Annotated in this window: 217 protein-coding genes and 5 tRNA genes (2 of these 222 cut by a window edge); 153 read left to right on the top strand and 69 right to left on the bottom strand. The window is 69.3% G+C overall.

What is annotated here, in order from left to right:
• Both ACW14X_RS12640 and ACW14X_RS12635 read left to right on the top strand, forming a co-directional pair.
• Positions 1–506, top strand: partial view of an NUDIX hydrolase gene (locus ACW14X_RS12640; protein WP_350844680.1) — the 3' portion only. Its footprint begins 190 nt before the window's first position; the window shows 506 of its 696 coding nt (coding positions 191–696); its start codon lies beyond the left edge, outside the window; its stop codon occupies positions 504–506.
• A complete protein-coding gene (locus ACW14X_RS12635) occupies positions 503–1,681 on the top strand; it encodes a MarP family serine protease (RefSeq protein ID WP_457165810.1) in 1,179 nt (392 codons plus the stop codon). Before ACW14X_RS12640 ends, ACW14X_RS12635 begins: the two co-directional genes overlap by 4 nt.
• 153 nt (positions 1,682–1,834) lie before the next feature.
• Here the strand turns inward: ACW14X_RS12635 and ACW14X_RS12630 are convergent, their stop codons facing one another.
• The 3 genes from ACW14X_RS12630 to nhaA form a co-directional block, all read right to left on the bottom strand.
• A complete protein-coding gene (locus tag ACW14X_RS12630; protein WP_160025765.1) occupies positions 1,835–2,767 on the bottom strand; it encodes a DUF559 domain-containing protein in 933 nt (310 codons plus the stop codon).
• 158 nt (positions 2,768–2,925) lie between these two features.
• Positions 2,926–3,333 carry a phage holin family protein gene (locus tag ACW14X_RS12625; RefSeq protein ID WP_160025764.1) on the bottom strand — a complete coding sequence of 136 codons (408 nt, stop codon included), beginning with the start codon at positions 3,331–3,333 and terminating at the stop codon, positions 2,926–2,928.
• A 42-nt stretch (positions 3,334–3,375) separates the two neighbouring features.
• Complete coding sequence (nhaA, locus tag ACW14X_RS12620) at positions 3,376–4,674, bottom strand: Na+/H+ antiporter NhaA (protein WP_457165809.1); 1,299 nt, start codon at positions 4,672–4,674, stop codon at positions 3,376–3,378.
• A gap of 515 nt (positions 4,675–5,189) precedes the next feature.
• Here nhaA and ACW14X_RS12615 point away from each other — a divergent pair.
• Positions 5,190–5,711, top strand: coding sequence for a C40 family peptidase (locus tag ACW14X_RS12615; protein WP_457165808.1), 522 nt, complete (start codon positions 5,190–5,192; stop codon positions 5,709–5,711).
• A gap of 73 nt (positions 5,712–5,784) precedes the next feature.
• Here ACW14X_RS12615 and acs read toward each other — a convergent pair whose 3' ends face one another.
• The 8 genes from acs to ACW14X_RS12575 all read right to left on the bottom strand — a co-directional run bounded on the left by acs (position 5,785) and on the right by ACW14X_RS12575 (position 15,596).
• Positions 5,785–7,755 (bottom strand): acetate--CoA ligase, encoded by a 1,971-nt coding sequence (acs, locus tag ACW14X_RS12610; RefSeq protein WP_457165807.1) that lies wholly within the window; start codon positions 7,753–7,755, stop codon positions 5,785–5,787.
• A gap of 111 nt (positions 7,756–7,866) precedes the next feature.
• Positions 7,867–9,498 (bottom strand): solute symporter family protein, encoded by a 1,632-nt coding sequence (locus ACW14X_RS12605; RefSeq protein ID WP_160025760.1) that lies wholly within the window; start codon positions 9,496–9,498, stop codon positions 7,867–7,869.
• Positions 9,498–9,848, bottom strand: coding sequence for a DUF485 domain-containing protein (locus ACW14X_RS12600; protein ID WP_160025759.1), 351 nt, complete (start codon positions 9,846–9,848; stop codon positions 9,498–9,500). The genes ACW14X_RS12605 and ACW14X_RS12600 overlap by 1 nt, the downstream gene beginning before the upstream one ends.
• A gap of 174 nt (positions 9,849–10,022) precedes the next feature.
• Complete coding sequence (locus ACW14X_RS12595) at positions 10,023–11,792, bottom strand: hypothetical protein (RefSeq protein WP_457165806.1); 1,770 nt, start codon at positions 11,790–11,792, stop codon at positions 10,023–10,025.
• Between the two features lie 19 nt (positions 11,793–11,811).
• The gene (locus tag ACW14X_RS12590; protein WP_160025757.1) at positions 11,812–13,338 is read right to left on the bottom strand and encodes a sodium/solute symporter; all 1,527 of its coding nucleotides are present in this window, start codon (positions 13,336–13,338) and stop codon (positions 11,812–11,814) included.
• Positions 13,335–13,703: a hypothetical protein gene (locus tag ACW14X_RS12585; RefSeq protein WP_160025756.1), complete on the bottom strand. Its 369-nt coding sequence runs from the start codon at positions 13,701–13,703 to the stop codon at positions 13,335–13,337. Before ACW14X_RS12585 ends, ACW14X_RS12590 begins: the two co-directional genes overlap by 4 nt.
• 10 nt (positions 13,704–13,713) lie before the next feature.
• Complete coding sequence (locus ACW14X_RS12580) at positions 13,714–14,484, bottom strand: LytR/AlgR family response regulator transcription factor (protein WP_350836882.1); 771 nt, start codon at positions 14,482–14,484, stop codon at positions 13,714–13,716.
• Positions 14,481–15,596, bottom strand: coding sequence for a sensor histidine kinase (locus tag ACW14X_RS12575; RefSeq protein WP_201451158.1), 1,116 nt, complete (start codon positions 15,594–15,596; stop codon positions 14,481–14,483). Before ACW14X_RS12575 ends, ACW14X_RS12580 begins: the two co-directional genes overlap by 4 nt.
• Positions 15,597–15,688: 92 nt before the next feature.
• Here ACW14X_RS12575 and ACW14X_RS12570 point away from each other — a divergent pair, with 92 nt between their 5' ends.
• Complete coding sequence (locus ACW14X_RS12570) at positions 15,689–16,162, top strand: hypothetical protein (protein WP_457165805.1); 474 nt, start codon at positions 15,689–15,691, stop codon at positions 16,160–16,162.
• A gap of 8 nt (positions 16,163–16,170) precedes the next feature.
• On the opposite strand, the gene ACW14X_RS12565 is transcribed toward ACW14X_RS12570, so the two are convergent.
• Together ACW14X_RS12565 and ACW14X_RS12560 are read right to left on the bottom strand one after the other, a co-directional pair.
• Positions 16,171–16,243, bottom strand: a tRNA-Pro gene (locus ACW14X_RS12565).
• A 190-nt stretch (positions 16,244–16,433) separates the two neighbouring features.
• On the bottom strand, positions 16,434–16,889 hold the full coding sequence (locus ACW14X_RS12560; RefSeq protein WP_160025753.1) for a low affinity iron permease family protein: 456 nt from the start codon (positions 16,887–16,889) through the stop codon (positions 16,434–16,436).
• An 80-nt stretch (positions 16,890–16,969) separates the two neighbouring features.
• Here ACW14X_RS12560 and ACW14X_RS12555 point away from each other — a divergent pair, with 80 nt between their 5' ends.
• The 3 genes from ACW14X_RS12555 to ACW14X_RS12545 all read left to right on the top strand — a co-directional run bounded on the left by ACW14X_RS12555 (position 16,970) and on the right by ACW14X_RS12545 (position 21,460).
• Positions 16,970–17,920: a 5'-nucleotidase gene (locus tag ACW14X_RS12555; RefSeq protein WP_457165804.1), complete on the top strand. Its 951-nt coding sequence runs from the start codon at positions 16,970–16,972 to the stop codon at positions 17,918–17,920.
• A gap of 427 nt (positions 17,921–18,347) precedes the next feature.
• The gene (locus tag ACW14X_RS12550) at positions 18,348–19,805 is read left to right on the top strand and encodes an alkaline phosphatase PhoX (RefSeq protein WP_457165803.1); all 1,458 of its coding nucleotides are present in this window, start codon (positions 18,348–18,350) and stop codon (positions 19,803–19,805) included.
• Between the two features lie 203 nt (positions 19,806–20,008).
• Positions 20,009–21,460 (top strand): MFS transporter, encoded by a 1,452-nt coding sequence (locus tag ACW14X_RS12545; protein ID WP_160025750.1) that lies wholly within the window; start codon positions 20,009–20,011, stop codon positions 21,458–21,460.
• 47 nt (positions 21,461–21,507) lie between these two features.
• On the opposite strand, the gene trpS is transcribed toward ACW14X_RS12545, so the two are convergent.
• Positions 21,508–22,461, bottom strand: coding sequence for a tryptophan--tRNA ligase (trpS, locus tag ACW14X_RS12540; protein ID WP_457165802.1), 954 nt, complete (start codon positions 22,459–22,461; stop codon positions 21,508–21,510).
• Positions 22,462–22,645: 184 nt separating this feature from the next.
• On the opposite strand from trpS, the gene ACW14X_RS12535 reads away from it, so the two are divergent.
• The 5 genes from ACW14X_RS12535 (at position 22,646) to ACW14X_RS12515 (ending at position 26,533) form a co-directional block, all read left to right on the top strand.
• Positions 22,646–23,851 (top strand): acetoin utilization protein AcuC, encoded by a 1,206-nt coding sequence (locus tag ACW14X_RS12535; RefSeq protein ID WP_160025748.1) that lies wholly within the window; start codon positions 22,646–22,648, stop codon positions 23,849–23,851.
• Between the two features lie 208 nt (positions 23,852–24,059).
• On the top strand, positions 24,060–24,263 hold the full coding sequence (locus ACW14X_RS12530) for a helix-turn-helix domain-containing protein (protein WP_008356311.1): 204 nt from the start codon (positions 24,060–24,062) through the stop codon (positions 24,261–24,263).
• Between the two features lie 185 nt (positions 24,264–24,448).
• Positions 24,449–24,550, top strand: coding sequence for a 30S ribosomal protein bS22 (locus ACW14X_RS12525; protein ID WP_008356322.1), 102 nt, complete (start codon positions 24,449–24,451; stop codon positions 24,548–24,550).
• A gap of 14 nt (positions 24,551–24,564) precedes the next feature.
• A complete protein-coding gene (locus tag ACW14X_RS12520) occupies positions 24,565–25,584 on the top strand; it encodes an NAD-dependent epimerase/dehydratase family protein (protein WP_457165801.1) in 1,020 nt (339 codons plus the stop codon).
• Entirely contained in the window at positions 25,577–26,533 is a 957-nt protein-coding gene (locus ACW14X_RS12515; RefSeq protein WP_160025746.1) for a lysophospholipid acyltransferase family protein, read from the top strand. The genes ACW14X_RS12520 and ACW14X_RS12515 overlap by 8 nt, the downstream gene beginning before the upstream one ends.
• A 99-nt stretch (positions 26,534–26,632) precedes the next feature.
• Here the strand turns inward: ACW14X_RS12515 and ACW14X_RS12510 are convergent, their stop codons facing one another.
• The 3 genes from ACW14X_RS12510 to ACW14X_RS12500 all read right to left on the bottom strand — a co-directional run bounded on the left by ACW14X_RS12510 (position 26,633) and on the right by ACW14X_RS12500 (position 29,806).
• Positions 26,633–27,823: a DUF5667 domain-containing protein gene (locus tag ACW14X_RS12510; RefSeq protein WP_457165800.1), complete on the bottom strand. Its 1,191-nt coding sequence runs from the start codon at positions 27,821–27,823 to the stop codon at positions 26,633–26,635.
• Positions 27,824–27,965: 142 nt separating this feature from the next.
• Positions 27,966–28,748 (bottom strand): sigma-70 family RNA polymerase sigma factor, encoded by a 783-nt coding sequence (locus ACW14X_RS12505; RefSeq protein WP_350665890.1) that lies wholly within the window; start codon positions 28,746–28,748, stop codon positions 27,966–27,968.
• A gap of 158 nt (positions 28,749–28,906) precedes the next feature.
• Positions 28,907–29,806, bottom strand: a complete 900-nt coding sequence (locus ACW14X_RS12500; RefSeq protein WP_160025743.1) for an HAD family hydrolase — start codon at positions 29,804–29,806, stop codon at positions 28,907–28,909.
• A gap of 57 nt (positions 29,807–29,863) precedes the next feature.
• Here ACW14X_RS12500 and ACW14X_RS12495 point away from each other — a divergent pair, with 57 nt between their 5' ends.
• The 7 genes from ACW14X_RS12495 (at position 29,864) to ACW14X_RS12465 (ending at position 36,850) form a co-directional block, all read left to right on the top strand.
• Positions 29,864–30,103 (top strand): glutaredoxin family protein, encoded by a 240-nt coding sequence (locus ACW14X_RS12495; protein WP_160025742.1) that lies wholly within the window; start codon positions 29,864–29,866, stop codon positions 30,101–30,103.
• A 178-nt stretch (positions 30,104–30,281) separates the two neighbouring features.
• Positions 30,282–31,007, top strand: coding sequence for a redox-sensing transcriptional repressor Rex (locus ACW14X_RS12490; RefSeq protein ID WP_160025741.1), 726 nt, complete (start codon positions 30,282–30,284; stop codon positions 31,005–31,007).
• A complete protein-coding gene (locus ACW14X_RS12485) occupies positions 31,004–32,299 on the top strand; it encodes a glutamyl-tRNA reductase (protein WP_457165799.1) in 1,296 nt (431 codons plus the stop codon). The genes ACW14X_RS12490 and ACW14X_RS12485 overlap by 4 nt, the downstream gene beginning before the upstream one ends.
• Entirely contained in the window at positions 32,296–33,309 is a 1,014-nt protein-coding gene (hemC, locus tag ACW14X_RS12480; RefSeq protein WP_457165798.1) for a hydroxymethylbilane synthase, read from the top strand. The genes ACW14X_RS12485 and hemC overlap by 4 nt, the downstream gene beginning before the upstream one ends.
• Complete coding sequence (locus ACW14X_RS12475; RefSeq protein WP_350713503.1) at positions 33,306–34,991, top strand: bifunctional uroporphyrinogen-III C-methyltransferase/uroporphyrinogen-III synthase; 1,686 nt, start codon at positions 33,306–33,308, stop codon at positions 34,989–34,991. The genes hemC and ACW14X_RS12475 overlap by 4 nt, the downstream gene beginning before the upstream one ends.
• An 89-nt stretch (positions 34,992–35,080) precedes the next feature.
• On the top strand, positions 35,081–36,064 hold the full coding sequence (gene hemB, locus ACW14X_RS12470) for a porphobilinogen synthase (protein WP_457165797.1): 984 nt from the start codon (positions 35,081–35,083) through the stop codon (positions 36,062–36,064).
• Positions 36,065–36,130: 66 nt separating this feature from the next.
• Positions 36,131–36,850 carry a TetR/AcrR family transcriptional regulator gene (locus ACW14X_RS12465; protein ID WP_400459356.1) on the top strand — a complete coding sequence of 240 codons (720 nt, stop codon included), beginning with the start codon at positions 36,131–36,133 and terminating at the stop codon, positions 36,848–36,850.
• A gap of 57 nt (positions 36,851–36,907) precedes the next feature.
• Here ACW14X_RS12465 and ACW14X_RS12460 read toward each other — a convergent pair whose 3' ends face one another.
• Positions 36,908–38,176 carry a lytic transglycosylase domain-containing protein gene (locus tag ACW14X_RS12460; RefSeq protein ID WP_457165796.1) on the bottom strand — a complete coding sequence of 423 codons (1,269 nt, stop codon included), beginning with the start codon at positions 38,174–38,176 and terminating at the stop codon, positions 36,908–36,910.
• 316 nt (positions 38,177–38,492) lie between these two features.
• On the opposite strand from ACW14X_RS12460, the gene ACW14X_RS12455 reads away from it, so the two are divergent.
• The 7 genes from ACW14X_RS12455 to ACW14X_RS12425 are packed head-to-tail and all read left to right on the top strand — an operon-like array spanning position 38,493 to position 46,036.
• Positions 38,493–40,571: a neutral/alkaline ceramidase gene (locus tag ACW14X_RS12455; RefSeq protein WP_457165795.1), complete on the top strand. Its 2,079-nt coding sequence runs from the start codon at positions 38,493–38,495 to the stop codon at positions 40,569–40,571.
• On the top strand, positions 40,568–41,509 hold the full coding sequence (gene sph / locus ACW14X_RS12450; protein ID WP_457165794.1) for a sphingomyelin phosphodiesterase: 942 nt from the start codon (positions 40,568–40,570) through the stop codon (positions 41,507–41,509). The genes ACW14X_RS12455 and sph overlap by 4 nt, the downstream gene beginning before the upstream one ends.
• Before the next feature lie 9 nt (positions 41,510–41,518).
• The gene (locus ACW14X_RS12445; protein WP_457165793.1) at positions 41,519–42,571 is read left to right on the top strand and encodes an SGNH/GDSL hydrolase family protein; all 1,053 of its coding nucleotides are present in this window, start codon (positions 41,519–41,521) and stop codon (positions 42,569–42,571) included.
• Entirely contained in the window at positions 42,568–43,224 is a 657-nt protein-coding gene (locus tag ACW14X_RS12440) for a class II aldolase/adducin family protein (protein WP_457165792.1), read from the top strand. Before ACW14X_RS12445 ends, ACW14X_RS12440 begins: the two co-directional genes overlap by 4 nt.
• Positions 43,221–44,165 (top strand): carbohydrate kinase family protein, encoded by a 945-nt coding sequence (locus ACW14X_RS12435; protein WP_457165791.1) that lies wholly within the window; start codon positions 43,221–43,223, stop codon positions 44,163–44,165. Before ACW14X_RS12440 ends, ACW14X_RS12435 begins: the two co-directional genes overlap by 4 nt.
• Positions 44,166–44,168: 3 nt before the next feature.
• The gene (locus tag ACW14X_RS12430) at positions 44,169–45,560 is read left to right on the top strand and encodes a flavin monoamine oxidase family protein (protein ID WP_457165790.1); all 1,392 of its coding nucleotides are present in this window, start codon (positions 44,169–44,171) and stop codon (positions 45,558–45,560) included.
• Complete coding sequence (locus ACW14X_RS12425) at positions 45,557–46,036, top strand: SRPBCC family protein (protein WP_160025728.1); 480 nt, start codon at positions 45,557–45,559, stop codon at positions 46,034–46,036. Before ACW14X_RS12430 ends, ACW14X_RS12425 begins: the two co-directional genes overlap by 4 nt.
• A gap of 17 nt (positions 46,037–46,053) precedes the next feature.
• Here ACW14X_RS12425 and ACW14X_RS12420 read toward each other — a convergent pair whose 3' ends face one another.
• Positions 46,054–47,388 (bottom strand): D-arabinono-1,4-lactone oxidase, encoded by a 1,335-nt coding sequence (locus tag ACW14X_RS12420; RefSeq protein WP_457165789.1) that lies wholly within the window; start codon positions 47,386–47,388, stop codon positions 46,054–46,056.
• A 109-nt stretch (positions 47,389–47,497) separates the two neighbouring features.
• Between ACW14X_RS12420 and ACW14X_RS12415 the strand changes: the two genes are divergently transcribed.
• Genes ACW14X_RS12415 through ACW14X_RS12405 form a run of 3 tightly spaced genes read left to right on the top strand, consistent with a single transcriptional unit; the run spans position 47,498 to position 51,394 of the window.
• Positions 47,498–48,706, top strand: coding sequence for an amino acid deaminase/aldolase (locus ACW14X_RS12415; protein ID WP_457165788.1), 1,209 nt, complete (start codon positions 47,498–47,500; stop codon positions 48,704–48,706).
• On the top strand, positions 48,703–49,884 hold the full coding sequence (locus tag ACW14X_RS12410) for an MFS transporter (protein ID WP_457165787.1): 1,182 nt from the start codon (positions 48,703–48,705) through the stop codon (positions 49,882–49,884). The genes ACW14X_RS12415 and ACW14X_RS12410 overlap by 4 nt, the downstream gene beginning before the upstream one ends.
• Positions 49,885–49,894: 10 nt before the next feature.
• Positions 49,895–51,394, top strand: coding sequence for an aldehyde dehydrogenase family protein (locus ACW14X_RS12405; RefSeq protein WP_457165786.1), 1,500 nt, complete (start codon positions 49,895–49,897; stop codon positions 51,392–51,394).
• 19 nt (positions 51,395–51,413) lie between these two features.
• On the opposite strand, the gene ACW14X_RS12400 is transcribed toward ACW14X_RS12405, so the two are convergent.
• A complete protein-coding gene (locus ACW14X_RS12400; RefSeq protein ID WP_457165785.1) occupies positions 51,414–52,037 on the bottom strand; it encodes a TetR/AcrR family transcriptional regulator in 624 nt (207 codons plus the stop codon).
• Positions 52,038–52,106: 69 nt separating this feature from the next.
• Between ACW14X_RS12400 and ACW14X_RS12395 the strand changes: the two genes are divergently transcribed.
• The 3 genes from ACW14X_RS12395 to ACW14X_RS12385 are packed head-to-tail and all read left to right on the top strand — an operon-like array spanning position 52,107 to position 56,125.
• Positions 52,107–53,483, top strand: coding sequence for a GH1 family beta-glucosidase (locus ACW14X_RS12395; protein WP_457165784.1), 1,377 nt, complete (start codon positions 52,107–52,109; stop codon positions 53,481–53,483).
• Entirely contained in the window at positions 53,470–54,717 is a 1,248-nt protein-coding gene (locus ACW14X_RS12390; RefSeq protein ID WP_457165783.1) for an MFS transporter, read from the top strand. Before ACW14X_RS12395 ends, ACW14X_RS12390 begins: the two co-directional genes overlap by 14 nt.
• 10 nt (positions 54,718–54,727) lie before the next feature.
• The gene (locus ACW14X_RS12385) at positions 54,728–56,125 is read left to right on the top strand and encodes a GH1 family beta-glucosidase (RefSeq protein WP_457165782.1); all 1,398 of its coding nucleotides are present in this window, start codon (positions 54,728–54,730) and stop codon (positions 56,123–56,125) included.
• Here ACW14X_RS12385 and ACW14X_RS12380 read toward each other — a convergent pair.
• Positions 56,113–58,149 (bottom strand): galactose-binding domain-containing protein, encoded by a 2,037-nt coding sequence (locus ACW14X_RS12380; protein ID WP_160025721.1) that lies wholly within the window; start codon positions 58,147–58,149, stop codon positions 56,113–56,115. The genes ACW14X_RS12385 and ACW14X_RS12380 overlap by 13 nt on opposite strands.
• 78 nt (positions 58,150–58,227) lie before the next feature.
• Complete coding sequence (locus ACW14X_RS12375) at positions 58,228–58,824, bottom strand: TetR/AcrR family transcriptional regulator (protein ID WP_160025720.1); 597 nt, start codon at positions 58,822–58,824, stop codon at positions 58,228–58,230.
• Positions 58,825–58,991: 167 nt separating this feature from the next.
• On the opposite strand from ACW14X_RS12375, the gene hemL reads away from it, so the two are divergent.
• The 12 genes from hemL to ACW14X_RS12315 all read left to right on the top strand — a co-directional run bounded on the left by hemL (position 58,992) and on the right by ACW14X_RS12315 (position 71,199).
• The gene (gene hemL / locus ACW14X_RS12370) at positions 58,992–60,317 is read left to right on the top strand and encodes a glutamate-1-semialdehyde 2,1-aminomutase (protein WP_457165781.1); all 1,326 of its coding nucleotides are present in this window, start codon (positions 58,992–58,994) and stop codon (positions 60,315–60,317) included.
• Entirely contained in the window at positions 60,314–60,991 is a 678-nt protein-coding gene (locus ACW14X_RS12365; protein ID WP_160025718.1) for a histidine phosphatase family protein, read from the top strand. Before hemL ends, ACW14X_RS12365 begins: the two co-directional genes overlap by 4 nt.
• Positions 60,992–61,025: 34 nt before the next feature.
• A complete protein-coding gene (locus tag ACW14X_RS12360; protein ID WP_457165780.1) occupies positions 61,026–61,589 on the top strand; it encodes a TlpA family protein disulfide reductase in 564 nt (187 codons plus the stop codon).
• Positions 61,586–62,344 carry a cytochrome c biogenesis CcdA family protein gene (locus ACW14X_RS12355; protein ID WP_457165779.1) on the top strand — a complete coding sequence of 253 codons (759 nt, stop codon included), beginning with the start codon at positions 61,586–61,588 and terminating at the stop codon, positions 62,342–62,344. The genes ACW14X_RS12360 and ACW14X_RS12355 overlap by 4 nt, the downstream gene beginning before the upstream one ends.
• On the top strand, positions 62,341–63,945 hold the full coding sequence (gene resB, locus ACW14X_RS12350; RefSeq protein WP_457165778.1) for a cytochrome c biogenesis protein ResB: 1,605 nt from the start codon (positions 62,341–62,343) through the stop codon (positions 63,943–63,945). Before ACW14X_RS12355 ends, resB begins: the two co-directional genes overlap by 4 nt.
• A complete protein-coding gene (ccsB, locus tag ACW14X_RS12345) occupies positions 63,942–64,943 on the top strand; it encodes a c-type cytochrome biogenesis protein CcsB (RefSeq protein WP_457165777.1) in 1,002 nt (333 codons plus the stop codon). Before resB ends, ccsB begins: the two co-directional genes overlap by 4 nt.
• Positions 64,940–65,326 (top strand): DUF4229 domain-containing protein, encoded by a 387-nt coding sequence (locus ACW14X_RS12340; RefSeq protein ID WP_457165776.1) that lies wholly within the window; start codon positions 64,940–64,942, stop codon positions 65,324–65,326. Before ccsB ends, ACW14X_RS12340 begins: the two co-directional genes overlap by 4 nt.
• A 17-nt stretch (positions 65,327–65,343) precedes the next feature.
• A complete protein-coding gene (locus tag ACW14X_RS12335; RefSeq protein ID WP_160025712.1) occupies positions 65,344–65,964 on the top strand; it encodes a maltokinase N-terminal cap-like domain-containing protein in 621 nt (206 codons plus the stop codon).
• A gap of 258 nt (positions 65,965–66,222) precedes the next feature.
• A complete protein-coding gene (chvE, locus tag ACW14X_RS12330; protein WP_457165775.1) occupies positions 66,223–67,290 on the top strand; it encodes a multiple monosaccharide ABC transporter substrate-binding protein in 1,068 nt (355 codons plus the stop codon).
• Between the two features lie 80 nt (positions 67,291–67,370).
• Entirely contained in the window at positions 67,371–68,903 is a 1,533-nt protein-coding gene (mmsA, locus tag ACW14X_RS12325) for a multiple monosaccharide ABC transporter ATP-binding protein (RefSeq protein WP_160025710.1), read from the top strand.
• A gap of 6 nt (positions 68,904–68,909) precedes the next feature.
• The gene (mmsB, locus tag ACW14X_RS12320) at positions 68,910–70,196 is read left to right on the top strand and encodes a multiple monosaccharide ABC transporter permease (protein WP_457165774.1); all 1,287 of its coding nucleotides are present in this window, start codon (positions 68,910–68,912) and stop codon (positions 70,194–70,196) included.
• A 127-nt stretch (positions 70,197–70,323) separates the two neighbouring features.
• The gene (locus ACW14X_RS12315) at positions 70,324–71,199 is read left to right on the top strand and encodes a 1,4-dihydroxy-2-naphthoate polyprenyltransferase (RefSeq protein WP_457165773.1); all 876 of its coding nucleotides are present in this window, start codon (positions 70,324–70,326) and stop codon (positions 71,197–71,199) included.
• Between the two features lie 19 nt (positions 71,200–71,218).
• Here the strand turns inward: ACW14X_RS12315 and ACW14X_RS12310 are convergent, their stop codons facing one another.
• Both ACW14X_RS12310 and ACW14X_RS12305 read right to left on the bottom strand, forming a co-directional pair.
• Positions 71,219–72,484: an MFS transporter gene (locus ACW14X_RS12310; protein WP_457165772.1), complete on the bottom strand. Its 1,266-nt coding sequence runs from the start codon at positions 72,482–72,484 to the stop codon at positions 71,219–71,221.
• A 161-nt stretch (positions 72,485–72,645) separates the two neighbouring features.
• The gene (locus ACW14X_RS12305; protein ID WP_160025706.1) at positions 72,646–72,819 is read right to left on the bottom strand and encodes a hypothetical protein; all 174 of its coding nucleotides are present in this window, start codon (positions 72,817–72,819) and stop codon (positions 72,646–72,648) included.
• A gap of 522 nt (positions 72,820–73,341) precedes the next feature.
• Between ACW14X_RS12305 and ACW14X_RS12300 the strand changes: the two genes are divergently transcribed.
• The 10 genes from ACW14X_RS12300 (at position 73,342) to ACW14X_RS12255 (ending at position 86,335) form a co-directional block, all read left to right on the top strand.
• Positions 73,342–73,548, top strand: coding sequence for a hypothetical protein (locus ACW14X_RS12300; protein ID WP_160025705.1), 207 nt, complete (start codon positions 73,342–73,344; stop codon positions 73,546–73,548).
• A gap of 39 nt (positions 73,549–73,587) precedes the next feature.
• Complete coding sequence (locus tag ACW14X_RS12295) at positions 73,588–74,844, top strand: hypothetical protein (protein WP_457165771.1); 1,257 nt, start codon at positions 73,588–73,590, stop codon at positions 74,842–74,844.
• On the top strand, positions 74,841–77,564 hold the full coding sequence (locus tag ACW14X_RS12290; protein ID WP_160025703.1) for an ATP-binding protein: 2,724 nt from the start codon (positions 74,841–74,843) through the stop codon (positions 77,562–77,564). The genes ACW14X_RS12295 and ACW14X_RS12290 overlap by 4 nt, the downstream gene beginning before the upstream one ends.
• A complete protein-coding gene (locus tag ACW14X_RS12285; RefSeq protein ID WP_457165770.1) occupies positions 77,564–79,696 on the top strand; it encodes a hypothetical protein in 2,133 nt (710 codons plus the stop codon). The genes ACW14X_RS12290 and ACW14X_RS12285 overlap by 1 nt, the downstream gene beginning before the upstream one ends.
• A 62-nt stretch (positions 79,697–79,758) precedes the next feature.
• Positions 79,759–80,226 (top strand): hypothetical protein, encoded by a 468-nt coding sequence (locus tag ACW14X_RS12280; RefSeq protein ID WP_457165769.1) that lies wholly within the window; start codon positions 79,759–79,761, stop codon positions 80,224–80,226.
• A gap of 5 nt (positions 80,227–80,231) precedes the next feature.
• Entirely contained in the window at positions 80,232–82,175 is a 1,944-nt protein-coding gene (locus ACW14X_RS12275; RefSeq protein ID WP_457165768.1) for a peptidoglycan DD-metalloendopeptidase family protein, read from the top strand.
• 68 nt (positions 82,176–82,243) lie between these two features.
• Positions 82,244–83,284, top strand: coding sequence for an AMP-binding protein (locus ACW14X_RS12270; RefSeq protein WP_457165767.1), 1,041 nt, complete (start codon positions 82,244–82,246; stop codon positions 83,282–83,284).
• Positions 83,281–84,249 carry an o-succinylbenzoate synthase gene (locus ACW14X_RS12265; protein WP_457165766.1) on the top strand — a complete coding sequence of 323 codons (969 nt, stop codon included), beginning with the start codon at positions 83,281–83,283 and terminating at the stop codon, positions 84,247–84,249. Before ACW14X_RS12270 ends, ACW14X_RS12265 begins: the two co-directional genes overlap by 4 nt.
• A gap of 99 nt (positions 84,250–84,348) precedes the next feature.
• Complete coding sequence (menD, locus tag ACW14X_RS12260) at positions 84,349–85,953, top strand: 2-succinyl-5-enolpyruvyl-6-hydroxy-3-cyclohexene-1-carboxylic-acid synthase (RefSeq protein ID WP_457165765.1); 1,605 nt, start codon at positions 84,349–84,351, stop codon at positions 85,951–85,953.
• Positions 85,954–85,990: 37 nt separating this feature from the next.
• Complete coding sequence (locus tag ACW14X_RS12255) at positions 85,991–86,335, top strand: hypothetical protein (protein WP_350836808.1); 345 nt, start codon at positions 85,991–85,993, stop codon at positions 86,333–86,335.
• A gap of 2 nt (positions 86,336–86,337) precedes the next feature.
• Here the strand turns inward: ACW14X_RS12255 and ACW14X_RS12250 are convergent, their stop codons facing one another.
• The 5 genes from ACW14X_RS12250 to ACW14X_RS12230 all read right to left on the bottom strand — a co-directional run bounded on the left by ACW14X_RS12250 (position 86,338) and on the right by ACW14X_RS12230 (position 88,705).
• Positions 86,338–86,550: a helix-turn-helix domain-containing protein gene (locus ACW14X_RS12250; protein WP_160025695.1), complete on the bottom strand. Its 213-nt coding sequence runs from the start codon at positions 86,548–86,550 to the stop codon at positions 86,338–86,340.
• Positions 86,547–87,233 carry a DUF2975 domain-containing protein gene (locus ACW14X_RS12245; protein WP_457165764.1) on the bottom strand — a complete coding sequence of 229 codons (687 nt, stop codon included), beginning with the start codon at positions 87,231–87,233 and terminating at the stop codon, positions 86,547–86,549. Before ACW14X_RS12245 ends, ACW14X_RS12250 begins: the two co-directional genes overlap by 4 nt.
• A 61-nt stretch (positions 87,234–87,294) precedes the next feature.
• Positions 87,295–87,864 carry a TIGR03086 family metal-binding protein gene (locus ACW14X_RS12240; protein WP_457165763.1) on the bottom strand — a complete coding sequence of 190 codons (570 nt, stop codon included), beginning with the start codon at positions 87,862–87,864 and terminating at the stop codon, positions 87,295–87,297.
• Positions 87,861–88,349: an SRPBCC family protein gene (locus ACW14X_RS12235; protein ID WP_160025693.1), complete on the bottom strand. Its 489-nt coding sequence runs from the start codon at positions 88,347–88,349 to the stop codon at positions 87,861–87,863. Before ACW14X_RS12235 ends, ACW14X_RS12240 begins: the two co-directional genes overlap by 4 nt.
• A complete protein-coding gene (locus ACW14X_RS12230) occupies positions 88,346–88,705 on the bottom strand; it encodes an ArsR/SmtB family transcription factor (RefSeq protein WP_457165762.1) in 360 nt (119 codons plus the stop codon). The genes ACW14X_RS12235 and ACW14X_RS12230 overlap by 4 nt, the downstream gene beginning before the upstream one ends.
• A gap of 212 nt (positions 88,706–88,917) precedes the next feature.
• On the opposite strand from ACW14X_RS12230, the gene ACW14X_RS12225 reads away from it, so the two are divergent.
• Positions 88,918–89,748: a GH25 family lysozyme gene (locus tag ACW14X_RS12225; protein WP_457165761.1), complete on the top strand. Its 831-nt coding sequence runs from the start codon at positions 88,918–88,920 to the stop codon at positions 89,746–89,748.
• Positions 89,749–89,776: 28 nt separating this feature from the next.
• Here ACW14X_RS12225 and ACW14X_RS12220 read toward each other — a convergent pair whose 3' ends face one another.
• The 4 genes from ACW14X_RS12220 to ACW14X_RS12205 are packed head-to-tail and all read right to left on the bottom strand — an operon-like array spanning position 89,777 to position 92,463.
• Positions 89,777–90,055 (bottom strand): YciI family protein, encoded by a 279-nt coding sequence (locus ACW14X_RS12220; protein ID WP_457165760.1) that lies wholly within the window; start codon positions 90,053–90,055, stop codon positions 89,777–89,779.
• On the bottom strand, positions 90,055–90,687 hold the full coding sequence (locus ACW14X_RS12215) for an MBL fold metallo-hydrolase (RefSeq protein WP_457165759.1): 633 nt from the start codon (positions 90,685–90,687) through the stop codon (positions 90,055–90,057). Before ACW14X_RS12215 ends, ACW14X_RS12220 begins: the two co-directional genes overlap by 1 nt.
• Before the next feature lie 24 nt (positions 90,688–90,711).
• Positions 90,712–91,203, bottom strand: a complete 492-nt coding sequence (locus ACW14X_RS12210; RefSeq protein WP_457165758.1) for a hypothetical protein — start codon at positions 91,201–91,203, stop codon at positions 90,712–90,714.
• 9 nt (positions 91,204–91,212) lie between these two features.
• Positions 91,213–92,463: an isochorismate synthase gene (locus tag ACW14X_RS12205; protein ID WP_160025687.1), complete on the bottom strand. Its 1,251-nt coding sequence runs from the start codon at positions 92,461–92,463 to the stop codon at positions 91,213–91,215.
• Between the two features lie 105 nt (positions 92,464–92,568).
• Between ACW14X_RS12205 and ACW14X_RS12200 the strand changes: the two genes are divergently transcribed.
• The 26 genes from ACW14X_RS12200 to ACW14X_RS12075 all read left to right on the top strand — a co-directional run bounded on the left by ACW14X_RS12200 (position 92,569) and on the right by ACW14X_RS12075 (position 118,613).
• A complete protein-coding gene (locus ACW14X_RS12200) occupies positions 92,569–93,150 on the top strand; it encodes a hypothetical protein (RefSeq protein WP_160025686.1) in 582 nt (193 codons plus the stop codon).
• A gap of 37 nt (positions 93,151–93,187) precedes the next feature.
• A complete protein-coding gene (locus ACW14X_RS12195) occupies positions 93,188–93,877 on the top strand; it encodes a demethylmenaquinone methyltransferase (RefSeq protein ID WP_350836793.1) in 690 nt (229 codons plus the stop codon).
• A gap of 19 nt (positions 93,878–93,896) precedes the next feature.
• On the top strand, positions 93,897–94,577 hold the full coding sequence (locus tag ACW14X_RS12190; protein WP_350836791.1) for an ankyrin repeat domain-containing protein: 681 nt from the start codon (positions 93,897–93,899) through the stop codon (positions 94,575–94,577).
• A gap of 46 nt (positions 94,578–94,623) precedes the next feature.
• The gene (locus ACW14X_RS12185) at positions 94,624–95,538 is read left to right on the top strand and encodes a hypothetical protein (protein WP_457165757.1); all 915 of its coding nucleotides are present in this window, start codon (positions 94,624–94,626) and stop codon (positions 95,536–95,538) included.
• Positions 95,539–95,575: 37 nt separating this feature from the next.
• Positions 95,576–96,226: an HD domain-containing protein gene (locus ACW14X_RS12180; RefSeq protein WP_457165756.1), complete on the top strand. Its 651-nt coding sequence runs from the start codon at positions 95,576–95,578 to the stop codon at positions 96,224–96,226.
• Between the two features lie 239 nt (positions 96,227–96,465).
• Entirely contained in the window at positions 96,466–97,545 is a 1,080-nt protein-coding gene (locus tag ACW14X_RS12175; protein WP_457165755.1) for a hypothetical protein, read from the top strand.
• Positions 97,546–97,752: 207 nt separating this feature from the next.
• Positions 97,753–98,109 carry an NADH-quinone oxidoreductase subunit A gene (locus ACW14X_RS12170; protein ID WP_008356428.1) on the top strand — a complete coding sequence of 119 codons (357 nt, stop codon included), beginning with the start codon at positions 97,753–97,755 and terminating at the stop codon, positions 98,107–98,109.
• 1 nt (position 98,110) lies between these two features.
• Positions 98,111–98,665, top strand: coding sequence for a NuoB/complex I 20 kDa subunit family protein (locus ACW14X_RS12165; protein WP_160025681.1), 555 nt, complete (start codon positions 98,111–98,113; stop codon positions 98,663–98,665).
• Between the two features lie 23 nt (positions 98,666–98,688).
• A complete protein-coding gene (locus tag ACW14X_RS12160; protein WP_457166063.1) occupies positions 98,689–99,294 on the top strand; it encodes an NADH-quinone oxidoreductase subunit C in 606 nt (201 codons plus the stop codon).
• The gene (locus ACW14X_RS12155) at positions 99,291–100,604 is read left to right on the top strand and encodes an NADH-quinone oxidoreductase subunit D (protein ID WP_160025679.1); all 1,314 of its coding nucleotides are present in this window, start codon (positions 99,291–99,293) and stop codon (positions 100,602–100,604) included. Before ACW14X_RS12160 ends, ACW14X_RS12155 begins: the two co-directional genes overlap by 4 nt.
• Positions 100,601–101,347 (top strand): NADH-quinone oxidoreductase subunit NuoE, encoded by a 747-nt coding sequence (gene nuoE / locus ACW14X_RS12150; RefSeq protein ID WP_160025678.1) that lies wholly within the window; start codon positions 100,601–100,603, stop codon positions 101,345–101,347. Before ACW14X_RS12155 ends, nuoE begins: the two co-directional genes overlap by 4 nt.
• The gene (nuoF, locus tag ACW14X_RS12145; RefSeq protein ID WP_350836782.1) at positions 101,340–102,653 is read left to right on the top strand and encodes an NADH-quinone oxidoreductase subunit NuoF; all 1,314 of its coding nucleotides are present in this window, start codon (positions 101,340–101,342) and stop codon (positions 102,651–102,653) included. The genes nuoE and nuoF overlap by 8 nt, the downstream gene beginning before the upstream one ends.
• Entirely contained in the window at positions 102,632–104,863 is a 2,232-nt protein-coding gene (locus ACW14X_RS12140) for an NADH-quinone oxidoreductase subunit G (RefSeq protein ID WP_457165754.1), read from the top strand. The genes nuoF and ACW14X_RS12140 overlap by 22 nt, the downstream gene beginning before the upstream one ends.
• Positions 104,860–106,155: an NADH-quinone oxidoreductase subunit NuoH gene (gene nuoH, locus ACW14X_RS12135; protein WP_160025675.1), complete on the top strand. Its 1,296-nt coding sequence runs from the start codon at positions 104,860–104,862 to the stop codon at positions 106,153–106,155. The genes ACW14X_RS12140 and nuoH overlap by 4 nt, the downstream gene beginning before the upstream one ends.
• Entirely contained in the window at positions 106,152–106,691 is a 540-nt protein-coding gene (nuoI, locus tag ACW14X_RS12130; protein ID WP_160025674.1) for an NADH-quinone oxidoreductase subunit NuoI, read from the top strand. The genes nuoH and nuoI overlap by 4 nt, the downstream gene beginning before the upstream one ends.
• A complete protein-coding gene (locus ACW14X_RS12125; protein WP_160025673.1) occupies positions 106,688–107,392 on the top strand; it encodes an NADH-quinone oxidoreductase subunit J in 705 nt (234 codons plus the stop codon). Before nuoI ends, ACW14X_RS12125 begins: the two co-directional genes overlap by 4 nt.
• Positions 107,389–107,694: an NADH-quinone oxidoreductase subunit NuoK gene (nuoK, locus tag ACW14X_RS12120; protein WP_008356449.1), complete on the top strand. Its 306-nt coding sequence runs from the start codon at positions 107,389–107,391 to the stop codon at positions 107,692–107,694. The genes ACW14X_RS12125 and nuoK overlap by 4 nt, the downstream gene beginning before the upstream one ends.
• Positions 107,688–109,553 (top strand): NADH-quinone oxidoreductase subunit L, encoded by a 1,866-nt coding sequence (gene nuoL / locus ACW14X_RS12115; protein WP_160025672.1) that lies wholly within the window; start codon positions 107,688–107,690, stop codon positions 109,551–109,553. The genes nuoK and nuoL overlap by 7 nt, the downstream gene beginning before the upstream one ends.
• Positions 109,553–110,974: a complex I subunit 4 family protein gene (locus ACW14X_RS12110; RefSeq protein WP_457165753.1), complete on the top strand. Its 1,422-nt coding sequence runs from the start codon at positions 109,553–109,555 to the stop codon at positions 110,972–110,974. Before nuoL ends, ACW14X_RS12110 begins: the two co-directional genes overlap by 1 nt.
• Positions 110,975–110,978: 4 nt before the next feature.
• A complete protein-coding gene (gene nuoN, locus ACW14X_RS12105) occupies positions 110,979–112,523 on the top strand; it encodes an NADH-quinone oxidoreductase subunit NuoN (RefSeq protein WP_457166062.1) in 1,545 nt (514 codons plus the stop codon).
• Positions 112,520–113,533, top strand: coding sequence for a polyprenyl synthetase family protein (locus ACW14X_RS12100; protein ID WP_457165752.1), 1,014 nt, complete (start codon positions 112,520–112,522; stop codon positions 113,531–113,533). The genes nuoN and ACW14X_RS12100 overlap by 4 nt, the downstream gene beginning before the upstream one ends.
• Before the next feature lie 200 nt (positions 113,534–113,733).
• Entirely contained in the window at positions 113,734–114,651 is a 918-nt protein-coding gene (rarD, locus tag ACW14X_RS12095; RefSeq protein ID WP_160025668.1) for an EamA family transporter RarD, read from the top strand.
• Positions 114,652–114,869: 218 nt separating this feature from the next.
• Complete coding sequence (locus ACW14X_RS12090; RefSeq protein ID WP_160025667.1) at positions 114,870–115,946, top strand: sulfate ABC transporter substrate-binding protein; 1,077 nt, start codon at positions 114,870–114,872, stop codon at positions 115,944–115,946.
• Positions 115,947–115,953: 7 nt separating this feature from the next.
• Positions 115,954–116,793: a sulfate ABC transporter permease subunit CysT gene (gene cysT / locus ACW14X_RS12085; protein ID WP_160025666.1), complete on the top strand. Its 840-nt coding sequence runs from the start codon at positions 115,954–115,956 to the stop codon at positions 116,791–116,793.
• The gene (locus ACW14X_RS12080) at positions 116,786–117,628 is read left to right on the top strand and encodes a sulfate ABC transporter permease (RefSeq protein ID WP_457165751.1); all 843 of its coding nucleotides are present in this window, start codon (positions 116,786–116,788) and stop codon (positions 117,626–117,628) included. Before cysT ends, ACW14X_RS12080 begins: the two co-directional genes overlap by 8 nt.
• A gap of 13 nt (positions 117,629–117,641) precedes the next feature.
• Positions 117,642–118,613, top strand: a complete 972-nt coding sequence (locus ACW14X_RS12075) for a sulfate/molybdate ABC transporter ATP-binding protein (protein ID WP_160025664.1) — start codon at positions 117,642–117,644, stop codon at positions 118,611–118,613.
• 94 nt (positions 118,614–118,707) lie between these two features.
• On the opposite strand, the gene ACW14X_RS12070 is transcribed toward ACW14X_RS12075, so the two are convergent.
• A complete protein-coding gene (locus tag ACW14X_RS12070) occupies positions 118,708–119,166 on the bottom strand; it encodes an RrF2 family transcriptional regulator (RefSeq protein WP_160025663.1) in 459 nt (152 codons plus the stop codon).
• A 39-nt stretch (positions 119,167–119,205) separates the two neighbouring features.
• A complete protein-coding gene (locus tag ACW14X_RS12065) occupies positions 119,206–119,700 on the bottom strand; it encodes an SRPBCC domain-containing protein (RefSeq protein WP_457165750.1) in 495 nt (164 codons plus the stop codon).
• Between the two features lie 77 nt (positions 119,701–119,777).
• Between ACW14X_RS12065 and ACW14X_RS12060 the strand changes: the two genes are divergently transcribed.
• From ACW14X_RS12060 to ACW14X_RS12050, 3 genes are read left to right on the top strand one after another with little or no spacing between them, the layout of a single operon-like run.
• Positions 119,778–120,239 carry a 6,7-dimethyl-8-ribityllumazine synthase gene (locus ACW14X_RS12060; RefSeq protein WP_457165749.1) on the top strand — a complete coding sequence of 154 codons (462 nt, stop codon included), beginning with the start codon at positions 119,778–119,780 and terminating at the stop codon, positions 120,237–120,239.
• Positions 120,236–120,685 carry a PaaI family thioesterase gene (locus ACW14X_RS12055; protein WP_457165748.1) on the top strand — a complete coding sequence of 150 codons (450 nt, stop codon included), beginning with the start codon at positions 120,236–120,238 and terminating at the stop codon, positions 120,683–120,685. Before ACW14X_RS12060 ends, ACW14X_RS12055 begins: the two co-directional genes overlap by 4 nt.
• Before the next feature lie 10 nt (positions 120,686–120,695).
• Entirely contained in the window at positions 120,696–121,298 is a 603-nt protein-coding gene (locus tag ACW14X_RS12050; protein ID WP_457165747.1) for a TetR/AcrR family transcriptional regulator, read from the top strand.
• Here the strand turns inward: ACW14X_RS12050 and ACW14X_RS12045 are convergent.
• Positions 121,289–121,780: a YajQ family cyclic di-GMP-binding protein gene (locus ACW14X_RS12045; RefSeq protein ID WP_160025658.1), complete on the bottom strand. Its 492-nt coding sequence runs from the start codon at positions 121,778–121,780 to the stop codon at positions 121,289–121,291. The two genes, ACW14X_RS12050 and ACW14X_RS12045, sit on opposite strands and share 10 nt — an antisense overlap.
• Before the next feature lie 152 nt (positions 121,781–121,932).
• Here ACW14X_RS12045 and ACW14X_RS12040 point away from each other — a divergent pair.
• Both ACW14X_RS12040 and ACW14X_RS12035 read left to right on the top strand, forming a co-directional pair.
• Positions 121,933–122,014 (top strand) — tRNA-Tyr (locus tag ACW14X_RS12040).
• 107 nt (positions 122,015–122,121) lie between these two features.
• Entirely contained in the window at positions 122,122–122,826 is a 705-nt protein-coding gene (locus ACW14X_RS12035; RefSeq protein ID WP_457165746.1) for a PPOX class F420-dependent oxidoreductase, read from the top strand.
• 6 nt (positions 122,827–122,832) lie between these two features.
• On the opposite strand, the gene ACW14X_RS12030 is transcribed toward ACW14X_RS12035, so the two are convergent.
• Entirely contained in the window at positions 122,833–123,711 is an 879-nt protein-coding gene (locus ACW14X_RS12030) for a helix-turn-helix domain-containing protein (protein ID WP_457165745.1), read from the bottom strand.
• A 140-nt stretch (positions 123,712–123,851) separates the two neighbouring features.
• On the opposite strand from ACW14X_RS12030, the gene ACW14X_RS12025 reads away from it, so the two are divergent.
• Positions 123,852–124,778 carry an alpha/beta hydrolase gene (locus ACW14X_RS12025; protein ID WP_457165744.1) on the top strand — a complete coding sequence of 309 codons (927 nt, stop codon included), beginning with the start codon at positions 123,852–123,854 and terminating at the stop codon, positions 124,776–124,778.
• Positions 124,779–124,784: 6 nt separating this feature from the next.
• Here ACW14X_RS12025 and ACW14X_RS12020 read toward each other — a convergent pair whose 3' ends face one another.
• Positions 124,785–125,558 carry a carbonic anhydrase family protein gene (locus ACW14X_RS12020; protein WP_457165743.1) on the bottom strand — a complete coding sequence of 258 codons (774 nt, stop codon included), beginning with the start codon at positions 125,556–125,558 and terminating at the stop codon, positions 124,785–124,787.
• 122 nt (positions 125,559–125,680) lie between these two features.
• On the opposite strand from ACW14X_RS12020, the gene ACW14X_RS12015 reads away from it, so the two are divergent.
• Positions 125,681–126,055, top strand: a complete 375-nt coding sequence (locus tag ACW14X_RS12015; protein WP_350713428.1) for a VOC family protein — start codon at positions 125,681–125,683, stop codon at positions 126,053–126,055.
• Positions 126,056–126,068: 13 nt separating this feature from the next.
• Here the strand turns inward: ACW14X_RS12015 and ACW14X_RS12010 are convergent, their stop codons facing one another.
• Positions 126,069–126,836 (bottom strand): IclR family transcriptional regulator, encoded by a 768-nt coding sequence (locus ACW14X_RS12010; protein WP_160025653.1) that lies wholly within the window; start codon positions 126,834–126,836, stop codon positions 126,069–126,071.
• Positions 126,837–127,000: 164 nt separating this feature from the next.
• Between ACW14X_RS12010 and aceB the strand changes: the two genes are divergently transcribed.
• The 7 genes from aceB (at position 127,001) to ACW14X_RS11975 (ending at position 133,621) form a co-directional block, all read left to right on the top strand.
• Entirely contained in the window at positions 127,001–128,590 is a 1,590-nt protein-coding gene (gene aceB / locus ACW14X_RS12005) for a malate synthase A (RefSeq protein ID WP_457165742.1), read from the top strand.
• The gene (locus ACW14X_RS12000) at positions 128,587–129,843 is read left to right on the top strand and encodes a DUF6986 family protein (protein WP_457165741.1); all 1,257 of its coding nucleotides are present in this window, start codon (positions 128,587–128,589) and stop codon (positions 129,841–129,843) included. Before aceB ends, ACW14X_RS12000 begins: the two co-directional genes overlap by 4 nt.
• Before the next feature lie 41 nt (positions 129,844–129,884).
• The gene (locus ACW14X_RS11995) at positions 129,885–130,352 is read left to right on the top strand and encodes a helix-turn-helix domain-containing protein (RefSeq protein ID WP_160025650.1); all 468 of its coding nucleotides are present in this window, start codon (positions 129,885–129,887) and stop codon (positions 130,350–130,352) included.
• A gap of 98 nt (positions 130,353–130,450) precedes the next feature.
• On the top strand, positions 130,451–130,957 hold the full coding sequence (uraD, locus tag ACW14X_RS11990; protein WP_457165740.1) for a 2-oxo-4-hydroxy-4-carboxy-5-ureidoimidazoline decarboxylase: 507 nt from the start codon (positions 130,451–130,453) through the stop codon (positions 130,955–130,957).
• Entirely contained in the window at positions 130,954–131,292 is a 339-nt protein-coding gene (gene uraH / locus ACW14X_RS11985; RefSeq protein WP_350836729.1) for a hydroxyisourate hydrolase, read from the top strand. The genes uraD (ACW14X_RS11990) and uraH overlap by 4 nt, the downstream gene beginning before the upstream one ends.
• 1 nt (position 131,293) lies before the next feature.
• Entirely contained in the window at positions 131,294–132,199 is a 906-nt protein-coding gene (gene pucL / locus ACW14X_RS11980) for a factor-independent urate hydroxylase (protein ID WP_457165739.1), read from the top strand.
• A gap of 9 nt (positions 132,200–132,208) precedes the next feature.
• Positions 132,209–133,621, top strand: a complete 1,413-nt coding sequence (locus ACW14X_RS11975; protein ID WP_457165738.1) for a nucleobase:cation symporter-2 family protein — start codon at positions 132,209–132,211, stop codon at positions 133,619–133,621.
• Between the two features lie 204 nt (positions 133,622–133,825).
• Here ACW14X_RS11975 and ACW14X_RS11970 read toward each other — a convergent pair whose 3' ends face one another.
• From ACW14X_RS11970 to ACW14X_RS11940, 7 genes are all read right to left on the bottom strand, one after another.
• Complete coding sequence (locus ACW14X_RS11970; protein WP_457165737.1) at positions 133,826–134,323, bottom strand: hypothetical protein; 498 nt, start codon at positions 134,321–134,323, stop codon at positions 133,826–133,828.
• Between the two features lie 174 nt (positions 134,324–134,497).
• Positions 134,498–135,799 (bottom strand): guanine deaminase, encoded by a 1,302-nt coding sequence (locus ACW14X_RS11965; protein WP_457165736.1) that lies wholly within the window; start codon positions 135,797–135,799, stop codon positions 134,498–134,500.
• A gap of 8 nt (positions 135,800–135,807) precedes the next feature.
• Positions 135,808–136,653 carry a xanthine dehydrogenase accessory protein XdhC gene (xdhC, locus tag ACW14X_RS11960; protein WP_457165735.1) on the bottom strand — a complete coding sequence of 282 codons (846 nt, stop codon included), beginning with the start codon at positions 136,651–136,653 and terminating at the stop codon, positions 135,808–135,810.
• Positions 136,654–136,657: 4 nt separating this feature from the next.
• Complete coding sequence (xdhB, locus tag ACW14X_RS11955; RefSeq protein ID WP_457165734.1) at positions 136,658–139,039, bottom strand: xanthine dehydrogenase molybdopterin binding subunit; 2,382 nt, start codon at positions 139,037–139,039, stop codon at positions 136,658–136,660.
• Positions 139,036–140,472 carry a xanthine dehydrogenase small subunit gene (locus ACW14X_RS11950; protein ID WP_457165733.1) on the bottom strand — a complete coding sequence of 479 codons (1,437 nt, stop codon included), beginning with the start codon at positions 140,470–140,472 and terminating at the stop codon, positions 139,036–139,038. The genes xdhB and ACW14X_RS11950 overlap by 4 nt, the downstream gene beginning before the upstream one ends.
• Entirely contained in the window at positions 140,469–142,424 is a 1,956-nt protein-coding gene (uraD, locus tag ACW14X_RS11945) for a 2-oxo-4-hydroxy-4-carboxy-5-ureidoimidazoline decarboxylase (RefSeq protein WP_160025640.1), read from the bottom strand. Before uraD (ACW14X_RS11945) ends, ACW14X_RS11950 begins: the two co-directional genes overlap by 4 nt.
• A gap of 197 nt (positions 142,425–142,621) precedes the next feature.
• A complete protein-coding gene (locus ACW14X_RS11940; RefSeq protein WP_457165732.1) occupies positions 142,622–144,154 on the bottom strand; it encodes a PucR family transcriptional regulator in 1,533 nt (510 codons plus the stop codon).
• A 200-nt stretch (positions 144,155–144,354) separates the two neighbouring features.
• Here ACW14X_RS11940 and ACW14X_RS11935 point away from each other — a divergent pair, with 200 nt between their 5' ends.
• From ACW14X_RS11935 to ACW14X_RS11890, 10 genes are all read left to right on the top strand, one after another.
• Positions 144,355–145,176, top strand: a complete 822-nt coding sequence (locus ACW14X_RS11935) for a hydroxypyruvate isomerase family protein (RefSeq protein ID WP_457165731.1) — start codon at positions 144,355–144,357, stop codon at positions 145,174–145,176.
• A 21-nt stretch (positions 145,177–145,197) separates the two neighbouring features.
• A complete protein-coding gene (locus tag ACW14X_RS11930) occupies positions 145,198–146,091 on the top strand; it encodes a 2-hydroxy-3-oxopropionate reductase (RefSeq protein ID WP_457165730.1) in 894 nt (297 codons plus the stop codon).
• A gap of 1 nt (position 146,092) precedes the next feature.
• On the top strand, positions 146,093–147,868 hold the full coding sequence (gene gcl / locus ACW14X_RS11925) for a glyoxylate carboligase (protein WP_457165729.1): 1,776 nt from the start codon (positions 146,093–146,095) through the stop codon (positions 147,866–147,868).
• A 74-nt stretch (positions 147,869–147,942) separates the two neighbouring features.
• The gene (locus ACW14X_RS11920) at positions 147,943–149,124 is read left to right on the top strand and encodes a glycerate kinase (RefSeq protein WP_457165728.1); all 1,182 of its coding nucleotides are present in this window, start codon (positions 147,943–147,945) and stop codon (positions 149,122–149,124) included.
• A gap of 115 nt (positions 149,125–149,239) precedes the next feature.
• Positions 149,240–150,124, top strand: a complete 885-nt coding sequence (locus tag ACW14X_RS11915; RefSeq protein WP_457165727.1) for a fumarylacetoacetate hydrolase family protein — start codon at positions 149,240–149,242, stop codon at positions 150,122–150,124.
• Positions 150,121–151,479 carry an allantoinase AllB gene (allB, locus tag ACW14X_RS11910; protein WP_457165726.1) on the top strand — a complete coding sequence of 453 codons (1,359 nt, stop codon included), beginning with the start codon at positions 150,121–150,123 and terminating at the stop codon, positions 151,477–151,479. Before ACW14X_RS11915 ends, allB begins: the two co-directional genes overlap by 4 nt.
• Positions 151,476–152,324 (top strand): bifunctional allantoicase/(S)-ureidoglycine aminohydrolase, encoded by an 849-nt coding sequence (locus ACW14X_RS11905; RefSeq protein WP_457165725.1) that lies wholly within the window; start codon positions 151,476–151,478, stop codon positions 152,322–152,324. The genes allB and ACW14X_RS11905 overlap by 4 nt, the downstream gene beginning before the upstream one ends.
• A complete protein-coding gene (locus tag ACW14X_RS11900) occupies positions 152,324–153,058 on the top strand; it encodes an SDR family oxidoreductase (RefSeq protein ID WP_160025631.1) in 735 nt (244 codons plus the stop codon). The genes ACW14X_RS11905 and ACW14X_RS11900 overlap by 1 nt, the downstream gene beginning before the upstream one ends.
• Positions 153,059–153,177: 119 nt before the next feature.
• A complete protein-coding gene (locus ACW14X_RS11895) occupies positions 153,178–155,181 on the top strand; it encodes an FAD-dependent oxidoreductase (protein ID WP_457165724.1) in 2,004 nt (667 codons plus the stop codon).
• A complete protein-coding gene (locus tag ACW14X_RS11890) occupies positions 155,178–156,425 on the top strand; it encodes a class I SAM-dependent methyltransferase (RefSeq protein WP_457165723.1) in 1,248 nt (415 codons plus the stop codon). Before ACW14X_RS11895 ends, ACW14X_RS11890 begins: the two co-directional genes overlap by 4 nt.
• 22 nt (positions 156,426–156,447) lie before the next feature.
• On the opposite strand, the gene ACW14X_RS11885 is transcribed toward ACW14X_RS11890, so the two are convergent.
• Positions 156,448–157,233, bottom strand: coding sequence for an SDR family oxidoreductase (locus ACW14X_RS11885; RefSeq protein ID WP_457165722.1), 786 nt, complete (start codon positions 157,231–157,233; stop codon positions 156,448–156,450).
• Between the two features lie 38 nt (positions 157,234–157,271).
• Positions 157,272–157,634, bottom strand: coding sequence for a nuclear transport factor 2 family protein (locus ACW14X_RS11880; protein ID WP_457165721.1), 363 nt, complete (start codon positions 157,632–157,634; stop codon positions 157,272–157,274).
• A gap of 78 nt (positions 157,635–157,712) precedes the next feature.
• On the opposite strand from ACW14X_RS11880, the gene ACW14X_RS11875 reads away from it, so the two are divergent.
• A complete protein-coding gene (locus ACW14X_RS11875) occupies positions 157,713–158,507 on the top strand; it encodes a MerR family transcriptional regulator (RefSeq protein WP_457165720.1) in 795 nt (264 codons plus the stop codon).
• A gap of 71 nt (positions 158,508–158,578) precedes the next feature.
• Here the strand turns inward: ACW14X_RS11875 and ACW14X_RS11870 are convergent, their stop codons facing one another.
• On the bottom strand, positions 158,579–159,856 hold the full coding sequence (locus ACW14X_RS11870) for an ankyrin repeat domain-containing protein (protein WP_457165719.1): 1,278 nt from the start codon (positions 159,854–159,856) through the stop codon (positions 158,579–158,581).
• On the bottom strand, positions 159,853–160,848 hold the full coding sequence (locus tag ACW14X_RS11865; RefSeq protein ID WP_457165718.1) for an SMP-30/gluconolactonase/LRE family protein: 996 nt from the start codon (positions 160,846–160,848) through the stop codon (positions 159,853–159,855). The genes ACW14X_RS11870 and ACW14X_RS11865 overlap by 4 nt, the downstream gene beginning before the upstream one ends.
• Before the next feature lie 175 nt (positions 160,849–161,023).
• Here ACW14X_RS11865 and ACW14X_RS11860 point away from each other — a divergent pair, with 175 nt between their 5' ends.
• Together ACW14X_RS11860 and ACW14X_RS11855 are read left to right on the top strand one after the other, a co-directional pair.
• Positions 161,024–162,256, top strand: coding sequence for a sensor histidine kinase (locus ACW14X_RS11860; protein WP_457165717.1), 1,233 nt, complete (start codon positions 161,024–161,026; stop codon positions 162,254–162,256).
• Positions 162,249–162,884 carry a response regulator gene (locus tag ACW14X_RS11855; RefSeq protein ID WP_457165716.1) on the top strand — a complete coding sequence of 212 codons (636 nt, stop codon included), beginning with the start codon at positions 162,249–162,251 and terminating at the stop codon, positions 162,882–162,884. Before ACW14X_RS11860 ends, ACW14X_RS11855 begins: the two co-directional genes overlap by 8 nt.
• A gap of 72 nt (positions 162,885–162,956) precedes the next feature.
• Here ACW14X_RS11855 and ACW14X_RS11850 read toward each other — a convergent pair whose 3' ends face one another.
• The 3 genes from ACW14X_RS11850 to ACW14X_RS11840 form a co-directional block, all read right to left on the bottom strand.
• Positions 162,957–164,222, bottom strand: coding sequence for a serine hydrolase domain-containing protein (locus ACW14X_RS11850; RefSeq protein ID WP_457165715.1), 1,266 nt, complete (start codon positions 164,220–164,222; stop codon positions 162,957–162,959).
• A 96-nt stretch (positions 164,223–164,318) separates the two neighbouring features.
• Positions 164,319–165,272, bottom strand: a complete 954-nt coding sequence (locus tag ACW14X_RS11845; RefSeq protein ID WP_160025620.1) for a metallophosphoesterase — start codon at positions 165,270–165,272, stop codon at positions 164,319–164,321.
• A 9-nt stretch (positions 165,273–165,281) separates the two neighbouring features.
• Entirely contained in the window at positions 165,282–168,254 is a 2,973-nt protein-coding gene (locus tag ACW14X_RS11840) for a hypothetical protein (RefSeq protein WP_457165714.1), read from the bottom strand.
• A gap of 110 nt (positions 168,255–168,364) precedes the next feature.
• Between ACW14X_RS11840 and ACW14X_RS11835 the strand changes: the two genes are divergently transcribed.
• Positions 168,365–169,531 carry a Fic family protein gene (locus tag ACW14X_RS11835; protein WP_160025618.1) on the top strand — a complete coding sequence of 389 codons (1,167 nt, stop codon included), beginning with the start codon at positions 168,365–168,367 and terminating at the stop codon, positions 169,529–169,531.
• Between the two features lie 127 nt (positions 169,532–169,658).
• Here ACW14X_RS11835 and ACW14X_RS11830 read toward each other — a convergent pair whose 3' ends face one another.
• Positions 169,659–170,225, bottom strand: coding sequence for a hypothetical protein (locus tag ACW14X_RS11830; RefSeq protein ID WP_040757544.1), 567 nt, complete (start codon positions 170,223–170,225; stop codon positions 169,659–169,661).
• 333 nt (positions 170,226–170,558) lie between these two features.
• Positions 170,559–171,095 (bottom strand): type III effector, encoded by a 537-nt coding sequence (locus tag ACW14X_RS11825; protein WP_350836672.1) that lies wholly within the window; start codon positions 171,093–171,095, stop codon positions 170,559–170,561.
• Between the two features lie 272 nt (positions 171,096–171,367).
• Between ACW14X_RS11825 and ACW14X_RS11820 the strand changes: the two genes are divergently transcribed.
• The gene (locus ACW14X_RS11820; protein ID WP_457165713.1) at positions 171,368–173,179 is read left to right on the top strand and encodes a hypothetical protein; all 1,812 of its coding nucleotides are present in this window, start codon (positions 171,368–171,370) and stop codon (positions 173,177–173,179) included.
• Between the two features lie 80 nt (positions 173,180–173,259).
• Positions 173,260–174,147, top strand: a complete 888-nt coding sequence (locus tag ACW14X_RS11815; RefSeq protein ID WP_457165712.1) for a DMT family transporter — start codon at positions 173,260–173,262, stop codon at positions 174,145–174,147.
• Here the strand turns inward: ACW14X_RS11815 and ACW14X_RS11810 are convergent.
• Together ACW14X_RS11810 and ACW14X_RS11805 are read right to left on the bottom strand one after the other, a co-directional pair.
• Positions 174,144–174,386, bottom strand: a complete 243-nt coding sequence (locus tag ACW14X_RS11810) for a hypothetical protein (RefSeq protein ID WP_160025614.1) — start codon at positions 174,384–174,386, stop codon at positions 174,144–174,146. The two genes, ACW14X_RS11815 and ACW14X_RS11810, sit on opposite strands and share 4 nt — an antisense overlap.
• Before the next feature lie 176 nt (positions 174,387–174,562).
• On the bottom strand, positions 174,563–175,747 hold the full coding sequence (locus ACW14X_RS11805; RefSeq protein WP_457165711.1) for a glycosyltransferase: 1,185 nt from the start codon (positions 175,745–175,747) through the stop codon (positions 174,563–174,565).
• Positions 175,748–175,838: 91 nt separating this feature from the next.
• Here ACW14X_RS11805 and ACW14X_RS11800 point away from each other — a divergent pair, with 91 nt between their 5' ends.
• From ACW14X_RS11800 to ACW14X_RS11750, 11 genes are all read left to right on the top strand, one after another.
• Positions 175,839–176,870, top strand: coding sequence for a pirin family protein (locus ACW14X_RS11800; RefSeq protein ID WP_457165710.1), 1,032 nt, complete (start codon positions 175,839–175,841; stop codon positions 176,868–176,870).
• Between the two features lie 21 nt (positions 176,871–176,891).
• Positions 176,892–177,830 carry an ROK family protein gene (locus ACW14X_RS11795; RefSeq protein ID WP_160025612.1) on the top strand — a complete coding sequence of 313 codons (939 nt, stop codon included), beginning with the start codon at positions 176,892–176,894 and terminating at the stop codon, positions 177,828–177,830.
• Positions 177,827–178,216: a CidA/LrgA family protein gene (locus ACW14X_RS11790; protein ID WP_160025611.1), complete on the top strand. Its 390-nt coding sequence runs from the start codon at positions 177,827–177,829 to the stop codon at positions 178,214–178,216. The genes ACW14X_RS11795 and ACW14X_RS11790 overlap by 4 nt, the downstream gene beginning before the upstream one ends.
• Positions 178,217–178,292: 76 nt before the next feature.
• Positions 178,293–178,970: an LrgB family protein gene (locus ACW14X_RS11785; RefSeq protein ID WP_457165709.1), complete on the top strand. Its 678-nt coding sequence runs from the start codon at positions 178,293–178,295 to the stop codon at positions 178,968–178,970.
• A 27-nt stretch (positions 178,971–178,997) separates the two neighbouring features.
• Positions 178,998–180,428 (top strand): amidase, encoded by a 1,431-nt coding sequence (locus tag ACW14X_RS11780; RefSeq protein ID WP_457165708.1) that lies wholly within the window; start codon positions 178,998–179,000, stop codon positions 180,426–180,428.
• 74 nt (positions 180,429–180,502) lie between these two features.
• A tRNA-Thr gene (locus tag ACW14X_RS11775) sits at positions 180,503–180,575 on the top strand.
• A gap of 67 nt (positions 180,576–180,642) precedes the next feature.
• Positions 180,643–180,716: transfer RNA gene (locus ACW14X_RS11770), tRNA-Met, on the top strand.
• Between the two features lie 47 nt (positions 180,717–180,763).
• Positions 180,764–180,934, top strand: a complete 171-nt coding sequence (rpmG, locus tag ACW14X_RS11765) for a 50S ribosomal protein L33 (RefSeq protein ID WP_091042824.1) — start codon at positions 180,764–180,766, stop codon at positions 180,932–180,934.
• A 198-nt stretch (positions 180,935–181,132) separates the two neighbouring features.
• Entirely contained in the window at positions 181,133–181,540 is a 408-nt protein-coding gene (locus ACW14X_RS11760; RefSeq protein WP_160025608.1) for an FAS1-like dehydratase domain-containing protein, read from the top strand.
• The gene (locus ACW14X_RS11755; protein WP_160025607.1) at positions 181,540–181,938 is read left to right on the top strand and encodes a MaoC/PaaZ C-terminal domain-containing protein; all 399 of its coding nucleotides are present in this window, start codon (positions 181,540–181,542) and stop codon (positions 181,936–181,938) included. The genes ACW14X_RS11760 and ACW14X_RS11755 overlap by 1 nt, the downstream gene beginning before the upstream one ends.
• Positions 181,931–182,947, top strand: coding sequence for a UDP-N-acetylmuramate dehydrogenase (locus ACW14X_RS11750; RefSeq protein ID WP_457165707.1), 1,017 nt, complete (start codon positions 181,931–181,933; stop codon positions 182,945–182,947). The genes ACW14X_RS11755 and ACW14X_RS11750 overlap by 8 nt, the downstream gene beginning before the upstream one ends.
• Here ACW14X_RS11750 and ACW14X_RS11745 read toward each other — a convergent pair.
• Both ACW14X_RS11745 and ACW14X_RS11740 read right to left on the bottom strand, forming a co-directional pair.
• Positions 182,925–183,596, bottom strand: a complete 672-nt coding sequence (locus ACW14X_RS11745; RefSeq protein ID WP_350836660.1) for a response regulator transcription factor — start codon at positions 183,594–183,596, stop codon at positions 182,925–182,927. The two genes, ACW14X_RS11750 and ACW14X_RS11745, sit on opposite strands and share 23 nt — an antisense overlap.
• Positions 183,593–184,702, bottom strand: coding sequence for a sensor histidine kinase (locus ACW14X_RS11740; protein ID WP_457165706.1), 1,110 nt, complete (start codon positions 184,700–184,702; stop codon positions 183,593–183,595). The genes ACW14X_RS11745 and ACW14X_RS11740 overlap by 4 nt, the downstream gene beginning before the upstream one ends.
• A 171-nt stretch (positions 184,703–184,873) precedes the next feature.
• Here ACW14X_RS11740 and ACW14X_RS11735 point away from each other — a divergent pair, with 171 nt between their 5' ends.
• Positions 184,874–185,239: a DUF6223 family protein gene (locus tag ACW14X_RS11735; protein ID WP_350836658.1), complete on the top strand. Its 366-nt coding sequence runs from the start codon at positions 184,874–184,876 to the stop codon at positions 185,237–185,239.
• Positions 185,240–185,285: 46 nt separating this feature from the next.
• Here ACW14X_RS11735 and rlmC read toward each other — a convergent pair whose 3' ends face one another.
• From rlmC to ACW14X_RS11710, 5 genes are all read right to left on the bottom strand, one after another.
• Complete coding sequence (gene rlmC, locus ACW14X_RS11730) at positions 185,286–186,398, bottom strand: 23S rRNA (uracil(747)-C(5))-methyltransferase RlmC (RefSeq protein ID WP_457165705.1); 1,113 nt, start codon at positions 186,396–186,398, stop codon at positions 185,286–185,288.
• 3 nt (positions 186,399–186,401) lie between these two features.
• Complete coding sequence (locus ACW14X_RS11725) at positions 186,402–186,806, bottom strand: DUF4190 domain-containing protein (protein ID WP_355019350.1); 405 nt, start codon at positions 186,804–186,806, stop codon at positions 186,402–186,404.
• 1 nt (position 186,807) lies between these two features.
• Positions 186,808–187,515, bottom strand: a complete 708-nt coding sequence (locus ACW14X_RS11720) for a DUF4190 domain-containing protein (protein ID WP_457165704.1) — start codon at positions 187,513–187,515, stop codon at positions 186,808–186,810.
• Between the two features lie 15 nt (positions 187,516–187,530).
• Positions 187,531–188,592: an adenosine deaminase gene (locus ACW14X_RS11715; RefSeq protein ID WP_457165703.1), complete on the bottom strand. Its 1,062-nt coding sequence runs from the start codon at positions 188,590–188,592 to the stop codon at positions 187,531–187,533.
• Positions 188,593–188,671: 79 nt separating this feature from the next.
• Positions 188,672–189,955, bottom strand: a complete 1,284-nt coding sequence (locus ACW14X_RS11710) for an aminotransferase class I/II-fold pyridoxal phosphate-dependent enzyme (protein ID WP_350836649.1) — start codon at positions 189,953–189,955, stop codon at positions 188,672–188,674.
• A gap of 128 nt (positions 189,956–190,083) precedes the next feature.
• Between ACW14X_RS11710 and ACW14X_RS11705 the strand changes: the two genes are divergently transcribed.
• The 4 genes from ACW14X_RS11705 (at position 190,084) to ACW14X_RS11690 (ending at position 192,019) form a co-directional block, all read left to right on the top strand.
• Positions 190,084–190,156, top strand: a tRNA-Trp gene (locus ACW14X_RS11705).
• 16 nt (positions 190,157–190,172) lie between these two features.
• Complete coding sequence (secE, locus tag ACW14X_RS11700) at positions 190,173–190,448, top strand: preprotein translocase subunit SecE (RefSeq protein ID WP_160025598.1); 276 nt, start codon at positions 190,173–190,175, stop codon at positions 190,446–190,448.
• Positions 190,449–190,510: 62 nt separating this feature from the next.
• A complete protein-coding gene (gene nusG / locus ACW14X_RS11695; RefSeq protein ID WP_350713378.1) occupies positions 190,511–191,317 on the top strand; it encodes a transcription termination/antitermination protein NusG in 807 nt (268 codons plus the stop codon).
• Between the two features lie 237 nt (positions 191,318–191,554).
• Positions 191,555–192,019 carry a hypothetical protein gene (locus ACW14X_RS11690; protein ID WP_350836647.1) on the top strand — a complete coding sequence of 155 codons (465 nt, stop codon included), beginning with the start codon at positions 191,555–191,557 and terminating at the stop codon, positions 192,017–192,019.
• A 143-nt stretch (positions 192,020–192,162) separates the two neighbouring features.
• On the opposite strand, the gene ACW14X_RS11685 is transcribed toward ACW14X_RS11690, so the two are convergent.
• Positions 192,163–193,356: a lytic transglycosylase domain-containing protein gene (locus ACW14X_RS11685; RefSeq protein WP_350836645.1), complete on the bottom strand. Its 1,194-nt coding sequence runs from the start codon at positions 193,354–193,356 to the stop codon at positions 192,163–192,165.
• 212 nt (positions 193,357–193,568) lie between these two features.
• Between ACW14X_RS11685 and rplK the strand changes: the two genes are divergently transcribed.
• The 6 genes from rplK (at position 193,569) to ACW14X_RS11655 (ending at position 198,931) form a co-directional block, all read left to right on the top strand.
• Entirely contained in the window at positions 193,569–193,997 is a 429-nt protein-coding gene (gene rplK / locus ACW14X_RS11680) for a 50S ribosomal protein L11 (RefSeq protein ID WP_160025595.1), read from the top strand.
• 61 nt (positions 193,998–194,058) lie between these two features.
• Positions 194,059–194,775 (top strand): 50S ribosomal protein L1, encoded by a 717-nt coding sequence (gene rplA / locus ACW14X_RS11675; RefSeq protein ID WP_350713375.1) that lies wholly within the window; start codon positions 194,059–194,061, stop codon positions 194,773–194,775.
• Between the two features lie 152 nt (positions 194,776–194,927).
• Positions 194,928–196,484 carry a carboxylesterase/lipase family protein gene (locus ACW14X_RS11670; RefSeq protein WP_350836643.1) on the top strand — a complete coding sequence of 519 codons (1,557 nt, stop codon included), beginning with the start codon at positions 194,928–194,930 and terminating at the stop codon, positions 196,482–196,484.
• 79 nt (positions 196,485–196,563) lie between these two features.
• Complete coding sequence (locus ACW14X_RS11665; RefSeq protein ID WP_350836641.1) at positions 196,564–197,355, top strand: ABC transporter substrate-binding protein; 792 nt, start codon at positions 196,564–196,566, stop codon at positions 197,353–197,355.
• Positions 197,352–198,164 carry an amino acid ABC transporter permease gene (locus tag ACW14X_RS11660; RefSeq protein ID WP_350836640.1) on the top strand — a complete coding sequence of 271 codons (813 nt, stop codon included), beginning with the start codon at positions 197,352–197,354 and terminating at the stop codon, positions 198,162–198,164. The genes ACW14X_RS11665 and ACW14X_RS11660 overlap by 4 nt, the downstream gene beginning before the upstream one ends.
• Positions 198,164–198,931, top strand: a complete 768-nt coding sequence (locus ACW14X_RS11655; RefSeq protein WP_457165702.1) for an amino acid ABC transporter ATP-binding protein — start codon at positions 198,164–198,166, stop codon at positions 198,929–198,931. Before ACW14X_RS11660 ends, ACW14X_RS11655 begins: the two co-directional genes overlap by 1 nt.
• A gap of 64 nt (positions 198,932–198,995) precedes the next feature.
• Here the strand turns inward: ACW14X_RS11655 and ACW14X_RS11650 are convergent, their stop codons facing one another.
• Complete coding sequence (locus tag ACW14X_RS11650; protein ID WP_457165701.1) at positions 198,996–200,114, bottom strand: MFS transporter; 1,119 nt, start codon at positions 200,112–200,114, stop codon at positions 198,996–198,998.
• A gap of 58 nt (positions 200,115–200,172) precedes the next feature.
• Here ACW14X_RS11650 and ACW14X_RS11645 point away from each other — a divergent pair, with 58 nt between their 5' ends.
• Positions 200,173–200,778, top strand: a complete 606-nt coding sequence (locus tag ACW14X_RS11645) for a CGNR zinc finger domain-containing protein (protein ID WP_160025590.1) — start codon at positions 200,173–200,175, stop codon at positions 200,776–200,778.
• Positions 200,779–200,835: 57 nt separating this feature from the next.
• Positions 200,836–201,546, top strand: a complete 711-nt coding sequence (locus tag ACW14X_RS11640) for a maleylpyruvate isomerase family mycothiol-dependent enzyme (protein WP_457165700.1) — start codon at positions 200,836–200,838, stop codon at positions 201,544–201,546.
• Here the strand turns inward: ACW14X_RS11640 and ACW14X_RS11635 are convergent.
• Both ACW14X_RS11635 and ACW14X_RS11630 read right to left on the bottom strand, forming a co-directional pair.
• Positions 201,523–202,752 carry an MFS transporter gene (locus tag ACW14X_RS11635; RefSeq protein ID WP_457165699.1) on the bottom strand — a complete coding sequence of 410 codons (1,230 nt, stop codon included), beginning with the start codon at positions 202,750–202,752 and terminating at the stop codon, positions 201,523–201,525. The two genes, ACW14X_RS11640 and ACW14X_RS11635, sit on opposite strands and share 24 nt — an antisense overlap.
• 148 nt (positions 202,753–202,900) lie before the next feature.
• Positions 202,901–203,890, bottom strand: coding sequence for an aldo/keto reductase (locus ACW14X_RS11630; RefSeq protein WP_457165698.1), 990 nt, complete (start codon positions 203,888–203,890; stop codon positions 202,901–202,903).
• Between the two features lie 245 nt (positions 203,891–204,135).
• Here ACW14X_RS11630 and rplJ point away from each other — a divergent pair, with 245 nt between their 5' ends.
• The 15 genes from rplJ to ACW14X_RS11555 all read left to right on the top strand — a co-directional run bounded on the left by rplJ (position 204,136) and on the right by ACW14X_RS11555 (position 224,923).
• Positions 204,136–204,717: a 50S ribosomal protein L10 gene (gene rplJ, locus ACW14X_RS11625; RefSeq protein WP_141802531.1), complete on the top strand. Its 582-nt coding sequence runs from the start codon at positions 204,136–204,138 to the stop codon at positions 204,715–204,717.
• Between the two features lie 93 nt (positions 204,718–204,810).
• On the top strand, positions 204,811–205,197 hold the full coding sequence (gene rplL / locus ACW14X_RS11620) for a 50S ribosomal protein L7/L12 (RefSeq protein ID WP_141802532.1): 387 nt from the start codon (positions 204,811–204,813) through the stop codon (positions 205,195–205,197).
• Positions 205,198–205,591: 394 nt separating this feature from the next.
• Positions 205,592–206,578 (top strand): ABC transporter ATP-binding protein, encoded by a 987-nt coding sequence (locus ACW14X_RS11615; RefSeq protein ID WP_160025587.1) that lies wholly within the window; start codon positions 205,592–205,594, stop codon positions 206,576–206,578.
• Positions 206,578–207,363, top strand: a complete 786-nt coding sequence (locus tag ACW14X_RS11610; RefSeq protein ID WP_160025586.1) for an MlaE family ABC transporter permease — start codon at positions 206,578–206,580, stop codon at positions 207,361–207,363. Before ACW14X_RS11615 ends, ACW14X_RS11610 begins: the two co-directional genes overlap by 1 nt.
• A 12-nt stretch (positions 207,364–207,375) precedes the next feature.
• Positions 207,376–208,203: an MlaE family ABC transporter permease gene (locus ACW14X_RS11605; protein ID WP_160025585.1), complete on the top strand. Its 828-nt coding sequence runs from the start codon at positions 207,376–207,378 to the stop codon at positions 208,201–208,203.
• Positions 208,200–209,561, top strand: coding sequence for an MCE family protein (locus ACW14X_RS11600; RefSeq protein ID WP_350836627.1), 1,362 nt, complete (start codon positions 208,200–208,202; stop codon positions 209,559–209,561). Before ACW14X_RS11605 ends, ACW14X_RS11600 begins: the two co-directional genes overlap by 4 nt.
• The gene (locus ACW14X_RS11595; protein WP_160025584.1) at positions 209,558–210,610 is read left to right on the top strand and encodes an MCE family protein; all 1,053 of its coding nucleotides are present in this window, start codon (positions 209,558–209,560) and stop codon (positions 210,608–210,610) included. Before ACW14X_RS11600 ends, ACW14X_RS11595 begins: the two co-directional genes overlap by 4 nt.
• The gene (locus tag ACW14X_RS11590) at positions 210,607–211,581 is read left to right on the top strand and encodes an MCE family protein (RefSeq protein ID WP_350713362.1); all 975 of its coding nucleotides are present in this window, start codon (positions 210,607–210,609) and stop codon (positions 211,579–211,581) included. The genes ACW14X_RS11595 and ACW14X_RS11590 overlap by 4 nt, the downstream gene beginning before the upstream one ends.
• Positions 211,578–212,717: an MCE family protein gene (locus ACW14X_RS11585; RefSeq protein WP_457165697.1), complete on the top strand. Its 1,140-nt coding sequence runs from the start codon at positions 211,578–211,580 to the stop codon at positions 212,715–212,717. Before ACW14X_RS11590 ends, ACW14X_RS11585 begins: the two co-directional genes overlap by 4 nt.
• Entirely contained in the window at positions 212,717–214,189 is a 1,473-nt protein-coding gene (locus tag ACW14X_RS11580) for an MCE family protein (protein ID WP_457165696.1), read from the top strand. The genes ACW14X_RS11585 and ACW14X_RS11580 overlap by 1 nt, the downstream gene beginning before the upstream one ends.
• A gap of 26 nt (positions 214,190–214,215) precedes the next feature.
• On the top strand, positions 214,216–215,454 hold the full coding sequence (locus ACW14X_RS11575; protein ID WP_457165695.1) for an MCE family protein: 1,239 nt from the start codon (positions 214,216–214,218) through the stop codon (positions 215,452–215,454).
• A 135-nt stretch (positions 215,455–215,589) separates the two neighbouring features.
• Entirely contained in the window at positions 215,590–216,222 is a 633-nt protein-coding gene (locus ACW14X_RS11570) for a hypothetical protein (protein WP_457165694.1), read from the top strand.
• A gap of 8 nt (positions 216,223–216,230) precedes the next feature.
• The gene (locus ACW14X_RS11565) at positions 216,231–217,139 is read left to right on the top strand and encodes a J domain-containing protein (RefSeq protein ID WP_457165693.1); all 909 of its coding nucleotides are present in this window, start codon (positions 216,231–216,233) and stop codon (positions 217,137–217,139) included.
• 349 nt (positions 217,140–217,488) lie between these two features.
• Complete coding sequence (gene rpoB, locus ACW14X_RS11560) at positions 217,489–220,959, top strand: DNA-directed RNA polymerase subunit beta (protein ID WP_350836617.1); 3,471 nt, start codon at positions 217,489–217,491, stop codon at positions 220,957–220,959.
• Positions 220,960–221,047: 88 nt separating this feature from the next.
• The gene (locus ACW14X_RS11555) at positions 221,048–224,923 is read left to right on the top strand and encodes a DNA-directed RNA polymerase subunit beta' (RefSeq protein ID WP_160025576.1); all 3,876 of its coding nucleotides are present in this window, start codon (positions 221,048–221,050) and stop codon (positions 224,921–224,923) included.
• Between the two features lie 55 nt (positions 224,924–224,978).
• Here ACW14X_RS11555 and ACW14X_RS11550 read toward each other — a convergent pair whose 3' ends face one another.
• Positions 224,979–225,860 carry an alcohol dehydrogenase catalytic domain-containing protein gene (locus ACW14X_RS11550; protein WP_457165692.1) on the bottom strand — a complete coding sequence of 294 codons (882 nt, stop codon included), beginning with the start codon at positions 225,858–225,860 and terminating at the stop codon, positions 224,979–224,981.
• Between the two features lie 109 nt (positions 225,861–225,969).
• Between ACW14X_RS11550 and ACW14X_RS11545 the strand changes: the two genes are divergently transcribed.
• The 3 genes from ACW14X_RS11545 to ACW14X_RS11535 form a co-directional block, all read left to right on the top strand.
• The gene (locus ACW14X_RS11545; protein ID WP_350836613.1) at positions 225,970–226,356 is read left to right on the top strand and encodes a winged helix-turn-helix transcriptional regulator; all 387 of its coding nucleotides are present in this window, start codon (positions 225,970–225,972) and stop codon (positions 226,354–226,356) included.
• A 280-nt stretch (positions 226,357–226,636) separates the two neighbouring features.
• Positions 226,637–227,098, top strand: coding sequence for a DUF4232 domain-containing protein (locus ACW14X_RS11540; RefSeq protein WP_457165691.1), 462 nt, complete (start codon positions 226,637–226,639; stop codon positions 227,096–227,098).
• Between the two features lie 30 nt (positions 227,099–227,128).
• Positions 227,129–227,810: the 5' portion of a glycerophosphodiester phosphodiesterase family protein gene (locus ACW14X_RS11535; RefSeq protein WP_457165690.1), read on the top strand. The gene runs 386 nt beyond the window's last position; only the first 682 of its 1,068 coding nucleotides appear in the window; the start codon lies at positions 227,129–227,131; its stop codon lies beyond the right edge, outside the window.

The following is a 227,810-nucleotide window of genomic DNA, read 5'->3' as shown; positions in this document are numbered from 1 at the left end:
GCTCGCACACGATGCGTTCGCATCCCGGCCAGGTCTCGTTCCCCGGTGGCCGACTCGATCCGGGAGAGACCGCCGAGGAGGCGGCGCTGCGGGAGGCGTGGGAGGAGACCGGGCTCGACCCGACCGGTGTCGACGTGGTCGGCCGCCTCCCGGCGCTGTGGATCCCGTTCTCCAACCACGCCGTGGTGCCGATCATCGCGTGGTGGCGGGAGCCGTCTCCGGTCACCACGCGCTCGGTCGAGGAGGTGCACGCCGTCTACCGGGTGCCGTTGTCGGATCTCATCGACCCGGCCCACCGGATCCAGGTCGGCGCGCCCGGCCGCAGCGAATGGCTGATGCCCGCGTTCTTGATCGGACCGGAGAAGGATGTCATCCTCTGGGGCTTCACAGGTGGAATCATCAGCCGTTTCTTCACCTATCTCGGGTGGATCACGGAGATTCCGGACGCCCCGATCAAGGAGTTGCCCGAATACATGTTCCAGGGACGCGAACGGAACCAGCCGTGAACTTTCTTGACTGGATCCTGATCATCCTCGTCGGGGCCTACGCGCTCTCGGGCTACTGGCAGGGCTTCATCACCGGCGCCTTCGCGACCGGTGGACTGCTGCTCGGTGGCTTCATCGGCATCTGGCTGGCCCCGAAGGTGCTCGGCAGCGCGGCCCCGTCGTTGTGGGTCTCGCTCGGTGCCCTGTTCGTCGTGATCGCGTGTGCGTCCATCGGGCAGGCGGTGCTGCAATACGGCGGCGTACGCGTGCGCGACGAGATCACCTGGCAGCCGGCCCGGATCGTCGATGCCCTCGGCGGATCGCTGCTCAGCGCGGCGGCCGTGCTGGTGGTCGCCTGGGCTCTCGGAGTCGCGGTCTCGGGAGCGCAGATCAATGGGCTCACGCCCGCGGTGCGCGGATCGGCCATCCTGGCCAAGGTCGACTCGATTATGCCGTCGCCTGCGGATCGTGCGCTGAGCGCGTTCAACGACGTCGTCGGCACCTCGTTCTTCCCGCGTTACCTGGAGCCGTTCGCCCGCGAGCGGATCGTCGAGGTCGGACCCGGCCCGCGGCGCATGCTCACCGACCCCGATGTCGTACGTTCCGGCGAGTCGGTCCTCAAGATTCGCGGCGCCAACGAGTGCGGCAAGGGTGTCGAGGGCACCGGATTCGTCATCGGCCGCGGCTACCTGATGACCAACGCCCACGTCGTCGCCGGCGTCGACGACCCCAACGTCATCGTCGGTGATGGCGCCAACGACGCCAAGGTCGTCCACTACGACCCCGAGATCGACATCGCGGTCCTGAAGTTCGAGGGTGGCGGCAACCTCAAGCGCCTCGAGTTCGACCGCACGGCCGGCGCCGAGGACCCGATCGCCGTCCTGGGCTATCCGCAGGACGGCCCCTTCGACGTACAGCCAGGTCGTATCCGTGCCGAGCAGCGCCTCCGCTCGCCCGACATCTACGGCGTCGGCACCGTCATCCGAGACGTCTACTCCGTACGCAGCCTCATCCGCCCCGGCAACTCCGGCGGTCCCATCGTCGACTCCGAGGGTGACGTCGTCGGCGTCGTCTTCGCCGCCTCGGTCACCGACTCCGAGACCGGCTACGCCCTCACCACCGATCAGGTCATCGAGATCGCCCGCGAGGCTCGCTCCCAGACCGCCACCGTCGACACCGGAGCCTGCGCCGGCTGACCCCGCCGAGACGGTAGATATGGCGGCCGAGTCGGTAGTTCCGGACGTCGAATCTGTAGTTGTGGGTGACGAAGCTCGAGTTTCGTCGCCCACAACTACAGATTCGGCGCGCCACAACTGCGGACTCGGCTGGTTGAGGACCGCGCGGTGTGGTCAGAAGCGGCGTGAGGAGTACGTCGGGGTGAGCGCGTCCTTGATCTCCCTGAGCCAGGCGTCGAGGCGATCGCCGGTGAAGTCTCCTCGGCGCACGATGATCACGATCCAGCCATGGTCGACCAGCCAGCCTCGTCGCTCCTCGTCGTAGATCCGCTGCTCAGGGTCGTCATGGTCTTCGCCGTCGTACTCGACGGCGACCTTGGCGAGGCGGTATGCGAAGTCGAGGCGATAGGTCGGGATACCTTCCACATCGACCCAGACCTGTGTCTCGGGGAGAGGTAGTCCGGCGTCGCTGATGGCAAGCAACGTCCAGGACTCTCGCTGGGACTCGACGTGGCGATTGAGAAGCGGAACGAGCTCCCGGAGCTGGACGACCCCGCGGCGGCCTTTGAAGCGGGGAAGCTCTTGGTTGAGGGCAGCTCGGCTGATGCCGTGCTCCTTGGCGAACTCGTTGAGGGCGGCCATCGCCTCGCGGCGCTTCAGGTTGCACCCGAGATCGAGCGCGGTGCGCAAGGGCGTCGTGATCTTGACGCCGTTGAGCGTCATGATGTCCCGGTCGAGGAGGTCACGTGAGCGCCCGTCGACCCCTTCCAGGCGCGTCGGCGCGAAGCCGCGACGTGCGCAGGTTTCGACGGCTGGAATCTGGGTCTGCTCGCTGAGCGAATAGGTGTTGATCCCGTGGATCCAGGCGGCGGTGCGGTCGGACACGACGTGGTGTGGAGATACGACGCGGGAAACCGCTGCGGCTCTTGTCTCCGCGGTGTCCTCCACGTCGGAAGGAATGAAGACACCGCGGAACGGTCTGAGGATCTCGCCGCGCTCGACGGCGACGCGGAGGTCGTACCTCTTGATGGAGAGCTCGCTGAGTTCACTGGCGGTAAACGGGCGCGCTGGCAGAGCCGAGGCAGCGCCGACAACTGACAGGTTCATGCGAGCCACTGTGTGCCCGCGGCGTACGAAAATCACTGCCGTTTCCGTCGGCTGTGGATAACTTCAGCCCAAAGGACGCCTGTGGACAGTAAGTGGCCCGAACTCGTTCGCCAGAACTACCTATTCGGTCGCCACAACGACCGATTCGGCGGGGTGGGTCAGCGCTGGCCCTTGAGAGCCCGGGGGATCTCCTTGCCCTGGGCGATGGCCTTCTCGGGGGCCTTGACCTTCTTCACCTTGAGTACGCCGATGAAGCCGAGCAGGGCGGCGAGGAGGACGTAGAAGCCGAAGACGATGAGGAAGGACCAGTGCAGGCCGAGGCCGGCCCAGTGGATGAAGTAGGCCGCCGAGACGGAGAGCATGATCACGGCGAGGACCAGCAGGAACGCCGCGGCGGCGAAGAGACCGACGCCGACGCCGGCGTTGGTCATCGAGACCTTGAGCTCCTGTTTCGCGAGCGTGATCTCCTTGTTGACGAGCTCGGAGATGTCGCGGGTGGCGTCGACGACGAGCTTGCCGATCGTCGGGTCCTCGCCGCCGGGGGACTTCACGATGTCGACTGCCATGGGAACCCTTCGCTGAACGTGTATTGGGGAGCGCCCACGACCTTACCGGTCGCGACCCTGATCATCCTCGAACACGTCCGGCACGCCGTCCTTGTTGGCGTCGAGAGTCTCGACCTCCTCGATGCGGCGATAGACCCTGTTGCGCGCCCGCAGCACCACCGTCGCCAGGGCAGCGGCCAGGACGGACCCGAACAGAACGCCCACCTTCATGTGGTCGTGAGCGGACGGATCGGACTCGAAGGCGAGCTCGCCGATCAGCAGCGACACCGTGAACCCGATGCCGGCCAGCATCGCCATCCCGATCACGTCGGTCCAGGCGAGGTCGTCGTCCAGCGACGCACGGGTGAACCGGGCCAGCAGCCAGGTCGACCCCGAGATCCCGATGGTCTTGCCGACGACCAGACCGAGGATGATGCCGAGCGTGATCGGGTCGCGCAGCGCGCTGGTCACCCCGTCCCAGCCACCGAGGGACACGCCGGCGGCGAAGAAGGCGAAGATCGGCACCGCAACGCCGGCCGAGATCGGCCGGACCAGATGCTCGAAGTGCTCGGCGAGCCCGCGCTTGGCCTCCGGGTTGCGGGCGATGACCGGCACGGTGAACCCGAGAAGCACCCCGGCGACGGTGGCGTGGACGCCGCTGGAGTGGACGAGGGCCCAGGCGATCAGGGCGAGCGGGAGGAGCAGCCAGGGGCTGCGTACGCGGCGCTGCACGAGCACCGCGAAGAGCCCGATCGGGATGAGCGCGAGCAGCAGGTAGCCGATGTGCAGCTCGGAGGTGAAGAAGACCGCGATGACGATGATGCCGAGCAGGTCGTCGACGACGGCGAGGGTAAGCAGGAACGTACGCAGCCCCACAGGCAGATGCGTCGAGATGACCGCCAGGATGGCGACCGCGAAGGCGATGTCGGTGGCGACCGGTGTCGCCCAGCCGGCCAGCGAGCCGTCGCCGATCAGGTTGACGGCCACGTAGACCAGCGCCGGGACGACCATGCCGCCGACCGCGGCCGCGATCGGCAGCGCGGCTCGCCGGGGGTCGCGGAGGTCGCCGGAGACGAACTCGCGCTTGAGCTCCAGGCCGGCGACGAAGAAGAAGATGGCGAGCAGGCCGTCGGCCGCCCAGGCTCCGATGGTCAGATCGAGATGAAGGGCCTCGGGACCGATCCGGAAGTCGCGGACCGCCTCGTACGCCTCCTGCCAGGGGCTGTTGGCCAGGATGACCGCGATGATCGCGGCGATGATGAGGAGTACGCCGCCGGTCGTCTCGGCTCGCAGGATCTCGGCCGTACGCGAGGTCTCCAGCCAGGAGCCGCGGGTGAAGAGGCGGTTGCGGGTGTCGGACACGGATGGGCCTCCAAGGGCTCAGGGGTCGATGAACTCACGCCGACCAGACTTCCCGGCACACCTGACGACGACCCTAGCAAGCACCGCTGTCACAGGTAGGAAGGTGATCAACTTGGGGCCGCCAGCATCCTCAAAAAGCAGGCAAACGAAGGCAAAAGTACACAAAAGCATCAATTAGAGAGTGAGTTGCTGCACAAATGCCCCGACCGGCACCTGGTTCCGTTGCATAGTGGATGAGCCCTACGGAACGGTGGGGCCGCTCCGGTCGCGCCGAGGCCCGTCACAACCGGAGGAGAGTCGATCCGACCACGGTGGCGGGCACGGGGGAGCCGAGCAGTGCGCCGGGAGCCAGAGACAAGGCAGACCGGCTTGGGGTGAAGGCGTAGGCGGAACATCCAGCGCCCGGGCAACAGCAGCCCGAATCCGACAGGTCAACCTTCGCAGGCGTCGCTGCAACAGGGGAACCTCGAATGACCGGATCGTGTGTCCGTGCGCTTTCGCGCGCCCACAGAACCATGACCGTCGGCCTCGCGACCGCCCTGGTGGTCGGTCTCGCGCTCGTCGCCGCTCCAGCCCAGTCCGCCACGGCAGCCTCCTCGCCGGGCGCACGTGCCCAGACCAGCGCCAGCACCAGCGCTCAGACAGGCACCCACACCACCAAGAAAAAGAAGAAGAAGTCGCGCGGGCTGCGAGCACTGCGCCGCGTCAAGAGCCAGGCCGGCGACCCCTACTCCTACGGGGCCAACGGCCCGCACGCCTACGACTGCTCGGGCCTGACCCAGTGGGTCTACAAGAAGCTCGGCCGCAAGCTGCCGCACAGCTCGTCGGCCCAGGTCAGCCACACCTTCAAGGTCAAGAAGCCACGCAAGGGCGATCTGGTCTTCTTCTACGGCAGCGGCGGGGTCTACCACGTCGGCATCTACGCCGGGAAGCGCGACGGCCGCCGCTGGGTCTGGCACGCGCCCGGGTCGGGTGAGGCTGTCACGAAGGACCCGATCTGGACCGACAGCCACTTCATCCGCCGGGTGAAGTACTAGAAGCACCAGAACGTACGCAGCGGCCCGGCCGCCCCGTATGGGGTGGCCGGGCCGCTGCGATTGCCGAGCGTCATCACTCGTCCGTGGCGGTCGTCTTCCCGGCAGCGATGAGGTCCATGATCGTCTGATCGGCGAGCGTGGTCGTGTCGCCGACGCCGCGACCCTCGGCGAGGTCGCGGAGGAGTCGCCGCATGATCTTCCCCGAGCGCGTCTTGGGCAGCTCAGGCACGATCATGATCTGCCGCGGCTTGGCGATCGGGCCGATCTCCTTGCGGACGTGGTCGGAGAGCTCCTTGTGGCAGTTCTCCGGCGACCCGTCGCGCAGGATGACGTACGCCACGACGGCCTGCCCCGTGTCGGGGTCGGTCGCACCCACGACCGCCGCCTCGGCGACGTAGGGGTGCGAGACCAGTGCCGACTCGATCTCGGTCGTGGAGAGGCGGTGGCCGGACACGTTCATCACGTCGTCGACGCGGCCCAGAACCCAGACGTCGCCGTCCTCGTCCTTCTTCGCGCCGTCACCGGCGAAGTAGAACCCCTGGTCCTTGAAGCGAGACCAGTAGGTGTCGATGTAGCGCTGGTCGTCGCCCCAGATCGTACGCAGCATCGACGGCCACGGCTGGGTCAGCACGAGATAGCCCCCGGCACCGTTCGGGACGGAGACGCCGTTGTCGTCGACCACGTCGGCGCCCACACCCGGCAGGGCCTTCATCGCCGACCCCGGCTTCCCAGCCGTCACTCCGGGGAGCGGCGAGATCATGATCGCGCCGGTCTCGGTCTGCCACCAGGTGTCCACCACGGGAACCTTCGACCCGCCGATGACGTCGCGGTACCAGATGTAGGCCTCGGGGTTGATCGGCTCACCGACGGACCCGAGCAGGCGGACCGAGGAGAGGTCGCGGCCGTCCGGGATGGCGCGCCCCTGCTTCATGAACGTCCGGATCGCGGTCGGCGCGGTGTAGAAGATCGTGACGCCGTACTCCTCGATGATCTGCCACCAGCGACCCTTCTCCGGGAAGTCCGGGGTGCCTTCGTAGAGCACCTGGGTCGCGCCGTTGGCCAGCGGCCCGTAGACGATGTAGGAGTGGCCGGTGATCCAGCCGATGTCGGCGGTGCACCAGTAGACGTCGGTCTCGGGCTTGAGGTCGAAGACCTCCCAGTGCGTGAACGCCGCCTGGGTGAGGTAGCCGCCGGTGGTGTGCAGGATGCCCTTCGGCTTCCCGGTGGTCCCGCTCGTGTACATGACGAAGAGCGGGTGCTCGGCGTCGTGCGCCACCGGGGTGTGCTCGGTCGACGCCGACGACACGACATCCGACCACCACTTGTCGACCGAGTCGTTCCAGTCGACGTCCTGCCCGGTGCGCTTGACCACGACTACGTTCTCGACCAGGCCCGGCTGAGTCGCCTCGACCTTCGTGACCGCCTCGTCCACGGCGGGCTTGAGTGCCGAGGGCGCGCCACGGCGGTAGCCGCCGTCGGAGGTGACGATCAGCTTCGCGCCGCAGTCGACGACGCGGGTCGCGAGAGCGTCGGCGGAGAAGCCACCGAAGATGACGGTGTGGATCGCCCCGATCCGCGCGCAGGCGAGCATCGCGAAGACGGCCTCGGGGATCATCGGCATGTAGATCGCCACCCGGTCGCCCTTGCCGACGCCGAGCGCCTCGAAGGCGTTCGCGGCCCGGGAGACCTCGTCCTTGAGCTCGGCATAGGTGATGGTGCGCTTGTCGTCCGCGGGCTCGCCGACCCAGTGGATCGCGACCCGGTCGCCGAGCCCGGCCTCGACGTGGCGGTCGACGGCGTTGTAGGCGACGTTGATCTCGCCCCCCTCGTACCACTTCGCGAAGGGCGGGTTGTCCCAGTTCAGGACGCGATCGAACGGCTTGGCCCAAGTGAGCCGTTCCGCGGCGGCCGCCCAGAACGCGTCGCAGTCCGCGGCAGCGGCGTCGTACGCATCGGCCTTGACGTTGGCAGCGGCGGCAAGCTCGGCCGGGGGCTCGAACCGGCGCTTCTCGTGCAGCAGGTTGGACAGGGTCTCGTCGCTCACAGTGACTCCTACGTACGAAAAATGTGTGGCTCAAGCCACAGGGTAGTGCGGGGGAAAGAATGATGGCGGGCCGTCGTACAACACCTGTGTACGACGGCCCGCCGTGATGGATCAGTGCGTGATCGCCTTCTCCGAGCCGGCGCCGGTGAGGGCGCGCACCTCGAGCTCGACGTAACGCTCAGCGGTCTCCGGCTCCTTCGACGTCACCGTGCCCAGCCAGCCCAGGAAGAACCCGAGCGGGATGGAGATGATGCCGGGGTTCTCCAGGGGGAACCAGGAGAAGTCCACGCCGAGCGGGAAGAGCGAGGCGGAGATCGTCTCGCCCGTCACCGCGTCCACGGCCGTCTTGCCGGAGACGACCGGCGAGAAGAAGACCAGACCGACACAGGAGATCAGGCCGCCGTAGATCGACCAGGTCGCACCACGGGTGTTGAACCGCGCCCAGAACATGTTGTAGATGATCGCCGGCAGGTTCGCCGAGGCGGCGACCGCGAAGGCCAGTGCCACCAGGAACGCGATGTTCAGCGACTGCGCTGGGATGGCCAGCAGGATCGCGACCAGGCCGATGCCCGCCGCGGCCCAGCGAGAGACCTTCAACTCCTCCTTCTCGGTGGCTTTGCCACGCTTGATCACCGAGTTGTAGATGTCGTGGGCGACGGAGACCGAGGAGGTCAACGTCAGACCCGCGACCACGGCGAGGATCGTGGCGAAGGCGACCGCGGCGATGAGTGCCAGCAGTACGGCGCCGCCGACGGAGCCTTCACCGCCACCGACCTCCTGGGCGAGCAGTGGCGCAGCCAGGTTGCCGGCCTTGTCCAGAGTGGTCGGGTCGACCAGCGCGGCCGCACCGAAGCCCAGGACCAGGGTGAACAGGTAGAAGACACCGATCAGGCCGATCGCCCACAGCACCGACTTGCGAGCATCCGCCGAGGTCGGGACGGTGTAGAAGCGGATCAGGATGTGCGGCAGGCCGGCGGTGCCGAGCACCAGGGCGAGCCCGAGCGAGACGAAGTCCAGCTCGCTGGTGAAGCTCAGGCCGTACTTCAGCCCGGGCTGGAGGAAGGCGTCGCCCTTGCCCGAGGCGTCGGCGGCCGAGCCGAGCAGCTCGGAGAGGTTGAAGCCGAACTGGGCGAGCACCAGGATGACGATCAGCGCCGAGCCGGTCATCAGCAGCACGGCCTTGACGATCTGGACCCAGGTCGTGCCCTTCATGCCGCCGACGGTGACGTAGAAGATCATCAGCGCGCCGACGAACAGGATCACGACGTTCTTGACCGCCTGGTCCTCGACGCCGAGCAGCAGGGCCACCAGGGCACCCGCACCGACCATCTGGGCCAGCAGGTAGAAGATCGAGACGACGACCGTGGAGGTCGCGGCTGCCAGGCGGACCGGGCGCTGCTTCATCCGGTACGCCAGCTGGTCGGCCATCGTGTAGCGACCCGAGTTACGCAGCACCTCTGCGACCAGCAGCAGCGCCACCAGCCAGGCGACGAGGAAGCCGATCGAGTAGAGGAAGCCGTCGTAGCCGGACAGGGCGATGGCGCCGGAGATACCGAGGAACGACGCCGCCGACATGTAGTCGCCGCCGATGGCGAGACCGTTCTGGAAACCGGAGAAGCCGCGGCCACCCGCGTAGTAGTCGGCAGCGGTCTTCGTCTGCCGGCTCGCCCAGAAGGTGATGCCGATCGTGACCGCGACGACCGCGAGGAACAGGACCGTGGTGAGGATCTGGCTACCGTCCATCAGAGCTGCCTCTTCTCGATCTCGTATTCCTCGTCGAGCTTCCGAGCCAGCGGATCGAGGTGCTTGTTGGAGTAGTTGGCGTAGAGGTAGGCGATGCCGAACGTGGTCGCGAACTGGAGGAGCCCGAAGACCAGCGCGACATTGATGTTGCCGACGAGCTTGGTGTTCATGAAGTCCTCTGCCCAGTTGGAGCAGAACACGTAGAGGAGATACCAAGCCAGGAATGCCACCGTGGCCGGGAATACGAACTTCCGGTACGCCGACCGCAGAGCGCGGAACTCTGCCGTGGCGTGCAGTCTGTCGTAGACCGGGTCGTGCCGGTGGGCTTGGTCGTGCGCTTCTTCGCTCACGGTCTAACCCTTTCGTTGACGAGGCCGTCAACCGTGGGGGTGGATGACGGACGACGTGTGATCGCAGTCACATTAGGGGCCTGTTGGACCGCTCGTCGCGGGTGAACGCGCCGTCCCTCGGTGGGCGGCACCGTCAAGCGACAAGCGGTCGAAATCGTGCGCTGAGCGGCTGGTCTAGCCGCGCCGGCCGCCGCCACCGGACGTGCCGTCACCGGTCTGGGTGCCGGCGCCGCCGGGCGGATGCACACACCCCGGGCACGGACCGCTGCCGTCGGTCAGGTGGTGGGTCTGACGAGCGAGGATCACGACCTCGGACAGCTGCCGCGACTCGCCCGGCAACGTGAGACCGAGGCCGTACGTCGCGTTGAACGCCCACACGTCCACACCCGCCCGCACCGCCGCCCTGCGCGCCAGGTCGTAGGCGGCGGCGTAGAGGGCGGGCACGTCGATCGAGACCAGGCGGATCATCGCGGGCCGAACCGACTCGCCGCGCGCCCAGCTGTGGAAGAGGTCGCGCACCCGGCCCTCCTCGACCAGCCCGCCGAGGTAGGCCTTGATGATGTGGACGACCTCGCTGCGTCCGATGTCGGGGACGTCCAGGGTGCTGGCGACCGCAGCCGCTGCGGCGTCCGCGAACCGGCCGGATCGAGTCTCCCGCTGCGATCGGGCCCGTTGTGCCTCGTCGAGCGCCGCGAACGCCTCGCTCACGTCCGGATCACCGGACAGCACCGTGAGCGGCGCCTGGCGCGGGTCCCCGAGGTGGAGGGTCGCCGCCTGGAAACGGCCGAGCTGACGAGCGATGGCGAGGGTGCTGTCCGCGACCGACTGTCCCGGCTCGGTGGGCGCGGCCTCGTGGACCGCCACGACCAGCGGCTTCAGCTGGACGGCGACGCGGCGGTTCGTGGTGACGTACTGGTGGATCTGCTCGTACGCCGCCTCCTCGCCCTCGGCGTGCTGGACATGTCGCGTCTCGAGGGCGTACCGCTCCTCGACCTGTCGCTTCCAGGCTCCTTCGGAGACGGGCACCGCGGTGATGGTGAAGACCAGGGCGACCATCAGCCCGATGTTGACCCCGGCCAGCGTCCGCTTCCCGGTGTTGAGCACGCCGAAGACCGGTAGCCGGACCTCACCGAAGCGCTGCGGCCACCGCAGTACGAGAAAGCTGCTCACGGCGATGGTGGTATAGGCAGTCAGCCAGTACGCCCAGTGCACCGCGGTCAGCGACTGCGCCTGTTCCAGGACGGCGCGGGTCGCCGTGACCTGGGTCGGGGTGAGCGAGAGGACGCCGGCCAGCCACAGCAGCGCCAGCGACAGCAGCAGACCGAGCTGGACCGACCAGACGATGTCGGCCGCAGCCCGCTCCGTGACCCGTCGAGCCGTGCGCATCGCCCGCCATCCGCACCAGGACAGCCACGTCATGAAGAGCAGGAGCACGGGCCCGACGTACGTCGTGGAGAGCAGGTTGCCGAAGACGAGCTGCTCGCCCACGAGGGTGGCGACAGCGACGCCGCCGAGGTGCGGGACGGCCTGCGCGCCGAGGTGCGCCGACTCGCCGAACCAACGACGGGCCAGGAACACCGACCAGCCTCCGAAGCCCGCGATCAGGAAGGCGGGGAGGAAGCGGTCGGGCCACCATCGGAGCAGGACGGTGATGACCAGGGACCAGGCGACGATGACGAGTGCAGCGCGTCCGAACATCCGGCGTCGCCACCACCCGACCGCGGGCGCGACCGCGACCGTGTGGATCACCACGACCGCCACGCCGACGAGCAGACCGAGGAGGAGCCCGGCGAAGGCACCGGCCACCATTGCGAGCACGGTCAGCGCCGCGTCTCCGAAGTCGGCGATCTCACGGCTGCCGGCGGCATGCGCCGCGCCCAGCAGGCCGCCGGCAGCCGTCACGTACAGACCCAGATCGCCGCCGACATCCGCGCTCTCGTTCACCACCGGCTCCCGGATCAGATCAGCGCTGCGCGGCGGAGGTGGTGATGGGCTCGATCGTGGGCTCGGGGGAGTGCAGGCGGACCAGCAGCCGGGTGGTGTGGGCCGGGACGTGGGCGGCGGAGGCGAGGCTGACGAGGATCATGACGGCGAAGGAGAGCGGCACCGCCCACAGCGCGGGCTGGGTGAGCGCGACATCAGCCCAGGTTCCCGTACGCGACCCACTGATCGTGAACACCACGGCCGACCCTGTGGTGACCAGGCCGGTGACCAGCCCGGTGGCGGCGCCGTAGGCGGTCAGCCGTCGCCACCAGATGCCGAGCAGGAGCAGCGGGCAGAAGGTGGCCGCCGCGAGCGCGAAGGCCAGGGCGACCCCGCGGGCGACTCCGACGCTGGGGGTCAGCAGGGCGCCGGCGACCGGGACGATGACGGCGACCAGAGAGGCGATCCGGAAGGCGGCAACGCCGCCGAAGCGGCTGCCCCGGCGGCGTAGCAGCGGCACGACCACGTCCTGGGAGAGCACGCCGGAGACGGCGATCGCCAGGCCCGACGACGTGGAGAGGAAGGCCGCGAACGCGCCCGCGCAGACCAGTCCGGTCAGCGCGTCGCCCGCCCAGCCGGGGACCATCAGCCGGGGCAGCTCGAGCACCAGGGTGTCGGCGGAGGCGGGGGAGGCGGCGTACACGCGTCCGAGGAGGCCGAGGATCGGCGGCAGCAGGTAGAAGACGCCGAGGAGGACGAGCACGACCAGGGTCGTGCGCCGGGCGGCGCGGCCGTCGGGGTTGGTGTAGAAGCGGACGCCGACGTGGGGCAGGCCCATCGTGCCGAGGAAGGTCGCGGCGATCAGCGAGTAGGTGGCGTAGAGGCCGGTGGTGGTGTCGGTGCCGATGGGCAGCGACCAGGCCTGGCTGAGGTCGGCGCGGGGCGCGCCGTCGTTGGCCCAGACCGCGACCAGCACCCCGACGGGTACCAGCAGGGCGGTCAGCTTGAGCCAGTACTGGAAGGCCTGGACGAACGTGATCGAGCGCATCCCGCCCGAGAAGACGCTGACCAGCACGACCGTCCCGACCAGCACCGGACCCACCCAGCGAGGTGCGCCCGCGACCAGCTCCAGGGTCAGCCCGGCGCCCTGCAGCTGGGGCAGCAGGTAGAGCCAGCCGATGCTCACGACCAGCAGCGAGCAGAGCCGCCGCACCCCTGTGGAGGCGAGCCGCTCCTCGGCGAAGTCGGGCAGCGTGTACGCCCCTGACCTGCGCAGAGGCGCCGCGACCAGGGTCAGCAGCACGAGATAGCCGGCGGTCCAGCCGATCGGATACCAGAGCATCTCCGCACCCGAGGTGAACACCAGTCCTGCGACCCCGAGGAAGGAGGCGGCGGAGAGATACTCCCCGCCGATCGCGCTCGCGTTGAGCCCGGGCCGTACCGACCGTGAGGCGACGTAGAAGTCGCTGGTGGTGCGGCTGAACCGCAGTCCCCAGGTGCCGATGGTCAGCGTCGCCAGGGTGACCAGGGTGACCGCGACGATCGCCGGGGCGGAGTCGAGGGTCATGGCGTCTCGTCGTCCGAGCGGAGCAGGTCGGCGTAGCTGGCCTCGTTGCGCTCCGCGCCGCGCAGGTACCAGCGGCCGAGGAAGAACAGGAACGGGTAGACCAGCACCCCGAGCAGCAGCCAGGGGAGCGGTACGCCGAACGGCGCGGTGCGCACCAGACCCGGGGCCAGCCAGAACAGCAGCGGGAGCGAGCCGACGCCGAGGAAGAGCACCGCCAGGGTTCGGAGCGCGATCGAGAGCTGGGCGCGCATCAGCGAGCCGAGGTAGATCTCGCCGAGGCGGGTGTCCTCGTCGACGTCGACCCGGCGGACGGCCGGGCGCCGTCGGGGCGGTCCGGTGACGCGTACGCGTTGAGGTTCTGTCATCGGGATCGGGTCATGAGCGTCGGGCGAGCAGGTCCTTGAGCTGGCGCGTGTGCCGGCGGCTGACCTGCAGCTCGGTCCCGCGGGTGGAGCCGCCGACGACGACCGAGCAGCGTCCGGCCTCCGAGCGCACCTCCGTCACGTGGGCGAGGTTGACGAGGAGAGAGCGGTGGATGCGTACGAACCGGGCCGAGGCCCACTCCTGCTCCAGCTGGGTCAGTGGGACCCGCACCAGGTGGGAGGCGTCGGCGGTGTGCAGCCGGGCGTAGTCACCCTGCGCCTCGACGTGGGTGATCTGGGAGCGCCAGACGAAGCGGGTGATGCCGCCGAGCTCGACCGGGATCTGGATGTCGCCGCTCGGCTCCTCCTCCGGCATGCTGCCCATCAGCCGGGTGACCGTCTCCGCCAGCCGCTCGGCGCGGACCGGCTTGAGCACGTAGTCGACCGCGCGCAGGTCGAAGGCCTCCAGCGCGTGCTCCTCGTGGGCGGTCACGAACACGACCGCCGGGGGCGTCTTGAACCGGGCCAGCAGGCGGGCCAGCTCGAGCCCGTTGAGCCCGGGCATCTGGATGTCGAGGAAAACCGCGTCCACCCCCGACCCCTGCAGCTGCTGCAGCCCGTCGGTCGCGTTCAGGCAGGTGCGCACCTCCGCCACCCGCGCGTCCTGGGTGAGCAGGTAGGAGAGCTCGTCGGCCGCCGGCGGCTCGTCGTCGACGACCAGGATCCTCAGCCGACCACCAGGCGCTCCCTGTCGCGCGGCGACTGCCTGAGTGGTGCGGTTCATGGGTGCACTCCTGGGGCGAACTTCGGGATTCTGAGGATGACCTTCGTGCCGGCGCCGGGGGCGGTCTCGACCACCAGGCCGTAGTCGTCGCCGTAGGCGTTGCGGAGCCGGGCGTCGACGTTGCCGAGCCCGACGGAGTCGTTGCCGCCGGCCAGCGCGTTGCGTACCTTCTCCGGATCCTCGCCGGCGCCGTCGTCCTCGACCTCGATCACGCACTCGGTGCCGCTGTCGGCGGCCCGGATGGAGATGTGGCCGGTCTGCGCGTCGGCCAGACCGTGGCGTACGGCATTCTCGACCAGCGGCTGCAGGCACAGGAACGGCACCGCGATCGGCAGCACCTCGGGCGCCACCGAGAGCCTCACCGAGAGCCGCTCGCCGAAACGAGCCTGCTCCAGCAGCAGGTAGCGCTCCACGGAGCGGAGCTCCTCGGACAGCGTGGTGTATTCGCCGTGGGTCCGGAAGGAGTAGCGGGTGAAGTCCGCGAACTCCAGCAGCAGCTCGCGCGCACGCTCCGGATCGGTGCGTACGAAGCTGGCGATCGCCCCGAGCGAGTTGTAGATGAAGTGCGGGCTGATCTGAGCGCGGAGCGCGCGCACCTCGGCTTCCATCAGCCGCCGCCGCGACGCGTCGAGCTCGGCGAGCTCGAGCTGGCCGGAGACCCAGGTCGCGACCTCGTCGGTGGCGCGGACCATCATCGCGGAGGTGTCCGGGGCGTACGCCTGCAGCGTGCCGACCAGGTGGTCGTCGACGACCAGCGGGCTGACCACGGCGGAGTGCAGCGGGCAGCCGGCCTGGCCGCACTCCAGGTCGACCCGGTCGTAGAACCGGGTCGCGCCGCGCTCCAGCGTCCCCTCGGCCAGCTTGGTCACGTGTTCCTGGTGGTGGGTGCCGATGCCTTCCCAGGCGAGCAGGCCGTCGGTGTCGGTGATCGCGAGCGCGGGGGCCGCCAGGAGCGCCTGCAAATGTGGAGCGGCCCGCTCGGCGCTGTCGACGGTCAGGCCGCCACGCAGCGCCGGGCTCGCCAGCGATGCATTGTGAAGGGTGCGGAAGGTCGCCCGATCGGCTTCTGTGCCCAGGTGGGTGCGCATGGGAGAGCGCAGCCAACGCCGCATCCGCACTCCTCTCGTCCGCTTCTCACAATTGTGACGGCGCCCACGGTATCTGTCACCCGAGCCGCTGTACGGGTGCGAGGTAGGTTTGCCGCATGCGTCTGAGTCGAGTGATCCCGGGTCTGCTGGCTGTCGGTGTAGCGGGCGCGGGCGCCGCCTTCGTGATCGGCATGCGCAACAAGTCGCCGTGGTTGCAGGACCGCATCCGCGCCTTCTCGAAGCGCTTCGCCTCCGAGGCCCTGAAGACCGCCGGGACGGAAGGCGCCAGCAACGGCGTCGTCCTCCATGTCGGCCGCGCGAGCGGACGGGAGTACGCCACCCCGATCACCCCGCTCCCCACCCCTGACGGCTTCGTCGTCTTCCTGCCCTACACCTCGAAGGTCGACTGGGCCCAGAACGTCCTGGCCGCCAAGTCGGCCACGATCGTCCACGACGGCGTCGATCACCGCGTCACCGACCCGCGGATCGTCTCGTACGACGAGGTCGCACCCTTGATCCCGAAGTCCGAACGCGTCGTCCGCGCCGTCTTCGACGTCCAGGAGTTCCTCCGCGTCACCAACGCGGGCTGACATCACCGTCGGGTTGGCGGGACTCGAACCCGCGATCGCCTGGTCCCAAACCAGGAGGGATGGCCGCTTCCCTACAACCCGTCCACATGAGAAAGGCCGCCCACGAGGAGTTTCTCCTCGGAGCGGCCCAGTTGCGCCTGCGTGCAGGCTCAGGTCAGCGGCCGCTCCCCGGACGGGTGGCGGTCGAGCGGAAGCGGTCGCTGCTGCATACCGATCACGCTAGGCGGCCCGACGGCCTGGATGCACGCCATTTTTCTTGCGCTGCTCCCGGTTACTCCGCGCTCTCGCGCTGCTCCAGGCCGACGGCCTTCCGCAGCTCGTCGCGGTCGTCACGGAGCTCGGGGTGATCGCGGGCCAGCCGCTCCATCATCGCGGAGAGCCCTTCGGCGATCGCGTTGAGCTTCTGCTGAACGGCGTCGTCGGATCGTTTCTGGGTGTTCTGCAGGAGGGCCACCAGCAGGAACGTCACGATCGTCGTGGCCGTGTTGATGATCAGCTGCCAGGTGTCCACATCGGGCAGCACGACGATCGACGGCGCCCAGATGACCACCAGCAGCACGCACAGCATGAAGAACCACGCCCGCGACACGAACGCGCTGGCATGGCTGGCGAAGCGGTCGAAGAAGCCCAGCCGTCCCGAGACCTGCGACGGCATCGTCTTCTGGCCGTGCTGATCGCCGCCGGCTCGCTCCTGTTCGAAATGCCGATCCCGCTCGCTCGTCGACATCACAACCTCCTCTGCCGCCTGATCAGGTACCCGATTCGGGTCTCGTCATGCCCCGAACGTGTGCGCGGTAGGTTGCCAACGTGGGATACGAGCTGAGGGACCGGTTGGTGGTCGGGATCGCGTCGAGCGCGCTCTTCGACCTCACCGAGTCGGATGCGTACTTCCGCGAGCACGGGGAGAAGGCGTACCGCCTCTACCAGGACGAGCGCATCGACGAACCGCTCCGGCCGGGGGTCGCGTTCCCGTTCATCAAGCGGCTGCTGAGCCTCAACGACCTGGCGGCCGACGCCGACGACGGGCTCGTCGAGGTGATCGTGGTCTCCCGCAACGACCCCAACACCGGCCTGCGGGTGATGCGCTCGATTGAGGACCACGGCCTGCCGATGACCCGCGCGGTCTTCACCCAGGGCCGCTCGCCCCACCCCTACATCGGTGCGCTCGGGATGTCGCTGTTCCTCAGCGGCAACCGCGAGGACGTCATCGCCGCCAGCCGCGAGGGATTTCCGGCCGGTCACGTGCTGCCGTCGGCGGCAACGTACGACGAATCCGACCGTTCCGTCGTGGTCGCCTTCGACTTCGACGGTGTGCTCGCCGACGACGGCTCCGAGCGGGTCTTCCGCGAGGAGGGCATCGAGAAGTACCGGGCCTACGAGGCCAGCCGGAAGACCGAGCCGCTCGAGCCCGGGCCGCTGCAGCCGCTCCTGCGCGACCTCAACCGGATCCAGCAGATCGAGGAGCAGCGCCGTCTGGAGGACCCGAGCTACGAGCCACGGCTGCGGATCGCGCTCGTCACCGCCCGCGGCGCGCCCGCCCACGAGCGGGCGATCCGGTCGCTGCAGTCCTGGGACGTCTACGTCAACGAGGCCTTCTTCCTCGGTGGCGTGGAGAAGGTGCGGGTGCTCGAGGTGCTCCGCCCGCTGATCTTCTTCGACGACCAGACGACGCACCTGGACGAGGCGGTCGGGTCGATCGCCGGGGTCCACATCCCCTACGGCGTGGCCAACGCCGACGACGTTCCCGCTGGTCAATAGCGCTTTACAGTTCACCCACAGGAAGTTCTCATCTGGTGGATGCACCCTCGTATATGTCACCCTGGGCAGAGTTGTACAGATTCTGTTCACTTGAGAAGTGCGAGGAGTTCACTCGATGACTTCGGCTATGTGTGCCAAGTGCACCGAAGACGAGGAGATCCGGGTTCTCTCGCGTTCGGCGGGGGGCCGCCGGCGGCTGATGTGCTGCAGGTGCGGGTACGCGTGGGAGAGCGGGCGCTCCGGCCCCGCCCGGAGGACCGGCCTGAACGGTCTGTTCGGAGCGGCCTGAGGCGCCGTCGGCGTACGTTTCACGCCGCCGTCGCCTGAGGTTCATCTCGCGCGGGCGCGCAGGTGTTGCGGAGTGGCTTGGGTAGAGGGCTGAGACCTGTCTCGGGATCCCCTACCACGCTCCGAGGAGTACCAACCCATGTCCGCAACTCGACGCTCCCTGCTCACCGGAGGAGCCGCGGCCGGGGTCGGCCTGGCCGTCGCCGGTGCCGTTCCCGCTCTTGCCGAGGCGAAGCCGGCGCGGCCCGGCGCCCCGGGACGCAAGCGCGCCCGCGAGCCGTTCCCGGCGCTCGTGGACGACCCCAAGGGGATCCTCGCGCTGGCCGAGGGGTTCACGTACGCCATCGTCACCTCCGCCGGGGAGACGACCCTGAAGACGGGCGAGAAGACGCCGTCCAACCACGACGGGATGATGGTGCTCGGCGGCAGGCGTGGGCGCTACACGCTGATCCAGAACCACGAGATCGAGCCCGGCGAGGGCATCCCGGTGCCGCTCGTCGAGGGCACCGTCTACGACCCGGGCGCGCCGTCGGGCGGCTGCACCGTGATCACCACCGACGCGGGCGGCGCCAACTTCGGTGAGTTCGTCGCGATCTCCGGCACCTCCACCAACTGCGCCGGCGGCCCGACGCCGTGGGGGACCTGGCTGACCTGCGAGGAGACCGTCAACGACGCCGGCGAGGAGTGGGAGGGCGAGGACGGCACCACGGGCGTCTACGAGAAGGACCACGGCTACGTCTTCGAGGTCTGGGCCGACGGCTCGGCCGACCCCCGCCCGATCAAGGCCTTCGGCCGCTACGACCACGAGGCCCTCGCGATCGACAAGACCCGCACGAAGGTCTACCTCTCAGAGGACGCCGACGAGCCCAACGGGCTCTTCTACCGCTGGACCGCCCCGGCCGGGGTGAGGCTCGGCCCGGGCGTGCTCACCGAGCTGGCCGACGACGCCGGCACGCTCGCCGCGATGCAGATCATCCTTCCCGACGGCTCGGTGCTGCCCGACGTGGCCTACCTGACCTCCGCGCAGATGGGTCAGCCCTTCCCGGTGAAGTGGAAGACCGTGCCCGAGCGTGACGCCCAGGAGACGCCGTGCCGCGAGCAGTTCGCTGACGGTGAGGTCACCCGCGGCCGCAAGTTCGAGGGCGTGTGGGGCACCGACGAGGGCGTCTACGTGGTCAACTCCTACGCGTGGGAGGAGGGCGACATGCCCGCCGACGCGTCGCCGCACGACGGCATGGTCTGGTTCTACGACTACGCGGCCGACACCATCCAGCTGGTGACGTACTTCCCGCACCAGACGCAGTCCGAGGACGATGCCCCGGCGCCGAAGTACGGCGACCTCACCTTCGACGGCCCCGACAACGTCACCGTCACCCCCTGGGGTTCGCTGGTGCTCGCCGAGGACGGCTCCGGCGCCTCGCACGTGCTCGGCGCGTTCCCGGGCGGCCCGGCGTACGCCATCGCCCGCAACGACCTCAACGACTCCGAGTTCTGCGGGCCGTGCTTCTCGCCCGACGGCAAGGTCCTCTTCGTCAACATGCAGGACCCCGGCTACACCCTGGCCATCACCGGCCCGTGGGAGCGCTACCTCGGCTGATTCCCTGGCGGATCGGCGACACGACGTACGTGGCGGGCGGCTCGGGCCGCCCGCCACGTACTTTCTCAGCAGTGAGGTCGTGAGCACTGTGAGGTCGTGAGAGGAAGTTGACGGGCTTGCGCGCGAGGGTTGGCTCCGGTTGAAACGTGGGCTGGCGATGGTGAGTGGCATCTCGCCGACTGCCCGCATCTGAGGAGCCCACCATGAGCCGCCGTTACTGGATCGACGACTGGCGTCCGGAGGACGCCACCTTCTGGGAGGAGACCGGGGCCAAGACCGCCCGCCGCAACCTGATCTGGTCGATCTTCGCCGAGCACCTCGGCTTCTCGGTCTGGCTGATCTGGTCGGTCTCCTCGGCCTTCCTGGTCGCCCAGGGCTTCGAGTTCACCCCGAGCCAGCTGTTCTTCCTGATCGCCATCCCGAACCTGGTCGGCTCGCTGCTGCGGGTGCCCTACACCCTCGCGGTGCCGAAGTTCGGCGGCCGCAACTGGACGATGATGTCGGCCGCGCTGCTGCTCGTGCCGACCCTCGGCTTCGCGTACGCCGTCACCCAGCCGTCCACCCCCTACTGGGTCTTCTGCGTCATCGCCGCCACCGCCGGTCTCGGTGGAGGGAACTTCGCCTCCTCGATGGCGAACATCAACTTCTTCTACCCCTCCGACAAGAAGGGCGCCGCGCTCGGCCTCAACGCCGCCGGCGGCAACCTCGGCGTCGCACTCATCCAGTTCCTGCTGCCGGTCATCGTCGGTGGTGCCGGCATCTTCGGGCTGATCAAGGCCTCCGACGGCGGTATCCACCTCGAGCGGGCCGCGTTCGTCTACGCGGCGCTGGCCGTCATCGCGATCCTCGCCGCCTTCTTCTTCATGGACAACATCAGCTCCGCGAAGTCGTCCGCGCGTGAGCAGCTCTCGGTCGTGAAGTCGAAGCAGACCTGGATCATGTCGTTCCTCTACATCGGCACCTTCGGGTCCTTCATCGGCTACTCCGCCGCTATGCCGCTGCTGATCAAGCTCAACTTCTGGGTCCCCGAGCCTGCCCCGCTCGGCACCGGCATCTACTTCGCCTACTTCGCCTTCCTCGGCGCCCTGATCGGCTCCGCGACCCGCCCGCTGGGCGGCTGGCTGGCCGACCGCTGGGGCGGCGCGAAGGTCACCCTCGGCGCGTTCAGCGGGATGGTCGTCTTCACCCTCGGGGTGCTGTGGACGCTCATGCAGCTCACCCCGAACCCGGACGCGACCCCCGCGATCGCGTTCGACAACCAGTCCTGGTTCCCGGTCTTCCTGGGCTTCTTCATGCTCGTCTTCGCCTCGACCGGCATCGGCAACGGGTCGACGTACAAGATGATCCCGTCGATCTTCCGTCGTGAGGCCGAGCTGGCCACCACGCCGGGCACCGCCGAGCGGGAGGCCGCACTCATCGGCGCGACCAAGAAGTCCTCCGCCGCGGTCGGCATCATCGGCGCCGTCGGTGCGGTCGGCGGCTTCCTCATCCCGATCGCCTTCAACAGCCCGTGGGTCGACAACCCTCTCGACGCCACCAAGTCGGCGTTCATCGCCTTCACGGTCTTCTACGCCATCTGCGCCCTGGTCACCTTCACCGTCTACCTGCGCCCGCAGAGTGCGCGGGTGGGGGAGCTGGCCGACGTACGCATCTGAGCGTCGCGCCCCCTGTAACACAGCGTGTTACAGGGGGTCAGGCGCCTTCAGGCCAGACCGATCGCCGCCTCCGCCGCGGCCAGGACCGGGGCGGTCGCCTCGCGGCAGCGCTCCGCTCCGGCGGCGTACACCTGCGTCACGTACGCCCGGTCGGCGGCGAGCTCGCGGTAGCGCTTCTGGATCGGCTCGAGCTCGGCGACGACCGCGTCGGTGACCGCGGCCTTCAGGCCGCCGTAGCTCGACAACCCCGAGACCGAGCCGCCGCAGGCCTCGAGGATGTCGATCAGGTTGGTGACCCCCGGCCGCTCCTCGTCGCGGGAGACGTCCCCGGCGGAGTCGGTGACCGCACGGGCCACCTTGCGGCGTACGACATCGGCATCGTCCAGCAGGAAGATCGAGCCCGGGTGTGCGTCGCCGGACGACTTCGACATCTTGCGGGTCGGCTCGGCCAGATCCATGATCCGGGCCCCGGCCTCGGGATGCACCGCCTGGGGGACCGAGAAGACCCGGCCGTACGTCGTGTTGAACCGGATCGCGATGTCCCGGGCGAGCTCGACGTGCTGACGCTGGTCGTCTCCGACGGGCACCTCGGTCGCCCCGTAGAGCAGGATGTCTGCCGCCATCAGCACCGGATAGGTGAACAGCGAGGCGCGCACCGATGCCCCGACCCGGCGGGACTTCTCCTTGAACTGGATCATCCGGCCCAGCTCACCGGTGTGCGCCACGCACTCGAGCAGATAGCTGAGCGACCTGTGCGCTGGGACGTGGGACTGGATGAACAACGTGGCCGGTTCGAGCCCGGACGCCATCAGGAGGAGGGCCATCTCCTCCGTCCGCGTACGCAGCACCGACGGTTCGTGCGGCAGCGTCAGTGCGTGCAGGTCGGAGAGCCCGTAGAAGGCGTCCGAGTCGGCCGTGGCGGCCATCGGCCGCAGTGCACCGAGCAGGTTGCCGATGGTGAGTCGGCCGGAGGGTGTGATGAGAGAGAGTCGCCTGGTCATGGTGGACCTTTCGGAGTGGTGAGGCCCACGGGTCGGCGACGATCAACGAGAAAGGCCGCCCGTGGGCGGCCTGATGTGAGTGCTCAACAATCGGGTGGACCGCCTACGAGGCGGACCACCACTGGGTGGAACGAATGCTGAACACCTCACCAGTGTCGCACACGTCACGGATACCGTGTGGCCCATGACGACTCCGCCGACCACGTGGCCGACCTCGTGCCAGGGGCACTCGACGGTCGTCTTCGACGAGAGTCTGGCCGACTACGACTTCGGCCCGACCCACCCGATGGCGCCGATCCGGGTCGACCTGACGATGCGCCTGGCCGACGAGCTCGGCGTACTCGACCATCTGAAGGTCGTCGAGGCGCCGATGGGCACTCCGGAGCAGCTGCTCACCATCCACGACGAGAGCTACATCGAGGCGGTCATCAAGGCCGGCCGGAGCGGCGAGTCGGACCTCGCCCATGGTCTCGGCACCGAGGACGACCCGGTCTTCGCGCACATCCACGACGCCAGCGCCCACATCGTCGGCGCGAGCATCGAGGCCTGCCGCCAGGTCTACTCAGGCGAGAGCCTGCACAGCGCCAACATCATGGGCGGCCTCCACCACGCGATGCGCGGACGGGCCGCCGGGTTCTGCATCTACAACGACGTCGCCGCCGGCATCCAGTGGCTCCTCGACCAGGGCGTGAAGAAGGTCGCCTACGTCGACGTGGACGTGCACCACGGGGACGGCGTCGAGCGGGCCTTCTGGAACGATCCGCGCGTCCTGACGATCTCCCTCCACGAGACCGGCCAGCTGCTCTTCCCCGGCACCGGCTTCGCCGAGGAGGTCGGCGGACCAGAGGCCGAGGGGAGCGCGGTCAACGTCGCACTGCCGCCCGGCACCGCCGACCACGGCTGGCTGCGTGCCTTCCATGCCGTCGTGCCCGAGCTGATCCGGGAGTTCCAGCCGGAGATCCTGGTGACCCAGCAGGGCTGCGACTCGCACACCGACGACCCCCTCGCCGACCTGGCGCTCAGCGTGGACGGCCAGCGGGCGGCGTACGTCGCTCTCCACGAGCTCGCCCACGAGGTGTGCGGGGGCAAGTGGGTGGCGTTCGGTGGCGGCGGTTATGCCGTCGTAGACGTCGTGCCACGCGCATGGACGCACCTTCTTGCGCTAGTCTCGGGGAATCCCTTGGAGCCGACGCTCGACGTGCCAGGTGGCTGGCGTGAGCACGTGCAGACGCGCCTGGGGAGGGTCGCACCGTTGCGCATGACGGACGGGCGTGAACCGGCCTACCGCGACTGGGGGAGCGGATATGACCCCGGCACGTGGCTGGACCGGCAGGTCCACGCGACTCGCACAGCGGTGTTCCCGCTGCACGGGCTCGACCCGATGCCGTAGCCGGTCGGATAGTTTCGGGACGGTCTAGAAACGGCAGTTCGTCGCGCCCAATTGCAACTCGACACGCCGGTGGTATGTGAGATTCTCAGGGGTGTCCCCTTCCCCATCAGTCACATCAGGCCCTATTCTCACTTTGGGATCGCGTTTTGGACCGGCGGTGGGGAAGCCGCCGGCGTCGCGATCACTCGAGAGAGAACGGTGGAAGCAGATGGTTACTCCTTCTGGAGACATCTCTGACAGCAAGTTCCTGACCGTTGCCGAGGTTGCGTCGATGATGCGCGTATCCAAGATGACGGTCTACCGGTTGGTTCATTCGGGCGAGCTGCCTGCGGTGCGTGTCGGTCGTTCCTTCCGGGTTCGGGAGGACGACGCGAACGAATACCTCAAGAGCTCGTTCTACAACGCGGGCTAGTTGTCGGACCCCGCGCCCGGGCACGATGGGCGCGGGGGCAACACCGGTCCCATCGGGTCACCGATTCTCTCTGGGTGCCCTGGCTTCGTTAGTCTTACCCCCTAGGTCTGTTTGCCGCGCGCTGCGGTGAGTGGCCGCGTCGGCACCGGGCCGGCATTCTCTGCAACGATCGTGAAGGGTTCCCCGTGGGTTCTGTCATCAAGAAGCGTCGCAAGCGCATGGCGAAGAAGAAGCACCGCAAGCTGCTCAAGAAGACTCGCGTCCAGCGCCGCAAGCTCGGCAAGTGACGTTCGTGGCGTAGGTGGCGGAACGCACTGGGCCCGGTCGGGTCCTCCTGGTCACCGGGGTCTCGCGTGACCTCGGTCGCCGTTTCGCGCGCGCTGCCGCCCGCCACCCGAACGTCGAGCGGGTGATCGGCGTCGATGTCGCACCGCCTCGCGGTGACATCGGCAAGGTCGGATTCGTCCGAGCCGACATCCGCAACCCGGTGATCGCCAAGGTGATCGCCAAGGAGGAGGTCGACACCGTCGTCCACCTCAGCGTCATCGCGACCCCCGGCACCACCGGGGGTCGTTCGACGATGAAGGAGCTCAACGTCATCGGGACGATGCAGCTCCTCGCGGCCTGTCAGACCGCGCCGTCACTGCGTCAGGTCGTGGTGAAGTCGACGACCCAGGTCTACGGGGCGAGCAGCCGCGACCCGGCGATGTTCACCGAGTCGATGGAGCCGCGGCGCACCCCGTCCTCCGGCTATGCCCGCGACGTGGCCGACATCGAGTCCTACGTACGCGGCTTCGCCCGTCGCCGCCCGGACATCGCGGTCACGGTGCTGCGCTGTGCCAACGTCCTCGGGCCGAGCGTGGTCAGCCCGATCGCGTCCCACTTCCGGCGTGCGGTCGTGCCCAACGTGCTCGGCTTCGACCCGCGCCTTCAGTTCCTCCACGAGCAGGACCTCTACGGCGTCCTCGAGCATGCCGTACGCACCGGGGTCCCCGGGACCTTCAACGTCGCCGGCGACGGCGTGCTGACCCATTCGCAGGTCGCCCGCCGGCTGCAGCGGGTCACGGTGCCGATCCCCGAGCCTCTGTTCGGCCTGGCGAGGTTCGGCGGCGGCGAGTATCCCGCGGAGCTGCGGGCGCTGCTGACCTACGGTCGCGGCGTCGACACCACCCGGATGCGGTCCATGCTCGGCTTCGAACCCCGATACTCCACCGAGGACACGGTCGTAGACTTCGCGGACAGCGTGATGCCGTCCCCGAACCGTGCCGACCGTGCGCTGGCCGCCTTGGAGAGCCGACTGACAGGAGCGCCCGGTGACTGAGTCCCCCGCCCAGGGTTTCACCGGCACCACGGCCCGCGAGCGCCACCCGCTGCGGGCGATCCCGGCGGCCGACTGGGCCGCGGCTCTGGAGAGCGCCGCCAAAGAGGTCTTCGGCACCGAGTGGGAGGAGCAGCTCGCCCGGTTCATCGTGTTCCTGCGCCGCCGGATCTCCGGCGAATACTCCGTCGACGAATACGGCTTCGACCGCGAGCTCACCCAACGCTTCATGCTCGCCGTGCTGCGGCCGATCAAGGAGAAGTGGTTCCGGGTCGAGGTGCGCGGCATCGAGAACATCCCGACGGACGGCGGCGCCCTGATCGTCTCCAACCACTCGGGCACCATCCCGATGGACGGCCTGATGACGATGGTCTCGATCCACGACGCGCTCGGTCGCAACCTGCGCCCGCTCGGAGCCGACCTGGTCTTCCGGATGCCGATCGTCGGCAACATCGCCCGCAAGGCGGGCGCGACGCTGGCGTGCAGCGAGGACGCCGAGCGGATGCTGCGCAACGGCGAGCTGGTCGGCGTATGGCCCGAGGGCTTCAAGGGCATCGGCAAGCCCTACAGCGAGCGCTACAAGCTCCAGCGCTTCGGCCGCGGCGGCTTCGTCTCCTCCGCGCTGCGCACCGGCGTCCCGATCGTTCCGCTCTCCGTCGTCGGCGCCGAGGAGATCTACCCGCTGGTCGGCAACATCCCGGCCCTCGCCAAGGTCATCGGCGTGCCCTACCTGCCGATCACGCCGTTCTTCCCGCTCCTCGGGCCGCTGGGCCTCATCCCGCTCCCGTCGAAGTGGCTGATCGAGTTCGGCGAGCCGATCCGCACCGATGCGTACGACGCCTCGGAGGCCGACGACCCGATGCTGGTCTTCAACGTCACCGACCAGGTGCGGGAGACGATCCAGCAGACCCTCTACCGCCTGCTGGGCGAGCGCGCCTCCGTCTTCGGCTGATTCCGAGAGGTCACCCCCGCCGGTCGAGAAGTCAGCTGCGCCGGCCGAGACGGCACGCCTGTGTCAACTCGACCGGCGCCAGTGACGCCTCGGCGCGGGTTACGGGGTGAGGAGGCCGGTGGCGCCGGCGAGCACGTCGCCGACCAGGCCGGTGACGCCGGTGACCAGACCGGTGACGGGGTCCGTCACGGTGCCGGGGTCGGTGTCGGGCTCCTCGGAGGGATCGCCGTCGGAGGGAGTGGTGGGAGTCGGCAGGATGCTGCCGTCCTCCTCCGGCTCCTCGGAGGGCTTCTCCGGGTCGTCCTTCTCGCCCTTGGGGTCGGTCACCGAGCCGGGACCGATCTTGTCGGGGTCGATGGAGGGCAGGTCGAGAGCGTTGTCGTCCTGGGTGAGCGGCGGCAGCGCCTCGGCCTCGACGACCGTGTCGGCCGGAAGCAGCCCGTCGATGTCGGAGGTGAGGCTGGAGACCAGCGTCGCGGGAAGCTCGGTGATGCCACCCTCGCAGGTGGGGCAGAGCTGGGCGGCGGCCTGGTCGATCAGCACGAGAGTCTGAGCGGCATCGGAGACGGCCGGCTCGGCCCGCTCGGGCACCTTCGGGCTCAGCTCGGCCAGCTCCTCGACACCATCGGCCGCGAACGTACGCAGCTGGGCGAGCGAGTCGTTGTCCTGGGACTTCTCGAAGTCGCTGATCAGCAGGTCGGAGCCGTGGGCAGCCTGACGCGAGAAGGTCTCGAGCGTCGTGGTGACCCGCTCGGAGTCGGTCATCGGCGCGTCGGCGACCAGCGACTTGGCCTCGCGCAGGCGGGTGCCGGCGTCCTCGAGGATCCGGATGCCACGGGCCTGGGTGCTGACGGTGAAGCCGGCGGAGACGTTCTCCACGGCACGCTTGACCGGGTAGAGCGAGTCGCCGGGCAGAGCGGTCTGGGACGCGGCCGCGGCACCTGCGGTGCCGCCGACGATCGCCATCGCGGCGAAGGCGACGGCGAGCTTGCGCTGCCGGCGCGGCCTGCGCACGGGGCCGACGGTGAGCTTGCGCTCGACCGTCTTCTCGGTGCGCGGCGCGGGCACCAGCTCGGTGTCGGCGGCCGCCATGAGGCGCTCGCGCAGGGAGACGGAGAAGTCGCGACTGGGGACGGCGGAGTCGCTGAGAGTGGAGAGCGACGAAGCGAAGACGGCCAGATCACGAAGCTCGTCGGCAGACTGCGAGGCACGCCGATCCGTCGCGGCAGTAGCCGCGACCATTCGGTCGAACTCGTCGGCACGCTTTCGCGCCGGGAATGCCGGGCTCATCGGGGGGTTCCTACTCGGTGTCGGCTGTCAGGGATTCGTCGAAACAGCTGCGCGCAAGGCGCTGCCATGTCGGACAACGAGTCGCCCCGGCCGCGGGTTACGGCAACCGGTCGAGCATTCAAGGTGGTGCGGAACACAGTCATCAGCGGATCCCGTCAGGCATCTGCTTGGCGAGATTGCGGATCCCGCGCAGCTGGAGCTGTTTCACGGCTCCGTCGCTGCGCCCGAGGATAGCCGCTGTCTCGGCGATTGACAGCCCTTGGAGGAAACGCATGATGATGCAGTCGCGCTGTTCGTCGGGCAGCTTGGAGAGAGCCCCGAGCAGCATCTCGTTGGTGATCCCGGCCATCACGATCTTCTCCGGCCCGTCCGAGGACGAGTCGTGCTGACCCATGTCCTCGGTGGTCATCTCCAGGCGCGTACGTCCCGCCTTGAAGTGGTCGGTGGCCAGGTTGCGCGCGATGGTCATCAGCCAGGCGCCGAAGTCCTTGCCCTGCCAGCGGAAGCCGGTCATCGAGCGGAGCGCCCGGAAGAACGTCTCCGAGGTCAGGTCCTCGGCGACCTGCGTGGAGCGGGTCCGGTAGAAGAGGAAGCGGTAGACCGCGCCGTGGTAGTGGTCGTAGAGGAGGCCGAACGCCTCCTTGTCACCCTTGCGGGCGAGCTCGACGAGCGCGATCAGCCGGGTGCGGTCGGCCTCGCTCTCCTCCGAGGAGGTGGCGAGCTCGGCGTCGTCGTCCGGCTCGTTGTCGGAGCGGGGCTTGGACTCGTGGGTGCCGCCCGAGCCGCGACGCTCGGGCTCGGCGAGCGGACCGGACGCACCGGCGACGCCGGCGTAGGCGGGTTCGTAGCCCTCGTTCATCAAGAGCTCGACCGCAGCGCGCAGCGCATCCAAGCGACGATGGACGTCATTGGCGCGGCGCGACATGTGGGTCCCTCCCGAAGACTCCCCCTGAGCGAGCCCAACCTTACGGGTTAGGGCATCCCGATGTCAGGTCCCGAGCCGAAGTTGCCTCGGCGTGTGTTGGCAATTTCCTGACAGAGCGGCGAATACCCGGCACTGCATACAGGTCGCCAACGGCGCGATCAGTCCCGCCGTCCGCGGAGCGCGATCGCCACCGCGATCGCCCCGGTGGCCGCCCCGCCCAACGCCGCGGTCACCACGCCGGCCCGGGCGGCCTTGCGCCCGGTGCGGTAGTCACGGATCGGCCAGCCCTTCACGCGCGCGTGGGCGCGCAGGCGCGCATCCGGATTGATCGCGCACGGATGCCCGACCAGCGAGAGCATCGGCAGGTCGTTGTAGGAGTCCGAGTAGGCGGCACAACGAGAGAGGTCGAGGCCCTCGCGCGCGGCGATCGCCTTGACCGCCTCCGCCTTGGCCGGCCCGTGGAGCATCTCGCCGACCAGTTCACCGGTGTAGACGCCGTCCTCGGTTGCCGCCACCGTCCCGAGCGCACCGGTGAGCCCGAGCCGCCGGGCGATGACCCGCGCGGCCTCGACGGGCGCCGCGGTCACCAGCCACACCCGCTGCCCCTGGTCGATGTGGGTCTGCGCGAGGGCCCTGGTGCCGGGCCAGATCCGGTGGGCCATGCCCTCGTCGAAGATCTCCTCCATCAGGCTCTCGACCTCCTCGGCGCGATGGCCGCGGATGAACGACAGCGCCGACGACCGCGCCGACTCCATGTGGGCCGGGTCCTCGACCCCGGCCACGCGGAAATAGGCCTGCTTGTACGCGGCCGAGGCGATGTCCCGCGTACGGAAGAACTTGCGCCGGTGCAGGCCGCGGGCCAGATGGAAGATCGTCGCGCCCTGCATGATCGTGTTGTCCACGTCGAAGAAGGCTGCCGCCGTCGGGTCTCCGGTCGCCGGATAGAGCCAGGCCTCGATCTCCGCGGCCGCAGCCGATGCCTCGCCGGCGAGAGCCGAGCGGCGTTTGAGGTCTTTTCGCCGCAGCTCGGCACGGCGGCGGTCGCTGGCGCTGCTCATTGCGCCAACAGTAGTGGTCCGGACGCCGTGAGGGGACCCAGGTGTCAAGATGGTCGGATGGAACCGCGTGTGACCTTTTACTCCCGTCAGGGCTGCCATCTGTGCGACGAGGCTCGGCTGGTCCTCGAGAAGGTCGTCGGGGACGACTACACCGAGGTCGACATCGACGCCGACGAGGAACTGCGCGAGCGATTCACGAACGAGGTGCCCGTCACGTACGTCGACGGGAAGCAGCACGACTTCTGGCGTGTCTCCGAGGACCGGCTGAGGGCAGCGCTGGCGCGCTCCCCAGAATAACTGTCGATCGGCCCATTACCGCGAACAACCCCCCTCTGCCAACTCCGCAAACACGTGTGCTAGCCGACGCTCTGCGAGTTTGTTCTCGCGGTCACAAACTCCGTATGGTGGCTGAGCCGCAGGGCGATCCCGGGCTAAAAAGCCCCCGTCTGTGGCGCCGGCATTGAAAGAGCAGAGCGTGACGGCACGGAGTACGAATACGGGCGAGGGCAGCGGTGCCCAGGACCCCCACCGGGAGATCCCCGAGGCGACTGTCGCCCGGCTTCCGGTCTACCTCCGGGCGCTGACCTCGCTCGCCGAGCGCAACATCGCCTCCTGCTCCTCCGAGGAGCTCGCGACGGCCGCCGGGGTGAACTCGGCCAAGCTGCGCAAGGACCTCTCCTACCTGGGCTCCTACGGCACCCGTGGGGTCGGCTACGACGTCGACTACCTGAGCTACCAGATCGCCCGCGAGATCGGCGTCACCCACGACTGGCCGGTCATCATCGTCGGTATCGGAAACCTGGGTCAGGCGCTCGCCAACTTCTCCGGCTTCAGCAGCCGCGGGTTCCGCACCGTCGCGCTCCTGGACGCGGCCGCGCCGATGCAGGGCCGTACGGTCGCCGGACTCGAGGTCCGGCCCTTCTCCGACCTGGCCGAGATCGTCGCGGCCGAGCAGGTCTCGATCGGAGTCATCTCCGTGCCGGCGACCGCTGCCCAGGACGTCGCCGACGCGATGGTCGCGGCCGGCATCAGCAGCATCCTCAACTTCGCGCCCGCCGTCCTGAACGTGCCGCCGGGTGTCGACGTACGCAAGGTCGATCTCTCGATCGAGCTGCAGATCCTCGCGTATCACGAGTCGCGCAAGGCTGCAGAAGCTGACGAGACGGTGGACAATGGTTCCGAGGAAGGGATCACCGCATGAGTGTCCTTGTTGTCGGCATCTCACATAACTCTGCGCCGGTCTCGCTGCTCGAGGCGGCGGCGGTGGACGCGGACGGCCTGCAGAAGCTCCTCACCGACGTGGCCGGTTGTGAACATGTCAGCGAGGCAGCGGTCATCGCGACCTGCAACCGTCTCGAGATCTACACCGAGGTCGAGCGCTTCCACGGGTCCGTCGAGGAGCTCTCCCGCCGCATCATCGAGGGCGCCGGTCAGACGCTCGAGACGATGCTGCCGCACCTGTACGTCCACTACGACGACGGTGCCGTCTCCCACCTGTTCAAGGTGGCTGCCGGTCTCGACTCGATGGCCGTGGGCGAGGGCCAGATCCTCGGCCAGGCCCGCGCGGCCCTGCAGCTCGGCCAGGAGATGGGCACGGTCGGACCGGCGCTCAACAGCCTGTTCCAGCAGGCGCTGCGGGTCGGCAAGCGCTCGCGCGCGGAGACCGACATCGACCAGGCCGCCCCGTCGCTGGTCACCGCGTCGCTGGACCGCGCCGCGCGAGCCGTGGGTGACGTACGCGGCAAGCGGGTCGCCGTCGTCGGCGCCGGGGCGATGGCCGGGCTGGCCACCGCGACCGTCTCCCGGCTGGGGGCCGCGGACGTGGTTGTGGTCAACCGCACCACGGCCAACGCCGAGCGCCTCGCCCGGGAGTACTCTGCGCGTTCCGCCTCGCTCGACACGCTGGCCGACGAGATCGCGGCCGCCGACATCGTGATCACCTGCGCGGGCGCCAGCGGTCTGCTCGTCCCGGCGGACATGGTCGGTGACCGCAGCAGCCGCCCGATCGCGCTGATCGACCTGGCTCTGCCCCACGACATCGACCCCGCTGCGGGGTCGCTCCCGGGCGCCACCCTGATCGACCTGGCCGCCCTCGCCGACGAGCTGCACGCCTCGCCCGCCGGCAAGGAGGTGCTCGCGGTCCGCGACATCGTCACCCAGGAGGTCGCGGCGTTCCTGAGCGCTCGTCGCCAGTCCGCGGTGACCCCGACGGTGGTCGCGCTGCGGAGCATGGCCACCGGTGTCGTCGCCGCCGAGATGGAGCGCCTCGACAACAAGCTGCCGGGCCTCGACGAGGTGACTCGTGCCGAGGTCCTCCGGACCGTACGCCGCGTGGCCGACAAGCTGCTCCACGAACCGACCGTCCGGGTCAAGGAGCTCGCCAACGAGACCGGCGCGGTGTCCTACGCCGCTGCGCTCGCCGAGCTCTTCGCGCTCGACCCCGAGGCCGTCTCCGCGGTGACCCGGGCCGACGTCCCAGGAGACCACTCATGAGAACTCTTCGTCTCGGCACCCGCCGTTCCCAGCTCGCGGTCACCCAGTCGACCCTCGTCGCGGAGATGCTCCGCGCCCAGGGCCACATCGTCGAGCTGGTCGAGATCGTCTCCGACGGCGACCGCACCCAGGCGGCGAACACCCCGCTGACCAGCGCGAACTCGACGGGCGTCTTCGTCAGTGCGCTGCGCGACGCGCTCCACGCCAAGGAGATCGACCTCGCGGTCCACTCCCTCAAGGACCTGCCGACCTACCCCGAGGACGGCATCGAGCTGGTCGCGATCCTGCCGCGCGAGGACCCGCGCGACGTGATCGTCGCCCGTGACGGCCTGACCCTCGGTGAGCTCCCGCCGGGCTCGCGGGTCGGCACCGGCTCGCCGCGACGCGTCGCCCAGATCAAGGCCCTCGGCCTCGGCCTGGAGCTGGCCGGCATCCGCGGCAACGTGGACACCCGCATCGGCAAGGTCCGCTCGGGCGAGTTCGACGCGGTCGTGCTCGCGCGTGCCGGCCTGGCCCGCATCGACCGGCTCGACGAGGTCACCGAGGTCCTCGACCCGATCCAGGTGCTGCCCGCTCCTGGTCAGGGGGCCTTGGCGGTCGAGTGCCGTGCAGGCGACGCCGATGCCGACGTACGCAAGATTCTGGCTTCCCTCGACGACTCGCCCACCCGAGCGGCTGTCGAGGCGGAACGCGCGGTGCTCGCCACCCTCGAAGGTGGCTGTGCCGCGCCCATCGGGACCCTCGCCGACGTGGTTGAGGGTGAGGAAGGACCAGAGCTGTGGGTGCGGGCAGTCGCGCTCTCACTCGATGGCTCGCTCTCGATCCGACTCTCCGCATCCGGGCCGCTCGACGACGCCGCAGGCGTCGGGCGCCGGCTCGCCGAGGAGATGCTCGCCGAGGGTGCAGCAGACCTGACCGACGACCCCACCACTGACCCCGGACAGGCTGTCATGGACACGGGCGGTTCCCCCCAGACCGCTCCCGAGCAGGACAAGGTGCACAACGCATGACCCGAGCAAAGACCACCGAGCAGACGGCCGAGCACAGCTCGGCCACCCCACTGGGCTGGGTGTCCTTCGTCGGCAGCGGTCCTGGTGACCCTGAGCTGCTGACGGTACGGGCGATCGACCTGTTGAAGCAGGCCGATGTTGTCGTGACCGAGGCCCCCGAGCACGCTTCGATGGTGCGCGGCGTTCTCGGCATCCCCGAGCCGGTCGAGCCCGCCGAGGGTGACGAGGCCCCGGAACCGGTCGGACCCGAGTTCATCGACGGCGGCTTCGGCGTCGACGGCCAGCCCCTGGCCAACGCCGCCCGTGCCAAGGCCGTCGTCAAGCAGGCGAAGCTGGGCAAGCGCGTCGTGCGCCTGATGACCGGCGACCCCTTCCTCTACGCCTCCGGCCCCGAGGAGGCGCAGTCCTGCGCCAAGGCGGGCATCGGCTTCGAGATCGTCCCCGGCGTCTCGTCCGTGTCGGCCGTTCCCGCTTACGCCGGCATCCCGCTGACGACCAAGGACCACCAAGAGGTCGCGGTCGTCACCTGCAACGAGAAGATCGACTGGAGCCAGTACGCCGACAACCGCACCCTGGTTCTCCTCTCCGGTGTCGGCATGATCGGCGACATCGCCAAGGAGCTCGTCGCGGCGGGCCGCCCGGCCAAGACTCCGGTCGCGATCACCCGCGTCGGCACCACGACCGAGCAGTCGACGGTAGAGTCGACGCTGGAGAACATCGCTGTCGACGCTCGTGCCGCACGGATGGCGCCGCCGGCGATCGTGGTGATCGGCAAGGTGGTCAACTTGCGTGAGACGCTCTCGTGGTTCGAGACGAAGCCGCTGTTCGGCTGGCGCGTGCTGGTGCCCCGCACCAAGGAGCAGGCGCCTGCGCTGTCGCTGAAGCTGAAGGGCTTCGGAGCCGTGCCCGAGGAGGTGCCGACGATCTCCGTCGAGCCGCCGCGCAACCCGCAGCAGATGGACAAGGCCGTACGCGGTCTGGTCGAGGGCCGTTACAACTGGATCGCCTTCACCTCCATCAACGCGGTGCGCGCCGTACGCGAGAAGTTCGACGAGTACGGCCTGGACTGCCGCGCCTTCTCCGGTCTGAAGATCGCCGCCGTCGGCGAGAAGACCGGGCAGGCGCTCGAGGCCTGGGGTCTGCGCCCCGACCTGGTGCCGAACACCGACAACCAGTCGGCCGCCGGTCTGCTCGAGGTGTGGCCGGAGTACGACGAGGACCTCGACCCGATCAACCGGGTCTTCCTCCCGCGCGCCGACATCGCCACCGAGAACCTCATCGCCGGCCTGGTCGACCTCGGCTGGGAGTGCGACGACGTGACCGCCTACCGCACCGTCCGGGCGGCCCCGCCGCCCGCGCCGACCCGCGACGCGATCAAGACGGGCAAGTTCGACGCGGTGGTCTTCACCTCCTCGTCCACGGTCCGCAACCTGGTCGGCATCGCGGGCAAGCCGCACACGTCCACGGTGATCGCGGCGATCGGTCCGGCCACCGCCAAGACCGCCGAGGAGCACGGCCTGCGGGTCGACGTGATGTCGCCCGAGCCGTCGATCGAGGCGCTCACCGAGGCGCTCGCCGCCTTCGGTGCCGCGCGTCGTGCCTCGCTGGTCGAGCAGGGCCTGCCGGTCACCAAGCCGTCCGACCGACGCCCCGCCTCGCGACGCCGCTCGCGTACGTCCTGATCATTTGAATGCCGAGTCGGCTCATCTTGACCTCCCCCGCTTCGCTCCTCCGGTCAAGATGAGCCGACTCGGCGTAGTCTGGAGATCTGATGAGCATCGAGAAGCCCGTGATCCGTCCCCGCCGGCTGCGCCGCACGCCGATCATGCGCCGGATGGTCGCGGAGACGGCCGTACGTCCCGCCAACCTGGTCCTGCCCGCGTTCGTGCGCGAGGGGATCGATGAGCCCGTCCCGCTCTCGACCATGCCCGGCGTGGTCCAGCACAGCCGGGAGTCGCTGCGGAAGGCCGCGGCCGAGGCCGCGTCCGCCGGCATCGGCGGCATCATGCTCTTCGGTGTCCCGGAGACCAAGGACGCCATGGGCTCGGGCGCGCTGGACCCGGACGGCATCCTCAACGTCGCCATCGCCGACGTCGTCTCCGAGGTCGGCGACGCGCTCACCGTGATGAGCGACCTGTGCCTGGACGAGTTCACCGACCACGGCCACTGCGGTGTGCTCGCCGAGGACGGCTCGGTCGACAACGACGCCACCCTCGAGATCTACGCCCAGATGGCGATCGCCCACGCCGAGGCCGGCGTCCACATGGTCGGCCCGTCCGGGATGATGGACGGCCAGGTCGCGGTGACCCGCGCCGCTCTCGACGGCGCCGGCTACACCGACGTCTCGGTCCTCGCCTACTCCGCGAAGTACGCCTCGGCCTTCTTCGGTCCCTTCCGCGAGGCCGTCGAATCCGCGCTCGAGGGCGACCGGCGCACCTACCAGCAGGATCCCGCGAATGCGCTGGAGGGTGTCCGCGAGGCGCTCCTTGACGTCGCCGAGGGTGCCGATATCGTGATGGTCAAGCCCGGGCTCCCGTATCTCGACGTCCTGCAGCGAGTGCGTGAGTCTGTCGATGTTCCGGTGGCTGCCTACAACATCTCCGGGGAGTACTCGATGTTGGAAGCCGCCGCCGCGAACGGCTGGATCGACCGCGAACCGGCGATCCTGGAGACACTCACCGCCTTCAAGAGGGCGGGCGCGGACGTCATTCTGACCTACTGGGCCACCGAAGCAGCTGGCTGGCTGCGAGGCTGACGTTCTCGCTTGATCAGCCGAGCACCTCTGTGACGTGGAACATATCCTGAGAGTAGACTCGAGCCTGTGACCAATCGAGAGTTGGGCAGCACAAAGCGCACCGGTCGGCCGCGCAACAGTGGACGGAATTCGGCGAACCCGCGGGAAGAGATTCTCAAAGAGGCGTCCCGCCTCTTCACCGCTCAAGGGGTCGCGGCGACGACGATCAGCCAGATCGCCGAGTGCGTCGGACTGCGCCAGTCCTCGATGTACTACTACTACAAATCCAAGGAGGAGATCCTCTCCGCCTTGATGGAGAAGAACCGCGAGTCGCTCACGCTCGCGGAGAAGCTTCTCGAGGAGGACGGCCCGGCCGCTCCGCGGCTGTACGCCTTCCTCTACACCGACGTCCGTCAGCTGTGCACCGCCCCGCTCGACTTCTACGAGCTGGAGGTGGCCGCCCTGGCGCAGCCGCAGGTCTTCGCGGGCTTCGAGGAGGATGGCGACAAGCTGCGTGACGCGGCCGCCCAGCTCCTCGAGCTGGGCGTCGACAGCGGTGAGCTGCGTCAGACCGACCCCGCCGCCACCGCGCTGATGCTGCTCTCGCTCAACGAAGGTGCCCAGCACCGGCTCTGGCACGGCCGGCGTGATGACGAGAAGGCTATGGCGAGCCCCGACGCCTTGGCCGAGTCGGTCGCCGACTACCACCTCAGCTCCTTGCTGGCCGACGCTTCCTCGCTGGATGCCGTCCGCGAGCTCGGGCGCGCCTTCGTCACCGAGTACGAGGACGACGAGCCCGCCGCCTGAGACGCTCCGGACATGAGAAGGGCCCCGCCATCCGGCGGGGCCCTTCGTCGTGTCGGCTCAGTTGCCGGTGAGCGCACCGAACAGGCCGCCGAGGATGCCCTTGAGGATCAGCGTGAGCACGTTGCCGATGGTTGCGTTGACCTGCTCGATCGTCTTGCCTGCCATGGCGTTCACGCACTGGGTCAGCGCCTGGCCGGACTGGCTCGCGCTCAGGAGCGGGTACTTCGCCAGCTCACGCTGGCACGCGGACAGAATCTGAGAGGGCGTGGCGACGATCGTCTCGACAGTCTCCTCGAGCGGCTTGGTCACCGTCTCCGCAGGACCTTCGGTGGCACCGCCGCCACCGCCGCCGGTGCCCCCACCGTTGCTCCCGCCGGGAGTCTCCCCGGAAGGAGCCTCGCTGGAGGGGCTGGAGGGAGACTGCGAGGAGCCGCCGCGCGGGCCGGCCTGCTGGCCGCCTGCTCGGAACTCGCGGTCCTTCTGCTTCGAAGACCTGGGAGCATCCATCCGCGGGATCGCGTAGTCGACCGGGACCGTGCTGTTCGGGATCGAGGTGAAGTCGCCGGAGCGGTAGGCCTCGGCGACACCGAGCACGGTCGTGACGTACGACTGGCTGTGGTTGTAGCGGAAGACCGCTGCCCGCGCGCCCTGGTCGGTGGAGAGGTCGTCGTCGCCGGAGCAGAGGTAGACGGCGGAGGCGAGGGCGGCGTCGTTGATGTCCTGGGGGTTGCGCTTGCCGTCGCCGTCGGCGTCCACGCCGACCATCGCCCAGGTGGAGGGGATGAACTGCATCGGGCCGACCGCGCGGTCGTAGCTGGTGTCGCCGTCGTACTGTCCACCGTCGGTGTCGGTGATCTGGGAGACGTTGCCCTTGCCGTTGAGCGGCACCCCGTAGATGCCGGGCGTGGAGACGCCCTCGGCACTGAGCCGGTTGTCGTTGGCGCGACCGTGGTTGGACTCGACCCGCCCGATTGCGGCGATCAGCGGCCAGTCGATCTTGCAGGCGGGGTCCGCGGCGTTGATGACGGTGGCCGCGCGCTGATAGGCGGCGAGCGCGGCGGACGGGATCCCGGCGGCGCTGGCCGTCCCGGGCAGTGACTTGTCGCCCCCGTTGGTCGAGGCCGACACGCTGGCCGGCGCCTCGATCGCCTCGGCCGGGACCGACGTCCCGTCGGGCAGGCTGAACGCGTCGTCGTATCTCGGCCCTGATGCGGTGGCACTCGACTGCGTCAGACCGGTGACGTTGACCGTCCAGGCCGCGCTCAGCAGCGCGAGCGGAACGAGCGCGGTCGCCTTCTGAAGGCGGCTGTAGCGCGAAGCGGACATCGAATCTCCCCTGGTGATCACCGCACTGAAAACGTGCGGAGGTCGTGCTCCCTCATGCAACGTTCAAACGAACCGTCTCACGTCAAAGTTACGCGCGTCACGTTTTACGTGAACATAGCGTTCCACTAAACGAGACGCCTGTGAGACGGATGAAAGCTCCAGTTCATGACGCCGAACCCGTCTCCGAAATATTTCGGTCCCAATATGTGGGTCAAGTGTCCAGGACGATTGACCGAGCGGATGAAAAGGGTAATCCTCATCACACTGCCCGGGCCACGGGAGGGCCGGGTGGAACTCCTCGAGAGGATCCGATCGAATGCGCCACCAGCGTTCAACCACGATGTGTGTCCGCCTGCTCGTCGCCTCAGTCGTCGCCACCGGACTGCTGTTCGGGCCCTCGCCCGGATCGGCGATGAACAGGGCGAGTGCCGCGCCCGAGTCGGCGTACCTCGTCGGCCGTGGGCTCGCCGACGTCACCGGCGAGCCGGGGGAGAACGGCATGATGGGATACGCCGACCTCGCGCAGAGCACCACCGGCATCCACATGCGTCAGCGCGCCCGCGCGTTCGTGATCGCCGACGCGGCGAGCGGTGAGCGCGTGGTCCACGTCGTGGCCGACGTCGGGATGATCTTCCAGGGCTTGCGCGACGCCGTCCTCACCAAGCTCGAGCAGCGGTACGGCGACCGTTACGGCGAGCGCAACGTCATGCTCACCGCGACCCACACCCACGCCGGTCCGGGCGGGTTCTCGCACCACAATCTCTACAACATCACGACGCTCGGCTACCACGAGAAGACCTTCCGGGCGCTCGTCGACGGCATCGTCGCCGCGATCGCGCGCGCCGACGCCGACCTCGCGCCCGCGGACCTGAGCCTCTCGACCAGCCAGCTCACCAACGCCAACGTCAACCGCTCCAAGCAGGCGTTCGACCGCAACCCGGAGGCCGACAAGGCGTACTTCCCCAACGGCGCCGACACCCGCAGCACCACGCTTCAGGTACGCCGCAAGGCCCCTGACGGGTCAACCAGTCTCGACGGGGTCATCAACTGGTTCCCCGTCCACGCCACGAGCATGTCGACCGACAACACGCTGATCAGCCCCGACAACAAGGGCTACGCCGAGTACGCCTGGGAACGGCAGGTGCGCGGCGTCGACTACATCGACGACACCGACCCCGACTTCGTGGCGTCGTTCGCGCAGTCCAACGCCGGCGACATGTCGCCCAACCTCAACCTGCAGCCGACCGACGGCCCGACCAGGGACGAGTTCGAGAACACCCGCATCATCGGCACCCGGATGCTCGACGCGGCCCGCGAAGGACTCGGGTCCGACAAGCGGTCGCTCGAGGGCGGCATCGACTCGCGCATCGTGTACGTCGACTTCTCCGAGGTCGCCGTACGGCCGGAGTTCACCCCCGACGGCAAGCCGCACACCACCTGCTCGGCCGCGCTCGGCGCCTCCTTCGCGGCCGGCAGCACCGAGGACGGCGGTGGCGGCCTGCCGATCTTCAAGGAGGGCAAGGACGGCGGCAACCCGCTGGTCGGGCTGATCGCCGACGCGCTCTACACCGCGTCGCCAGAGCTGAAGGCCTGCCAGGCGCCCAAGGAGGTGCTGCTCCCCGTCGGCGACCTCGACCTGGTGCAGCAGAAGCTGCCGGTGCAGCTGATGAGGATCGGCGACTTCTACCTGGTCGGGATGCCGGCAGAGGTCACCGTGGTGTCGGGTCTGCGGATCCGGCGGGCCGTCGCCGAGGCCGTCGGCACCGATCTCGAGAACGTCCTGGTCCAGGGCTACGCCAACGCCTACGCGCACTACCTGACGACGCCGGAGGAGTACGACTCCAAGGAGTACGAGGGTGCGAGCACCCTGTTCGGTCGCTATGAGCTGCCGGCGTTCATGCAGGTGGCCTCCGACCTCGGTACGGCGATGCGCGCCGGGGTCGACGTACCGCAGGGGGAGAAGGAGGCCGACCGCAGCGTCTGGCAGATGCCGTCGCCCAGTGGCGCCGTGCTCGTCGATGCGCCGCAGATCGGCCGGAGGTTCGGCGACGTGCTGACTGCTCCTGGCTCGATTTACCGTCCCGGCCAGCAGGTCAGCGTGGTCTTCGCCGGGGCGCACCCCAACAACGACCTCCATCTCGGCGGCAGCTACCTGGCCGTCGAGCGCAAGGTGGGTACGACCTGGCAGCGCGTCGCCGACGACGGCGACTGGTCGACGAAGTTCCGCTGGGCGCGCGACGGCATCGCGGCCTCCAAGGTCACGATCACCTGGGACGTCCCACCCGGCACCGCGTCAGGAAGCTACCGCATCCGCTACTTCGGCGATGCGCGCAACCTGCTCGGGACCGTCTCGCCGTTCACCGGCACCTCGCCCGTCTTCGGGGTCACCTCGTGAGCCGGGTCGCCGGTCGGGTGGTGGGCGTCGCTCTGCTGGCGGCGTCGGGGCTCGCGCTCCCGGGGACCGCCACGGCCGCGCCCGACGCCGCGCCCGCCACGCCGCGCGTGCGAGTGCTCACGCACAACGTGCAGATGTTGCCGCCGATCATCGGTGGCAAGGCCAACGCCACCCGGGCCGAGCTGATCGCGAAGGCCGACTACGTGAAGGGCCATGACGTGGTGGTCTTCGACGAGGCCTTCGACAACGGCCCGTCGGAGACCCTCAAGAGCCGGCTCGCAGCGCAGTATCCCCACCAGACGCCGGTGCTCGGGCGCTCGAGGTCGGGCTGGGACGAGACGCTCGGCGCCTACTCCTGGTTGACCCCCGAGGACGGCGGCGTGACGATCCTGAGCAAGTGGCCGATCACCCACAAGATCCAGTACGTCTTCAGCGGCGGGTGCGGCGCCGACGCGCTCTCCAACAAGGGCTTCGTCTACGTGCGGCTGGATGTCGACGGCACTCCCGTCCACGTCGTCGGCACCCACGTCCAGGCGGAGGACCCGCTCTGCTTCGGTGGCGGGGCCGCCGTCCGCGCCGAGCAGTTCGCGGCGATCGACGACTTCCTGGACGGCCTGGCGATCCCGGCCGACGAACAGGTCATCGTGACCGGCGACCTCAACGTCGACAAGGCCTCGCCCGAGTACGCCGACCTGCTCGCGGCCACCGACACCGTCGCCCCGACGTCGTACGCCGGGCACCCCTTCAGCTGGGACCCGACGACGAACCCGCTCGCCACGGGCGGGCAGGAGCACCTCGACTACGTGCTGCATCGCCGCGGCCACGTACGTCCGCAGACGTGGACGAACACGGTGCTTACGCCCACGTCGCCGCCCTGGGAGTACGCCGGGACGACCTACACCGACTACTCCGACCACTATCCCGTCGCAGGCAGCTGAGGAGCTCCGATGAACGTCACACCCCGACTGCGGAGCGTCATCGCAGCGACTCTGACCGCGGGCGCCGTGCTCGGCGCCACTGCGGCACCCGCCGTCGCCGATCCGGCACGCACCCCGAGCACCGCACCGGCCTACCAGAAGTACGTCGCCCTCGGTGACTCCTACACCGCCGGCCCGCTGATCCCGTGGAACAGCACCTGGTGCTTCCGATCCAACAACAACTACCCGGCGTGGCTGGCCACCGATCTCGGCCTCTACTACGAGCCGGGTGCCTTCCGCGACGTCAGCTGCTCGTCGGCGGACACGAGCAACCTCACCCTGCCGCAGCCGACGCCCACGCCCGAGCTCAACCTGGCGAGCCAGTCGCCCCAGCTCGACGCCATCACCCTCGACACCGACCTGGTCACGCTCGGGATGGGCGGCAACGACTACGGCGTCTTCGGCTCGCTCATCGGCTGCGGCGACTTCCGTGACCAGGACCCCACGGGTACGCCGTGCCGGGACCACTACACGGTCGGCGGGATCGACACGCTCTCCACCGCGCTCGACAACACCGGCCGCAACCTGAAGCGCTCGGTGGCCCTGATCAAGGAGCGCGCTCCCGGCGCGAAGGTCGTCCTCGTCGGCTACCCGAGACTGCTGCCTCCGACCGGCTACTGCCCGGACGTGGTCCCGTTCGCAGATGGCGACTACGCCTGGGCCGACTCCCTCAACCGCAAGCTCAACGCGGTCATGAAGCGCGCCGCGACCGACGAGGGCGCGACGTACGTCGACACCTACGGGCCCGCTCTCGGTCACGACGCCTGTGCCGGTGATGCCGCGTGGGTCCGTGGTGACTCGACCGACCTCTTCGCCGCCGCTGCCTTCCACCCCAACGGCGCCGGGATGCGGGCCATCAGCACGATCGTGCTGGATGCGCTCGGCGAGCAGTCGGTGGCCGGGACGACCGCGCCGAAGACGCGGCCTGACAACGCACGGGGCGACCGCGAGCAGCAGCGCTGGCTTCGCGAGCACCCGGACGCCGTGCTCCCGACCGACGACGCTCCGGCAGGGGCGCGATGACGCCGGAGCGGGAGGCGGTCGCCGATGCCTGCCGGGCGTTGGCGACCGAGGGGCTCGTCATCGGTACGGCGGGCAACGTCAGCGTCCGCGCCGGTGACCTGGTCGCGATCACCGCGACCGGGGCGTCGTTCGCCACGATGACCGCCGACCAGGTGACCGTCCTCGACCTCGACGGGCAGGTCGTCGCGGGTGAGCTCGCGCCGACCTCCGAAGTCGGCCTGCACCTCGGGCTCTACCGACGCCGGGAGACCGGCGCGATCGTCCACACGCACGCTCCGATGGCCACCGCGCTGTCGTGCGTCCTGACCGAGCTGCCGTGCGTTCACTACGGTCTGCTGGCACTTGGCGGCACGGTCCGCGTGGCTCCGTACGCGACCTTCGGCACGCCGGAGCTCGCCGAGCTGGTCATCGAGGCTCTCGAGGGCCGCGGCGGCGCGCTCATGGCCAACCACGGGGCGATCACTCATGCGGCCGACCTGGCCAAGGCGGTCGAGCTGGCCCTGCTCCTGGAGTGGGGCTGCACCGTCTACTGGCGAGCCGCCGCCATCGGCACCCCGCGCGTCCTCGACGAAGACCAGCAGGCCGCGGTGATCCATGCCGCCCTGACCCGCAGCTACGGCACCACCCGCCCCTCATCACAGGAGAACTCGTGACCACTTCCCCCACCGTCGTCACCCTCGGCGCCCACGTGCTCGACACACTGGTACGCCACGTCGAGTCGATCCCCGAAGGACAGGCCGGCCAGCTGGTCGACGAGATCCGGGTCACCGCGGCCGGCCCCGCCGGTGGCACCGCGCTGGTGCTCTCCAAGCTCGGCGCGACCGTTGTCAGCGCGGGCGCCATCGGGACCGACGCGGTCGGTGACCAGCTGCTCTCGCTGCTGCGCCGCGACGGCGTGGACACCGAGCATCTGGTACGCCGAGAGGACCACCAGACCTCCGCGAGCGTGCTCCCGATCCGCCCCGACGGGTCGCGGCCGGCGTTCCACGTGATCGGGGCCAACGGCGCCTACGGTGCCGACGACGCGCCGCTGGACGTGATCGCCGCGGCGGACCACCTGCACCTCGGGGGCCCGGAGTTCATGGGCGGCGACGCGGCCGCGAAGATCCTCGCCCACGCGCGCGACATCGGCGTGACCACGTCGCTCGACTCGCTCGCGCCCGGCGACCCGGGCATGTTCGAGTGGATCGCGGCCGCCTTTCCCTACATCGACCACCTGCTGGTCAACGACGAGCAGGCCCTCGGCTGGACCGGTGCCGCCGACCTGGAGGCGGCCTGCCGCGCGCTGGTCGAGGCCGGTGCCGGCTGCGTGGCCGTGACGGCCGGTGCCCAGGGTGCGGTCGTGGTGACCGCGGACGAGACGGTCCGGGTGCCGGCGTACGACATCGAGGTCGTCGACACCACCGGTTGCGGCGACGCGTTCTCGGCGGGCTACATCCGGGGTCTCGCGCTGGGCCGGACGCCCGCCGAGGCGGCCGCACTCGGCTGCGCGACCGCCGCCCAGGTCGCCGGCGGGCTCGGCTCCGACTTCGGCAGCTTCGACCTCGCCTCGGTCGAGAGATTCGCCGCTGACGCGGCGCTCAAGGAGGTCTGAGCAGTGCCGCGCCCAGCTCGGGTCGACGTGGCGATCGTCGGCGCCGGCCTGGCCGGGCTGACCGCTGCTCGTGCCCTGGTGGCCGCGGGCCGCAGCGTCGTCGTGCTCGAGGCGCGCGACCGGGTGGGCGGTCGCACCCTCAACCACGACCTCGGCGACGGCCAGGTCGTGGAGGCCGGCGGGCAGTTCGTCGGGCCGACCCAGAACCACATCCTCGCGCTGGCCGCCGAGCTCGACGTCAAGACCTTCCCGGCGTACACCGAGGGCGAGGCGGTCTACGTCCGCGGCGGCCGCGCCAAGCGCTACGCAGGCGACGTACCTCCGGACCCTACGGCCCTGGCGGACGTCGCGGTGACGATGGCTCGTATCGACCGGCTCGCCCGGCGGATCCCCTTGGGCGCACCATGGCGGGCACGCAACGCCGCCCGGCTGGACGCGGTCACCTTCGACTCGTGGATCCGCGACACCACGGTCAGCGCCGCCGGCGTCGACCTGGTCAACATCTTCTTCGGCTCGGCATACGGCGGCACCGCGGCGGATGCCTCGGCCCTGTTCAGCCTCCACTACGTCGCCGGCATGGGCGACGAGGACAACCCCGGCTCGATCACCCGGGGGATCGGGGTGGAGGGCGGAGCCCAGCAGGATCGCTTCGTCGGCGGCTCGCAGGCGGTCTCGCTGGCGATGGCCGAGCAGCTCGGGGACCGGGTGGTGCCGAACGCTCCGGTGCGCGCGATCGAGCAGAACGGCCGCACCGTGAAGCTGCGTACCGACGCGGGTGTGTGGCAGGCCGGGCATGCGATCGTGGCCGTCCCGCCCCCGCTCGCCGGCAAGATCTCGTGGTCGCCGTTGCTGCCCGCGCCGCAGGCGGCTCTCTTCGACCGGATGCCGATGGGCAACCTGATGAAGTGCGAGGCGGTGTACGACAAGCCGTTCTGGCGCGCGGACGGGCTCTCCGGCCAGGCCACGTTCCGCTCGCCCGACTCCGCGATCTGCTCGATGTTCGACAACACCCCGCCGAGCGGCGGACCCGGTGTGCTGATGGGGTTCCTCGGTGGCCGTGCCTGGCGGGCGCTGGCGCACCGGCCGCCCCGCGAACGCAGGGCCGCCGTGCTGCGTACCTTCGCTCAGGCCGTCGGGCGGGAGGCGCTGCGCCCGCGCGACTACTTCGAGCAGGACTGGTCGAGCGAGGAGTGGACCCGGGGCGGGCCGACCTCGGTCCTGGCGCCCGGGGTGCTCACCGCGCTCGGCGCCTGGCGGGACCGGCCCTTCGGGCTCGTGCACTGGGCCGGCGCTGAGCACGCCGACTACTGGAACGGCTACATGGACGGCGCCGTCCGCTCCGGCCGCGACGCCGCGGCCGCCGTGATCGACGTACTGGAAGGAACTGAGAGATGAGCATGACCGAGCTGAGCGAGACCGCTGTGCTGGCCGTCCCGGTGGAGCGGGTCTGGCAGGTGGTGTCGGCGACGAACCGGTACGCCGAGTGGGTGGACGGCGTCTTCGAGGTGACCGACCACCACGGCGAGGCCGAGGTCGGCCGCACCTACGCCGAGCGCAACCGCACCATCGGACCGCTGTCCACGCGGTCGACCTGGACGGTCCGGGAGATCGAGCCGCTGACGACCCGCATCGACACCGGTGAGGGCTTCGCGCCGCTGCACGAGATGACCAACGTCTTCCGGTTCCGGCCGGTCGCCGTCGACGGTGTCGACGGTGCTGGCACCGAGATGACGTACGCCGTCCGTTACCGCGTCGGTCTCGGCCCGCTCGGCGCGGTGATCGACAAGGTCACCCAGCCTGGGTTGCGGAAGGCGTTCCAGCAGTCGATGCGCAACCTGGAGGACCTGATCGTCGCCGAGGGTGCGGACTGATCCCGAACGTCAGGGGATCAGTGCCGGATCGGCGAGGCTTGGTGCTTGGTGAGGCCGAGGACCCGGTCGACGTACGGATTGGCGAAGACGCCGGTCGGGTCGAGCTCGTCGCGTAGCGCGGTGAAGTCGCCGAATCGCGGATATCGCTCGGCGAGGTCGGCCGCGGTGAGCCGGTGCATCTTGCCCCAGTGCGGACGCCCGTCGGCGGCGCCGAGGATGTCCTCGCAGACGGAGAACCAGCGCTCGTGGGGCATCCGGTGGTACTGGTGGAAGGCGACGTACGCGACGTCGCGGTCGTACGCCGGCGAGAGCCAGATGTCGTCGCTCCTCACGAAGCGGACCTCGAGCGGGAACGACACCTTCTCGTCATGGGTCTCGACCCACCGCCGGAGCTCGCGGAGCACGTCTGCGACCGCGGCCCGCGGGACGGCGTACTCACCCTCGCGGAAGCGCACGTCGCGGTGGGATGCGAACACGTTCGGGGCCAGGTCGGTGAAGTCCCGGGACGACACCGCGCGGGTCACGAACCGGGTGATCCCGGGGACCAGGCCGGGGAATCGGGTGCCGAGGCGCAGCAGCGCCTCGAAGCCGATGTTGGTGACGATCCTGTCGTCGATCGTCCGGGCGAGCGTGCTCATCGGGTTGAGCTCGACGTCGCCCGGAAGCCGCTCGAAACGGCGTGTCAGCGCGGTGGTGGTGTGCGGGAACCAGAAGAACTCGAAGTGGTCGTTGCCCGCCACCAGCTCGTCGAGCCCGTCGAGGGTCTCGTCCAGCGGCATCGGCGCGTCGACGGCGCGCAGGGCGTAGAGCGGCACGCACTGGAGGGTGACCGTGGTGATGACGCCGAGGGATCCGATCGACACCCGTGCGGCCTCGAAGAGCTCCGGCCGCTCCTCGCGTGAGCACGTCACGACCGAGCCGTCGGCGAGCACCAGCTCGAGCGCGCGGATCTGGTTGGAGATGCTCCGAAATCTCTCGCCGCTGCCGTGGGTGCCGGTCGAGACCGCGCCGGCGACGGTCTGCCGGTCGATGTCGCCGAGGATCTCCATCGCCAGACCGTGCTGGGCGAGGATCGGGTTGAGCCGGTGCAGCGGGAGGCCGGCCCCGACGGTGACCAGGCCCGAGTCCGCGTCGACGGCGAGCACGCCGTCCAGCCGGTCCGGCCGGAGCTGCAGCCCGGGCGCGACGGCCGCGCCGGTGAAGGAGTGCCCGGATCCGATGGCGCGTACGGTCAGGCCGTCGGCGACGGCAGCGTTCACCGCGGCTGCGACCTCATCGGTCGTCGCGGGCGTGGCCACGCGTGCCGGGGTCACCTCTTCGGTACCGGACCAGTTGCGCCATCGAGTGCTCATGGGTGGGTCCCTTCTGTGGGCAGTCGGGCCTCAGGATGACCCAGGTCACAGCAAAGGTCAATAGTCTTGGACACTTGACCTAATTCGGTGGTCGGTCCATGCTCGACGAATGCTGGATCTCACCGTCCCGACGCGCGTACGTGCCTCCTTCGACGACCTCGAAGCCGCCACCGCCGACCTCCCCACGCCGTATGCCGTGGTGGACGTGGACGCGCTGCGCACCAACGCGGCCGACCTGGTTCGCCGTGCCGGCGGCACACCGATCCGCGTCGCGAGCAAGTCCGTGCGCTGCCGTGCCCTGATGCGGAGCACCCTGGCGATGCCGGGCTTCCAGGGCGTGCTCGCCTACACCCTGCCCGAGGCACTCTGGCTGGCCGGTGAGGTCGAGGACGTCGTGGTCGGCTACCCGACCGCGGACACGGCCGCCATCCGGCGGCTCGCCGACGACGACCTGCTGGCCTCTCGGGTGACGCTGATGATCGACAGCGTCGAGCATCTGGAGCTGATCGCCGCCGCGGCCGGCGCCAGCGGTCCGCGGATCCGGATCTGCATCGAGCTCGACGCCTCGCTCCGCCTGGCCTCCGGCCGAGTGCACCTCGGCGCCCGGCGCTCGCCCGTGCACGCGCCCGAGCAGGCGGCCGCGCTCGCCCGGGCCGTCGTGGCGCACCCGCGCTGCGAGCTCGTCGGCGTGATGGCGTACGAAGGCCAGATCGCGGGGATGGGCGACAACCAGCCGGGCCTGTCCAAGCACGTCGTCCGGGCGCTGCAGCGGAGGTCCGTCGACGAGCTGGCCGAACGACGGGCCGCCGCTGTGGCCGCTGTGCGCCGCGTGGCGCCGCTGGAGTTCGTCAACGGCGGCGGCACCGGCAGCATCGAGACGACCGTCGCCGAGGACGCCGTGACCGAGGTGGCCGCCGGGTCGGGACTGCTCGCTCCGCACCAGTTCGACCATTACACCCGCTTCCACCCCCAGCCCGCGGCGTACTTCGTCCTGTCGGTGGTACGCCGACCCTCACCGCGCCACGCGACGGTTCTCGGCGGTGGCTGGATCGCCTCCGGGGCCGCCGGCAAGGACCGGCTCCCGATCCCGGTGTGGCCCCGCGGCCTGCGTCTGGTGCCGTCCGAGGGAGCGGGCGAGGTGCAGACGCCGCTGACCGGTGCTGCGGCCGCCCGGCTCGGGATCGGCGACCGGGTGTGGTTCCGGCACACCAAGGCCGGCGAGCTCTGCGAGCACGTCGACGAGCTGGTGCTCGTCGACGGCGGCAGCGTCGTCGACGCCGTCCCGACCTACCGAGGAGAAGGAAGGACGTTCCTGTGACCACGACCGTGACCCCCGCGCCGCCACGGGCGGCCCGCCGGGCCTGTTTCGCGGCCTTCGGGATCCAGGGATTCACCTTCGCGTCCCTGATCACCCGGCTGCCCACGATCAAGGCCGAGCACGACCTCAGCGACTACCAGGTGCTCCTGCTGCTGGGTGGCGTGGCGATCGCGTCGGCCGTCGGCAGCGTCATCACCGGGTACGCCGCCGCACGCTTCGGCAGCGCCCGGGTCCTCAGGGCCGCGCTGGTCGGCGCATCGGTGGCGACGCTGCTGGTCTCCCTCCCGGACAGCGTTGCGGGCCTGGTCGTCGCGGTGTGTGCGTACGGGCTCTTCGTCGGCCAGATCGACGCCGCCATGAACATGCAGGGCGTCGGCATCGAGGACCTCTACGGCCGCAGCATCATGGTCGGCTTCCACGGTATGTGGAGCCTCGGCGCGGTCATCGGCGGCGGCTACGCGGCGCTGACCCTGGAGCTGGGCTGGTCGCTCCTGCTGTCGTTCGCGATCGTCTGCGCGGTCGGGCTCGCGCTCAACGCCGCGCTGCTGGGCGGCCTGCTGGTGGTCGACCCCATCGACGGCCGTGTCGACGCCGGTGACCACGCGCCGCACGCACCGCACGCACCGCAGGTGCCGTGGCTGCCGGTCCTGCTGCTCGCCGTACCCACCTTCGTGATGTGGTTCCTCGACTCGTCGATCTCGGCCTGGGGTGGCATCTACCTGGTCGACGGGCTGTCGTCGACGCAGAGCGCGGCGGCCCTGGCGTTCACGGCGTACCAGGCCGTGCTGCTGCTCACCCGGCTGGTCGGTGACACGGTCGTACGCCGCATCGGGCCGGTGCGGACCGTGCGCATCAGCGGGCTCATCGCGATCGTCTCGATGGCGCTGGTCGTCGCCGCGCCGTCGGTGTGGGTCGCGATCTTGGGCTTCGGCCTGCTCGGCGCCGGCCTGGCGATGATCCCGCCGCTGTCGTTCGTCGCGGCCGGCCACCTCGACGCCGACGGTGGCGGTCAGGCCGTCGCCCGGGTCAACGTGTCCAACTACGTCGGCTACCTCGTGGCCGCCGTCGCCATCGCCACTGTCGCCGAGCAGGTCAGCCACCGCGCGATGTTCGTGCTTCCGCTGCTGCTGAGCCCGGTCCTGCTGCTGATGGCCTCCCGGTTCGCCCCCCCCAGGTAAGGAGCAAGGCATGAGTGCTGTCATCGAGGTCGAGAACCCGTCGACAGGCAAGACGATCCAGAGCGTTCCCGACCTCGGTCCGGTCGAGGTCGAGGCGCTCGTCGCCACCGCCAGGGCCGCGCAGCCGGCCTGGGCGGGCCTCGGGTACGCCGGCCGCGGCCGCTACCTGCGCCGCATGCAGAAGTGGTTCCTGGACAACGCCGACCGGATCGCCGAGACGATCCACGCCGAGAACGGCAAGTCGCTCGACGAGGCCAACATCGAGGTGATGTACGGCGCCGTCGCGAGCGCGTTCTGGGCCAAGCACGCCTCGGAGTATCTCGCCGACGAGAAGATCACCAGCCGGTCGCCGTTCGTGCTCGGGCGCAAGCTGGTCGTCCGCTACCAGCCAGTGGGCGTCGTCGGCGTGATCGGGCCGTGGAACAACCCGCTCCTCAACAACTTCGGTGACGTGATCCCGGCGCTCGCGGCCGGCAACACCGCCGTGCTCAAACCGTCGGAGATCACTCCGCTCACGTCGGTGCTGATGGCCGAGATGGCCCACGAGATCGGGCTGCCCGACGGCGTCTTCAGCATCGCGACCGGGACCGGGGCGGCGGGTGCGGCGCTCGTGGAGCACGTGGATGCGGTGATGTTCACCGGCTCCACCCGGACCGGGAAGAAGGTCGCCGGGCGCTGCGGCGAGCGGCTGATCCCGTGCAGCCTCGAGCTCGGCGGCAAGGACCCGGTGATCGTGCTGGCCGATGCCGATCTCGAGCGTGCTGCGAACGTGACGCTCTTCAGCGCGATGCACAACTCCGGCCAGACCTGCACCTCCTCGGAGCGCGTGTACGTCGAGGCGCCGGTCTACGACGAGTTCGTCGCCCTGATGACCGAGCGCTTCGAGTCGCTGCGCGTGGGTGAGTCGACCGGCTTCGGCACGTCGGAGTCGGGGTCGCTGACCTTCCCGCCGCAGCTCGACACCGTCACCCGGCATGTCGAGGACGCGGTGGCTGGCGGTGCGAAGGCCCTCACCGGAGGAGGCGTACGCGAGGGCGAGGGGCGGTTCTTCGAGCCGACGCTGCTGGTCGATGTCGACCAGGACATGGCGTGCATGCGCGAGGAGACGTTCGGTCCGACGCTGCCGATCATGAAGGTCGCCGACGCGGCCGACGCCGTGCGGCTGGCCAACGACTCGGCGTACGGCCTGCAGGCAGCGGTCTACACCAAGGACCTCGCCAAGGGGCAGCGCATCGCGCGCGAGCTCCAGGCAGGCACCGTCACCGTCAACGACGCGCTGGCCAACTACTTCGCTCTCGAGCTGCCGATGAGCGGGTGGAAGGACTCCGGTCTCGGCGCCCGGCACGGGCGGGACGGCATCCGGAAGTTCACCAAGCGGCAGTCGATCCTGGTGACCCGCTTCGGCATGAAGAACGAGCTCCACGGCATGCCGTTCAAGGCCACGAACATCCAGACGCTCACCCGGCTCATCAAGACGCTCTACGGCCACCCCCGCAACACGAAGGACTGAGCCCTGCGAGGAACGCCGGTCAGTCCGTCGAACCGGGTAGGGGCGGGGCGAGGAGAGGTAGCGCCTCGAGCAGGATGTCGAAGGCTCCGAGCACGTTCGCGTCCGGGTCGAGCAGGTGCTGCAGCTGCAGGCCGTCCATGGCCGCCATCACCAGGCGCGCGACGCCCTCCAGGTCCGTAGCGGGTGCCGCGGCCGGCTCGGGCTCGGCCGGTGCGGCGTCGGTCAGCGCTGCGGTGAACTCGGCGACGGTACGCCGGTAGCGGGCCACGGTGAAGTCGTGGGCCGGATGGCTCGGGACGATCGACTCGGCGGTGACGGTGGTGAACAGCTGGGTCAGCCCGCGATCGGCGATGGCCCGCTCGAACATGCTCCGCGCCACCTGGGCCTGCTCGTCCCAGGTGGCGCCGGTGTCCGCCTGCTGGCGCGAGGCCTGGTCACGCTCCTCCAGCACGGCCATCAGCAGGCCCGTCTTGGAGCCGAAGTGATGCAGCACTCCAGCCTGGCTCAGGCCGGCCAGGTCGGCGATCTCCCGCAGCGACGCTCCGTGGCTGCCTCGGCGCCCGAACACGTCCTGCGCCACGTCGAGGATCCGGCGCCGCTGCTCGGCGGACTTGGCGTAAGGACCACGGGCTCGGCTGGACATGCTCCGCAGTCTAGGTGGGCCCACGCGAAAACCTAGCGGGTATTCGGTATTGGCGTTATCGTCTGGGCCATGACCCGGCCGCTGCCCCGATTCCCCGCTGGCTTCGAGTGGGGTGTCGGCGCCTCGGCGTACCAGACCGAAGGTGCGCTCGACGCCGACGGGCGGGGACGGTCCACGTGGGACGTGTTCTGCGAGCAGCCCGGGCGGATCGCCGACGGGAAGACGCCGGCGACCAGCGCCGGCTTCTACGACCGCTATCCCGAGGACATCGCGCTGGTACGCGACCTCGGCGCCGACGTCTACCGGTTCTCGATCGCCTGGCCGCGGATCCTGCCGACCGGGTCGGGCGAGGTCAACGTGAAGGGCCTGGACTTCTACGACCGGGTCGTCGACGAGATGCTGGCGGCCGGCCTGAAGCCGGCGCCGACCCTCTACCACTGGGACACCCCGCTGCCGATCGAGGAGGCCGGCGGCTGGATGAACCGAGACACCGCGCTCCGCTTCGGCGAGTACGCCGCGGTCGTCGCCGAGCGGCTGGCCGACCGCGCGGCGTACTGGATCCCGCTCAACGAGCCGGTGGTGCTCTCGTTGCTCGGCTACGCGATCGGCGGCTTCGCCCCCGGGCAGAAGCTGCTCTTCGAGTCGCTGCCGACCGTTCACCACCAGCTGCTCGCCCACGGGCTAGCCGTCCAGGCGATCCGTGCGGCCGGCGGCCGCGGCGTCGGGACCGCCAACCCGCACGCACCGACCTGGCCCGCCTCCGACAGTCCGGAGGACATCGCCGCCGCCGCGTTCAGCGCCGACCTCACCGACTGGATCTGGGGCGACCCGATCCTCCTCGGCCGCTACCCTGAGGGGTATGCCGAGGGGATGCCCGGTCCGGTCGCCGAAGACCTCGAGGTCATCTCGACCCCGCTCGACTTCTACGGCGTCAACTACTACAGCCCGCAGCGAGTCGCCGCCCCGACCGGTGAGCCGTCGTTGATCCAGGAGCACGAGATCCCGGCGGAGATGCCGTTCCGGGCGGTCGAGGTCGACGGGCCCAAGACCGGGCTCGGCGGCGAGATCAGCCCCGACGGCCTGCGCGAGATCCTGCTGACGCTGACCGAGCGGTACGGCGAAAGCCTGCCGCCACTGATCGTCACCGAGAACGGCACCTCCCAGCGGCCCGGCACCGAGGAACCCGGTCCGGACGGCAGGATCCACGACGACGTGCGGATCGACTACCTCGACGCGCACGTGCGCGCCGTGCACCAGGCGATCGAGGAGGGCGCGGACGTCCGTGGCTACTGGGTCTGGTCGCCGACCGACAACTTCGAGTGGACCCAGGGCTTCACCCAGCGCTTCGGCCTCGTGCATGTCGACTACGACACCCTGGTGCGTACGCCGAAGGACTCCTACTCCTGGTTCCAGCAGCTGATCGGGGCCCAACGTGACCAGCTCTGAGCTCACTCTGTCGGCGCTGGACGAGCCGGCCAAGCCGGCCCCCATGTCATGGGTGGCCGCGATCTCCCTGGCCAACGTCGGCCTGTTCACCGCATGGTTCGGCCCGATCCTGACCCTGCTCGGGATGCAGGCGGAGCGGTTCGCCGGTGACGACAAGGAGGCCGCGCTCGCCTGGGTCGTCGGCATCGGCGCGCTCTGCTCGACGGTCGCCAACCCGGTCTTCGGCGCGCTCTCGGACCGGACGACGTCGCGCTTCGGCCGCCGCCTGCCGTGGACGGTCCTCGGCATCTGCGGCGGCGTGGCCAGCCTGGTGCTGCTGGCCTTCGCGCCCAACCTCGTCGTGGTGGCCATCGGATGGTGCCTGGCCCAGATCGCCCTCAACGCGAACTTCGCCGCGATCACCGCCGCCGTACCCGACCATGCGCCGCACCAGCAGCGCGGCACCATCGGCGGCTTCCTCGGCCTCGCCCAGACCGTCGGCGCCGTCGTCGGTGCCGGGCTCGCGGCCGCTGCGGGTGGGATCGTCGGCGGCTACCTCGCGTGCGCGGTCTTCCTGGTGATCGCGAGCGCGCCGTACGTCGCGATGCGCCGCGACCTGGTCCTCGACCCCGCCGACCGGCCATCCTTCTCGTGGGGAACGTTCCTCCGCGGCTTCTGGATCAGCCCTCGCCTGCACCCCGACTTCGCCTGGGCATGGCTCACCCGCTTCCTGATGAACCTCGGGTTCGCGATCGGGCTGGTCTACCTGCTCTTCTACCTCGACGACGCGGTTCACCACGAGAACCCCGAAGCCGGCGTCTTCCTGCTCTCGGCGGTCAACTCCCTCGCCCTGCTGGTCACGGTCGTCGCCGGCGGATGGCTGTCGGACCGGTTCGACCGCCGCCGGATCTTCGTGACCGTCGCCGGCGTCGTGATGGCAGCCGGCACCCTCTCGCTGGCCGGCTTCCACTCCTGGACGGCCGCGATCATCGGCGTGGCCGTCCTCGGTCTCGGCATGGGCGTGTTCACCTCGGTCGACCTCGCGCTGATGATCGACGTACTTCCCGAGGCGATCGACCGCGGCAAGGACCTCGGCGTCGTCAACATCGCCAACTCGCTGCCGCAGGTGCTCGCCCCCGTCGTGGCTGCGCCGATCGTGAGCCTGCTCGGCGGCTACTCCACCCTGTACGCCGTCGCCGCCGGAGTGACGCTGACCGGCGCCGTCCTGGTCTACCGGATCAAGTCCGTTCGATAGGAGACAACTCGTGACCACCCACCCTGATCCGCCCAGCCTGCAGCTCCCCACCGACTTCGTCTACGGCGTCTCCACCGCGTCGTACCAGATCGAAGGTGCCGTCGAGGAGGGCGGCCGCGGGCCGTCGATCTGGGACACGTTCTGCGCAGAGCCGGGCCGGATCAAGAACGGCGACACCGGGGCGGTCGCGTGCGACCACTACCACCGCTACCCCGAGGACATCGCGCTGATGAAGGACCTCGGCGTGGACGCCTACCGGTTCTCGATCGCCTGGCCGCGGATCCAGCCGACCGGCTCCGGGCCGGCCAACGCCGAGGGGCTGGCCTTCTACGACCGGCTCGTCGACGGGCTGCTGGAGGCGGGCATCAAGCCGGCCGCGACGCTCTACCACTGGGACCTGCCGCAGGCTCTGCAGGACGCCGGCGGCTGGCTCAATCGCGACACCTCGCTCCGTCTCGCCGAGTACGCCGCGATCGTCGGCGAGCGTCTCGGTGACCGGGTCTCGATGTGGATGCCGCTGAACGAGCCGGTCGTGGTCACCATGTTCGGGCACGCGCTCGGCACCCACGCCCCCGGCCAGGCGCTCGGCTTCGACGCGCTGCCGGTGGCCCATCACCTGCTGCTCGGCCACGGCCTGTCCGTCTCCGCGCTGCGGGAGGCCGGAGCGAGCAACATCGGCATCGCGTCCAACCACCAGCCCGCCCGGCCGGCCTCGGACTCGGCCGAGGACCGGGAGGCGGCGGAGATGTTCGGCACGCTGACCAACTGGCTGTTCTCCGACCCGATCCTGCGCGGCGAGTACCCCGACGAGCTGATCACCTCGATGATGCCGGGACCTGTGGCGGAGGACCTGAAGGTGATCTCGGCGCCGCTCGACTGGTACGGCATCAACTACTACCAGCCGGTGCTGGTCGGCGCCCCCGGATCCGGTGGCGACCACGGCCCGGCGCTCGAAGGCGCGATCATGCCGGAGGGGCTTCCGTTCGAGCCGCGCCAGCTCGTCGGCGTACCGACCACCGACTTCGGGTGGGCGATCGTCCCCGACGGGCTCACCGAGATCCTGACCCGGTTCCACGAGCGGTACGCCGACGCGCTCCCGCCGGTCTACGTCACCGAGAGCGGATGCTCCTTCCACGACACCGTCGCCGCCGACGGCGGAGTGCACGACCAGCCCCGGATCGACTACCACGACGCGCACCTGTGGGCTGTTGCCGACGCGATCGCCGCGGGTGTGGACGTACGCGGCTACTTCGCCTGGTCGCTGCTCGACAACTTCGAGTGGGCGGAGGGGTACGCCGAGCGCTTCGGGCTCGTGCACGTCGACTACGACACCCTGCGGCGTACTCCCAAGGACTCGTTCCGCTGGTACCAGGAGCTGATCGCCGCCCGGGCGGGTCAGCGGTCGTAGACGCCGACCTCCCACAGGGAGTAGCCGTAGCGGGTGGCGCGGCTGACGCCGTGGATGCGTACGTAGCGAGCGGTGGTCGGCTCGAAGGTCGCCGTCTCGACCCCGCCCTTCCCGGTGTCGGTCGACCACACCGTGCGCCACGTCGTGCCGTCCGAGGAGACCTCGACCTTCCACGCCGCCGCGTGGGCGCTCTCCCAGTCGGCGACCACACGGCCCACGGTCCGTTCGCTGCGCAGGTCGAGGCCGAGCCACTGGTCGTCGCTCCAGTCGCTGGCCCAGCGGGTGCCGGTGTCGCCGTCGATGGCGCGGCCCGGGGCGAAGCTGGTGAAGGCGCTCCACTCCGACGAGCTCGCCGTGGCGCGCGATCCGGCCGCGAGGTTGCCCGGCGGCGTGTAGCCGGATGCGGCAACCCAGGTGTCGAGGTAGGACTGGGCTCCGCCCATCAGGTCCTGGACGGCCTCCGTGCCGCCGAGGCGGCGGATCTGCTCGATCCAGTCCGGGACCAGGCCGACGTGGGCTCCGCCGTCGGTGTTCACGTCCCAGACCCGTTCGCCGGTGACCTGCCGGTCGATCATCGACCCGCCGTCGACACTGCGGAACGGATAGGTCACCGGGCTGGGGCCGTCGGCACCCAGGGGAGCGGGGTGGGAGCCGAGGCCGTTGAAGTCGGTGCCGATGCCGAGGCCCTTGTCGTACTCGGTGCGCAGCGCCTCGGTCCGCCCGGCCGCACCGATGAACTCCTCGGGCCCGAACATGTACTCACCGATGAAGCCGCCGAGCCCGTAGACGCGTTCCGCCCAGCCGAGGTCGGCCCAGCTGTGGCTGGAGATGACGCCGGGGTAGTCGGCCGACTCGAGGATGTCGAGCGCGCGGCCGGTGGCCTTCACGCTCATGTGGTCGAGCTCGACGAGCATGCCGCGCTGCATCATCCCGCGCATCGCGTACTCGCCGAGTCGGGAGAGGCCGCGGGTGTTGCACTGCGCGTCACCGTCGTACGTCGGCACTTCGGTGCCCGCGGGCAGCTTCTCCTCGATCTCGGGGACGGCTGCGTTGCCGATCGGGTTGTCGTGCTGCGGCCCGCGGCACTTCTCGGTCTGCCAGAAGGTGCCCGTCGAGAGGAACTGGCCGACGTTGATGATCGTCCCGGTCGTGCCCGAGTCGAAGCGCACGCCGCAGAGCGCGTTGTCGAACTTGTGGCACAGGAACATGCTGCGTACGCCGAGGGCGTGCAGCTCGTCGAGGCCCTGGTCGATACCCGCCTTGCTGCACTGCGGGACGTCGAGCACCTGCTTGCAGCCGAACGGCTCGGAGGTCTCCACGCCGAGGATCACGGCGAGCTTGCCGTCCTCGATGACCTGCTTGGCCTGGGCGGGATCGGTGACGATCCGGAACCAGCCCTTGCCCTCGCCGCCGTACATCCTGTCGACGAAGTCCTGCAGGTCGTAGGTCTTCTCGGCCTGAAGGCGGATCGACTCCATCTCGTTGCAGCCGCGGTCGCGGTTGGGGTTGATCGAGCAGATCACGCCGTTGCTGGTCAGGTCGGTGACCAGGACCCGCTGCCCGGCTCGCCACGACCGCTCAAGCCAGGCGTAGTAGTTCTGCTGGTGCGACATCGTGCGGTACGAGGGCCAGTCCTTGAAGGTCGGCCAGCCCACCGGGTCGTGCTTGCCGTCCGGCTCCGCGCCGGTCAGGTTCTCCAGCAGCGCGCCGGAGCCGTCGGGGTAGTGCGCCGCGCAGTCCTCGAGGGCGTCGGTGACCCCGGCGTCGGAGAACGGCTTGCCACAGACCAGCTCGCCCCCGAACGCCTCGTTGGTCATCAGGTGGTTGTGGACGTCGGCGAAGCCGCGTACGTCACCCGTGGCGTCGGTGCCGGTGAACGGCTTGCCGGTGACGTTGACCTGGGAGTCGGGCACCGGCCGGTCGGCAGGCTCCCACCACTGGTCCGGCGGCGACGACCAGCCTGGCGGGGCGAACGCCACGAAGCCGACGAGGACGAGACAGAGCAGCGAGCGGACGGCGTTCACAGTGCCTCCAGGGTGCGTGACGTACGCCGCATCCTAGAGTTGGACGCATGACCCGGTCAACGGTCCAGATGCCGGTGGCTACGCCGATCTGGCCATGGAGGCGACGTGCGCCGCGGCGAAGTCGAGCGCGGCCCCGGCGGCCTCGGCGTCACCCTCGTTGAGGAACAGCAGGGTGAGGCCGTCGATGTTGGCGGTGAGGTATCTCGCGAGCATGGGGATCGGCTGGTCCCACGTCACCCCGGTGGACTCGGCGAGGACGGTGAGGACCTGGGTGTTGGCCTCGAGGTAGGTCTCGTACTGACGGCGCGCGACCGTGGCCAGGCCTGGCTGACGAAGGGCGTACTGCGTCAGCTCGTAGGTCACCTGGTGCTCGTCGGGGTTGGCGATGACGTGCTGCCAATACGCCCTGAGCGCCGCCTGGAGCTTCTCCTCGAACGACTCCTCCCCGCGCATCTCCACCAGGGCCAGCTGGAGCGTGTGCCCGGTGATCGCCTCGATGACGTTCTCCAGGAGCTCCTGCTTGGAGCGGAAGCAGTAGTGGAAGGCCCCGAGCGGCATGTCGGCCTCCGCCACGATCGAGCGCGTCGTGGTCTTGGCGACGCCGTCACGGACCATCACCCGGATCGCGGCCTCGACCAGGCGTTCGCGGCGTACGTCGGCTGACACGCGCGCCATCAGAGGTCTCTCGTCAGTAGGAAGCCCATATCGCCAGCGTAGGTGACCAAGACGAATGACCAGGATCCGGGTTGTCGTCGGAGACCGCCGCGCGGATCCGCCGCTGCGCCGTGCCGCGCCGGGGCGGAGAAATGGGGTTTCGACGTGGTCTGGGGAACAATGCTGCGGTGCCTCACGACATCGCACCCCTGTCCGCAGCGGCATCCGAAGCGCTCTTCGCCCGCGCGAAGGCCGTGACGCCGGGCGGCGTGAACTCGCCCGTGCGCGCCTTCAACGCGGTGGGCGGGACGCCGCGCTTCATCCGGGAGGCGAAGGGGGCCTGGCTGACCGACGTCGACGGGAACGAGTACGTCGACCTGATCTGCTCCTGGGGCCCGATGCTCCTGGGCCACGCCCATCCGGAGGTCCAGGCCGCTGTCCTGGAGGCCGTCACCCGGGGCACGTCCTACGGGACCCCGACCACCCCTGAGGTCGAGCTCGCCGAGGCGATCGTCGAGCGGGCACCGGTCGAGAAGGTGCGGTTCGTGAGCAGCGGCACCGAGGCGACGATGTCGGCCATCCGGCTGGCACGAGGGTTCACCGGACGCGACGTGATCCTGAAGTTCGCCGGCAACTACCACGGCCATGTGGACTCGCTGCTCGCCAGCGCCGGCTCCGGGCTGGTCACCCACGCGATCCCCGGCACCCCGGGCGTACCGGAGAGCAGCACCGAGCTCACCGTCGTGCTGCCGTACAACGACCGGGCCGCGGTCACCGCGGCGTTCGAGCAGTACGCCGGCCGGGTGGCCTGCCTGATCACCGAGGCCTCGCCGGGCAACATGGGCATCGTGCCGCCGGAGCCCGGGTTCAACCAGTTCCTGAGCGAGACCTGCACGAGGAACGGCGCCCTGTTCATCTCCGACGAGGTGATGACCGGGTTCCGGGCCAGCAAGCAGGGGCAGTGGGGTCTGGACGGCAAGCCCGAGGGCTGGACGCCCGACCTGGTCACCTTCGGCAAGGTGATGGGTGGCGGCTTCCCGGCGGCTGCCTTCGGCGGCCGCGCCGACGTGATGGGATCGCTCAGCCCCGACGGGCCGGTCTATCAGGCCGGCACGCTCTCCGGGAACCCGGTCGCGACGACCGCCGGCCTGACCACGCTGCGGCTGGCCACCGACGAGGTCTACGACCACATCACCAGGGCCGCCGACGTCGTGAAGGCGGCGATCGAGGAGAGCTTCTCCAAGGTCGGTCTCCCGCACGTGATCCAGTCGACCGGCACGATGTTCTCGGTCTTCTTCACGGACAAGCCGGTGCGCAACTTCGACGAGGCCAAGACCACCGACGAGGCGGCGTACAAGGCCTTCTTCCACGCCATGCTCGACCAGGGCGTCTACCTGCCGCCGAGCGCCTACGAGGCCTGGTTCCTCTCCTCCGCCCACGACGAGCGGGCGATCTCCCAGATCACGGAGGCGATTCCGTACGCCGCCGAGGCTGCTGTAAAGGTGAAGGCATGACGTCCCAGGGAAATGGCATCGAGACGACGGTCCACCTGCTGCGCCACGGTGAGGTGCACAACCCGGACGGGATCCTCTACGGGCGCCGGCCCGGGTTCAACCTCTCCGAGCTCGGCCTGCGGATGGCCGAGCGGGTCGCCGACCGGATCGGCGGGCAGGACATCACCCACGTCATCTCCAGCCCGCTCGAGCGCGCTCAGCAGACCGCCGGGCCGCTGGCGAAGGCGCTCGGCGTCGACATCTCGCTCGACGAGCGGGTGCTCGAGTCGGAGAACCTCTTCGTCGGCAAGAGCTTCAAGGACGGCATGGGGCCGCTGAAGGATCCCAAGGTCTGGCCGAAGCTGCTCAACCCGCTCAAGCCGTCGTGGGGCGAGCCCTACCTGGAGATCGTGGCCAGGATGATGGCCGCGATCCACGACGCCCGGGACCAGGCGAAGGGGCACGAGGCGGTCATCGTCTCCCACCAGCTGCCGATCTGGACCACCCGGCTCCACATCGAGGGCCGCAGCTTCCTGCACGACCCGCGCCGCCGCCAGTGCGCGCTGTGCTCGCTGACCTCGCTGCACTTCGTCGACGACGAGTTCGTCGCGCTCTCCTACGGGGAGCCGGCCGGCGACATGCTGCCCGCGAAGGACAAGTACGCGCCGTTCTCGGCCGGCGACTCGGAAGATTAGAAGTCTCTCAGTTTTGTTAGGCAGGCTCAGGGGCATGCGTTGGCTGCTCGCTCTCCCACTGGTGGTGATGCTCGCTGCCTGCGGGCAGACCGGCACGAACGAGGCCGGCTACATTTCTGGGGACGGCCGCACCCAGGAGATCCCGGTCGCCGATCGCGGGGAGCCGGTCGAGCTCACCGGCGAGACCCTCGAGGGCAAGCCCTTCGACCTGGCCGACACCCGGGGCAAGGTCACGGTGCTCAACGTGTGGTGGACCGGCTGCGCGCCGTGCCGCAAGGAGATGCCGATGCTCCAGGCTGCCTACGAGGAGCTGGGCGACGAGGTCGCCTTCGTGGGGCTCAACACCCGCGACGCCTCGGCCGCGCAGGGGCTGGCCTTCGAGCGGCACTACGGCGTGGAGTACCCGTCGGTCTACTCGCCCGACGGCGCCGCCGTCCTCGCGCTGAAGGGCTCGCTGGCGCCGCGCGCCATCCCGGCCACCGCGATCCTCGACACCGAGGGGCGCGTAGCGGCGCTGATCCGCGGCGAGATCCCCTCGGCACGTACGCTCGACGAGCTGATCTCCACGGCGGCGAAGTCAGAAGAGGGCTCCGCATGACGGACTGGTTCGCGAGCACCGCCGGGAGCGGGTCGCTGATGCTGGCCATCCCGGTCGCGCTGCTGGCCGGGTTCCTCTCGTTCGTCTCGCCGTGCACGCTGCCGATGCTCCCGGGCTACCTCTCCTACGCCACCGGCCTGTCCGGCGCCGACCTCGCCTCCGGAGACGTACGCCGCGGCCGCATGCTCGCAGGCGCTCTGCTCTTCGTCGCCGGGTTCTCGGTGGTCTTCGTCCTGATGGGCATCACCGTGGGCGGGATCGCCTACAAGCTGCTCGAGTTCCAGCAGACCGGCACCAAGGTCCTCGGCGTGCTCTCGATCATCATGGGGGTCGCGTTCATGGGCTTCATCCCGCTGCTGCAGCGCGACCTGAAGTTCCACAAGGTCCCGGCGGTCGGCCTGGCCGCGGCACCGCTGCTCGGCTTCCTCTTCGGGCTGGCCTGGACCCCGTGCACCGGACCGACGCTGGGCGTCATCGCGGGCCTCGCCTGGGACCAGGGCACCGCCGCCCGCGGTGGCCTGCTGCTCGCCGTCTACGCGCTCGGGCTCGGCATCCCGTTCATCCTGGTCGCGGTGATGTGGCGCAAGGCCACCGTCGCGCTCAGCTGGTTCCGCCGGCACACCCGCGCGATCACGATCATCGGCGGCGTACTGATGATCCTGATCGGTGTCGCCATGCTCACCGGTTGGTGGGACAACGGTGTCCAGTGGCTGCAGGTCCAGCTCGTCCAGCGTTGGGAGGGCATCGCACTGTGAGCACCACCTCTGCTCCCGACCAGGAGAAGAACGAAGGCGTACGCCGCCCGGGCGAGCTGAACGCCCGCGAGCTGGCCCGCTGGGGATGGCGTCAGCTGACCTCGATGCGTACCGCACTGATCCTGCTGCTGCTCCTCGCGCTCGCGGCGGTCCCGGGGTCGCTGATCCCGCAGGACGGGGTCGACTCGCTCAAGGCCGACCAGTGGCGCGAGGCGCACACGACGCTGACGCCGATCTACGAGAAGCTCGGGCTCTTCAACGTCTACTCGACGCCGTGGTTCGCGGCGATCTACCTGCTGCTGATGGTCTCGCTGGTCGGCTGCATCATCCCGCGGTGCCTCGTCTACGCGCGGGCCATGCGGGCCGAGCCGCCGGCGACGCCGGCCAAGCTGACCCGGCTGCCCGACTCCACGACGTACGTCACCGACGAGGAGCCCGCCGAGGTGCTCGCCGCGGCGCGGAAGCAGCTGCGCGGCTACCGCATCCGCAAGGAGGTCTCGACAAGCTCGACCACCGGGGAGCAGTCCGTCTCCGCCGAGAAGGGCTATCTGCGCGAGGCCGGCAACCTGATCTTCCACATGTCGCTGATCATCGTGCTGGTCGCGTTCGCGACCGGGAGCCTGTTCGGCTACAAGGGCGGCGTGATCGTGCTGGTGGGGGAGGAGTACGGCTTCGCCAACGAGCTGTCGCAGTACGACGACTTCAAGCCGGGCTCGCTCTTCGCCCCCGAGGACCTCGACGACTTCTCCTTCAAGATCGACGACTTCAAGGCCGAGTGGCTGAGCACCGGCGCGGGCGCCGGGACCGCGCGCGGGTTCAACTCGAAGATCCGCTACACCACGGGGTCGAGCGAGGAGAAGAGCTATGACCTCAGGGTCAACCACCCGCTGACCATCGGCGGCACCGACGTCTTTCTGCTCGCCCACGGCTATGCGCCGGTGATCACCGTGCGCGACGGCAACGGCGACGTGGCGTACTCCGGCCCGACGATCTTCCTCCCGCAGAGCCAGAACCTGCTCTCCTTCGGCGTCGTGAAGGCGCCGTACGCCTCGCCCGAGGAGCTCGGCTTCCAGGGGCTGTTCTACCCGTTCGAGGGCACGGTCGACGGTGAGCCGGTCAACCTGATGGGCGACATCGGGGACGGGTCGCACGCGATGCTCTCGCTGCAGGGCTTCCGGGGCGACCTCAACCTCGACGCCGGGCCCCAGTCGGTCTACGCGCTCGACACCTCCAAGGCCAACATGATGTCGCCCGACGAGACCGGCAAGGCGTTCAACCTGCGCCTCGGGGAGACGGCCGAGCTCCCCGACGGACTGGGGTCGATCTCCTTCGACGACGTCCAGCAGTGGAACCGGGTGCAGATCTCGAAGTCGCCCGGCAAGGAGTGGGCGCTCCTCGGCGTCTCCCTCGCCCTCGTGGGGCTGCTCGGGTCCCTCTTCATCCGCCCGCGACGGGTGTGGGTTCGCGCCCGCCGCGTCGATGGGCGCACACTGGTCGAGATCGCCGCCCTCGACCGCTCCGGCGGTGGAGACACCGCAGCCGTCGTCACCGGCCTTGCGGAGACCTTACGAGGCGCGCGAACACAGGAGGAGAACCGATGACTGACCACACCTGGGGCGTACTCAGCAACCAGGCCATCACGGCCGCCGGCGTCGTCTACTTCCTGGCGCTGCTCTGCGCGCTGGTCGAGTGGTCGGCCTGGCAGTCGCGCGCCCGGGCCGCGGTCGCGGAGAAGGAGCTCGTCGGCGCGGGTGCACCGGCCGACGAGACCGATGTCCCGGAGAACCCCGCCGCCGCCGTACGCGCGCAGCGCGCCGCCCTCTTCGGACGCCTCAGCCTGCTGCTGACCGCGATCGCGGTGGTGTGCCACCTGCTGGCGCTGGTCGGCCGTGGGATGGCCGCCGACCCCAACCGGGTGCCGTGGGGCAACATGTACGAGTTCACGATCTCCGGCTCGTTCGTGGTGGCCGCCGCGTACGTCGTTCTGTATCGGCGGCTCAAGCTGTCCTGGATGGCGCCGTGGGTGCTCGGCTTCACCGTCGTGGTGCTGATGCTGGCCGTGGTCGGGCTCTACGAGCCGGTCGCGCCGCTGACCGAGGCGCTCAACTCCTACTGGCTCGTCATCCACGTCATCGCGGCCATCATCGCCACCGGCGGGTTCACGCTGGGCGGCATCGCCTCGGCGGCGTACCTCCTCAAGGCGCGCTTCCCCGATGCGGCTCTGCTGGCGCGGGTGCCCGTCCTCGACAACCTCGACCGGGTCTCCTACCGGATCCACGCCTTCGCGTTCCCGGTGTGGACCTTCGGCGTGCTGATCTCCGGACCGATCTGGGCACACGAGGCCTGGGGCTCCTACTGGAACTGGGACCCCAAGGAGGTCTGGGCGTTCATCACCTGGGTCGTCTACGCCGGCTACCTGCACGCCCGCGCGACCGCCGGGTGGAAGGGCAAGAAGGCCGCGATCGTCGCGCTGATCGGGCTGGCCACGCTGTGGTTCAACTTCATCGGCATCAACTACTTCTCCTCGACCTCGCAGCATTCGTACGCTGCGCCCGCAGCCCCGGCGGTCGTCGAGCTCACCGAGGGAGCCTCACGATGAAAGAGTTCTGGATCTACACCGGCCTGCGGCTGCTGTCGCTGGTCGCCACCTTCGGGATCGTCGCGGGCATCTGGTCGCTCGTCGCGGGCGAGGTCGACATCTTCTTCTCGGTGATCCTGGCGTTCGTGATCAGCGGCGTGCTCTCCTTCTTCGTGCTCGACCCGCAGCGGCGGGCCTTCGCCGAGAAGGTCGAGGCCCGGGCCGCGAAGGCGGTCGAGGCCGCTCGCGCCAAGGAGGACGCCGAGATCGACTCCGAGACGACCGGAGCGAGGTCAAGCGGCGAGCTTGCTCGTCCGCTTGCGCCGAGCGAGGGAGTAACCGGGCGAAGCCCGGAGACCGACACCACCTCGAACGGCGAAGGCGATAGCCACAAGGTGTCCTGAACTGGTAGATAACGGTCATGTCGATCGTTCACAAGGCCACGCTCACCCCGTCGAAGAAAGAGATCTTCGGCGCCTGGCTCGCCAGCCGGACGTGGTGCGAGGGTGACCTGACCGGCACGATCGGCTCCTACCGGTTCGACGACCCGGCCGGACGGGTCGGGATCGAGTGCGTGCTCCTCGAGGTCGGCGAGTCCGTCGTCCACCTGCCGGTCTCCTACCGCGAGGCGCCCCTCGACGGCGCCGAGGACTTCCTGATGGCGACCACCGAGCACTCGGCGCTCGGCACGCGCTATGTCTACGACGCCACCGCCGACGCGGTGGCGGTCCGGGCCCTGCTGACGGCCGCGCTCACCGGCGCGACCCAGGAGCCAATGGACGTCTACGACCGGGGACGCCTGGTGGATCGTCGCGAGAGCGTCGTCACCGCGACCGGCACCGGCTCGTGGTCGCGCAACGCGGTGCCGCACTTCGACGGCGTCACCATCCGCTCCCACGGTGCCGACACCCGCGTGGACGCGGGCAGCTTCGCGATCGTCGTGAAGCGGGTCGTCGACGGCTCCGACGCCGACGGCGCGGAGTCGATCCAGGTCACCTGGCCGGACGGCGCCGGGGCGCTGGTCGGCGTACGTCACCTGTGACGGGACGGCCTCCGGGCTTGTCTGTGAGTCCGCTGTGTAGCGCAGATGATCAACGGGGCCTCCCGTAAGTCACGAGTCGGAAACATCCTCGTCCTGCACTTGACGCATTCGGACATGAAGAGGCAGCCTGTCCCAATGTGAGCGCTCACATCTGTGATGTGGCTCACCTGGGAGCCGGTCCGTGCGCCGGTTTTCGAGACCCCCCGATAGCGGCGCGTCGGCCTACCGACGTGGCCGTAGATGAAATGGAGCAGGTAAGTGCGCAAGGTACTCACCACGATCACCGCGGCGGCGCTTGCGCTCGGGCTGGCGGCATGCGGCAGCGGCAGCGACGGCGGCGATGGCGACAAGGGCACCGTCGGTGTGGCCATGCCGACCAAGTCCTCGGAGCGCTGGATCGCAGACGGCAACAACATCAAGAAGCAGCTCGAGGCCGAGGGCTACAAGGTCGACCTGCAGTACGCCGAGGACGACATCCCGACCCAGGTCTCCCAGGTCGAGAACATGGTCACCAAGGGCGTCGACGTCCTGGTGGTCGCGGCCATCGACGGCACCGCGCTCGGCGAGGTCCTCGAGACCGCCGAGTCGCAGGACATCCCGGTGATCAGCTACGACCGCCTCATCCGCGACACCGAGGCCGTCGACTACTACTCGACCTTCGACAACTTCCAGGTCGGCGTGCAGCAGGCCACCTCGCTCGTCGAGGGCCTGAAGGCCAAGGGCGAAGGCCCCTACAACGTCGAGCTCTTCGGTGGTTCGCCGGACGACAACAACGCCACCTTCTTCTGGGACGGCGCCATGTCGGTGCTCGAGCCGCTGATCAAGTCCGGCGAGATCGTCATCCCCTCCGGTCAGACGGACTTCAAGCAGGCCGCGATCCTGCGCTGGGACCCCGCCACCGCGCAGAAGCGCATGGAGGACATCCTCACCAAGACGTACGCCTCCAAGAAGGTCCAGGGCGTGCTCTCGCCCTACGACGGCCTCTCGCTCGGCATCATCGCCGCGCTCAAGGGCAACGGCTACACCACCGCCGACCTCCCGGTCGTGACCGGTCAGGACGCCGAGGTGCAGTCGGTGAAGTCGATCAACGCCGGTGAGCAGTACTCCACGATCTTCAAGGACACCCGCGAGCTCGCCAAGGTGACCGTCGACATGATCGTCGCCGTCGGTGCGGGCGAGGAGCCCGAGGTCAACGACACCGAGACCTACGACAACGGCGAGAAGGTTGTTCCGTCCTACCTCCTCGACCCGGTCGTGGTCACCAAGGACGACGTCACCAAGGTGCTCGTCGACTCCGAGTACTACACCGCCGACGAGATCAAGTAGCGCCCACGTACGCGGCGTGGGCCCGGGTCCCTCCGGACCGGGCCCACGCCGTCACCTGGCCAGATAGCAGGAACCACCACATGACCTCACCGATCCTGGAGATGCGCGGCATCACCAAGGAGTTCCCCGGCGTCAAGGCGCTCGCCGACGTCAACCTCGTCGTCAACCGCGGTGAAATCCACGCGATCTGCGGTGAGAACGGCGCCGGCAAGAGCACCCTGATGAAGGTGCTCAGCGGGGTCTACCCCCACGGCACCTACAGCGGCGACATCGTCTTCGAGGGCGAGACCGCGAAGTTCGCCAACATCCGGCAGAGCGAAGCCGCCGGCATCGTGATCATCCACCAGGAGCTCGCTCTCATCCCCGAGCTCTCGATCGCGGAGAACATCTTCCTCGGCAACGAGACCGCCAAGCGCGGCATCATCGACTGGGGCCGCGCCAACCGCGAGGCGATCGACCTGCTCGCGCGGGTCGGCCTGCGGGAGAACCCGCTGACGCCGGTGAAGAACCTCGGCATCGGCAAGCAGCAGCTGGTCGAGATCGCCAAGGCGCTCTCGAAGGAGGTCAAGCTGCTCATCCTCGACGAGCCGACGGCCGCCCTCAACGACGACGACTCCCAGCACCTCCTCGCGCTCCTGGAGGGGCTGAAGGAGAAGGGGATCACCTCGATCATGATCAGCCACAAGCTGAACGAGATCGAGCAGATCGCCGACGAGATCACCATCATCCGTGACGGCCAGAGCATCGAGACCCTGTCCGTCGCCAGCGGTGGCGTCGACGAGGACCGGATCATCCGCGGGATGGTCGGCCGCGACCTCGAGAACCGCTTCCCCGATCACACCCCCTCCATCGGGGACGTCCTCTTCGAGGTGCGCGACTGGACCGTCATGCATCCGCAGGACAGCCACCGTGAGGTCATCCGCCAGGCCAACCTGTCCGTGCGGGCCGGCGAGATCGTCGGTATCGCGGGGATGATGGGCGCGGGACGTACGGAGCTCGCGCGGTCGATCTTCGGACGCTCCTACGGCTCCCGGACCTCCGGCTCGCTGGTGCTGGACGGCGAGGAGCTGCAGCTCAACACGGTCACCCAGGCGATCGATGCCGGCATCGCGTACGTCAGTGAGGACCGCAAGGGCCTGGGGCTCAACCTCATCGACGACATCAAGACCTCGGTCACCGCGGCGGCGCTGAAGAAGCTGCGCTCTGGGCTCGTCGTCGACGAGCACAAGGAGGTCGTGGTCGCCGAGGGCTACCGCAAGAACCTCAACATCAAGGCGCCCTCGATCACCGCCGGGGTCGGCAAGCTCTCCGGCGGCAACCAGCAGAAGGTGGTGCTGTCCAAGTGGATGTACACCGACCCGAAGCTGCTGATCCTCGACGAGCCGACCCGAGGCATCGACGTCGGCGCCAAGTACGAGATCTACGGGATCATCCAGGAGCTCGCCCGCAGCGGTCGCGGCGTACTGGTGATCTCCTCCGAGCTGCCCGAGCTGCTCGGACTGTGTGATCGCATCTACACGCTCGCCGAGGGCGTGATCACCCATGAGTTCGACCGCTCAGAGGCCACCCAGGAGTCCCTGATGCGCTACATGACCGCGGACGCGAGGAAGTAACCCCCGATGAATGCCCTGCTCAACACGCTGCGCGGGAACGTCCGCCAGTACGGGATGATCATCGCTCTGGCGGCGATCGTCATCCTCTTCCAGATCTCGACCGAGGGCGTGCTGCTCAAGCCGCTCAACGTCTCCAACCTGGTGGTCCAGAACGCCCAGATCCTGATCCTCGCCATCGGCATGGTGATCGTGATCGTGGCGCGTCACATCGACCTCTCGGTCGGCTCCGTGGCCGCCTTCGTGGGCGCCGCCGCGGCGATCATGATGACCCAGTACGACTTCCCGTGGTGGGTCGCCGTCTTCCTGGGGCTCTTGATCGGCACCGCCATCGGCGCCTGGCACGGGTTCTGGGTGGCGTACGTCGGGATCCCGGCGTTCATCGTCACGCTGGCCTCGATGCTGCTCTTCCGCGGTCTGACGCTGGTCGTGCTCAAGGGCGCGACCGTCGGCGGTCTGCCCGAGCAGTTCAAGGCCATCGGCAACGGCTTCCTGCCCGAGATCGGGCCGGACACGGGGTTCCACAACCTGACGCTCCTCATCGCGGTGGCCGCCGTCGGTGTGCTGATCTTCCTCGAGGTGCGTCGCCGCAACGCCCAGATGGCGTACAACTTCGACGTCCTGCCCTTCCCGCTCTTCGTGGTGAAGCTGGCGCTGCTGACGATCGTGATCATGTACTTCGCCTACCTGCTCGCCGACGCGCGCGGGCTGCCGATCGTCGGGCTGATCCTGGCCGGGCTGATCGTGGTCTACACGTTCATCATGAACAAGACCGTCTTCGGCCGGCACGTCTACGCGATCGGCGGCAACGTCGACGCGGCCACGATGTCCGGCGTCAACACCAGGCGTGTGGACTTCCTGGTCATGATGAACATGGGGCTGCTGTCGGGTCTCGCGGGCCTGGTCACGACCGCCCGCCTGACCGCGGCCAACCCGAAGGCCGGCGTCAACTTCGAGCTCGACGCGATCGCCGCCGCCTTCATCGGTGGCGCGGCTGTCACCGGTGGTGTCGGCACCGTCGTCGGCGCGATCATCGGTGGTCTCGTGATGGGTGTCCTCAACAACGGCATGTCGCTGCTGGGTGTCTCCATCGACTGGCAGCAGGCCATCAAGGGACTCGTGCTCCTGCTCGCCGTCGCCTTCGACGTGTGGAACAAGCGCCGTACGGCCGGCTCCGGTGGTGCCGGCGCCGAGGCTGCCGAGCCCAGCGCTCCGCCGCCCGACAAGCTGGCCGAGGAGATCGAGGCCATGGAGGCCGAGCTGAGCGTCGACTCCAACGACCCTCCGAAGACCTGATCCATCCCCCACACCCCCACCCCGCGACCCCTGCCTCCCCCCGGGCAGGGGTCGTTGGGTTTTGGGGGTTGACGTGGGGTCACATCCCCGCGACACCTGCAACGAGCCGTCGGTGTTGAATAGCGGGGTGGCAAACACCGCTCAGTGGCTCCAGGGAGCCCGTCCTCGCACCCTCCCCGCGGCGCTCGCGCCGGTCATCGCCGGCACAGGGGTGGCTGCGTACGCCGGTGGGTTGGTCTGGTGGAAGGCGCTGCTCGCCCTCGTGGTGGCGCTGTCGCTGCAGGTCGCGGTCAATTACGCCAACGACTACTCCGACGGGATCCGGGGGACCGACGACGAGCGCGTGGGCCCGCTGCGGTTGACCGGCTCCGGCCTCGCGACGCCCGCCGCGGTCAAGCGCGCCGCGTTCATCGCGTTCGGGATCGCCGCGGTCGCCGGCTTGGTGCTGGCGGTGACGTCGGCATGGTGGCTGGTCGTCGTGGGCCTGGTCTGCATGATCGCCGCCTGGTACTACACCGGCGGCTCCCACCCCTACGGCTACGCCGGCCTCGGCGAGGTCATGGTCTTCGTCTTCTTCGGACTCGTCGCGGTCATCGGCACGACCTTCGTCCAGACGCGGACCTGGGAGTGGGGCGCGTTGTGGGCCGGCGTGGGGATCGGCGCGATCACCTCCGCCCTCCTCGTCGCCAACAACCTCCGCGACATCCCCGGCGACACCGAGTCGGGGAAGATCACCCTCGCCGTACGCCTCGGCGACGCGCGCACCCGCTGGCTCTACGTCGCCCTCGTGGCCGTCGCCGCAGTCTCGGTCGTGCTCGTGGCCCTGACGACGTCCTGGTGGGCGCTGCTCGGTCTCGGGTTCGTCGCCGTCGCCGCCCAGGGCGTACGCACCGTCCTCGACCGCGCCAACCTCGGCCCGCGCCTCATCCCCGTCCTCCAGCAGACCGGGCTGGCCACGCTGGTGTGGGGCCTGCTCGTCGGCGTACCTCTGCTGTTCGTCTGAGCGCCCTCCGGCGAAGGCGCTACGCCGGCGCGGGGACGGGCTGGGTCTGTCGGGCGAGGTAGCGCTCGGCGGCGCGGGCGGAGGGGTGGACGCCGATCGCGGCGATGACGACGATCCCGGCGATGATGGCCCAGCCGAGGTGGCCGAGCTCCATGGCCAGGAAGGTGTACGCCGCGGGGGCCCAGACGGTGCCGAGGGTGTAGCCGACCTGGGCGGCACCCTGGTAGTCGCCACGGTGCTCCGGGTCGGAGAGGTCGGCGATGAGGCCCCACTCGCCGGCGGACTGGAAGAGCTCGGCGCCGGTGACGGTCACGTGGCCGATCCAGACGAGGGCGATCGTGATCAGGCCGACGGTGTCGTGGGTGACCGCGATGATCGCGCACGAGGCCAGGAAGCAGAGTGCGCCGCGGCGCTGGGCCTTGAGGGACGTCGTCACGTCGGTGACGCCACGGGCGGCGATGACCTGCAGCCCGACGGCCATGACGGTGTTGGTGCCGAACAGCCATGCCAGCAGCACCCGTGGGGCGTCGGTCTCCTGGACCAGCCACAGCGGGATGACGACATTGAGCAGGACCTGATGGGTGCCGAGCACGCCGTCGAAGAAGGTCGTCGCGAGGAACGCGCGGTTGCGCAGGGCGCCGAGGCGGTCGCGTACGTCCGGCTTCAGGTCGCCGGGCGAGGCAGCGGCGGCGAGGCGGGGGAGGCGCGAGATCCAGTAGGCGTTGACCAGCAGCACCACGGCGGTCAGCACGGGGATGGCCTTGATCAGGGTGTTCGAGTCGGCGGCCAGGGCGAGACCGCTGGCCAGCGCGCCGAGCGTGTAGCCGACGTTGCGGGCAGCACGCATGTAGGCGAACGAGCGGACCCGGGTCGCTGCGGGGAAGACCGAGATCCGGTAGGCGTCGCGGCCCGACTTCTGCCAGGAGGACGCGAGCGCGAGGAGCACCTCGACGGCGACGTACGCGGCGAAGTTGCCGACCAGCACCCAGGCGCCGAACAGCAGCGCCTGGAGGACGGCACCGGCGATCCAGCTGAACCGGGTGCCGAGACGATCCGCGAGTCGGCCCAGGGGGACGGCGAACAAGAAGGTTGCAGCGCCCGCGATCGTGAGACCGAGGCCGACCTGTGCGGCGGAGAGGCCGACGATCTGGGTGAAGAAGACCGCCGAACCGGTGAGAAAGGTGCCTTCGGCGAAGGCCGAGAGCACCGACTGGTACGACATCGCCCGGATGAGCGGATCGTCTGAGAGGACCTTGTCCCTCAACCGGATGAAGTGAGGGGACAAGACGACTCCAAACTATCTTGACATCGAGACAAGCGCAGTCTTGTGATCGCCTGGTTCGACGTCAAACAGTTTTCTGTGCTGAACGGTCCCCAAACCGGGCAGCGAGGAAAAAGGAGTCCATCGCGCCGACGCCCGTGCGTCGGCGTAGGTTGCGGCCGAGGTCAGCGGGTGGAGCCCTCGATCGTGCCGATCACGCCGCCGAAGACGTCGGTGGTGACGCCCCAGATGCCGCCGGCGATTGCGGAGATCGTGCTGGTCAGCCCTTGCGGATCGGTGAACAGCCAGAACCCGACGAACAGGGCGCCGATGACGATGAAGATCTTCTTCTTGTCCATGTGAGCTCGTCCTCCCGAGAAATCCGATTGAATGTGGAGTGAATTCGCGAATCCGGACGCAAGCGCGCGAAACTCGCGAGGTTGCTCCGGGATATAGATTCCCCGAAGTTAGCCTCCCCTCGCAAGAATACGGCGAAGGAGACCGCTGAGCGGGACAGTGTCGTGCGCAGCGGTCCGGTGGGCGGCATGACGTCCGGGTGACGCGGTCCGCCCAGTGCTGGTACGCGCGCGGTGTGCACGTGTCGTCAGGTGGAACGAGGTGCGCTACGGCGGTCTGGCGACTACGCTCGTCTCACATGGCGGTGGCGTTTGTCCAGAATGCCGATGCCCGGGAGTTTGCGTCAGCCCGCGGGAGGGGCAAGGCGCCCCCACCCACCGGTGCCGCATGGGGCTGCGCCGGCCGGGACAACCGAATACTTCCGGACGGATCCGGCAACCACACCTCACCTCGGGAAAGGGAGCAGAACAATGGCACCGCACCAGTTGATTCAGACACAAGCCGCCGAGTATGGCACCGGCGGCTTGGCAGAGTGGATCACCGACAACATCATCACGCTGGTCGTCCTCATCTTGGGCGTCACGGTCCTGTGGGCTGCCCGCAGCGGCAACATCTCGAAGGCCGTCACGATCGTCGGTGGCCTGATCATCGGTCTCGGAGTCCTCGGCCTGGCCGTGGGCAACAACGCCACGGACCTCGGTCAGTGGATGGCTGGTCTCTTCAAGGGGTGAACCCGGTCCCGTTAGCTAACCCAGGGAGGGATCTCGGGGATGAGGCTGCCTGACGACGACGAGCTGTACGAGGTCGACCAGACCTATCTCGGTCCCCCTCGTCGCTACATCGGGGAGATGCGTTATCGCACCATCTTCCTCTTTCTGGTGATCGCACCATTGACGCTTGTGCTGCTGCGCAAGCTCGGCATGCCGGTGACGCTGCTCAGCATGGGGCTGTGGCTGATCGGCGCCTCCTACCTCTCGATGAAGGCCTCCGACTACATCAGCTCGGAGAGCTCGGCCGGCGCCTGGCTGATGACTTTCTGGCACGAGCTGACCACGCCGCGCGTGGAGACCAGTGCCCAGTACGCAGGCGGCGCGGCGGTCGCCTTCCGGCACGCCACGAGCCCCCGGGGCGGCTGGGCGAAGGCCATGCGACGGCCCGGCCGGCGGTTCGCGCAGCAGCCGGGCGCCACGTCCTCGCCTAGGCTGCTGGAGGCGACGGTCGTCGCCTCGACCCCGAGCGTCCAGACCCGCGTCCAGACCCAGCCGGTGCGCGGCAAGGCCGCGCCCGTGCGACCGGTGATCGAGGCGAAGGTCGTCGAGGAGCCGCTCCCGGCCCATCTCTCGGTCCAGCCCGAGGCTCAGCCTGCGAGGCAGCAGCCCGCCACCGGCGTACGTCCGGCGAAGGGTGGCTGGTCGAGCCGGCCGTCCTCCTCCCCGCGTGAGCCCCGCGACGTTCCGTGGAAGGGCGGTGCGCCATGGCAGGCCCGGCAGGAGCCGGAGCAGCCCGTGTCGCGCCCGCAGCCGTCCCCCGAGCCGACCGAGCCGAAGACTCAGGCCGCGCCGCCCGCGCCGCCCGCGCCGCCCGCGCCCCCGGCTCCGGCTGCCGGGACCTCCGCTGCACCTCCGCCTCCGCCCCCGGCGCAGTCGGCACCGCGCACTGCGCCACCCCCGCCACCTCCTCCGCCACCGCCCGCAACGGCCCCGGCGGCGCAACAGCCCGCTCCGAAGACCGAACCGAAGACCGAACCGAAGCCTGAGCCGGAGCCGGCACCCAAGGCCGCTCGGCTGCCGCTCTCGCACGCGGTCAGGCCAGCAGTGGTGATCGCACCGGAGCCACGGTTCGACGACGTCGACGAGTGGGACGACGCCGACGAATGGGACGACTTCGACGATGCGCCCTCGGGAGGTACCCGTCCCAGGGACAATCAGGACGAGCGGGCGGTGCCTGACGGGCGCCCGCAGAGTGTGGACGACTACCGCAAGCGCCTCGACGGCGACGACGCACCCAACGACGGAGGAACCGCATGAGGCGGCCGCGAACGGAGCGGGCCTACGGGCCTGGCTTCGAGAAGCCCAAGCCGGGACGCAAGAGCGTCTTCGGCCGGGGCGGCGACGACTCGAAGGGCGTCCGTGAGCCCAGAGGCGACAAGTGGGCGCTGGAGGAGGTGCGTGGTCACCTGACCTTCACCAGCGACCGCATCATCGCCTGGTACCTCGCCGAGCCTCAGACCTGGTCGTTCCGCGCCCACTCCGACCTCGAGGCCCTGATCACCGACCAGGCGAGCCAGCTGGCAGACCTGGTCGGCAACACGGTCCACGGCCGGGTCACCACCCGCCCCTATCCCGTACGTCACTGGGCGCACGCCGCGTTCGCCAACGCTCCCGACCCGCAGCCCGGGTTCGAGGAGATGATGGCGCGCAACCAGGCCCACATGGCCGCCCACAGCCAGGCCGACAAGCTCGTCTACTACGGCGTCGACCTCGGCCGCCGCGACGCGACGGTGAGGACGCTGGCGAAGTTCTCCGCCGGCGCCGCCGAGCGCGAGATGGCTGCGATCAGCGAGCGCCTCGACACCGTCAACCGAGTGATGTCGCGCCCGGGCTTCTCTGCGCGGCCGGCGGTCGGTCACGACATGGAGTGGATGATCGCCCGTTCGCTCTCCCTGGGCGCCAAGATCCCGGTGCCCGAGCCGGGCGAGGCCCAGCAGAACTTCCTCGACACCGACGACATGGCCGAGTGGTTCGAGTCGGTCGCCTGGTCGGCAGAGCCGCTGGCACCGACCGTGCAGGTCACCAGCAGCATCGGTGGCCGCCAGGAGACCAGCCACGTGTGCGTGCTGACGGTCTCCCGGATCGGTGACATCGAGGTCCCGGAGACCCACGCGCCGTGGATGGCGAAGACCGACGCCCTCGGCTTCCCGGTGGAGTGGTCGTTCCGGGTCGAGCCCCGCTCGCCGGAGGACGTCTCCCGCGAGATGGCGTCCCTGACCCGCCGCATCGACGGCCAGGTCAGCCACTGGTCCGAGGACCACGGCAAGCGGCCTCCCAAGCAGCTCTCCCGTCAGGCCGGCCGGGCCGCCGACGTCGAGGACGAGATGCGCTCGGAGTTCACGGGCCTGTCCACCCGGACCAGGGGCTGGTACCGGATCGCCGTCACCGGCCGCAGCGAGGCGGAGGCGCTCGACAAGGCGCAGAAGGTGGTCGACCTCTATCGGCCCCAGATCAAGATCACCCGCCAGCTGGGGCAGTATCACCTGGCTCGTGAGTTCGTACCGGGCGAGCCGCTCGCCTCGACCGCGCATGCCCGGAAGTTCCCGGTGCTCAAGGTCGCCGCCGGGCTGCCGGCGGTCACCGCCGAGGTCGGCGACAAGCGCGGGTTCTACCTCGGCGAGACCTCCGCGATGGCGTCCCGGGCCGTGCTGATGGACCCGTGGTACCTCACCGAGGTCATGGAGCAGGCCGGCCTGATCCCGCTCGTCGGCACGCCCGGTTCCGGAAAGTCGACCCTGATGGGCGTCGTCATCTACATGTCGATCCTGTCCGGCATCCACGGCGTCGCCATGGACCCGGCCGGACGACTGCAGCGGCTGATGACGCTGCCCGAGATCGGCGGCGGCATCTTCAACGGCCAGCAGGTGCCGGCACGCGCCCGCAGCGTGGACGTCCTCGGTGGCCGCCCGGGAAGCCTGTCGCCGTACGCCGTCGTCCCCGACCCCAACCCGGAGCTGATCCGGGCCGAGGCGATGTCGGACCACGAGTTCGCCGAGCGGCTCCACCGGGAGCGGTCGGCCGCCGTACAGCAGCGCCGCGACCTGACCGTCTCGGTGCTCCGCTCCTGCCTCCCGGTCGGACTGGCCAACAACGAAGAGGTGCTCAAGCGCATCCGCGCCCGCGTCATGGAGGCGCAGGCCGACCGCGGCGCCGACACCTCGACGATCGTGAAGATGCTCTTCGAGGGCGACGGTGGCGACCACGAGATCGGCCGCGAGCTCGCCGCCGCCCGCGAGCGTGAGCTCGGCCGCCTCTTCTTCGGCAACGACTTCCTCCAGTCCGACGAGGAGCTGAAGGGCACGCCGTTCACCTTCTACAACCTCAAGGGACTCAACACCCCGCCCGAGCACGTCCCGCGCGAGGAGTGGAGCGCCGAGGAGCAGATGGCGCGCCCGATCATGACGCTCGCCGCCTGGTCCGCGCTGCACCTGATCTACCGCAGCGACCCCAACGAGCGGAAGCTGTTCGCGCTCGACGAGGCCCACGAGGTCACCCAGGCCTCCGGCGGCACCGGTCGTGCCCTCGTCCACAAGCTCTCCAGCGACTCCCGCAAGAACAACTGTGCCGCGCTGGTCTCGACCCAGAACGCCTCCGCGATCCTGGGCTCCGACATCAACAACTTCGTCGGGGCGGCCTTCGTGGGACGTACGCAGGACGAGAGCGCCCAGCGCGACGCGCTCAAGCTGCTCGGCAAGCCCGAGGGGCTCGGCTACGAGTCGATCCTGGCGCGGCTCTCACCGCGCACCAGGCGCGGCGACGAGCAGCTCGGCTACCGCGAGTTCATCTACCGCGACGGCCTCGGTGGCGACACCGGTCACGGCGGTATGGAGATCATCAAGGTCACCCTCAACCACCACCCGGGTCTGCAGGAGGCGCTCAACACCACCGCCGACCCCACCCGCCGCGTCAGTCGAGCCATCGGCGGCGAGCCGGTCGATCTCGCCACGTCTGAGATTTCCGGGGATGGGATCGGCTGATGCAGCCGCGCTCCGCTCACCACAGGACACCCCTGCGTTGTAGGGCGGCTGCCCTCGTCGTACTCGTGGTTGCTCTGCTGTCCGTCGCCGGGCCGGCGGCGGCAGCGGGGCCGAAGGGGATCGACATCCCGATCCCGTTCGATCCGACGGGTGGCCTCTCGGGTGTGAGCGATGCGTGCAACAACCTGGACGCGCCGATGCCGGCCTCTCCCTACGGGGATGGCAGCTTCATCGTGCGGATGACGGCGTTGGGGGCGGCGTCGAAGGCGGGTACGCAGCTGAACGATCCGAAGGAGATCAACGACGAGCTGGATCCGTTCCGCAACAAGGACGAGGTCTCGCTGGAGTCGGCCTACGGGACCACGCCGCAGTGGTGGACCTACGACAACGGGTGCACGGGGCAGTTCGTGGCGGGGGCGGGGACCTCGATCGGCAACATCATGTTGGAGATCTCGGGGATCCTGCCGAACTGGTCGCATGCGTTGTTGAACGCGGTGATCGGTGAGAACTCCTTCCTCAAGGCGTTGGACGACCCGATCGTGGCGGCCTCGGAGGCGGTCACCAATGGGGTGTGGGCGCCGTGGGTGAGCGTGGTGTTGTTGCTGGTGGCGGCGACGGTGATGATCCGGGCGCGTGATGGCCGGTTCGCGCGGGCGGTCACGGCGGCGGGTTGGGCGCTGGGCGTGCTGGTGGTGACCTCGTGGCTGATCCAGTATCCGGTGGAGTCGACCAAGCTGGTCGATGACGGGGTCCGGTCGGCGACGGGGATGATCGCGACCGGGTTCAACGACGGTCGTACGGTGCCCGGGGTCAACGACGACAAGTTCGGTGAGACCGATGCGGTCGAGGCCGTGGACGGCCAGATGGACGAGGTGGTGCGCTCGACGCAGTACCGCACCTGGCTGGCCGGTGCCTTCGGTGACCCGGACTCGGCTACCGCGAAGACGTACGGGCCGCGGGTGTTCCGGTCCACGCACTTCTCCTGGCAGGAGTACGACACCTACCGCAAGGACCCCAACGGCGAGGGCAAGAAGGTCCTGGAGGCCAAGCAGGACGCCTTCAAGGAGCACGCCGAGGCGGTCAAGAAGTCCGATCCGGTGGCGTATGAGTACTTCAAGGGTGAGCACTGGTCGCAGCGGGCGACCACGGCGTTGGTGAACCTGGCCGTGGTCGTGGTGGTGTGTGGGTTCCTGCTGGTGGCCGGGCTGGCGATCTTGTTGTCGTTCGCGTTGATCCGGTTGATCGTGCCGTTCGCGCCGGCGGCGGGGGTGTTGTTCATGTTGGACCACACCCGGGACGCGGCAGTGGCGATGCTGAAGCGGGTGGTGGGTCCGTTGGTGATGGGCCCGATCTACTTCCTGGTCGCGCTGTTGCTGCTGCGGCTGGACTCGGCGATCTTGACCTCGACGATGTGGTTCGTGCTGAAGCTGGGGCTGATCGCGGTGCTGACCGTGCTGGCCTGGCGCCTGACCCGACCGGCCGCCTACGGGATCCCACTGCCGGGCATGGGCCGGCTCACCTCGATGCTCTCCTCGTACGTCGGCACCCGGGCGGGCGCCGAGGCCGGGGTCAGCGACGCGAACGCCGACCGGCCGCCCGTCCCGGGCGGTGGCCCGGCAGGCACCGGATCGGTCTCGAGCCCCGGCGGTGTCTACATGCCCGGCCACGAGCTGACCGGCAGGCGACCGACGATGGTCGCCGAGCAGGTCCCCAACCAGGCCCCGGTGTCGGCCGCCGGAGCGCTGGGCGCCGGGGCGAGCGCGAGCGCCACACCGACGTACGCCCTGGGGTCCTCGATGAGCGGCGAGGAAGGCGAGCGGGTGGCCGGCCAGTGGTTCGACTCGCGCTCCGTCGAGCGCGACGAGCCGTCCTTCCGCGACGAGCCCCGCCCCGGGTTCGCCGCCGGGCAGGTCTACAACAACGACCGTCCCGAGGCGCCGAGCCCGGTCGACTACACCGCAGGTGCCTACGCCGACCGCGAGCCGGAGCCACCGCGACAGTCGCCGGTGGCGGAGGCCAACGTGGACTACGACGCCGACGGCAACGCGGTCTTCGTCATCTACTCACCGAACGGGAACCGCTCGGTGCCCGTCGACAACGGTCCGAGCTGGTCTGAAGGAGGAGCCCGGTAGTGCGGTCGACAACGACGCGTGGTGTGCTGTGGGAGGTCATCGCGCCGGTGCTGAGGTGGCCCATGAGGTCGCCGTTCCGGTTCTTCTCGGTGGTTGTCGGCATCGTCTTCGTCATCTGGCTCATCGCCCAGTGGAGCGACGCTCCCGACGCCGAGCCAGCCGCCCAGCCCGAGCGGGGAACCGCGTCGGCGCAGCAGAGCGCCTCCGCGACCGGCTCGCCGGCACCCGTCCCGGACCCGACCCCATTGGCGACCAAGTTCGTCGCCGCCTGGGCCCGTCCCGACCTGACCACCGACGAGTGGTGGGCCGGGATCAACGCCGCCCGTCCCGACGAGTCGCTGGCCCAGGCCCTGGGCACCACCGACCCGGCGACCGTGCCGGCGACCAAGGTGGTCGGCCCCGCGAAGGTGCTCGAGCAGACCGACGGTGAGGCACGTGTCGAGGTCACCACGGATGGCCCCAAGGTCATCGTCTACCTGACGCTGGTCGACAACGTCTGGTACGTCGCGAACATTCTTCCGGGGGGATGAGACCGATGTGGATCTTCAAGGCGCGTCTGATCTGGGGGATCGTGGCCGGGGCGGCCACGCTCGTCTTGGTGGTCACGGGTGCCTTGGTGATCCTCATCGGTGGCCTGGCGAGCACCGAGCAGAGCACCCAGGACCAGGCCGAGTCGGGCTGCATCGGCGGGACCAACGCGATCCAGGCCGGCAACCTCGGGCCGGACGGTGAGATCCCGGAGGGCAGCATCGCCGGGTTCAACACCGAGCAGATCCAGAACGCCCGGACCATCGTGGCGGTCGGCAAGCAGTCCGGTGTGCCCGCCTACGGGTGGGTGATCGCGCTCGCGACCGCGATGCAGGAGAGCACCCTGCGCAACCTCGACTACGGTGACCGCGACTCGGTGGGCCTCTTCCAGCAGCGCCCAGTCTCCGGGTGGGGTTCGGTCGCCGACATCATGAACCCGGTGAAGTCGGCCCAGGCCTTCTACGGCGTGGCCGCCCACACCGGCAACACCGGGCTCCTGGACATCCCGGGCTGGCGCAAGATGCAGGTCACGGCGGCGGCGCAGGCGGTGCAGCGCTCGGCGTTCCCGCTGGCGTACGCCCAGCACGAGGACGAGGCGCGAGCCCTCGTCGCCGCGCTCGCCGACGGGGTCTCGGCTGCCGACCTGACGGCCACCGCGACCGACGTGGCCTGCACGATCGGCATGGCCGGGATCAGCACCAGCGTCGTACGTCCCATCCAGGCCGGCCTCGCGGTCGACAACGACAACTACGGCAACTCCGGCTCCAACTGGGCCAACATGCACACCGGCAACGACTACTCCTCGCCGTGCGGCACGCCCGTGCAGGCGGCCCACGGCGGCACCATCGTGATCGAGTCGGGCGGCAGCTGGGGCTGGTCGGGACGCTGGCTGGTGAAGGTGCAGACGGCGCCCGGCAACCTGACCACGTGGTACGGCCACATGCAGTCGCTCTCGGTGGCCGCGGGGCAGACGGTGAAGGCCGGACAGGTCATCGGGCAGGTCGGCAGCGAGGGCAACTCGACCGGCTGTCACCTCCACTTCGAGGTGCACCCGCACGGCGGCGGCTACCTGCAGGACCAGGTGGACCCGGCGGCCTGGCTGGACAAGAACATCGGCAAGACCCTCGAGACGACCAAGCAGGTCGCCGGGCTGCCCGGTGCGGGGCAGGTCGGCGCCTCCCCGGCCGCCGTCTCCGGCCCGCAGGTGCGCCTGGCGCAGGCCAACATCAAGGTCTCCATGTCCAGCTCGAGATACCGCTCCGACCTGGCCAAGGTCATGAAGCACGGACCCGACTTCGTCTCCCTGAACGAGGCCCAGTCACGGTCGGTCTCCGACCTCTCGGTGCGCGGCTACGGCACCTATCGCGCCTCGGCGGACGAGTACGGCACCCGGAGCCAGGCTCTCAGTCCGGTCGTCATGTGGCGTACCGACCGCTGGGTGGCGGTCGACAAGGGCACCGTCCAGCTCACCAAGCCGGTCACCGGCGTCAAGAACGACAACAGGTACGCCACCTGGGTGGTCCTCGCCAGCAGCGACGGCTCCGGGCGCATCTCGGTGATCTCGACCCACACGATGACCTCGCCGGCCAACAGCCCGCAGGCGCGTAAGAACGAGGCTCAGCGCGGCTTCGCGAAGCTCGCCGGACTGGCCCAGGGGCTGCAGAAGTACGGCCCCGTCCTCGTCGCCGGCGACCTCAACTCGCCCTACCCGCGCAACGGCGGCGACGGGGATCCGTGGGGCCCGAAGCCGTTGATGACCAAGGCCGGGATGACCTCCTCCTTCGAGACCCTGGGCGCGCCTCCGCAGGGTTGGGCCACCCACGACGGCGGCGGCACCATCGACTGGCTCCTCGGCTCGAGCGCCACCGCCACTCCCACCCGCCACGCCACGTTCAAGCTGGAGTCCGACCACCACGGCCTCGTCGGCGACTTCAACATCCGCGGCCAGTAGCGCGCCGACGCGTGTTACAGCCGACGGGCGCCCGCGAACCCCTGCACCGCAGGAGATAGCGTTGGGGTGTGGACGACGCGGTGGTACGGGCTGAGAAGACCGTCGCCGCGATGGCCGAGTGGCTCGCCGGAGGCGGGCCGGAGCACTGGGTCGTGGAGACCTCGGGCTCGACGGGCAAGCCCAAGCGGGTGATGCTCTCCCGAGAGGCCGTGAAGGCGTCCGCAGCGGCGTCGGCGCGGCGCGTCGGGACGAGCGGGCAGTGGCTGCTGACGCTGCCGGAGTCGTACGTCGCCGGGGCCAACGTGATCGCCCGCTCGCTGCTTGCGGGGTTCGAGCCGGTGATCGCCGCCGCCCACGAGTCCTTCGCCGAGGCCGCCGCGGCGATGGCCGACGGGCCTCGGTTCGTGTCGATGGTGCCGACCCAGCTGCACCGGATCATCGAGTCGGGCGGCGACGACCTCGCCGCGCTGGCCGGCTTCCACACGCTGCTGCTCGGCGGCGGCCCGATCGACCCGTCGCTGCGCGCCCGCGCCGAGAACGCCGGCGTCGCCGTCGTCGCCACCTATGGCTCGGCCGAGACCTGTGGCGGGTGTGTCTACGACGCGATGCCGCTGGACGGGGTCGGGATCGCGATCGGCGCCGACGGCCGGGTCCGGATCAGCGGACCGATGCTCTTCGACGGCTATCAGGACGATCCCGAGCAGACCGCGAGCTCCCTGGTGGACGGCTGGTTCCTCACCTCCGACGCCGGCACCCTGGACGAGGACGGCCGGCTCCGGATCCTCGGCCGTCTCGACGACATGGTGATCTCCGGCGGCGTGAAGGTCCCGGCGGCGCTCGTCGCCAGGCGGCTCCGCGAACACCCGGACGTGGAGGCCGCGGAGGCCCTCGGCACCCCCGACGAGGAGTGGGGCCAGCGGCTGGTCGCCTTCGTCGTCGGCGACATCGACGCCGGCACCGTGCGCGAGTGGGTCGCCGCTGAGCATCCGCGCTCCTGGGCGCCGCGACAGGTCGTCGCGCTCGACGCGATCCCGCTCCTCGGCAACGGCAAGCCCGACCGGCAGGCCCTGCTCGCGCTCGCGACGACCGACGACGCGGAGGCACGATGACCGATCAGGGCCACGTCTTCGCCCTGCCGATGACGACTCGCTTCCGGGGGATCACCGAGCGCGAGGGGATCGTCTTCGAGGGCGCCGGCGGGTGGGGCGAGTGGTCGCCGTTCCTCGACTACGACACCCCCGAGATCGAGCCCTGGCTGCGCTGCGCCGAGGAGGCGGCCGCGGGGGACTGGCCGACGCCCGTACGTGAGACCGTGCCCGTCAACGCCACCGTGCCGGCGGTCGGTCCGGAGCGCGCCCACGAGATCGTGACCCGCTCCGGCTGCGCGACCGCCAAGGTCAAGGTCGCCGACCCGGGCCAGAGCCTGGCCGACGACATCGCCCGCGTCGAGGCGGTCCGGGATGCCCTCGGCCCCGCCGGCAAGGTGCGGATCGATGTCAACGGTCTCTGGACGGTCGACGAGGCGCTCGCCGCGATCGGCGTTCTCGACAGGGCCGCGGGCGGGCTCGAGTACGTCGAGCAGCCCTGCGCCACCGTCGAGGAGCTCGCTGACGTACGCCGCAAGGTCGATGTCCCGATCGCCGCGGACGAGTCGATCCGGCGGGCCGCGGACCCCTACCGCGTACGAGACCTCGAGGCCGCCGACGTGGCGGTGTTGAAGGTGCAGCCGCTGGGCGGCGTACGCGCCTGTCTGCGGATCGCCGAGGACATCGGGCTGCCGTGCGTGGTCTCCTCGGCGCTGGAGACCTCGGTCGGGATGGCCGCCGGGATCGCGCTCGCCGCGGCGCTGCCTGAGCTTCCCTACGCCTGTGGGCTCGGCACGGTCTCGATGTTCACCGAGGACATCGCCGCGTCGCCGCTCCTCCCGTCCGGCGGCGTCCTGCCCGTACTGACTGCCTCGCCCACGCCAGAGCGCCTGCTCGCCGATCGGGCGCTGCAGGCGACCCCGGAGCGCGCGGAGTTCTGGCGCAAGCGTCTGGCCGACGTGCGTGCCTACCGGGAAACGCTTCGGTGAGCCGACCACTTTCCCGCCATGGCGGGATTCTGCGCGGTGCCCGTCGCCCTGGTTGCCGCATTTCCCCGCCATGGCGGGAAAATGCCCCGAGGAGGATGAATGCCAACAGCTACTGAGCTCGCCCGGGCGGTCGTCACCGCGCTCCTCGAGGCGCGTGTCACCGACATCGTCATCGCGCCCGGGTCGCGCAACGCACCGCTGTCGTTCGCCGTTCTCGACGCGTCGCGAGCGGGGCTGGTACGTCTGCACACCCGGATCGATGAGCGCTCGGCCGGCTTCTTCGCGCTCGGCCTGACCAAGGTCGGCTCGCGCGCGGCGGTGATGTGCACCTCCGGCACCGCGGTCGCCAACCTGCATCCGTCGGTGCTCGAGGCCGCTCACGCCGGGGTGCCCCTGGCCGTCGTCACGGCCGACCGGCCGGCGCGGCTCCGGGAGACGGGCGCCAACCAGGTCACCGACCAGGTCGGCATCTTCGGCCGGCTGGTGGAGACCCGCGACCTGGTCGACGCACCCGACGCGGACGACGTCGCGGTGCTCGACTCCGCACGCGGCCCCGTCCACTGGAACATCCAGCTCGACGACCCGCTGACCCCGCCCGACCGCTGGCAGCCGGGGACCATCGAGGCCCGACCGGCTCCGCCGCGCCCCGAGCTGATGATCCACGAGTCGATCCCGACCGGCCCCGGGACGCCTCGCACGGTCGTCGTCGCCGGTGACGACGCCGGCCCGCCCTCGCGGATCCTCGCCCAGGACGGCGGCTGGCCGCTGCTCGCCGAGCCCTCCTCGGGTGCGCGCACCGGCGACAACGCGCTGCGCTTCTACCGGCTGCTGCTCGAGTCACCGCTCGCCGAACGGATCGAGCGGGTCGTCGTCTACGGCCACCCGACCCTCTCCCGGCCGGTCACCAACCTGCTCGCCCGCGCCGACATCGAGGTCATCGCGGCCCCCGTCGAGGGGGTCTGGCCCGCGCGCCCGTTCCGCGTCGACCGCACGATCCGCACCCGGCTCCACGTCGAGGGTGAGCCCGACCCGGCGTGGCTGGAGGAGTGGCGCGAGGCCGACCGCGACCTCGGTCGTCAGGTGGACCGGCTGCTCCACGAGCAGCAGCAGATGACGGCGTACGACGTCGCCGGCTGTGTCGCCCGCGCCCTGCCCGACGGTGGGCTGCTGATGCTCGGCCCCTCGAATCCCGTACGCGACCTGGACCTGATGATGCGGCCCTACCGCGTCGGCGGGCGCCGGAAGGTGCTGGCCAACCGTGGCCTGGCAGGCATCGACGGCATCGTCTCCACCGCCATCGGTGCTGCGGTCGGCCGCGAGTCCTCGACGCGCGCGCTCGCACTCATGGGCGACGTCACGTTCCTGCACGACGCCGGCGGTCTCCTGCTCGGTCCCGAGGAGGTCCGTCCGGACCTCACCATCGTCGTCGCCAACGACGACGGCGGCTCGATCTTCGCCTCTCTCGAGCAGGGCGCCGACGAGTACGCCGACAGCTTCGAGCGCCTCTTCGGCACCCCGCACGGGACCTCGCTGGAGGCCCTCTGCGCCGCCCACCGCATCCCGCACCTCGCGGTCACCTCCGTGCCCGAGCTCGAGGCCGCTCTCGCCTCCCCGAACGGCGGCATCGAGGTCGTCGAGGCGGTGGTCTCCCGGGACGGCCGTCGAGAGCTCGACCTGGCGATCCGCGCGCTCGCCCGTTCCTGAGCCGCTGACCCGATCGGCCATGGCACAGTGTGTGCCCGTGACCGAACAGCCACAGTGGCCGGGCGTGGTGCCCTACGTCGAGTACTACACCGGCGCGAAGCGCATCCTGGTGCTCCACCTGACCAGCGGAAACAAGATGCTGGCGAACAACCCGGGCAAGCTGCCACCGATCGCGAGCATCGACGGCCGGCAGTACGTCGTCTACTGGGGCACCGTGTCCTTCGAGATCCCCGCCGAGCGCGCATGCCACGTCAGCGTCCACGTCGAGGGCGACTACATCCAGCAGGCCGCCACGATCCTGCTCTCACCCGGCGCGGAGCCGGTCCAGCTGACGTACGCGACCCACTACACCTCCGGCGTCGGCTCGCTGACGCTGTCCTGAGGTCAGTTCACTCGCAGGATGTCGCCGGGCTGACATTCGAGTACGTCGCATATCGCGGTGAGCGTCGAGAACCGGATCGCCCGCGCCCGGCCGTTCTTGAGGATCGATGCGTTGGCCAGCGTGATCCCGATGCGGTCGGCGAGCTCGGTGAGGGTCATGCCGCGCTCCTCGAGGAGAGAGTCGAGGTGGACGGTGACGCGATGGTCATCGGTCATATGGTCAGTGCCGCCTCGTCCTGCAGCACGACGCCGCGGCGCAGCACGCGACTGAAGGTGAGGGCACAGATGCCCAGGATGAGCGGTGCCCAGTCCGGGCCGCCGATGCTTGCGACTTCCAAGGTCCACGTCAGGTCGAGCCTGGGCGCAGCGGCAGAAGCGATGAAGATCCCGTTGCCGATGTCGGTGCCGATCGGGCCGATGATCGCCATCCCGATCAGAAACCATCCGAGGGCGCGCAGCATCCGGGCCGGTTCTGCTGTGAAGATCCCGTCCCGGCGGGCGATCTGGATGGCCCGGCGAGCGAGCAGGCACCCTCCCCCCAGGAGTATCAGGCCGAGGATCGGCCCGATCGATGCGGCCCATTGCATCGCCCAGCTCGGATGGGTCGTGCAGAACATCGTTCCCGACGACTGAACGCTGGAGCCTGGCTTGGCGAGAGATTCACCGGTTGCATCGCCGTCCGAGCCTGTCATGAACGAGTCGGCCTCGACGCACACATGGTCGGAGAACCGGAGCACCCCCGCGTTCTCGGCCTTCCCGAACAGATGAAGGACGGAGACCACTGCGCAGAAGAAGGCGAACGCGACGATCAGCGCGAAGATGGCGTCGACCAGGACCCCCAGCGGTGCGAGGGCGTCGCGTTCGCGCGTTGGTCTCGAACCATGCGGGGGCTGCGACATCTCTCGTCCTTATCGTTTCTCGATAGTATCGAGAAACGATAAGGCATGGTGCTGCTGAATGTCACGGTTTCCAGTACGGGTCTCGGCCGATGAAGCCGAGGAGCTGCTCCTGCGGAGTCGCGTCAGCCGGGACGTCGACGCGAGGGCCGAACTGACCCGAGGAACGCATGGCGTCCTCCATGGTCGCAGCGGCGGCCAGCATCGCCGCGGCACGCTCGGTACCGAGGTCGAAGTCGCGCCCCAGGGCGCGGGACAGGTCCCAGGAGTGCATCCAGATGTCGGGGGTGTAGATCTCCGAGAGCGCGACGTCGAGCGGCTTGTCGCCCATGTGCGGGTTGGAGACCATCCGGCCGGCGGGGTCGTCGAAGAGCCCTTGGACGTCGGCGGTGTGGGTCTTCCAGGCGGCGACCGGGTCCGCAGCGATGTCGAGCGGCGCAAGATCCACCCCGGCCGACCCGCGGAGGAAGTCGCGTGGCCACTCGACCAGGTGAGTGACGACATCGAGCGCGGTCCACGCCGCCACCGGGCTGGGGCGGGCCCAGTCCTCGGGGGCGGCGGAGCCGACGATCTCGGCGAACCGGGCAGCGTCGTACGCGTGCTGCTCGCGCCTGCTCAGATCGGGGGAGCTCACGAGAGCTCCGCGAGGAGCTCGTCGAGCTGCTCGTAGCCCTGGAGGACGCCCTTCTCCATGCCGCTGGCCATGATCGCGGCCTGCGTCTCGAAGGACTCCACGACGCTGAGGCCGGTCAGTCGGGTGCGGCCGCCGGGGAGCGGCTCGAGGGTGAGGTACTCCAGCGAGGCTCCGTCGGGGGCGCCGCGCCAGGTGAAGGTCTGCACGATGCGCTCGTTCTCACGCACCTCGTGGAAGCTCCCGAAGAACTGGGTGAACTCGTCACCGTCGCGCTCTGCGGAGTAGGCCCAGGAGCCGCCGGTGCGGAAGTCCCAGGTGGTGATGTGCATGCCGACGTCGCGCGGGCCGAGCCACTTGGCGTACAGCTCCTTCTCGGCGTGGGCGCGGAAGACGAGCTCCGGGGGAGCGTCGAACTCGCGGACGATGGTGATCGTCGGGGTCTCCTTGGAGGCCTCGATCGTGGTCTCGTGCTTCGTGGTGGTCATGATGCGTCCTCTGCTCGTGTTGATTCTCGTGATGGCGTGCTTTCCTGCATCTCGGCCAGCAGTGCGTCCAAGCGCTGGTAGCGCTCCTCGGCCTGCTGCTGATATCTCTCGATCCACTTGGTCATGAGGTCGAACACCTCCGCTTCGAGACGTACGGGGGCGCGGCGCGACTCCCGGGTCACCAGGCCGGCGTCCTCGAGCACCTTGAGGTGCTTGGAGACCGCCTGGAGGCTGACGTCATAGGGCGCCGCCAGCTCGCCGACCGTCGCGTCGGCGGACGAGAGCCGGGCGACCAGGTCGCGCCGGGTCGGGTCCGCCAGGGCCGCAAAGACTCGGGAGAGTCTGTCCTCGCTCATCTCGTACTCCTCAACCATTTGGTTGATAACGAGGCTAGACTCCTCGCTCGACGATTGTCAACCGTTTGGTTGAGTAACTTGCTTACCGGAAACCATTCCCCGGGGGACATCGGTTGCGGCACCATGTTTCCCAGTCACGACGCTTCTCAGTGCATGTCTCCTCCTCGGGAAAGGCCCAGCCCATGAGTCCTTCGCGCCGCAGATCCATGAGAATGACCGCGATTGCCGCCGGTCTCCTCCTCGCCCTCTCCCTCTCCCCGACCCAGTCCGCCGGCGCCGCCGAGAAGGACGACCGCCATCTCACCCAGAAGGCGAGGTCGCACGGTGTCACGATGGAGCACGGCGCGTATGTCGGCTGGTCGACGCCCGGCTCGAACGCCACGGGCGGCACCGCCAACGACGCCCCGATCACCGCGCAGGCGACCGTGAGCGGCATCGACGTCTCCGGCCATCAGGGCAACGTCGACTGGGCCTACTGGTGGGGTCAGGGGAAGCGGTTCGCCTACATCAAGGCGACCGAGGGCACCTACTACCGGAACAGCACCTACTTCCCGCAGCAGTACAACGGCTCCTACAACCAGGGCTTCATCCGCGGCGCCTACCACTTCGCCAACCCGGCCGACTCGGGCGGCGCGGCGCAGGCCGACTACTTCGTCAACAACGGCGGCGGCTGGTCGGCCGACGGGAAGACCCTTCCCGGGGTGCTCGACATCGAGTACAACCCCTACAGCGGCGGCACCTGCTACGGCCTCTCCCAGGCGTCGATGCGCTCGTGGATCGCGGCGTTCCTGGACCGCTACCGCGCCCGCACCGGGCGTGACGCGGTCATCTACACGACCACCGACTGGTGGACGACCTGCACCGGCAACACCTCACAGTTCGCCAGCGCCCACCCGCTCTGGATCGCGCGCTACGCCAGTACGCCGGGCACCCTGCCCGCAGGCTGGGGCTACTACACGTTCTGGCAGTACACCTCGTCACCGCTGGACCAGAACACCTTCAACGGCGCGTACGAACGCCTGCAGGCGCTCGCCCTGGGGTGATTCTTCGTCGGGGGCGGACCCCCGGTCCTCACAGGCCCAGCTGGGTCTTCCAGGAACCGAGGACCGGGGTCCACTCGAAGACGCGACGCTCCTTGATCAGCCCGACCGCGAGGAACGGGTCCTCGTCCACGGCCGCCTCGACCGTGGCGGCGTCGCCCTCGAAGACGAGCAGGCCGCCGCCGTCGGAGGTCGGGCCGGAGAGGACCAGGTTGTCCTGGCTCGCCAGGAACCCACGATGTGCGTCGAGATGCTCGGCGCGTACGTCAGGAAGGTCGTTGTAGGCGTAAAGGACTGCGACGAGGGCCATCAGAGGTCGGCCCCGTCCGCGAGCCGTACGTAGCCGCGCTCGGCCGGGATCAGCGCTGCCGCCTGGGTGTCGAAGATGCCTGAGCCGGCCTCGGAGTAGACCCGGTCGTGGATCGCGACGGTCTGGGAGGCACCGACGGAGCGGGCGAAGTCGATCAGCTCGCCCGAGCGCGCCCACGGTGCGGAGACCGGCAGGAAGAGTACGTCCACGGCCTGGCCGGGGCCGTCGAGCGCGTCGCCCGGGTGGAAGATCTTGGTGTCTCCGGCCTGGATCAGGTAGCCCGAGTTGTCGAAGTGGGGCAGGTCGGCGTGGATGACCGCGTGCTTCTCGTTGATCGCGGTGACCGGGAGCCCGGCGTCGAACGACTCGCCCGGCTTCACCACCGTGGTCCGCTCGTGGACCGCGGGGGCGCCCTTCTGGATCTGCGCCGCGACCGCGCCGATCGTGTAGATCGGGGCGTCGCTGCCCTCCAGGAGGGCCGGGTTGTAGTGGTCGGGGTGCTCGTGGGTGATCAGCACCGCCGTCGCGCCATCCAGCGCCTCGGGCTGGGTGAACACACCGGGGTCGACGACGACCACCGCCCCGTCGTGCTCGATCCGGACACAGGCATGGCCGAACTTCGTGATCCTCATGCCGCCGAATCTATCGCGGCCGGGTTAGACGTCGGAGCGGACCATGTTGGCCAGCCACAGGCCGAGAAAGACCGGAAGGAGTACGCCCCAGCCCATCCGCACCGCGGAGCCGTCCGGCAGGGCCACGACGCCGATCATCGCGATGGCGCTCGGTAGCGCCCCCGCCACGATCACGATCCCCGTCTCGATCCCGGGACGGTTGCTCCGGGAGTAGGCGAGGTAGAGGCCCATCGCCGCGGCCGCCACGGCGAAGAGGATCGTCAGCACCGCAGCGACCACCAACAGCTTGTACGCGCCCGGGGCGTCGTCGGGGCGGTCGCCCAACCACGCGATCGCCGACCAGAAGCCGTAGCTGTCGCCTTCCTCGCCGTCGTCGTGGACGATCCGGAAGGCCGGCACCGAGATCATCGCGACGATCAGGAACGGGATCGTGAGCAGCTGCGTACGTGCCAGCCGGTCGGCGGTCTCCTCTCCTTCACGCAGGGCAGTGCGGATGAGGCCGTCCGAGTTCTCCATGAACGGAGGTTAAGACAGCGCGTCCCGAATCGGGACGAACTTGGCCTGGGTCTCGGCCAGCTCGGTCTCCGGGTCGGAGCTCGCCACGATGCCGCAGCCGGCGAAGAGGCGGGCGGTGCGGTCGTCGATCATCTCGGCCGTACGCAGCGCGATGCCCCACTCGCCGTCGCCGGTGGCGTCCATCCAGCCGACCGGACCGGCGTAGCGGGCGCGCTCCATCGACTCGATCTCGGCGATGAGTGCGACGGCGTCCTCGCGGGGCGTGCCGCCGACGGCGGCCGAGGGGTGCAGCGCGGCGGCCAGATCGAGCGAGCTGACCCCGTCGCTGGCCACGCCGGTGATGTCGGTGGCCAGGTGCATCACGTTGGGGAGCTTGAGCACGAAGGGTGCGTCGGGCACGTTCATCGACGAGCAGTGCGGCTCCAGTGCGTCGGCGACCGACCTGGCGGCGTACTCGTGCTCCTCGAGGTTCTTCGAGGACTCGGCGAGCGACGCGGCGAGGGCGTGGTCGAGGTTCTCCTCGCCGGTGGGCCAGATCGTGCCGGCGAGCACGCGGGAGGTGACCAGGCCGCGCTCGCGGCGTACGAGCAGCTCGGGGGTCGCGCCGAAGAGGTCGTCGACGTGGAACGTCCAACAGGTCGGGTACGCAGCGGCCAACCGCCGCAGCACGGCGCGGATGTCGATCGGGGCGCTGGCCGCGGCCAGCAGATCGCGGGCCAGGACGACCTTGTCGAGGTCTCCGTCCTGGAGCCGGGCGACGGCGTCGGCGACGATCCGCATCCAGTGCTCGCCGTCGACGTACGCATCGGCGAAGACGACGTCGCGCGGCGCCTCCGGCTCCGGCATCGGAGTCAGGTCGGGGGGTGGTGTGGCGGCCGGGCCGACGGTGGTCACCCAGGCCGTGTCGCCGCGCTTGCCCACGATGACCGCAGGCACCTTGAGGACGGAGAATCCCGGCAGGTCCGAGAAGGCGAAGGAGCCGAAGCCGACCAGGCCGGTGCCGGGCTCGCGCACGGGATCGGAGACCGTGGAGACCGCCGCCAGCTCCTCGAACCACTTGGTCGCGTGCGCGAACCGCTCCGGTCCGGACGTACGGATCTCGGCGGCGGTGCCCCAGCCGACCAGGCCCTCGCCGTGGCGGACCCAGGACAGAACGCGCCGGCGGGCGGGCAGCAGCGCGAGCAGGTCGTCGAGCGTCTCCGACCCGGCATCGAGTGCCACGGTGGTGGCTACCAGGGACGGCTGCTCAGACTCGTTCACACGCCCAGGGTATCGGCGTGGTGTCGGCGAGGACGAGTCGAAGTGATGTATGGCATCCGCCCCGGGTTGCCATATATGACCATGTGGGTTGTAGCGTGCGCTGGCGTGAGTACCAACAAAGAGCAGTCGTTCATCGCAGAGAACGGCATCACCCTCGGCATCATCGCCTTGGCCCTCTTCGTCGTGCTGGGCGTTGGCCTGCCACGGTGGGTTGGCGACTCCGAATCCCACTCGGGCGTGAAGATCACGCTTCCGGAGACGCTGTCGGGCGGCTACAAGCCGGCGGACCAGAAGTCCTCCTACGACCTCGACGTGATCAAGAAGCAGGGCGCGTCCGAGGAGCAGCTGGACCTGTTCATCAAGCAGAACGCCGCCAGCTCGAAGACGGAGGACCGCAACGTTTCCGACGCCCTCGGGTTCTCGATGGCTTCGCGCACCTACATCACCAAGGACATGAAGAAGTCCGTGATGATCCGCGCCTTCGCCGGTGACGGCAGCGCCTACTACGGCGGTGGCGAGGTCTCCAAGGTGGGCGACAACGTCTGCTACTCCAGCGCCGACCAGCAGACCGGTCAGACCCAGGCGACGTGCTCGCACGCGTCCAACGACCTGACCGTCCAGGCGACCGCTGCCTCGAAGAAGGACGCGGCGAAGTACGCCGACGAGATCTTCGAGAAGCTCGCCTGAGTTCGGTCCCGGACGCAGACCGAGACAGAATCAGCCCGTGACCCGAGCAGATCTGGACAAGCAGCCCGGCGAGGTACGTCGGATGTTCGACGCCGTGGCCAAGCGCTACGACGTGACCAACGACGTGCTCTCCCTCGGCCAGGACCGACGCTGGCGACGCGAGGTCATCAAGGCCGTCGACCCGAAGCCGGGCGAGCTCGTGCTCGACCTCGCCGCCGGCACCGGCACTTCGTCCCAGCCGTTCCTGGACGCGGGTGCCGAGGTGGTCCCGACCGACTTCTCCATCGGGATGCTCCAGGTCGGCAAGAAGGCCAAGCCCCACCTGCCGTTCACGGCCGGCGACGGCACCAAGCTGCCCTACCGCGACTCGACGTTCGACGCGGTGACGATCTCGTTCGGCCTGCGCAACATCGTCGACCCGGCGGCGGGTCTGCGTGAGCTGCGCCGGGTGACCCGCCCCGGCGGTCGGATCGTGGTCTGCGAGTTCTCGCACCCGACCTGGAAGCCCTTCCGGACGGTCTACGTGGAATACCTGATGAAGGCCTTGCCGCCGGTCGCTCGGGCGGTATCGTCCTCCCCGGACGCCTACGTCTACCTCGCCGAGTCCATCCGTGCATGGCCCGACCAGGCAGGCCTCGCCGCCATGCTCTCCGCAGCGGGTTGGCAGGCTCCGACCTGGACGAACCTCTCGGGTGGAATCGTCGCACTTCATCACGCAACCGCTTGATCTCTGCGAAAGTTCAACTATGACCACGACGTTGCCATGGGACGGCATCTTGATGCCTCGCGAGGCCTACGGGCCCGCAGCGGTCAAGGCCAGGGACTCACTCACCGACGCGGCCGCACAGGGTGACTGGCGTCGCGCGCTCTCGCAGGTGCGCAACGACTACACCGTCGGCGTCAACACCTGGAAGATCGGCGGTGAGTCGATGTTCACGCCGCTCCACCACGCCGCCTACCTCGGTGCCCCGCGGGAGACCGTCCAGGAGCTGCTCTCGCTGGGTGGGGTCCGTTCGCTCCCCACTGCCCATGGCGAGACGCCCTACCAGCTCGCCCAGCGACGCGGTCACGACCACCTGCTCGACATGCTCGACCCCTACTTCCGCCCCGGCACCCCGCTCGGCGACAACCTCGAGAACGTCAACCTCCACGTGAACACGACGCTCGCGGAGCTGACCGCCGAGTTCCGCGGCGAGAACCAGCTGCGTACGTTCGACGTACGGCTCATCTCCGAGGAGGGCGGCCCCGACGAGGCCTGGTTCACCGCCCCGGGGATGTACGGCGGCATCCGGATCGGGATGTTCTGGGGTCGCGCCCACTTGGAGTACAACTCCCGGCTGGGCGACTCCTACGTCGTCGTCGGCCCGGAGGGATCGGCCTACGTGAGCCGTTCCAAGCGCGCCGTACCCGCCCTCCCCGTTCGCTGACCCCTCGCCTGTCGACCCGTGCGGCGTTGCGGCATGATGCGCCGTCATGACTGACACGATCGACGTCCCGGATGCCACCTGGACGGTGACCTCCGAGGAGCGGCGCAGGTTCCTCCGCGCGTACTGGTTGTGGTGGTGGCGGCAGCCCTCGATCTTGTTGGTGCTGTGCGGGGCTGTGGGAGTCGTCATCGGTGCGGTGGTGGTTCTTGACGTCTATCCGGCCGTGGTGATCGTCTTCCTGCTCGTGGATCTGGCCGTGTTCGCCGCCTTCTCGGTGTGGCGGGTGCGGAGGATCTATCCCCTTGGAGAGACCTTTCGCTCCTGGGCAGATGTCACCGCGTACCGGCTCGAAGGCCCCGGGGTCGGTATGGAGATCAACTGGAGTCGCATCACCGCTGTGAACGTCGGACCGGTCGCGACGCATCTAAGGACGCGGACGCCGAAGCAGAACCTCTTGGTCGCTGGGCAGGTGCTGGGTGAGCAGGCGAGAGCGCGCCTGGCTCTGGGGGTCGGGGAAGGTGACTCCGAGCCGGTCGTTCGCGAGGACGTGCCCGGTGATCGCTCCGTGGTAGTCGACCGACAGCTGCAGATAGCGCTTGGCTTGGCGGCAGCACGGCAGTTCCGCGTGACGGGCTGGTTCCTGGTCACGGTCATGGTGCTCATGGTCCTTCTCGCGATGGCTGGTTCCGACCCCTGGCCGACCATGTGGATGGTGGGCGTGCTGATGCTTGGCTTGGGTGCTGTCGTTCTCACAGTGGTTGCTCCGACGATCGGCAGCTATCCGGTCGGGTCGACCATCCGTGGTCATATGGGGGAGAGCCTGGTCCTCCACGGTCCCTGGGGCCGTACGTCGATCCACCGGTCCAAGCTCAAGCTGGTCGCCACAACGAAGCACGCGATCGCCTTCAAGTCGGGTCCGACCTGGGTGGTCGTGCCGCGGGCGATTCTCGACGAGAAGTGAGTTTCTCCAGACGTACGCAGCATGCGAAGGTCGACGCATGGATGACTCGACCGACGACCTGATCATCGACCTGAACCCGCTCCCGGACGAGATCGGCGGCCGGCTGCGGGCTCAGCTGGAGTTCATCGCCGAGGCCGACAAGCTGAAGACGATCCTGCGCGCCTCGCCGCTGGCCGCGGCCGACCGGCGTGAGAACGACGCCGAGCACTCCTGGCACCTGGCGCTGATGGTGCTGCTGCTCGCCGAGTACGCCGACGAGCCGATCGACGTCGGGCACGCGATCAAGCTCGTGATCATCCACGACATGGTCGAGATCTACGCCGGGGACAGCCCGGTCTTCGACGCCGCCGCGGTCGTCGACCAGGTCGAGCGCGAGATCGCTGCCGCCGAGCGGCTCTTCACGATGCTGCCGCCGGACCAGGCCAGTGAGATCCGCGCCCTGTGGGACGAGTTCGAGGCAGCTCAGACCCCCGAGGCGCGCTTCTGCAAGGCGATGGACCGCCTCGAGCCGATGCTCCTCAACTGGCTCAACCGCGGCGGCACCTGGAGCATGCCCGGTGCCACCGAGTCCAGGGTCCGGGCCCGTGAGGCCGGCGTCGTCGCGGCGAGCACGACTCTCGGCGAAGCCACCGACGCCATCGTCCGCGCGGGCCTCGCCAAGGGCTGGATCCGCCCCGACCCCGACTGACCCCGATCCCGCCGAGTCGGCGCATCCTGACGCGAAATCAGGCCGAGTCGGCTCGTCATGACGAGCCGACTCGGCGAGATCTTGGGTGAGTACGGGCCGACTTGGCGGATTCCTGCCTGGCTGGATTCGCCTCGGATCCCGACTGACGGGGACCCGTCCCGAGTTTGCCCACATTCCCTCCCCGGTATCCGTTACGCTGCGGCGACTTTGGGCCGCGAGGACGCTGAGGGGAGCCGCTCGTGGACGTGGATGTGGTGCCGGGATCGGTGACGTTCTGGACCGTCACCCTCGATGATCAGCGTCGGCTCAAATGGGCGATGGTGAGATTGCGGCTGCGAAGCTGGTCCTACTGGGTCCTGGGGCTGGTTCTGCCAGCGCTGATGACCGGCTCCGGCTGGTTCGGGTCGCGTGATCTGGGGCTTGATCCGCTCAGCGATGCTGTCGCTCTGGTGATGATCTTGACCTTCGGGATCGCCTGCTCGGCGCTCACGCTGCCGCTGTGGATAGTCCCTCGCCGCGTGAAGCGCGAACTTCCTGTCGGAGCCACTCTCGTCGCATGGACGACGGAGAGCGGATTGGGCGTGCGCACGCCCAGCCGACTCACCTTCTACCCCTGGTCGCGGCTGACGCAGGTCGAGGCGGGGCCGGTGCTTGTGCGGTGTCGGCAGGAGGGCGCTAGGACGTTGGCCGTACCGGCGTATCTACCGGCCGGGCCGGATGAGCTGGCGCGGTCGATCGACTTCCCGGCCCAGCTCATCGGGCCGGACATCAGACACGAGCTGGCACAGAGAGCAGGCCGGGAGTCCGTGGAGGTTCCGCTGGCTGGGGAGCCGACCGTCGTCGACCGTGCCCTGAGGCGGCGGCTCATCCGGGCAAGGCTGTGGACGCGGTTCGGCATCACGGCGCCGTTCGGCATCGTGGCGTGGTTGGTCCCGGTTGCCATCGCCCTCAACATCGCGGTCCATCTTGCCGGTGGCTCCTACAGGATGGCTGCCTTCCTGGTAGTGGTGATCCTGTGCAACCCGCTCATCTGGCTGCTTTCCGGCGAGGGCCGGATGTCGGGAATGTATCCGGTCGGCGCGACCGTCACCGGCTCCGTCGGTGAGTCGCTCGAGATCCAGGGACCGTGGGGGAGCGTCGCCTGGCATCGGGGGTGGCTCAGGCAGCGGCGGATGACCGCGCACACCGTGACGTACGAAGTGATGCAGACGAACGCCGACGGGAGTCCCGCTCAGCTGATCGACGTCGAGAAGCGGATCGTCGTGATCCCCCGGGCCTTCCTCGACACGCCGACGCCGGCCGTCAGCACCGAAGTCTGACCCGCCACAACCCCGCCATGGCGTGGTTCTGCAAGCGTTTGCCGCCGGATGCTGAGGCACTTTCCCGCCATGGCGAGAAAGTGCGCGCGCCATTTCGGCAACCCACTTGCATTCCGTCACAGGAGTGGCAGGATGTGAGTTGGCCCACATTGTGATTCTATTCACAAAGTCTCAAGAAGGGGTGGGCCGCTCAGGGTAGGAGGCGAGATGGAGCTCTACGTGCCGGTGCTCGCGTTGGCGGGACTGGCGACGCTCTTCGCGGTCGGTTCGGTGATCATGAGCTCGGTCGTCGGACCGAGCCGCGCCAACCAAGCCAAGGCGGATCCCTACGAGTGTGGGATCGAGGCCACGCCACAGGCGCTGGGCGGTCGCTTCCCGGTGAAGTACTACATCACCGCGATGCTCTTCATCATCTTCGACATCGAGATCATCTTTCTCTACCCGTGGGCCGTCAGGTTCGACGCGATGGGATGGTTCGGCCTCGCGGAGATGGGCCTGTTCCTGCTGACGGTGTTCGTGGCGTACGCCTATGTGTGGCGCCGCGGCGGATTGGACTGGGACTGACATGGGTCTCGAAGAAAAGCTTCCGAGCGGGGTTCTGCTCACGACCGTCGAGGGCCTGGCGGGCTATTTCCGCAAGGCGAGCCTGTGGCCGGCGACGTTCGGACTGGCCTGCTGCGCCATCGAGATGATGACGTCGGGCGGACCGAAGTACGACCTCGCCCGCTACGGGATGGAGGTCTTCCGCGCGAGTCCACGGCAGGCCGACCTGATGATCGTGGCGGGCCGGGTGAGCCAGAAGATGGCGCCGGTGCTGCGCCAGATCTACGACCAGATGCCCGAGCCGAAGTGGGTGCTCGCGATGGGCGTCTGCGCCAGCAGCGGCGGGATGTTCAACAACTACGCGATCGTTCAGGGCGTCGACCACATCGTGCCCGTCGACATGTATCTCCCCGGCTGTCCGCCACGCCCGGAGATGCTGATCGACGCGATCCTCAAGCTCCACGACAAGATCCAGGGCGGCTCGCTGGGCGTCAACGCCGAGCGCGAGGAGGTCGCCAACGAGACCGCGGCGCTGCGCCAGCTGCCGCTGATCGACCAGACGGGACTCCTGCGGTGAACGATCGTCACGACGCCAGTGGCATGTTCGGGGTGGCGGACACTGGCGACACCAGCGGCTACGGCGGTCTCACCCGCCAGCACGCGATGCCGAGCCGCACCAGCGACGTCGGAGTGCAGCCCTACGGCGGCTGGTTCAAGGAGATCGCCGACGCCCTCGCCTTTGCCGAGGCGGAGGCGGTCATCCACCGCGGTGAGCTGACCTTCCACGTACGCCGCGAGCGGCTGCTCGAGGCCCTGCAGGTGCTCCGCGACGAGCTGCGGTTCGAGCTCTGCTCGGGTGTCTCCGGGGTGAACTACCCCGCTGACCAGGGCAAAGAGCTTCATGCCGTCTACCACCTGCTCTCGATGACGTACAACCGCCGGGTGCGGGTGGAGACCTCCGCTCCCGACGAGGATCCGCACGTGCCGAGCGCGGTGGCCATCTACCCGACGCTCGACTGGCACGAGCGCGAGACCTACGACATGTTCGGGATCGTCTTCGACGGCCACCCCGGACTGACCCGGATCCTGATGCCCGACGACTGGCCGGGCCACCCGCAGCGCAAGGACTACCCGCTGGGTGGGATCCCGGTGGAATACAAGGGCGCGACGATCCCGCCGCCGGACACCCGCAGGAGCTACTCATGACGACCACCGAAGACGAGGGACGTACGTTCACCGTCACCGGCCAGGACTGGGACGAGCTGACCGACGCCCTCAAGGACGTCAAGGACGAGCGGATCGTCGTCAACATGGGCCCGCAGCACCCCTCGACGCACGGGGTGCTCCGGCTGATCCTCGAGCTCGAGGGCGAGACGGTCACCGAGGCGCGGGCCGGGATCGGCTACCTGCACACGGGCATCGAGAAGAACATGGAGTTCCGGTCCTGGACGCAGGGGACCACGTTCGTCACCCGGATGGACTACCTGTCCCCGATCTTCAACGAGACGGCGTACGTCCTCGGGGTGGAGAAGCTGCTCGGCATCGGTGCCGAGGTGCCGGAGAAGGCCGACGTCATCCGGGTCCTGCTGATGGAGCTCAACCGGATCTCCTCCCACCTGGTGGCGATCGCGACTGGCGGCATGGAGCTCGGCGCGCTGACCGTGATGACGATCGGGTTCCGCGAGCGTGAGCTCTGCCTGGACCTGTTCGAGTTCATCACCGGCCTGCGGATGAACCACGCCTACATCCGTCCCGGCGGCGTCGCCCAGGACGTGCCGGACGGCACCGTCGCGCGGGTGAGCGAATTCATCGAGTTGATGAAGAAGCGCCTCACCGAGTACGCGGCGCTGTGCAACGCCAACCCGATCTTCAAGGGCCGCCTGGAGCAGGTCGGCTACCTCGACCTGGAGGGCTGCCTCGCGCTCGGTCTGACCGGCCCGATCCTGCGGAGTACGGGCTATCCGTGGGACCTGCGCAAGACCCAGCCCTACTGCGGCTACCAGGACTACGACTTCGAGGTCATCACCTGGGACACCTGCGACTCCTACGGGCGGTTCCGGATCCGGCTGGCCGAGATGTGGGAGTCGCTGCGGATCATGGAGCAGGCTCTCAAGCGGCTGAAGGATCTCGACGGCGCCCCCGTCATGGTGGCCGACAAGAAGATCGCCTGGCCCTCGCAGCTCTCCGTCGGTCCCGACGGCCAGGGCAACTCCCTCGACCACATCCGCCACATCATGGGCGAGTCGATGGAGGCGCTGATCCACCACTTCAAGCTGGTCACCGAGGGCTTCCGGGTGCCGGCCGGCCAGGCGTACGCCGCGATCGAGTCGCCACGCGGCGAGCTCGGCGCCCACGTGGTCAGCGACGGCGGCACCAAGCCCTATCGGGTCCACTTCCGGGACCCGTCGTTCACGAACCTGCAGGCGACCTCCGTGATGTCCGAGGGCGGCATGGTTGCCGACGTGATCGTGGCGATCGCGTCCATCGACCCGGTGATGGGAGGCGTCGACCGATGACGCTTGCTGCTGAGACCTACGACGAGCTGCGCGAGATCGCGGCTCGCTACCCCCAGGCCCGCTCGGGCCTGCTGCCGATGCTCCACCTGGTGCAATCGGTCGAGGGCCGGGTCACGCCCGAAGGAATCCAGGCCTGCGCCGAGGTCCTGGGCCTCACCCCGGCCGAGGTGAGCGGGGTGGCGACGTTCTACACGATGTACAAGCGTCATCCCGTCGGCACCCACCACGTCGGCGTCTGCACCAACACGCTGTGCGCGGTCATGGGCGGAGACGAGATCTTCGCCTGCCTGCGCGAGAAGCTCGAGGTGGGCAACGACGAGACCACCGCCGACGGTGCGATCACGCTCGAGCACATCGAGTGCAACGCGGCCTGCGACTACGCGCCGGTGGTGATGGTCAACTGGGAGTTCTTCGACAACCAGACGCCGGAGTCGGCCTCGCAGCTGGTCGACGACCTGCGTGCGGGCCGCGAGGTCGTGGCCTCCCGCGGCGCGCGGATCACGAGCTGGCGCGAGGCCGAACGGGTCCTCGCCGGCTTCGAGGACGGGCTCGTCGACGAGGGTCCCGCGGCCGGGCCGGCGTCGCTCGTCGGGCTGGAGATCGCCCGCGAGCGCGGCTGGGCCGCACCTTCCGACACCCACGGCTCCGCCGACGTACCGGAGGAGCTGCCCGAGGCCGTCGAGGTGGCCGACACCCGTCGCGCCGAGTCGGAGACGATCGCCGAGGAGGCGTCCGATGACTGACACCCTGACCCCGGTGCTGACCGCCAACTGGGCCGACGAGCAGGCCTGGACCCTGCCCGCCTACGCCGAGCAGGGCGGCTACGACGCGCTCGACGTCGCGCTCGGGATGGCGCCCGAGGACGTACAGACGATGGTCAAGGACTCCGGGCTCCGCGGTCGCGGTGGTGCTGGGTTCCCGACCGGGGTGAAGTGGGGCTTCCTGCCGGCGCCCGACCCCGAGAACCCCAAGCCTCGCTACCTGGTGGTCAACGCCGACGAGTCCGAGCCGGGCACCTGCAAGGACATCCCGCTCATGATGGCGAGTCCGCACACGCTCGTCGAGGGCGTGATCATCTCCTCCTACGCCATCCGCGCGGAGCGTGCCTTCATCTACGTACGCGGCGAGGTGCTGCACGTGATCCGGCGGCTGCAGGCCGCCGTCCGTGAGGCCTACGCCGCCGGCCACCTCGGCAAGGACATCCATGGCTCCGGCTACGACCTGGAGCTGGTCGTGCATGCGGGTGCCGGGGCCTACATCTGTGGTGAGGAGACCGCGCTGCTCGACTCGCTCGAGGGGCGCCGCGGTCAGCCGCGGCTGCGGCCGCCGTTCCCGGCCGTCGCCGGTCTCTACGCCAGCCCTACGGTGATCAACAACGCCGAGTCGATCGCCTCGGTGCCCGCGATCGTGAAGAACGGCGCCGACTGGTTCGCCGGCATGGGCACGGAGAAGTCGGCCGGCGTCGGCATCTTCTCGCTCTCCGGTCACGTCAAGAAGCCGGGGCAGTACGAGGCACCGCTCGGCATCACGCTGCGCAAGCTGATCGAGCTGGCCGGTGGCGTACGCGAGGGTCACGAGCTGAAGTTCTGGACCCCTGGTGGCTCCTCGACCCCGTTGTTCACCCAGGAGCACCTGGACGTGACGCTGGACTTCGAGGGGGTGGCCGCGGCCGGCTCGATGCTCGGCACCCGCGCCCTGCAGATCTTCGACGACTCCGTCTGTGTGGTGCGCGCTGTGCTGCGGTGGACGGAGTTCTACAAGCACGAGTCCTGTGGCAAGTGCACCCCGTGCCGCGAGGGCACCTGGTGGCTGGTGCAGGTGCTGGAGCGGCTGGAGAAGGGCCAGGGTTCGCCTGAGGATCTCGATCTGCTGCTCGACCAGTGCGACAACATCCTCGGCCGCTCGTTCTGCGCGCTCGGTGATGGCGCGACGAGCCCGATCACGAGCTCGATCAAGTATTTCCGGGACGAATACCTCGCCCATCTGGAGCAGGGTGGCTGTCCCTTCGACGCCAAGAAGTCGACCGCATGGGCGGAGGCAGTTCAGTGACCGATGTGACAGTCAAGATCGACGGACATGACGTGACCGTGCCCGAGGGCACGCTGGTGATCCGGGCGGCCGAGGAGGCCGGGATCGAGATCCCGCGCTTCTGTGACCACCCGCTGCTCGCGCCCGTCGGCGCCTGCCGGCAGTGCCTGGTCGACATCCCCGACGCCGGCAACGGCCGCGGGTTCCCGAAGCCGCAGGCCTCCTGCACGATCCCGGTGGCCGAGGGCATGGTGGTGGAGACGCAGAACTCCACGGCCGTGAAGGCCCAGCACGGGATCATGGAGTTTCTCCTGGTCAACCACCCGTTGGACTGCCCGGTGTGCGACAAGGGCGGCGAGTGCCCGCTGCAGAACCAGGCGATGTCCCACGGCCAGGGTGAGACCCGCTTCGAGGGGACCAAGCGGACCTTCCCGAAGCCGATCAACCTCTCGCCCAACGTGCTGCTCGACCGTGAGCGGTGCATCGTCTGCCAGCGCTGCACCCGCTTCGCCGCCGAGATCCCGGGCGACCCGGGGATCGCGCTGATCCAGCGCGGCGCACAGCAGCAGATCGGCATCGCCGAGGACAAGCCGTTCTCGTCCTACTTCTCCGGCAACGTCATCCAGATCTGCCCGGTGGGCGCGCTGACCTCGGACGACTACCGCTTCCGCGCCCGGCCGTTCGACCTGGTCTCCACCCCGAGCGTCGCCGAGCACGACGCCTGCGGCGCCGCGATCCGGATCGACCACCGCCGCGGCAAGGTCATGCGCCGCCTCGCCGGCAACGACCCGGAGGTCAACGAGGAGTGGATCTCCGACAAGGACCGCTTCGGCTTCCGCTACGCCGTCCGCGACCGGCTCACCTCGCCGATGATCCGTGAGGACGGCGAGCTCCGGCCGGCGTCCTGGCTGGAGGCCGTCGCCGTCGCCGCTGCCGGGCTGGCCGGGGCGGGCTCGGTGGGCGTGCTGCCCGGCGGGCGACTGACGCTGGAGGACGCGAAGGCGTACGCCACCTTCGCCCGTGACACGCTGCGCACTCCCCACATCGACTTCCGCGCGCGCCCGCTCTCGGAGGAGGAGACCGGCTTCCTGCGCTCACGCGTGGCCGGGACGCGCCTCACCTACGCCGACCTCGACGCCGCCGACCACGTCGTGCTGGCCGGCCTCGAGCCCGAGGACGAGGCCGGCACGCTCTTCCTCCGGCTCCGCAAGGCCAACAAGAGCGGTCTGCGGATCACCACCCTGAGTCCGTACGCCTCGGAGGGCTCGCGCAAGCTCGGAGCCGAGGTCGTCCTGACCGCTCCCGGTGCCGAGAAGGAAGCGTTGTCCCAGGTCAGCGGGGTCACCGAGGCTTCGGTGATCCTGGTCGGCGAGCGGCTGGCGACCAGCCCCGGCGCCTACTCCGCCGCTGCTGAGCTCGCCGATCGCACCGGCGCCAGGCTCGCCTGGGTGCCGCGTCGTGCCGGTGACCGGGGTGCGGTCGAGGCAGACCTGCTGCCCGGTACGGGCGGCCTCGACGCCGAGGCCATGGTCCGTGCCGGCCTCGACGCCCTCGTGGTCGCCGGCGTCGACCCCGACGACACCGCCGACCCGGCCGCCTTCCTGGCCGCCCTTGACCGGGCCGGCTTCGTGGTCAGCCTCGAGCAGCGGGTCACCGCCGTGACCGAGCGCGCCGACGTCGTACTCCCTGTCGCCACCGCCTCGGAGAAGGCCGGCACCTTCGTCACCTGGGAGGGTCGCCGCCGTCCGTTCCCGAAGGTCTTCGACAAGCCCGCCGCCTACTCGGACGCCGAGGTCCTCGGCCACATCACCGCCGAGTTCGCACTTGTGGACGCCGAGTCTGCAGAAGTGGCGGACGAGAGTGTCGAATCGTCGCCCACAACTACCGATTCGGCCGCCACAGCTACCGATTCGTCGGGGCTTCGGTTGGCGACCTGGCATCTCATGCTCGACAACGGCACGCTCCAGAGCGGCGACAAGGCACTGGCCGCGACCGCGCGACCGGCGTTCGTACGCATCCCGGCAGCGCTCCACGAAAAGGTCGGCGACGTCGTGACGATCACCGGTGACCGGGGGAGCTGGACGCTCCCGGCGCTCCCGGCGGAGCTGGCCGACAACACCGTGTGGGTCCCGACGAACAGCTTCGGACGAGGCGTCTGGGCGGACCTGGCGTCCCCGGGCTCGACGGTGACCGTGGTCTCGACGAGCTCGACCGCCGAGGGGGAGCAGTGAACGGGCTGGAGCAGTTCGGCCAGGACCCCTGGTGGATCATCGCGATCAAGGTCCTGCTGGTCTTCGTGGTCTGCGTCGTGCTGACGCTGTTCAACATCTGGTGGGAGCGCAAGGTCGTGGCCCGGATGCAGCACCGCATCGGGCCCAACCGGCACGGACCGTTCGGTCTGCTCCAATCCCTGGCCGACGGTGTGAAGCTGGCGCTCAAGGAGGACCTGACGCCGGAGAAGGCCGACAAGATCGTCTTCATCACGGCCCCGATCCTGGCCACGGTGCCGGCGTTCGTGACGTTCTCGGTGATCCCGTTCGGGCCCGAGGTCAACCTCTTCGGCGTGCAGACGCCGCTGCAGCTGACCGACATGCCGGTCGCGGTGCTGTTCGTGATGGCGATCGCCAGCATCGGCATCTACGGGATCGTGCTCGGTGGCTGGGCATCCGGATCCACCTACAGCCTCCTGGGAGGGCTGAGAAGCAGCGCCCAGATGATCTCGTACGAGGTCTCGATGGGTCTGGCGCTCGTCACCGTCTTCCTGATGGCGGGCAGCTTGTCCACGAGCCAGATCGTCGAGGCGCAGACGGACTGGTGGTTCGGCGCCCTGCTGCTGCCGTCCTTCCTGATCTACTGCATCTCGATGGTCGGCGAGACCAACCGCGCGCCGTTCGACCTCCCCGAGGCCGAGGGTGAGCTGGTCGGTGGTTTCCACACCGAATACTCCAGCCTGAAGTTCGCGCTCTTCTTCCTGGCCGAATACATCAACATGGCCACCGTCAGCGCGCTCGCCACGACGCTGTTCCTCGGCGGCTGGCGAGCCCCGCTCGGCCTCGGCACGCTCTGGGCCGGCGCCAACGAGGGCTACTGGCCGGTGCTGTGGTTCTTCCTGAAGATGTTCTTCTTCATCTGGGTCTTCATCTGGCTGCGCGGCACGCTGCCGCGGCTGCGCTACGACCAGTTCATGTCGCTCGGCTGGAAGGTCCTGCTGCCGGCGAGCCTCGCCTGGATCGTCGTCGTCGCGGTGATCAAGATGGCCGCGATCCAGGGCGGCTTCAGCCCCAACTGGGTCCTCTTCGGCTTCGGTCTGGCCGTGACGGTGGTCGTGGTGCTCGGCTTCCTCAACCGGCTTCCGGAGAAGGAGGCCCAGGTCACCACGCCGACCGGCGGCTTCCCCACCCCCGCCCTGCCGCTGGGCGGGGCCGTACGGGGTGCCGCCCAGCCGCTGGTGTTCGGACCGCCGGCTGTGCCGACAGCCACCAACGGCGTACGCATTCTTCCCTCTCCTGAGGAGGCCAAGTGAGCAACGACGACCGCTCGTTCAAGGAGCGTTTCTGGGACCCGGTGAGCGGGTTCGCGGTGACGTTCGGGACGCAGTTCAAGAAGCCGGTCACCGAGCAGTACCCACAGCAGAAGGAGCCGACCGAGGAGCGCTTCCACGGCCGGCACCAGCTCAACCGGCACGCCGACGGCCTGGAGAAGTGCGTCGGGTGCGAGCTGTGCGCGTGGGCGTGCCCCGCCGACGCCATCTACGTCGAGGGTGCGGAGAACACCGAGGAGGAGCGTTACTCGCCCGGTGAGCGCTACGGCCGCGTCTACCAGATCAACTACCTGCGCTGCATCCTGTGCGGGCTGTGCATCGAGGCCTGCCCGACGCGGGCGCTGACGATGACGAACGAGTACGAGCTCGCCGACACCTCGCGCGAGAGCCTGATCTACGAGAAGCAGGACCTGCTCGCGCCGCTCGAGGAGGGGATGGAGGCGCCGCCGCACCCGATGTTCCTCGGCAACGACGACACCTCCTACTACGCGCCGGAGCCCAAGGAGTCGGCCCGATGAGCTTTGTCATCCTCGCCTCGATCATGGTGATCGCGGCGATGGGCCTGCTGTTCGCGCGCAAGCCGGTGCACGCCGCGCTGTCGCTGGCGGTCGTGATGATCGGGCTGGCGATGATGTACGCGACGCTGGAGGCGCCGTTCCTGTTCGCCGTGCAGATCGTGGTCTACACCGGCGCGATCCTGATGCTGTTCCTCTTCGTGATCATGCTGGTCGGTGTCGACACCTCCGACAGGCTCAAGGAGACGATCGCGGGGCAGAAGGTGCTCGCCGTCATCCTCGGGGTCGGGCTGGGCGCGACGCTGATCGCGGGCGTCGGCCAGGCGAGCATCGCCACGATGCGCGGGCTGGCCAGCGCGAACGAGGGCGGCAACGTACAACGCCTCGCCGACCTCCTCTTCTCGCGCTACGTGATCGCCTTCGAGGCGACCAGCGCGCTGCTGATCACCGCCGCGATCGGCGCGATGGTGCTGGCCCACCGTGAGCGGATCGACCCGAAGCAGAGCCAGACCGATCTGGCCCAGAAGCGGGTCGCCGACTACGCGAAGAGCGGCAAGCACCTCGGTCCGCTGCCCCCACCGGGCACCTTCGCGCGACACAACAGCAACGACACCCCGGCCCTGCTGCCGGACGGGTCGCAGAGCACGAAGTCGGTCCCGGCCATCCTCGCCGGCGGTCGCACGGAACAAGGAGAGGACGAATGACAGACAACACCACGGCGTACGTCATCCTGTCCGCCATCCTCTTCACGATCGGCACGATCGGCGTGCTGACCAGGCGAAACGCCATCGTCGTCTTCATGTGCGTCGAGCTGATGCTCAACGCGGCCAACCTGGCCCTGGTGGCGTTCAGCCGGATGCACGGCAACCTCGACGGGCAGGTGACCGCGTTCTTCGTGATGGTCGTCGCGGCCGCTGAGGTGGTCGTCGGGCTGGCGATCATCATGACCATCTTCCGCACCAGAAACACGGCTTCGGTCGACGAGCCAAGGATGCTCAAGTGGTGAATCCTGTCGAGGCCAGCGGCGTCTTCTCGCTGATCTGGCTGGTCATCGCGCTGCCCCTGGCCGGCGCTGCTCTGATCCTGATCGGCCGTCCGTTCGCGCCGGCGCTCTTCGACCGGATCGGGCACTGGCTCGCGGTCGGGCTCGCGGGTGCGTCCTTCGTGCTGTCGCTCGTCCTCTTCATCGCCGCCCTCGGTCGCGACGAGGAGAGCAGGCAGGTCGTCCAGCACCTCTACACCTGGTTCGACACCGGCGACCTGAGCGTCGGCTTCGACCTGCTCTACGACCAGCTCTCCAGCCTGTTCCTGCTGCTCATCACCGGGGTCGGCACGCTGATCCACGTCTACTCGGTCGGCTACATGGCCCACGACGAGCGGCGCACCCGGTTCTTCGGCTACCTCAACCTCTTCCTCGCCGCGATGCTGATGCTGGTGCTGGCGGAGAACTACGTCGGCCTCTTCCTCGGCTGGGAGGGCGTCGGCCTGGCGTCCTACCTGCTGATCGGCTTCTGGCAGTACAAGCCGTCGGCAGCGGCGGCCGCCAAGAAGGCGTTCGTGATGAACCGGGTCGGCGACATGGGTCTCTCGCTGGCGATCGCGCTCAGCTTCGTCACCTTCGGGTCGACGTCGTTCTCGGCGATCGACATCAGCGACACCACCACGACCACCCTCAACTGGCTCGGCATCCTGCTTCTCGTCGGTGCCTGCGGTAAGTCCGCCCAGGTGCCGCTGCAGGGCTGGCTGCTCGATGCCATGGAGGGCCCGACCCCGGTCTCGGCGCTGATCCACGCGGCGACCATGGTGACCGCGGGTGTCTACCTCATCGTCCGCAGCAGCGCGATCTTCGACGCCGCCGAGGCCGCCTCGACCGCCGTCGTGGTCGTCGCCCTGGTGACGATCATCTGGGGTGCCGCGGTGAGCTGCGTGAAGGACGACATCAAGAAGGTCCTGGCCGGTTCGACGATGAGCCAGATCGGCTACATGATGCTGGCGGCCGGGCTCGGCGGGCCGGGATATGCGTTCGCGATCTTCCACCTGCTCACCCACGGCTTCTTCAAGGCCAACATGTTCCTCGGCGCCGGGTCTCTGATGCACGGGATGAACGACGACGTGAACCTCAAGCACTACGGCGCGCTGAGCCGGGCGCTCCCGGTCACGTTCCTGACCTTCTCGATGGGCTACCTGGCCATCATCGGGTTCCCCGGGTTCGCCGGCTTCTGGTCCAAGGACAAGATCCTCGAGGTCGCCTTCGCCGAGAGCTGGCTGGTCGGCATCATCGCCCTCCTAGCGGCCGGTGTGACCGCCTTCTACATGACCCGCCTGATGATGCTCGCCTTCTTCGGCCGCAAGCGCTGGCCCGAGGGCGTACATCCGCACGAGTCGCCGCGGATCATGACCGGTCCGCTCGTCGTCCTCGCCGCGCTGTCGGTCCTCGGTGGCGTCTTCGCGCTCGGTGGCTGGATCGAGCACTGGCTCGAGCCGGTGGTCGCGATCGGCCACGCCGAGCACCACGGTCCGCTCCCGGTCTGGGCGACCTCCGTCCTCGCGGTGCTGGTCGTCGCGATCGGGGTCGCGGCCGCCGGGTTCGTCTTCGGGCGCCGCCCGATCACGACCGAGCCGACGCCCTACCTGCACGTCCCGCACGTCGAGGACGTCGTGGTGCCGCCGGGGATGGCGATCACGCGCGGTGCCCTCGCGACCGACAAGTACGCCGTCGACGGCCTGATGAGCGGTGGCCCGATCGCCCTCGCTGCGATCGCCGGTGAGCTCCGCAAGGCACAGACCGGCTACGTACGTTCCTACGCCCTCTCCGTCCTCGGCGGCACTGTGCTGGTGACCCTCGCGATCCTGGTGGTCAACTGATGCTGACAATCCTCGTCCTCGTCCCGTTCGCGGGTGCGCTGATCACCGCGGTGATGCCGGCGCGGCCCAAGGCGTGGGCCTTCGGCTTCGCGCTCGCCACCCTGATCGCCGGCATCGTCACGATGTTCACGGCCCCCGACACCGATCTCGTCTGGATCGAGCCGCTCGGCGTCCACTGGGCGCTCGAGATGGACGGCTTCGGCAAGCTGATGGTGATGCTGACCGTCGTCCTGGTGCCGCTGGTGATGGTCGCGGCGGTCAAGGACCACGACAAGCGGTGGTACGCCTGGGCGCTGGCCCTGGAGGCCTTCGCGCTGCTCACCTTCACCGCCGGCGATCTCTTCCTCTTCTACATCGCCTTCGAGGCGACGCTGATCCCGGCGTACTTCATGATCGGCCAGCACGGCGGCCCCAACCGGGCCCGAGCCGCGCTCAAGTTCCTGATGTTCCAGCTCGGTGGCGGACTGGTGCTGCTCGGTGCGCTGATCGGCTTCTTCGTGGTCTCCTCGGAGGCCGGGTCGCCGTCGTACCTGATCAGCGACCTCGCCCAGCTCGACATCGGCACCACCGCCGAGCGCTGGATCTTCGTGGCGATGTTCATCGCGTTCGCGGTCAAGGCGCCGCTGTTCCCGGTGCACACCTGGCTGGCCGACACCACCGAGCAGGCCACCACGCCGACCTCGGTGCTTCTGGTGTGCGTCCTCGACAAGATCGGCACCTTCGGCATGATCCGGCTCTGCCTGGGCCTGGTGCCGGAGGCGTCCGCCTGGGCGACGCCCGTCGTCGTGGTGCTGGCGCTGATCTCGATCGTCTACGGCGCCGTGTTGGCGATCGGGCAGGACGACCTGCTCCGCCTGATCGGTCTGACCTCCCTGTCGCACTTCGGGCTGATCACCCTCGGCATCTTCGCGGCCACCCGTGAGGGCCTGGTCGGGGCGATCCTCTACATGGTCAACCACGGTGTCGCCACCGCGGCGATGTTCCTGATCGCCGGGTTCCTGATCGCCCGCAAGGGGACCGCCTCGATCTCGTCGATGCGGGGGATGGAGAAGGCGACGCCGGTGCTCGCCGGCACGTTCCTGATCGCCGGTCTGGCGACCGCCGGTCTGCCGGGTCTGAGCCAGTTCGTCTCCGAGATCCTGGTCCTGATCAGCGCCTTCGACTACCACTGGCTGGTCGGTGTCATCGCGGTCACCGCGATCGTGCTGGCCGCCATCTACGTGCTGTGGGCCTACCAGCGGATCTTCACCGGACCTGCTCAGCTGTCCACACCGGTCCGCGATCTCAATCGGCGAGAGGTCGGGGTACTCGTTCCGCTGCTGGTCGCCCTTCTCTTCTTCGGCTTCGTCCCCGGACCGCTGATCTCGGCGGCGTCGCCGGTCGTGGAGCCTCTCGTCAATGTGATCCAGGCAGGTGAGTGACGCGATGTTCGAGTCCCCCGGAATTTCGTACGCCACCCTCTGGCCCGTCCTGCTGGTGCTGGCCGTGGCGTGCGCCGGTGTCGTGGTGGAGGCCTTCGCGCCGCGTGCCGCGCGGTTCAACACCCAGGTGTCGCTGGCGTTGGCGGGCCTGGTCGCCGCACTCGCCGGGACCGTCGCCGTCGGCGCCGGGTCCAGCCTCGGCGTCTCGACTGGTGAGGGTGCGCTCATCGTCGACGGCCCCGGGGTCTTCTCCCAGGGGCTGGTGCTGCTGGTCTCGCTCGGCGGCGTCGCGCTCTTCGCCGAGCGACGTCTCGACAACGGCGTGAGCGCCTTCGCCGGTCAAGCCGCGGCCCTGCCGGGCACACCTGCCGAGCGCACCGCCTCCCAGCGAGGGCTCGAGCACACCGAGGTCTACCCGCTGATGATGTTCGCGGTCGGCGGGATGATGCTCTTCTGCATCTCCGGTGACCTGCTGATGCTCTTCGTGGCGCTCGAGGTGCTGTCCCTGCCGCTCTACCTGCTGACCGGGCTGGCACGCCGTCGCCGGCTGCTCTCCCAGGAAGCGGCGCTGAAGTACTTCCTGCTCGGCGCGTTCTCCTCCGGCATCTTCCTCTACGGTCTCGCGCTGGTCTACGGCTTCGCCGGATCGATGTCGCTGGCCGAGATCGGTGAGGTGGCGGCCGAGGACGGCTCCAGCCCGCTGCTGCTCCTCGGCATCGGCCTGATGGCTGTCGGCCTGCTCTTCAAGACCGGTGCCGTGCCCTTCCACTCCTGGACCCCCGACGTCTACCAGGGCGCCCCGACGCCGGTCACCGCGTGGATGAGCGCGGCCACCAAGATCGCCGCCTTCGCCGCGATGCTCCGGCTCTTCTACGTCGCCTTCGGTGTCGAGGGCGACATCTGGCGCCCGGCGATCGGCGTGATCGCGGTGCTGACGATGCTGCTGGGCGCCTCCTTCGCGGTGGTCCAGACCGATGTGAAGCGGATGCTCGGCTACTCCGCCGTGGCCCACACCGGCTTCCTGCTGACCGGCCTCCTCGGCGTACAGACCGACGCCTTCGGCTCCACCCAGGCGGTGCTCTTCTACCTGACCGCCTACGGGTTCGCCACGCTCGGCGCCTTCGCGATCGTCTCCCTGGTGCGAGGGCCCAACGGCGAGGTCAACTCGTTGGACCGCTGGGCCGGCCTGGGGCGTTCCAACCCCTGGGTCGCGGCGACCTTCGCCGTCTTCCTGCTCTCGATGGCCGGGCTGCCGCTGACCGCCGGTTTCATCGGCAAGTGGGGCGTCTTCGCAGCCGCGCTGGGCGCCGGTCAGTGGCCCGTCGTCGTGGTCGCGATCTGCTCGAGCATCATCGCGATCTTCTTCTACGTACGCGTGATGATGCTGATGTTCTTCACCGACCCGCGCGAGGACGCAGCCACGGTGATGACCCCGTCGTACGCCACCACCGTCGTGATCGCACTGAGCGCTGTCGCCACCGTCTTGTTGGGTGTAATTCCGGGCCCTGTGCTCAGCCTGTTGGTGGATGCGGGAGGATTCATCGGGTGAGCACCAGCGCACCCACCGACCGAGCCCCTGAACTCGCCCTCCCGATCACCGATCCCGAGCTCGAGCAGCGGCTGCGCGCTCGGCTGGCGATCGTGGAGGAGAAGCTGGCGGGCTACGCCCGCAGCAGCTCCCCGTTCGTCACGGAAGCGGCCTCTCATCTGCTGGAGGCCGGCGGCAAGCGGTTCCGGCCGTTGCTGGTGCTGCTGGCCGCCGAGTACGGCCCGGACAAGCTCGCCGACGAGGTCATCACCGCCGCCTGCGTCGTCGAGCTCACCCACCAGGCCTCGCTCTACCACGACGACGTCATGGACGAGGCGCTCGTGCGCCGCGGTGAGGACACCGCCAACGCCCGCTTCGACAACCACGTCGCCATCCTGACCGGCGACTTCCTCTTCGCCCGCTCCTCGGAGCTGACCGCCCAGCTGGGCCCGGAGGCCGTACGCATCCAGGCGGCCACCTTCGCCAAGCTCGTCGAGGGTCAGATCCTCGAGGGCGTCGCGCCGCCCGAGGGTGTCGACCCGGTCGACCACCACCTCGAGGTGCTGGCCGGGAAGACCGGCGTCCTGATCGCCACCTCGGCTCTCTACGGTGCGCTCTTCGCCGGCGCGGACAAGGAGATCCAGGACGCCCTGCTCGCCTACGGCGACATCGTCGGCGTCGCCTTCCAGCTCTCCGACGACATCCTCGACATCGCCTCCGACGAGTCCGGCAAGACGCCCGGGACCGACCTCCGTGAGGGCGTACCGACGCTCCCGGTGCTGCTGGCCCGCCGCTCCACCGACGCTGCCGACGCGAGGCTCCTGGAGCTGCTCGACAGCGACCTCACCGACGACGCGGCCCTGGCCGAGTGCGTCGGCCTCCTCCGCGCCCACCCGGCGCTGGCGGAGGCCCGCGCCTACGTCCAGTCCCGCGCCGAGGAGGCCAAGGCCGCTCTCGCGCCGCTCCCCGAGGGCCCCGTCCGCACGGCTCTCGAGGCCTTCGCCGACATCGTCGCCGTCCGCTCCGTCTGACGTCTCACGCGCTGGTCGAGCCGCCGGAGCCGCTAGGCGGAGGCGTGTCGAGACCAACACGGTCGCATATGGGCTGTGTTGGTCTCGACACCGCTCGCTGGCGCTCGCGGGCTCGACCAGCGCGGCAGGTCTGGTGGGGTGGGAATCCAGGGCGCGATATTCGGTAAAGGGATTCGGCGGGATGGCAGTACCGTGGCGACGTGAATGAGCAACGGCGTGGAGTGATGTTCGGCGCCGCTGCCTACATCATGTGGGGAGCGTTCCCGCTCTACTTCCCGCTCATGGAGCCCGCCGGGGCCTGGGAGATCCTGGGCCACCGGATCGTGTGGTCGCTGGTCGTGGCCGGAGCGCTGGTGCTGATCGTGGGGCGCCGCCAGCAGGTGGCCGCGATCCTGCGCGACCGGCGCAAGCTCATGCTGCTGACAGCGGCTGCGGCGGTGATCTCGATCAACTGGGTGACGTACATCTGGGGTGTCAACAACGGGCGGATCGTGGAGACGAGCCTGGGCTACTTCACCAACCCGCTGGTCACGATGTTGATGGGCGTGATCATCCTGCGTGAGCGGATGCGGAAGCTGCAGTGGGTCGCGCTCGGGATCGCGTTCGTGGCCACCGTCGTGCTCACCGTCGACTACGGCCGGCTGCCGTGGGTCGCGCTGATCCTGGCCTTCTCGTTCGGCACCTACGGGTTGCTCAAGAAGAGCGCGGGCGTCGGGCCGTTCGAGTCGCTGGCCGTCGAGACCGCCGTGACGGCGCCGTTCGCGCTGGCGCTGATCATCGCTCTCCAGGCGACCGGCAACGGCACGCTCGTCGGCCACGGTGTCCTCCACGTACTCCTCCTGATCAGCCTCGGCATCATCACCGTCGTGCCGCTGGCCTGCTTCGGCGCGGCCGCCATCAGGGTGCCGATGGTCACGATCGGGCTGCTCCAGTACCTCGCCCCGATCCTGCAGTTCGCCGTCGGCGTCTTCATCGCCCACGAGGCGATGCCTCCCGGCCGCTGGGCCGGCTTCGCGATCGTCTGGATCGCCCTGGTCATCTTCAGCGCCGAGGCCGTCCACCATCGCCGCAAGGTCCTGCGCGAGAGCGTCGCGCCGCTGAGCACCACCGGCGCCTAGCCGAGACGTCACCCCCGCCGGCCGAGACGTCACTCAGGTCGGTCGAGATGGCACCCCGGTGCCATCTCGACCGACCTAGGTGACGTCTCGGCGACTGGTGGCCGTCCAAGGAGCGGACCGTTCGGGCGTTTTCACATCCACTCGACTAATTCAAGTATTCTCCTCGACATTCGTAACCCGATCGACCTTGACTCGGCAGGGCAGAAGTGAGGAACCAGATGAAGAAGATCAAGGTTGCAGTGGCCGTGGCCGCTGCGAGCATCCTGACCTTGACCGCGTGCGGTGGCTCCGGCGGCGACAGCGACGCGGAGTCGATCTCCATCGTCGGCTTCGCCGTCCCCGAGACGGCCAACAAGGCGATCGCCAAGGAGTTCAACAAGACTCCTGAGGGCGAAGGCGTCACCTTCCAGACCTCGTACGGCGCCTCGGGTGACCAGAGCCGTGCGGTCGAGTCCGGCTTGAAGGCCGACTACGTCCACCTGTCCGTCGGCACCGACGTACAGCGCCTGGAGAAGGCCGGCCTCGTGGACGCGTCGTGGGACGACGGCGACAACAAGGGCATCGTGTCCAGCTCGGTCGTCGTGCTGGGTGTTCGTGAGGGCAACCCGAAGAACATCCAGGGCTGGGAGGACCTGATCAAGCCCGGTGTCGGCGTGGTCACGGCCAACCCGGCCTCCTCCGGCGCCGCCCGCTGGAACGCGCTGGCCGCCTGGGGCTCCGTGGTGAAGAACGGTGGCACCGAGGAGGAGGGCAAGGCGTACCTCGACAAGCTCTTCAAGAACGTCGTCACCCTGACCAACTCCGGCCGCGACGCCACCACCGCCTTCCTCGGCGGCACCGGTGACGTGCTGCTCGCCTACGAGAACGAGGCGATCCTCGCGGCCCAGCAGGGTGAGGGCTTCGAGTACATCATCCCGGACTCCACCGTGCTGATCGAGAACCCCGGCGCCATCCTCAAGGACTCCTCCAAGCCGTCTCAGGACTGGCTCGACTTCGTCCTCGACCCCAAGGGCGGTCAGAAGCAGTTCGCGCTGACCGGCTTCCGCCCGGTCAACATCGCCGAGCCCGGCGTCGTCGACTGGGACGCGATCGGGCTCAAGCCGGAGGACATCAAGGGCGCCAAGGACCCGGCCGACCCGTTCCCGGCGCCGAAGCAGCTGCTCACCCTGGAGAACGACTTCGGCGGCCGCGACTGGTCGGGCGTCAAGGAGAAGCTCTTCGGCACCGGTGAGGACGGCGAGGCTCTCGGCATCGTGACCGACTCGATCGCCAAGTCCGGCAAGGCCTCGCAGTAGTCCGGTCATGACGACAACCATCCCTACGGCCCGGCCGGCTGCCCGTCGCAGCCGGCCGGGCAACACTCTGACAAGGACCAGCGGCATCGGGCTCGGCATCACGATGCTCTGGTTCAGCCTGCTCGTCCTCATCCCGCTGGTGGCGGTGATCATCACCGCCTCCAGCGGCGGCTGGTCCGCCTTCGCGGACCAGCTCACCAACGAGCAGACCGCGTCGGCGATCCTGCTGACGATCCGTGCGGCCATCGTGGTCACCCTGATCAACGTCGTCATCGGCACCGTGATCGCCTGGGTCCTGGTCCGCGACAAGTTCTGGGGCAAGGGCCTGCTCGAGGTCATCATCGACATCCCGTTCGCACTGCCGACGATCGTCGCGGGCCTCGTGCTGCTCTCCCTCTACGGCGCCGAGTCACCCCTCGGCCTGCACTGGGCGAACACGTCGACGTCGGTCTACCTCGCCCTCGCCTTCGTGACGCTGCCCTTCGTCGTACGCATGGTGCAGCCCGTCCTCGAGGAGCTCGACACCGACGTGGAGGAGGCCGCTGCCTCCCTGGGGGCCTCCCGGTTCACCACGTTCTGGCGGATCATCCTGCCGTCGCTGGCTCCGGCCATCGCGGCGGGCGCGGCGCTCTCCTTCGCGCGCGGGATGGGGGAGTACGGCTCCCTGGTCCTGCTCTCGGGCAACCTGCCGTTCAAGTCCGAGGTCGCCTCGGTGCGGATCCTGTCCGCGATCGAGAACGACAACCCGGAGGGCGCGGCGGCGATCGCGGCGTTGCTGCTGGGCGTCTCCCTCCTCGTCATCGTCGTCCTCGACCTGGTCCAGAGGAGGATGGTCCGCCGTGGCTGAGACCCGTCGTGCTCCCCGCACCCTGCTGACGTACGTCCTTCGCGTCATCGTCATCGCCTACCTCGGGCTCCTGGTGGCCTGGCCGGTGGTCCTGGTCGCCTGGAACGCCTTCTACGTTCCCGACATCGGGTTCACGACCGAGGCGTTCACCGCGATCTTCAACGACCCGCAGATGATGCACGCGATCCAGCTGACCTGTGTGGCCGCAGTGGTCGCGACGCTGATCAACCTGCTCTTCGGCGTCTCGATCTCGCTGCTGCTGGTGCGTACGGAATTTCCCGGCAAGCGCATCCTGAGCGCGATGATCGACCTGCCGTTGTCGGTCTCGCCGATCGTCGTCGGCCTGGCGCTCGTGCTGGTCTACGGCGGCCGCGACGGCTGGTTCGGGCCGACGCTCGAGTCGGCCGGGATCCAGATCATCTTCTCGACGCCGGGCATCATCATGGCGACCGCGTTCGTCTCGCTGCCGCTGGTGATCCGCGAGGTCATCCCGGTGCTGGAGGAGATCGGCACCGAGCAGGAGCAGGCCGCCGCGTCACTCGGCGCGAGCAGCTGGCAGACGTTCTGGCGGATCACGCTCCCGGGCATCAAGTGGGCCGTCATCTACGGCGTCGTGCTCACCCTGGCCCGGTCGCTGGGCGAGTTCGGCGCGGTCAAGGTCGTCTCCGGCAACGTGCTCGGCCAGACCCGCACCGCCACCCTCGCGGTCGAGGAGAAGTACCTCAACTTCGACCAGCAGGGCGCGTACGCCGTCGCCTTCCTCCTCGCCAGCGTCTCGGTCATCTGCATCCTCATCGTCTTCGTGCTGCGCGCCCGCGGTGCGCGCGTGCGGTGAAAGGACACATCCCATGAGCATCGAAGTAAGTGGTGTCAACAAGCGTTACGGCGACTTCGTCGCCCTGGAGGACATCAACCTGACCATCCCGACCGGGCAGCTGACCGCCCTGCTCGGGCCCTCCGGTGGTGGCAAGACCACGCTGCTGCGGGTCATCGCCGGGCTGGAGACACCCGACACCGGGTCGGTCGTGATCGAGGGCAAGGACGCGACGTCGCTGCCGGTCCAGAAGCGCAACGTGGGCTTCGTCTTCCAGCACTACGCCGCGTTCAAGCACCTCTCGGTCGCCAAGAACGTCGCCTTCGGCCTGGAGATCCGCAAGCGCCCCAAGGCGGAGGTCGCCAAGAAGGTCGAGGAGCTGCTCGAGCTCGTCCACCTCTCGCAGTTCGCCAACCGGCTGCCCTCGCAGCTCTCCGGAGGCCAGCGGCAGCGAATGGCGCTGGCCCGGGCGCTGGCGATCGAGCCGTCCGTGCTGCTGCTCGACGAGCCGTTCGGCGCCCTGGACGCGAAGGTACGCAAGGAGCTGCGCGACTGGCTGCGACGGCTCCACGACGAGGTGCACGTGACCACCGTCTTCGTGACCCACGACCAGGAGGAGGCCCTCGAGGTCGCCGACGAGATCGTGGTCGTCAACCAGGGTGGCATCGAGCAGATCGGCACCCCCGAGCAGCTCTACGACGAGCCCGCCAACGACTTCGTGATGTCGTTCCTCGGCGACGTCACCACCCTGGGCGGGTCCCTGATCCGGCCCCACGACGTCGAGGTCACCCCCTCGCCGATCTCCGAGCACTCGCTCGAGGGCACCGTCTCGCGCGTCCTGCGGATCGGCTTCGAGGTACGCCTGACGGTCCTCACCGACGACGGTGAGGTCGTGACCGCCGAGCTGACGCGTACGCATGCCCGGGCTCTTCGGCTCGAGGAGGGCGTCAACGTATTCGTCACGCCGTCGCCGGGGGCTTACACGATGCCGGCGCCGGCGGCGTAGGGGTTCCTTCACCAAGGTATGCAGCCGAAGGCCCACATCCCCAGCGGAGTTCCGCGCGGGATGTGGGCCTTTCTCGGCATACCGTGCCCGAGGATCAGTGAGGCAGCCACGCCTCGTCGCGCGCGGTGCGGGTGGTGACCTCGTCGGGCAGCTCACGGGAGGCGAGCTCGGCGATGGAGACCTTCTCGAAGACCTCGCGCAGCGAGTCGCGGGCGGCGATCCACACGTGCTGGAGGACGTCGGCGCGCTCGTTGTAGGTGACCCCCTCGGGGCGCAGCCCGTAGACCGAGACCAGCGGACCGTCGACGGCGCGGATCACGTCGGCGACGGAGACGTCCTCGGCCTTCCGGGCCAGGCGCCAGCCGCCCGACTGGCCGCGCTGTGAGATGACCACGCCGGCCTTGCGGAGGTCGGCGAGGATCGCCTGCAGGAACCCGTGAGGGATCTCCTGGGCGCGGCCGAGCTCCTCGGCGCTGACAGCTTTTCCGTCCTCGCGCGCGGCCATCTCGATGAGGGCGCGGAGGGCGTAGTCGGACTTGGCAGATACTCGCACGGCCACATTCTTGCAGATGAATGCAGAATTTCGCTCAACCTAGTGGTCAAGTCCACTTTCATTCACGAGCGTCTCGGATCGCACCTTGAGAGCCGCGGCATGCCGCCGGAACCCGTCGGCGACCCGCTCGGGCCCGGCCAGCCCGACCAGTGGACCGGAGAACTCCTCGACCGTCTCGTAACGCGTCGGCCCGCCGGGCCGCTGGGTCAGCCGCTGGTGACGTACGCCCCGTACCAGGCCGAGCCGCGCCGGCCAGCCCTCATAGACATAGGCCAGGTACGCAGTCGCGACCCCGTCCTCGCCGACCGCCGGCGGCTCGAGCGCCGAGATCCGCTCCGGCGAGCGCGAGCGGCCGCCGTTCGCCCAGGTCACCTGCAGCACGATCGGGTTGCCGACCGCCGCCGGCTGCGCGGTCTCGGCCCGGACGACGAACGGGTTCCACGCGGCGTACGACTCGGTCTCGACCATCACCCGCCACACCACCTCGATCGGAGCGTCGATCTCGACCGAGGCTCTCGGGTGCTCGTAGCTCACGGCTGGATCATAAGTCCCTGGTTGTTTTAGAGATATCTCGCTAATATCGGGTCAAACGTCCAGCAAGGAGTGAAGCCATGACGCAGGTGCCCACCCCATCAGCCCGTGCCGAGCGGATCGCGGTCATCGCCTCGCGCTGGCACTCCGACATCGTCGACCAGGCGGTGAAGGCGTGCGTCGACGACCTGGCGAGCCTCGGGATCTGGGAGGTCGACGTGATCCGGGTGCCAGGGGCCTACGAGATCCCGCTGCGGGCACAGCGGCTCGCCAGGTCGGGGGAGTACGCCGCGATCGCGGCTTGCGCGCTGGTGATCAATGGCGGGATCTACCGTCACGAGTTCGTCGCCTCGACGGTGGTCGACGCACTGATGCGGGTGCAGCTCGAGACGGACGTGCCCAGTTTCTCGGCCGTCCTGACCCCGCTCAACTTCCACGAGCACGACGAGCACCACGGCTTCTTCCGCGACCACTTCGTCCTCAAGGGCCGCGAGCTCGCCCGCGCGATGGCGGACGTCCTCGCCACATCCAGGGCCGCATGACCTCCGAGATCGGTCTGGCGGTGGAGCGCCGCATCCGCGAAAGCTTCGCGAAGCAGGGGCTGATGACGCACCTCGGTGCGCGGATCGCGTCGGTCACGCCCGGCCGGGTCGTCATCGCCCTTCCGCATCGAGCCGAGGTGACCCAGCAGAACGGCTACATCCACGCCGGCGCGACCAGCGCCATCGCCGACAGCGCCGGGGGATACGCCAGCCTGACCCTCTGCCCGCCGGACAGCGACGTGCTCACGGTCGAGTACAAGATCAACCTGGTCGCGCCGGCCGTCGGCGAGCGGCTCGAGGCCGTGGGCGAGGTCGTCAAGGCCGGACGTACGCTCACCGTCACCGCTCTCGACGTCCATGCCGTCCGCAACGGATCGCGCACGCTCGTCGCCACCGGCCAGCAGACGGTGATGTGCCTGCGGCCCCGCGCTGACGGCGCCGTCTAGGCTCCGCGGCATGGGACGACCGGCCAGACATGGCGCCGAAGCGCTGCTCGACGCAGGCGTACGGCTCTTCGTCGACGGCGGCGCACGGGCAGTGACGATGGCCGCGGTCGCCCGAGAGGCAGGGGCGCCGAGCGGGTCGGTCTACCACCGCTTCCCGGACCGGTCGGCGTTGCTGCACGCTCTGTGGCAGCGGGCGGTCCAGGCCTTCGACGAGCCCTACCGCGACCAGCTCGGCGAGGATCCCACCCCGCGACGGGCCGTCGAGATGGCCGTATGGGTGGTCGAGTGGTGCCGTGAGAATCAGGCTTCGGCGATCGTCCTGCACGCCGGGAAGACGGCCTTCTCGCCGGAGCAGTGGTCAGCCGCGGATACCGCGGCCACCGAGGCGTACGAGGCCTCCCGTGACCGCGCGGTCGCGGCCCGGGTCAAGCAGGTCGCCAAGGCTGCCGGCAGGCGTCCCGACGAGGTCGCCTTCGCGATGCTCGAGATGCCGATCGCCGTCGTACGCCGCTCTCTTCCCGGCCCGGTGCCCGCCGACGCCACCGACCTCGTCCGGCGCCTCGCCTCGCTGATGATCCTCGGCGAGGCGGCGCCTGCGACGGATCAGCGGTAGTTGATGAACTGCACCGCGAAGTCGTAGTCCTGGCCCTTGACCAGCGAGATCACGGTCTGCAGGTCGTCGCGCTTCTTGGAGGAGACGCGGAGCTCGTCGCCCTGGATCTGCGCCTTGACGCCCTTGGGGCCCTCGTCGCGGATCAGCTTGGAGATCTTCTTGGCGTCCTCGGAGGAGATGCCCTCCTTGAGGGTGATCGAGATCTTCGACTGCTGCCCCGACTGGCGCGGCTCGCTCGCGTCGAGGATCTTCAGCGACTGCTTGCGCTTGATCAGCTTGTCCTGGAAGACCGAGAGCACCGCGCTGGCGCGGTCGTCGGCGGAGGCCGAGATCTCGATCCCCTGCTCACCGCTCCACTCGATGGTCGCGTTGGTCCCCTTGAAGTCGAACCGCGTCGCGATCTCCCGCGCGGTCTGGCTCAGCGCGTTGTCGACCTCCTGGCGATCGATCTTGCTCACGATGTCGAACGACGAGTCCGCCATGACTCTCTCCTCTAGCTTCTGACCAGGACTGTGCGCCCCGGGAACGTACCTGTCTCACCCTAGGACCTCGTGCCGTTTTCGTACGCCGCCAGCCCCTGCGCTATTGTTTATTGCTGTCGCGATCCCCTTGACCGGGGCGCGCGCACAACCCAGGCAGATTGCCCGAGCGGCCAATGGGAGCGGACTGTAAATCCGTCGGCTTTGCCTTCGAAGGTTCGAATCCTTCATCTGCCACGCCTGGGAGAACACCCCGGTGACCAGCGGAAACGTTGGCCACCGGGGTGTTTCGCTTGTCCGTGCCAGTCGTGACACGACAGGGCCGTTCGGCTACGGTGACCAGCGTGCGCGACAGTCGAGCAGAGATTGTGAGCGACCTGCTCGACCTGCTCCGTTCGGTTGAGCTCGAGACGGTCTGGACCTCGTTCGACACGGGTGTGGACCTGAGGGCAGAGGTCGAGCGCATCGAGTCATCTCACTCGGACGGAAGCGCGTCGGCGGAGGAGCAACTGGCCCTGCTCTTCGCCCCCACCGGCGCGCTCCAGGAAGTTGCCATGAGCAGCGGCTTTCACGACGAGTACCTGCGCCTGGCCAACAGACACGACAAGTTCGCGACCAGACCGAGGAGCAACATGGCAGTCGAGGCAACTCCAGCCCCCGCTGGGAACGACGAGTTCTGGCGGGAGCGGCGGATCTGCTTCTTGACCACGAGCCGGCCGGATGGCAGCCCGCATCTGGTCCCGGTGGGGGTGACGTTCGATCCGGAAGCCGGGGTCGCGCGCGTCATCAGCAGCGCGGGCAGCAAGAAGGTTCGCAACGTACGCGCGGCCGGGCCCGACGGCGCTCAGGCGGCGGTCAGTCAGGTGGACGGGCGGCGGTGGTGCACGTTGGAGGGCACGGCGGTGGTCAAGGACGACGCGGAGTCGGTGGCTGAGGCCGAGCGGCGGTACGCCGAGCGCTACCGGCAGCCCCGGCCCAACCCGGAGCGCGTGGTCATCGAGATCACGGTGACCCGGGTGCTTGGTAACACCCGTCCTTCGGGCTGGTGAGCGCTCTTACGGGGAGCGGACGGTAAGTCCGTCGGCTTTGCCGGGGTTCGCATCCCACGAGGTCAGGATGCGGAGGCGGTCGTCCGACGGGCTGCCGGCGGGGGCGGTCAGCACCATGAGGCGCTGTCCGGAGCCGTCCGGGCTCTGCCAGGTGTCGCAGTCCAGGGTCAGGTCGCCGACCACGGGGTGGTGGTACTGCTTCGTCCCGAAGCTCGCGGAGTTCACGTGCCGCTCGGCCCACCACGTACGGAAGTCGGCGTCTCGCACGGAGAGCTCGCCGACGAGCACGGCCAGCTCGGGATCGTCGGGGTCTGTGGCAGCCTCCATCCGGAGGGCGGCTACGGCATCGCGGGCGTCGTGCTCCCAGGTGGCATGCAGGGCGCGCACGATCGGGTGGGTGAACATCAGGCGGATGTAGTTGCGCTCTGGTTCGGGAATTGTCGAGAAGTCGGTGAAGAGGGCCGCGGCGGCCCGGTTCCAGTCGAGGACGTGGAGCCTCCGTCCGAGGACCAGCGCCGGCGTATCGACCAGCTGATCGAGGAGTCGGCGCGCGGCGGGCCGGATCTTCTGCACGGTCCGTCGTCGTCTGGGGAGCGCGTCGACCTTGCCCGCGATCTCGTACAGATAAGCCTGCTGGTCCTCGTCCAGCCGAAGTGCGCGAGCCAGCGTCTCCAGAACCGATGCGGACGCCTTCACCCGCCCCTGCTCGAGGCGGGTGTAGTAGTCCACGCTGATCACGGCAAGGGCTGCGACCTCTTCCCGGCGCAGACCGCGTACCTTCCGGTGATTTCCCAGGTCAGGCAGGCCTACCTGACCTGGGGTCAGGCGCGCTCGGCAGGCTTTGAGGAACGCTCCGAGCTCATTGGGCACCGCTGGATTGCTCATACGTCAATTGTGGCCGGGGGCGACGAAGCCTGGGAGGGAAGGAACGTTCCCAGGCAGAAGCTCGCCGCTTTTGCGCTCCTTCGAAGCGGTGGAAGTTGGGGTGTGCCGGATGGACCGGCCCAGCAAGAAGGAGAGAACTCGTGGTCACCAAGTTGGACGTCACTTTCGACAGCGCGGGGATTCAGATCGCCGCCCACCTCTATGTCCCCGCCGGCGCCAGCGACGCGCCTGCCATCGTCGTCGGTCACCCGGGAACGGGCGTCAAGGAACAGGCGTCGGGGCTGTACGCCGCACGGCTGGCCGAGCAGGGCTTCGTCACCGTCGCCTATGACGCCGCGTACCAGGGCGCGAGCGGTGGTCTTCCCCGAGGGCTGGAGGACCCGGCTCAGCGCATCGAGGACATCAAGGCGGCGGTCTCGTTCCTGACCACCCGACCCGAGGTGGACAGCGAGCGCATCGGGGCCCTCGGCATCTGCGCGTCGGGTGGCTACTCGCTGCCGGCGACCGCCGGCGACCACAGGATCAAGGCGCTCGGGACGGTCTGTGCCGTCGACGTCGCCCGCCAGTTCCGGCTCGGTTCCAACGGCACCCAGGATCCGGCCGTGTTCCAGGCGATGCTCGACGGGGCCGCGGCTGCCCGTACGGCCGGCGCCAACGGCGACGATCCCGGGATGTTGCCGCTCTTCCCCGCGACCGCGGACCAGGCGCGAGCCATGGGCGGCGAGCACGCGGCCGAGGGGTTCGACTACTACTGCACCCCGCGTGCCGAGCACGAGAGGGCCGCCAAGGGGTTCGACTGGACGAGTATCGACAAGATGGCCACGTTCGACGCCTTCGCGCAGGTGCCGCTGATCGGGCAGCGACCGCTGTTCATGGTGGTCGGCACCCGTGCGGAGACCGCCTGGATGTCGATCGACGCCTTCCAGCGAGCGGTCGGGCCGAAGGAGGTCTTCTGGGTCGAGGGCGCCAGCCACGTCGACCTCTACGACCGGGAGCCCTACGTCGGCGCGGCCGTGGAGAGGCTGGGCGCCTTCTTCACGCAGAACCTCGGCGTTCCGGCCAGCTGATCAGCTTCAGAGGAGCCCTCGGTCGGTGAGGACGATGCGGTCGTTGATGTCCTGGACGTCGCGCCGGTTGCCGGTCGGGAACATGGTGCGGAACCGGTCGATCTGGCGGGATGAGGCGGTGATCGGGTCGGTGAGCATGACCCACTGGACGTGCTCGGTGTACGGCGCGGTCGTGAGGGACCCGTCGTAGCGGTAGGAGGTGTGCCGGCGGGGCAGGAGGGCGCCGACGTCGATGTGGCCGACGTGGTCCGCGGTCGAGCACTCCGAGACCAGGTGGTCGTAGAGGCGACCGAGGGTCGGGTTGACGAGGCCCGGGCGGACCCAGACACCGACGACGAGGGTGTGGCCGGAGGCGTCCTGGTGCACGAAGTGCATCTCGATCGGGTAGTCCCGGGCGGAGAGCAGATGCTCGCTCGGGGTGTGCCAGTGGAACTGCACCAGGCCGTACGTCACCCCGGCCATCTCGAGCGAGCCGACGCCGGGCGGGAGCTCGGCGCGCACGGTCTCCTCGTTGCCGCGGACGGTGCAGCCGTCGGGCTCGTCGGCGTCCTCGCGGATGTACTTCATCGTGACGGTCGCGTCGTGGGGATAGTGGACGTGCAGAGCGGGCAGGTGCTCATGCTGGGCGCCGCCGCGGTAGATGCGGATGGGGCTCTGGTGCGGTGGGCCGGCGGAGGTCGCGGATGCGGCCGCTGACGAGGGCAGAGCGGTGAGCCCCGCGATGGCGGCGGCTCCCTGGAGCAGGGCGCGACGGTTCATCCCGACGGTGGTGCGCTTCATGGAGATCTCCCGAGATCTACCGGGTCGATGTGTGACCCGTGGACCGCAATACGTACCACGAAATGCGGTCGGCGGCGTCGCATCCGCGACCTAGAGTCGTCATGACGCGAGAGGAGAATCCGATGAGCGTCCAGCTGAACCACACGATCGTCCACGCCTCCGACCGGGACGCGATGGCGACTCATCTGACCGAGATCCTCGGGCTTCCGGAGGCCCAGGTCTTCGGCCCGTTCCGGGTCGTCGAGCTCACCAACCAGGTCAGCCTCGACGTGGTCGAGGACCAGGACTTCCGGCCGCAGCACTACGCGTTCAAGGTCTCCGAGACCGAGTTCGACGAGATCTTCGGGCGGATCAAGGAGCGCGGCATCACCTACTGGGCCGACCCCTTCCACCGGCGGGAGGGGCAGATCAACCACAACGACGGCGGTCGCGGCGTCTACTGGGAGAGCCCCGACGGACACAACCTCGAGATCATCACGGTGCCGTACGGCGGCTGACCGTCGACGAAGCTCAGGCCAGGTCCGCGGCGAGCTGCTTGCCGGCCTCGGTGAGCAGCGGGACGGCGCGCTCGATGAGCTCGTCGCTCATCCGGCCGGTGGGTCCGCTGATCGACATCGCCAGGCGCGGGGCGTAGTCGGGGACGGCGACGGCGACGCAGCGTACGCCTGCCTCCTGCTCGCCCTCGTCGATGGCGTAGCGGCGCTCGCGGACCTGCTCGAGCTGGTCGAGGTAGTCGTCGCGGGAGGTGATCGTGGTGGAGGTGTAGGGGACCATGTCGGTGCGCCGGAGGATGTCGCGGACCTGGTCGGGAGCCATGTCGGCGAGGATGGCCTTGCCGACGGCGGTGCAGTGCGGGGACACCCGGCGGCCGACCTCGGTGAACATGCGCATCGACTGGCGCGACTCGGTGTGGGCGACGTAGACGATCTGGTCGCCGTCGAGCATCGCCAGGTTGGCCGACTCGCCGACCTCGTCCACGAGCCGGGTGAGGTGCGGGCGGGCCCAGGTGCTGAGCATGCGCGAGGAGCTCTCGCCGAGCCGGATCAGCTTGGGCCCGAGGACGTACTGCCGGTTGGCCTCCTGGCGGAGGTAACCCAGGTCGACGAGGGTGCGCACCAGCCGGTGGATGGTCGGCAGCGGCAGACCGGAGGCGGCGGCGAGCTGGGAGAGCCCCATGGTCCCGCCGGCGTCGGCCATCGTCTCCAGCAGTGCGAAGGCACGCTCGATCGACTGCACGGCCCCGGTGCGGGCCTTCGGCGCCTTCTCGTTCTCGCTCACCTGAGCTCCCCGATCTATGGGTACTGTCTTCCGGATGACGGAAGTCTAGCGTCGTGTAGAGGAAATCCGGCTGGTTGCGTCCCTTGTCTGGCCGGATTAACATCCGCAATGCGGAAAGAGAAATCCATTCAAAGGAAAACTGTAGCCCTGGAAGGGTGGAGCTCGTGAACATTCAGATCACCGGTGGCGAGGTCGAGCGAGGAGCCGAGATCCTCACCCCCGAGGCCCTCGACTTCGTCGCGGAGCTGCAGCGACGGTTCGGGGCCCGCCGTGACGAGCTTCTGGCCGCCCGCCGAGTGCGCCGCGAGGAGGTCGCCCGCACCGGCCGGCTCGACTTTCTGCCCGAGACGGCCGACGTACGCGCCGGCGACTGGACCGTGGCTCCGGTGCCCGAGGACCTCCAGGACCGCCGCGTCGAGATCACCGGCCCGACGGACCGGAAGATGACGATCAACGCCCTCAACTCCGGGGCGCGGGTCTGGCTGGCCGACATGGAGGACGCCAGCACGCCGCACTGGAGCAACGTGGTCGGCGGCCAGGTGAACCTGTACGACGCCATTCGGCGCCAGATCTCGGCGATGTCCCCGCAGGGCAAGCTCTACGAGCTCAAGGAGGACCAGCGGCTGGCGACGATCGTGATGCGCCCGCGCGGCTGGCACTTCGACGACCTGCACGTCCTGGTCGACGGCAAGCCGGTCGTCGGCGCCCTGGTCGACTTCGGGCTCTACTTCTTCCACAACGCCCGCGAGCTCGTGGAGCGCGGCAGCGGGCCGTACTTCTACCTCCCCAAGATGGAGAGCCACCTCGAGGCGCGGCTGTGGAACGACGTGTTCACCTTCGCCCAGGCGGAGCTCGGGATCCCGCACGGCACCGTGCGCGCGACCGTGCTCATCGAGACGATCCCGGCCGCGTTCGAGATGGACGAGATCCTCTACGAGCTGCGCGACCACGCCTCGGGGCTCAACGCGGGCCGGTGGGACTACCTGTTCAGCCTGATCAAGTACTTCCGCGACGCCGGGCCCTCGTTCGTGCTGCCGGACCGGGCGACGGTGGGGATGACCTCACCGTTCATGCGTGCGTACGCCCAGCTGCTGGTGAAGACCTGTCATCGCCGCAACGCCCACGCGATCGGCGGTATGGCCGCCTTCATCCCGAGCCGCCGGGACCAGGAGGTCAACGCCATCGCCTTCGCCAAGGTCCGTGAGGACAAGGAGCGCGAGGCCGGCGACGGCTTCGACGGCTCCTGGGTGGCCCACCCCGACCTGGTCCCGATCTGCCGCGAGATCTTCGACGGTGTCCTGGGTGACCGGCCGAACCAGGTCGATCGGCAGCGCGACGACGTCTCGGTGGGGGCCGAGGACCTGCTCGACGTCGCCTCTGCGGGCGGCGCGATCACCCTCGCCGGGCTGCACGACAACGTCGAGGTCTCGCTGGTCTACCTCGACGCCTGGCTGCGCGGCGCCGGTGCTGTCGCGATCCACAACCTGATGGAGGACGCCGCCACGGTCGAGATCTCCCGCTCGCAGATCTGGCAGTGGGTGCACAACGGATCGAAGCTCGACGACGGGACCCAGGTGACCGCAGAGCTCGTACGCCGGGTTCTGGACGAGGAGATGACGAAGCTGCTCGGGGCGGCCGACGGGATCGAGCACCACCTGAAGCAGGCCCGCACCATCTTCGAGGAGGTCGCGCTCGCCGACGACTACGTCGACTTCCTGACCCTGCCCGCCTATGAGCAGGTGGTGGGTGCATGAGCCACCTCGAGGAGCTCGCTGCCCGGCTCGACCGCGCGCTCGCCGGTGCCGACGCGGCGCTGGCCGCCAGCTATCCGGGGGACCGTGGCGTACGTCAGCCGGTGCACACCGTCTACGTCCCGGGCGACCGCTACGACGAGAAGACCGTCTCGGAGTGGTCGGCCGAGTCCGGTCGGGTGCTGGCTGAGCATGCTGGCTCGGCTGCAGAGGTCGCAGACTCCTTCGAGCTGGAGCCCGGCTTGGCGGAGGAGATCTACGACCGGGTGACGGCCAAGCTGGCCGCCGAGCCGATCGAGGACCTGCGGATCGACTTCGAGGACGGCTACGGCGCTCGGCCCGACGAGGACGAGGACGCCGCTGTGGTGGCGGCCGCCCGGGCGCTCGCCGCCACCGTCCGTGACGGCTCCGCGACGCCGTTCCACGGCATCCGGATCAAGTCGTTCGAGGCCCCGACGCGGCGCCGCGGGCTGCGTACGCTCGACCTCTTCCTCGGCGAGCTCGTCCGCGAGGGCGGCCTGGGTGACGGCTTCGTCATCACGCTGCCCAAGGTGACCTCGGTCGAGCAGGTCACCGCGATGGTCACCGCGCTGTCCGCGCTCGAGGCCGCCCACGGGATCGAGGCCGAAAACCTGCGGTTCGAGATCCAGGTCGAGACGCCGCAGGCGATCCTCGGCTCCGACGGCACGGCGCTGATCGCGCGGATGATCGCCGCCGGCGCGGGCCGGGTCACCGGCCTGCACTACGGGACGTACGACTACTCCGCCTCGCTCGGGGTCGCGGCCGCTTTCCAGAGCATGGAGCACCCGGTCGCTGACCATGCCAAGGACGTGATGCAGGTGGCCGCCGCCGGCACCGGTGTCTTCGTCTCGGACGGCTCGACCAACGTGCTCCCGGTCGGCGACCCGGAGGCCGTACGCGCCGCCTGGCGGCTCCACTCGCGCCTGGTGAGCCGGTCGCTGGCCCGCGGGATCTACCAGGGCTGGGATCTGCATCCGGCCCAGCTCCCCAGCCGCTACATCGCGACGTACGCGTTCTTCCGAGACGGGCTCGAGGTCGCCTCGGCTCGGCTGCGGGCGTACGTCCATGGCGGCGACTCCAGCTATCTCGACGAGCCCGCCACCGCTGCCGCGCTCGCCGCGTTCGTGCTGCGTGGCGTGGAGTGCGGTGCGGTCGCGGCCGACGAGGTCGAGACGCTCGCCGGGATCGACCAGGCCAAGCTCGCCGAGCTGGCTCGCCGGCGGATCACCGCCTGAGCATCCCGATCGCATGGCGGCAGGCTGGGTAGCCTGCCGCCATGCGCGTCGAAGCCGAGTTCACCACCGAACCGTTCCGTGGCGAGGGCGAGCCTCCCGAGCACGCCACGGCGGCGCTCGCGGCCGCCCGCGAGGCCGGCCTGGAGTGTGACTTCGGGCCGCTGGGCACGTCGGTGCGCGGCGAGCGGGACGCGGTGCTGGCCACCCTGGCTTCGGTGGTGGCCGCGGGCCTGGACCACGGTGCGGACCAGATCACCTTCCAGGTACGGGTCGAAGGACACAGCGCGCCGCGGCGTACGGCGAGCGGGTTGGACGCACTGCTCGCCGAGGTCGCCGAGAGCCTCGGTGGCGACCTGGCGGCCCTGGACCGCCAGGGGAAGCAGCGCGCCGTGCGGCTGCTGGAGGAGCGCGGCGCCTTCGACTACCGCAAGAGCGCCGAGATCGTGGCGGCCGCGCTCGGCGTCACCCGGTTCACGGTTTACAACTACCTGAACCGCGAACGGGAGTAGTCCCTACTTTTCAACAAACTGTTGACTGTGATGAGCGACACATGCAATCGTTGTTGCTGTACGGAAATTAGTTTCCGCATAGCGAGAGAGAACGGTTCATGGATCTCCAGAGCTTCAACACCTCACCGGCGGACGTCGTACGGCCCGTGCTGCAGGCTTGCTGCGACGCTCCGAGCTGGGTCGCCGCCGTCCTGGCCGGGCGTCCCTATGCCGCAGAGGCCGACCTCTTCCGGGCCGCCGACGAGGCGGCCCGACGGTTCACCGCGGCCGACGTCGACCAGGCGCTGGCCGCCCACCCCAGGATCGGGGAGCGCGCCGAGGGCGAGCACCCCGAGGCTGCCTGGTCGCGGCGCGAGCAGGCAGCGGTCGGCACCGACCAGGCCACGGCACAGGCCCTCGCCGAGGGCAACCGGGCCTACGAGGAGCGCTTCGGCCGGGTCTTCCTGATCTGCGCCACGGGCCTCTCGGTGGACCAGGTGCTCGGCGCTCTCCGCGAGCGGCTGGGTCACGAGCACGACGAGGAGGCGGCTGTGGTCGCCGACGAGCTGCGCCGGATCGCGCTGCTCCGCCTCGAGCGGGTCCTGGCCGCGGAGGTCTCGGCATGACCAGCGCCATCACCACCCACGTACTCGACACCGCGCTCGGCCGACCGGCCGCCGGTGTCCCGGTCCGGCTCAGCCGGATCGATGCCAACGAGTCGTCCGTCGTACTCGCCGACGCCGTCACCGACGACGACGGCCGGGTGACCGACCTGGGACCCGATCAGGTCCCGGCCGGCACCTATCAGCTCCGGTTCGGCACCGCCGCCTACTACGCGGCGACCGGTCAGGAGTGCTTCTACCCGCAGGTCTCCGTCACCTTCGCGGTCACCGACCGGCGGCACCACCACGTGCCACTTCTGCTGAGCCCGTTCGCCTACTCCACCTACCGAGGGAGCTGACATGCCCATTCGTCTTGGACCCAACCAGTACGGCAAGGCCGAGAACCGCGTCGTACGCATCTACCGCGACACTCCTCGCCACCAGATCCGTGACCTCAACGTCTCCACCGCGCTGCGCGGCAGCTTCGACGACGCTCACACCAGTGGCGACCAGCAGGACGTACTGCCGACCGACACCCAGAAGAACACCGTCTTCGCCTACGCGAAGGAGATCGGTGTCGCCTCGATCGAGGAGTTCGCGCTGGCTCTCGCCGACCGCTACCTCGAGGCCTGCCCGGCCGCCGAGGGGGCGCGGGTCGAGATCGATGAGTACGCCTGGGACCGGATCGAGGTCGACGGCGCGGGTCACGACCACTCCTTCGTCCGCTCGGGTGGCGGCGTACGGACCACGGTGGTGAACGTCGACGGCCGTGGGTCGGACCGGGTGGCGCATGTCGTCTCCGGCATCAAGGACCTGGTCGTGCTCAAGTCGACCGGCTCGGAGTTCCACGGCTTCCTCAAGGACGAGTACACGACCCTGCAGGAGACCACCGACCGGATCCTGGCGACCTCGCTCGTCGCCCGCTGGCGCTATTCCACCACCGAGGTCGACTGGGACAAGGCGTACGACTCCATCCGGGCCCTGCTGCTGCAGCGGTTCGCGGAGATCCACAGTCTCGCGCTGCAGCAGACGCTCCACGGGATGGGCACCTCGGTGCTCGAGCAGCACGGTGATGTCGCCGAGATCAAGTTCTCCGCGCCCAACAAGCACCACTTCCTCTCCGACCTCTCGCCCTTCGGCCTGGACAACCCCGGCGAGGTCTTCTTCGCCGCGGACCGGCCCTACGGCCTGATCGAAGCCTCCGTCGTACGCGACGAGGCGCCAGACGCCGGCAACGCCTGGCACGCCATCCCCGGATTCTGCTGAGGCCCGGCCATGTTAGGTCGCAGGAGGCAGGCCACCGCGCCGATCACGACCCGACCTGAGGACGAGCGGCATCCACCGGGCCAGCTCCTCGCCTACGGCACGCAGCACATCCTGACGATGTACGGCGGCGTGATCGCGCCGCCGCTCATCGTCGGGGGTGCCGCGGGTCTCTCGGGCACGGACCTCGCGCTGCTGGTGACCGCCGGGCTCTTCGTGTCTGGTCTGGCGACGTTGCTGCAGACGCTCGGTCTCGGGCCCTTCGGCAGCCGGCTGCCGATCGTGCAGGGCATCTCGTTCGCCAGCGTGTCCACCATGGTCACCATCGCCAGCGAGGACGGGCTGCGCCCGGTCTTCGGCGCGATCATCGTCGCCGGCCTGATCGGGCTGGTGCTCTCCTCGTTCTTCGCTCAGCTGGTCAGGCTCTTCCCGGCGGTCGTCACCGGCACGATCATCACGGTCATCGGGCTCTCGCTGATGCCGGTGGCTTTCCGCTGGGCGATGGGCAACGACGCCTCCGCGCCCGACTACGGCTCGATGACCAACATCGCGTACGCCGGGCTGACGCTGCTCATCATCCTGGTGATCAGCCGGGTGTTCCAGGGCGCGATCTCGCGGCTCTCGATCCTCATCGGGCTCGTCGTCGGGACCGTGATCGCGGTCATCGCGGGACAGGCGGACTTCTCCTCCGTGGGCAAGGCCGACGTGGTCGCGCTGCCGCCGCTGCTGCACTTCGGCAGCCCGACCTTCGAGGTCGGCGCGATCGTCTCGATGACGATCGTCGTCCTGGTGATCATGACCGAGACGACCGCCGACATCCTGGCGATCGGCGAGATCGTGGAGACCGACGTGGACGCTCGACGGGTCGCTCGCGGTCTCCGCGCCGACATGGCCGCCACCACGGTCGCCCCGCTGTTCGGCACCTTCCCGTGCAGCGCGTTCGCACAGAACGTCGGCCTGGTCGCCCTGACCGGCATCCGGAGTCGGTACGTCGTCGCCACCGGCGGTCTCGTCCTGCTGCTCCTCGGTCTGCTGCCGGTGGTCGGTGCGGTGGTGGCGGCGATCCCGTACCCCGTGCTCGGCGGCGCCGGCATCGTGCTCTTCGGCTCCGTCGCGGCCTCCGGGATCCGCACGCTGTCCCGCGTCGACTACGAGGACAACCTCAACATGGTGATCGTCTCCGTAGCTCTCGCCGTCGGGATCCTGCCGATCGCCGCACCGACCTTCTGGGACGCCTTCCCGGAGTGGCTCGGGGTCATCATGCACTCCGGCATCAGCGCCACCGCCCTGGTCGCCGTCGTGCTCAACCTGCTGTTCAACGAGATCACCGTCGGCAACCGCTCCGGCGCCTCGGTCTTCGCCGCCTCCCAGGACTCTCGCGAGGGCTTCGGGGATCGACTCGACGACGACATCGACCGATCGTGACCGGCTGAGGAATGGCGTACGTCGGGCCTGTCGAGTCGGCTCGTCCTCACCCCAAATCATGCCGAGTCGGCTCGTCATAACGAGCCGACTCGGCATGATTTCGTGTCTGGATGCGCCGACTCGACGTGGGGAAGAAAGGCGGCGAGCTGACGTCTCGCGCCGCCCCTGACACGCGTGTTCTACGTGTGGTCGGCATCGGGCTGTTCAGCCTTGCGCACGAGCGACCGACCCGAACGGCGGCACGGTGTCGTTGGGCCGAGACCTGATGGTCTTCCCTGTCGATAACCGGACCGTCGCCAGCCGCTCGAGCGGAGCGTCGGCTGGAAGGTTGCCGACCGGGAACCAGACCTCGTGCGTCTCGTCAGGTCGGATCCTCACCGGCAGTGCGAAGCGGGACAGATCGAGCTCACGTACAGGATCCGTCGCGAGCCAGACATGGGTGACCTCCACGTCACGGGTCGATCGGTTGACGATCTTCACATGGAGGTTCGCGCCTGCTGTCGCACCGTCAACGGGGAAGTCGACCGGGACGAGGCCACTCGCCGGCGGGCTGACGAGGCTCTCCTCGGGCTCGAGCCAAGGTGCGCGATGCGCCCTGACCTGGACCCGTCGCCACCGGATGGTGGCAGCCAGCGTCGTCAGACCCGAGCCGACGGCGGCACCGACGACGGCCGAGACGATCGCAACGAACAGCTCCGACACTCTGGAGATGGTACGCAGCCGGGGCGATCCAGATCGGTGAACCGGTCTTTCGAACGCGCCGAGACGTCACTCCCGTCGGCCGAGTTGGCAGCGAGGTGACCACTCGACCGACCGGGGTGACGGCTCGACCGACCGGCGTGACGGCTCGACCGACTGGGGTGACGGCTCGGCGTTCTAACCGACGAGGTGGGGGTCGGGGGCGTTGACGAGCTCGCCTTCGATCCAGACGCTGCGTACGTCGGCGGGGGTGCCGAGGGCGAACATCTTGGCGAGGGCGTCGCCGGCATCCGCGGCGTGGGTGAGGCCGACGTCGAGGGGTGTGCTCGCGGCCGGCTTGATCCATTGGGCGTCGAAGCGGCGGCCTACGGAGAAGTCGCCGACCGAGGCCCCGAGGCCGAGGGCTTCGGCTCCGGCGACCGTGGCCAGGTGGAGGAGGTGGGTGGGGGTCAAGGGGTGACCGGCATCGCCGAGGAGCTGCTGAGCGACGTACGCACTCAGGCCCTCCTTGAGCAGGGAGAACCCGGTCCCGGCGCCGACGTCGGAGCCCATCGCGACGCGTACACCGTGGGCGCGGTGGCGGGCCAGCGGGAACAGGCCGCTGCCGAGGGCGGCGTTGCTGGAGGGGCAGTGCGCGACGGCGGCACCGCGGGCGGCCAACAGAGCGAGCTCCGGGTCGGTGGGGTGCACGTTGTGCGCCAGGACGGTGCCGGGGCCGACCAGGCCGTGCCGGTCGTAGGAGGTCACGTAGTCGCAGCCGAAGAGCGCCTCGACGGTCTCGATCTCGCGGATGTTCTCGTTGACGTGGGAGGTCAGCATCGCGCCCGGTACGGCACGGAGTACGTCGGCGCAGGCCGCCAGCAGCGGGTCGGAGCACGACAGCGAGAAGCGCGGGGTCACGGCGTAGCGGGCCCGGCCGACGCCGTGCCAGCGCGCCGCGAGCGCAAGAGACTCCTCGCGGGCCCGGTCCGGGTCGGTGAACAGGTCCTCGCGGATGAGGCGGTCGCTGACTACGAGGCCGCTGGTGATCCGCAGCCCGACGCGGGCGGCCTCGGCGAAGACCGTGTCGACCGCGGGCGCGAAGTGGCTGCCGAAGACGAGTGCCGTGGTGGTGCCGGCGCCGACGAGGCCGCGTACGAAATCGGTGGCCACGCCCGCGGCGTAGGTCGGGTCGGCCAAGCGCGCCTCCTCGGGGAGGGCGGTCTGGTCGAGCCAGTCGAGCAGCGGCATGCCGAGGCCGCCGATGACGCGTACCTGCGGGAAGTGCACGTGGGTGTCGACGAATCCGGGCAGCACGAAGCCTCCGGAGAGGTCGACGACCTCCTCCTGGGGGTGCTGGCCGCGAAGGTCGGCGAAGGACCCGCGGGCGCGGACCACGCCGTCGCGTACCAGCAGCGCGCCGTCCTGCTCGGTGCGGAGCCGGCCGCCGGTGAAGGGGTCGTCGGGAGTGTCGAGGAAGGTTCCTCGGTAGAGCGTCATGCGGGATGTCACCTTGCTTGTTGTTCGGTCGATACGTCGGTGGTCGAGCTTGTCGAGACCCCCGCGAAGATTTGAAGCAGCCGGGCCGCGACGCTGACCGCGATCGTGGCCGGCTCCTTGCCGCCGAGATCTGGGAGCCCGATGGGCGTGGTGATGCGGGCGATCGCCTCGGGCGTGTGCCCCTCGTCGGCGAGCTTCGCCCGGAACCGGCTCCACTTGGCGCTCGAGCCGATCAGCCCGATCGATCCGAGATGCCCGGCACGCAGAGCCGCGTCGCACAGCGCGGCGTCCTCGGCGTGGTCGTGGGTCATGACCAGGATATGGGTGCCCTCGGGCAGCTCGCCGATGACGAGCTCGGGCAGCACCGGCACCTGGTGGACGTGGATGCCGGCGACGGCGTCGTCCAGCCCCCGCAGCTGCTCCGGCTCGAGCTGGGCGGCGCGGGAGTCGACGAGGTGCAGCTCGAGGTCGTGGCGGGCGAGGATGCGCGCCAGCTCGAGCCCGACGTGGCCCATCCCGAAGATGGCCACGGAGGGGACGACGGGCAGCGGCTCGAGCAGCAGCTCGACCTCACCGCCACAGCACTGCACGCCGTGCTGATAGGGCGCCTTGTCGGAGAGCGACACCTTCAGGCTCTCCGGCACCGCGAGGCCCTCGGTCAGCATCGCGCGGGCGCGCTCGATCGCGACAGCCTCGAGGTTGCCGCCACCGACGGTGGCCCAGGTGCGGTCCGCCGAGACGACCATCTTCGCCCCGGCCTCGCGCGGCGAGTGGCCGCGTACGGACGTCAGGGTCACGAGTACGCCGGGCACCCGCTGCTCGCGCAGCCGCTGGACGGCCTTCAGCCACTCCATGTCATCACCTCTCTCCGGCCATGACCGGCTCGGGCTCGCCGCCCGACTCAGCCGCCTGCGGCGTACGAGCCTTGTCGAGGGCCCAGTAGACGGCCTCCGGCGTGGCGGGACAGCCGAGCTCGACGCTGGTCCCGGCCGGGCCGAAGGCGGCGGCCGCCTCGCGCAGCGCCTCGCGTACGGAGAAGGCGAGCATCAGCGGGGGCTCGCCGACGGCTTTGGAGCCGTAGACGGCGCCCTCCTCGTGGGCCTTCTCGAGCAGCTTCACCCGGAAGTCCTCGGGCATCTCGGAGAAGCTCGGCAGCTTGTAGGTGCTCGCCGCCTGCGTCGCCAGCCGGCCCCGGTTGGGTCCGTCGGAGGTGTCCCAGCGCAGGTCCTCCAGGGTCAGCCAGCCGGCACCCTGCACGAAGCCGCCCTCGATCTGACCGATGTCGATCAGCGGGCTCAGGCTGTCACCGACGTCGTGGACGATGTCGACCCGCCGCAGGGTGTAGGCGCCGGTGAAGCCGTCGACCTCCACCTCCGAGGCGGCCACCCCGTTGGCGAAGTACTTGAACGGCTCGCCCTGCATCACGTTGGGGTCCCAGTGCAGGCCCTCGGTGCGGTAGAAACCGGCCGCCCACAGCTGCACTCGCTGGTGGTAAGCGACGTTGACCAGCTCGTTCCAGCCGATCTCGCCGGACGCGGGGGAGAGGCCGTGGACGACACCGTCGTCGAAACGTACGTCGCTGGGACTGATCCCGAGCCGGCCGCCGGCGACCTGGGCGAGCCGCTCGCGGATCTGCTCGCAGGCGTTCTTGATCGCGGCGCCGTTGAGATCAGCGCCCGAGCTGGCCGCGGTCGCCGAGGTGTTGGGCACCTTGTCGGTGCGGGTGGGGGCGAGGCGTACGCGGGACAGGGGGAGGCCGAGAGCGGTGGCGGCCACCTGGAGCATCTTGGTGTGCAGGCCCTGGCCCATCTCGGTGCCGCCGTGGTTGATCAGCACCGAGCCGTCCTTGTAGACGTGGACGAGGGCGCCGGCCTGGTTGAAGGCGGTGAGGTTGAACGAGATGCCGAACTTCACCGGCGTCATCGCCAGGCCGCGCTTGGTGTGCGGGTGCCGAGCGTTGAAGTCGGCGATCTCCGCCCGGCGCCGAGCCACCTCGCCAGAGGACGCCACCTGGTCCCAGCAGGCCGCCAGCCGGTCGGCCTGGCGGACCTGCTGGCCGTACGGCGTGGTCTGGTTCTGCTGATAGAAGTTGCGGCGGCGCAGCTCGAGCGGGTCGATGCCGAGCAGCGGTGCGCACCGGCCGAGCAGGTCCTCCATGACGAGCATGCCCTGCGGTCCGCCGAAGCCGCGGAAGGCGGTCTGCGAGGTCTTGTTGGTGCGCGCGACCCGGCCGTCGACACGGATGTCGGGCACCCAGTAGGCGTTGTCGATGTGGCAGAGCGCGCGGGCCAGCACCGGCTCGGAGAGGTCGAGGCTCCAGCCGCCGTCGGCGGTCAGGGTCGCCTCGAGGCCGAGGATGTGGCCCTCGTCGTCGAACCCGACGCGCCAGGTGCTGTGGAAGCCGTGGCGCTTGCCGGACATGGTGATGTCCTGGGTGCGGTTGAGGCGCAGCCTCACCGGACGTCCGGTGAGGGTCGCGCCCAGCGCGGCGATGGCCGCGTAGCCGTGCGGCTGCATCTCCTTGCCGCCGAACGCGCCACCCATCCGCAGGCACTGGACGGTGACCTCGTGGCTCGGGACGCCGAGCACGTGGCCGACGATCTCCTGCGTCTCGGAGGGGTGCTGGGTGCTGCTGTGCACCAGCACCTGGCCACCCTCGTCGACCAGGGCGAGGGAGACGTGGGTCTCGAGATAGAAGTGCTCCTGGCCGGCGAACTCGAACTCGCCCTCGAAGACGTGGGCGGCCTTCTGCAGGGCCGCGGTGACGTCGCCGCGCTCGAGGTTGCGCGGGGTGCCCTGGAAGCTCTCCGCCGCGATCGCCTCGGTCACGGTGACCAGGGCGGGCAGCGGCTCGTAGTCGACCTCGATCGCGGCCGCGCCCAGCCGAGCCGCCTCCTGGGTCTCGCCGAGGACCCAGCACACCGCGTGGCCGTGGAACATCACCTCGGTGGGGAAGAGCGGCTCGTCGTGCTTGACGCCCGCGTCGTTGACGCCGGGTACGTCCTCGGCGGTCAGCACCCGCACGACGCCGGGCACGTCGTAGGCCGGGGCGGTCCGGAGTGCGGTGACGAGGGCGTGCGTGTGCGGGGCCTGGACCGGCCAGGCGTGCAGCACGCCGGTCATCCGTCCGACCAGGTCGTCGGTGTAGAGCGCCTCGCCGGTCACGTGCAGCGCAGCGCTCTCGTGGGGCAGCGGGATCCCGACGATCGGGTAGTCGGGACGTTCGGACAGGGCGCTCATACGGGCACCTCCTCGCGGTGGGTGTGGAACAGGCGCAGCAGGGACTGGCCGAGCATCGCCGAGCGGTAGGACCCGCTGGCGCGGTGGTCGTCCATCGGTGTGCCCTCGCCGGCCAGGACGGCCGCGGCGCGGCGTACGGTCTCCTCGGTCCAGGGCCGGCCGACCAGGGCGTCCTCGGTGGCGACGGCACGCAGCGGAGTGGCCGCGACGCCGCCCAGACCGATCCGGGCGCGGGCCACGGTGCCGTCGACGACCTCGAGCGCGTAGCCCACGGCCACGCTGGAGATGTCGTCGAAGCGGCGCTTGGCGATCTTGTGGAAGCCGACGAGCGGGGCCAGCGGCAGCGGGATCCGTACGCTGCGGATCAGCTCGTCGGCGGCGCGGACGGTCTCGCGGTAGCCGGTGAAGTAGTCGGCCAGCGGGACGACCCGCTCGCCGCTCGGCGAGGCCAGGACGATCTCGGCGTCGAGCGCGAGCAACGCCGGCGGGGCGTCGCCGATGGGCGAGGCGGTGCCGATGTTGCCGCCGAGCGTCGCGCCGTTGCGGATCAGCCGCGAGGCGAACTGCGGGAACAGCTCGGCCAGCAGTGGGATCCGGCGGTTGAGCTTGCGCTCGATCTCGGTCAGGGTGAGGGCCGCGCCGATCTCGACGTGGCCGGTCCGGAAGGAGAGCTCGCGCAGCTCGGGCAGCCGGTCCACCGCCACGACCAGCGGTGCGCGGCGGCCGCGGATGTTGACCTCGACGCCCCAGTCGGTCGAGCCGGCGACCACCTGCGCCTCCGGCCACTCGGTGATCAGGTCGAGGGCCTCGGTGAGAGTCTCCGGGCGTACGAACTCGGCGCCGTCGACCGCGATCCGGGTCGGTCGCGGCTCGGGCGGAGGCTGCTGCTGTCGCGCGGCGAAGGCGTCGTCGGCCTCGGGCGCACCGAGGGCGTAGGCGGCATCGCGGATCGGGCGGTAGCCGGTGCAGCGGCACAGGTTGCCGCTCAGCGCGTGCAGGTCGACGCCGTTCGGCCCGTGCTCGTGGTCGCAGGTCTCGGCGGCCGCCTCGCGGCTCGGGCGGTAGTACTCCGCGGCGAGGCTGCAGACGAAGCCCGGCGTGCAGTAGCCGCACTGCGACCCGCCGCGTACGGCCAGCTCCTGCTGGACCGGGTGCAGGTCGTCGCTGGACCCGAGGCCCTCGCTGGTCACCAGCTCCTGGCCGTCGAGCGCGGCGACGGGGACGAGGCAGGCGTTGATCGCGGTCCACTCGGTCGGCGAGGTGGTGCCGGGCCGGGCGACCAGCACCGAGCAGGCGCCGCACTCGCCCTCGGCGCAGCCCTCCTTGGCGCCGGTCAGGCCACGTCCGCGCAGCCAGTCGAGGGCGGTGGTGTGGGTGGCGACCCCGGTCAGGGGTACGTGGTCCCCGTTGACGGTGACAGAGGGATCGGTCATGGCTGGCTCCGGATCGGGTTGCGGGTGCGGGCGCTGTGGATCGGGTTGGCATCGCGCAGGAAGTCGTCGAAGCGGTGGCCGGCGATCTTGGCGATCTCGATCAGCGCGGCGGCGTGCTCCTGCCGTTCGCAGTTGCCGAGCCGTGACCGGCCCTCGGCGAGGATCCGGTCGAGCGAGTCGGAGTCGCGTACGGAGATGACCAGCGGGAAGCCGAACCGCTCGTGGTAGGCGTCGGTGAGCGAGGACAGTGTCTCCTGGTCCGGCTCGGCCAGGTGGGTCAGGCCGCGCGAGGACTGGTCGCGCAGCGACTCCTCGCCGACCATCCCCTCCGAGACCAGGCGCGAGCCGAGCTCGGGGTAGGCCTCGATCAGCTCGCGCTGCTCCTCGACGGAGCCGCTGAAGAGGGCGTCCTGGAAGGCGCGTCGCAGGGCGTGCGTGTCGGCGAACGGACGCTGCTGCCAGGCCCGCTCCACCATCCACCGCGGTCCCTGGAAGAGACCGTCGAACGTCTCCACGAACTCCGTACGCCCCATCTGGTTGACCTGGTCGAGCCGGACGCCCTCGCCGGGCTGGCCGGCGACGGCGGGGCCGTAGTCCGGGCCGACGTGGTGGAACAGGATGTTGAGCAGGATCGCGGTGAGGCTGCCGAGGGTGATGCCGCTGCCGAAGATGATCTCGGCCCAGCCCGGGACGGCCTGGGCGACCTCCGGCTGCGCGGTGACGTACATCGCCAGACCGACGCTGGTCGCCACGATCACCACGTTGCGGTGGTCGTGGAAGTCGACCTTGCTGAGCGTCTGGAAGCCGACGACCGCGACCGTCGCGAACATGGCCAGGGCGGCGCCGCCGAGGACCGGGTGCGGGATGCCGGCGACGATCGCGCCGACCTTCGGGAGCAGTCCGATGAACACCATGATCAGACCGGCCGCGGCGACGACCCAGCGGCTCTTGACCCGGGTCAGCCGGACGAGGCCGACGTTCTCGGCGAAGCAGGTGTAGGGGAAGGAGTTGAAGACGCCGCCGATGGTGGTGGCGAGGCCGTCGGCGCGCAGGGCGCGGGCGATGTCGTTGCGGCCGATCCGCTTCTCGACGATCTCGCCGGTGGCGAAGACGTCACCGGTGGTCTCGACGGCGGTGATCAGCATGACGACGATCATCGACACGATCGCGGCCGCGGAGAACTGTGGCCAGCCGAAGTGGAACGGCGTGGTCACGCCCACCCAGTCGGAGCTGGCGACCGCGTCGAAGTGGGCATCTCCGAGGGCCCAGGCGACCAGGGTGCCGACGACCAGGCCGACGAGCACGGCGACGGTGGCCATGAAGCCCTTGAACACCCGCTGGATGACCACGATCAGGGCCAGGGTGCCCAGGGCGTACGCCAGGTTGCGGCCGCTGGTGGGGTCCGAGGTCGGGCCGGCGCCACCGGTCGCGTCCGCGGCGGCGACGGGCAGCAGTGCGATGCCGATGATGGTGATCACCGAGCCGGTCACGACCGGCGGGAAGAACCGGATCAGCCGGCTGAAGTAGGGGGCGATGAAGAACGTCGCGAGCCCGGCGACGATCACCGCGCCGTAGATGACGAGCAGCCCGTCCGTGCCGCCGCCCGCCGCGAGCCCGATCGCGATCATCGGCGAGACCGCGGTGAAGGTGACACCCTGCAGCAGGGGCAGGCGTACGCCGACCTTCCAGAAGCCGACCGACTGGATGATCGAGGCGATGCCGCAGGTGAACAGGTCGGCGTTGATCAGGTGGATCAGCTCCTCCTGGCTCAACCCGATGGAGTTGGCGAGCAGGATCGGGACGATCACCGCTCCGGCATAGAACGCGAGCACGTGCTGGAGGCCGTAGACGGCGAGCTTGGGCGCCGGGAGCACCTCGTCGACGGGGTGGGTGGGGCGGCCACCGTCCTTCTTCTGGGGCCGTATCGACCTCAGGACTGCTCTCGCGTTCATCCTCACACCTTTCTCGGGGGCGCCCTGGTGGGCAGGTGAGCTGTGACTAACACCACAGCCTGGTACTTTCGGGCCCCGAGCGGCACCCGCCGATCATCCGAAGATGGGGTCTGCGTCGATGCGGCCTTTGTGTGATGCTCCAGAATGGCGTGCGGCCGGTTGCAGAGCGGTTTCGTACCGGTTTCGGCGGCCGTATTTCACAGTGATCTGAGGGCGAGGAAGACGTCGACGCGGTCCTCCATCGTGGTCAGATCACGCCCGGTCAGCTCCTCGACCCGGGAGATCCGGTAGCGCACGCTGTTGACGTGGAGATGGAGCGACTCCGCCGTACGCGTCCACGACCCGGCGTACGTCAGGAACCGGTCGAGCGTCGGCACCAGATCGCTGCCGGTGCGCTGGTCGTGCTCGAGGATAGGACCGAGGACACGCTGCGCGTAGGTGCGGCGGATGTCGTCGGGGACCGTGGCGAGCAGCAGTACGTGCGAGGTGACCTCCTCCGAGCTGGACAGCGCCACCGCGCCGCCGCCGGAGCGGGCGACCCGGTGCGCGAACCGGGCCTCCTCGAGCGCGCCGGCCAGCGCGTCGATGGCGCTCTCGCCACTCAGTCCCACCGACAGCGAGCCGCGGACCAGGGCCGGCGCCAACCGGGTGAGCGAGCGGCGCAGCTGGTCGGTGAGGTCCGGGCGGGACGGGAGGAAGGCGACGGCACAGCCGTCCCGCGCGCTCGCGACCACGGACGGCCCCAGGCCGAGGGCCACATCCTCGAGCACCGCGGCCACCGCGTCCGGCGGGCCACCCGGTCCGAGCTCGGCCACGGCGAGCACCAGCGGACGCTCGGGGTCGAGCCCGGACTGGCGTAGCCCGGTCGCGATCTCGGCAGGCGAGGCGCCGGCCTCCAGATGGGCGAGGGTCGCGGCCGCGAGCGGTCGCCGGACGCGAAATCCCTCGTCGCGCCGGGAGCGGTCCAGAGCTGTGATGGCGCCGAACTCGTGGACCATGTCGAGGTCCTCCCGAGGCCAGGTGGTGTGGTCGCCCTCGACCGCCACGGTCCATCCGGTGAGGCGGTCGGCCAGGCCCGATCCGATGGGGAACAGCGAGTAGCTGCGGTCGCCCACCTCGGCCACGGCGGGCAGCAGGTCGGCGGTCAGGAAGCGGCGGGTCAGCGCGTCGACCGTCTCGGGATCGAGCTCTCCAGGACCGGGTACGACATGGCGCCCGCTGGCGGTCAGGACCCGGCACGCATGGCCGATCTCGGAGGCCACCCGGGCGGCCAGCTCGTCGAGGCTGCGACCCGAGGCGATGGCGGAGAGGAGCTGCCGCTGGCGGGCCAGGCTGGCCGACATCCGGGCGCTCGCGCCGGCGGCGCCTGCGGCCGCGACGTACTCGGTCACGTCGGCGAACGCCACGTCGCCGGGCACCTCGACCAGGGCGACCTGATGGCGGTGACAGGCCTCGACGAGGTCGTCGGGAACGGCGCCGAGCAGGGCCGCTCCGGCCAGCAGACAGGTCGCGCCACCCTCCGCGATCGAGGACACGAACGTCTCGCTGTCCTCCGGTCCGCGGCGCCAGACGAGACCGGTGAGCACGAGCTCGCCGCCGTTCAGGTAGCGGCCCGGCTCGAGCAGGTCGATCGTGATCGTGCGCCCCACCGGACGCTCCAGCGAGCCGTCGGGGGCGTGCAGGAGTCGCAGGCCCAGGCTGGGCTGCTCCAACAGCTCTGCAAGTAGCACGGTGCCTCCACCGGTCCGCCGGTCCATATCGGCCGCGTCTTGGAGGAACGTACAACGCCCGCGCATGTGCACGGGAGGCCCGTTGTCGTTTCTTCACCACTTTGCGGCCGAGTCCGAGACGCGGGTTGACGTGACTCCGCTCACATCCTTATATTTCGAATGTCAGAAATCAAATTCCGCAATACGGAAGGAACGGTGTGATGACCCACCAGCTCCGGTACGAGGTGAACTGCTCGATCCTGTTCACCGAGCTCCCGCTGCTCGAGCGCCCCGCGGCGGTGAAGGCCGCCGGCTTCGACGCGGTGGAGTTCTGGTGGCCGTTCGCCGAGGCGGTGCCGTCCGACCAGGACGTGGACGCCTTCGTCGCTGCCGTGCAGGACGCCGGGGTGCACCTGGTCGGCCTCAACTTCTTCGCCGGCGACATGCCCGCCGGTGACCGGGGTCTGGTCTCGTGGCCGGCCCGGTCGGCGGAGTTCCGCGACAACATCGACGTCACGATCGGCATCGGTGAACGGCTCGGTTGCACGGCGTTCAACGCCCTCTACGGCAACCGCGTCGAAGGTGTCGCTGCCGAGGCGCAGGACGAGCTCGGCGCCGAGAACCTCGCTCTGGCCGCCCGCGCGGCAGCCCGCATCGGCGGCACCGTGCTGGTCGAGCCGGTCAGCGGCGCCGACCGCTACCCGCTGCTCACCGCCGCCGACGCGATCGCGGCCATGGACCGCGCAGGGGAGGCCAACATCGGCCTGCTCGCCGACCTCTACCACTTGGCCGTGAACGGCGACGACGTCGACGCGGTGATCGCTGCGTACGCCGCTCGCATCGCCCACGTCCAGATCGCCGACGCGCCGGGCCGCAACGAGCCCGGCACCGGCGAGCTCCCGCTCGAGCGGCAGCTCGCTGCGCTCGAGGCAGCGGGCTACAGCGGCTGGGTCGGGCTGGAGTACAAGCCCGCCACGACCTCGACCGAGAGCTTCGACTGGCTGCCGCGCGAGCGCCGCAGCGCCGCGACCGCCACCCACTGACCACCCCGTAGGAGGAACATCATGACCAACATCGCCTTCATCGGCCTCGGCATCATGGGCAGCCCGATGGCCGCCCACCTCGTCGAGGCGGGCCACGCCGTCGCCGGCTTCGACCACAGCCCCGAGCGCACCCAGGCCCTGGCCGCGGCGGGCGGGCGCGCTGCCGCTTCGACCGCCGACGCCTGCCGCGACGCCGAGGTCGTCTGCGTCATGGTCCCGGACTCGCCTCACGTCGAGGAGGTCCTCGCCGCCGAGGGCGGCGTCTTCGAGTCCGCCCCCGCCGGCGCGCTGATCATCGACTTCTCCAGCATCCGGCCCGACGTGAGCGCGACGCTCGCCGAGCAGGCCGCGGCGCGTGGCTTCCGCATCCTCGACGCCCCGGTCTCCGGCGGCGAGGCCGGCGCGAAGAACGCGGCCCTCTCGATCATGGTCGGCGGCTCGGCCGACGACTTCGCGACCGCGAAGCCGCTCTTCGACACCGTCGGCAAGACCATCGTCCACGTCGGCCCGAGCGGCGCCGGTCAGACGGTCAAGGCAGCCAACCAGCTCATCGTCGCCGCCAACATCCAGGCGCTCTCGGAGGCGGTCGTCTTCCTCGAGGCGTACGGCGTGGACACGAAGGCCGCCCTCGAGGTGCTCGGTGGCGGGCTGGCCGGCTCGAGCGTGCTCAACCAGAAGAAGGAGAACATGCTCACCCGCTCCTTCCAGCCCGGCTTCCGGATCGACCTGCACCACAAGGACATGGGGATCGTCACCTCCGCCGCCCGCGAGGCCGGCGTCGTGGTCCCGCTCGGCTCGCTGGTCGCCCAGCTGATGGCGAGCGCCCGGGCCAACGGCGACGGCGGCCTGGACCACTCCGCACTGCTGCGCGGGGTCGAGCGCCTGAGCGGCTCCGTCACCAAGGGAGAGAACTGAGATGGCGCGCATGCGCGCGGTCGACGCCGCTGTCCTGATCCTGGAGAAGGAGGGCGCGACCCAGCTGTTCGGCCTCCCGGGTGCCGCGATCAACCCGTTCTACAGCGCGATGCGCAAGCACGGCGGGCTCCAGCACGTGCTCGCCCGTCACGTCGAGGCGGCCTCGCACATGGCCGAGGGCTACACCCGGGCCAAGGCCGGCAACATCGGCGTCTGCATCGGCACCTCCGGCCCGGCCGGCACCGACATGATCACCGGCCTCTACTCGGCCTCCGCCGACTCGATCCCGATCCTGTGCATCACCGGTCAGGCGCCGGTCGCGAAGCTCCACAAGGAGGACTTCCAGGCGGTCGACATCGCCTCCGTCGCCGGACCGCTCACCAAGATGGCGGTCACCGTGATGGAGCCCGCCCAGGTCCCGGGCACCTTCCAGAAGGCCTTCCGGCTGATGCGCGAGGGGCGTCCCGGCCCGGTCCTGATCGACCTGCCGCTCGACGTCCAGCTGGCCGAGATCGACTTCGACATCGAGACGTACGAGCCCTTGCCGATCGCCAGGCCGGCGGCCAGCCGTGCCCAGGCGGAGAAGGCGCTGGCGATGATGCTCGAGGCGGAGCGTCCGCTGATCGTCGCGGGCGGTGGCGTGGTCAACGCCGACGCCTCCGACCTGCTCGTCGAGCTCGCCGAGGTCACCAGGGTTCCCGTCGTCCCCACGCTCATGGGCTGGGGCACGATCCCGGACGACCACACGCTCAACGCGGGCATGGTCGGCCTGCAGACCTCCCACCGCTACGGCAACGCGACCATGCTGGCCAGCGACTTCGTGCTCGGTATCGGCAACCGGTGGGCCAACCGCCACACCGGCTCGGTCGAGACCTACACCCGCGGACGTACGTTCGTGCACATCGACATCGAGCCGACCCAGATCGGCCGGGTCTTCGCGGCGGACTACTCGATCGTCTCCGACGCCCGCGCGGCGCTCGAGGTGCTCGTCGAGGTCGCGAAGGAGTGGGCGGCCGACGGCCGCGTCACCGACCGTGCGGCCTGGGCCGAGGAGTGTGCCGAGCGCAAGCGGACCCTGCAGCGCAAGACCCACTTCGACAACGTCCCGATCAAGCCGCAGCGGGTGTACGAGGAGATGAACCGAGCCTTCGGGTCCGGCACGCGCTACGTCACCACGATCGGCCTGTCCCAGATCCAGGCGGCACAGCTGCTGCACGTCTACAGGCCGCGGCACTGGATCAACGCCGGCCAGGCCGGCCCGCTCGGCTGGACCCTGCCGGCCGCGCTGGGGGTTGCGACCGCCGTCCCCGACGGCCAGGTCGTCGCGCTCTCGGGCGACTACGACTTCCAGTTCCTGATCGAGGAGCTGGCGGTCGGTGCCCAGTTCAGCATCCCCTACATCCACGTGGTCGTGAACAACTCCTACCTCGGCCTGATCCGCCAGGCCCAGCGCGGGTTCGAGATGGACTACTGCGTGGAGCTGGCCTTCGACAACGTCAACAGCCCCGAGGTCGAGGGCTACGGCGTCGACCACCTCAAGGTCGCCGAGGGCCTGGGCTGCAAGGCGATCCGGGTGACCGACCCGGCCGATCTCGGTGCCGCCTTCGAGAAGGCCAAGGCGCTGATGGCCGAATACCGCGTTCCGGTGCTGGTCGAGGTCATCCTCGAGCGCGTCACCAACGTCTCGATGGGCGTCGAGATCGACGGCGTCGTCGAGTTCGAGGAGCTGGCCGAGCGTGGTGAGCACGCCCCGACCGCGCTCGTCCCGCTGGACTGAGGCAGGCCATGTCTCCCGCTTCCACCTCTGCCGAGTCGGCGCGTCCTGACGCACATCCGCCGAGTCGGCGCGTCATGACGAGCCGACTCGACGGAGATCTCGGTCAGGATGAGCCGACTCGGCCTGCGCAGCGGGTGCTGGTCGCCTCCGACAAGTTCAAGGGATCGCTCACCGCTGCCGAGGTCGCGGCGGCGGTGAGCGCCGGGATGCGCCGGGGGAGTCCCGGCGTGGTCGTCGACGCGATCCCGGTCGCCGATGGTGGCGACGGCACCCTGGCGGCGGCCGAGTCCGCCGGGTTCGTCCTCGTACCGGTCACCGTGGCCGGGCCGACCGGGGAGCCGGTGCGGACGGCATACGCCCGGCGGGACGACGTCGCGGTCGTCGAGCTCGCCGACGCGTCCGGGTTGGCGCGGCTGCCGGGTGTGCCGGATCCGCTGCGCTCCTCCAGCCTCGGGACCGGGCAGGCGATGGCGGCCGCGATCGATGCGGGCTGTCGCCGGATCGTGCTCGGGATCGGAGGCAGCGCCAGCACCGACGGCGGAGCCGGCCTGCTCTGCGGGCTCGGCGCCAGGCTGTTGACCGTTGCCGGGGACCCGGCGGGCCCAGGTGGAGCCGGGCTCGAGGAGGTTGCCCGGATCGAGGTCGACGAGCTGCGGCGGCGCCTGGACGGGGTCTCGGTCACCGTGGCGTGCGACGTCGACAATCCGCTCACCGGTCCCACGGGTGCGGCCGCGGTCTACGGCCCGCAGAAGGGCGCCGATGCGGACCAGGTCCGACGGCTGGACGCCGCGCTCGGCCGTTGGGCGTCTCTGGTGGCCTCGTTCACCGGAACCGATCTCCGTGACCACCCCGGCGCCGGAGCGGCCGGCGGTGTCGGCTTCGCCGCACTCGCCCTGCTCGGCGCGGAGCTCCGCTCGGGTATCGAGCTCGTGCTCGAGCTGGTCGACTTCGGCTCCGCCCTGGACGGTGCGGCCCTCGTCGTCACCGGCGAAGGGGCGCTCGACGAGCAGACCCTCAACGGAAAGGCTCCGGCCGGCGTCGCCGCCGCGGCCGCCCGCGCCGGTGTCCCGGTCGTGGCGGTCTGCGGGGTCAACCATCTCGACCACGACCGGCTGCAGGCGGCCGGGATCGGAGCGGCGTACGCCTTGACGGACATCGAGCCCGACCTGCAGCGCTGCCTGACCGAGGGCGCCGCCCTGCTCGAGCAGATCGCGGAGCGGATCGCCGCCGACCATCTCATCAAGGAGGACGCATGAGCGAGCGGCGGAATGTTCACCGAGGTAACTCGGTGGGCGCCCACCTCCCTCGTGGAGTTCCACGAGGGAAGCGCAACCAGACCGAGGTCCCTCGGTCAGCATCCGAGGAGGCGGCATGAGACTGCTGAGTGTGGGCCCGCCGGGCCAGGAGCGCCCCGCGGCCCTCGACGACCAGGACGTACTGCGTGACCTGTCGGCCGTCGTGCCGGCGATCGACGGCGACCTGCTCGGCGACCCGGAGCGGATCAGGCGGGTGCGGGAGGCCATCGCCTCGGGCCGCCTTCCCGTCGTCCCCGACAGCACCCGGATCGGACCGCCGGTGGCCCGGCCGGGCAAGGTCGTCGGGATCGGGCTCAACTACGAGGACCACGCCGAGGAGGCCGGCGTCGCCATCCCGGACGAGCCGGTCGTCTTCCTCAAGCCCTCGACATCGATCGTGGGGCCGCACGACGCGATCGAGCTGCCGCCGGGGTCGACGATGACCGACTACGAGGTCGAGCTGGGTGTGGTGATCGGGCGCCGACTGACCCGGTGTGCCGACCCGCAGCAGGCGTTGGCCGCGGTCGGCGGCTACCTCACCGCCGACGACGTCAGCGAGCGGGCACGGATCGAAGCCGGGCCGACATGGGCGAAGGGGAAGTGTGCCGACACCTTCACCCCCATCGGTCCGTGGCTGGTCACGCCCGACGCCGTGGGCGACCCGCAGGCCCTCGGCCTGGAGCTCTGTGTCGACGGCGAGCGCCGGCAGCGGGGGACGACCGCCCGGATGGCCCACGGCGTCGGCGAGCTCCTCGCGTTCCTCAGTACGCTGATGACACTCGAGCCCGGCGACCTGGTGCTGACCGGGACGCCTGGCGGGGTCGCAGCGTTGCGGCCCGAGCCCCGGCCCTTCCTGCGGGAGGGGCACGTGGTGGAGGCCGAGGTGACCGGTCTCGGTCGCCAGCGGACCCGGGTGGTGGCAGTCGAAGAGGCAGTCGATGAGGCGGAGGTGAGGGTGTGAGTCGAGATCTCGATGTCGTCATCCGGGCGGCACGGATGGTGACCCCCGAGGGCGAGCGAGCCGGGGCCGTCGGAGTTCGCGACGGTGCGATCGTCGCGGTGGCGCCGATCGCAGAGGACCTGACCGCGGCCCGGGTGGTCGAGCTCGCCGACGACGAGGTGCTGATGCCCGGCGTCGTCGACGCGCACGTGCACGTCAACGACCCCGGCCGGACCGAGTGGGAGGGCTTCGCCTCGGCGACCCGTGCCGCGGCCGCCGGCGGGGTCACCACGATCGTGGACATGCCGCTCAACAGCATCCCGCCCACCTGCGACCTCCCGGCTCTCGACCTCAAGCGCAAGACCGCGGCGAGCCAGGCCTACGTCGACGTCGGCTTCTGGGGCGGAGCCATCCCGGGCAACGTCGCGGAGCTGCGTACGCTGCACGAGGCCGGGGTCTCCGGCTTCAAGTGCTTCCTGCTCCACTCCGGAGTCGACGAGTTCCCGCCGCTCGACGCCGACGAGCTCGAGCTCGCGATGCGCGAGATCGCGTCCTTCGACGGTCTGCTGATCGTCCACGCCGAGGACGCGCACGCGATCGAGCACGCGCCGGAGGCCGGGGGTGCGGCGTACGAAAGATTCCTGCACAGCCGTCCGCGGGGCGCCGAGAACCTCGCCATCGCCCAGGTGATCGAGCTGGCCCGGTGGACCGGCTGCCGCGTCCACATCCTGCACGTCTCCAGCTCCGACGTGCTCGCGATGCTGGCCTCGGCCCGCCGCGACGGGGTCCCGATCACGGCCGAGACCTGCCCCCACTACCTGACCTTCGCCGCGGAGGAGATCCCCGACGGCGCGACGCAGTACAAGTGCTGCCCGCCGATCCGGGAGGCCGCCAACCGCGAGCTGCTCTGGCAGGGCCTGCGCGACGGCGTCATCGACATGGTCGTCACCGACCACTCGCCCTCGACACCCGACCTGAAGGCCCTCGACACCGGCGACTTCGGGGTCGCCTGGGGTGGCATCTCGTCGCTCCAGCTGGGCCTGTCGGCGGTCTGGACCGAGGCAAAGAGCCGCGGCTTCACCCTCGCCGACGTCGCCCGCTGGATGTCCGAGGCTCCCGCACGTCATGCCGGGCTGGCCCGCAAGGGGCAGATCGCGGTCGGCCACGACGCCGACTTCGCGGTCCTCGCCCCCGAGGCCTCCTACGTGGTCGATGCCGCGCGGCTCCACCACAAGAACGCCGTCACGCCCTACCACGGTCGATCGCTCGCAGGTGTCGTCCGCGCGACCTGGCTGCGTGGCGAGAAGATCGACATCGAGGCCGCGCCCCAGGGCCGGCTGCTCAGCAGAGTCACCACAGAAGGAGCCCGACCATGAGCGCAACACACAACCCTCCTGGCCGCTACTACGCCCCGACCGGTGGCCACCCGTCGCAGCGTGAGCTGACCACCGACCGGGCCGTCTTCACCGAGGCGTACGCCGTGCTCCCTCGTGGCACCATGCGCGACATCGTCACCAGCAAGCTCCCGTTCTGGGAGGGCACCCGGCTGTGGGTGATCGCCCGCCCGCTCTCGGGCTTCGCCGAGACCTTCTCCCAGTACATCGTCGAGGTCTCGCCCGGCGGCGGCAGCGACAAGCCCGAGCTCGACCCGGGCGCGGAGGGTGTCCTGTTCGTGGTCGAGGGCGCGCTGACGCTCTCGGTCGAGGGCGAGAAGCACGGTCTCACCCCGGGCGGCTACGCCTTCCTCCCGCCCGGCTCCACCTGGACGCTGCACAACACCAGCGACCAGGTCGCCCGGTTCCACTGGATCCGCAAGGCCTACCAGGCGGTCGAGGGCATCGACGTCCCCGAACCGTTCGTCACCAACGAGGTCGACGTGCCCGGCGGCGAGATGCCGGGCACCAACGGCGCCTGGAAGACCCAGCGCTTCGTCGACCCCGATGACGTACGCCACGACATGCACGTCAACATCGTCAGCTTCGAGCCGGGCGGTGCGATCCCGTTCCCGGAGACGCACGTGATGGAGCACGGGCTCTACGTCCTCGAGGGCAAGGCCGTCTACCTGCTCAACAAGGACTGGGTGGAGGTGCAGGAGGGCGACTTCATGTGGCTGCGGGCGTTCTGTCCGCAGGCCTGCTACGCCGGTGGACCCGACCGGTTCCGCTACCTGCTCTACAAGGACGTCAACCGGCACGCGGTCCTGTCGAGGCAGTTCACCTGATGCCGGTCGCGGTCGTCACCGGTGCCGGCTCCGGGCTGGGGAGGGTGATCGCGCAGGCGCTGGACGGTGCCGGCTTCCAGGTCGCCCTGCTCGGGCGCACCAAGGCCTCGCTCGAGGAGACCGCGTCGGTGATGGCGCGGTCCCTCGTGCTGCCCACGGACGTCGCTTCCGCCGCTGAGGTGTCGGCGGCGTTCGCCGCGGTCGTCGGGATGTGGGGGCGCGTGGACCTGCTGGTCAACAACGCCGGCACGTTCGGGCCGAGCGGCGAGGTCGACGAGGTCCCGCCCGAGGAGTTCGCCGCGACGCTGGCCGTCAACGTCACCGGCTCCTTCCTCTGCGCCCGCGAGGCGTTCGCCCAGATGAAGCGGCAGGACCCGCGCGGCGGTCGGATCATCAACAACGGCTCGATCTCCGCGCATGTGCCGCGACCGGGCAGCGTCGCCTACACCACCTCCAAGCACGCGATCACCGGTCTCACCCGTTCGCTGGCCCTCGACGGCCGCGCCCACGACATCGCGGTCGGCCAGATCGACATCGGCAACGCGGCCACCGAGATGACCGCCGGGATCGCCGTCGGCGCCCGTCAGGCCGACGGCACCGTACGTCCCGAGCCGACCTTCGACCCGCAGCACGTCGCCGACGCGGTGGTCGCGATGGCCCAGCTGCCGCTCGGGGTCAGCGTGCCGGCGATGACCATCCTCGCGACCGGGATGCCGTACGCCGGACGCGGCTGACGCTCCTCGGGCCGTCCCGAGAAAGGTGACGGCCCGGAACCAATCCGATTCGCCCCGGTGACCGAAGACCGGGTGTCGGCGCCTCTGCGCCGATCCCCACTTCGACCCCGAGGAGCCCGATGAGCAGCGCCGACCACGAACGCCGCCGGATCGCGGTGGTGGGCAGCGGTGTGGCCGGCCTGACCGCGGCCTACGTCGCCTCCGGCGGCAGCGAGGTGACGCTCTTCGAGGCCGACGACCGGCTGGGCGGCCATGCCGACACCCACCGCGTCACCGCGCCGGACGGGAGCGAGCTGGCGATCGACACCGGGTTCATCGTGCACAACCGGCGTACGTATCCGACCCTGCTCCGGCTCTTCGCCGAGCTCGACGTGCCGACGCAGGTCTCCGAGATGTCGATGTCGGTGCGTTCGGAGAGCGCCGAGGTGGAGTACGCAGGCGCGCGCGGGCTGCGCGGGGTGCTGCCCGACCGCCGTGCGTGGCGTCCGGCGCACCTGCGGATGCTCACCGAGATCCCACGGTTCCACCGGGCGGCGCGGGCGCTGCTCGCCGGCGGTGAACCCGACGATCGCACCCTCGAGGCGTTCCTGGACGAGCACGGGTTCACGCCGCACTTCCGCCGCCACTTCATGGCACCGCTGGTCGCCGCGGTGTGGTCCTGCGACCCGGCCACGGCGCTGAGCTACCCGGCTCGCTATCTCTTCGAGTTCCTCAGCCACCACGGGATGCTGCAGATCTTCGGCTCGCCGCGCTGGCGCACGGTCACCGGCGGGTCGGCGACGTACGTCGAGAGGGTCGCCGCCGCGATCCGCGACCGCGGCGGCCGGGTGCTGAGCTCGACGAAGGTGGTGAACGTGGTCGAGACCGGCGCGGGTGTCGAGATCACCGACGGCAACGGGCGCACCGAGCTCTTCGACGCGGCCGTGCTCGCGACCCATCCCGGACAGTCGCTGGCGATGCTCGGCGAGCCGACGGCGGCCCAGCGGGAGATCCTGGGTGGGTTCCCGTACTCCGCCAACCAGGCTCAGCTGCACACCGACACCAGCCTGCTGCCGGACAGCGAGCACGTCCGCTCGTCGTGGAACTACCTGGAGCGCCCGGGACGCGGACAGGTCACGGTCACCTACGACCTGACCAGGTTGATGCGGCTGCCGGCTCCCGGAGGCGTACGTCATCTGGTCACGCTCGGTGGGGCCGACCTGATCGACCCGGAGAAGGTCATCGCCACCATGGAGTACGAGCATCCGCTCTACACCCCGGAATCGGTCGCCGCCCAGCAGCGGGCCGACGAGCTGGACTCCGATGCGTTGGTCTTCGCCGGCGCCTGGCGTGGCTGGGGGTTCCATGAGGACGGCGCCCGCTCCGGTGCCCGTGCGGCCGAGCGGCTGGGACTGTCCTGGACGGCCCCGGTGGAGCGGCCCGACGACGCGACCGGGGTGTATCGCACCACGATCAGCCACACCCGGCGGGGCCCGCTGCGGAACCGGTTCGTGCACCGCTCCCACTGGCAGGTGGTCGACCTGGACCGGCTGCCCGATCACGGGCCCCTCGGCCGCTTCGAGGCCCGCGACCATCTGGGCGACCCCGAGCTCTCGATCCGGGAGAACCTCGCCGCGTTCCTGAAGCGCCACGACATCGATCTGGCCGACGCGCGGGTGCTGATGGCGGCGCAGCCGAGAGCCCTCGGGTTCAGCTTCAACCCGATCAGCGTCTACTGGTGCACGGCCGCCTCCGGGGAGCCGCTGGCCACCGTCGTCGAGGTGCACAACACCTACGGCGACCGACACGCGTACCTCGTCCACCCCGACGAACGGCACCGGGCGCAGGTCGCGAAGGCGATGTACGTCTCGCCGTTCCACGGCGTGGACGGCCATTACGAGCTGACTGTGCCGCCACCCGACGGGCGCCTCCGGGTCGCCGTCCGGCTGACCACCGAGGACGGGACCGTCTTCGACGCCTCCGTCCGCGGCTCCCGGGTCGAAGGGCGGTTCGGGGACACGCTCCGATCCGCTCCCGCCGCGATCCTCGGCGCGGCCTGGATCCGCATCCACGGCGTAGCGCTGTGGCTACGACGCCTGCCGGTCCACAGACGGCCGTTGCACCACCAAGAAGGAGTCCGATGAAGACCATCGAAGCCCCCACCGCCCAGCCCCTGGTGGGTGAGCGTTGGCCGATGCTGCAGGAAGCGCCCAGCGGCCTGGTCGCCCGTGGCACCGCGGCCGCCGCGGCGGCCGTGTTCCGGGCCGCCACGAAGCGGCTCGGCATCAGTGTGAGCGAGGACGGCAGCCCCGCCGACATCGTGCTGCACCGGCCCGAGGAGTTCTACGCCAGGCTCAGCCGGCACGGGCTGATCGGCTTCGGCGAGGCGTACCTGACCGGTGCCTGGGACGCGCCGGAGCTCGGGGAGACGCTGACCGTGCTGTGCCGGGATCTCGACGGTCTGCTGCCCGGGTGGGCACAGCGGCTGCGCGGCGTCTACGAGCGGCGCCGCGGGGCGAAGGACCTGAACACCCCGGAGAACGCCCGCGAGCACATCGGCCACCACTACGACCTTTCGAACGACTTCTTCGCGCTCTTCCTGGACCCGACGATGAGCTACTCGGCGGGCCTCTTCTCCTCGCTGCCCTCGACCGAGGACCTGGCGCTCGCCCAGCACCGCAAGATCGACCGGATCCTCGACGAGGCGGGAGTCGGAGCGGGCACCCGTCTGCTCGAGATCGGGACCGGCTGGGGAGAGCTGGCCCTGCGGGCCGCCGCCCGGGGCGCCCAGGTCACCTCGGTGACCCTCTCCGTCGAGCAGGCCGAGCTGGCCCGGCGCCGGATCGGCGCGGCCGGTCTCGACCATCGGGTGGACATCGAGCTGTGCGACTACCGAGCCGTGGAGGGGACGTACGACGCGGTGGTCTCGGTCGAGATGATCGAGGCGGTCGGGGAGCGGTTCTGGCCGGTCTACTTCGCGAAGATCGACGAGGTCCTGGCCCCGGGCGGCACCGCGGTCATCCAGGCGATCACCATGCCGCACGACCGGATGCTCGCGACCCGCAACACCGAGACCTGGATCACCAAGTACATCTTCCCCGGCGGCCTGCTCCCTTCGACCGAGGCGATCACCGGTGTCACCGAGGAGCACACCCGGCTCCGGCTGCGGAGCCGGCTCTCGTTCGGGGCCCACTACGCGGAGACCCTGCGGCGGTGGGACCACGCGCTGTGGGAGCACGCCGAGGAGGTCCGGGCGCTCGGGTTCGACGAGACGTTCCTGCGGATGTGGCATTTCTACCTGGAGTACACCCGCGCCGGATTCGCCGCCGACTACATCGATGTCCAGCAGCTCACGTTCACCCGGGACGAGGCCCCGACCGGCGGCTGATCAGTGGGGTGATCGCGAGCGCTCAGACGGTCGGGACGGTGCCGCCGTCGATCACGTACTCGGCGCCGACGATCGCCGAGGCGCGGTCCGAGACGAGGAATCCGACCAGGTCCGCGATCTCCTCGGTGCTCGCGAACCGTCCCAGGGGTACTCCCCCGAGGGAGTCGTAGATCGTCTGCTTGGCGGCTTCACGGGTGAGCCCGTTGCCCTTGGCGATCCGGTCCACGAACCGTTCGTAGGCTTCGGTCTCGATTCCGCCGGGGCTGATCGCGTTGACCCGTACGCCGCGTGGTGCGAGCTCGTTGGCAAGTCCCTTGCTGTACGTGCGCAGCGCGGCCTTCGCTGCTGCGTAGGCCAAGGACGCGTCGTACAGGGGCAGCTCACGCTGGATCGAGGTGACGTGCAGGACCACGCCCGACCCGGACTCGATCATCGCCGGGAGAAGGGCCCGATCCAGCCGTACTGCTCCCAGGAAGTTGAGGTTCAGCTCGGTGAGCCACTGGTCGTCGGTGATGACCGCGAATCCACCCGACGGCGTCGACGCCCCTCCGGCGACGTGCACCAGGATGTCGAGTGCGCCGGCCTCTGCGATGCGAGCGGCCACGGCGTCGGTGCCTGCTGCCGTCAGGATGTCTGCTTCGATGAACCGGTCAGGGTGCTCGTACCCGTCGGGCATGGTGCGCGCCGTCACGTACACGTCGGCACCCATCTCTCGCAGTCTCTCCACGACGGCCTTGCCCGAGCCTTTCGAGCCGCCCGTGACCAAGGCCCGGCGACCATCGAGACGGTCGCGATCTGAGATGGACATTTCTCTCCTTGTTGAAGATCGAGGTGGTGTGGGTGCGGTCAGGCTGGGTGGTTGGCGATGACGAGTTCGGCGACGAGGCCATCCCGCAGCGCGAACCGGTAGTCGAGCTCGGCGACGCCTCCCGCGAAGGTGCCCTCCAGCCGCACGGTGACCACCCAGTGGGTGTCATCGACGCGGCGAGCGCCGACCTGGTCGGTCGTGTACTCGAACTCGGACCCGGCGTCCCGCAGGAACGCGTGGACGTCCTCCCGGCCGCGGAAGGTCTCGTCCTGGTCGACGACCACCGCATCCTCGACGAAGTAGGACGAGGCGGTGTCGGCGTCGCGGGCGACGTGGGCGGCGAGGAACTCGCGCACGATGGTCGGGAGCAGGTCGGACGGAAGATCGGTGTGCTGTGTCATGAGCCCACCATCTGGGCTCTCGGCATGGGAGGGTCAAGCGGTGGACTCTCCCCCAGGGAGAGCGTTCACAATGAGGGGGTGCTGACCATCGGGGAGTTCTCGCGGTTGACCCACCTGAGCGTGCGGACCCTGCGCCGCTATCACGAGGCGGCTCTGCTGGAGCCCGCCGTGGTGGACGAGACCACCGGTTACCGCTACTACGGCGTCGACCAGATCCCGACCGCGCAGGTCATCCACCGACTCCGCGAGCTCGACGTCCCCCTGGGCGATGTGCAGCGGATCCTGCGGACCCCCGATCCGGGTGTCCGGGCGGCCCTGATCGCGGACCACCTGCAACGCCTCGAGGACGAGCTCGACCGCACGCGGGCCGCGGTCGTGTCGCTGCGCCGCCTGCTCCGGCCCGACCCCGCGCCGATCGACGTCGAGCTGCGCGCGGAGCCCGCCCGGACGGTCGCGGCGGTGGAGGCCGTCGTCGAGCATCGCGAGGTCGAGGCCTGGTTCGCAGGCGCGATGGCTGAACTGGAGGCGGCTGTCGGTGCCGACGTGACCGGACCGCCGGGCGGTGCCTACGACAACGCACTGTTCGAGCAGGAGCGCGGGCACGTGCTCGTCTACCTGCCTACCGCCGCGCCCCCTCGCACCGGACGCGTGCACCCCGCGACGCTTCCGGCCGCGGAGCTGGCCGTCACCACCCACGTCGGCGAGCACGACGGCATCGAGGTCGCGTACGGCGAGCTCGGGACCTGGGTGGTGGAGAACGCGATGTCGGTGGCCGGGCCGGTGCGGGAGGTCTACGTCGTCGGCCCTCGTGACACAAGCGATCCCGCTGCGTGGCGCACCGAGATCGGCTGGCCGGTCTTTCGTGTCACCTGAGACGAACGGGACGAACGAGGCCCCGACCGGCGGGGGAACCGGTCAGGGCCTCGAGCTCGGGGAGCGGCGGATTAGCCGCCCTGCTGCTCGATGATCCGAGCGATCTCGGTGAAGCCGCGGTTGCGGGCATGCTGGAGAGGCGTCACGCCGTCGCGGTCGGCGATGCTCGGGTCGGCGCCGTTCTCGAGCAGGCTGCGGACGACCCGCTGCCAGCGGTCGGACCCCTCGCCGAGGATCACGGCCTCGAGGAGGGCGGTCCAGCCGAGGTCGTTGACGTGGTCGAGGTCGATCGCGGTCTTCGCGACGCGTTCGACGTAGTTCGCGTGGCCGCGCTCGCTGGCCGGGATGATCGAGAGGCCGCCGTAGCGGTTGCGTACGGTCAGGTCCGGATCGACGCTGAGCAGCAGCTCGGCCATCGGGACGCTCCCGGTGACGCCGGTGACCAGCCAGGGGGTGTCGTGCTGGCCGTCGAGGGCGTCCGGGTCGGCACCCAGGTGCACGAGCAGACGGGCCGTCTCGAGGTGGTCGTCGGTGACCGCGAGCAGGAGAGGCGTACGCCGGTTGCCGTCCCTGGTCTCCAGATCGGCACCGCCACGGAGGGCGGCCGCGGCCGAGTCGGTGTCGCCCGACGCCGCCGCCCGCAAGAGCTGCTGGTCGCCGTCGGCGACATCGGCAGAAGCAGTACGCAGCGTCGACACGATCGCGTCGAATCCACGCTCCTCGGCGTGCTCCAGGGCGGTCTTCCCGTCCCGGCCCGCCTCGATCGAGATGTCCACGCCGGCCGCGACGAGCACCCGTACGGTGTCAGCCGCGTCCGGGCCGTCGTCACCCAGGACGACCGCCTCGTGCAGCGCGGTCCAGCCCAGGTTGTTGACGTGATCGAGGTCGATCCCGGCCTGCACCAGACGCCCGACGATGTCGGCGTGGCCTCGCTCGGCGGCCCGGATCAGCGCGGTCCCGTTGTAGGAGTCCTTGGCGTTGATCTCGGCGCCGTTGCGGAGAGTCAGGTCGAGCAGGTCCACGTAGCCCTCGCTCGCGGCGATGAGGTAGGCGCTCTGCTGGGTCTCGTCCTCGTAGTTGACGTCGGCCCCGGCCTGGACCAGCTGACGGGCACGGGCCACGTCGTTGTCCCAGGCGGCCTTTATCAGCTCCTCGTTCATGCGCTGTCGCTCCTCGGGCTCCAGGGTCTTACGCGCCGGCGCGGAGGTCGCGGCGGACGCGGACGGGGTGGGGGAGGCCGGCTCGGCGGCCTCCTCCGGCGCCGAGGCGCAGCCTGCCAGAAGCAGGGCCAGCACCGCGGACGCCGTGACGGAGGCTGCCGCCGACCGCCGCAGGCGCGGACCGGTCATCGCGGCATCTTGGCGGTGACGATCTCGTACGGCCCCTGCGCGGTCTGCTCGTCGAAGTGGCTGTCGACCAGCAGCAGCCTGCCGTCGAGCAGCTTGCCGGTCGTGAAGACGCGGTCCGGGCCAGTGGCGCGCGACGAGATGAGCTCGGCGGAGGTCGCCGACGGGTTCAGCTCGAGGTGCACGAGCTGCTTGTCGAAGTTGCGGACCACGGCGAGGTCGCGGCCCTGCGCGATCAGGCCGTCGGCGTTGCGCAGGTTCGCGCCGTCGGTGTCGATCTCGCTGACCTCGCCGGTCGCGACGGAGAAGCGCCACAGCTGCCCGGTGGTGCCCTGCGCGACCACGAAGGCGGAGCGGTCCTGGCTGAGCACGATGCCGCCGAGGTTGAAGCCCTCCTGCCGGGTGATCAGCGAGCTGCCGTCGGCCCACTCGGTCGCCTCCCAGCCGTCGGCACCCTCGGCGACCCGGATGATCGTCGGGTCGTTGGAGTTGGTGAAGTACGCCGCGCCGTCCGGTCCGATCGCGACATCGTTGAGGAACGCGTCGTTGTCGGGGACGCGGAGGGCGGCGAGCAGCTCGCCCTCGGGGCTGTAGACCCAGAGGTCGGGGCGGTCGTTGCCGGTGCCGTTCGGGCCACCGGCGATGTAGATGCGGCCCTCGTCGTCGACGGTGATGCCGCGAGCGGTGTAGCGGCCGTCGGTGCCGTCACCGGCCAGCCACTCCTCGGCCTGGGCGCGGTCGGCCGAGCCGCGCTGGATCTCGCCGCCGGTGACCTCGCTGACGTAGAACCTCCCGGACTCCGGGTCGACGCCGATGCCTTCGAACTTCGAGCCGCCCTGGGCGGACGGGTCGCCCTCGAGCAGGTAGCTCGCCGGGCGGCCGTCGCCCTCGGCGGCGTTGGCCGCGGTGCCCGTGCCGAGGGCGGTGAAGGACAGGGTGGCCGAGGCGGCGATGCCGGCCAGGCCAGCGAGGGCGGCGATTCGGGACGTACGCATGGTGGTGCTCCTCCGGTGTTCGGTGCTGTTGGTCGAGCTGATGCATCAACCATCGCCGTCGGGGAGGGGTCGAGACATCGGGTGACCGGCGACGTCTGGATAGCCGTTCGGCGACACCCCGGATAGCCGATCGGATGATGCCGGAGCCGCGCGACCGGCCTAGCCTGGAACGACCATGTCGACCGAAACCGTGCCAACCTCGGGGCTCAGCCCGCGCACCGGTGGGATCCTGGCCGGCCAGACGCTGCTCGACCGCTGGCTCCACATCTCGCTGGTGGTGCTCGTCATCGCCTCGGTCGCCCGCTATCTGCAGGGACACGGCTTCGGCGACCAGGCCGAGGTGGTCCTGCCCGGCGCCGCCGTCCTCCTGATCGCGTACGCCGCGGGCCGCCGCCTCGCCGGCACCGCCGCAGTCGTCTGGCTGGCCGCGGTGATCGCCTGCTGGACGGTGCTGGCGCTGATCGCGCCGTCGTTCTCGTGGGCGGCGGTGCCGCTGGTCTTCCTGGCCCTGCGGGTGCTGCCGTTCCGCTGGGCCGTGGCCGTCACGGTGTTCCTCGTCGCGGTCGTCGCGGTCGCGTGGAGCCGGATGACCGGCCTGGCCGACCCGACCGTCCTTCTCGGCCCGGTCTGCGTCGCCGTGCTCGCGGTGACCGCCTACCGCGCCCTCGAGCGCGACGCGGCGACTCGTCGCCAGCTCCTCAACGAGCTCGAGGCGGCCCAGGACGAGGTCGCCGACGCCGAGCGCCGCGCTGGTGTCGTGGCCGAGCGGGCGCGGCTGAGCCGGGAGATCCACGACAGCGTCGCCCAGGGCCTGACCAGCATCAACCTGCTGCTCCAGGCGGCCGACCAGGAGTGGGAGTCACGCCCGGCCGACGCCCGCGACCACGTCGACCAGGCGGCCACCATGGCCCGCTCCTCGCTCGACGAGGCGCGACGTGTCGTCCGCGACCTCGCGCCCACCGAGCTGACCGGCGGATCGGCGCTGGCCACCGCCGTACGCCAGGTCGCCGACGACGTCGCCGCCACCACCGGGCTCAGCATCCCGGTCCACGTGCACGGCGACCCGCACGAGGTCGGTGGCAGGGTGGCTACCGCCGTCGTACGCACCCTGCGGGGTGCGCTCGCCAACGTCGCCGAGCACGCCGGCGCGACCACGGCGGTCGTCTCGCTCACCTTCCACGAGGGCGGGGTCGCCCTGGACGTACGCGACGACGGAGCCGGGTTCGACCCGGCCGCGCTCCGGGAGACGGACGGGCTGCGCGGACACGGCCTGGCCGGAATGCGGGCTCGCGCCCGCCTGCTGGGTGGAGACTTGGTCATCGAGAGCGCCCCGGGCGAGGGCACGGTGGTCGCGGCCTCGTTCGCGGCCGGACAGGCAGCATCTCAGGGGGAGGAACGTCGTGGCTGAGCAACGCATCCGGGTGGTGCTGGTGGACGACCATCCGGTCGTCCGGGCAGGCGTACGCGCCCTGGTGGACGCCCAGGACGACCTGGACGTGGTCGGCGAGGCCGCCGACTCGGCCCAGGCCGTCGCTGTGGTCGGCGAGACCAAGCCGGACGTGGTGCTGATGGACCTCAGCCTCGGCGACGGGCCGGGCGGCGCGGAGACCACCCGGCTAGTCCGCGACCTGCCGGAGCCGCCGCACGTGCTGGTGCTGACGACCTACGACACCGAGGCCGACGTCCTCGAGGCGGTCGACGCCGGTGCGGCGGGCTACCTGTTGAAGGACGCGCCGCCCGACGAGCTGTTCCGCGCCATCCGCGGCACCGCGCGAGGCGAGACGGTGCTGGCCCCCTCGGTCGCGACCCGGCTGCTGCAGCGGGCCGCCTCGCCGGCGCCGAAGGTGAGCCCGCGCGAGGTCGAGATCCTGCGGCTGCTCGCCCGAGGGCTGGGCAACAAGGAGATGGCTCGCGAGCTCCTGGTCAGCGAGGCGACGGTCAAGTCGCACCTCTCCCACATCTACACCAAGCTCGGCGTCGACACCCGAGCCGGTGCCGTCGCCACGGCGATCGAGCGTCGCATCCTGCGACCCTGACCGTGCCGGGCGCGACACCCTGGGAGCGCCAGGCGCACCACGTACGCCTGGCGCTCCCAGGGTTCGAAGGACTCAGCAGGTCGCGAGCAGCATCGGCTCCAGCAGAAGGCCGAGGTCGTAGGGCGGCTCGGTGGCACCGGTGTAGTCGCGGCCGGTCCAGGCGAGAGTGACCTGACGCTCGCCGTTGCGTGAGCTCCAGTTGATCGACTGGGTGCCGAAGTGGGCGCCGTCGTGGCCGTAGAGGTATTCACCCTCCGAGCAGGGGTCGGTGACGCGATAGATGCCCAGTCCGTAATCGGGGTCGGCGCTGCCGGTGCGAGGCGGGAGCATGGCGTCGACCGAGGCCGGTGAGACCAGCTCACCGGTGAGCAGTGCCTCGTTGAGCGAGGCCAGGTCACGGGTGGTGCTGGTCGCGGCGCCGGAGGCGTGGAAGACGCTCGGGTCCAGGTCGGTCAGGGACCGCCATCCGGTCTGGTCGATCTTGGCCGCACCCTCGAGGAACGGTCCGCGGTTGTGCGAGGTCTTCGGGTAGTCGGTGCGGAGCATGCCGGCCGACCAGAAGATGCGCCGGCGGAGCAGGTCGTCGAGATCTTGGCCGGTCTCCTTCTCGAGCATGACGCCGAGGGCGACGTAGCCGTAGTTGGAGTAGGAGAAGTCGGTGCCGGGCTCGAAGAGCCAGGGGACCGAGCGCATCGCGGCCAGGTGCTCGGCCTCGGAGTAGTGCTGACCGACGGCGTCGATGAGCTGCTCCAACGAGTTGGGGTCTTCGACGCGATTCTGCAGCAACTCCTCTGGGCCGCGCGGGGCCCCGGAGCGGTGGCTGAGCAGGTGCTCGATCGTGACCCCGGCAGGAAAGATCCCGGGCAGTACGTCCTCCGCCGGGGTGTCCAGACTCCACGTGCCGCGCTCGACCTCCTGCATGACCAGGGTCGCGATCATCGTCTTGGTGTTGCTGGCGACGTGGAACCTGTCGAAGGCCCGGACGTTGCGCTCGGTGCCCGCCTCGCGTACGCCGCCTGCCCCCGTCCACGTCAGTCCCGGAGCCTCGACCCGGGCGGTGACGCCGAGGGCGCCGTCGGCGATGAGCGCGTCGACGGCTCGGTCGAGCGCGGCTGCAGCCGGAGTCGCCGACCGGGCCTTCAACCCGCGCTGCTTGGCCGCCGCCCGGTCGGCGATCGCAGTCGCCTCCCGGGTCAGCGCGGTCGGGTCCGGCGCGAAGGCCGCAGGCCCGCGATCAGGATCGGGATCAGGCTGGGCGTACGCGGCCGGCACGGCCGTCAGGGGAAGGAGCACCGCGGCGATCGCTGCGGTGCCCGTGCGGACGAGGGTCCGAGACATGGCTGCTCCTGTCGTCGTCGACGTGTCACAGCCATCGTTCCGGGCCCGGACGTACGCCCACATCAGCCTCGAGTCGGAGATCGAGGCCGTCCTTGGTCAGTCTCGAAGCTGACGCCGCAGGGCGCGAGCGGCCTTGCCCTTGCGGGAGAAGAGGTCGCGGCGCTCGGCGACGGTCATCGCGGCCAGCTTCTCGACGACCGAGAAGGGGAAGCCGGCGACCTCGGGGGACTCGCTGGTGGGCACGGTGGTGTGCACGACCGGGGCACCGGGCACGCCACCGACGCCTTCGTCGTAGAGGTGGACCAGCGAGATCGCCTGGTGGCCGGCGACGGCTGAGGAGAACCGGTCGGCGGTCGCGGGGGCGGCGGCGAAGCAGCTCGCGGAGGCGACCGAGACCGGGATGCCGGCGAAGGTGGTGTTGGTCGAGTAGTGCAGGTGACCGGCCAAGATGGAGCGTACGTCGCTGCCCGCCAGCACCGGAGCGAGCCGGTCGTGGCCGTCGAGCTCGATGATCACGCTGGCGTCGTTGAGGGGGAGCGGCACCGGTGGATGGTGCATCGTCAGCAGCGTGCCGTGAGGCGCCGGCTCCTTCAGTACCTCGGCCAGCCACTCGAGCTGCGAGTCGTCGATGTCGCCGTGGTGCCAGCCGGGCACGGTGGTGTCCAGGGCGATGATCCGCAGGCCCGCGACCTCGTGGACGCGGTCCTGCGGGGCGTCGGAGGCCTCGCCGAAGAGCACCTCGGAGTAGACCTCGCGTTCGTCGTGGTTGCCCATCACCCAGACGATCTCCGCGCCGAACTCGGCCGCGACCGGCTCCACCTGCTCGCGAAGACGCACGTAGGCGCCACGCTCGCCCAGGTCGGCGAGGTCGCCGGTGAAGACGATCGCCTGCGGCGGGGTGGGCATCCCGCGCAGCCGCGCCAAAGCCCGCTCGAACCCGGGCGCGGGGTCCACCTTGCCGTAGATGCGCCGCTCGTCACCGGCGTAGAGATGGGTGTCGGAGAGGTGAGCGATCGTGTGGCGTGGAGCGGGATACTGGCCGAACTGCACGGAGCCAGACTAGCGGCGAAGCCGTACGCTCGAGGTGACCCCGACCAGCGCGGCGGCGGCTCCGCAAGCGACCGCGAACCACGGCAGGCTCGTCGGGATACCGAGGTGCACGGTGATGCCCAGGATGCGCGAGAGTCCCCAGGGGATGAGCGCCATCTGGTCGTTCCAGACGGTCAGGGCGCGTTCGGTGCCGATCATCGCGACACCCGCGCCGCCGAGGACGACCGGGACCCCGGCTGCGATCAGGACCCGTCCCACGGCTGCGCGACGGGTGAACCCGTAGGCGCTCCGCAGGGCCAGAGCCGTGGCGACGAACAACAGCCCGAAACCGGCGAACGCGACGGTGATGTAGAACGTCCGAGGGCCCGGCTCGGTCCAGAAGAGGAACCAGTAGCGCCCTGGTCCGCGGTTGGCGAGTGCCGCCATCAGGATCACCGACCGGACCAGCACGACCGCGCCGAGAACCGTCCAGAGCGCGAAGGGGTCGCGGCGGCCGATCAGGAGTCGTAGCGTCAGCGCGAACAACACCCAGGCGCCCACGGTCAGAGCCACGTGCGAGGGTGCCGCGAACCACGTCAGGGTCAACCGGCCGAGCACCAGCACCAGCACAGGCAGGACCAGCACAACCACCCGTTCCCACCGCCGTACCGGTCTCTCCCGCAGGAGACGGCCCAGCCGCCACGGTCGCGTCAGCGCGGTCCGCAACGGCCTGACCAGGATCAGCCCGGCCATGGCGAGCACCAGCAGCCCACGAGCGATCCAGGCCATCGCCGGATCCCGGTCGGCCCGCCTCGCACCGATGTCGGCGGCGGTGAACTGGAAGGCGGGGTGGGCCTGGTCGTCGCCGTAGGTCGCCACGTGCGAGGCACGCGACCTCTCGAACGCTGCCCGCGCGGACTGCCATCGATCGCGTGCCCGGGATGATCCCGTGTCGAGCCATTCGGCGTGATACATCGTCATCGCGCGGTAGTCGCTGAGGACCCGGAACAGGTTGATCTCGTAGTCGATCGCGGCCAGGAGGTCCGTACGCAGCGCCGGATCGCGCCAGGTCGAGGGGTCGGTCCCGGCGACGATCTGCCGCATCGACTCGGCCGTCTCGATCGCGTCCCGGCCGCCCTCGGCCGCCTCGTCCAGGCGGTCCTCGCTGATCGCGTAGATGCTGCTGAGGACGGCCGTGTCTCCGGTGACGATGTCCCACTCGAACAGCCAGGTCTGGGGCGGGATCTCGAGCCCGAGCGCGCGCACCTGGTTCTCGGCGAACGGTGCGATGTAGAGCCCGTCGAGCACCGCTTCGCGCGAGAGCGCCATCGCCTCCCCGATCGCCCGCACCGTGGCCGGGTCCGAGCTGAACGCCTCGCGCGCCCAGTCCGCGGTGATCTCGCCCGGCTCGGCCGAGGTGTCCCAGGCGAGCCGCGACGCTGCGTACGAGTTCAGGTCCCACAGCTGCCAGAAGCCCTCCCGGAGGTAGAGCGTCCGCGGGCCGGCGTGGATCGGGCCGCCGTCCTGGCTCCAGGACCACACTCCCTCGATGTTCGGGTTGGCGTCGACCAGGTGGGTCAGGGCCGCCGAGTAGGCGGCGGTGAGGTCGTTCGGGAGCGCCCCGAACCCCTCGAACTCGCGCCGGCTCTGCATCTCGACGAGGCGCCGATGGCCGCCGACCTCGAGGGTCGGGTTGAGCGGGAGGAAGGAGTAGAAGTCGCCGGCGACGTGCTTCGTCGAGACGATCAGCGCATCGCTGTGCACGTCACCGAGCACCTTCTCGTACGAGACGGGGTTGGTGTGCAGGTCGCCGACCGCACCGACGCCGACGCTCCAGGTGCGGAAGATGATCTCTCGATCCTGGCGCTCGGCGACGGTCGTGAACACGTCGAGCATCGCCTTGACCGCCGTCGGCGTCGTGACCGCGATCTCCGACCAGTAGTCCCAGCCGGGCAGCTGGTAGATCCGGCCGCCCTCGCCGATGCGGATCATCAACCCGTCGACGTACGGCATCTCGGCGAGGAGCTCCTCGAGCCCGGCGGCGTAGATCCTCCAGAGCTCCGGGTCCTCGGCGTCGAGATCGTGCTCGTCGAGGTAGCGCTGGAGCGGCGTGGACAGGGCGAGCATGTCGGTGCCGAGGTAGACCCTCATCCCGGCATCGTGGGCGTACCGCCACATCGAGCCGAAGTGCTCGCGCATCGCGAGCGCTCGGGCGACGTGCGGATCCTCGGTGGTCGGATAGATCTCGTCGCCGTCCCCGAAGCGGTCGAAGGTGACGTACTCGAGGAATCCGGGCATGACGATGCCGTTGTAGCCCCGGGCGAGCTGATGATCGACGTACGTCCGGAACTCCTCGGCGTCCTCGGCGAGCGCCGCGGTGTCGACGAACGGCGCGTCCGAGAGGATCGCGTCGGCGAACTGGCCGCTGTTGTGCGAGTACTCCTCGCCCGTACGCCAGTCGGCGGCCGTCCCGGGAACGCCGGCCGCGCCCTTGTCGACGAGACGCAGCGGGAGGTCCGGCTGCTGCACCTTGCCGTCCTCGCCGGGGGTGAGGAGCGGACGGGCCGTGCGCACGCGGTCGGCCAGCTGGTAGAGCCCGGCCGCGGCCCCCGCCGCGTCGGCCGCCTCCAGGTGGATGTCGGTGCCGTCGCTCGTCGTTCGGTACGCCTCGGCCCCATCGCCTTCGCCGAGGCCGGTCCCGGTCGTCACGGTCAGCGTGCCGCCGGCTCGGGCTCCGGAGTCGTCGACCGCCTTCTGGAACGCCGCGGCCGCGAGTCGGACCCGGGGGCTCGCCTCGTCCTCGGCCAGCCGCACACGGCCGACAGTGGGTGCGGTCGCCGTCCGTGCCGCCGCGACGCTCGCCGTCTCGGGCGCTGCCGCGACCGGCTCGGCGCTGATCCCGAGGAAGCCGGAGACCTGCGTGGCGAGCACGAATCCGACCGCCAGCAGGAGGACGAGCGAGGCGATCAGGATCGCCGGTGCCCGTCGAGGACGCGTTGTCACGCGTGGATCGTAGGGGACGGTTGGATGTTGGCGGGCAGCTTCCAAGAGCCGCTTGGAAGTTCCCGTCAACTTCCAACTCAAGCGACCTCGGAGTGGTAAGTTGACCGGTCATGGATCCGGAGAGGTACGACGCTCCGCAGTTCGGCAGAGCGACCCGCGAGCCGGGGAACAAGTGGGCCTACTGGTACTACAAACCCGCCCACATCCCGCGTGACCTGCCGTTACAGCCGCTCACCGTGAAGGCGCTCTCGGATGCCGACGCCGCGCTGGGACGCCTCCAGGGCGTGAGCGCGCTGATCCAGGATCCCGAGCTGCTGATCGGGCCCTACCTGACCCAGGAGGCGGTCGCCTCGTCCCGGATCGAGGGCACCCAGACCTCCCTCGAGGAGGTCCTCCAGGACGAGGTCAGCGGTCAGGCGACCAGGAGCGAGGACGTCGCCGAGGTCAAGGCCTACCTCGCCGCGACCCGTCAGGGCTTCGAGCTCATCAGGAGCTGGCCGCTCAGCCAGCGGCTCGTCCTCGAGCTCCACAAGACCCTGCTGACCGGCGTGCGGGGTCACGAGCGCCACCCCGGCGAGTTCCGGCGGAGCCCGGTCTGGGTCGGCTCGCCGACCGACAACCCCACCACCGCCGCGTACGTCCCACCCCTCCCGCCCGACCTGCCCGAGCTGATCGCCGACTGGGAGGCGTACGTCAACGTCCCCGACCTCAGCCCGACGCTGGTGCGGTGCGCCCTGATGCACTATCAGTTCGAGACGATCCACCCGTTCCTGGACGGCAACGGGCGCATCGGGCGGCTGCTGATCAACCTGATGCTGATGGAGGAGGGGCGGATGACCACGCCCCTGCTCTACCTCTCGGGCTACATCGAGGCTCACCGCCAGACCTACTACCAGCGGCTGCAGAGCGTCCGGGAGCGCGGTGAGATGCAGGAGTGGCTGCAGTTCTTCCTCACCGCGGTGCGACGTTCGGCCGAGGACGCCACGACCAGGTCCGAGCGCCTGGTCGCGCTCCGGGAGGGCTATCTCGACGAGGCCGCCACCTCACGCGCCAACCTGTCCGGGCTGGTCACGCTGCTGTTCGCCAACCCCTACCTGACCGTCAAGCGCGTCCAGGACGCGACCGGCTTGACCAACCAGGGCTCCCGCAACCTGATCCAGGACGCCGAGCGGCGCGGGTGGATCGAGGCCGCCGGCCGGTCGGGCCGCGGCGGCCGGCACTACTGGATCGCCAGAGCGGTGATGGACGTGATCGAGGAGCCACTGGCGTACGACTGAACGCGCCCTGAACACGACGGAAAACGTGCAGGTGGCCCCGGCTGTGCACGTGTGCACGCCCAGGGCCACCTGTGTGACGTGGCCGAGCAGTCGGTAGGGGGTGATCACCCGGCCATGGTCATGTTCCTCAGAAGGTGCCGAGCGGACCCAGCGGGTTCGGGACCTGGTCGACGGGGAGGCCGTCGAGAGCCGGGTTGTCCATCGGGAGCAGGAAGGAGACCTGCTCCATCTCGCTGTCGGACAGCTCGGACGGCATCGCGCCGCCCATGATCTTGTCCATCACGATGCCGGGCGCACCGACGTAGGCGCCGGAGACGACCATGGCGGCACCGTTGCCGACCTGGTGCGAGCCACCGTCCCAGTTCACCCAGGCCTTCTTCTGCGCCGGGCTCAGCTCGCCGCCGGTGGCACCCATCAGGATGAGGCCCGGAGCGCCGACCCAGGCGCCGGAGACCATGCGGGCCGCGCCGCCGGTCGCCTGACCGGCGCCACAGATGAAGCCGGCCCAGGCCTTCTGGCTCGAGGGCGAGAGGTCGGAGGCACCGGCGGAGTTCTCCTTGATGCACTCGGCCTCGGTGCGGTTGTGGTGGGTGCCATCGGCTGCGGAGGCGGTACCCGTGGTCAGTGCGACTGCGACACCCGAGAAGGCGGCGACGGCCGCGACGCGGCGGAGCAGCCCTGTCTTCATGTTCATTTCGTACCTTTCATCGATCAATTCGAATTGAAACATCACGCACGGACGCGACCCCCGGACCGATAACAGACGCATCGATACGTTCGCATCCGGGAAATGATGCTAGGAGCATCCGGGGTCATCAGCGCAAGCGACACGGCGGTTTTCGTGTCAACTAAGTACCGAATGAAATGTAATGACGTAATTTGCGGCAAACTGCAACGCCGTTGTTTGATCGCGCGTAAATGCGCAGATGGCCCGGCCGTGCACGAGTGCACGCCTAGGCCATCTGGGGACGGCGCCGATCGGATCGTGGTGGGAGCTACGACCGGTCAGCAGCTGTCATGTCGCCGCTCAGAAGGATCCGAGGGGAGCCATCGGGTTCGGGATCTGCTCGGTGGGAACACCGTCGAGCGCCGGGCTGTCCTGCGGGATGAGGAACGTGACCTGCTCGAGCTCGCTCGGCGACAGGTCGCTCGGGGTCGCCCCGCCCGCGATCTGGTCGAGGATGATGCCGGGGGCACCGACGTAGGCGCCCGCGACCATCATGGCGGCACCCTCACCGATCTTGTGGCCGCCCTCGTCCCAGTTCTCCCAGGCAGCCAGCTGCTCCGGGGTGATCGGGGAGCCGGTGGCGCCGGCGAGGATCAGGCCCGGGGCGCCGACCCAGGCGCCGCTGACCATCTGGGAAGCACCGCCGGCGACGTAGGAGCCGCCGAGGATGAAGTCCTCCCACGCCTTCTGCGAGGAGGGCGAGAGGTCGGAGGAGGAGACGCTGGCGGTGGTCGGCGCCGGCGCGGCGACGGCCGTGCCGGTGGTCAGTGCGAAGGCGACACCCGAGAAGGCGGCGACGGCCGCGGCGCGGCGGAACAGCCCTGTCTTCTTGCTCATTTCATACCTTTCATCGTCAATTCGAATCGATCGCAGCGCGGCCGCCGAGCTGATAACACTCGCTTCGATACGTCCGCGTGCGGTTCATGACGCTAGGGATGCTCACCGTGCGATGTTCCGTTCGACACGGCTTCGTAATTACCAAGTGGACGTAAACGTTCCATACCGCCGGGTAATACCATGCCCGGTCGGGTTAATGGGTTCCTGGAATTCGTCGAGCGCGCTAGATTGCCGCGTCCACTTTCTCGGGACCCCCCACCTAGAAGGCCTCGATGAGCTCGGCAACGTACGCACGTGTGATGGCTGATCCCGGTCGGCCGAGGAAGGGCGGCAGGATCGTCCTGTCGGTGCTCCTCGGACTGCTCGGCGCCCCACTCCTTCTCGTCGGGGCGGGTCTGGCCATCGCCGCTGGGCCCGACGACGTCCTGATGGGCAAGGAGACCCCGATCGCGCAGGGCGCGGCGTACTCCACGCCGGAGGCGTTCGCCTTCGACCGGCTTCCGGTCACGGTTCGCGTGGAGGCGATGGGGGAGGCGTACGTCGGTGTCGGCAACCCGGTCGACGTGCTCGACGTCGTCAAGGGCACCAGGGCCGTCGAGATCGCCAAGACCCCGCTGACCAGGGTCAGCGGTGCCGCCGGCTCGGGGGAGAGCGTGCCGGATGCCTCCGGAGCGCCGTGGTGGGACGAGTCGGTCTCGGGCTCGGGGACCCAGGAGCTCGACGTGACGCTGACCGGGAAGCCGGTCTCGTTCCTGGCCGCGAGCCGGGACGGTGCGCCGATCAAGCTCGCCTTCGGCTATCGGCTCGATGGGATCTTCCTGGTCGCGCTGGGCGTCGCGGGCCTCGGTGCCCTGCTGCTGGTCGGCGCGGTCGTGCTGCTGACCAGGAGACGTGAACGCCAGGACCAGTGGCAGCCGCCGCGGCCGCCGGCTTCGTACGCCCAGCCGCCCCACCCCGCCCAGCCGAGCTACCCGACCCAGCCGGCCCGCCCGGTCCTGACGGGGCCGGCAGGGCCGGCGGGACCGATGGGGCCGGCGGGACCGATGGGGCCGACGGGGCCGGCGGGGCCGAGGGGGCCGGCGGGGCCGGCGCCGGCTCGCCCAGCCATGCCGCGCCCGCCGGCCGGCGGGCTCTACCGCCGCCTGGGCATGGCGGCCGGGATCGGCGTCGTGGCGTTCTCGCTCACGGGGTGCTCGATGCCCGCGTCCGTCGAGCTCGACGAGCCCAGCAAGGTCTCGCTGCGGAAGGAAGACGTAGCCGGGCTCATGAAGGACTGGAACAAGCGCAACAACAAGGCGATCAAGGCCAACCAGCCCGGGAAGTGGAAGGAGGAGGCATGGACCGAGGCCGACAGTGGCCCGGTCCTGGCCAAGGACCAGCTCACCTCTGCGGTGAACGAGGGCTTCGACGTCCGGGACCGTCCGCCCACCTGGACGGCGGTGCCGGGGCGGGTGTGGTCGGTGCAACTCAGCGAGTACCCGATGTGGGCTGTCGTGGAGATCGGCGTCAAGGGCGCGAAGAAGCCGAAGCTGACCCGGTTGGCCGTCTATGAGCAGCAGGACGCCCTCTCTCCCTGGAAGGTACGCAGCAGCCTCGGCGTCAAGAAGAAGGCCGTTCCGCCCGAGGTGGAGGGCGCGGACCCGGTGCCGGCAGCGGCGACGAAGCAGGTCGAGGAGGTCGCTGCCGAGATCGACGCCTACCTGGAGAAGCCGAAGAAGATCGACGGCCTCGACGGGTTCAAGAAGCTCGCCGAACCCGGCGACGAGATCGCCGCGTACGCCTCGGACATGGGCGTCGACATGGTCAAGACGACCGCCGAGCCCTTCGACGAGACGAGCATCCGCGCGGTTCAGACGGCCGAGGGCGTGCTGGCGATGCTGGACTTCACGACCAACTCGATCGTCGGTGGCCAAGGCACCGAGTGGGAGTGGAACCCGCCCTATGACGACTTCCGCAGCCGGGCCGGCAAGAACCTGTCGATCCGGACCGCGGTCACGGTCGCGGTGCTGGTGCCGAAGGACGGCGACCCCTCGGTCCTCGGGGTCGAGTACGGCGAGATCCTGGGCGCGAAGGTGAAGAGCTGACCCTCAGGGTTCATCCGCTGATCGCACGATGCTCGCGTGCGCGGCGGGTGGGCTTTCCTCGCGAGGTCTAGCGTCGAAGCATGGATCATGCTGCGGCCGTGAGCCTGGCCATCGGCGCATGCGTCCTGTTCTCGCTCTCCGCCGCCGTCCAGCAGCGCGCCAGCGCCCTCGCGCCCGGTCGCAGCGGCGGGATGGCCGGCGTCGAGCAGCTGATGCTGGCGCTGGTGCGCAACCCGCTGTGGGTCACCGGTGCGGCGATCAACGCGATCGGCTTCGGGGTGCAGGCGGTCGCGCTCCACCTCGGGTCGGTCTCCGTCGTGCAGTCGGTGATGCCGACGCAGCTGCTCTTCGCGCTCGTCTTCGCCTCGATCGCGGCCCGCCACTGGCCGACGGTCTCCGACTGGGTCAGCGGAGCCGCGATCTGTGGCGGCGTGATCCTGCTGGTCACCGACGACCATCGCGGCGGCACCTATGCCGACGTCGGCCGCGTCGCGCTCTTCGCCGGGTGCGTGGCGGTCGTGATCTGCGTACTCCTGCTGGTGGCCCACCGGTTCCCGCCACCGGTCGCGGCCGCGACCACGGCGGTCGCGGCCGGCTGCTCGTTCGCGACGACCTCGGTGCTGCTGAAGATCACCGCCGACCGGGCCGCCGCCGACGGATTCCTCGGGCTGCTCACGCTGCCGGCGTTCTACGGGCTGCTGTGCACCTGTGGCCTCGGCATCGTGCTCACCCAGGCGGCCCTCGCCGCCGGCCCGCTGCCCTGGGCGATGGCGGCGATGACGATCACCAACCCCACCGTCTCGTACGTCGCCGCGGTGGTCGCCTTCGGCGCCTCGGCCCCCACGCTGTGGGTCGCAGTGAGCGCGGCCGCGCTGCTGGTCACCGGGATCGTCGGGCTCGCCCGGTCACGGTCGGCGGACAGGTGGACGCCGGTGCAGCACGAGCGGACCGAGATCCGGGTGTCCTAGCGGTCCTGCATCGACCGCGGCCACGAGCGCCGCCTGGTCGACCTGGGCTTGAGGTGCTCGGGCAGCGCACTGATGTAGGGCGCGGCATGCCGACACTCGCCACAGGTGACGTCTCGATAGTCGTAGGAGGTCAGCGGATCTTCTCCGTACGCGCGACACACCGGACCGAAGGAGTCGGCGAAGTGGGTCTGCTCCGGCGTCACCGGCTTCACCGCAGCCTGGGTGGTCAACTCGCTCATATGCCCCTCATATGGTCATTGGCATGAAATACCAGGATGGCGACGAGACCTAGGTCTTCGTGTTCTGAACGTGGCCAAAGAAGCGGCCCCGGACGGATAACGACCACGGCTGAGTAACGTTATCCCCACAAAGAAAACGCGGCTCCGACACTCTGGCGACCTCGCTCGGCGAGGTTCTACGCGTAGCGCCGAGCCCGACGGGACGCCTGCCGCTGCCGCGAGCGCGCGAGGAGATAGGTCGGCGCGGTCTCCTGCGCGAGGCTCTCGTGAAGCTCCAGCATGTCCTCGATCGTGCGCGACCAGGGGAACTGCTCGGCCCGCTCGCGTGCCGCGCGCCGGGTCGCCACCACCGGCCGCTCGGCGACGTCGATGACCGCGTCGGCCAGCGCTGCCGGATGGGCGGACGCCCAGGCTCCGCACCGGAGGTCGATGAGCTCACGGGCGCCGCCGCGGTCGGCGGTCACCACCGGCGTACCGCTGGCGAGGGCTTCCAGGACGGCCAGTCCGAAGGTCTCGCGAGGGCAGACGGAGAGGGCCACGTCGGCCTCGGCCAACGCCCGGGCGATCCGCCGGCGGTCGGAGACGTGCCCGTGGAAGACGACCGGCGCCCCGGCGGCGAGGGCCTCGATCTCGGGACGGTGCGGCCCGTCGCCGTAGACGTCCATGCGTACGTCGAACCCGCGGCGATGCAGCTCCACGGCGGTGGCGACGGCGAGGTCGGGAGACTTCTCGCGGGAGAGGCGGCCGACGTGGATGAGCCTCAGGGTGTCGTCGCGGTGCCCGAGCGAGGGGTGGAAGAAGTCGAGGTCGACGCCCAGCGGCACCTGCGCGATCGGGCAGCCGACGGTCGCAGCCAGCGGCTCGAACTCGTGCCGGGCGTAGTCGGAGGTCACCAGCACCTGGTCGAAGGAGCGCACCAGCATCCGGTTGAGCAGCGCGGTGGAGACCTTCGAGGTGGTGTCCATACCGGTGTAGGTGGGCATGTACTCGTCGAGCCGCTCGTGGGAGAAGAGCACCGTCCCGATGCCCTGGCGCCGGGCCCAGCGGGAGACCGGCAGCATCGTGAACTTGTCGCTGACCTCGAGGCTCGTCGGGTTGAAACGGGTCAGCACGTCGGTCACCCGCCACGGCTCGATGATCAGCCGGTAGCCGCCGCCCACGCGTGGCGCTCTCAGCTGCACCACCTCGCCGAGGTCGGTCGAGGTGACCGAGTCGTACGGGCCGGGGACGACCAGGAGCCGGTCGTGGCCCGCCTCGAGATAGCCACGGGCGAGGGCCTCCAGAGCCGTCTTCATGCCGCCGGAGGTGGGGCCGACGAAGTTCGCGAGCTGAGCGATGAGCACGGCCACATCGTGTGGCATCGAGGTAGCCCTTCGGCGACCTCGATGTGACGTCGGCATGGCGAGGCGGCGTATTGGTTCAGGGGCGCGTCGGCCGGAGTAGCGTTGGGGCATGACAAACCTGGACGCGCACCCCACCCCCGTCGAGTGCGTCGGTGGAAACGGGGACGAAGGCGTCGAGATCCAGATCATCACCCCGCGAGACGTCCCGCTGGGTGGTCCGCGAGCGATGAACGTACGCCGCACCCTGCCTGCTCGCTCGCGCTCGCTGATCGGCGCGTGGTGCTTCCTGGACCACTACGGTCCCGACGACGTCGTCGTCTCCGGCGGGATGGAGGTGCCGCCCCACCCGCACACCGGGCTGGAGACGGTCTCCTGGCTGTTCACCGGGGAGATCGAGCACCGCGACTCGGTCGGCACGGTCGCGATGGTGCGCCCGGGCGAGGTCAACCTGATGACCGCCGGGCGCGGGATCTCCCACTCGGAGAACTCCACGCCCGAGACCACCGTGCTGCACGGGGCCCAGCTGTGGGTCGCGCTGCCGAACGAGTTCCGCGACGTCGAGCCGGCGTTCCAGAACCACGTGCCCACGCCGATCGAGCGCGACGGGGCGACCGTGCGGGTCTTCATGGGGTCGCTCCTCGGCGTCACCTCGCCGGTGCGGACCCACTCCGAGATCCTCGGCGCCGAGATCCTGCTCGAGCCCGGCACCCGGCTCGAGATCCCGGTCGACGAGCGGTTCGAGCACGGCGTACTCGTGGACACCGGCGAGGTGTCGATGACCGGCCTCGGCGCGTCCGGCCCGGCGTCGGCCGACGTGGAGAAGGACTCGCTCGCCTACGCCCCTCCGGGCGCCACCACGCTGATCCTGCAGGCCGGTGAGGCGTGGACCCGGCTGCTCCTCCTCGGCGGTACGCCGTTCGGTGAGTCGATCATCATGTGGTGGAACTTCGTCGGACGCACCCACGAGGAGGTCGTCGGCTACCGCGAGGAGTGGCAGGGCCAGATCACCCGCGGTGGCGGCGAGCTGGTCGAGGACTCCCAGGACCTGACCGCGGGCCGTTTCGGTGTGGTCGAGGGCAACCACCAGCGGCCGATCCCGGCACCCCCGCTTCCCAACGCCCGGCTCCGCTCGCGGTCTTAGGTCCGTGCTTAGACTGCAGTCGTGAGTGACGAATCCTCAGACCCAGGGGTCGTGCTGGCCGTGGCGGTGGGCCGCAGCCGCAGCCAGGCGGCGGTCTTCGACCTCGCCGGGCGCGAGCTGGCCGGTGACACCCGTGACCACGAGGTCGGCATCTCCGCCGAGGTGCTGATGCCCGAGGTCGTCGAGCGGATGACCAAGATGGTGACCTCGATCGACCTGCCGGTGCTGGCGATAGGGATGAGCCTGCCCGGGGTGGTCAACCCCGATCTCGGGATGAGCATCGACACCCCGGCGATGGGCGGTTGGGACGGCGTCCAGCTGGCTCCCTACTTCACCGCGCTGACCGACGCGCCGCTGATCCTCGCCCACGACGCCCACGCGCTGGCGCGATCGGAGCTCTTCAACTCCGACCATCCCGTACGCAACGCCCTGGTCGTCAAGGCCTCGACCGGTCTCGGCATGGGCATCATCGTCGACGGCAAGGTCGTCACCGGCGCTCTCGGGGCGGCCGGCGAGATCGGCCACACCCGCATCGACGCGGCCGGGGACCGGCCCTGCCGCTGCGGCTCGACCGGCTGCCTGGAGACCGTCGCCTCCGGCTGGGCGCTCGCCCAGCGGCTGACCGACTCCGGGGTCCCCGCGGGCCACGTACGCGACCTGGTGGCCGCCGCGCTCGCCGGTGACGCCGTCGCGCGCGGGCTGCTGCGCGAGGGCGGACGACAGCTCGGCGAGGTCGTGGCCACGGCCGTCAACCTGCTCAACCCGGAGGTCGTCGTCATCGGCGGCGACATGGCCGGCGCCTTCGACCTCTACACCGCCGGGGTGCGCGAGAGCGTCTACGCCCGCTCCAACCCGATCGCCACCCGCGAGCTCACCTTCATGGCTCAGCTCCACGGCGACTCCTCGGGCCTGGTGGGCTGCGCCGCGATGGCGATCGAGTCCCTCTCCGACCCGCAGTGATCGTCGGCCTGCTCTGGCTGCTCGGGTGCCAGCTGGCCGGAACCGCGATCGTCGAGCTGACCGGGATCCCGCTGCCGGGTCCCGTCGTCGGGATGCTGCTGCTCTTCGTCGTCCTCGTCCTGCGGCGCCGTGACGGTGAGGACGACCCGGTCATCCAAGTCGGCGACTACTTCCTCTCCCACCTGCAGCTCTTCTTCATCCCGGCCGGAGTCGGCGTGATCGCCTACCTCGCGGTCATCCGCGACGAAGCGCTGCCGATCGTCGTCGCGCTGCTCGGCTCCTGGTTGCTCGGGCTGGCCGTCGTCGGCTGGGTGCTCACCCTGTTCCTGCGCCGGGTGCCGTCGGTGGCCGGCACCGAAGGTGCTCCGGGGGAGGAGATTGAGTGAGCGAGCGTCAGCGAGCGACAATGAGCCTCAAACCGTCACGTCCGTACTGTGGCGCTTGCGCTACGGAGGTGGCGGTTTGAGCGTCATTCTGTGGCTGTTCGTGACGGTGGCGGCGTACGAGTTCGGGCGGTGGCTTCGGGCGCGGACCGGTTCGCCGCTGGCCCAGCCGGTGGCGGTGGCGATCGTGATCGTCGGCACCCTGCTGACGGTCAGCGGCACGAGCTACGACGACTACGCCGACGCCACCACGCTGATCAGCTTTCTGCTCGGCCCGGCGACGGTCGCCCTGGCGATCCCGCTCTACCACCAGGTCGCCCGGCTGAAGGGGATGGTGGTGCCCGTCCTGGTCGCGCTGACCGCCGGCGCGGCCGTGTCGATGGTCAGCGGCATCCTGCTGGTGCGCTGGCTCGGTGGCGGCGATGTGCTGGAGCGGACGATGGCTCCGAAGGCCGTGACGACGCCGGTGACGATCGAGCTGACGGAGCGCCTCGGCGGCTATCCGGAGCTGTCGGCGGCCTTCGCCATCGTGATCGGAATCGTCGCCGCGATGGTCGCACCGCGGGTGCTGACCCTGCTTCGGATCCGCGACCCGCGCGCACGCGGCGTCGCGGTCGGTGCGGTCTCCCACGGGATCGGCACCGCCCGGATGCTGGAGGAGAGCCAGGTGGAGGGCGCCTTCTCCGGACTGGCGATGGGGCTCACCGCGGTGGTGACCTGTCTCATGATTCCGCTGGTGGCGTACTTCCTCCTCTGACCTTGCTCACGCCTTAACGTTGGTTTCATGGCTCGAGTGCACGCCTTCACCGACGACGTCCTCGGCACTCTCGACGCGGTCGGGGTCGCCGAGGCTCTGCGGCGCGGCGACTTCAGCACTCTCGAGGCGGTCGAGGCGTCCATCGCCCGGATCGAGGCGGTCGACGCCGCGCTCGGAGCGATGGCCTACCGCACCTTCGACCGGGCCCGGATCCAGGCGCGTGCTCCCCGGGCCGGCTTCTTCGCCGGCGTACCGACGTTGATCAAGGACAACACCGACGTCGCCGGTGTGCCCACCAGGAACGGCACGGATTCGTACGTCATGCCGCCGGCCTCACGCAACGGCGAGATGACCAAGCTGCTCTTCAAGCTCGGGCTGCTGTCGCTGGGGAAGACTCAGCTCTCGGAGTTCGGGTTCTCGGGCACGGCCGAGCATGCGCGGCTCGGCGCGGTGCGCAACCCGTGGGACACCGGCCGGGTGGCCGGGGCGTCCTCGGCGGGTTCGGGTGCGCTGGTGGCCGCCGGAGCCGTACCGATCGCCCACGGCAACGACGGCGGTGGCTCGATCCGGATACCGGCGGCCGCGTGCGGGTTGGTCGGGCTCAAGCCGACCCGCGACCGGCTGCCCCAGGACCCGCTCTACGGCCTGCTGCCGCTCAAGATCGTCACCGACGGCGTGCTGACCCGCTCGGTACGCGACACCGCCGCCTTCTTCCGGGAGGCCGAGAAGGCGCACCACACCTCGCTGCCGCCGATCGGGGACGTCACCGGCCCCGGGTCGAAACGGCTGCGCTGCGCCATCTTCACGGGTGCGCTCGGGCGCGACGCCAGTCCCGAGGTCGCCGAGCTGACGTTGAAGACGGCGGCGGTGCTGGAGGAGCTCGGTCACACCGTCGAGGCGGTGCCTCCGCCGGTGCCCGAGACCTTCGCCGACGACTTCGTCCTCTACTGGGGGACCTTGGCGGTCGCACTGGTCAACGCCGGCCCGCTCCGCGGCAAGACCTGGGACCGCACCCGGCTCGACAACCTCACGGTCGGCCTCGCCCAGCACACGCTCAAGAACGCCAAGTACGTCCCGGCCGCCATCGTCCGGCTGCGCAAGGCGCAGGCGATCGCGGAGGGGTTCCATGCGGCGTACGACGTCGTCCTGACGCCGACGGTCGCGCACGAGACCCCGGAGATCGGGCGACTGGCTCCGGGCCAGGTCTACGAGCTGGTCATGAAGGGGCTGATGGACTGGGTCGCGTTCACGCCGTGGCAGAACGTCACCGGTGGGCCGGCGGTGTCGCTGCCCATTCAACAGACCATCGCCGGGCTGCCCCAGGGGATGATGTTCGGGGCGGCACCGGGACGCGAGCGAATGCTGCTCGAGCTGTCCTACGAGCTCGAGGAGGCGATGGGTTTCGCGCGCATCTGGGAGCCCGATCGAGGCGCCGAGGGCCCCTCTGACCTGCGATGATGCGGTTGGCGGCGGGAAGGGCCCTGCCGATTTGTTGAGCACGCCGCCCCTACCGTAATGTTCTCTTTCGCAACGCCCCTTTAGCTCAGTCGGCAGAGCGTCTCCATGGTAAGGAGAAGGTCTACGGTTCGATTCCGTAAAGGGGCTCTGGGTCCATTAGGATTCTTGGGTTGAGGTCCCGCAGTAGGAATACTGCGGGCCTGATTCCTGTTGAGGCGGGGTAGCTCAGGCGGTTAGAGCGCACGACTCATAATCGTGAGGTCGCGGGTTCGATCCCCGCCCCCGCTACCGCCAAAGACCGCATCACCTCGATTCAGCACCGTAAGGAAACTCCTGTGGCCAGCAAGAGCAGCGACGTTCGCCCGAAGATCACCCTCGCTTGCACCGAGTGCAAGGAGCGGAACTACATCTCGAAGAAGAACCGTCGGAACGACCCCGACCGTATCGAGCTCAACAAGTACTGCCCGCGTTGCCGCAAGCACACCGCGCACCGCGAGACCCGCTGAAGCCTGTCTTCTAGGTAGAGCGCGACACTGATCGGCGCTCCGAACGCCCCGCCCCGAGTTCCGGGAGGCGGGGCGTTCGTCATTTGCCGAGACGTCACCCCGGTCGGTCGAGTTGGCACGGCTCTGCCAACTCGGCCGACCTACGTGACGCTTCGGCCGACGCGGGCGACTTCTCGGCGGGCCACTAGAGTTGTCCGCATGGCAGTTGATGGGTCGCTCGTAGGGCGCGCGTTTCCTCCGACCAGGCCCTATCGGGTCACCGATGAGAAGGTGCGGGAGTTCGCTGCCGCCACCGGTGTGAGCTGGGAGAGCGGGGACCCGGTTCCGGCGACGTTCCCGATCGTGCTCGCCTTCGACGCGATGAACGCCTTCCTGGACGACGTCCAGGTCGAGCTGTCGCGGATCGTGCACGGCGAGCAGAAGTTCGCGTACGCCCGGCCGATCGCGCCGGGGGACGTGCTGGTCGCGACCCTGAGCGTCGCCTCGCTGCGGCAGATCGGCGGCAACGACATCATCGGCACGGTCTCGGAGATCACCGACGAATCCGGGGCGGTCGTGTGCACCACCTCGGCCACCCTGGTCCACCGAGCGGCGGAGGTCGCGTGATGGCACTCGAAGCAGGCGCCGAGCTGGCCCCGAAGACCTACCCCGTCACCCGGGCGTCGCTGGTGCGCTACGCCGGGGCGAGCGGCGACTTCAACCCGATCCACTGGTCCGACCGGATCGCCACCGCCGTCGGCCTCCCCGGCGTGATCGCCCACGGCATGTTCACCATGGCGCTGGTCGCCCGGGCGGTCTCCGAGTGGACCGACGGTGCCGAGGTCGTCGACTTCGGCGCCAAGTTCACCAACCCGGTCGTCGTACCCGACGACGACGAGGGCACCTCGGTGACGGTCAGCGGCACCGTGAAGTCGGTCGAGGACGGGCTGGCGACGATCGCCCTGACCGTCGTCTCCGGCGACCAGAAGGTCCTCGGCATGCCGAAGGTCTCCGTACGTGTCTGAACTTCTCGCGAAGCACACCACCTTCCATCTCGGCGGCCCGGCGGCGGAGTTCGTCACCGCGACCACCGAGGCGGAGATCATCGAGGCCGTGACCGCGGCCGACATGGCCGGGAAGGACGTGCTCGTCCTCGGCGGGGGCAGCAACCTGGTCGTCGCCGATGCCGGCTTCCCGGGCACCGTCGTCAAGCTGGCTACCACGGGCGTCGCGGCGGAGCCGTTCGAGGGTGGCGTACGCGTCACGGTGGCTGCCGGCGAGACCTGGGACGACTTCGTGACGACCGCGGTCGACGAGGGCTGGAGCGGCGTCGAGGCGCTCTCCGGCATCCCCGGCAGCGTGGGCGCGACCCCGATCCAGAACGTCGGGGCGTACGGCCAGGACGTCTCCCAGACCATCACCTCGGTCAAGGTGTTCGACCGCGAGCTCCGCGAGGTGCGAAGCTTCACCGCCGGGGAGTGCGCGTTCGGTTACCGCTGGTCGCGGTTCAAGGAGCGACCCGGCCGCTACGTGGTCCTCGGGGTCACCTTCCGGCTCGGCACCGACGGCGAGACCGGCTCCCCGATCGCGTACGCCCAGCTCGCCGGCGCCCTCGGCGTCGAGCAGGGCACCCGGGTGCCCTCCAAGCAGATCCGCGAGGCGGTCCTGGCGCTGCGTCGCAGCAAGGGCATGGTCATCGACGAAACCGACCACGACACCTGGTCGGCGGGCTCGTTCTTCACCAACCCCGTGGTCGCCCCCGAGGACGTGCCTGCGGGCGCTCCGGCGTACCCCCAGCCCGACGGCACGGTGAAGACCTCCGCCGCCTGGCTCATCGACCACGCCGGCTTCAAGAAGGGCCACGGCAACCCGAGGGTGTCGCTCTCCACGAAGCACACCCTCGCCCTCACCAACCGCGGCCAGGGCACGACCGAGGACCTGCTCGCCCTGGCGAGAGAGGTACGCGACGGGGTCGAGGCGGCGTACGGGATCGTGCTCGTCAACGAGCCCGTCATGCTCGGCGTGGAGCTCTAGGAGCGACCAGCCCCGACTCGTAGGCGAACACCACGAGCTGGGCACGGTCGCGCGCGTGCAGCTTGGTCATCGCCCGGTTGATGTGGGTCTTGGCGGTCAGCACGCTGATCACCATGGCCTCGGCGACCTGGTCGTTGGTCATGCCCCGGGCGACCAGGGCGACCGCCTCGCGCTCCCGGTTGGTCAGCTCGGCGAGCCCGAGGGGAGCGTCGGCAGGGGAGGGCTGGCTGACGTAGTGGTCGATCAGCGCGCGGGTGACCGATGGCGCCAGCAGCGCGTCCCCGCGGGCGGCGACCCGGACCGCGTGCACGAAGTCCTCAGGCTGGATGTCCTTGACGAGGAACCCGGTGGCCCCGGCACGCAGGGCCTCGAGGACGTACTCGTCCATCCCGTAGTTGGTCAGGATCACGACGCGGACCTCGCTCAGAGCGGGGTCCGCGGCGATCCGCCGGGTCGCCTCGAGACCGTCGGCCACCGGCATCTGGATGTCGACCAGGGCCACGTCGGGCAGATGCTCCCGGGCGAGCGCCACCGCCTCGACGCCGTCGGCCGCCTCGGCGACCACCTCGATGTCGTCCTCGATGTTGAGAAAGGCCCGGAACCCGCTGCGGATGAGCGGCTGGTCGTCGACCAGGAGCACCCGGATCACGACGTACGCTCCACCGGCAGCCGTGCCTCGACCATGAAACCGCCCTCCTCGCGGGGCTGAGCCCGCAGCTGACCTCCGAGGGCGGAGACCCGCTCCCGCATCCCGAGCAGCCCGATGCCGGGCACGGTCGTCGCCGGGGCGCCGGTGCCGTTGTCCTCGACCCGGATCCCGAGGGAGTCAGGCCGGTGGTCGATGTGGACCGACGCGGTGGTGGCCGCGGCGTGGCGGGTCACGTTGGTCAGCGCCTCCTGGACGATCCGGTAGGCCGTCCGGCCCACCGCGACCGGCACCGCGCCGGGCTGCCCGTCGACGGTCAGCGTGACGTCCAGCCCGGTGGACCCGGCGGACCCGACCAGGTCGCGTACGTCCTCGAGCCCCCGCGGCGGGTTCGGATCGTCGTCGCGCAGCGCCGTCAGCGTGGCCCGCAGCTCGCGGGCCGCCTCGCGCCCGGCCTCCCGGATCGCCAGCAGCGACTCGGGGACCTCCTCGCCACGTCGCTGCGCCACGTGGACCGCTGCCTCGGACTGGACCTTGATCACCGAGATCTGGTGGGTGAGCGAGTCGTGGAGCTCGCGGGCGATGTGCAGCCGCTCGTCGTCGGCCCGGCGCTGTGCCGCGGCCTCCCGGGTGCGCTCGGCCTCGTCGGCACGCCGCTCGGCCTGCCGGAGCGCCTCGCCGGCGGCGCCTGCCGCGATCAGCCAGGCGATCTCCAGGGCCCCGCGCGCCTGCTCGGAGGCGGCGCGGAGGTCGCCCACGGAGGCGTACGCCACCAGGAACAGCCCGCTCTGCATCGCCACCGCGGCGAGCACCGTGACCAACCGATGCCCCTCCCGCACGGCTGCGTAGACCGCGACCAGGAACGCGATCACCGCGACGTCGATCCCGAGTGCCTGGAAGGCCAGCCCGCACGCGCCGCTGGCGACCAGCACGGCGACCGGTGCTCGGCGCCGGAAGACCAGGACCAGACCGCTCGCGACCAGCGCGGCGTAGCCGAGAAGCTCGTTGCCCGAGTCGGGCTGACCGCCGCTCAGCGCAGCCGCCAGCTGGGCCACGGCCACACCCGCGGCGATGACCCAGTCTCCGACCGTGATCCGCTGCCTGGCCATGCGAGCAGGATATGCCCGCGCCCGCCACCCGCGAGTCCCTCTGACGCAGGAGATCCGGCTACCACGTACGCAGTAGCGACGGCTCCGAAGAGTCCACGCAGGCAGGACGACTCCGGCGTGCGTCGACGGGACGATCGAGTCATCCGATCGAACTCGATGAAGGAGCCCTCCATGTCCCTGAACGACGTACTCATCAGCGCCGCTGACCCTGACGTCGGCGCCTACACACTGACCACCGCCCGGCTGTGGGCGACGCTCGCCGCGTTCGTCGGCCTGGCCGGCGCGGTCGCCGGTGCGGCAGCGCTGGCCCGTGCCGTACGCGGCGTCGGCAACCGTGGCCGCAACGGCGCCGTCGTGGCGCTCGGCTGCGGCACGATCGCCCTGGTCATCGGCGTCGTCAACCTCCTCGTGGCCGACGGCGGACCCGGCACCGGCAACGGTGTGGTCGGCGGCGGCATGGCGATCGTCCTCGGCCTCACCGGCCTCGTCCTCGGCGCGCTGACCCTGGCCAGATCGCGCCGAGTCGGCGCGAGCTGACGTGATTCCCCGTCGAGTCGGCTCGTCAGAACGAGCCGACTCGGCATCAGGATCGTTCGAGGAGCATGAGCACTTCGTGGTGGTCGGTGTTGGGGAACATGTCGAGCAGCCGTGCCGACACGGGGCGGAGCGATGGCATGTCGCGCAGGTCGCGGGCCAGGGTGTCGACGTTGCACGAGGAGTAGACGACGTGCTCGACCCCCGACTGCTCCAGCCACCCGGCGAGCGACGAGCCGATCCCGCGCCGCGGCGGGTTGACGATGACCAGGTCCGGCGCGGAGCCGGCCGAGCGTGCGTACGCCGCCGCATCCCCGGCCACCCAGCTGGTGCCCGGCAGGCCCAGCTCCGCGGCTGTCGAGGCGGCCGCTTCGACCGCCTGCTCGCTGGACTCGACACCGAGCACCTGCCGCCCCGGAGCGGCGACGTGCAGCCCGAACCCACCGACGCCGCAGTAGAGGTCCCACACCGACTCGGGCGCTGCCGCGGAGACCAGGTCGCGGGCATGGCGGTAGAGCGCGGCCGCGACATCGGTGTTGGTCTGGAAGAACGAGTGGGGACGCAGCCGCAGACCGATCCCGTTGACCTCCATCGTGAGCGCCTCGCGGGCGGTCAGGAAGATCTCCTCAGGCCCCTCGATGACGGCCTTGTGCTCCGGCTGGATGTTGACCGAGGCGACGCCGATCGGGAGGTCGTCCAGCAGCGCCGGAAGGTGCTTGCGCAGCCGGGCCAGCGCCTCGGTGGACCGCAGCACCCAGCGCACCATCAGCTCCCCGCCGGGCGCCTCGGTGACGATCACGTGCTTGAGCTCGCCGCGCCGCTCCGGCACGGAGTAGGGAGTCAGCCGCGCGGTCGTGACGAACCGGGAGAGGACCGGCAGCGCGGCCTGCAGGCCCGGGGTGTGCAGCCCGCACGCGAGCAGGTCCACCCCGAGACCGTCGTGCGACAGGATCCCCATCGTCGGCGCCTCCACCGAGCCGGCGACGACCATCTTCGCCTTGTTGCGGAAACCGGCCTCCGGGCTGGAGACCGGTTCCTCCCAACGTACGTCACCGAGTGCCTCGGCGACCCGCCGCTGTTTCTGCGCGAGCTGGTCTGCGTACGCCATCTCCAGCCAGCGGCAGGAGCGGCAGGCGCCGGAGGTGAAGTAGCCGCAGTCCATCCGTCAGATTCGGCTGCTCAGCATCGCGTTGATGCTGTCGAACGTCGTGCTATCGGTCTCGTTGGAGGCGACGACGATCATCACGATGATGAAGATGATGTAGGCGATCCAGAAGAGCATGTAGAGCGCCCCGAAGATCGTCCCGATGAGACCGGTGATGAAACCGGCCTGAGCGTTGCCGCGCCCGCTGTAGGCAGCCGGGTTGGCGTCGATCTCGGCCATCACCCGCTTGCCCTTGACCCATCCGAACGGTGCGACGAAGACGCCGATCCCGCCGCACATGACCGACAGGCACAGCCCGACGATCCCGAGGACCATCGCCGAGTTCGCCTCAGGATGCGGAGGGGGCTGCGGGAAGCCGTAGGGCGCCGGTGCGGGCTGATAGCCGGGCGGGGGCGTGTCCGTCATCTCAGAACTCGCTGTCGTAGGTCTCGTAGCCGCCGTCGTAGCCCGGGTCGTCGAACCCGCCGCTGACGCCGATGATGACGATGACGACGATGGCCAGGATGCTCAGCACCAGCAGGATGGTGCCGATGAGGCCGAGGATGAAGCCCGCCTGCGCGTTGCCGCGGCCGGTCAGGGCACCGGCCGACGCGTCGATCCGCTTCTTGGCCGAGAGGCCCATGAACAGGGCGAACGGCGAGAGGACGATGGGGAGGCCACAGAGGAATGACCCCACGAGCCCGACGATGCCGAGGACCATCGCCGTGGTCGCCCCCGAGTCGGGGGTGCCGACCGGACCGGCGTACGCAGCCGGAGCACCGTAGGGCGCCTGACCGTAGCCTGGCTGAGCACCATAGCCCGGCTGACCACCGTAGTTCGGCTGACCGCCGTAGGCGGGCGGCGGAGGCGTCTGTCCGTAGCCGGCCGTCGGCGGGGCCGGCGGCTTCTGGTCGAACGTCGCGCCACCGTAGGGGTTGGACGGCTGCTCACCGTAGGTCTGGCCGTACATCGGCTGGGTCGGCGCAGGCGGCGTCGACGCAGGCGGAGTCGCCACCTGGGTCTCGTCGCCCTGGGTCGGCTCGTCGGGGGTCGGCTCGGACGGGGTCGGCGGAGGCGGGGTGGAGGCGTCGGCCGGCTTGTTGGGATCGGGCTGATCGTCGGACGGGTTCGTCATGGCCGACATTCTGTCTTAACTTGCCGGATCCGTGGGTTGCGAGGGCGCGCTGATCCAGTCGTCGATCTCGGCGAGCAGACCTTTCTTGGTCGACTCGGGCGCGGTCGACGCCGTGATCGACATCCGCGCCAGGTCGGCGAGGGTCTCGTCGGTCAGCTCGTGAGCGGCCCGCATGGTGGCGTACTGCGCCGCCAGCCGGGACCCGAACAGCAGCGGGTCATCGGCCCCCAGCGCCACCGTCGCACCCGCGTCGAGCAGCTGCGGCAGCGGCACCGAGGTCAGGTCGGAGTAGACGCCGAGCGACACGTTGGAGGTCGGGCAGACCTCCAGCGCGACGCCCGCGCGCACGATCTCGTCGAGCAGCGCCGGATCCTCGGCAGCGCGTACGCCATGACCCAGCCGGGTCGCGTGCAGCGACCGCAGCACGGTGCGGATGTGCTCGGGCCCACGCAGCTCACCGCCGTGCGGCATCAGCCGCAGACCGGCCTTCTCGGCGATCTGGAAGGCGTGGTCGAACTCCTCGGTCCGCCCGCGCCGTTCGTCGTTGGAGAGCCCGAAGCCGACCACGCCGTGGTCGACGTACTGCGCGGCCAGACGCGCCAGCGTGCGCGCGTCCATCGGGTGCCGGGTGCGGTTGGAGGCGATGATCACCGCAATCCCGAGCCCGGTGGACCGCTCCGCGTCGCGGACTGCGTCGAGGACCAGATCCGTGAAGGCCGTGATCCCGCCGAACTTCGCCGCATAGCCCGACGGGTCGACCTGGATCTCGAGCCACCTGCCGCCGTCGCGTACGTCGTCCTCGGCGACCTCCATGACCAGCCGCCGGATGTCCGCCTCGGTGCGCAGCACCGAGCGCGCCACGTCATAGAGACGCTGGAACCTGAACCAGCCCTTCTCGTCGGCCGCGCTCAGTGCCGGCGGCCACTCCGAGACGAGCTGGTCGGGCAGCCGGATCCCGTCGCGGGTGGCCAGCTCGAGCAGGGTCTCGTGGCGCATCGCACCGGTGAAGTGCAGGTGCAGATGCGCCTTGGGCAGCGTACGTAGGCTGCGCCGGTCTCGGGGTCGGTCCTCACTCACGCGACCACCTCCGTAGCGCAAGCGCCAGAATACGGACGCGGTCGCCTGATGACCTCATGGCTCGTTCGCTGACGCTCTCTCACGCGAGCAGCTTCTCCGCAGCGGCCAGCTTCACGCACACCGTGACGACCTCCATGGCCCCGCTGACCTGCTCCAACGGCGGGAAGGACGGCGCCAGCCGGATGTTGGTGTCCTCCGGGTCGTGCTTCCCGGGGAAGGCCGATCCTGCCGGGGTCAGCGCGACGCCGGCACCCTTGGCCAGCTCGATCACCCGGGTCGCGGTGCCCGGGAGCACGTCGAGGCTGACGAAGTAGCCGCCGGCGGGCTTGGTCCAGGTCGCCACGCCGAGCGCGCCGAGCTGGTCGGTGAGGGCATCCTCGACGGCCGCGAACCGCGGCGCGAGCAGGTCGCGGTGCTTGGCCATGTGCTCGCGTACGCCGGCGGCGGAGCCGAAGAACTCCGCGTGCCGCAGGTGGTTGACCTTGTCGGGGCCGATCGCACCGTGGCTGAGGTGGTCGAGCCACCAGGCGACGTTCTCCTTCGAGCCGCCGAAGAAGCCCACGCCGGCGCCGGCGTAGGTGACCTTGGAGGTCGAGGCGAAGACCAGCGGGCGGTGGGGGTTGCCGGCCGCGTTGGCCAGCGAGACGACGTCAGCGGTCTTGGTCTCGGCCGGGGTCAGGTGGTGCAGCGCGTAGGCGTTGTCCCAGAAGATCTTGAAGTCGGGGGCCGCGGTCGGCATCGAGGTGAGCCGCTCGGCGATCTCCTGCGAGGTGGTGTCGCCGGTCGGGTTGGCGTAGGTCGGGACCAGCCACATGCCCTTGATCGTGGGGTCGTCCTTGACCAGCGCGGCGACGGCGTCGGCGTCGGGGCCGTCGGCGTGCATCGGCACGGTCACCATCTCGATCCCGAACCACTCCAGGAGCGTGAAGTGGCGGTCGTAGCCCGGCACCGGGCAGACGAACCTGACCGTCTCCTCCTGGCCCCACGGCCGCTCGCTGTCGACGCCACCGTGAAGCCACAGGTACATCAGCGTGTCGCGCATCATCGTGAGGCTCGAGTTGCCGCCGGCGATGAGCTGGTCGGTGTCCAGGCCGAGGAGCTCGGCGTAGATCTCGCGGATCTCGATGCCGCCCGCCAGGCCGCCGTAGTTGCGCGTGTCGGTGCCGTCCGGGGCGGTCGTCGTCTTGGGGAGATGGAGCAGGCCGTCGGAGAGGTTGAGCTGGTCCGCGGAGGGCTTCCCCCGGGTCAGGTCCAGCTTCAGGCCCTTGGCCACCAAGTTGTCGTACGCCGTGCGCTGCTCCGTTGCGAACGCTTCGAGTTCCTCGCGCGAGAGCTCGGCGAGGGGACGGGGATCTGAGGTCATGCCCGCAATCCTATGGGTCATGAGGGCCCAGTTTGGAACGCGTTAACCCGAGTGCGTAGACTCACCGTTGGTGGTCTTCCCACATGGTTAGCCGCGCCCTCAACCGCGCGTCTGATGCAGGCCTCCGTAGGGCACTAGCTCAACTGGCAGAGCATCGGTCTCCAAAACCGAAGGTTGGGGGTTCAAGTCCCTCGTGCCCTGCAAAGCCGGACCAGCGATGGAAACGTTTTCGAGAGAAGGTGGCGGCGTGACGGACAGCAAGGCAGTCCCGACTCCGAACGACAAGAAGACGGAGAAGCGCACCAGTCTCCCGACGTTCTACCGCCAGGTCGTGGCCGAGCTCCGCAAGGTCGTCTGGCCGACGCAGCAGCAGCTCACGACGTACTTCATCGTGGTTCTGGTCTTCGTCCTGGTCATGATGGCGATCGTCGCGGGCCTTGACCTCGGGTTCGGCAAGTTGATGTTCTGGGTGTTCGGCGGCCGCGACGCGTGATCGCGTGGGCCCCGGCCCGCGGAACACACCCGATACACACAATCAACGGTTTGGAGCAGGACGTGTCTGAGCAGGACTACACCGAGGAGACCGAGGTCCTCGAGACGGCCGAGGCCGCCTCCGACGTGCCTGCAGAGGCTGAGTTCGACGAGGCCGACGAGTCCGCTGACGCTGTCGAGGCCGAGGATTCCTTCGACGAGATCGTCGAGGGCGAGGCCCCCGAGGCCGCTGACGACGACCCGCTCGAGGCGTTCCGCCGCGAGCTGTGGGCGAAGCCGGGCGACTGGTTCGTGATCCACACCTACTCCGGCATGGAGAACCGGGTGAAGTCCAACCTGGAGAACCGCATCGTCTCCCTCAACATGGAGGACTACATCCACGAGATCGTGGTCCCCACCGAGGAGGTCCCGGAGATCAAGAACGGCCAGCGCAAGATGGTCAAGCGCACCGTTCTCCCGGGTTACGTGCTGGTCCGGATGGACCTCACCGACGAGTCCTGGGCGGCCGTACGCCACACCCCGTCGGTCACCGGCTTCGTCGGCCACAGCCACCAGCCGGTGCCGCTGTCGATGACCGAGGTCGAGAACATGCTCGCCCCCGCCGTCGTCGCCCAGGCCGAGGCCGAGGCTGCCGCCGCCGGTGAGGCCGCGACCGCCTCCTCCGGTGCCACCGGCACCGCCAAGAAGCCCGTCGAGGTCGTCGACTTCGCCGAGGGCGACTCGGTCACCGTCGTCGACGGCCCCTTCGCCACCCTCCACGCGACCATCACCGAGCTCAACGCCGAGTCCCAGCGCGTCAAGGCGCTCGTCGAGATCTTCGGCCGCGAGACCCCCGTCGAGCTCTCGTTCAACCAGATCGAAAAGGTCTGAGCGAGCTCAGACACGAACGAATGCCCGGGCCGTGGCCCGGGCATTCGGCATTTGATGTCCGTCGGATGGCGCAGGAGTCGACCGCGCGGAACGTCAATTTTTGCCAATGCGGCGCGGGTGGATGCCGATTAGCATCCCCGTGGCCTGGGGCGCTGCCGGGCGGCGACTTCTCGGGGAGGCCCGCAGGCGGCGAACTGTCGCCGATCGATGCCGTCGCCAGATTGAAGGAGAGCCACGATGAACGTACCTATCAGGACTCGGATCGCGGTGTCGCTCGCCGCTGTCATCATGCCCCTCCTTGCCGCGTGCGGTGCCGGATCAGAGCCGGGCGCAGCCTCATGCCTCGAGGAGGAGGCGGCGGTCAAGACCGCAGAGGCGGCAGTCGTGCCGCTGCAGGCCGAGGTCAAGACCCTGGAAGCAGCGCTCACCAAGGCGTCCGCCGCAGCGGAGAAGGCGGGAGCGGAAGCGGACAAGGTCGGCGAAGCGGCTGACGCCGCGAGTATGGGCACCAGCGCTGAGGATGCTGCTGCGTTCGCCGACATCATGGCGAAGTCTGCGGAGGCCACCGCGAAGGCTGCCGACCTCACCGCCAAGGCGGCCAAGGCCGAAGAGGCTGTGGCGGCTGCGGAGGAGAAGCTCGACGAGGCCGAGGGTGCGGTGACGAAGGCCGAGGACGCGTTGGCTGTGTGCAAGGGAGACTGATCGCCGGCCGACCTGCGTCGGCCGGGGGTGGCCACTTCCGTTCATGTGTGTGGAAATTGCGGCCCCGACCTGCGGAGACGATGCGACAACCGTGCAGATGCAGGGACGTTGCAGGTGGGGCCGACGCTCGACCGACGGTCTGATCAGGGCAGCGTCTTGATCAACCACTCCACGTACCCGGAGATGTCGGTGACGACTCCCGGGACGGCGGCGTTGGCCTGGGTGACGGTCTTGCCGAGCAGCCGGATGCTGCAGGAGTCGACGGCGCGGTTGGTGTCCCAGCCGTCGGCGAGGTCGGGGAAGCGGGAGGAGAGCTCGGCGGCACAGATGCCGCGGCGCTCGGAGATCGAGGCCCAGCTGCCGTCGTCGGTCGGGGTGGGGCTGGGGCTCGGGGCCGTCGAAGGGGTCGGGCTCGGCTCATTCGAGGGCCGGGCGCCCGAGCTCGGCTTCGGGGTGACGGCGGGGGGCTTCTTCTTCCCGGGCTTCTTGTCGGCCTTCTTCGCCGCATTCTGTCCCGGGCGGCCGGGTTTCGGTTCGGCGTGCGCGGGCGCGGCGGCGAGCTCGATGTCGTCGCCGCCGTAGGGGCTGTCGGAGTAGCCCTTGGCGATCTTCAGAACGGTGGAGACGTACGCCTCGCTGCGGTTGTAGCGGGTGAGCGAGGCCCGCTTCCCCGCGTCGGTGGAGACGTCCTCGTCACCGGAGCAGAGGTAGACGGCGGCGGCGAGGGCGGCGTCGTCGATGTCCTGCGGGTCGCGTACGCCGTCGCCGTCTCCGTCGACGGCCACCAACGGCCAGGTCGAGGGGATGAACTGCATCGGGCCAACGGCCCGGTCGCCGCTGGTGAGCTTGTCGACGGCGCCGGCGTCGGTGTCGGGCGCGGGGCTGCCGGAGCCGGTGGTCAGCGTCGGGCCGTAGATGGCAGGAGAGGCCTTGCCCGAGTCGTCGAGACGGCTGCTCTTCAGGCGCCCGTGGTCGGACTCGACCATCCCGACGGCGGCGAGCAGCGTCCAGTCGAGGGCACAGGCCCGGTCGGCGGTGGTGACGACGGCGGCGGCACGCTGGTAGGCGGCCAATGCCGGCATCGGGATGTCGCTTCCCTGCGCCATCGCGACGGCGATCGTGCCGGTTCGGGCGCCCTTGCGAGCGCCTTGCGCGGGCGCGGGCTTGGTGACGCTCGCGGGCTGGTCGATCGCCGACGTCACCAGGGTCTCGCCGCCGGGCAGCGTCACGGGTTCGACCGGATCGAACCCGGTGCCGGTGGCGGCGGCGGTCCAGCCCGCCGAGAGCGCGGCGAGCGGCACGAGCGCGGCGAACATGGACAGACGTCGGTTGAACAATTCAGCTCCCTTTGTAAATCCCCGGGGGAGTATGCCAAGGGGAGTGGTGGCCGTCACTCAGGGGGTCCCACTGAGTGGGCCGCCTCCGCTGATTTCGTGAACCCGGACGGATCACGGACAATTGACCAGTTGCGAGAGCAACACAGCAGGTGGCAGAGGCCGCAACGTACAAGCGGCTTCGTCATGACCACGAGAAGGAAGAGATCTCAAGAATGCCTCCGAAGAAGAAGATCGCAGCGCTCGTCAAGGTGCAGCTGCAGGCCGGCTCCGCGACCCCGGCCCCGCCGGTCGGTACCGCGCTCGGTCCGCACGGCGTCAACATCATGGAGTTCTGCAAGGCGTACAACGCCCAGACCGAGTCCATGCGCGGCAACGTCGTCCCCGTCGAGATCACCATCTACGAGGACCGCTCGTTCACCTTCATCACCAAGACCCCGCCGGCCGCTGAGCTGATCAAGAAGGCCGCCGGTCTCAAGAAGGGCTCGTCCGTCCCGCACAAGGACAAGGTCGGCAAGCTGACCAAGGACCAGGTGCGCGAGATCGCGACCACCAAGCTGCCCGACCTCAACGCGGAGGACATCGACGCCGCGATGAAGATCGTCGAGGGCACCGCCCGTTCCATGGGCGTCACCACCGACTGACCGTGGGAGAGCCGCGCTGGCTCGCTAACCACATCTCCTCTTAACTACCGAAGGAATCACCATGCAGCGCAGCAAGACCTACCGCGCGGCGTCGGAGACGTTCGACAAGAACGAGCTGTACGCCCCGCTGGCCGCGATCAAGATCGCCAAGTCCTCCAGCAAGAAGAAGTTCGACGAGACCGTTGACGTCGTCATGCGTCTCGGTGTCGACCCCCGCAAGGCCGACCAGATGGTGCGCGGCACCGTCAGCCTGCCCCACGGCACCGGTAAGACGATGCGCGTCATCGTCTTCGCCGCTGCTCCGGACAAGGCCGAGGCCGCTCGCGAGGCCGGCGCGGACGTCGTCGGTGGCGACGACCTCATCGAGAAGGTCTCCGGTGGCTGGCTCGACTTCGACGCCGTCGTCGCGACCCCCGACATGATGGGCAAGGTCGGCCGCCTCGGCCGCGTGCTCGGCCCCCGTGGCCTCATGCCGAACCCGAAGACCGGCACCGTCACCCCGGACCCGGCCAAGGCCGTGACCGACATCAAGGGCGGCAAGATCGACTTCCGGGTCGACCGTCACGCCAACCTTCACTTCATCATCGGCAAGGCCTCCTTCTCCGAGGCCCAGCTCGCTGAGAACTACGCCGCTGCTCTCGAGGAGGTGCTTCGTCTGAAGCCGTCCTCCTCCAAGGGCCGCTACCTGAAGAAGGTCACCCTCTCGACCACCATGGGCCCCGGTGTCCAGGTCGACCCCAACCGCATCAAGAACGTCGCGGGTGAGGACGAGGCCTGAGCCTCGACCGACCACACGAGCGCCGCTGCCCGGTTTCGGGCAGCGGCGCTCGTCGCATTTGGGCGCTGCGTACGGCTTGTTTCGGTCCTTCCGTCACTGCCGGTGGACCGCACCGGGGCCCTAGGTTCGGACGGTCGACGAAAGGAACATCGGTGCTCAGACTTCGTGCTCTCGTCCCGGTCCTCGCCGTAGCCCTGGTCGCGACGGCGGGCGTCACCGCCGCCGCGGCCGACCCGCCCGAACCGGTGGTCCGGACCGACAAGGGAGTGGTCCGGGGCGTTGCCCACGACGGCTTCCGAACCTTCCAGGGGATCCCGTACGCCGCCCCGCCGGTCGGCCGGCTCCGCTGGCGCGCCCCTTCGCCGGCCGATTCGTGGACGGGTGTGCGGGATGCCACCGAACCGGGCAGCCAGTGCGCGCAGCTGGCTCCGGCGTACGGAGGTGCGACGACCTACGACGAGGACTGTCTGTTCCTCAACGTGTTCGCCCCGAATCGGCCGGCGAAGCGGAAGCTGCCGGTGATGGTGTGGTTCCACGGCGGCGGGAACACCACCGGCTCCAGCTCGGGCTATGACGCGAGCAAGCTCGCCGTCGAGGGTGATGTGGTGGTCGTGACGGTCAACTACCGCCTCGGCGCGATCGGCTGGCTGGCGCATCCCGAGCTGGACGGGGCGTACGAGTCCGGCAACTTCGGCTTGCTCGACCAGCAGGCTGCGCTGCGCTGGGTGCATCGCAACATCGCTGCCTTCGGTGGCAACCGGGGCAATGTGACGATCTTCGGTGAGTCGGCCGGGTCGATCGACACCTGCGCCCAGATCGCCTCGCCGGCCGCCGCCGGACTGTTCCACAAGGCGATCCCGCAGAGCGGGAGCTGTGCGGCCGGCGCCCGCAGCGACGCGGGCTCCGAGGCCGAGGGCCGGCGGCTCGCCGCCGCGGTGGGCTGCGGCGAGGCGGCTGATGGGGCTGCCTGCCTGCGGGCCACCCCCGTCAAGGAGCTGATCGAGGCCTTCGCTGCGGCCGGGCTCAACGCCGGACCAGTCGTCGGCGACCCGCGGGTGCTGCCACGGACCTATCCCGATGCCATCGACTCCGGACGGTTCAACCGGGTGCCGGTGATGCACGGCTCGACCCTGGACGAGATGCGGCTCTACGTCGGGCTCGAGTACCCGCAGCCGATCACGGAGGCGAAGTACGAGCAGATCGTACGCAGCAGCTACGGCCCCGCCGCCGATGCCGTCCTCGGGCTCTACCCGGCGAGCGCCTACGACGAGCCGCGGCACGCCCTGGCAGCGATCCGTACCGACTCGGCCGGGGCACTGTCCACCTGCGCTCATCAGGAGGCGTTCGCGAAGCTCGAGGCCGCCGGGGTGCCGGTCTTCGCCTATCAGTTCGCCGACCGGGGCGCACCGCCGCTGATCGACATGCCCGGCTACGAGGAGGGCGCCGAGCACGCCACCGAGCTGACGTTCCTGTTCCCGGGGCTCCTCGGCGAGCTCGACGAAGGACAACAGGAGCTGTCCGACACGATGGTCGGCTACTGGACCTCGTTCGCCCATCACGGTCGCCCGGTCGCACCCGGAGCGCCTCGTTGGCCGGCCTTCCGGGACTCCGGCGACGTACTCCAGCTGGCCCCTGGCGATGCTGGGGTTCGCCCGGTGGACACGGCCGCGGCGAGCCACTGTGAGTTCTGGGCCGCCGTTCTCGGTTGATGCACGATCTCATCACGATGGCCCGCGACCCCCAGGGGTAGCGGGCCATCGGTGTCCAAAGACACGTAGAGTGCCCCGCATGAATCTGCGGAAGCTCGCTGCTGCCCTGACCGTTCCCGTCCTCGGCCTGGCGCTCGCCGCCTGCGGTGGCGGCGACGAGGGTGGCACCTCCCCGTCAGGTGCGAAGCTGGTCAAGGCCGACACCCTGACCATCTGCACGCACCTTCCCTACAAGCCGTTCGAGTTCAACGAGGGCGGCGAGGTCGTCGGCTTCGACATCGACGTGCTCAAGATCGCGGCCGACGCCGAGAAGCTCGAGACCGAGGTCGTCAACATCGGCTGGGAGACCATCGTCTCCGGTGAGGCCCTCAACTCCGGCAAGTGTGACGTCGCCGCCGGCGCGATGACGATCAACGAGGAGCGCGAGAAGGTCATGGACTTCACCGAGCCCTACTTCGAGGCGACCCAGGCCCTGATGACCAAGAAGGGCGCGGGCTACACCGCCCTCGAGGACCTCGGTGGCAAGACCATCGCCGTCCAGGAGGCCACCACGGGCGCCGACTACGTCAAGGACAACGCCCCGAAGGACGCCAAGATCATCACCCTCGAGGACTCCGCGCTGATGATGCAGGCGGTCAAGTCCGGCAAGGCCGACGCCGGTGTCAACGACAACGGTCTGCTCTACGACTTCGTCAAGGACAACACCGACATGGAGATCACCAGCGAGTTTCAGACTGGTGAGGCGTACGGCTTCTCGGTGAAGAAGAACGGCAACGACAAGCTGCTCGACGTGCTCAACAAGGGCATCAACGACAAGGCCGCCTACGACGAGGTCTACAAGAAGTGGTTCGGGGAGGCTGCCGCGCAGTGACCAGCGCGGCAGTGGTTCCCAAGAAGCGGATGTCGCCGCGCAAGCGCGCGGCGCTCGCCCGCTACGTCCAGTACGCCATCCTGGTGCTGCTGGTCGTCGTCGTCGCGCTGATCGCCGACTGGGGTGAGATCCGGCGGGCGTTCCTCGACCTCGACATCGCCTCCCAGCTGTTCCCCGATGTCATCGTGATCGCGCTCAAGAACACGATCATCTACACCGCCTGCGGGTTCGCCTTCGGGCTGGCGCTCGGACTGGTGCTGGCGCTGATGCGGCTCTCGAGCGTCGGTCCGTACCGGTGGATCTCGACCGGCATCATCGAGCTCTTCCGCGGGCTGCCGGCGCTGGTCGTCTTCCTGGTACTCGGGCTCGGGCTCTCGTTGGCCTTCGGGGTCCAGCTGTCCAACCTCACCACCGTCACACTGGCGCTCGGTCTGGTCGGCGGCGCCTACATGGCCGAGACGATCCGAGCAGGCATCCAGGCGGTGCCGAAGGGTCAGTACGAAGCGGCACGCACGCTGGGTATGACCCACACTCGCGCGATGGTCACCATCGTGATCCCGCAGGCGTTCCGCATCATCCTGCCGCCGCTGACCAACGAGCTGATCCTGCTCACCAAGGACTCCTCGCTGGTCTACATCCTGGGGCTCACCCTGGACGAGTACGAGCTGACCGCCTTCGGTCGCGAGAACATGAACGCCAACGCCAACCTGACGCCGATGGTCACGATCGCGCTGTGCTACCTGCTGATCACGGTGCCGCTCTCGATCGTCGTACGCCGCATGGAAGCCAAGTCCGGGAAGGCCCGCTGATGACCCAGACCGAGACCACATCGGACGCCGGCCGCGGCACGGCCGTGATCGACGTACAGAATCTGCACAAGTACTTCGGCGACAACGAGGTGCTCAAGGGCATCGACTTCCACATCGGCCGGGGTGAGGTGGTCTGCGTGATCGGGCCCTCCGGCTCGGGGAAGTCGACCCTGCTGCGCTGCGTGAACCTGCTCGAGCAGCCGACCAGCGGCACGATCCTCGTCGAGGGTGACGAGATCACCGACCCGGACGCCGACGTGGACGCGCTGCGTGCGCGGATCGGGATGGTCTTCCAGCAGTTCAACCTGTTCCCGCACATGACCGTGCTGCGCAACCTGACCGTGGCGCAGGAGAAGGTCCTCAAGCGCGGCCGGGCCGAGGCCACCGAGATCGCCCGGGCCAACCTGGAGAAGGTCGGGCTCTCGGAGAAGGCCGACGCCTACCCGGCTCACCTCTCCGGTGGCCAGCAGCAGCGCGTGGCCATCGCCCGGGCGCTGTCGATGAACCCCGACATGATGCTCTTCGACGAGCCGACCTCCGCGCTGGACCCCGAGCTCGTCGGGGATGTTCTGGCGGTCATGAAGGACCTGGCTGCCGAGGGCATGACCATGATGGTGGTGACCCACGAGATGAGCTTCGCCCGCGAGGTCGCCGACAAGGTCGTCTTCATGGACGGCGGCGTGATCGTCGAAGAGGGCTTGCCGGCCGACGTCCTCGGCAACCCCCAGCACGAGCGCACCCAGGCCTTCTTGTCGCGCGTGCTCTGACGTTGGGATAGTCCGGGGAGTTCCCGTCGGTCTACTACCGGGTAACGGACGGAAACTCCCCGGACTACCTCGTCTCAGCGGCGTACGCCGCCGCCAGAGGTGTGATCGTGGCCAAGGCCAGGCACAGGCCGGCTCCTGCCAGCCAGGTCGTCGGTACGGCGTGCGACATCAGGCTGGTCGTCAGCATCGGACCGATCGTCTGCGCGATCCCCCAACAGGTGCCGTACGCCGCCAGATAGCCCGCCCGCGAGGCGTCGGTGGCGGCCAGGCCGGCCACGAGCGCGATCGGCGGGCCGAGGAGAAGCACCTCACCGAGGGCGACGATCGCAGAGCCGAGGGCGAGGAGCGGCAGCGGTGCTGCGTACGCGATCACGGCGAAGCCGATGGCCATCAGGACCAGTCCCGCGCGGATGAGCGTGAAGGGCCGGGCCGCGGCGCCACGGAGCAGGCGCTGGCCGGCGATCGTGACCAGTGCGGCGACCACGAGCAGCCAGCCGGTCGCCGCGGCGTCGTGCCCGCGGGCGGAGACGGTGAGGGGAAGAGCGATCGTGCTCAGGATCCATGCGGTGGCGAACCCGGTGCCGAGCGCGAGCATCGTCAGGAGCCGGCGATCACGCCACGGACTCGGCCAGGACCGCTGCCGGCGCACACCTTGAGCCGTCGTGTCCCGCACGAGTGCGAGGACGAGAACCGCGGCACACAGACAGGTGAGCGCGTCGGCGACGAAGAGCAGGCGCAGGTCGATACCGCCCACGAGGGCGGCCAGCGCTCCTGCCGCCACACCGGCGACCGCCATCGCAGCGCCATAGAGTCCGTACGCCTGCGGCCGCCGCTCGACCTCCACCGACTCCGCGATCAGCGCTTGGGAGGCGGGCTCGTAGATCTCGTACGCCAGCCCGAGCAGCGTCGCGCCGATCAGCGCGCCGGCGATCCCCGGAGACGCGGCGATGACCAGCTGGGCCACCGCGCAGGCGACGAGTCCCGCGACGATGGTCGGCCGACGGCCCACCGTGTCGGCCATCCAGCCGCCGAGGAGCCGCGACGGGATGGTGGCGACGCCGAAGGCCGTCACGACCGCACCGGCCGTGGCGAGGGAGGCCCCGTGCACTTCCACCAGGGCGACCGCCATGAAGGCCATGGCGAAGGAACCGAGCCGGTTCACCGCCCGGGCGATGACCAACACGACGAGGGATCGCGGCCACCGTGCACCTCGATGACTGGTCAATGGTTGAATGACGGCCATGGCTGAGACGGTAGGACCCGAGTTCGTGACTGGTCAAATACATTTCGACAGTCACGTACATACGGTGACCGAGCAGGCCTGCAAGCTCGTCAACGCGCTGACCCCGGGGCATGACGGCACCCGTCCGGTGCAGCCACCTCCCGGCGGCCGGCGGGCGCAGGTCGTCAGCGACCTGCTGGCCCGTTCCGACTACCAACCCAAGGTCGAGGAACCAGATGCCGACGGGATGGTCGCGCTCGCCGAGTCTCTGCGCGTCGTTTTCGAGGCAGCGGCCGATGGTGACCTCGACACCGCCGCCACCGCGGTCAACGCGCTCATGCGCGAGATGGGCTCGGTCCCACAGCTCGACCGGGCGCGCGGGGGAGGCTGGGCGCTGCACTTCCACGGCCGCGACCCCGGCCTCGTCATCGGCTGGGGCGCAGGGATCGCCGCCGGCCTCGCCCTGGCGATCGGCTCCGACCTGGCGGGCCGCCTCGGTGTCTGCCAGGCCGACCCGTGCGACCGCGTCTTCGTCGACACCTCCAAGAACGCCGGCCGCCGCTTCTGCTCCACCCGCTGCCAGAGCCGGGTGAAAGCGGCCGCCCACCGCGCCCGCCAGAAGTAGTCCGGCCAGAACGAGATACTGCTGAGAGCGGCCCTCGCGGTCGATAGGGTCTGCGTCGTGCCTACGCCTGATGACTACTTCGTGACTCTCGCTGAGCTACAGGCCGAGTTCGCCGCCGCGCTCAAGCAGGCCGACCCGGACGTGCCGGTTCCGTCCTGCGACGACTGGTCCATCGGCGACCTGGCCGATCACCTGTCAGGGGTGCACCACTGGGCGGCGGCGATGGCGCGCGACGAGGACGAGGAGCCGCTGCCGGTTCCGTTGGACCTGGTGGTTCACTACGAAGCCCAGGCGGCCGAGCTGCGCGAGACGCTCGCGGCGCTGGGGCCGGAGGCGACCGGCCGGATCCTCAACGGGCTGACCGAGGACGGCCGTGGGCCGGTCTCGTTCTGGTTCCGGCGTCAGGTGCACGAGACCCTGGTCCACCTCTGGGACATCCGGTCAGCGCTCGGGCTGGACGGACCCGAGGCGACGCCGCAGCTCTGGGCCGACACGGTCGACGAGGTGCTGACCGTGATGTATCCGCGTCAGATCGCCCTGAAGCGCACCCGAAAGGTCGTCACCCGCATCGAGCTGACCGCGATTGACATCGACCAGACCTGGGCGATCGGGGCGCCGAACGCCGTGCAGAAGGTGTCCGTCACCGGATCCGCTCGTGACCTGGCTCTGCTGCTCTGGGGTCGTACGTCGCCCCGGGCCGCCGAGCTGACCGTCACCGGTGACGAGGCCGCCCTGGCCGAAGCACTATCCCGCGCGCTCGTCCCGTAGCGGCGCCCCTAGCCGGGTCCCTAGCCGGGCACGGTCGGCATGGCCGGTCCAGTAGCCGACCCAGACCGCCCCGGCGAGCGAGAACAGCCCGAGCGCGACCGGAGCGGCGGCGATCGTGAAGACCGCGGCCAGCCCGGAAACCAGGAGCGGTCCACCGGTGCCGCCGAGGTCGCCGCACAGCCGCCAGCCGCCGAGGAACTGGGCGCGTCCGTCGGCCGGTGCGGCATCGGCGCCGAGCGTCATCACGATCCCCGAGCCGAGGCCGTTGCCGATGGCGATCAGCGCCATCACCGCGCCGAGGCTGAGCGCGTCGTGGGTGAGGGGGAGCAGCAGGCAGCCGAGGCCGACCGCGAGCACCACCGGGATCGCCACGACCTGACGCCCGCGGTGGTCGAGCAGCCAGCCGCCGGGGAGGGTGAGGGCGATGTCGACCAGGGCCGCCCCGGCGAAGAGCAGCGAGACCACCGAGGCCTCGAGGTGGATGTGGTCGGCCCAGAGCGGCAGCAGCCCGGTGCGTACGGACCGCGAGATCCCGATGATGACCACCGCCACCCCGAGCGTGGCGAAGGTCCGGCGGTGGGTCCACAGCACGCTGCGTACGCTCAGATGCCCCTGCTCGCGCGAGCGGGTTCGACCGAGCTCGGGCATCCAGCCACCGATCGCCGCCGAGCACAGCGACATCGCGGCCGCGAACAGGAAGACCACGGGGAGCCCGAAGGCGTGGATGAGCCCGGCGCCGAGCAGCGGTCCGACGAAGACCCCGAGCCGGAACGACCCGCCCAGCAGCGACATCGCCCGCGCCCGGTGGGAGAGCGGGGTGGCGTCGATGAGGAAGCCCTGTCGCGCGATCAGGAACGCCGTCCAGCTCATCCCGCTCACGAACACGGCGATGGCGAGCACGGCGACCGAGCTGCTGAGGAACGCCACCGTCATCGCGACCGCGTCGAGGGCCCCGGCGCCCATCAGCGTGCGCCGCTCGCCGATCCGCGCCACCAGCGACCCGGCGGGCAACGAGGTGGCCAGCGACCCGATCCCGAGCAGCGCGACCACGAACGCGGCGGTCGACGCGTCCGCCCCCAGGTCGGAGGCCCGAAGCGCCAGCACCGGCATCACCGCACCATGCCCCATGGAGCTGACGATCGATGGCGCGTACGCCACCAGCGCGATGTCTCGGAACCGGAACTCCGTCGTCGTCTCCGTCGTCACACCTTTACTCTGCCCGATTCATTACCAAGGCTCACTATTTTTTCACCCGCCGAGACGTCACCCCGTCGGCCGAGACGTCACTCAGGTCGGCCGAGACGGCAACACAGTGCCCACTCGGCCGACGCGAGTGACGCCTCGACGGGGGAGGTCACCAGCGGGAGTGGATGGCCTCGCGGAAGTGGGTGTCGTAGATCTGGCGTACGCCGGAGAGCAGCTCGTCGGAGAGCGCAGGCAGCGAGCCGGCGGCGGAGTTGGCGTGGGCCTGGGACGTGTTGCGGGCGCCGGGGATGACGGTGGTGACGCCGGGCTGCTGAGCGACCCAGGCGAGGGCGACCTGCGCGGGCGTCGCGCCCTTGGGGCCGTGCTCTGAGACCAGGGCGGCAAACTCCTGGGCGGCCTTGACCCCGGTGGCGTAGTCGACGCCGGAGAAGGTCTCGCCGACGTCGAAGGCCTCGCCGTGGCGGTTGTAGGTGCGGTGGTCGTCGGCGGCGAACGTCGTCGACTCCGAGTAGCGACCGGACAGCAGCCCCGACGCCAGCGGCACCCGCGCGATGATCCCCACACCCGCCTCCGCGGCGGCCGGAAGCACGCGGTCCAGCGGCTTGAGCCGGAACGCGTTCAGGATGATCTGGACGGAGGCCACGTGAGGCCGTGCGATCGCGGCCAGGGCCTGGTCGCAGGTCTCCACGCTGACGCCGTACGCAGCGATCACCCCTTCCGAGACCAGGGTGTCCAGCGCGTCATAGGTGGCCGAGGACTCGATCGTCTCCGTCGGCGGGCAGTGCAGCTGCACCAGGTCGATCGTGTCGACCCCGAGGTTGGTGCGCGAGCGGTCCAGCCACTCGCGGAAGGCGGTGAGCGTGTAGTTGGCGGGCACCTGGTCCACCCGGCGCCCCATCTTCGTGGCCACGAAGATCCCGTCGTGCGACCGCAGGAACCGCCCGATCACCTGCTCGCTCCGGCCGTCCCCGTAGACGTCGGCGGTGTCGAGGAAGGTGACCCCGTCACCCACTGCGGCGTCGAGCACCGCCAGCGCATCCGACTCGCTGACCTCGCCCCAGTCGGCGCCGAGCTGCCAGGTGCCGAGACCGATGACCGACGCCGAGCGACCGATCCTTCCGAAGGTGTGGCTCTCCATGCCGCAAACGTACTGGGCAGCGCCGATTTGGCGGCACCCTGCGGCGTACGCATAATTGTTGTCTGAAACCAGAGACCGCCGGTTGTCAGGTGCGCATGCACTCGATCGAAGGTTCCGCAGGATGCGGACGGCCAGCGTAGGTGAAGAGCAAGACGAGAACGTACGTCACGCCCTGAGCCTGCGCTCGGGGCGTTTGTCATGCAGGGCCCTCACCGACGGAATCGATTCCCGGAAGAAGGAGACCCATGGCGCGGGCTGACAAGCAGGCTGCCGTTGCCGAGATCGCTGACGAGTTCAGCGCCTCGACCGGTGCCGTGCTGACCGAGTACCGCGGTCTCACCGTGGGCGAGCTGAAGACTCTTCGTCGCTCGCTCGGTGAGCACGCAAACTACGCCGTGGTCAAGAACACGCTGGCCAAGATCGCTGCCTCTCAGAGCGGCATCGAAGGCTTCGATGACCTGCTGACCGGCCCGACCGCGATCGCCTTCATCAAGGGTGACGTCGTCGAGGCGGCCAAGGGTCTGCGTGACTTTGCCAAGGCCAACCCCAACCTTGTCATCAAGGGTGGGTACCTCGACGGCAAGGCCATCGACGCTGCTGAGGTTGGCAAGCTTGCCGACCTCGAGTCGCGCGAGGTCCTGCTCGCCAAGCTTGCGGGCGCGTTCACCGCGTCGCTGTCGCAGGCTCTGTACGCCTTCAACGCTCTGCCCTCGAAGACCGCGCAGCTCGCTGCCGCTCTCGAGGCCAAGGCCGCGGAGGACCCCTCGATCCTCGCAGGTGGTGCCGCTGAGCCGGCTGCCGCCGAGGAGGCTCCGGCCGAGGCCTGATGGCCCCGGTCGTAACTAACCACCACCTGTAACCCGGCCCCGCTGCGTACTCACAGAAAAACGCACAGGGCCACCACGAAAGGAAATGCCATCATGGCGAAGCTCTCCACCGACGAGCTGCTCGACGCTTTCAAGGAGCTCACCCTCATCGAGCTCTCCGAGTTCGTCAAGGCCTTCGAGGACACCTTCGGTGTCACCGCTGCCGCTCCGGTCGCCGTTGCCGCTGCCGGCGCCCCGGGCGCCCCGGCCGCCGCCGCTGAGGAGGCCAAGGACGAGTTCGACGTCATCCTCGAGGCCGCTGGTGACAAGAAGATCAACGTCATCAAGGAGGTGCGCGCTCTGACCTCCCTCGGTCTGAAGGAGGCCAAGGAGCTCGTCGAGGGTGCCCCCAAGGCTGTCCTCGAGGCCGCCAACAAGGAGACCGCTGACAAGGCGAAGGAGGCCCTCGAGGCCGCCGGCGCCACGGTCACCGTCAAGTGATCTGAGGGCTTCGGCCCTTGAGCCCGGGTTCGGCGGATTCCGCCGGACCCGGGCTTTCTACATCGCGGAAACAGTTCCGCAACAGATCGGTCAGATTGCAGCGCAGCGCTGCGATCGTTCAAACCGCGGGTTGCTACTCCTGAGTAGCCTCCCGCGGTTTGTTTCGTTATCTTGAACACACACCGGGCGTGAAAGGTCGCAATCCGACCGTCGACGTGTTGGCTGGGGGAGTTCGTCTCGGGTGGTGATCACCGTCATCGTTCGCAGGCCACTATGGTTTACAAAAGTGTGACGCGTGTCGCAGGAAGTGCGTAACCCCCGTCACACTCCGCCGTTAGTCGGGCGTGGGGGCTTGAGGGAGACCCCCACGCGAACAGGAAGGGAGCCGGCCCGGATGGGTGTAGACGTAAAGATCGAAGGGCTGACCAAGAGCTTTGGTAAGCAGCTCATCTGGAAAGATGTCTCGTTGACCCTGCCCGCGGGCGAGATCAGCGTGATGCTGGGTCCGTCCGGCACGGGCAAGTCGGTGCTCCTCAAGACCCTGATCGGTCTGATCAAGCCCGACCAGGGCTCCGTGGTCATCGAGGGTGTCGACATCGCCAGCTGCTCGGAGCGAGACCTCTACGAGGTCCGCAAGCTGTTCGGCGTGCTGTTCCAGGACGGCGCCATGTTCGGTTCCATGGACCTCTTCGACAACGTCGCGTTCCCGCTTCGTGAGCACACGAAGAAGAGCGAGTCCGAGATCCGCAACATCGTCATGGAGAAGATGGACCTGGTCGGTCTCATCGGCGCCGAGAACAAGCTTCCCGGCGAGATCTCCGGTGGTATGCGCAAGCGTGCCGGTCTGGCGCGTGCGCTGGTCCTCGACCCCGAGATCCTGCTGATCGACGAGCCCGACTCCGGTCTGGACCCGGTGCGTACGGCGTTCATCAACCAGCTCTTCATCGACCTGAACGCGCAGATCGACGCGACCTTCCTGATCGTGACCCACGACATCAACTCGACGCGTACGGTGCCGGACAACATCGGCCTGCTCTACCACAAGCACCTGGCCATGTACGGGCCCCGCGAGATGCTGCTGAGCTCTGAGGAGCCGGTGGTTCGCCAGTTCCTCAACGCCCAGACGATCGGCCCGATCGGCATGTCCGAGGAGAAGGACGCCGACGAGCTGGCCGCGGAGAAGGACATGGGCCTGCCGCCGCTGCCGCCGATCCCGATGCAGCTCGAGCCGTCCAACGGCATTCCGCGCAAGTACCAGCGTCCGCCGGGCGCCTGGTGCCGAGAGAACGGTGTCACCCCGCCGCCGGGATCGTTCCAGGCAGACGCGGCCATGGCCCCCGGCGGCGTGAAAGCAGCAGACCCCACAGAGGCTCCTCACTGATGTCATCTCTGACCGCCGCCAGGGTCCTGAAACCGATCGGGACCGCTGGCTCGCTCTTCGCATTCGGTCTGGACGTGGGCCGAGCCGTTTTCCGGCGCCCCTTCCAGTTCCGAGAGTTCATCCAGCAGGCGTGGTTCATCGCGTCGGTGACGATCGTCCCGACCGCGCTGGTCGCGATCCCCTTCGGCGCGGTCATCGCGCTGCAGGTCGGTGGCCTCGTGGCCCAGTTCGGTGCGCAGTCCTTCGTCGGGTCGGCCGCGGTGCTCGCGGTCGTCCAGCAGGCTGCCCCGATCGCGACCGCATTGCTGGTCGCGGGTGCCGGTGGGTCGGCGATCGCCGCCGACCTCGGTGCTCGGAAGATCCGTGAAGAGCTCGACGCCATGATGGTTCTGGGCATCGACCCGATCCAGCGGCTGGTGGTCCCCCGTGTTCTCGCCTGCATGATGATCGCGGTCTTCCTCAACGGCCTGGTCTCGATCGTCGGCGTCATGGGCGGGTACGTCTTCAACGTCATCATCCAGGGCGGCACCCCGGGTGCCTACCTGGCCAGCTTCACCGCGCTCGCGCAGATGGCCGACCTGTGGCAGGGCCTGGCGAAGGCTCTCGTGTTCGGCCTGATCGCGGCGATCGTGGCTTCGTACATGGGCATGAACGCCGGCGGTGGCCCGAAGGGCGTCGGTGACGCCGTCAACCAGTCGGTCGTCATCACGTTCCTGTTGCTGTTCATCGTGAACTTCGTGATGTCTGCGATCTTCCTGCAGATCATCCCGAGCAAGTCCGGATAGGAGGCGAGACGGATGGCAAACCTCAAAGCGATCTACGAGAAGCCCGCCAAGAGCCTCGACCACCTCGGTGACGAGCTCGGCTTCTACCTGCGCGCGATCTCGTGGTTCCCGCGCACACTGAGGCGCTACAAGAAGGAGATCCTCCGGATCCTCGCCGAGGTCACCCTCGGATCGGGGGCGCTGGCCGTCATCGGCGGCACCGTCGGCGTGATCCTGGCGATGACCTTCTTCACCGGTGCCCAGGTCGGCCTCTCGGGCTACACCGCGCTCGACCAGCTCGGCACCTCGGCGTTCTCCGGCTTCGTGTCGGCCTACTTCAACACCCGTGAGATCGCGCCGCTGGTCGCCGGCATCGCGCTAGCGGCGACGGTCGGCTGCGGCTTCACCGCCCAGCTGGGCGCGATGCGCATCTCCGAAGAGGTGGACGCCCTCGAGGTCATGGCGATCCCGTCGCTGCCGTTCCTGGTGACCACCCGGATGATCGGCGGCCTGATCGCGATCGTGCCGCTCTACGTGGTCGGCCTGCTCTCCTCCTACGTCGCCACCCGGTTCACGGTGATCCTCTTCTACGGCCAGAGCGCGGGCACCTACGACCACTACTTCAACACGTTCCTGCCGCCCGTCGACGTGCTGTGGTCCTTCGGCAAGGTGCTGATCTTCGCCGTCGTGGTGATCCTGATCCACTGCTACCACGGCTACAACGCCTCCGGCGGCCCCGCGGGGGTCGGTGTCGCGGTCGGTAAGGCGGTGCGTACGAGCATCGTCGCCGTCTCCGTGCTCGACCTGATGCTCTCGATGGCGATCTGGGGCAGCACGACGACAGTGAGGTTGGCGGGATGACTCAGACACTCGCTCGCGACGAGGTCCATCACGACCTCCCCGCGCCGCACAAGAGGAGCGCCGTCGCGCTCGCCTGGGGCCGGCAGAAGGGGAAGATCCTCGGGGTCGTCTTCCTCGCCCTGCTCCTCGCGGCGCTCGTCCTGACCTGGGCGCAGTTCACCAACAAGTTCGGCAACTTCGAGGAGATCACGCTCAAGGCCGACCGCATCGGTCTGCAGCTCCCCGAGCGCGCTGACGTGAAGGTCCGTGGCCTGATCGTCGGTGAGGTCCTCGAGATGAAGCCGACCGACGAGGGTGCCGAGCTGACCCTGGGGCTGTTCCCCGACGAGATCAGCAAGGTCCACCCGGACGTGACCGGCGCGATCCTCCCGAAGACCCTCTTCGGCCAGAAGTACGTCTCGCTGGTCCCGCCCGACACCGACTTCACCGAGCCGATCAAGGCCGGTGCCGTCATCGAGAAGACCAAGATGGCCACCGAGGTCCAGGCCGTGCTGCGTGACCTCTACCCGCTGCTGCGGACGATCCAGCCGGCCGACCTCAACAACACGCTCAACGCGCTCGCCACCGCGCTCGAGGGTCGCGGCGACAAGCTCGGTGAGTCGCTCGACACCCTCGACTCCTACCTGAAGCGGCTCAACCCCGAGATCCCCGCGCTGATCGAGGACCTCGAGCTCGCCACCGAGGTCTCCGGCACCTACCAGGCCGTGCTCCCGGAGATCGGTCAGATCCTGCGCAACACCATCGTCACCGCGACCACGCTCGAGGACCGCGAGGTGGAGCTCAAGAAGATGCTGACCGACGTCACCGCGTTCTCCAACACCGCCGACCGGTTCCTCGACGACAACGGCGACACGCTGATCCAGGTCGGCGAGGTCGGCCGGCCGGTCACCCAGACGCTGGCCCGATACGCCCCGATGTTCCCGTGCCTCATCGGTGGCATGGACATCCTGACCGACGAGTTCACCGAAGTGTTCCGCAACAACACCGTTCACATCACGCTGGAGACGCTGCCGCACCAGTCGCGTCCCTACTCGACCAAGGACAAGCCGCGCTACGGCGAGGACAGCGGGCCCTACTGCGGTGAGATGCCGAACGCGTCCTGGAGCCAGAAGAAGCCGTTCGCGCCGTTCCCGAACAAGGACGACGGCGTCGACGAGCCCACCGGGAAGGGTGTCATGCGCTCCGCCACCGGGACGACCGGCTACTCGGCCCTGTCCTACGTCGGTACGTCGGCCGAGACCGATGTCATCAACGAGCTGTTCGCCCCCGGCATGGGCATGACCGCCAGTGAGGTCCCGGACCTCGGCGGGCTGCTGCTCGGCCCGGCCGCACGTGGAGCTGAGGTGACGTACGAATGAGTGCTGTGAAGCTCTTCGACGCCAAGACCTTCCAGGACTTCTGGAAGCTGGTGATCTTCGTGATCGTCACGACCCTCGCCACCGGCCTGCTCGCTATCACCATCGGCAACGTCACCTTCGGGCAGAGCGACGAGTACAAGGCCGTCTTCACCGACGTCACCGGTGTGAACAAGGGCGACGACGTACGCATCTCCGGGGTCAAGGTCGGCTCGGTCAAGGACATCGAGATCTCCGACGATGCCCGCAGCGCGGTGGTCACCTTCACGGTCGACAGCGCGCAGCAGATCGCGACCACGACCGAGGCGACGATCAAGTACCGCAACCTGATCGGCCAGCGCTACCTCGCGCTGACCAATCAGCTGGTGGGCGACGCCTCCGCGATGCAGGAGGGCCAGACCATCCCGGTCGGGCAGACCCACCCGGCGCTCGACCTGACCGTGCTCTTCAACGGGTTCAAGCCGCTCTTCCAGGCGCTGTCGCCGAACGACGTCAACACCCTGTCCTACGAGATCGTCCAGGTCTTCCAGGGCGAGGGCGGCACGCTGGAGAGCCTGCTCTCCCACACGGCCTCGCTGACCTCGACGCTGGCCGAGAAGGACCAGGTCATCAACGCCCTGATCGACAACCTCACCGAGGTGCTCGAGCACGTCGGTGATCGCGAGAAGGAGCTCTCCAGCCTGATCGTGACCTTCCGTGACTTCGTCGGCGGTCTCAACAACGACCGCGAGGCGATCCTCGGCTCCCTGGACCAGATCTCGGCGCTCTCCGTGGAGACCGCTGACCTGGTGCATGAGGCGAAGGACCCGCTGCTGGAGGACCTGCGGCAGGCCCGGAGGTTCTCCGACGAGGTCGCCAAGGACAAGCGCCAGCTCGACGACGCCCTCGAGCTCCAGCCGATCAAGCTGGACAAGATCGGCGCGACGGCCAGCTACGGCGGTTGGTTCAACTTCTACCTGTGCGGTCTGCGGGGCACGATCCGCGACCCTGAGGGCAAGGACCTCGAGATTCCGCTCTACGAGCCCGGTCAAGCGAGGTGCAACCTCGGATGATTCCCTTCCGCGAACGTAACCCAGTCAAGATCGGCGCCGTCTCGATCGCCGTCCTCGCCATGCTGATGGTGATGGCGTTCAAGGCCGACAGCCTGCCGCTGATCGGTGGTGGCACCACCTACTACGCCAACTTCTCCGAGGCCGGTGGCCTCAAGACCGGCGACGAGGTCCGGGTGGCCGGTGTCCGGGTCGGCAAGGTCGACTCCATCGAGCTGGACGGCAACCAGGTCAAGGTCGGCTTCAAGATCCGCGAGAAGGTCAACTTCGGTGAGAACTCCGGAGCGGGCGTACGCGTGAAGACGCTGCTCGGCGACATGTTCCTCGAGCTGCAGCCGGCCGGAGAGGGCCAGATGAAGGCGGGAGCCACCATCCCGGTGGACCGCACGGAGTCTCCGTACGACGTGGTCGAGGCCTTCGAGGGCCTGGCCGACACCTCCGCCAACATCGACAAGGACCAGCTCGCCGCAGCGCTCACCACGCTCGCCGACCTGACCCGGTCGACGCCGGAGGAGTTCCAGGCCGCTCTCACCGGCGTCTCCGACCTCTCCCGCAACCTGGCCGCCAAGGACGAGCGCATCGAGTCGCTGCTCACCCAGCTCGACCGGGTGACGAAGGTGCTCGACGAGCGCGACGAGGACCTGATCACGCTGATGAACGACGCCAACCAGCTCTTCGCTGCGTTGGTCGAGCGGCGCGAGGCGGTCCACAACCTGCTGATCTCGACCCAGCAGCTCTCGAAGGAGCTCTCCCAGCTGGTCGACGACAGCCGCGCCGACCTCAAGCCGGCGCTGGAGAGCCTCGACGTGATCCTCGACGTCTTCACGAAGAACGAGGAGAACCTCGAGAAGTCCCTGCGGCTGATGGCTCCGTTCTACAAGGTCTTCAACAACACCCTGGGCAACGGTCCCTGGTGGGACACCTACATCCAGAACATGCCTCCCGTCCCGGCTCTCACTGGGGGGACCCCATGAACAAGTTCATCGTTCCGATCATCATCGGTGCTCTCGTCCTCGGGGTCGGGGCATGGGCGCTGGTCCGCGACACCGGTGAGAAGACGCTCGTGGCGCACTTCCCGCGCACGGTCTCGCTCTACGAGGGCAGCGACCTGCGCGTGCTCGGCGTCGCCGTCGGCAAGGTGACGAAGGTCGAGCCGAACGGCACCGACGTCAAGGTCACCCTGGAATACAAGAGCGACGTCGACCTGCCCGCGGACGCGAAGGCCGTGATCATCTCGCCGTCGATCGTCGGTGACCGCTACGTCCAGGTCACGCCGGCCTACGACGGCGGCAAGAAGCTGGCCGACGGTGCGGTGCTGAGCACCGACAAGACCTCGGTCCCGGTCGAGCTCGACCAGATCTACTCCAGCGTCGACGACCTCGTGGTCGCGATCGGTCCCGACGGAGCCAACAAGAACGGCGCCCTCACCGACCTGCTGCAGCAGACCGCGAAGAACCTCGGCGGTCAGGGCGAGAAGATCAACTCGACCGTCGGCGACCTCGGCAAGCTGACCAAGGTGCTCGACAATCGCGACGAGCAGTTCTTCGACTCCGCCGAGCAGCTCGAGGGCTTCATCGGCACGCTCGCCGAGAACGACAAGACCGTACGCGACTTCGCCCAGGCCCTCGCCGAGGTCTCCGCGATGCTGGAGGGTGAGCGCGAAGAGCTCGCCGCGTCGATGAAGAACCTCTCGGTGGCGCTGAACAAGGTGACCCAGTTCGTCCGGGACAACAAGGCGATCCTGCGCGAGGACATCCAGAGCCTCAACCGGATCGGCAAGGTCCTGGTGCGGCAGCGCAAGGCGCTCGACGAGAGCCTCCGGACCGCACCGCTGGCGCTCAACAACCTGGGCCTGGCGTACAACCCGGAGACCGCCACGCTCGACACCAACGCCAACATCACGATGGTCCTCGATGAGATCATCGAGAACCCGGCCTCGTTCCTGTGCAGCCTCGTGGACCAGGCGACCGACGGCAGCAGCGCCGAGATCTGCTCGCAGATCCGGCAGATGCCGGGGCTGAACCGCTCCGCGGCGATCGGGCTCGGCACGGGTTCGTCCTACGGGGTGCCCTATGACATGTCGCTCGGCGGCCTCGTGGAGGTGAAATGATGACGACGATGAAGCGCGCCCTCCAGGCGTTCGTCGGTGTGGTCGCCGGCGCCCTGATGCTGACCGGCTGCGGCACCTTCTCCGTCTACGACCTGCCGCTTCCGGGCGGTGTGGACGCCGGTGACGACGCGATCTCGGTCACCGCGCAGTTCGAGGACACCCTCGACCTGGTGCCCCAGTCGACCGTCAAGCTCGAGGACATCGACGTCGGCAAGATCAACAAGATCTGGCTCGACGACGGCGTCGCCACCGTCGAGATGCTGCTGAAGAAGGACGTCAGCCTGCCGAGCAACGCGCGGGCGTCGATCCAGCAGACCTCCCTGCTGGGCGAGAAGTTCGTCTCGCTGGAGCGGCCGGCCGAGCCCGATTCGACCAAGCTCGCCGACGGCTCGACCATCCCGCTGTCGCAGACCGGCCGCAACCCGGAGATCGAAGAGGTCTTCAGTGCGCTGAGCCTGCTGCTCAACGGTGGTGGCGTGGCCCAGCTGAAGACGATCTCGACCGAGCTCAACAAGGCGCTCGCCGGTCGTGAGGACTCTGCACGCTCCGTACTCCACCAGGTGGAGAAGCTGGCGCGCGACCTCGACAACAACAAGGAGAAGATCGTCGCGGCCATCGAGGCACTCGATGCGCTGGCGAAGGCCACCAACGCGCAGATGGGCTCCATCGACGCCGCCCTCGACGAGCTGCCCTCGGCGATCTCCAGCATCGACAAGCAGCGCGCCGACCTGGTCAAGATGCTCAAGGCCCTGGAGCGGCTCGGAGACACCGGCGTACGCGTCATCCGGGCGTCCAAGGACAACACCATCGGCATCATCAAGGATCTCAGGCCGCTCCTGTCGAACCTGGCCGACTCCGGCGACGACTTCGTCCGGGCGATGAACACGATCCTCACCTATCCGTTCGTCGACGCGGCGGTCGGTGGATCGCCGCAGGCTGCGCGCAACCTGCACATGGGTGACTTCGTCAACCTCGACGTCACCGTCGACCTCAACCTCGACACGCTGCTCCAGAACGCGCCTCGGGTCGGCGACACCGTCTGCTGGGGTCTCGAGGAGATCAACCGGCACCTCAAGACGTTCCCCGACGAGGAGACGGCTCTCGACTGGCTCAACAACCTGACGAACGTCTGCAAGGACGGCGGGCTGGCCAGCGCCATCGACACCTGCCAGGAGGTGCTGACCGGCCAGTCCTCCTCGGCGCCCCAGGCATGCGTGACGGGCGTGCTGGGTTCGATCGGTAAGACCCTCGACGGCCTGCTCGGGCTCGGCGCTCCCTCCTCCAACGGCGGGAGCACCACCGGCGACGGCTCCGGGTGCGTGCTGATCCTGTTCTGCCGTGCCGGCGCGACGCCGGGGACGCATGCGGTGACGTACGACGAGCTGAGCAAGGAGCTCGACCCGGGGCTGACCTCGCTGATGATCCCCGCGCTGAGCACCTCGAGCAACACTCACCAGGAGGGCGTCTCATGATCACCCGCCGTACGAAGATGCAACTGATGGTCTTCTTGCTGATCACCCTCGTCGGGGTCAGCTTCGTCGGTGCGCGCTACGCCCGCCTGGGGTCCCTGTTCGTCAAGGACCACTATGTCGTGATGGCCCACTTCGAGCAGTCCGGCGGCATCTACGAGGACGCCGAGGTCGACTACCGAGGCGTCAAGATCGGCCAGGTCGGCGAGCTGGTGCTCAACCGCAGCGGCGTCGACGTGACCCTGAAGATCGACAAGGGGTGGGAGGACAAGATCCCGGCCGACAGCCTCGCCGTGGTCGGCAACCGCTCCGCCGTCGGTGAGCAGTACGTCGAGCTGCAGCCGCAGTCGAAGGGCGGGCCCTACCTCGAGGACGGCTCCGAGATCGCCCGCGCCGCGACGACCACTCCGCTGCCGACCGAGAAGCTCCTCGAGGACGTCACCACGACGGTGAACTCGGTCGACCAGAAGGCGCTCACCACGACCATCGACGAGCTCGGCAAGGGTTTCGCCGGCACCGGTCAGGACCTGCAGACCATCATCGACACCGGCACCGCCTTCGTGGAGACCGCCGACCAGAACTTCGCCCTCACCACCCAGCTGATCCGGGACAGCAACACCGTCCTCCAGGGCCAGCTGGACAGCAGCTCGGCGATCAAGTCGTTCGCGACCGACCTGGAGCTGTTCACCGGCACCCTGGCCGGCTCCAACAAGGACCTGATCAGGCTGATCGAGAGCGGCTCGGCCAGCTCGGTCGAGCTGCGGCAGTTCCTGGAGCAGAACGACGTCGAGATCAGCGAGCTCCTCAACGAGGTGCTGGTGACAGGCAAGGTCGTCCGGAAGAACCTGCCGGGTGTCAGGCACCTGCTCTCGATCTTCCCCGTCGTCGTCGAGGGCAGCTTCGCGGTCGTCGACGTCGGCCACCCCGGCCTGGCGCAGGCCCACTTCGGGATGGCCCTCACCACCCAGACGCCGTGCAAGAAGGGCTACGAGAGCACCAAGAAGCGCAGCCCGCTGGATCTGCAGAGCCGTCCGTTCAACACCGAGGTGTCCTGCACCGAGGACCCGTCCAAGTCCAACGCTCGCGGGTCCAGCCAGCTGCCGCGCGCCGCGGCGGGCGGGGCCGGCTCGATCGCCAGCTTCGACCCGGAGACCGGCGAGCTCACCTGGGGCGAGGCCGAGGAGACCACGGTGTCGACCGCGGCGCCGGCCTCCTACGGCGACGACGCCTGGAAGTGGCTCTACCTGCAGCCGATGGAGACCGAGTAGCCGCACCCTGACCACCACGCAGCCGACCGGGGTCGGGGCCCGAAGTGCTGCCGCATCGACCGACTCGCCCGCGGCGTACGGTGTTGATGCTTGGAAATGGCTCCTGGAGCCGCTGACCACAGAGAGTGATCCGTCTTGAGCACCACGACCGACCCCGGATCCGACACGGAGACCGGCGCAGAGACCGACCAGGCGACCGCGAACCGGGGTGCCCTGCTCCGCTGGGGCATCCTGGCCCTGCTGATCGCCGTGATCCTGGCTGCCGTCGGCTACGTCGGCTGGCAGCTGACCCGCGGCGCCGACGAGTCGGTGGTGAGCCAGCGCGAGCAGGTCATGGCGGCGGCCGACAAGTTCGTCGGCCGGGTCAACACCTACGGTCCCGAGGATGTCGGCAGCGACAAGAAGACGATGCCGAAGTATCGCGAGCGGGTGGGTGAGCTGCTCACCCCGAAGTTCGAGAAGAGTTTCCTGGGCAACGTCGCCTTCGCCGAGGCCACCGTCGTCCAGCAGGGCGTCGGTCGCACCACGAGCGTGCACAGCACGGGCGTTGCCGGCCTGGACGAGGACAGCGCGACCGTGCTCGTCGTCGCCGAGCTCGCGATCAGCTACCCGAAGTCCGAGGGCTCCGAGGAGCGCGTCGAGGCGGCGCGTCAGCTCGCCCGGACGGAGGTGGAGCTGGTGAAGCAGAACGGGAAGTGGCTGGTCGACGACTGGTACCCCGCCGAGGAAGCTCCTACTTCGGAAAGCAGCGAAGGGGTGACACCATGAGTTCCACGATGACTAGCCCGACCTGGTACGACCTGCTCGACGTCGAGCCCGATGCCGCCACCGACGACATCCGCGCGGCGTGGAAGTCCGCGATCGCCGACCTGGACCCCACCGACCGCCGCTTCCGCACCCTCAACGAGGCCGCCGCGGTCCTGCTCGATGAGAAGAAGCGGGCTGCGTACGACGCGGAGCTGGCCGCTCTCGAGGAGGCTGCGGTCGAGGACGAGGACCGCGAGGCCGACGAGGAGACCGCCGACGTCGAGGTGGCGGCCGCCGCAGAGGACGACGAGCCTGCCGACGAGGAGCCCGACGCCGAGGAGAGTGCGGCCACCGGACGTACGCTGCCGCTGCTCCCGACGTGGGGTCTGCTCGCCGCCGGCGCGCTCGCCCTGGCCTCGGTCATCGCCGCCGGCGTGGTCTTCTTCGGGCAGGAGAAGGTCAGCACCGTCGCCAACAACAACGTCACGACCAGCACCGTCGAGGGTGCGGTGGGCAAGCAGATCACCCGCAACCACAAGCTCCTCGTCGAGGAGCAGGGCGGCGAGGCGCTCGAGGCGGCCAAGAAGGCCGTCGTCCCGCTGCTCTCCTACGACTACAGCAAGATGGACGAGTCGAAGAGCAAGGCTCACGACGTGATGACGAAGGACTACCGCGAGGACTACGACCGGCTCTTCGCCGTGCTCGTGGACAACGTCCCCGAGACGAAGACCGTGGTGAAGACGCTCGCCCCGGTCGACGCCGGCGTCATCCGGGTCTCCGAGGACACCGTGCAGATCCTCGTGCTGGTCGACCGTCAGGTCACCAACGCCCAGCGGAGCACCCCGATCGGCTACCAGGAGTACGCGATGCTCACGATGGCCAAGGTCGGCGACGAGTGGCTGGTCGACAAGGTCGAGACCCAGCCCAGCCAGGACTAGGCCGCGCTGATGCCCGGCTCCAGGGCCTTTGCGCTACCTGTCAAGTGATTGGAATAACTTTTCCGTGGGTCGGACCGATTGGCGCGGATGCTTGACCCAGGGTGCCGATGGGGCGCATGATCATCCGCGATGCTCGACAATGGCACTGCACCAACAACGCCGACGGTCGAGCGCCGCAGGTGTGAATGAAGGTACGCCGGACTTTTAATTGGGCCCGGTGTTGTGAAGTGCGCTTTTGTGCCGTACTATGGCGCTTTGCGCATGCCTTCATATGCCCCTCAGCCTGCCCGGTGGCTGTTCGGTGGTCGGCAGCGCGAATCCACCTGCGAACCTTGTCGAAGGATTCCTCTTGGCCGCGCGCACCTCGTCGGGTGACTCCACCCCTCGCCGCATCTCTTTCGCTAAGATCTCAGAGCCTCTCGAGCTTCCCAAGCTCCTCGCCCTCCAGACCGACAGCTTCGACTGGCTGATCGGTAACGAGCGCTGGCAGGAGCAGGTCGCCGCCCGCGAAGCAGCGGGGGAGGACGTGTCTCACAAGTCCGGTCTACAGGAGATCTTCGAGGAGATCTCCCCGATCGAGGACTTCTCGGAGACGATGTCCCTCTCGTTCGAGAGCCCTGTCTTCTACGACCCCAAGTACACCGTCGAGGAGTGCAAGGAGAAGGACTTCACCTACTCCGCGCCTCTCTATGTCTCGGCGGAGTTCACCAACAACGACACCGGCGAGATCAAGGGCCAGACGGTCTTCATGGGCGACTTCCCGCTCATGACCGAGCAGGGCACCTTTGTCATCAACGGCACCGAGCGTGTTGTCGTCTCGCAGCTCGTCCGGTCCCCGGGCGTCTACTTCGAGCGCACCGCCGACAAGACGTCCGACAAGGACATCTACACCGCCAAGCTGATCCCCAGCCGCGGCGCCTGGCTCGAGTTCGAGATCGACAAGCGCGACCTGGTCGGCGTCCGTCTCGACCGCAAGCGCAAGCAGAACGTCACGGTGCTGCTCAAGGCCCTCGGCTGGACCAACGAGCAGATCCGCGAGGAGTTCGGCGAGTACGAGTCGATGATGCTGACCCTCGAGAAGGACAGCACCACCGCTCAGGACGACGCGCTGCTCGACATCTACCGCAAGCTGCGCCCGGGCGAGCCCCCGACGCGTGAGGCCGCGCAGACGCTGCTGAACAACTACTACTTCAACCCGAAGCGCTACGACACCGCCAAGGTCGGTCGCTACAAGGTCAACAAGAAGCTCGGTCTGACCGAGGCCTTCGACCAGCAGACCCTGACCGTCGACGACATCGTCGCGACGATCAAGTACGTCGTGGCGCTCCACGACGGGCGTACGCAGCTCGACATGCCGCAGGGCACGATCGACATCGCCGCCGACGACATCGACCACTTCGGCAACCGCCGGATGCGGACGGTCGGCGAGCTGATCCAGAACCAGCTGCGTACGGGCCTGGCTCGTATGGAGCGCGTGGTGCGCGAGCGGATGACGACCCAGGACGTCGAGGCGATCACGCCGCAGTCCCTGATCAACATCCGTCCCGTGGTCGCTGCGCTGAAGGAGTTCTTCGGCACCTCGCAGCTGTCGCAGTTCATGGACCAGAACAACCCGCTCGCGGGCCTGACGCACAAGCGGCGTCTGTCGGCTCTCGGCCCGGGTGGTCTCTCCCGTGACCGCGCCGGCATGGAGGTCCGAGACGTCCACCCGTCGCACTACGGCCGGATGTGTCCGATCGAGACCCCTGAAGGTCCCAACATCGGTCTGATCGGTTCGCTGGCCTCCTTCGGCCGGATCAACCCGTTCGGCTTCGTCGAGACGCCCTACCGCAAGGTCGAGAACGGTGTCGTCACCGACAAGATCGACTACCTGACCGCCGACGACGAGGACCGCTACGTCATCGCGCAGGCCAACGCGGCCGTCGACGAGAACATGAAGTTCGCGACCGAGCGCGTGCTGGTCCGCCAGCGCGACGGTGAGGTCTCCGAGCTCCTGGCCGACGAGGTCGACTACATCGACGTCTCGCCGCGCCAGATGGTGTCGGTCGCGACCGCGCTGATCCCGTTCCTCGAGCACGACGACGCCAACCGTGCGCTCATGGGCGCCAACATGCAGCGTCAGGCGGTGCCGCTGGTCCGCAGCGACTCGCCGCTGGTCGGCACGGGCATCGAGTACCGCGCGGCTGTCGACGCCGGTGACGTGCTCGTCGCGAAGAAGGCCGGTGTGGTCAAGGAGGTCTCCTCCGACCTGATCGAGACCCTCAACGACGACGGCACCTACACCTCGTACAAGCTCGCGAAGTTCGAGCGCTCCAACCAGGGCAACTGCGTCAACCAGCAGCCGCTGGTCGACGAGGGCGCCCGGGTCGAGGTCGGCTCCCCGCTGGCCGACGGTCCGGCGACCCAGGGTGCCGAGATGGCGCTGGGTGCCAACCTCCTGGTCGCCTTCCAGTCGTGGCAGGGCCACAACTACGAGGACGCGATCATCCTCTCCCAGCGTCTGGTGCAGCAGGACTACCTCACCTCGATCCACATCGAGGAGCACGAGGTCGACGCTCGCGACACCAAGCTGGGTCCGGAGGAGATCACCCGGGACATCCCGAACGTCTCCGAGGAGATGCTGGCCGACCTCGACGAGCGCGGCATCATCCGCATCGGCGCCGAGGTCACCACCGGTGACATCCTGGTCGGCAAGGTCACCCCGAAGGGCGAGACCGAACTGACCCCGGAGGAGCGCCTGCTCCGCGCGATCTTCGGTGAGAAGGCGCGCGAGGTCCGCGACACCTCGATGAAGGTTCCGCACGGCGAGGAGGGCACCGTCATCGGTGTCCGCGTCTTCGACCGTGAGGAGGGCGACGAGCTGCCCCCGGGCGTGAACCAGCTGGTTCGGGTCTACGTGGCGCAGAAGCGCAAGATCTCCGTGGGTGACAAGCTCGCCGGCCGTCACGGCAACAAGGGCGTCATCGCGAAGATCCTGCCGGTCGAGGACATGCCGTTCATGGAGGACGGCACCCCGGTCGACGTTCTGCTCAACCCGCTCGGTGTTCCGCGTCGTATGAACATCGGACAGGTCCTGGAGCTCCACCTCGGCTGGCTCGCCAAGCAGGGCTGGGACCTCAACCTCTCCGATGACCCCGAGGACAGCGCCTGGAAGCAGCGCCTCATCAAGATCCACGCCGACAAGGCCGAGCCGGGCACCAAGGTGGCCACCCCGGTCTTCGACGGTGCGCGTGAGGACGAGATCACCGGTCTGCTCAGCGCGACCCTCCCCAACCGGGACGGTCGGCGTGTGGTCGGCACCGACGGCAAGGCCCGCCTCTTCGACGGTCGCTCCGGCGAGCCGTTCCCGGAGCCGGTGGCCGTGGGCTACATGTACATCCTGAAGCTGCACCACCTGGTCGACGACAAGATCCACGCGCGTTCGACCGGTCCGTACTCGATGATCACCCAGCAGCCGCTCGGCGGTAAGGCCCAGTTCGGTGGCCAGCGCTTCGGTGAGATGGAGGTCTGGGCGATGGAGGCGTACGGCGCCGCCTACGCCCTGCAGGAGCTCCTGACCATCAAGTCGGACGACGTGCCCGGCCGCGTGAAGGTGTACGAGGCGATCGTCAAGGGCGAGAACATCCCCGACTCGGGTATCCCGGAGTCGTTCAAGGTTCTCGTCAAGGAGATGCAGTCGCTGTGCCTGAACGTCGAGGTGCTGAGCCAGGACGGTTCGGCGATCGAGCTTCGTGACGCGGAGGAAGACGTCTTCCGCGCCGCCGAGGAGCTCGGCATCGACCTCTCCCGTCGCGAGCCCTCTTCCGTAGAGGAAGTCTGACGAGCGGGGAGGTGCGCCCCCGGCGTACCTCCCCTCCCTCAGTCCCCTTTGAATTTTCCAAGAACTAACGAAGGAACTGGAAGCCACCGTGCTCGACGTCAACTTCTTCGATCAGCTCAAGATCGGCCTGGCCACCGCGGACGAGATCCGCGCGTGGAGCCACGGCGAGGTCAAGAAGCCTGAGACCATCAACTACCGCACGCTCAAGCCCGAGCGTGACGGCCTCTTCTGCGAGAAGATCTTCGGTCCCACCCGGGACTGGGAGTGCTACTGCGGCAAGTACAAGCGCGTGCGCTTCAAGGGCATCATCTGTGAGCGCTGTGGCGTCGAGGTCACCCGCTCCAAGGTACGCCGCGAGCGGATGGGCCACATCGAGCTCGCCGCCCCGGTGACCCACATCTGGTACTTCAAGGGCGTTCCGTCGCGGCTGGGCTACCTGCTCGACCTCGCTCCGAAGGACCTGGAGAAGGTCATCTACTTCGCCGCGTACATGATCACCTCGGTCGACGAGGACGCGCGTCACCGCGACCTGTCCTCGCTCGAGGCCAAGGTCGACCAGCAGCGCAAGATGCTGACCGGCCGGCTCGACGTGGCGATCAACGACCGCGCCAAGAAGCTCGAGACCGACCTGGCCGCGCTCGAGGCCGAGGGCGCCAAGTCCGACGCCAAGCGCAAGGTCAAGGACGGCGCCGAGCGCGAGATGAAGCAGCTGCGTGACCGCACCGAGCGTGAGGTCAACCGTCTCGACGAGGTCTGGGACACCTTCAAGAACCTGAAGGTCCAGGACCTCATGGGCGACGAGCTGCTCTACCGCGAGATGAAGACCTGGTTCGGGAAGTACTTCGAGGGCCACATGGGCGCCACGGCGATCCAGAAGCGCCTCGAGAACTTCGACATCGAGGCCGAGGTCGAGAACCTGCGCGAGACCATCGCCACCGGCAAGGGTCAGCGCAAGGTCCGCGCGCTCAAGCGCCTCAAGGTCGTCGACGCCTTCCGCAAGACCGGCAACCAGCCGACCGGCATGGTGCTCGACGCCGTCCCGGTCATCCCGCCGGACCTGCGCCCGATGGTGCAGCTCGACGGTGGCCGCTTCGCGACCTCCGACCTCAACGACCTCTACCGTCGTGTGATCAACCGCAACAACCGCCTCAAGCGTCTTCTCGACCTCGGTGCCCCCGAGATCATCGTGAACAACGAGAAGCGGATGCTGCAGGAGGCCGTCGACTCGCTGTTCGACAACGGTCGTCGTGGCCGCCCGGTCACCGGGCCGGGCAACCGTCCGCTGAAGTCGCTCTCCGACATGCTCAAGGGCAAGCAGGGTCGCTTCCGTCAGAACCTGCTCGGTAAGCGCGTCGACTACTCCGGTCGTTCGGTCATCGTGTCGGGTCCGCAGCTCAAGCTGCACCAGTGCGGTCTGCCGAAGCAGATGGCCCTGGAGCTGTTCAAGCCGTTCGTGATGAAGCGCCTGGTGGACCTGAGCCACGCTCAGAACATCAAGTCCGCCAAGCGGATGGTCGAGCGTGCTCGCCCGGTCGTGTGGGACGTCCTCGAAGAGGTCATCACCGAGCACCCGGTTCTGCTGAACCGTGCGCCCACCCTGCACCGCCTCGGCATCCAGGCCTTCGAGCCGCAGCTGATCGAGGGTAAGGCCATCCAGCTGCACCCGCTCGTCTGCACCGCGTTCAACGCGGACTTCGACGGTGACCAGATGGCTGTCCACCTGCCGCTGTCGGCGGAGGCCCAGGCCGAGGCTCGCATCCTGATGCTCTCGACCAACAACATCCTCAAGCCGTCCGACGGTCGTCCGGTCACCATGCCGACCCAGGACATGATCATCGGTCTCTACTTCATCACCTCCGACCGCGAGGGTGAGGTCGGCGAGGGTCGTGCCTTCTCGTCCCCGGCCGAGGCCATCATGGCCTTCGACCACCTCGAGATCACGCTGCAGTCGAAGATCAAGATCCGCCTCGACGACATCGTCCCGCCGATCGGCTACGACGTGCCGGAGGGTTGGACCGCGGGCGACCCGATCGTCCTCGAGACCACGCTGGGCCGGGTGATCTTCAACGACACCCTGCCGTCCGACTACCCCTTCGTGAACTACGAGGTCGGTAAGAAGCAGCTCGGCGCGATCATCAACGACCTGGCCGAGCGTTACACCAAGGTCGAGGTCGCGGCGTCGCTGGACGCGCTCAAGGACAACGGCTTCCACTGGGCCACCCGTTCGGGTGTCACGGTCTCCATCGACGACGTCACCACGCCGCCGAACAAGGCCGAGATCCTGGAGACGTTCGAGACGCAGGCTGCCAAGGTGCAGAAGCAGTTCGAGCGTGGTCTGGTCACCGACGAGGAGCGCCGTCAGGAGCTCGTCGAGATCTGGACCGAGGCCGCCAAGGTCGTCGGTGCTGCCATGGAGGCGGCGTTCGACCGCAAGAACCCGATCTTCATGCAGGTCACCTCGGGTGCTTCGGGTAACTTCAACCAGATCCGCCAGGTCGGCGCCATGCGAGGCCTGGTGGCCAACCCGAAGGGCGAGATCATCCCGCGGCCGATCAAGTCGAACTTCCGCGAGGGTCTCTCCGTCCTGGAGTACTTCATCTCCACCCACGGTGCTCGTAAGGGTCTGGCCGACACCGCGCTGCGTACCGCCGACTCGGGTTACCTGACCCGTCGTCTGGTGGACGTCTCGCAGGACGTCATCATCCGTGAGGACGACTGCGGCACCGAGCGCGGTCTGCCCAAGGTCATCGGTGTCGACCAGGGCGGCGTCGTCGTCAAGGACGACAACGCCGAGACCGCTGCGTACGCTCGCACGGCTGCCGTCGACATCGAGCACCCGTCGACCGGCGAGGTTCTGGCTGTCGCCGGCGAGGACCTGGGCGACGTCAAGATCGAGGAGCTGGTTCGCGCCGGCATCACCGAGGTCAAGGTCCGTTCGGTCCTCACCTGTGAGGCCCGCACGGGTACGTGTGCCAAGTGCTACGGCCGCTCGCTGGCCACCGGCAAGCTCGTCGACATCGGTGAGGCGGTCGGCATCATCGCGGCCCAGTCCATCGGTGAGCCCGGCACCCAGCTGACCATGCGTACGTTCCACACCGGTGGTGTGGCCTCGGCCGACGACATCACGCAGGGTCTGCCGCGTGTCGTCGAGCTCTTCGAGGCGCGTACGCCGAAGGGTGTCACGCCGATCTCCGAGGTCGCCGGACGCGTCGAGATCGAGGAGACCGACAAGGCCCGCAAGGTCCTGGTCACCCCGGACGACGGCTCCGAGGTCAAGGAGTACGTCGTGTCGCGCCGCTCGCGTCTGCGGGTTGCCGACGGCGACCACATCGAGGTCGGCGCTCCGCTGACCATCGGTACGCCGGACCCCAAGGAGGTCCTCCGTATCCTCGGTGTCCGCAAGACCCAGCAGCACCTCGTCGACGAGGTTCAGCAGGTCTACCGGTCGCAGGGTGTGTCCATCCACGACAAGCACATCGAGATCATCGTGCGGCAGATGCTGCGCCGGATCACGGTGCTCGAGTCCGGTGACACCAACCTGCTGCCGTCCGACCTGGCCGACCGCATCGACTTCGAGTCGGAGAACCGGCGCGTGGTCTCCGAGGGCGGCAAGCCGGCCTCGGGTCGTCCGGAGCTGATGGGCATCACCAAGGCCTCGCTGGCCACCGAGTCCTGGCTGTCGGCGGCCTCCTTCCAGGAGACCACCCGCGTCCTCACCGACGCTGCCATCAACGGCCGCTCCGACTCGCTGCGCGGTCTGAAGGAGAACGTCATCATCGGTAAGCTCATCCCGGCCGGCACCGGCCTGGAGCGCTACCGCAACATCAAGGTCGAGCCGACCGATGAGGCTCGTGCCGCGGCGTACTCCGTCACCGGTTACGACAACTACGACTACGAGTTCGGCAACACCGGCGGCCAGGCCGTCGCGCTGGACGACTTCGACTTCGGTTCGTACCAGTCGTGATCCAGTAGTCAGATGAAGGCCCCGCCTCCCTCGGGAGGCGGGGCCTTCGTCCTTTTCAGGGCACGAGGAGCCAGCGTCCGTCGGATCCCGGTGCCGCCTCCGCCTCCTGGTAGGCCTCGGCGGCCTTGCTCAGCGGTCGGGTCGCGGCGATCCGGGTCGGTACCGTGCCGTCTGCCGCCAGCCGGAGGAGGTCGGCGAGCACCGCACCGTCGGGCTGGTTCAGCGCGGTCGAGACCTCGATACCGCGCTCGGGTGCCGGTGCCCGGCCGGGTTTGACGCTGACGTAGCGGCCGCCGTCGCGTACGCCTGCCAGGGCCGGCTCGTTGAGCGCCGCCAGGTCCAGGACGGCGTCGTGCGCGTGCGGCTCGATCTCGGTGACGGTGTGGTCGGCGCCGGTGGCGAGGTGCTCGGTGCCGGGGCGTACCAGGGCGTCGACCGTCCAGCCGTCGGCCTTGGCCAGCCCCAGTACCCACAGGCCGACGCCGCCGGCGGCACCGGTGACGAGGAGGCTGCCGCGTTCGGTGCCGAGCAGGTCGAGCGCCTGGCGGGCGGTGAGCGCGTTGAGCGGAGCCGCGGCGGCCGCCTCGAGGGTGAGCCCGTCGGGTACGGCCGCTGCGGCGGAGGCGGGGAGCACGACCTCGGTCGCATGGGCGCGGGCGCCGGCGGCCGGGTTGCCGTGGAGGCCGGCGACGCGGTCGCCGACGGCGAATCCGGAGACGGCCTCGCCGACCTCGGTGACCACGCCGCTGAAGTCGAAGCCGAGGCCGATCACATCGGGAAGGCCGATGGCCGCGTGGTCGCCGGCGACGAAGGCGTCGAAGAGGGTGAAGCCGGCGGCGGCCACCTCGACCCGGATGTCGTCGGGGCCGAGCGGCTGGGCGGAGAGCTCCTCGAGGCGCGGGGTCGGGTCGCCGGCGCGGGAGATGAGTGCGTACATGGTGTTCGTCCTTTGTGATGGTCGGCTGGTTGCATGTATTACTTTCGGTGCCCTACTCTCCTTTGGGAAGAAGGCACTTTGAAGTGGCGTACGCACCTGGAGGTCTGCCATGGGGACGACGACGGCCGAACGACCGAGTGGATTCGACGCGTTCTCGGCGCTGTGTCCGAGCCGGCGGCTGCTGGACACGATCGGTGACAAGTGGGTGAGCCTGGCGATCGTGGCGCTGGGACTCTACGGGCCGCTGAGGTACTCGGAGCTCGCCTCGCAGATCGAGGGCGTGAGCCAGAAGATGCTGACCCAGTCGCTGCGGAGGATGGAGCGCGACGGTCTGCTGACCCGCACGGTGACCCCGTCGGTGCCGGTGCGGACCGACTACGAGCTCACCCCGCTCGGGCAGACGCTGCTGCCGGTCATCGGTCACCTCAAGGCCTGGGCCGAGGAGCACATGGCGGAGGTGGACGAGGCCCGGACGGCGTACGACAGCAGGGTCTGAAGAAATCTCGAAACGAGATGCAACGGACCGGGACGCCCGCACGTCTCAGGGGTGGGACGATGAGTTGTCTGCTACTCGAGGAGCGACGATGCGGCGCATGCGGCTGTTGATGGTCGGTCTCGGGATCCTCGGCGTGCTCGCGGCGGGAGGTTGCGCGTCGACGACGGACGGGGCGGTCGACGCGTCACCATCTGCCTCCGGGACCGCGGACCCCTCCCAAGCGAGCGGCATCCCATCGTCCCCGACTCAGTCCTCACCGGCGGCCACGGGGGGTTCGCCGGTGGGGACTGAGTCTTCTGCTTCTTCTGACCGCGCGTCGGCGGATCGGAAGACACCGAAGTGCACCAACGCCGACCTGAAGGCCGGCTACCGCGCGACCGATGCCGGCGCCGGATCGCGGTTCGGCGAGATCACGCTGACCAACGTCTCCGACCGTGCGTGTGCCCTCGGTGGCTTCGGCGGGCTGTCGTACGTCGGGGGTGGCGACGGCACCCAGGTCGGCGCGCCCGCGGCACGTGAGGGCAAGTGGCGCACGGTGATCATGAAGCCGGGTCAGGTGGCGGTCAGCGAGGTCTCCGAGTCGACGGCCGAGAACTATCCGGCCTCGGCCTGCAAGCCGACCGAGGTGGACGGGTTCCGGGTCTACGTGCCCGACTCCTACGACTCCCAGTTCGTCCGTCACGAGACGACCGGGTGTGCGGACAAGAACGTGTCGCTCCTGTCTCATCGCGCGTTCCACTAGCGGCCATCCGGCTGCGGGATCCTGTCGGGCATGAGACGTGTCCGAGCAGGCCTCCTCGTGTCCGCGGCGCTCCTGGTGAGCTCCGCCATCGCCCCGGCGCACGCCGAGAACAATCCGCGTACCTTCGATCTCCAGGCGCACCGAGGCGGCATCGCGCTGACGGTCGAGAACACGCTGCCGGCCTTCGAGCGGGCGCTCCAGCTGGGCGTGAGCACGCTCGAGCTCGACGTGCAGATCACCGAGGACGGCCATGCGGTCGTGACCCACGACCGGGACCCGAACCCGGCCAAGTGCGTCGACACCGCGCCGGCGTTCCCGGGCGACCCCGAGTTCCCGTACGTGCCGAACCGGACCTACATCAAGGACCTGACGCTCGCGCAGGTGCGCACCATCGACTGCGGGTCGCTGCGGCAGCCGCAGTTCCCCGACCAGGTGCTCTCGCCGGGCGAGCGGATGCCGCTGCTGTCGGAGGTGTTCGCGCTGGTCAACAGCTACCACGCCGGCCAGGTCACGCTGAACGTCGAGACCAAGGTCGAGGCGGGGGCGCCGGAGCAGACGGCGCCGCGCGAGCAGTTCGTCCGCGTCGTCCTGGCCGAGATCCGGCGGGCGCACATCCGCAACCAGGTCACGATCCAGAGCTTCGACTGGGGTGCGCTGAAGCGGTTCCGCGAGGTTGAGCCGCGGCTGCCGATCGTGGCGCTGACCAACGGGC

The sequence above is a fragment of the Nocardioides sp. YJ-D4 genome, from assembly GCF_054031495.1.
This window is presented reverse-complemented; position numbering and strand designations above follow the sequence as displayed.

Coding starts and splice junctions, on each gene's coding strand:
- ACW14X_RS12000 (WP_457165741.1), top strand. CDS start 128,587: ATGAGCCACCTCGAGGAGCTCGCTGCCCGGCTCGACCGCGCGCTCGCC.
- ACW14X_RS11735 (WP_350836658.1), top strand. CDS start 184,874: ATGTCCCTGAACGACGTACTCATCAGCGCCGCTGACCCTGACGTCGGC.
- ACW14X_RS11630 (WP_457165698.1), bottom strand. CDS start 203,890: ATGGAGAGCCACACCTTCGGAAGGATCGGTCGCTCGGCGTCGGTCATC.
- ACW14X_RS12445 (WP_457165793.1), top strand. CDS start 41,519: ATGAACGTCACACCCCGACTGCGGAGCGTCATCGCAGCGACTCTGACC.
- ACW14X_RS11605 (WP_160025585.1), top strand. CDS start 207,376: ATGGCAAACCTCAAAGCGATCTACGAGAAGCCCGCCAAGAGCCTCGAC.
- ACW14X_RS12510 (WP_457165800.1), bottom strand. CDS start 27,823: ATGAGCCCGGCATTCCCGGCGCGAAAGCGTGCCGACGAGTTCGACCGA.
- ACW14X_RS11860 (WP_457165717.1), top strand. CDS start 161,024: ATGTCGACCGAAACCGTGCCAACCTCGGGGCTCAGCCCGCGCACCGGT.
- ACW14X_RS11865 (WP_457165718.1), bottom strand. CDS start 160,848: ATGCGTACGTCCCGAATCGCCGCCCTCGCTGGCCTGGCCGGCATCGCC.
- ACW14X_RS12500 (WP_160025743.1), bottom strand. CDS start 29,806: ATGAGCAGCGCCAGCGACCGCCGCCGTGCCGAGCTGCGGCGAAAAGAC.
- mmsB (WP_457165774.1), top strand. CDS start 68,910: ATGAATGCCCTGCTCAACACGCTGCGCGGGAACGTCCGCCAGTACGGG.
- ACW14X_RS12365 (WP_160025718.1), top strand. CDS start 60,314: ATGACGTCCCAGGGAAATGGCATCGAGACGACGGTCCACCTGCTGCGC.
- ACW14X_RS12220 (WP_457165760.1), bottom strand. CDS start 90,055: ATGGCCCTCGTCGCAGTCCTTTACGCCTACAACGACCTTCCTGACGTA.
- ACW14X_RS11870 (WP_457165719.1), bottom strand. CDS start 159,856: ATGACCGGTCCGCGCCTGCGGCGGTCGGCGGCAGCCTCCGTCACGGCG.
- ACW14X_RS12550 (WP_457165803.1), top strand. CDS start 18,348: ATGTCCGCAACTCGACGCTCCCTGCTCACCGGAGGAGCCGCGGCCGGG.
- pucL (WP_457165739.1), top strand. CDS start 131,294: ATGCCCATTCGTCTTGGACCCAACCAGTACGGCAAGGCCGAGAACCGC.
- ACW14X_RS12160 (WP_457166063.1), top strand. CDS start 98,689: ATGTTCGGGGTGGCGGACACTGGCGACACCAGCGGCTACGGCGGTCTC.
- trpS (WP_457165802.1), bottom strand. CDS start 22,461: ATGACCAGGCGACTCTCTCTCATCACACCCTCCGGCCGACTCACCATC.
- secE (WP_160025598.1), top strand. CDS start 190,173: ATGGAAACGTTTTCGAGAGAAGGTGGCGGCGTGACGGACAGCAAGGCA.
- ACW14X_RS12605 (WP_160025760.1), bottom strand. CDS start 9,498: ATGGACGGTAGCCAGATCCTCACCACGGTCCTGTTCCTCGCGGTCGTC.
- xdhC (WP_457165735.1), bottom strand. CDS start 136,653: ATGGAGTGGCTGAAGGCCGTCCAGCGGCTGCGCGAGCAGCGGGTGCCC.
- uraH (WP_350836729.1), top strand. CDS start 130,954: ATGACCAGCGCCATCACCACCCACGTACTCGACACCGCGCTCGGCCGA.
- ACW14X_RS11645 (WP_160025590.1), top strand. CDS start 200,173: ATGGCTGAGACGGTAGGACCCGAGTTCGTGACTGGTCAAATACATTTC.
- ACW14X_RS12055 (WP_457165748.1), top strand. CDS start 120,236: ATGACCTCCGAGATCGGTCTGGCGGTGGAGCGCCGCATCCGCGAAAGC.
- rlmC (WP_457165705.1), bottom strand. CDS start 186,398: ATGGACTGCGGCTACTTCACCTCCGGCGCCTGCCGCTCCTGCCGCTGG.
- ACW14X_RS12230 (WP_457165762.1), bottom strand. CDS start 88,705: ATGAGCGAGGACAGACTCTCCCGAGTCTTTGCGGCCCTGGCGGACCCG.
- ACW14X_RS12535 (WP_160025748.1), top strand. CDS start 22,646: ATGACGACTCCGCCGACCACGTGGCCGACCTCGTGCCAGGGGCACTCG.
- ACW14X_RS11610 (WP_160025586.1), top strand. CDS start 206,578: ATGTCATCTCTGACCGCCGCCAGGGTCCTGAAACCGATCGGGACCGCT.
- ACW14X_RS12050 (WP_457165747.1), top strand. CDS start 120,696: ATGGGACGACCGGCCAGACATGGCGCCGAAGCGCTGCTCGACGCAGGC.
- ACW14X_RS11585 (WP_457165697.1), top strand. CDS start 211,578: ATGAACAAGTTCATCGTTCCGATCATCATCGGTGCTCTCGTCCTCGGG.
- ACW14X_RS12340 (WP_457165776.1), top strand. CDS start 64,940: ATGAAAGAGTTCTGGATCTACACCGGCCTGCGGCTGCTGTCGCTGGTC.
- ACW14X_RS11800 (WP_457165710.1), top strand. CDS start 175,839: ATGACAAACCTGGACGCGCACCCCACCCCCGTCGAGTGCGTCGGTGGA.
- ACW14X_RS12020 (WP_457165743.1), bottom strand. CDS start 125,558: ATGAAGCGCACCACCGTCGGGATGAACCGTCGCGCCCTGCTCCAGGGA.
- ACW14X_RS11665 (WP_350836641.1), top strand. CDS start 196,564: ATGAATCTGCGGAAGCTCGCTGCTGCCCTGACCGTTCCCGTCCTCGGC.
- ACW14X_RS11935 (WP_457165731.1), top strand. CDS start 144,355: ATGACCCACCAGCTCCGGTACGAGGTGAACTGCTCGATCCTGTTCACC.
- ACW14X_RS12235 (WP_160025693.1), bottom strand. CDS start 88,349: ATGACCACCACGAAGCACGAGACCACGATCGAGGCCTCCAAGGAGACC.
- ACW14X_RS11905 (WP_457165725.1), top strand. CDS start 151,476: ATGAGCGCAACACACAACCCTCCTGGCCGCTACTACGCCCCGACCGGT.
- ACW14X_RS12225 (WP_457165761.1), top strand. CDS start 88,918: ATGACCGCGATTGCCGCCGGTCTCCTCCTCGCCCTCTCCCTCTCCCCG.
- ACW14X_RS11580 (WP_457165696.1), top strand. CDS start 212,717: ATGACGACGATGAAGCGCGCCCTCCAGGCGTTCGTCGGTGTGGTCGCC.
- ACW14X_RS11725 (WP_355019350.1), bottom strand. CDS start 186,806: ATGACGGACACGCCCCCGCCCGGCTATCAGCCCGCACCGGCGCCCTAC.
- rplJ (WP_141802531.1), top strand. CDS start 204,136: ATGGCGCGGGCTGACAAGCAGGCTGCCGTTGCCGAGATCGCTGACGAG.
- ACW14X_RS12305 (WP_160025706.1), bottom strand. CDS start 72,819: ATGGACAAGAAGAAGATCTTCATCGTCATCGGCGCCCTGTTCGTCGGG.
- nuoF (WP_350836782.1), top strand. CDS start 101,340: ATGACTGACACCCTGACCCCGGTGCTGACCGCCAACTGGGCCGACGAG.
- ACW14X_RS11740 (WP_457165706.1), bottom strand. CDS start 184,702: ATGGCCAGGCAGCGGATCACGGTCGGAGACTGGGTCATCGCCGCGGGT.
- ACW14X_RS12215 (WP_457165759.1), bottom strand. CDS start 90,687: ATGAGGATCACGAAGTTCGGCCATGCCTGTGTCCGGATCGAGCACGAC.
- ACW14X_RS11600 (WP_350836627.1), top strand. CDS start 208,200: ATGACTCAGACACTCGCTCGCGACGAGGTCCATCACGACCTCCCCGCG.
- ACW14X_RS11825 (WP_350836672.1), bottom strand. CDS start 171,095: ATGAGCAAGAAGACAGGGCTGTTCCGCCGCGCCGCGGCCGTCGCCGCC.
- ACW14X_RS12475 (WP_350713503.1), top strand. CDS start 33,306: ATGACCCGAGCAAAGACCACCGAGCAGACGGCCGAGCACAGCTCGGCC.
- ACW14X_RS12015 (WP_350713428.1), top strand. CDS start 125,681: ATGAGCGTCCAGCTGAACCACACGATCGTCCACGCCTCCGACCGGGAC.
- nuoE (WP_160025678.1), top strand. CDS start 100,601: ATGACGCTTGCTGCTGAGACCTACGACGAGCTGCGCGAGATCGCGGCT.
- ACW14X_RS12190 (WP_350836791.1), top strand. CDS start 93,897: ATGACCACGACGTTGCCATGGGACGGCATCTTGATGCCTCGCGAGGCC.
- rplK (WP_160025595.1), top strand. CDS start 193,569: ATGCCTCCGAAGAAGAAGATCGCAGCGCTCGTCAAGGTGCAGCTGCAG.
- ACW14X_RS12625 (WP_160025764.1), bottom strand. CDS start 3,333: ATGGCAGTCGACATCGTGAAGTCCCCCGGCGGCGAGGACCCGACGATC.
- ACW14X_RS11890 (WP_457165723.1), top strand. CDS start 155,178: ATGAAGACCATCGAAGCCCCCACCGCCCAGCCCCTGGTGGGTGAGCGT.
- ACW14X_RS11595 (WP_160025584.1), top strand. CDS start 209,558: ATGAGTGCTGTGAAGCTCTTCGACGCCAAGACCTTCCAGGACTTCTGG.
- ACW14X_RS12075 (WP_160025664.1), top strand. CDS start 117,642: ATGAGCATCGAAGTAAGTGGTGTCAACAAGCGTTACGGCGACTTCGTC.
- ACW14X_RS11995 (WP_160025650.1), top strand. CDS start 129,885: ATGCGCGTCGAAGCCGAGTTCACCACCGAACCGTTCCGTGGCGAGGGC.
- ACW14X_RS11965 (WP_457165736.1), bottom strand. CDS start 135,799: ATGACGCTCTACCGAGGAACCTTCCTCGACACTCCCGACGACCCCTTC.
- ACW14X_RS12440 (WP_457165792.1), top strand. CDS start 42,568: ATGACGCCGGAGCGGGAGGCGGTCGCCGATGCCTGCCGGGCGTTGGCG.
- ACW14X_RS12585 (WP_160025756.1), bottom strand. CDS start 13,703: ATGACAGAACCTCAACGCGTACGCGTCACCGGACCGCCCCGACGGCGC.
- ACW14X_RS11850 (WP_457165715.1), bottom strand. CDS start 164,222: ATGTCTCGGACCCTCGTCCGCACGGGCACCGCAGCGATCGCCGCGGTG.
- ACW14X_RS12185 (WP_457165757.1), top strand. CDS start 94,624: ATGACTGACACGATCGACGTCCCGGATGCCACCTGGACGGTGACCTCC.
- ACW14X_RS12030 (WP_457165745.1), bottom strand. CDS start 123,711: ATGAGCAATCCAGCGGTGCCCAATGAGCTCGGAGCGTTCCTCAAAGCC.
- ACW14X_RS11710 (WP_350836649.1), bottom strand. CDS start 189,955: ATGACCTCAGATCCCCGTCCCCTCGCCGAGCTCTCGCGCGAGGAACTC.
- ACW14X_RS12460 (WP_457165796.1), bottom strand. CDS start 38,176: ATGTCCGCTTCGCGCTACAGCCGCCTTCAGAAGGCGACCGCGCTCGTT.
- mmsA (WP_160025710.1), top strand. CDS start 67,371: ATGACCTCACCGATCCTGGAGATGCGCGGCATCACCAAGGAGTTCCCC.
- ACW14X_RS11590 (WP_350713362.1), top strand. CDS start 210,607: ATGATTCCCTTCCGCGAACGTAACCCAGTCAAGATCGGCGCCGTCTCG.
- ACW14X_RS12180 (WP_457165756.1), top strand. CDS start 95,576: ATGGATGACTCGACCGACGACCTGATCATCGACCTGAACCCGCTCCCG.
- cysT (WP_160025666.1), top strand. CDS start 115,954: ATGACGACAACCATCCCTACGGCCCGGCCGGCTGCCCGTCGCAGCCGG.
- ACW14X_RS12210 (WP_457165758.1), bottom strand. CDS start 91,203: ATGGAGAACTCGGACGGCCTCATCCGCACTGCCCTGCGTGAAGGAGAG.
- ACW14X_RS11615 (WP_160025587.1), top strand. CDS start 205,592: ATGGGTGTAGACGTAAAGATCGAAGGGCTGACCAAGAGCTTTGGTAAG.
- ACW14X_RS11720 (WP_457165704.1), bottom strand. CDS start 187,515: ATGACGAACCCGTCCGACGATCAGCCCGATCCCAACAAGCCGGCCGAC.
- ACW14X_RS12245 (WP_457165764.1), bottom strand. CDS start 87,233: ATGTCGCAGCCCCCGCATGGTTCGAGACCAACGCGCGAACGCGACGCC.
- ACW14X_RS12425 (WP_160025728.1), top strand. CDS start 45,557: ATGAGCATGACCGAGCTGAGCGAGACCGCTGTGCTGGCCGTCCCGGTG.
- menD (WP_457165765.1), top strand. CDS start 84,349: ATGCCAACAGCTACTGAGCTCGCCCGGGCGGTCGTCACCGCGCTCCTC.
- ACW14X_RS11755 (WP_160025607.1), top strand. CDS start 181,540: ATGGCACTCGAAGCAGGCGCCGAGCTGGCCCCGAAGACCTACCCCGTC.
- ACW14X_RS11950 (WP_457165733.1), bottom strand. CDS start 140,472: ATGACCGATCCCTCTGTCACCGTCAACGGGGACCACGTACCCCTGACC.
- ccsB (WP_457165777.1), top strand. CDS start 63,942: ATGACTGACCACACCTGGGGCGTACTCAGCAACCAGGCCATCACGGCC.
- ACW14X_RS12630 (WP_160025765.1), bottom strand. CDS start 2,767: ATGAACCTGTCAGTTGTCGGCGCTGCCTCGGCTCTGCCAGCGCGCCCG.
- uraD (WP_457165740.1), top strand. CDS start 130,451: ATGGATCTCCAGAGCTTCAACACCTCACCGGCGGACGTCGTACGGCCC.
- gcl (WP_457165729.1), top strand. CDS start 146,093: ATGGCGCGCATGCGCGCGGTCGACGCCGCTGTCCTGATCCTGGAGAAG.
- ACW14X_RS12530 (WP_008356311.1), top strand. CDS start 24,060: ATGGTTACTCCTTCTGGAGACATCTCTGACAGCAAGTTCCTGACCGTT.
- ACW14X_RS12335 (WP_160025712.1), top strand. CDS start 65,344: ATGTCGATCGTTCACAAGGCCACGCTCACCCCGTCGAAGAAAGAGATC.
- ACW14X_RS11810 (WP_160025614.1), bottom strand. CDS start 174,386: ATGAGCGAGTTGACCACCCAGGCTGCGGTGAAGCCGGTGACGCCGGAG.
- ACW14X_RS12045 (WP_160025658.1), bottom strand. CDS start 121,780: ATGGCGGACTCGTCGTTCGACATCGTGAGCAAGATCGATCGCCAGGAG.
- ACW14X_RS11830 (WP_040757544.1), bottom strand. CDS start 170,225: ATGAACATGAAGACAGGGCTGCTCCGCCGCGTCGCGGCCGTCGCCGCC.
- nuoK (WP_008356449.1), top strand. CDS start 107,389: ATGACAGACAACACCACGGCGTACGTCATCCTGTCCGCCATCCTCTTC.
- ACW14X_RS11815 (WP_457165712.1), top strand. CDS start 173,260: ATGGATCATGCTGCGGCCGTGAGCCTGGCCATCGGCGCATGCGTCCTG.
- ACW14X_RS11655 (WP_457165702.1), top strand. CDS start 198,164: ATGACCCAGACCGAGACCACATCGGACGCCGGCCGCGGCACGGCCGTG.
- ACW14X_RS12575 (WP_201451158.1), bottom strand. CDS start 15,596: ATGCGGCGTTGGCTGCGCTCTCCCATGCGCACCCACCTGGGCACAGAA.
- ACW14X_RS11930 (WP_457165730.1), top strand. CDS start 145,198: ATGACCAACATCGCCTTCATCGGCCTCGGCATCATGGGCAGCCCGATG.
- ACW14X_RS11545 (WP_350836613.1), top strand. CDS start 225,970: ATGGGGACGACGACGGCCGAACGACCGAGTGGATTCGACGCGTTCTCG.
- ACW14X_RS12090 (WP_160025667.1), top strand. CDS start 114,870: ATGAAGAAGATCAAGGTTGCAGTGGCCGTGGCCGCTGCGAGCATCCTG.
- ACW14X_RS12155 (WP_160025679.1), top strand. CDS start 99,291: ATGACGACCACCGAAGACGAGGGACGTACGTTCACCGTCACCGGCCAG.
- ACW14X_RS12395 (WP_457165784.1), top strand. CDS start 52,107: ATGACCCGGCCGCTGCCCCGATTCCCCGCTGGCTTCGAGTGGGGTGTC.
- hemC (WP_457165798.1), top strand. CDS start 32,296: ATGAGAACTCTTCGTCTCGGCACCCGCCGTTCCCAGCTCGCGGTCACC.
- hemB (WP_457165797.1), top strand. CDS start 35,081: ATGAGCATCGAGAAGCCCGTGATCCGTCCCCGCCGGCTGCGCCGCACG.
- ACW14X_RS12580 (WP_350836882.1), bottom strand. CDS start 14,484: ATGAACCGCACCACTCAGGCAGTCGCCGCGCGACAGGGAGCGCCTGGT.
- ACW14X_RS12405 (WP_457165786.1), top strand. CDS start 49,895: ATGAGTGCTGTCATCGAGGTCGAGAACCCGTCGACAGGCAAGACGATC.
- ACW14X_RS12560 (WP_160025753.1), bottom strand. CDS start 16,889: ATGTCGACGAGCGAGCGGGATCGGCATTTCGAACAGGAGCGAGCCGGC.
- ACW14X_RS12125 (WP_160025673.1), top strand. CDS start 106,688: ATGAGCTTTGTCATCCTCGCCTCGATCATGGTGATCGCGGCGATGGGC.
- nuoN (WP_457166062.1), top strand. CDS start 110,979: ATGTTCGAGTCCCCCGGAATTTCGTACGCCACCCTCTGGCCCGTCCTG.
- ACW14X_RS12570 (WP_457165805.1), top strand. CDS start 15,689: ATGCGTCTGAGTCGAGTGATCCCGGGTCTGCTGGCTGTCGGTGTAGCG.
- ACW14X_RS12590 (WP_160025757.1), bottom strand. CDS start 13,338: ATGACCCTCGACTCCGCCCCGGCGATCGTCGCGGTCACCCTGGTCACC.
- ACW14X_RS12285 (WP_457165770.1), top strand. CDS start 77,564: ATGCAGCCGCGCTCCGCTCACCACAGGACACCCCTGCGTTGTAGGGCG.
- ACW14X_RS12165 (WP_160025681.1), top strand. CDS start 98,111: ATGGGTCTCGAAGAAAAGCTTCCGAGCGGGGTTCTGCTCACGACCGTC.
- ACW14X_RS12485 (WP_457165799.1), top strand. CDS start 31,004: ATGAGTGTCCTTGTTGTCGGCATCTCACATAACTCTGCGCCGGTCTCG.
- ACW14X_RS11975 (WP_457165738.1), top strand. CDS start 132,209: ATGTTAGGTCGCAGGAGGCAGGCCACCGCGCCGATCACGACCCGACCT.
- ACW14X_RS11885 (WP_457165722.1), bottom strand. CDS start 157,233: ATGTCCATCTCAGATCGCGACCGTCTCGATGGTCGCCGGGCCTTGGTC.
- ACW14X_RS11920 (WP_457165728.1), top strand. CDS start 147,943: ATGACGAGCCGACTCGACGGAGATCTCGGTCAGGATGAGCCGACTCGG.
- ACW14X_RS12545 (WP_160025750.1), top strand. CDS start 20,009: ATGAGCCGCCGTTACTGGATCGACGACTGGCGTCCGGAGGACGCCACC.
- ACW14X_RS12250 (WP_160025695.1), bottom strand. CDS start 86,550: ATGACCGATGACCATCGCGTCACCGTCCACCTCGACTCTCTCCTCGAG.
- ACW14X_RS12615 (WP_457165808.1), top strand. CDS start 5,190: ATGACCGTCGGCCTCGCGACCGCCCTGGTGGTCGGTCTCGCGCTCGTC.
- ACW14X_RS12360 (WP_457165780.1), top strand. CDS start 61,026: ATGCGTTGGCTGCTCGCTCTCCCACTGGTGGTGATGCTCGCTGCCTGC.
- ACW14X_RS11575 (WP_457165695.1), top strand. CDS start 214,216: ATGGTCTTCTTGCTGATCACCCTCGTCGGGGTCAGCTTCGTCGGTGCG.
- rplA (WP_350713375.1), top strand. CDS start 194,059: ATGCAGCGCAGCAAGACCTACCGCGCGGCGTCGGAGACGTTCGACAAG.
- ACW14X_RS11780 (WP_457165708.1), top strand. CDS start 178,998: ATGGCTCGAGTGCACGCCTTCACCGACGACGTCCTCGGCACTCTCGAC.
- ACW14X_RS11880 (WP_457165721.1), bottom strand. CDS start 157,634: ATGACACAGCACACCGATCTTCCGTCCGACCTGCTCCCGACCATCGTG.
- ACW14X_RS11760 (WP_160025608.1), top strand. CDS start 181,133: ATGGCAGTTGATGGGTCGCTCGTAGGGCGCGCGTTTCCTCCGACCAGG.
- ACW14X_RS11835 (WP_160025618.1), top strand. CDS start 168,365: ATGGATCCGGAGAGGTACGACGCTCCGCAGTTCGGCAGAGCGACCCGC.
- uraD (WP_160025640.1), bottom strand. CDS start 142,424: ATGAACGCGAGAGCAGTCCTGAGGTCGATACGGCCCCAGAAGAAGGAC.
- ACW14X_RS11915 (WP_457165727.1), top strand. CDS start 149,240: ATGAGACTGCTGAGTGTGGGCCCGCCGGGCCAGGAGCGCCCCGCGGCC.
- ACW14X_RS12275 (WP_457165768.1), top strand. CDS start 80,232: ATGTGGATCTTCAAGGCGCGTCTGATCTGGGGGATCGTGGCCGGGGCG.
- ACW14X_RS12060 (WP_457165749.1), top strand. CDS start 119,778: ATGACGCAGGTGCCCACCCCATCAGCCCGTGCCGAGCGGATCGCGGTC.
- ACW14X_RS12400 (WP_457165785.1), bottom strand. CDS start 52,037: ATGTCCAGCCGAGCCCGTGGTCCTTACGCCAAGTCCGCCGAGCAGCGG.
- ACW14X_RS12110 (WP_457165753.1), top strand. CDS start 109,553: ATGCTGACAATCCTCGTCCTCGTCCCGTTCGCGGGTGCGCTGATCACC.
- ACW14X_RS12170 (WP_008356428.1), top strand. CDS start 97,753: ATGGAGCTCTACGTGCCGGTGCTCGCGTTGGCGGGACTGGCGACGCTC.
- ACW14X_RS11565 (WP_457165693.1), top strand. CDS start 216,231: ATGACTAGCCCGACCTGGTACGACCTGCTCGACGTCGAGCCCGATGCC.
- ACW14X_RS12505 (WP_350665890.1), bottom strand. CDS start 28,748: ATGTCGCGCCGCGCCAATGACGTCCATCGTCGCTTGGATGCGCTGCGC.
- ACW14X_RS12290 (WP_160025703.1), top strand. CDS start 74,841: ATGAGGCGGCCGCGAACGGAGCGGGCCTACGGGCCTGGCTTCGAGAAG.
- ACW14X_RS12355 (WP_457165779.1), top strand. CDS start 61,586: ATGACGGACTGGTTCGCGAGCACCGCCGGGAGCGGGTCGCTGATGCTG.
- ACW14X_RS11820 (WP_457165713.1), top strand. CDS start 171,368: ATGAGCTCGGCAACGTACGCACGTGTGATGGCTGATCCCGGTCGGCCG.
- ACW14X_RS11550 (WP_457165692.1), bottom strand. CDS start 225,860: ATGTACGCACTCATCTCCCGCGCCGGCGACCCGACCCCGCGCCTCGAG.
- ACW14X_RS12265 (WP_457165766.1), top strand. CDS start 83,281: ATGACCGATCAGGGCCACGTCTTCGCCCTGCCGATGACGACTCGCTTC.
- ACW14X_RS11805 (WP_457165711.1), bottom strand. CDS start 175,747: ATGCCACACGATGTGGCCGTGCTCATCGCTCAGCTCGCGAACTTCGTC.
- ACW14X_RS12280 (WP_457165769.1), top strand. CDS start 79,759: ATGAGGTCGCCGTTCCGGTTCTTCTCGGTGGTTGTCGGCATCGTCTTC.
- ACW14X_RS12295 (WP_457165771.1), top strand. CDS start 73,588: ATGAGGCTGCCTGACGACGACGAGCTGTACGAGGTCGACCAGACCTAT.
- xdhB (WP_457165734.1), bottom strand. CDS start 139,039: ATGAGCGCCCTGTCCGAACGTCCCGACTACCCGATCGTCGGGATCCCG.
- ACW14X_RS12375 (WP_160025720.1), bottom strand. CDS start 58,824: ATGGCGCGCGTGTCAGCCGACGTACGCCGCGAACGCCTGGTCGAGGCC.
- rplL (WP_141802532.1), top strand. CDS start 204,811: ATGGCGAAGCTCTCCACCGACGAGCTGCTCGACGCTTTCAAGGAGCTC.
- ACW14X_RS12495 (WP_160025742.1), top strand. CDS start 29,864: ATGGAACCGCGTGTGACCTTTTACTCCCGTCAGGGCTGCCATCTGTGC.
- ACW14X_RS12455 (WP_457165795.1), top strand. CDS start 38,493: ATGCGCCACCAGCGTTCAACCACGATGTGTGTCCGCCTGCTCGTCGCC.
- ACW14X_RS11690 (WP_350836647.1), top strand. CDS start 191,555: ATGAACGTACCTATCAGGACTCGGATCGCGGTGTCGCTCGCCGCTGTC.
- ACW14X_RS11900 (WP_160025631.1), top strand. CDS start 152,324: ATGCCGGTCGCGGTCGTCACCGGTGCCGGCTCCGGGCTGGGGAGGGTG.
- ACW14X_RS12140 (WP_457165754.1), top strand. CDS start 102,632: ATGGGCGGAGGCAGTTCAGTGACCGATGTGACAGTCAAGATCGACGGA.
- ACW14X_RS11895 (WP_457165724.1), top strand. CDS start 153,178: ATGAGCAGCGCCGACCACGAACGCCGCCGGATCGCGGTGGTGGGCAGC.
- ACW14X_RS12420 (WP_457165789.1), bottom strand. CDS start 47,388: ATGAGCACTCGATGGCGCAACTGGTCCGGTACCGAAGAGGTGACCCCG.
- ACW14X_RS12415 (WP_457165788.1), top strand. CDS start 47,498: ATGCTGGATCTCACCGTCCCGACGCGCGTACGTGCCTCCTTCGACGAC.